This is a genomic window from Streptomyces sp. SGAir0957, assembly GCF_043523415.1.
In genome coordinates this window covers 4,065,214-4,295,899 of sequence record NZ_CP027293.1, presented here as the reverse complement: position 1 = coordinate 4,295,899, position 230,686 = coordinate 4,065,214, and the positions used below count along the sequence as shown (strand labels likewise).

189 protein-coding genes, 4 tRNA genes, 2 pseudogenes and 1 riboswitch (2 of these 196 running past the window's edge) are annotated in these 230,686 nt (G+C 71.6%); of the genes and pseudogenes, 116 read left to right on the top strand and 79 right to left on the bottom strand.

Annotated features, from left to right (window positions below):
• From dnaA to C1N81_RS23990, 9 genes are all read left to right on the top strand, one after another.
• Positions 1–1,205: the 3' portion of a chromosomal replication initiator protein DnaA gene (dnaA, locus tag C1N81_RS24030; RefSeq protein ID WP_394432346.1), read on the top strand. The gene continues 826 nt to the left of window position 1, outside the view; only the last 1,205 of its 2,031 coding nucleotides appear in the window; its start codon lies beyond the left edge, outside the window; its stop codon occupies positions 1,203–1,205.
• Between the two features lie 901 nt (positions 1,206–2,106).
• Entirely contained in the window at positions 2,107–3,237 is a 1,131-nt protein-coding gene (dnaN, locus tag C1N81_RS24025; RefSeq protein WP_394432344.1) for a DNA polymerase III subunit beta, read from the top strand.
• Between the two features lie 197 nt (positions 3,238–3,434).
• The gene (gnd, locus tag C1N81_RS24020) at positions 3,435–4,310 is read left to right on the top strand and encodes a phosphogluconate dehydrogenase (NAD(+)-dependent, decarboxylating) (RefSeq protein WP_394432342.1); all 876 of its coding nucleotides are present in this window, start codon (positions 3,435–3,437) and stop codon (positions 4,308–4,310) included.
• A gap of 144 nt (positions 4,311–4,454) precedes the next feature.
• Positions 4,455–5,579 (top strand): DNA replication/repair protein RecF, encoded by a 1,125-nt coding sequence (gene recF, locus C1N81_RS24015; protein WP_394432340.1) that lies wholly within the window; start codon positions 4,455–4,457, stop codon positions 5,577–5,579.
• Positions 5,576–6,136: a DUF721 domain-containing protein gene (locus C1N81_RS24010; protein ID WP_394432338.1), complete on the top strand. Its 561-nt coding sequence runs from the start codon at positions 5,576–5,578 to the stop codon at positions 6,134–6,136. Before recF ends, C1N81_RS24010 begins: the two co-directional genes overlap by 4 nt.
• 274 nt (positions 6,137–6,410) lie before the next feature.
• The gene (gene gyrB, locus C1N81_RS24005; RefSeq protein WP_394432336.1) at positions 6,411–8,483 is read left to right on the top strand and encodes a DNA topoisomerase (ATP-hydrolyzing) subunit B; all 2,073 of its coding nucleotides are present in this window, start codon (positions 6,411–6,413) and stop codon (positions 8,481–8,483) included.
• A 42-nt stretch (positions 8,484–8,525) separates the two neighbouring features.
• Complete coding sequence (gyrA, locus tag C1N81_RS24000) at positions 8,526–11,135, top strand: DNA gyrase subunit A (protein WP_394432335.1); 2,610 nt, start codon at positions 8,526–8,528, stop codon at positions 11,133–11,135.
• A gap of 18 nt (positions 11,136–11,153) precedes the next feature.
• On the top strand, positions 11,154–11,822 hold the full coding sequence (locus tag C1N81_RS23995; RefSeq protein WP_394432334.1) for a DUF3566 domain-containing protein: 669 nt from the start codon (positions 11,154–11,156) through the stop codon (positions 11,820–11,822).
• 166 nt (positions 11,823–11,988) lie between these two features.
• Positions 11,989–12,062: transfer RNA gene (locus tag C1N81_RS23990), tRNA-Ile, on the top strand.
• 449 nt (positions 12,063–12,511) lie between these two features.
• On the opposite strand, the gene C1N81_RS23985 is transcribed toward C1N81_RS23990, so the two are convergent.
• Positions 12,512–12,838 carry a DUF6344 domain-containing protein gene (locus C1N81_RS23985; RefSeq protein WP_394432332.1) on the bottom strand — a complete coding sequence of 109 codons (327 nt, stop codon included), beginning with the start codon at positions 12,836–12,838 and terminating at the stop codon, positions 12,512–12,514.
• Positions 12,839–13,162: 324 nt separating this feature from the next.
• On the opposite strand from C1N81_RS23985, the gene C1N81_RS23980 reads away from it, so the two are divergent.
• The gene (locus C1N81_RS23980; RefSeq protein ID WP_003999697.1) at positions 13,163–13,291 is read left to right on the top strand and encodes a DLW-39 family protein; all 129 of its coding nucleotides are present in this window, start codon (positions 13,163–13,165) and stop codon (positions 13,289–13,291) included.
• Between the two features lie 260 nt (positions 13,292–13,551).
• Positions 13,552–15,012, top strand: coding sequence for a hypothetical protein (locus C1N81_RS23975; RefSeq protein ID WP_394432330.1), 1,461 nt, complete (start codon positions 13,552–13,554; stop codon positions 15,010–15,012).
• A 1,796-nt stretch (positions 15,013–16,808) separates the two neighbouring features.
• Here the strand turns inward: C1N81_RS23975 and C1N81_RS23970 are convergent.
• Both C1N81_RS23970 and C1N81_RS23965 read right to left on the bottom strand, forming a co-directional pair.
• Positions 16,809–17,685, bottom strand: a pseudogene (locus C1N81_RS23970) (serine/threonine-protein kinase); the annotation flags it as partial.
• Positions 17,686–17,956: 271 nt separating this feature from the next.
• Entirely contained in the window at positions 17,957–18,505 is a 549-nt protein-coding gene (locus C1N81_RS23965; RefSeq protein WP_394432329.1) for a helix-turn-helix domain-containing protein, read from the bottom strand.
• Positions 18,506–18,688: 183 nt separating this feature from the next.
• Between C1N81_RS23965 and C1N81_RS23960 the strand changes: the two genes are divergently transcribed.
• A tRNA-Ala gene (locus tag C1N81_RS23960) sits at positions 18,689–18,761 on the top strand.
• 110 nt (positions 18,762–18,871) lie between these two features.
• Here the strand turns inward: C1N81_RS23960 and C1N81_RS23955 are convergent.
• Positions 18,872–19,573, bottom strand: coding sequence for a DUF5324 family protein (locus C1N81_RS23955; protein ID WP_394438192.1), 702 nt, complete (start codon positions 19,571–19,573; stop codon positions 18,872–18,874).
• A 253-nt stretch (positions 19,574–19,826) separates the two neighbouring features.
• On the opposite strand from C1N81_RS23955, the gene C1N81_RS23950 reads away from it, so the two are divergent.
• On the top strand, positions 19,827–20,354 hold the full coding sequence (locus C1N81_RS23950; RefSeq protein ID WP_394432327.1) for a peptidylprolyl isomerase: 528 nt from the start codon (positions 19,827–19,829) through the stop codon (positions 20,352–20,354).
• 22 nt (positions 20,355–20,376) lie between these two features.
• Positions 20,377–21,228: a rhomboid family intramembrane serine protease gene (locus tag C1N81_RS23945; RefSeq protein ID WP_394432325.1), complete on the top strand. Its 852-nt coding sequence runs from the start codon at positions 20,377–20,379 to the stop codon at positions 21,226–21,228.
• Between the two features lie 357 nt (positions 21,229–21,585).
• Here C1N81_RS23945 and crgA read toward each other — a convergent pair whose 3' ends face one another.
• On the bottom strand, positions 21,586–21,843 hold the full coding sequence (gene crgA, locus C1N81_RS23940; protein ID WP_356489939.1) for a cell division protein CrgA: 258 nt from the start codon (positions 21,841–21,843) through the stop codon (positions 21,586–21,588).
• A gap of 153 nt (positions 21,844–21,996) precedes the next feature.
• Here crgA and C1N81_RS23935 point away from each other — a divergent pair, with 153 nt between their 5' ends.
• The 6 genes from C1N81_RS23935 (at position 21,997) to C1N81_RS23910 (ending at position 26,492) form a co-directional block, all read left to right on the top strand.
• A complete protein-coding gene (locus C1N81_RS23935; RefSeq protein WP_394432323.1) occupies positions 21,997–22,791 on the top strand; it encodes a DUF881 domain-containing protein in 795 nt (264 codons plus the stop codon).
• Between the two features lie 56 nt (positions 22,792–22,847).
• Positions 22,848–23,564: a class E sortase gene (locus C1N81_RS23930; protein WP_394432321.1), complete on the top strand. Its 717-nt coding sequence runs from the start codon at positions 22,848–22,850 to the stop codon at positions 23,562–23,564.
• A gap of 73 nt (positions 23,565–23,637) precedes the next feature.
• Positions 23,638–23,799 carry a hypothetical protein gene (locus tag C1N81_RS23925; RefSeq protein ID WP_361079357.1) on the top strand — a complete coding sequence of 54 codons (162 nt, stop codon included), beginning with the start codon at positions 23,638–23,640 and terminating at the stop codon, positions 23,797–23,799.
• Entirely contained in the window at positions 23,796–24,443 is a 648-nt protein-coding gene (locus C1N81_RS23920; protein ID WP_394432319.1) for an aminodeoxychorismate/anthranilate synthase component II, read from the top strand. Before C1N81_RS23925 ends, C1N81_RS23920 begins: the two co-directional genes overlap by 4 nt.
• On the top strand, positions 24,440–25,711 hold the full coding sequence (locus C1N81_RS23915) for a class E sortase (protein WP_394432317.1): 1,272 nt from the start codon (positions 24,440–24,442) through the stop codon (positions 25,709–25,711). The genes C1N81_RS23920 and C1N81_RS23915 overlap by 4 nt, the downstream gene beginning before the upstream one ends.
• Before the next feature lie 46 nt (positions 25,712–25,757).
• Positions 25,758–26,492 carry a class E sortase gene (locus tag C1N81_RS23910; protein ID WP_394432316.1) on the top strand — a complete coding sequence of 245 codons (735 nt, stop codon included), beginning with the start codon at positions 25,758–25,760 and terminating at the stop codon, positions 26,490–26,492.
• A gap of 230 nt (positions 26,493–26,722) precedes the next feature.
• Here the strand turns inward: C1N81_RS23910 and pknB are convergent, their stop codons facing one another.
• The 6 genes from pknB to C1N81_RS23880 form a co-directional block, all read right to left on the bottom strand.
• Complete coding sequence (pknB, locus tag C1N81_RS23905; RefSeq protein ID WP_394432314.1) at positions 26,723–28,738, bottom strand: Stk1 family PASTA domain-containing Ser/Thr kinase; 2,016 nt, start codon at positions 28,736–28,738, stop codon at positions 26,723–26,725.
• A gap of 212 nt (positions 28,739–28,950) precedes the next feature.
• Positions 28,951–30,423, bottom strand: a complete 1,473-nt coding sequence (locus C1N81_RS23900) for a peptidoglycan D,D-transpeptidase FtsI family protein (RefSeq protein WP_394432312.1) — start codon at positions 30,421–30,423, stop codon at positions 28,951–28,953.
• Positions 30,420–31,829: an FtsW/RodA/SpoVE family cell cycle protein gene (locus tag C1N81_RS23895; RefSeq protein WP_394432310.1), complete on the bottom strand. Its 1,410-nt coding sequence runs from the start codon at positions 31,827–31,829 to the stop codon at positions 30,420–30,422. The genes C1N81_RS23900 and C1N81_RS23895 overlap by 4 nt, the downstream gene beginning before the upstream one ends.
• A 24-nt stretch (positions 31,830–31,853) precedes the next feature.
• Positions 31,854–33,419, bottom strand: a complete 1,566-nt coding sequence (locus C1N81_RS23890) for a Stp1/IreP family PP2C-type Ser/Thr phosphatase (protein ID WP_394432308.1) — start codon at positions 33,417–33,419, stop codon at positions 31,854–31,856.
• 137 nt (positions 33,420–33,556) lie between these two features.
• Entirely contained in the window at positions 33,557–34,075 is a 519-nt protein-coding gene (locus C1N81_RS23885) for an FHA domain-containing protein FhaB/FipA (protein WP_394432306.1), read from the bottom strand.
• Between the two features lie 10 nt (positions 34,076–34,085).
• A complete protein-coding gene (locus C1N81_RS23880; protein ID WP_394432304.1) occupies positions 34,086–34,940 on the bottom strand; it encodes an FhaA domain-containing protein in 855 nt (284 codons plus the stop codon).
• 538 nt (positions 34,941–35,478) lie between these two features.
• On the opposite strand from C1N81_RS23880, the gene C1N81_RS23875 reads away from it, so the two are divergent.
• Positions 35,479–35,562, top strand: a tRNA-Leu gene (locus C1N81_RS23875).
• 96 nt (positions 35,563–35,658) lie between these two features.
• Here C1N81_RS23875 and C1N81_RS23870 read toward each other — a convergent pair.
• Positions 35,659–36,312: an FMN-dependent NADH-azoreductase gene (locus tag C1N81_RS23870; RefSeq protein ID WP_394432302.1), complete on the bottom strand. Its 654-nt coding sequence runs from the start codon at positions 36,310–36,312 to the stop codon at positions 35,659–35,661.
• A 278-nt stretch (positions 36,313–36,590) separates the two neighbouring features.
• Between C1N81_RS23870 and C1N81_RS23865 the strand changes: the two genes are divergently transcribed.
• The 4 genes from C1N81_RS23865 to C1N81_RS23850 all read left to right on the top strand — a co-directional run bounded on the left by C1N81_RS23865 (position 36,591) and on the right by C1N81_RS23850 (position 40,126).
• Positions 36,591–36,911, top strand: a complete 321-nt coding sequence (locus tag C1N81_RS23865) for a winged helix-turn-helix transcriptional regulator (RefSeq protein WP_394438190.1) — start codon at positions 36,591–36,593, stop codon at positions 36,909–36,911.
• Between the two features lie 282 nt (positions 36,912–37,193).
• Entirely contained in the window at positions 37,194–38,651 is a 1,458-nt protein-coding gene (locus tag C1N81_RS23860; protein WP_394432300.1) for a DUF2252 domain-containing protein, read from the top strand.
• Positions 38,652–38,815: 164 nt separating this feature from the next.
• Entirely contained in the window at positions 38,816–39,643 is an 828-nt protein-coding gene (locus C1N81_RS23855; RefSeq protein ID WP_394438188.1) for a J domain-containing protein, read from the top strand.
• 153 nt (positions 39,644–39,796) lie between these two features.
• Entirely contained in the window at positions 39,797–40,126 is a 330-nt protein-coding gene (locus C1N81_RS23850; RefSeq protein ID WP_394438186.1) for a rhodanese-like domain-containing protein, read from the top strand.
• A 30-nt stretch (positions 40,127–40,156) separates the two neighbouring features.
• Here the strand turns inward: C1N81_RS23850 and C1N81_RS23845 are convergent, their stop codons facing one another.
• The 6 genes from C1N81_RS23845 to paaA form a co-directional block, all read right to left on the bottom strand.
• Complete coding sequence (locus tag C1N81_RS23845) at positions 40,157–41,344, bottom strand: acyl-CoA dehydrogenase family protein (RefSeq protein ID WP_394432298.1); 1,188 nt, start codon at positions 41,342–41,344, stop codon at positions 40,157–40,159.
• A gap of 204 nt (positions 41,345–41,548) precedes the next feature.
• A complete protein-coding gene (gene paaE, locus C1N81_RS23840) occupies positions 41,549–42,631 on the bottom strand; it encodes a 1,2-phenylacetyl-CoA epoxidase subunit PaaE (protein WP_394432296.1) in 1,083 nt (360 codons plus the stop codon).
• A gap of 18 nt (positions 42,632–42,649) precedes the next feature.
• Positions 42,650–43,204, bottom strand: coding sequence for a 1,2-phenylacetyl-CoA epoxidase subunit PaaD (paaD, locus tag C1N81_RS23835; RefSeq protein WP_394432294.1), 555 nt, complete (start codon positions 43,202–43,204; stop codon positions 42,650–42,652).
• Positions 43,198–43,938 (bottom strand): 1,2-phenylacetyl-CoA epoxidase subunit PaaC, encoded by a 741-nt coding sequence (gene paaC, locus C1N81_RS23830; RefSeq protein ID WP_394438184.1) that lies wholly within the window; start codon positions 43,936–43,938, stop codon positions 43,198–43,200. Before paaC ends, paaD begins: the two co-directional genes overlap by 7 nt.
• A gap of 41 nt (positions 43,939–43,979) precedes the next feature.
• Positions 43,980–44,294 (bottom strand): 1,2-phenylacetyl-CoA epoxidase subunit PaaB, encoded by a 315-nt coding sequence (paaB, locus tag C1N81_RS23825; protein ID WP_394432292.1) that lies wholly within the window; start codon positions 44,292–44,294, stop codon positions 43,980–43,982.
• A complete protein-coding gene (gene paaA / locus C1N81_RS23820) occupies positions 44,291–45,295 on the bottom strand; it encodes a 1,2-phenylacetyl-CoA epoxidase subunit PaaA (protein WP_394432290.1) in 1,005 nt (334 codons plus the stop codon). Before paaA ends, paaB begins: the two co-directional genes overlap by 4 nt.
• A gap of 303 nt (positions 45,296–45,598) precedes the next feature.
• Between paaA and C1N81_RS23815 the strand changes: the two genes are divergently transcribed.
• From C1N81_RS23815 to C1N81_RS23805, 3 genes are read left to right on the top strand one after another with little or no spacing between them, the layout of a single operon-like run.
• Positions 45,599–46,444 carry a DUF5819 family protein gene (locus C1N81_RS23815; protein WP_394432288.1) on the top strand — a complete coding sequence of 282 codons (846 nt, stop codon included), beginning with the start codon at positions 45,599–45,601 and terminating at the stop codon, positions 46,442–46,444.
• The gene (locus tag C1N81_RS23810; RefSeq protein WP_394432286.1) at positions 46,441–47,682 is read left to right on the top strand and encodes an HTTM domain-containing protein; all 1,242 of its coding nucleotides are present in this window, start codon (positions 46,441–46,443) and stop codon (positions 47,680–47,682) included. Before C1N81_RS23815 ends, C1N81_RS23810 begins: the two co-directional genes overlap by 4 nt.
• 10 nt (positions 47,683–47,692) lie before the next feature.
• Entirely contained in the window at positions 47,693–48,496 is an 804-nt protein-coding gene (locus tag C1N81_RS23805) for a TrmH family RNA methyltransferase (RefSeq protein ID WP_394432285.1), read from the top strand.
• 8 nt (positions 48,497–48,504) lie between these two features.
• Here the strand turns inward: C1N81_RS23805 and paaN are convergent, their stop codons facing one another.
• Entirely contained in the window at positions 48,505–50,217 is a 1,713-nt protein-coding gene (gene paaN, locus C1N81_RS23800) for a phenylacetic acid degradation protein PaaN (protein WP_394432283.1), read from the bottom strand.
• Positions 50,218–50,391: 174 nt separating this feature from the next.
• On the opposite strand from paaN, the gene C1N81_RS23795 reads away from it, so the two are divergent.
• Both C1N81_RS23795 and C1N81_RS23790 read left to right on the top strand, forming a co-directional pair.
• Positions 50,392–51,918: a 3-hydroxyacyl-CoA dehydrogenase gene (locus tag C1N81_RS23795; RefSeq protein ID WP_394432281.1), complete on the top strand. Its 1,527-nt coding sequence runs from the start codon at positions 50,392–50,394 to the stop codon at positions 51,916–51,918.
• Positions 51,915–52,559, top strand: coding sequence for a TetR/AcrR family transcriptional regulator (locus tag C1N81_RS23790; protein WP_394432280.1), 645 nt, complete (start codon positions 51,915–51,917; stop codon positions 52,557–52,559). The genes C1N81_RS23795 and C1N81_RS23790 overlap by 4 nt, the downstream gene beginning before the upstream one ends.
• 82 nt (positions 52,560–52,641) lie before the next feature.
• Here C1N81_RS23790 and C1N81_RS23785 read toward each other — a convergent pair whose 3' ends face one another.
• Entirely contained in the window at positions 52,642–53,154 is a 513-nt protein-coding gene (locus C1N81_RS23785; RefSeq protein ID WP_394432278.1) for an Lrp/AsnC family transcriptional regulator, read from the bottom strand.
• Positions 53,155–53,328: 174 nt separating this feature from the next.
• Here C1N81_RS23785 and pdhA (C1N81_RS23780) point away from each other — a divergent pair, with 174 nt between their 5' ends.
• From pdhA (C1N81_RS23780) to C1N81_RS23745, 8 genes and pseudogenes are all read left to right on the top strand, one after another.
• A complete protein-coding gene (gene pdhA, locus C1N81_RS23780; protein WP_394432276.1) occupies positions 53,329–54,501 on the top strand; it encodes a pyruvate dehydrogenase (acetyl-transferring) E1 component subunit alpha in 1,173 nt (390 codons plus the stop codon).
• Complete coding sequence (locus C1N81_RS23775; protein ID WP_394432274.1) at positions 54,498–55,517, top strand: alpha-ketoacid dehydrogenase subunit beta; 1,020 nt, start codon at positions 54,498–54,500, stop codon at positions 55,515–55,517. The genes pdhA (C1N81_RS23780) and C1N81_RS23775 overlap by 4 nt, the downstream gene beginning before the upstream one ends.
• Positions 55,518–55,530: 13 nt before the next feature.
• Positions 55,531–57,042: a dihydrolipoamide acetyltransferase family protein gene (locus C1N81_RS23770; protein WP_394432272.1), complete on the top strand. Its 1,512-nt coding sequence runs from the start codon at positions 55,531–55,533 to the stop codon at positions 57,040–57,042.
• A 38-nt stretch (positions 57,043–57,080) separates the two neighbouring features.
• Positions 57,081–57,347: pseudogene (locus tag C1N81_RS23765) on the top strand (molybdenum cofactor guanylyltransferase); the annotation flags it as partial.
• Positions 57,348–57,500: 153 nt separating this feature from the next.
• Positions 57,501–58,382 carry a DUF6457 domain-containing protein gene (locus tag C1N81_RS23760; protein WP_394438182.1) on the top strand — a complete coding sequence of 294 codons (882 nt, stop codon included), beginning with the start codon at positions 57,501–57,503 and terminating at the stop codon, positions 58,380–58,382.
• Positions 58,379–60,115, top strand: a complete 1,737-nt coding sequence (locus C1N81_RS23755) for a molybdopterin molybdotransferase MoeA (RefSeq protein ID WP_394432271.1) — start codon at positions 58,379–58,381, stop codon at positions 60,113–60,115. The genes C1N81_RS23760 and C1N81_RS23755 overlap by 4 nt, the downstream gene beginning before the upstream one ends.
• Complete coding sequence (locus C1N81_RS23750) at positions 60,096–61,193, top strand: potassium channel family protein (RefSeq protein WP_394432269.1); 1,098 nt, start codon at positions 60,096–60,098, stop codon at positions 61,191–61,193. The genes C1N81_RS23755 and C1N81_RS23750 overlap by 20 nt, the downstream gene beginning before the upstream one ends.
• A gap of 84 nt (positions 61,194–61,277) precedes the next feature.
• Entirely contained in the window at positions 61,278–62,258 is a 981-nt protein-coding gene (locus C1N81_RS23745) for an NAD(P)H-quinone oxidoreductase (RefSeq protein ID WP_394432267.1), read from the top strand.
• 77 nt (positions 62,259–62,335) lie between these two features.
• Here C1N81_RS23745 and C1N81_RS23740 read toward each other — a convergent pair whose 3' ends face one another.
• On the bottom strand, positions 62,336–62,728 hold the full coding sequence (locus C1N81_RS23740; protein WP_394432266.1) for a hypothetical protein: 393 nt from the start codon (positions 62,726–62,728) through the stop codon (positions 62,336–62,338).
• A gap of 401 nt (positions 62,729–63,129) precedes the next feature.
• Between C1N81_RS23740 and C1N81_RS23735 the strand changes: the two genes are divergently transcribed.
• Positions 63,130–63,675 (top strand): bacterial proteasome activator family protein, encoded by a 546-nt coding sequence (locus C1N81_RS23735; protein ID WP_394432264.1) that lies wholly within the window; start codon positions 63,130–63,132, stop codon positions 63,673–63,675.
• 134 nt (positions 63,676–63,809) lie between these two features.
• On the opposite strand, the gene C1N81_RS23730 is transcribed toward C1N81_RS23735, so the two are convergent.
• Entirely contained in the window at positions 63,810–65,492 is a 1,683-nt protein-coding gene (locus tag C1N81_RS23730) for a protein kinase domain-containing protein (RefSeq protein ID WP_394432262.1), read from the bottom strand.
• 391 nt (positions 65,493–65,883) lie between these two features.
• Here C1N81_RS23730 and C1N81_RS23725 point away from each other — a divergent pair, with 391 nt between their 5' ends.
• On the top strand, positions 65,884–67,518 hold the full coding sequence (locus C1N81_RS23725; RefSeq protein WP_394432260.1) for a protein kinase domain-containing protein: 1,635 nt from the start codon (positions 65,884–65,886) through the stop codon (positions 67,516–67,518).
• A 65-nt stretch (positions 67,519–67,583) separates the two neighbouring features.
• Here C1N81_RS23725 and C1N81_RS23720 read toward each other — a convergent pair whose 3' ends face one another.
• Entirely contained in the window at positions 67,584–68,036 is a 453-nt protein-coding gene (locus tag C1N81_RS23720; RefSeq protein WP_394432258.1) for a pyridoxamine 5'-phosphate oxidase family protein, read from the bottom strand.
• A gap of 215 nt (positions 68,037–68,251) precedes the next feature.
• Entirely contained in the window at positions 68,252–68,914 is a 663-nt protein-coding gene (locus tag C1N81_RS23715; RefSeq protein ID WP_394432256.1) for a response regulator, read from the bottom strand.
• Positions 68,915–69,305: 391 nt separating this feature from the next.
• Between C1N81_RS23715 and pdhA (C1N81_RS23710) the strand changes: the two genes are divergently transcribed.
• The 5 genes from pdhA (C1N81_RS23710) (at position 69,306) to C1N81_RS23690 (ending at position 78,185) form a co-directional block, all read left to right on the top strand.
• Entirely contained in the window at positions 69,306–70,517 is a 1,212-nt protein-coding gene (gene pdhA, locus C1N81_RS23710; RefSeq protein ID WP_394432254.1) for a pyruvate dehydrogenase (acetyl-transferring) E1 component subunit alpha, read from the top strand.
• A gap of 4 nt (positions 70,518–70,521) precedes the next feature.
• Positions 70,522–71,502, top strand: coding sequence for an alpha-ketoacid dehydrogenase subunit beta (locus C1N81_RS23705; RefSeq protein WP_394432252.1), 981 nt, complete (start codon positions 70,522–70,524; stop codon positions 71,500–71,502).
• Between the two features lie 15 nt (positions 71,503–71,517).
• Positions 71,518–72,885 carry a dihydrolipoamide acetyltransferase family protein gene (locus C1N81_RS23700; protein WP_394432250.1) on the top strand — a complete coding sequence of 456 codons (1,368 nt, stop codon included), beginning with the start codon at positions 71,518–71,520 and terminating at the stop codon, positions 72,883–72,885.
• Positions 72,886–73,072: 187 nt separating this feature from the next.
• Positions 73,073–77,833: a DUF6531 domain-containing protein gene (locus C1N81_RS23695; RefSeq protein ID WP_394432248.1), complete on the top strand. Its 4,761-nt coding sequence runs from the start codon at positions 73,073–73,075 to the stop codon at positions 77,831–77,833.
• A 46-nt stretch (positions 77,834–77,879) separates the two neighbouring features.
• The gene (locus C1N81_RS23690; RefSeq protein WP_394432246.1) at positions 77,880–78,185 is read left to right on the top strand and encodes a hypothetical protein; all 306 of its coding nucleotides are present in this window, start codon (positions 77,880–77,882) and stop codon (positions 78,183–78,185) included.
• Here C1N81_RS23690 and C1N81_RS23685 read toward each other — a convergent pair.
• Positions 78,175–79,032, bottom strand: coding sequence for a D-alanyl-D-alanine carboxypeptidase family protein (locus tag C1N81_RS23685; protein WP_394438180.1), 858 nt, complete (start codon positions 79,030–79,032; stop codon positions 78,175–78,177). The two genes, C1N81_RS23690 and C1N81_RS23685, sit on opposite strands and share 11 nt — an antisense overlap.
• A gap of 215 nt (positions 79,033–79,247) precedes the next feature.
• Here C1N81_RS23685 and C1N81_RS23680 point away from each other — a divergent pair, with 215 nt between their 5' ends.
• Positions 79,248–79,919, top strand: a complete 672-nt coding sequence (locus C1N81_RS23680; RefSeq protein ID WP_394432244.1) for a GntR family transcriptional regulator — start codon at positions 79,248–79,250, stop codon at positions 79,917–79,919.
• Complete coding sequence (locus C1N81_RS23675) at positions 79,916–81,244, top strand: MFS transporter (RefSeq protein ID WP_394432242.1); 1,329 nt, start codon at positions 79,916–79,918, stop codon at positions 81,242–81,244. Before C1N81_RS23680 ends, C1N81_RS23675 begins: the two co-directional genes overlap by 4 nt.
• Before the next feature lie 102 nt (positions 81,245–81,346).
• Here the strand turns inward: C1N81_RS23675 and C1N81_RS23670 are convergent, their stop codons facing one another.
• Positions 81,347–82,171, bottom strand: a complete 825-nt coding sequence (locus tag C1N81_RS23670; RefSeq protein WP_394432240.1) for a maleylpyruvate isomerase family mycothiol-dependent enzyme — start codon at positions 82,169–82,171, stop codon at positions 81,347–81,349.
• Positions 82,172–82,397: 226 nt separating this feature from the next.
• Here C1N81_RS23670 and C1N81_RS23665 point away from each other — a divergent pair, with 226 nt between their 5' ends.
• On the top strand, positions 82,398–83,207 hold the full coding sequence (locus C1N81_RS23665) for a carbon-nitrogen family hydrolase (protein ID WP_394432238.1): 810 nt from the start codon (positions 82,398–82,400) through the stop codon (positions 83,205–83,207).
• A 25-nt stretch (positions 83,208–83,232) separates the two neighbouring features.
• Here the strand turns inward: C1N81_RS23665 and C1N81_RS23660 are convergent, their stop codons facing one another.
• Positions 83,233–83,727 (bottom strand): LURP-one-related/scramblase family protein, encoded by a 495-nt coding sequence (locus C1N81_RS23660; RefSeq protein ID WP_394432236.1) that lies wholly within the window; start codon positions 83,725–83,727, stop codon positions 83,233–83,235.
• A 175-nt stretch (positions 83,728–83,902) separates the two neighbouring features.
• Between C1N81_RS23660 and C1N81_RS23655 the strand changes: the two genes are divergently transcribed.
• Positions 83,903–85,387 (top strand): VCBS repeat-containing protein, encoded by a 1,485-nt coding sequence (locus C1N81_RS23655; protein ID WP_394432234.1) that lies wholly within the window; start codon positions 83,903–83,905, stop codon positions 85,385–85,387.
• Positions 85,388–85,416: 29 nt separating this feature from the next.
• Positions 85,417–87,237 carry an NHL domain-containing thioredoxin family protein gene (locus C1N81_RS23650; protein ID WP_394432232.1) on the top strand — a complete coding sequence of 607 codons (1,821 nt, stop codon included), beginning with the start codon at positions 85,417–85,419 and terminating at the stop codon, positions 87,235–87,237.
• 24 nt (positions 87,238–87,261) lie between these two features.
• Here C1N81_RS23650 and C1N81_RS23645 read toward each other — a convergent pair whose 3' ends face one another.
• The 5 genes from C1N81_RS23645 to C1N81_RS23625 all read right to left on the bottom strand — a co-directional run bounded on the left by C1N81_RS23645 (position 87,262) and on the right by C1N81_RS23625 (position 94,787).
• Complete coding sequence (locus C1N81_RS23645; RefSeq protein WP_394432230.1) at positions 87,262–87,987, bottom strand: DUF4232 domain-containing protein; 726 nt, start codon at positions 87,985–87,987, stop codon at positions 87,262–87,264.
• 97 nt (positions 87,988–88,084) lie between these two features.
• The gene (locus C1N81_RS23640) at positions 88,085–90,838 is read right to left on the bottom strand and encodes an AfsR/SARP family transcriptional regulator (protein ID WP_394432228.1); all 2,754 of its coding nucleotides are present in this window, start codon (positions 90,836–90,838) and stop codon (positions 88,085–88,087) included.
• A gap of 127 nt (positions 90,839–90,965) precedes the next feature.
• On the bottom strand, positions 90,966–91,190 hold the full coding sequence (locus tag C1N81_RS23635) for a DUF6458 family protein (protein WP_394432226.1): 225 nt from the start codon (positions 91,188–91,190) through the stop codon (positions 90,966–90,968).
• A 111-nt stretch (positions 91,191–91,301) separates the two neighbouring features.
• Complete coding sequence (locus tag C1N81_RS23630; protein WP_394432224.1) at positions 91,302–92,609, bottom strand: M18 family aminopeptidase; 1,308 nt, start codon at positions 92,607–92,609, stop codon at positions 91,302–91,304.
• Positions 92,610–92,948: 339 nt separating this feature from the next.
• Entirely contained in the window at positions 92,949–94,787 is a 1,839-nt protein-coding gene (locus C1N81_RS23625) for an acyl-CoA dehydrogenase (RefSeq protein WP_394432222.1), read from the bottom strand.
• A gap of 225 nt (positions 94,788–95,012) precedes the next feature.
• On the opposite strand from C1N81_RS23625, the gene C1N81_RS23620 reads away from it, so the two are divergent.
• From C1N81_RS23620 to C1N81_RS23610, 3 genes are all read left to right on the top strand, one after another.
• Positions 95,013–95,474: an SseB family protein gene (locus C1N81_RS23620; RefSeq protein ID WP_394432220.1), complete on the top strand. Its 462-nt coding sequence runs from the start codon at positions 95,013–95,015 to the stop codon at positions 95,472–95,474.
• Between the two features lie 127 nt (positions 95,475–95,601).
• Entirely contained in the window at positions 95,602–96,567 is a 966-nt protein-coding gene (locus tag C1N81_RS23615) for a pirin family protein (protein WP_394432218.1), read from the top strand.
• A gap of 166 nt (positions 96,568–96,733) precedes the next feature.
• Positions 96,734–97,831 carry an AI-2E family transporter gene (locus C1N81_RS23610; RefSeq protein ID WP_394432216.1) on the top strand — a complete coding sequence of 366 codons (1,098 nt, stop codon included), beginning with the start codon at positions 96,734–96,736 and terminating at the stop codon, positions 97,829–97,831.
• Here the strand turns inward: C1N81_RS23610 and C1N81_RS23605 are convergent.
• The gene (locus C1N81_RS23605; protein WP_394432214.1) at positions 97,759–99,954 is read right to left on the bottom strand and encodes an ATP-binding SpoIIE family protein phosphatase; all 2,196 of its coding nucleotides are present in this window, start codon (positions 99,952–99,954) and stop codon (positions 97,759–97,761) included. The genes C1N81_RS23610 and C1N81_RS23605 overlap by 73 nt on opposite strands.
• A gap of 135 nt (positions 99,955–100,089) precedes the next feature.
• On the opposite strand from C1N81_RS23605, the gene aspS reads away from it, so the two are divergent.
• Together aspS and C1N81_RS23595 are read left to right on the top strand one after the other, a co-directional pair.
• Positions 100,090–101,856, top strand: a complete 1,767-nt coding sequence (gene aspS / locus C1N81_RS23600; RefSeq protein WP_394432212.1) for an aspartate--tRNA ligase — start codon at positions 100,090–100,092, stop codon at positions 101,854–101,856.
• A 135-nt stretch (positions 101,857–101,991) separates the two neighbouring features.
• Positions 101,992–102,966 carry an intradiol ring-cleavage dioxygenase gene (locus C1N81_RS23595; RefSeq protein WP_394432210.1) on the top strand — a complete coding sequence of 325 codons (975 nt, stop codon included), beginning with the start codon at positions 101,992–101,994 and terminating at the stop codon, positions 102,964–102,966.
• A 19-nt stretch (positions 102,967–102,985) separates the two neighbouring features.
• Here C1N81_RS23595 and metG read toward each other — a convergent pair whose 3' ends face one another.
• From metG to C1N81_RS23580, 3 genes are all read right to left on the bottom strand, one after another.
• The gene (gene metG / locus C1N81_RS23590; protein ID WP_394432208.1) at positions 102,986–104,713 is read right to left on the bottom strand and encodes a methionine--tRNA ligase; all 1,728 of its coding nucleotides are present in this window, start codon (positions 104,711–104,713) and stop codon (positions 102,986–102,988) included.
• Between the two features lie 182 nt (positions 104,714–104,895).
• Positions 104,896–106,989: a VWA domain-containing protein gene (locus C1N81_RS23585; RefSeq protein ID WP_394432206.1), complete on the bottom strand. Its 2,094-nt coding sequence runs from the start codon at positions 106,987–106,989 to the stop codon at positions 104,896–104,898.
• A gap of 156 nt (positions 106,990–107,145) precedes the next feature.
• A complete protein-coding gene (locus C1N81_RS23580) occupies positions 107,146–108,225 on the bottom strand; it encodes a LysR family transcriptional regulator (protein WP_394432204.1) in 1,080 nt (359 codons plus the stop codon).
• A 190-nt stretch (positions 108,226–108,415) separates the two neighbouring features.
• On the opposite strand from C1N81_RS23580, the gene snpA reads away from it, so the two are divergent.
• Complete coding sequence (gene snpA, locus C1N81_RS23575; protein ID WP_394432202.1) at positions 108,416–109,096, top strand: snapalysin; 681 nt, start codon at positions 108,416–108,418, stop codon at positions 109,094–109,096.
• A gap of 31 nt (positions 109,097–109,127) precedes the next feature.
• On the opposite strand, the gene C1N81_RS23570 is transcribed toward snpA, so the two are convergent.
• From C1N81_RS23570 to C1N81_RS23540, 7 genes are all read right to left on the bottom strand, one after another.
• The gene (locus C1N81_RS23570) at positions 109,128–111,119 is read right to left on the bottom strand and encodes an FUSC family protein (protein WP_394432201.1); all 1,992 of its coding nucleotides are present in this window, start codon (positions 111,117–111,119) and stop codon (positions 109,128–109,130) included.
• A gap of 49 nt (positions 111,120–111,168) precedes the next feature.
• Positions 111,169–111,582 carry a DUF7144 family membrane protein gene (locus C1N81_RS23565; RefSeq protein ID WP_394438178.1) on the bottom strand — a complete coding sequence of 138 codons (414 nt, stop codon included), beginning with the start codon at positions 111,580–111,582 and terminating at the stop codon, positions 111,169–111,171.
• Positions 111,583–111,686: 104 nt separating this feature from the next.
• Entirely contained in the window at positions 111,687–112,631 is a 945-nt protein-coding gene (locus C1N81_RS23560) for a hypothetical protein (RefSeq protein ID WP_394432199.1), read from the bottom strand.
• A gap of 78 nt (positions 112,632–112,709) precedes the next feature.
• Positions 112,710–113,180 (bottom strand): hypothetical protein, encoded by a 471-nt coding sequence (locus tag C1N81_RS23555; RefSeq protein ID WP_394432197.1) that lies wholly within the window; start codon positions 113,178–113,180, stop codon positions 112,710–112,712.
• Between the two features lie 141 nt (positions 113,181–113,321).
• Positions 113,322–114,146 (bottom strand): ParB/RepB/Spo0J family partition protein, encoded by an 825-nt coding sequence (locus C1N81_RS23550; protein WP_394432195.1) that lies wholly within the window; start codon positions 114,144–114,146, stop codon positions 113,322–113,324.
• Positions 114,146–114,931: a nucleotide-binding protein gene (locus C1N81_RS23545; RefSeq protein ID WP_394432193.1), complete on the bottom strand. Its 786-nt coding sequence runs from the start codon at positions 114,929–114,931 to the stop codon at positions 114,146–114,148. Before C1N81_RS23545 ends, C1N81_RS23550 begins: the two co-directional genes overlap by 1 nt.
• Positions 114,932–115,050: 119 nt before the next feature.
• Positions 115,051–116,295 (bottom strand): MFS transporter, encoded by a 1,245-nt coding sequence (locus C1N81_RS23540; RefSeq protein WP_394432191.1) that lies wholly within the window; start codon positions 116,293–116,295, stop codon positions 115,051–115,053.
• 83 nt (positions 116,296–116,378) lie between these two features.
• Between C1N81_RS23540 and C1N81_RS23535 the strand changes: the two genes are divergently transcribed.
• A complete protein-coding gene (locus C1N81_RS23535; protein ID WP_394438176.1) occupies positions 116,379–117,311 on the top strand; it encodes a LysR family transcriptional regulator in 933 nt (310 codons plus the stop codon).
• Between the two features lie 19 nt (positions 117,312–117,330).
• Here the strand turns inward: C1N81_RS23535 and C1N81_RS23530 are convergent, their stop codons facing one another.
• Entirely contained in the window at positions 117,331–119,478 is a 2,148-nt protein-coding gene (locus tag C1N81_RS23530; RefSeq protein WP_394432189.1) for a hypothetical protein, read from the bottom strand.
• A gap of 218 nt (positions 119,479–119,696) precedes the next feature.
• Here C1N81_RS23530 and cbiE point away from each other — a divergent pair, with 218 nt between their 5' ends.
• Both cbiE and cobM read left to right on the top strand, forming a co-directional pair.
• On the top strand, positions 119,697–120,977 hold the full coding sequence (gene cbiE, locus C1N81_RS23525; RefSeq protein ID WP_394432187.1) for a precorrin-6y C5,15-methyltransferase (decarboxylating) subunit CbiE: 1,281 nt from the start codon (positions 119,697–119,699) through the stop codon (positions 120,975–120,977).
• Positions 120,974–121,723 carry a precorrin-4 C(11)-methyltransferase gene (cobM, locus tag C1N81_RS23520; RefSeq protein WP_394432185.1) on the top strand — a complete coding sequence of 250 codons (750 nt, stop codon included), beginning with the start codon at positions 120,974–120,976 and terminating at the stop codon, positions 121,721–121,723. Before cbiE ends, cobM begins: the two co-directional genes overlap by 4 nt.
• Positions 121,724–121,942: 219 nt before the next feature.
• On the opposite strand, the gene C1N81_RS23515 is transcribed toward cobM, so the two are convergent.
• Entirely contained in the window at positions 121,943–123,073 is a 1,131-nt protein-coding gene (locus C1N81_RS23515) for a cobalt-precorrin-5B (C(1))-methyltransferase (RefSeq protein ID WP_394432183.1), read from the bottom strand.
• An 11-nt stretch (positions 123,074–123,084) separates the two neighbouring features.
• Here C1N81_RS23515 and C1N81_RS23510 point away from each other — a divergent pair, with 11 nt between their 5' ends.
• A complete protein-coding gene (locus C1N81_RS23510; RefSeq protein WP_394432181.1) occupies positions 123,085–123,864 on the top strand; it encodes a cobalt-precorrin-6A reductase in 780 nt (259 codons plus the stop codon).
• Here C1N81_RS23510 and C1N81_RS23505 read toward each other — a convergent pair.
• From C1N81_RS23505 to C1N81_RS23495, 3 genes are read right to left on the bottom strand one after another with little or no spacing between them, the layout of a single operon-like run.
• Positions 123,834–125,402 (bottom strand): precorrin-2 C(20)-methyltransferase, encoded by a 1,569-nt coding sequence (locus tag C1N81_RS23505; RefSeq protein ID WP_394432179.1) that lies wholly within the window; start codon positions 125,400–125,402, stop codon positions 123,834–123,836. The genes C1N81_RS23510 and C1N81_RS23505 overlap by 31 nt on opposite strands.
• Positions 125,399–126,040: a precorrin-8X methylmutase gene (locus C1N81_RS23500; protein ID WP_394432177.1), complete on the bottom strand. Its 642-nt coding sequence runs from the start codon at positions 126,038–126,040 to the stop codon at positions 125,399–125,401. The genes C1N81_RS23505 and C1N81_RS23500 overlap by 4 nt, the downstream gene beginning before the upstream one ends.
• Complete coding sequence (locus C1N81_RS23495; RefSeq protein ID WP_394432175.1) at positions 126,033–127,487, bottom strand: cobalamin biosynthesis protein CobG; 1,455 nt, start codon at positions 127,485–127,487, stop codon at positions 126,033–126,035. The genes C1N81_RS23500 and C1N81_RS23495 overlap by 8 nt, the downstream gene beginning before the upstream one ends.
• A gap of 130 nt (positions 127,488–127,617) precedes the next feature.
• Positions 127,618–127,692, top strand: a riboswitch (cobalamin riboswitch).
• Between the two features lie 55 nt (positions 127,693–127,747).
• Here C1N81_RS23495 and cobN point away from each other — a divergent pair.
• Positions 127,748–131,569 (top strand): cobaltochelatase subunit CobN, encoded by a 3,822-nt coding sequence (gene cobN / locus C1N81_RS23490; protein WP_394432173.1) that lies wholly within the window; start codon positions 127,748–127,750, stop codon positions 131,567–131,569.
• A gap of 228 nt (positions 131,570–131,797) precedes the next feature.
• The gene (locus tag C1N81_RS23485; RefSeq protein ID WP_394432171.1) at positions 131,798–133,786 is read left to right on the top strand and encodes a WD40 repeat domain-containing protein; all 1,989 of its coding nucleotides are present in this window, start codon (positions 131,798–131,800) and stop codon (positions 133,784–133,786) included.
• A gap of 81 nt (positions 133,787–133,867) precedes the next feature.
• Here the strand turns inward: C1N81_RS23485 and C1N81_RS23480 are convergent, their stop codons facing one another.
• Both C1N81_RS23480 and C1N81_RS23475 read right to left on the bottom strand, forming a co-directional pair.
• Complete coding sequence (locus C1N81_RS23480; RefSeq protein WP_394432169.1) at positions 133,868–136,375, bottom strand: polysaccharide lyase family 8 super-sandwich domain-containing protein; 2,508 nt, start codon at positions 136,373–136,375, stop codon at positions 133,868–133,870.
• Positions 136,376–136,478: 103 nt separating this feature from the next.
• A tRNA-Gly gene (locus C1N81_RS23475) sits at positions 136,479–136,552 on the bottom strand.
• A 536-nt stretch (positions 136,553–137,088) separates the two neighbouring features.
• Between C1N81_RS23475 and dcd the strand changes: the two genes are divergently transcribed.
• Entirely contained in the window at positions 137,089–137,664 is a 576-nt protein-coding gene (gene dcd / locus C1N81_RS23470) for a dCTP deaminase (RefSeq protein ID WP_361067768.1), read from the top strand.
• An 11-nt stretch (positions 137,665–137,675) separates the two neighbouring features.
• Positions 137,676–138,173, top strand: a complete 498-nt coding sequence (locus C1N81_RS23465) for a phosphoribosyltransferase (protein ID WP_394432167.1) — start codon at positions 137,676–137,678, stop codon at positions 138,171–138,173.
• A 99-nt stretch (positions 138,174–138,272) separates the two neighbouring features.
• On the opposite strand, the gene C1N81_RS23460 is transcribed toward C1N81_RS23465, so the two are convergent.
• The 3 genes from C1N81_RS23460 to C1N81_RS23450 all read right to left on the bottom strand — a co-directional run bounded on the left by C1N81_RS23460 (position 138,273) and on the right by C1N81_RS23450 (position 143,292).
• Positions 138,273–139,154 carry a Yip1 family protein gene (locus tag C1N81_RS23460; RefSeq protein ID WP_394432165.1) on the bottom strand — a complete coding sequence of 294 codons (882 nt, stop codon included), beginning with the start codon at positions 139,152–139,154 and terminating at the stop codon, positions 138,273–138,275.
• Between the two features lie 90 nt (positions 139,155–139,244).
• Positions 139,245–140,699, bottom strand: coding sequence for an FG-GAP repeat protein (locus tag C1N81_RS23455; protein ID WP_394432163.1), 1,455 nt, complete (start codon positions 140,697–140,699; stop codon positions 139,245–139,247).
• Positions 140,700–141,009: 310 nt separating this feature from the next.
• The gene (locus C1N81_RS23450) at positions 141,010–143,292 is read right to left on the bottom strand and encodes a (Fe-S)-binding protein (RefSeq protein WP_394432161.1); all 2,283 of its coding nucleotides are present in this window, start codon (positions 143,290–143,292) and stop codon (positions 141,010–141,012) included.
• A 302-nt stretch (positions 143,293–143,594) separates the two neighbouring features.
• Here C1N81_RS23450 and C1N81_RS23445 point away from each other — a divergent pair, with 302 nt between their 5' ends.
• The 6 genes from C1N81_RS23445 to C1N81_RS23420 all read left to right on the top strand — a co-directional run bounded on the left by C1N81_RS23445 (position 143,595) and on the right by C1N81_RS23420 (position 149,586).
• Complete coding sequence (locus tag C1N81_RS23445; RefSeq protein ID WP_394432159.1) at positions 143,595–144,035, top strand: class I SAM-dependent methyltransferase; 441 nt, start codon at positions 143,595–143,597, stop codon at positions 144,033–144,035.
• Positions 144,032–145,084 (top strand): glycosyltransferase, encoded by a 1,053-nt coding sequence (locus tag C1N81_RS23440; RefSeq protein WP_394432157.1) that lies wholly within the window; start codon positions 144,032–144,034, stop codon positions 145,082–145,084. The genes C1N81_RS23445 and C1N81_RS23440 overlap by 4 nt, the downstream gene beginning before the upstream one ends.
• Before the next feature lie 253 nt (positions 145,085–145,337).
• Entirely contained in the window at positions 145,338–147,197 is a 1,860-nt protein-coding gene (dnaK, locus tag C1N81_RS23435) for a molecular chaperone DnaK (RefSeq protein WP_394432155.1), read from the top strand.
• The gene (gene grpE / locus C1N81_RS23430) at positions 147,197–147,883 is read left to right on the top strand and encodes a nucleotide exchange factor GrpE (protein WP_394432153.1); all 687 of its coding nucleotides are present in this window, start codon (positions 147,197–147,199) and stop codon (positions 147,881–147,883) included. The genes dnaK and grpE overlap by 1 nt, the downstream gene beginning before the upstream one ends.
• Positions 147,884–147,943: 60 nt before the next feature.
• On the top strand, positions 147,944–149,140 hold the full coding sequence (dnaJ, locus tag C1N81_RS23425; RefSeq protein ID WP_394432151.1) for a molecular chaperone DnaJ: 1,197 nt from the start codon (positions 147,944–147,946) through the stop codon (positions 149,138–149,140).
• 5 nt (positions 149,141–149,145) lie between these two features.
• Positions 149,146–149,586, top strand: coding sequence for a heat shock protein transcriptional repressor HspR (locus C1N81_RS23420; protein WP_394432148.1), 441 nt, complete (start codon positions 149,146–149,148; stop codon positions 149,584–149,586).
• 233 nt (positions 149,587–149,819) lie between these two features.
• Here C1N81_RS23420 and C1N81_RS23415 read toward each other — a convergent pair whose 3' ends face one another.
• Positions 149,820–150,809: a fibronectin type III domain-containing protein gene (locus tag C1N81_RS23415; protein WP_394432145.1), complete on the bottom strand. Its 990-nt coding sequence runs from the start codon at positions 150,807–150,809 to the stop codon at positions 149,820–149,822.
• Between the two features lie 97 nt (positions 150,810–150,906).
• On the opposite strand from C1N81_RS23415, the gene C1N81_RS23410 reads away from it, so the two are divergent.
• Complete coding sequence (locus C1N81_RS23410; protein WP_394432143.1) at positions 150,907–151,425, top strand: GNAT family N-acetyltransferase; 519 nt, start codon at positions 150,907–150,909, stop codon at positions 151,423–151,425.
• Positions 151,426–151,430: 5 nt separating this feature from the next.
• Here the strand turns inward: C1N81_RS23410 and C1N81_RS23405 are convergent, their stop codons facing one another.
• Genes C1N81_RS23405 through C1N81_RS23395 form a run of 3 tightly spaced genes read right to left on the bottom strand, consistent with a single transcriptional unit; the run spans position 151,431 to position 152,661 of the window.
• A complete protein-coding gene (locus C1N81_RS23405) occupies positions 151,431–151,619 on the bottom strand; it encodes a DUF397 domain-containing protein (RefSeq protein ID WP_394432141.1) in 189 nt (62 codons plus the stop codon).
• Positions 151,616–151,816, bottom strand: a complete 201-nt coding sequence (locus C1N81_RS23400) for a DUF397 domain-containing protein (protein ID WP_394432138.1) — start codon at positions 151,814–151,816, stop codon at positions 151,616–151,618. The genes C1N81_RS23405 and C1N81_RS23400 overlap by 4 nt, the downstream gene beginning before the upstream one ends.
• Entirely contained in the window at positions 151,813–152,661 is an 849-nt protein-coding gene (locus C1N81_RS23395) for a helix-turn-helix domain-containing protein (RefSeq protein WP_394438173.1), read from the bottom strand. Before C1N81_RS23395 ends, C1N81_RS23400 begins: the two co-directional genes overlap by 4 nt.
• Positions 152,662–152,795: 134 nt before the next feature.
• Between C1N81_RS23395 and C1N81_RS23390 the strand changes: the two genes are divergently transcribed.
• The 6 genes from C1N81_RS23390 (at position 152,796) to C1N81_RS23365 (ending at position 157,310) form a co-directional block, all read left to right on the top strand.
• Positions 152,796–153,338 carry an ATP-binding protein gene (locus C1N81_RS23390; RefSeq protein ID WP_394432136.1) on the top strand — a complete coding sequence of 181 codons (543 nt, stop codon included), beginning with the start codon at positions 152,796–152,798 and terminating at the stop codon, positions 153,336–153,338.
• A 154-nt stretch (positions 153,339–153,492) separates the two neighbouring features.
• Positions 153,493–154,326, top strand: coding sequence for a helix-turn-helix domain-containing protein (locus C1N81_RS23385; RefSeq protein ID WP_394432135.1), 834 nt, complete (start codon positions 153,493–153,495; stop codon positions 154,324–154,326).
• 57 nt (positions 154,327–154,383) lie between these two features.
• A complete protein-coding gene (locus tag C1N81_RS23380) occupies positions 154,384–155,043 on the top strand; it encodes a Uma2 family endonuclease (RefSeq protein WP_394432133.1) in 660 nt (219 codons plus the stop codon).
• A 71-nt stretch (positions 155,044–155,114) separates the two neighbouring features.
• On the top strand, positions 155,115–155,465 hold the full coding sequence (locus C1N81_RS23375) for a hypothetical protein (protein ID WP_394432132.1): 351 nt from the start codon (positions 155,115–155,117) through the stop codon (positions 155,463–155,465).
• 145 nt (positions 155,466–155,610) lie between these two features.
• Positions 155,611–156,009 (top strand): nuclear transport factor 2 family protein, encoded by a 399-nt coding sequence (locus C1N81_RS23370; protein ID WP_394432131.1) that lies wholly within the window; start codon positions 155,611–155,613, stop codon positions 156,007–156,009.
• A gap of 182 nt (positions 156,010–156,191) precedes the next feature.
• On the top strand, positions 156,192–157,310 hold the full coding sequence (locus C1N81_RS23365; protein ID WP_394432129.1) for a sugar ABC transporter substrate-binding protein: 1,119 nt from the start codon (positions 156,192–156,194) through the stop codon (positions 157,308–157,310).
• A gap of 28 nt (positions 157,311–157,338) precedes the next feature.
• Here the strand turns inward: C1N81_RS23365 and C1N81_RS23360 are convergent, their stop codons facing one another.
• Both C1N81_RS23360 and C1N81_RS23355 read right to left on the bottom strand, forming a co-directional pair.
• Positions 157,339–158,313 (bottom strand): LuxR C-terminal-related transcriptional regulator, encoded by a 975-nt coding sequence (locus C1N81_RS23360; RefSeq protein ID WP_394438171.1) that lies wholly within the window; start codon positions 158,311–158,313, stop codon positions 157,339–157,341.
• 60 nt (positions 158,314–158,373) lie between these two features.
• Positions 158,374–159,357, bottom strand: coding sequence for a helix-turn-helix transcriptional regulator (locus C1N81_RS23355; RefSeq protein ID WP_394432128.1), 984 nt, complete (start codon positions 159,355–159,357; stop codon positions 158,374–158,376).
• A gap of 131 nt (positions 159,358–159,488) precedes the next feature.
• Between C1N81_RS23355 and C1N81_RS23350 the strand changes: the two genes are divergently transcribed.
• Both C1N81_RS23350 and C1N81_RS23345 read left to right on the top strand, forming a co-directional pair.
• Positions 159,489–159,755 carry a hypothetical protein gene (locus C1N81_RS23350; RefSeq protein ID WP_394432127.1) on the top strand — a complete coding sequence of 89 codons (267 nt, stop codon included), beginning with the start codon at positions 159,489–159,491 and terminating at the stop codon, positions 159,753–159,755.
• Positions 159,752–160,096, top strand: a complete 345-nt coding sequence (locus tag C1N81_RS23345) for a hypothetical protein (RefSeq protein WP_394432126.1) — start codon at positions 159,752–159,754, stop codon at positions 160,094–160,096. The genes C1N81_RS23350 and C1N81_RS23345 overlap by 4 nt, the downstream gene beginning before the upstream one ends.
• Before the next feature lie 140 nt (positions 160,097–160,236).
• Here C1N81_RS23345 and C1N81_RS23340 read toward each other — a convergent pair whose 3' ends face one another.
• Positions 160,237–160,665: a TIGR03618 family F420-dependent PPOX class oxidoreductase gene (locus tag C1N81_RS23340; protein WP_394432124.1), complete on the bottom strand. Its 429-nt coding sequence runs from the start codon at positions 160,663–160,665 to the stop codon at positions 160,237–160,239.
• A 174-nt stretch (positions 160,666–160,839) separates the two neighbouring features.
• Here C1N81_RS23340 and clpB point away from each other — a divergent pair, with 174 nt between their 5' ends.
• Both clpB and C1N81_RS23330 read left to right on the top strand, forming a co-directional pair.
• Positions 160,840–163,440 (top strand): ATP-dependent chaperone ClpB, encoded by a 2,601-nt coding sequence (gene clpB, locus C1N81_RS23335; RefSeq protein ID WP_394438169.1) that lies wholly within the window; start codon positions 160,840–160,842, stop codon positions 163,438–163,440.
• Between the two features lie 124 nt (positions 163,441–163,564).
• A complete protein-coding gene (locus C1N81_RS23330) occupies positions 163,565–164,101 on the top strand; it encodes a YbjN domain-containing protein (RefSeq protein WP_394432123.1) in 537 nt (178 codons plus the stop codon).
• 7 nt (positions 164,102–164,108) lie between these two features.
• On the opposite strand, the gene C1N81_RS23325 is transcribed toward C1N81_RS23330, so the two are convergent.
• Complete coding sequence (locus C1N81_RS23325; protein WP_394432120.1) at positions 164,109–165,302, bottom strand: hypothetical protein; 1,194 nt, start codon at positions 165,300–165,302, stop codon at positions 164,109–164,111.
• Between the two features lie 70 nt (positions 165,303–165,372).
• On the bottom strand, positions 165,373–166,557 hold the full coding sequence (locus C1N81_RS23320; RefSeq protein WP_394432118.1) for a pyridoxal phosphate-dependent aminotransferase: 1,185 nt from the start codon (positions 166,555–166,557) through the stop codon (positions 165,373–165,375).
• An 835-nt stretch (positions 166,558–167,392) separates the two neighbouring features.
• On the opposite strand from C1N81_RS23320, the gene C1N81_RS23315 reads away from it, so the two are divergent.
• The 10 genes from C1N81_RS23315 to kynU all read left to right on the top strand — a co-directional run bounded on the left by C1N81_RS23315 (position 167,393) and on the right by kynU (position 177,215).
• Complete coding sequence (locus C1N81_RS23315; protein WP_394432117.1) at positions 167,393–167,914, top strand: DUF2617 family protein; 522 nt, start codon at positions 167,393–167,395, stop codon at positions 167,912–167,914.
• 98 nt (positions 167,915–168,012) lie between these two features.
• Complete coding sequence (locus C1N81_RS23310; protein ID WP_394432116.1) at positions 168,013–169,572, top strand: polyamine aminopropyltransferase; 1,560 nt, start codon at positions 168,013–168,015, stop codon at positions 169,570–169,572.
• A gap of 238 nt (positions 169,573–169,810) precedes the next feature.
• Positions 169,811–170,656, top strand: a complete 846-nt coding sequence (locus C1N81_RS23305; protein ID WP_394432115.1) for an SRPBCC domain-containing protein — start codon at positions 169,811–169,813, stop codon at positions 170,654–170,656.
• Positions 170,657–170,682: 26 nt separating this feature from the next.
• Complete coding sequence (locus C1N81_RS23300) at positions 170,683–171,477, top strand: aldose epimerase family protein (protein ID WP_394432113.1); 795 nt, start codon at positions 170,683–170,685, stop codon at positions 171,475–171,477.
• A 10-nt stretch (positions 171,478–171,487) separates the two neighbouring features.
• A complete protein-coding gene (pyrE, locus tag C1N81_RS23295; protein ID WP_394432110.1) occupies positions 171,488–172,042 on the top strand; it encodes an orotate phosphoribosyltransferase in 555 nt (184 codons plus the stop codon).
• A gap of 172 nt (positions 172,043–172,214) precedes the next feature.
• Positions 172,215–173,246 (top strand): class II fructose-bisphosphate aldolase, encoded by a 1,032-nt coding sequence (gene fbaA, locus C1N81_RS23290; RefSeq protein WP_394432108.1) that lies wholly within the window; start codon positions 172,215–172,217, stop codon positions 173,244–173,246.
• Between the two features lie 83 nt (positions 173,247–173,329).
• Positions 173,330–174,493: a MalY/PatB family protein gene (locus C1N81_RS23285; protein ID WP_394432106.1), complete on the top strand. Its 1,164-nt coding sequence runs from the start codon at positions 173,330–173,332 to the stop codon at positions 174,491–174,493.
• A 62-nt stretch (positions 174,494–174,555) separates the two neighbouring features.
• Positions 174,556–174,969, top strand: coding sequence for a DUF3151 domain-containing protein (locus C1N81_RS23280; protein WP_394432105.1), 414 nt, complete (start codon positions 174,556–174,558; stop codon positions 174,967–174,969).
• Between the two features lie 148 nt (positions 174,970–175,117).
• Entirely contained in the window at positions 175,118–176,032 is a 915-nt protein-coding gene (locus C1N81_RS23275) for a tryptophan 2,3-dioxygenase family protein (RefSeq protein ID WP_394432103.1), read from the top strand.
• A complete protein-coding gene (gene kynU / locus C1N81_RS23270; RefSeq protein WP_394432101.1) occupies positions 176,025–177,215 on the top strand; it encodes a kynureninase in 1,191 nt (396 codons plus the stop codon). Before C1N81_RS23275 ends, kynU begins: the two co-directional genes overlap by 8 nt.
• 15 nt (positions 177,216–177,230) lie before the next feature.
• On the opposite strand, the gene C1N81_RS23265 is transcribed toward kynU, so the two are convergent.
• Positions 177,231–177,857, bottom strand: a complete 627-nt coding sequence (locus C1N81_RS23265) for a TetR/AcrR family transcriptional regulator (RefSeq protein WP_394432100.1) — start codon at positions 177,855–177,857, stop codon at positions 177,231–177,233.
• Positions 177,858–178,001: 144 nt separating this feature from the next.
• Here C1N81_RS23265 and C1N81_RS23260 point away from each other — a divergent pair, with 144 nt between their 5' ends.
• From C1N81_RS23260 to C1N81_RS23245, 4 genes are all read left to right on the top strand, one after another.
• Positions 178,002–178,877, top strand: a complete 876-nt coding sequence (locus C1N81_RS23260) for an alpha/beta hydrolase (RefSeq protein ID WP_394432097.1) — start codon at positions 178,002–178,004, stop codon at positions 178,875–178,877.
• Positions 178,878–178,959: 82 nt separating this feature from the next.
• Positions 178,960–180,327: a sensor histidine kinase gene (locus tag C1N81_RS23255; protein ID WP_394432096.1), complete on the top strand. Its 1,368-nt coding sequence runs from the start codon at positions 178,960–178,962 to the stop codon at positions 180,325–180,327.
• Positions 180,324–180,989 (top strand): response regulator, encoded by a 666-nt coding sequence (locus C1N81_RS23250; protein ID WP_394432094.1) that lies wholly within the window; start codon positions 180,324–180,326, stop codon positions 180,987–180,989. Before C1N81_RS23255 ends, C1N81_RS23250 begins: the two co-directional genes overlap by 4 nt.
• A 60-nt stretch (positions 180,990–181,049) precedes the next feature.
• A complete protein-coding gene (locus C1N81_RS23245) occupies positions 181,050–182,267 on the top strand; it encodes a cytochrome P450 (protein WP_394432092.1) in 1,218 nt (405 codons plus the stop codon).
• Here the strand turns inward: C1N81_RS23245 and C1N81_RS23240 are convergent.
• Positions 182,233–182,481 carry a hypothetical protein gene (locus C1N81_RS23240; protein ID WP_394432089.1) on the bottom strand — a complete coding sequence of 83 codons (249 nt, stop codon included), beginning with the start codon at positions 182,479–182,481 and terminating at the stop codon, positions 182,233–182,235. The genes C1N81_RS23245 and C1N81_RS23240 overlap by 35 nt on opposite strands.
• 238 nt (positions 182,482–182,719) lie before the next feature.
• Here C1N81_RS23240 and C1N81_RS23235 point away from each other — a divergent pair, with 238 nt between their 5' ends.
• Positions 182,720–183,148, top strand: coding sequence for a MarR family winged helix-turn-helix transcriptional regulator (locus C1N81_RS23235; protein ID WP_394438167.1), 429 nt, complete (start codon positions 182,720–182,722; stop codon positions 183,146–183,148).
• Positions 183,149–183,206: 58 nt separating this feature from the next.
• Here the strand turns inward: C1N81_RS23235 and C1N81_RS23230 are convergent, their stop codons facing one another.
• A complete protein-coding gene (locus C1N81_RS23230; protein ID WP_394432087.1) occupies positions 183,207–184,052 on the bottom strand; it encodes a diacylglycerol kinase family protein in 846 nt (281 codons plus the stop codon).
• 172 nt (positions 184,053–184,224) lie between these two features.
• On the opposite strand from C1N81_RS23230, the gene C1N81_RS23225 reads away from it, so the two are divergent.
• A complete protein-coding gene (locus C1N81_RS23225) occupies positions 184,225–185,508 on the top strand; it encodes an adenylosuccinate synthase (protein WP_394432085.1) in 1,284 nt (427 codons plus the stop codon).
• A 99-nt stretch (positions 185,509–185,607) separates the two neighbouring features.
• Here C1N81_RS23225 and C1N81_RS23220 read toward each other — a convergent pair whose 3' ends face one another.
• Positions 185,608–187,461 (bottom strand): serine/threonine-protein kinase, encoded by a 1,854-nt coding sequence (locus C1N81_RS23220; RefSeq protein ID WP_394432082.1) that lies wholly within the window; start codon positions 187,459–187,461, stop codon positions 185,608–185,610.
• A gap of 205 nt (positions 187,462–187,666) precedes the next feature.
• Here C1N81_RS23220 and C1N81_RS23215 point away from each other — a divergent pair, with 205 nt between their 5' ends.
• On the top strand, positions 187,667–189,022 hold the full coding sequence (locus C1N81_RS23215; protein WP_394432080.1) for an aspartate aminotransferase family protein: 1,356 nt from the start codon (positions 187,667–187,669) through the stop codon (positions 189,020–189,022).
• A gap of 56 nt (positions 189,023–189,078) precedes the next feature.
• Here the strand turns inward: C1N81_RS23215 and C1N81_RS23210 are convergent, their stop codons facing one another.
• The 3 genes from C1N81_RS23210 to C1N81_RS23200 form a co-directional block, all read right to left on the bottom strand.
• On the bottom strand, positions 189,079–189,729 hold the full coding sequence (locus tag C1N81_RS23210; RefSeq protein ID WP_394432078.1) for a hypothetical protein: 651 nt from the start codon (positions 189,727–189,729) through the stop codon (positions 189,079–189,081).
• A gap of 89 nt (positions 189,730–189,818) precedes the next feature.
• Positions 189,819–190,493, bottom strand: a complete 675-nt coding sequence (locus tag C1N81_RS23205) for a GntR family transcriptional regulator (protein WP_394432076.1) — start codon at positions 190,491–190,493, stop codon at positions 189,819–189,821.
• 144 nt (positions 190,494–190,637) lie between these two features.
• Positions 190,638–191,372 carry an SLATT domain-containing protein gene (locus tag C1N81_RS23200; RefSeq protein ID WP_394432075.1) on the bottom strand — a complete coding sequence of 245 codons (735 nt, stop codon included), beginning with the start codon at positions 191,370–191,372 and terminating at the stop codon, positions 190,638–190,640.
• Positions 191,373–191,610: 238 nt separating this feature from the next.
• Between C1N81_RS23200 and C1N81_RS23195 the strand changes: the two genes are divergently transcribed.
• The 7 genes from C1N81_RS23195 (at position 191,611) to C1N81_RS23165 (ending at position 198,116) form a co-directional block, all read left to right on the top strand.
• Positions 191,611–191,961 (top strand): YbaB/EbfC family nucleoid-associated protein, encoded by a 351-nt coding sequence (locus tag C1N81_RS23195; RefSeq protein WP_394432073.1) that lies wholly within the window; start codon positions 191,611–191,613, stop codon positions 191,959–191,961.
• Positions 191,962–192,028: 67 nt separating this feature from the next.
• On the top strand, positions 192,029–192,628 hold the full coding sequence (gene recR, locus C1N81_RS23190) for a recombination mediator RecR (protein ID WP_018529216.1): 600 nt from the start codon (positions 192,029–192,031) through the stop codon (positions 192,626–192,628).
• Positions 192,621–193,286, top strand: coding sequence for a DUF5063 domain-containing protein (locus C1N81_RS23185; RefSeq protein WP_361068852.1), 666 nt, complete (start codon positions 192,621–192,623; stop codon positions 193,284–193,286). Before recR ends, C1N81_RS23185 begins: the two co-directional genes overlap by 8 nt.
• Positions 193,287–193,528: 242 nt before the next feature.
• Positions 193,529–194,815, top strand: coding sequence for an aspartate kinase (locus C1N81_RS23180; protein ID WP_394432071.1), 1,287 nt, complete (start codon positions 193,529–193,531; stop codon positions 194,813–194,815).
• A complete protein-coding gene (locus C1N81_RS23175) occupies positions 194,815–195,888 on the top strand; it encodes an aspartate-semialdehyde dehydrogenase (protein WP_394432069.1) in 1,074 nt (357 codons plus the stop codon). The genes C1N81_RS23180 and C1N81_RS23175 overlap by 1 nt, the downstream gene beginning before the upstream one ends.
• A gap of 375 nt (positions 195,889–196,263) precedes the next feature.
• Positions 196,264–196,953 carry a SigE family RNA polymerase sigma factor gene (locus C1N81_RS23170; RefSeq protein ID WP_394432067.1) on the top strand — a complete coding sequence of 230 codons (690 nt, stop codon included), beginning with the start codon at positions 196,264–196,266 and terminating at the stop codon, positions 196,951–196,953.
• 110 nt (positions 196,954–197,063) lie between these two features.
• Positions 197,064–198,116: a hypothetical protein gene (locus tag C1N81_RS23165; RefSeq protein WP_394432066.1), complete on the top strand. Its 1,053-nt coding sequence runs from the start codon at positions 197,064–197,066 to the stop codon at positions 198,114–198,116.
• 20 nt (positions 198,117–198,136) lie between these two features.
• Here the strand turns inward: C1N81_RS23165 and C1N81_RS23160 are convergent, their stop codons facing one another.
• The 3 genes from C1N81_RS23160 to C1N81_RS23150 form a co-directional block, all read right to left on the bottom strand.
• A complete protein-coding gene (locus C1N81_RS23160) occupies positions 198,137–198,985 on the bottom strand; it encodes an SURF1 family protein (RefSeq protein ID WP_394432064.1) in 849 nt (282 codons plus the stop codon).
• 58 nt (positions 198,986–199,043) lie between these two features.
• Positions 199,044–200,876, bottom strand: coding sequence for a S9 family peptidase (locus C1N81_RS23155; protein WP_394432062.1), 1,833 nt, complete (start codon positions 200,874–200,876; stop codon positions 199,044–199,046).
• A gap of 327 nt (positions 200,877–201,203) precedes the next feature.
• Complete coding sequence (locus C1N81_RS23150; RefSeq protein WP_394432060.1) at positions 201,204–202,586, bottom strand: helix-turn-helix domain-containing protein; 1,383 nt, start codon at positions 202,584–202,586, stop codon at positions 201,204–201,206.
• 158 nt (positions 202,587–202,744) lie between these two features.
• Between C1N81_RS23150 and C1N81_RS23145 the strand changes: the two genes are divergently transcribed.
• On the top strand, positions 202,745–204,058 hold the full coding sequence (locus C1N81_RS23145; RefSeq protein WP_394432058.1) for a M64 family metallopeptidase: 1,314 nt from the start codon (positions 202,745–202,747) through the stop codon (positions 204,056–204,058).
• Positions 204,059–204,230: 172 nt separating this feature from the next.
• On the opposite strand, the gene C1N81_RS23140 is transcribed toward C1N81_RS23145, so the two are convergent.
• The 4 genes from C1N81_RS23140 to C1N81_RS23125 form a co-directional block, all read right to left on the bottom strand.
• Entirely contained in the window at positions 204,231–205,031 is an 801-nt protein-coding gene (locus tag C1N81_RS23140; protein WP_394432056.1) for an SDR family oxidoreductase, read from the bottom strand.
• The gene (locus tag C1N81_RS23135; RefSeq protein ID WP_394432054.1) at positions 205,028–206,707 is read right to left on the bottom strand and encodes an FAD-binding dehydrogenase; all 1,680 of its coding nucleotides are present in this window, start codon (positions 206,705–206,707) and stop codon (positions 205,028–205,030) included. Before C1N81_RS23135 ends, C1N81_RS23140 begins: the two co-directional genes overlap by 4 nt.
• The gene (locus tag C1N81_RS23130) at positions 206,704–207,315 is read right to left on the bottom strand and encodes a TetR/AcrR family transcriptional regulator (RefSeq protein WP_394432052.1); all 612 of its coding nucleotides are present in this window, start codon (positions 207,313–207,315) and stop codon (positions 206,704–206,706) included. Before C1N81_RS23130 ends, C1N81_RS23135 begins: the two co-directional genes overlap by 4 nt.
• A gap of 114 nt (positions 207,316–207,429) precedes the next feature.
• Positions 207,430–208,011 carry a TMEM165/GDT1 family protein gene (locus tag C1N81_RS23125; protein ID WP_394432050.1) on the bottom strand — a complete coding sequence of 194 codons (582 nt, stop codon included), beginning with the start codon at positions 208,009–208,011 and terminating at the stop codon, positions 207,430–207,432.
• A gap of 400 nt (positions 208,012–208,411) precedes the next feature.
• Here C1N81_RS23125 and C1N81_RS23120 point away from each other — a divergent pair, with 400 nt between their 5' ends.
• The 9 genes from C1N81_RS23120 (at position 208,412) to C1N81_RS23080 (ending at position 224,003) form a co-directional block, all read left to right on the top strand.
• On the top strand, positions 208,412–209,167 hold the full coding sequence (locus C1N81_RS23120) for a Crp/Fnr family transcriptional regulator (RefSeq protein WP_394432048.1): 756 nt from the start codon (positions 208,412–208,414) through the stop codon (positions 209,165–209,167).
• A 93-nt stretch (positions 209,168–209,260) separates the two neighbouring features.
• Positions 209,261–210,088 carry a hypothetical protein gene (locus C1N81_RS23115; protein ID WP_394432046.1) on the top strand — a complete coding sequence of 276 codons (828 nt, stop codon included), beginning with the start codon at positions 209,261–209,263 and terminating at the stop codon, positions 210,086–210,088.
• Positions 210,081–212,357: a hypothetical protein gene (locus C1N81_RS23110; protein WP_394432045.1), complete on the top strand. Its 2,277-nt coding sequence runs from the start codon at positions 210,081–210,083 to the stop codon at positions 212,355–212,357. Before C1N81_RS23115 ends, C1N81_RS23110 begins: the two co-directional genes overlap by 8 nt.
• A complete protein-coding gene (locus C1N81_RS23105) occupies positions 212,354–213,424 on the top strand; it encodes an SPFH domain-containing protein (RefSeq protein ID WP_394432043.1) in 1,071 nt (356 codons plus the stop codon). The genes C1N81_RS23110 and C1N81_RS23105 overlap by 4 nt, the downstream gene beginning before the upstream one ends.
• Complete coding sequence (locus C1N81_RS23100; RefSeq protein ID WP_394432041.1) at positions 213,417–214,691, top strand: DUF4407 domain-containing protein; 1,275 nt, start codon at positions 213,417–213,419, stop codon at positions 214,689–214,691. Before C1N81_RS23105 ends, C1N81_RS23100 begins: the two co-directional genes overlap by 8 nt.
• An 85-nt stretch (positions 214,692–214,776) precedes the next feature.
• Entirely contained in the window at positions 214,777–215,316 is a 540-nt protein-coding gene (locus C1N81_RS23095) for a Pycsar system effector family protein (RefSeq protein ID WP_394432039.1), read from the top strand.
• Positions 215,317–215,700: 384 nt separating this feature from the next.
• Positions 215,701–217,755, top strand: coding sequence for a flotillin family protein (locus C1N81_RS23090; protein WP_394432037.1), 2,055 nt, complete (start codon positions 215,701–215,703; stop codon positions 217,753–217,755).
• 96 nt (positions 217,756–217,851) lie between these two features.
• Positions 217,852–222,852, top strand: coding sequence for a DNA repair ATPase (locus C1N81_RS23085; protein ID WP_394432035.1), 5,001 nt, complete (start codon positions 217,852–217,854; stop codon positions 222,850–222,852).
• Positions 222,853–222,938: 86 nt separating this feature from the next.
• On the top strand, positions 222,939–224,003 hold the full coding sequence (locus C1N81_RS23080) for a PucR family transcriptional regulator (RefSeq protein ID WP_394432032.1): 1,065 nt from the start codon (positions 222,939–222,941) through the stop codon (positions 224,001–224,003).
• A gap of 188 nt (positions 224,004–224,191) precedes the next feature.
• Here C1N81_RS23080 and C1N81_RS23075 read toward each other — a convergent pair whose 3' ends face one another.
• From C1N81_RS23075 to C1N81_RS23065, 3 genes are all read right to left on the bottom strand, one after another.
• A complete protein-coding gene (locus C1N81_RS23075) occupies positions 224,192–228,196 on the bottom strand; it encodes an nSTAND1 domain-containing NTPase (protein WP_394432030.1) in 4,005 nt (1,334 codons plus the stop codon).
• 435 nt (positions 228,197–228,631) lie between these two features.
• Complete coding sequence (locus C1N81_RS23070; protein ID WP_394432028.1) at positions 228,632–229,186, bottom strand: hypothetical protein; 555 nt, start codon at positions 229,184–229,186, stop codon at positions 228,632–228,634.
• 32 nt (positions 229,187–229,218) lie between these two features.
• Positions 229,219–229,668, bottom strand: coding sequence for a DoxX family membrane protein (locus C1N81_RS23065; RefSeq protein WP_394432026.1), 450 nt, complete (start codon positions 229,666–229,668; stop codon positions 229,219–229,221).
• A 179-nt stretch (positions 229,669–229,847) separates the two neighbouring features.
• On the opposite strand from C1N81_RS23065, the gene C1N81_RS23060 reads away from it, so the two are divergent.
• On the top strand, positions 229,848–230,686 hold the 5' portion of the coding sequence (locus tag C1N81_RS23060; RefSeq protein ID WP_394432024.1) for an amidohydrolase family protein. It continues 388 nt past the right edge of the window; the window shows 839 of its 1,227 coding nt (coding positions 1–839); its start codon is at positions 229,848–229,850; the stop codon falls past the right edge of the window.

The window sequence follows — 230,686 nt, the reverse complement described above, 5'->3', positions numbered from 1 at the left end:
CCCCGCGCGAGCGCCAGCAGCGGCGCGATCCGGGTGAGCTGTCGATGGGCGGCCGCCACGGCCAGGACAATGGCCCGTCGGGACCCGGCGGCCCCGGCGGACGCGGTGTCCCCAGCGGCGCTCCGGGCCCGCTGGCCGCGCAGCCCGCGCCCGCGACCGGTCCCGGTGAGCCGACCGCTCGCCTGAACCCCAAGTACCTCTTCGACACCTTCGTCATCGGCGCCTCGAACCGGTTCGCGCACGCAGCCGCGGTCGCTGTCGCCGAAGCGCCGGCGAAGGCGTACAACCCCCTCTTCATCTATGGAGAGTCGGGGCTCGGCAAGACGCACCTCCTGCACGCCATCGGGCACTACGCCCGCAGCCTCTACCCGGGCACGCGCGTGCGCTATGTGAGCTCCGAGGAGTTCACCAACGAGTTCATCAACTCCATCCGCGACGGCAAGGGCGACAGTTTCCGCAAGCGCTACCGCGAGATGGACATCCTGCTCGTCGACGACATCCAGTTCCTGGCGGACAAGGAGTCGACGCAGGAGGAGTTCTTCCACACCTTCAACACGCTCCACAACGCCAACAAGCAGATCGTGCTCTCCAGCGACCGGCCGCCCAAGCAGCTGGTCACGCTCGAGGACCGGCTGCGCAACCGGTTCGAGTGGGGTCTGATCACGGACGTTCAGCCGCCCGAGCTGGAGACGCGTATCGCGATCCTCCGCAAGAAGGCGGTGCAGGAGCAGCTCAACGCCCCGCCGGAGGTCCTTGAGTTCATCGCGTCCCGCATCTCGCGCAACATCCGTGAGCTGGAAGGGGCGTTGATCCGGGTCACGGCCTTCGCGTCGCTCAACCGACAGCCTGTGGACCTGGGGCTCACCGAGATCGTCCTCAAGGATCTGATCCCCGGTGGTGAGGACGCGTCCCCCGAGATCACGGCGACGGCCATCATGGCGGCGACGGCCGACTACTTCGGGCTCACGGTGGAGGACCTCTGCGGATCCTCCCGCAGCCGCGTCCTGGTGACGGCCCGGCAGATCGCCATGTACCTCTGCCGCGAGCTGACGGACCTCTCGCTGCCGAAGATCGGCGCCCAGTTCGGCGGCCGCGACCACACCACCGTGATGCACGCCGACCGCAAGATCCGCGCCCTCATGGCCGAGCGGCGCTCCATCTACAACCAGGTCACCGAGCTCACGAACCGCATCAAGAACGGCTGACAGCAAGCCGGTTACGTCCCTCAAGGGCGCTTCGGGAACCCTCCCGGGGCGCCCTTCTTCGTGGGCGAACGCGCGCGCGATCGCTGCTGCGTACGAGCGCGGACCCCGTCACTGTTCGATTACTTGGCACGTTACGGCTGTTCTCCACAGATGTGCCGGATTTTTTCGCTCCACAGCCTGGGGAGGGCGAAGTTGTCCAGACGGTGTCCACAGCGCACGGTAGTGAAATCTCATCAGGCCAGGTCAGGTGGGTGTGGATTGGTGGACAGAAGTTCTCCACAGGCTGTGGACAGACTTTTCATCCACAGCCTGTGCACTGCGTTGTCCACCGGCGACCCACAGGATCTCAGCTGTTGTGCACAGCGGAGGGAAGCTTCTCCACATCGCTGTCCACTGTTCGGCAACGCGACGCGCTCCATCACCGGGCCGAGTGAAAGCCGTCACACCGAGGGGGTGGGTTGGGCTGTGGGGAACGTGGGTAAAGCTGGGGACGGCTCTGGGGAGAAGTGGCCCTCGCCTGTGCATCGGGTGTGCAGAACTTTTCGCCGTCCACAGATAGGACGGGTTGTCCACCGCCCCCGCCCACAGGCCCAGTGGACAAAAAACCGGCTCTGACCTGCGGAAACGGGGTTATCCACGGTTTCCACAGGCCCTACTACTACTCCCAACTAGAGAGAGCTGGGAATTCGTTTCGAAGTGGGGGCTGTGCACAACTCGCTCCCGGCGGCCCGACTGCCGCTCGGCACGACTTGACCCCGACAGGCACCGACTGTCAGTGCGGTGCGTCAGACTGGTCCCCGGTGTTCTCCCCATCGGTGGGCCGAGCGACACCACGTCTGACGACGAGACCGATGACCAACGCAGGGCGAGAGCAGCCAGCAACAGCAGGAGGCGGCTTACGGTGAAGATCCGGGTGGAACGCGACGTACTCGCGGAGGCAGTGGCCTGGGCGGCGCGCAGCCTCCCGGCACGACCGCCTGCGCCTGTCCTCGCTGGCCTTCTCCTGAAGGCCGAAGAAGGGGCGCTCAGCCTGTCGAGCTTCGACTACGAGGTCTCGGCACGCGTCTCCGTGGACGCGGAGATCGACGAAGAGGGCACGGTGCTCGTCTCCGGCCGTCTCCTCGCCGACATCTGCCGCGCCCTCCCCAACCGTCCGGTGGAGATCTCCACAGACGGTGTACGAGCGACCGTGGTCTGCGGCTCCTCGCGATTCACACTCCACACCCTGCCTGTGGAGGAGTACCCGGCGCTGCCGCAGATGCCGACCGCCACGGGCACCGTTCCCGGTGAGGTCTTCGCCTCGGCCGCCCAGCAGGTGGCCATCGCCGCCGGCCGCGACGACACGCTGCCCGTCCTCACCGGCGTGCGCATCGAGATCGAGGGCGACACGGTGACGCTCGCCTCCACCGACCGCTACCGCTTCGCGGTCCGCGAGTTCCTGTGGAAGCCGGAGGACCCCGAGGCGTCCGCGGTCGCCCTGGTGCCCGCCAAGACGCTCCTGGACACCGCCAAGGCGCTCACGAGCGGCGACACGGTCACCCTGGCGCTCTCCGGCTCCGGTGCGGGCGAGGGCCTCATCGGCTTCGAGGGCGCGGGCCGCCGCACCACCACCCGCCTTCTCGAGGGCGACCTGCCGAAGTACCGCACGCTGTTCCCGACGGAGTTCAACTCCGTGGCCGTCATCGAGACCGCCCCCTTCGTGGAGGCCGTCAAGCGTGTGGCCCTGGTCGCCGAGCGCAACACCCCGGTGCGGCTCAGCTTCGAGCAGGGCGTGCTCATCCTGGAGGCAGGCTCCAGCGACGACGCACAGGCTGTGGAGAGGGTCGACGCCCAGCTGGAGGGCGACGACATCTCGATCGCGTTCAACCCGACGTTCCTGCTCGACGGCCTGAGCGCGATCGACTCCCCGGTCGCCCAGCTGTCGTTCACGACCTCCACCAAGCCGGCGCTGCTCAGCGGCAAGCCCGCGGTGGACGCCGAGGCGGACGACGCGTACAAGTACCTGATCATGCCGGTGCGACTGTCCGGCTGAGTCGCTGAAGGGCACGTCGTCCGGGGTCCCGCCCGAGCGACCGTGCCCTTTTCGCGCCTCTGAGCGCCTTGTGGGGCGCCCGTCGCCCGAAAGGCGTGGGCGGCGCCCCCAGGTTTAGGCTCGGACGCGGGTACGCGGGCGCGGTGACGTGCCGGTACATGCCTCTCCACGCCCTGTCGCAACGTAAGGAACCACTGATGGAGCTCGGTCTCGTCGGCCTCGGCAAGATGGGCGGCAACATGCGCGAGCGCATCCGCCGCGCGGGCCACACCGTCATCGGCTACGACCGCAATGCGGACCTCGCGGACGTCCACAGCCTGGAAGAGCTTGTGGGCAGCCTCAAGGGCCCGCGTGTGGTGTGGGTGATGGTCCCGGCGGGCGCCGCGACCCAGTCCACCGTCGACGAGCTGAAGGAGCTGCTCTCCGAGGGCGACGTCGTCGTGGACGGCGGCAACTCGCGCTGGACGGACGACGAGAAGCACGCGGCCGAGCTGGGCGTGAAGGGCATCGGCTTCGTCGACTGCGGCGTCTCCGGCGGTGTGTGGGGCCTGAAGAACGGCTACGCGCTGATGTACGGCGGCACCGAGGAGAACATCGCCAAGGTCCAGCCGGTCTTCGACGCGCTGAAGCCGGAGGGTGACTTCGGCTCGGTGCACGCGGGCAAGGTCGGCGCGGGCCACTTCTCCAAGATGGTCCACAACGGCATCGAGTACGCCATGATGCAGGCCTACGCCGAGGGCTGGGAGCTGTTGGAGGCCGCCGACTCGGTGACCGACGTGCGCGAGGTCTTCCGCTCCTGGCAGGAGGGCACGGTCATCCGTTCCTGGCTGCTCGACCTGGCGGTCAACGCCCTGGACGACGACGAGCACCTCGGCAAGCTGCGCGGCTTCGCGGCCGACTCCGGTGAGGGCCGCTGGACCGTCGAGGCGGCCATCGACCACGCGGTGCCGCTGCCCGCGATCACCGCGTCGCTCTTCGCCCGCTTCTCCTCGCGGCAGGAGGACTCGCCGCAGATGAAGATGATCGCCGCGTTGCGCAACCAGTTCGGCGGCCACGCCGTCGAGAAGGCCTGAATCCACAGGCCGGACAAAAAGCCTGATCCACAGGCCGGGACAACCGGTCCACAGGCGAAGAAGAACTGATCCACAGCTGTGCACGGCTGACCCACAGCCGGGCACGGCACCACGCGAACCACTGGGGGAGGTCGGCCCACGACCATGCACGTCACGCATTTGTCGCTGGCCGACTTCCGCTCGTACCCCCGGGCCGAGGTCGCCCTCGACCCGGGCGTCACCGCGTTCGTGGGCCCCAACGGGCAGGGCAAGACGAACCTCGTCGAGGCCGTCGGCTATCTCGCCACCCTGGGCAGCCACCGCGTCTCCTCCGACGCCCCGCTGGTCAGGATGGGCGCCGAGCGCGCCGTCATCCGGGCCCAGGTGCGCCAGGGCGAGCGCCAGCAGCTCATCGAGCTCGAACTCAACCCCGGCAAGGCCAACCGCGCCCGCATCAACAGGTCCTCGCAGGTCAGGCCGCGTGACGTGCTCGGCATCGTACGGACCGTGCTGTTCGCGCCCGAAGACCTCGCCCTGGTCAAGGGCGATCCCGGTGAGCGGCGCCGCTTCCTCGACGAGCTGATCACCGCCCGCTCTCCGCGCTTGGCCGGCGTGCGCTCCGACTACGACCGCGTCCTCAAGCAGCGCAACACGCTCCTGAAGTCCGCGGCGCTGGCCCGGCGCCACGGCGGCCGCACCATGGACCTCTCCACCCTCGACGTGTGGGACCAGCACCTCGCGCGCGTGGGCGCGGAACTCCTCGCCCAGCGGCTCGACCTCATCGCGACGCTGCAACCGCTGGCCGACAAGGCGTACGAGCAGCTCGCGCCCGGCGGCGGGCCGGTCGCCCTCGACTACAAGCCGTCCTCGCCGCAGATCACCGGGCACGCGCGCGAGGAGCTCTACGAGCAGCTCCTCGCCGCCCTGGAGGAGGCCCGCAAGCAGGAGATCGAGCGGGGCGTCACCCTGGTCGGCCCGCATCGCGACGAACTGCTCCTGAAGCTCGGGCGGCTGCCCGCAAAGGGGTACGCCAGCCATGGCGAGTCCTGGTCGTACGCGCTGGCGCTGCGCCTGGCCTCGTACGACCTTCTGAAGGCCGAGGGGAACGAGCCGGTGCTCGTCCTCGACGACGTCTTCGCGGAGCTGGACGCGCGCCGCAGGGAGCGTCTGGCGGAGCTCGTGGCGCCGGGCGAGCAGGTCCTGGTGACGGCGGCGGTCGACGACGACGTACCGGGGGTGCTCACGGGCACGCGGTACGCCGTCTCCGAGGGGACGGTGGAGCGACTGTGAGCGACGGCACATTCGACGCGGACCAGGGCGCGGACAAGCCGCGGAAGCCGGCGCCGGAACCCTCCGGGGTCGACCTCGCCCGCGTCGCCCTGCGCGCCGCGAAAGAGGCCGCACGCGCGCGTGGCGCGGCGGCACAGCAGAAGAAGCAGGTCCGCCGCGGCGGCTCGCTGCGCTCGGGCGCCCGCGCGGACGGACGGGACCCGATGGGGCTCGGGCCCGCCATCAACCGGCTGATCACCGAGCGCGGCTGGGAGACGCCGGCCGCGGTCGGCGGCGTCATGGGCCGCTGGCCGCAGATCGTCGGCGAGGAGCTGGCCAGGCACTGCGTGCCGCAGAAGTACGACGAGGACGAGCGCGTCCTGGTGGTGCAGTGCGATTCGACGGCCTGGGCGACGCAGGTGCGGATGCTGGCGCAGCAGCTGGTCAGGCGGCTCAACGAGGACCTCGGGCACGGCACCGTGCGCCGCATCGACATCAGGAATCCCGGGGGTGGCCCGCGCCGCTACGGCCCCTTGCGCGCCCCTGGGAGCACGGGTCACGACGACACCTTCGGGTGACCGCGGAGCCCCGGTAGCTGGGGGTTGACACCCCGAAGCGCTGAGTGCCGCTGTGAGCCTCTTGGAGCCCCGTTCCGCATATGGGGAGTCGGCCGAGACCGGTTGAGGGCGGCACATGCGGACTCAGGTACCGCCAAACCCCCATCACTGTCGGCGCTACCGGTAGACTGGAAGCTAATCCCGCCCCACTTGTGGGACGCACCGAGCAACGCTGACAGGGCTTACCGAACCAACACGCCGCAGCCGCACCGGCCACCAACCGGGAGCTTGGCTTGTGCTGTGCCAGAAAGGGCGCTTCGTGGCCGATTCCGGCAACCCCAACGAGAACATCCCGTCCACCGACGCAGACGCGCGCGTGCACGTAGGGGCGACTGAAGCCTCGTACGACGCGAGCGCGATCACCGTCCTCGAAGGGCTGGACGCGGTCCGCAAGCGACCCGGCATGTACATCGGCTCGACCGGTGAGCGTGGCCTTCACCACATGGTGCAGGAGGTTGTGGACAACTCCGTCGACGAGGCCCTGGCCGGGCACGCCGACACCATCGACGTGACGATCCTGCCCGACGGCGGGGTCCGCGTCATCGACAACGGCCGCGGCATCCCCGTCGGCATCATCCCTTCCGAGGGCAAGCCGGCCGTCGAGGTGGTGCTGACCGTCCTGCACGCGGGCGGCAAGTTCGGCGGCGGCGGCTACGCCGTCTCCGGTGGTCTGCACGGCGTCGGCGTCTCCGTCGTCAACGCGCTGTCCACCAAGGTCTCCGTCGAGATCAAGACAGAGGGCCACCGCTGGACGCAGGACTACAAGGCGGGGGTGCCGACCGCGCCGCTCGCCAAGCACGAGGCCACCGAGGAGACCGGTACGTCGGTCACCTTCTGGGCCGACGGTGACATCTTCGAGACCACCGAGTACTCCTTCGAGACGCTGTCGCGGCGCTTCCAGGAGATGGCCTTCCTCAACAAGGGCCTGACGATCAAGCTCACGGACGAGCGCGACTCCGCCAAGGCCGTCGTGGGCGCGGACACCGCCGACGCCAAGGACGACAACGAAGCGCGTTCGGTGACGTACCACTACGAAGGCGGCATCGTCGACTTCGTGAAGTACCTCAACTCCCGCAAGGGCGAGGTCGTCCACCCCTCCGTGATCGACATCGAGGCCGAGGACAAGGAGAGGCTGCTCTCCGTCGAGGTCGCGATGCAGTGGAACACGAGCTACAGCGAAGGCGTCTACTCCTTCGCCAACACGATCCACACGCACGAGGGCGGCACGCACGAGGAGGGCTTCCGGGCCGCGCTGACCGGTCTCATCAACCGGTACGCGCGCGACAAGAAGCTGCTGCGCGAGAAGGACGACAACCTCACGGGCGACGACATCCGCGAGGGTCTGACCGCCATCCTCTCGGTCAAGCTGGGCGAGCCTCAGTTCGAGGGCCAGACCAAGACCAAGCTGGGCAACACCGAAGCGAAGACGTTCGTCCAGAAGGTCGTGCACGAGCACCTGACGGACTGGCTGGACCGCAACCCGGTCGAGGCGTCGGACATCATCCGCAAGTCGATCCAGGCGGCCACCGCGCGCGTGGCGGCCCGCAAGGCGCGCGACCTGACGCGCCGCAAGGGTCTCCTCGAGTCGGCGTCCCTGCCGGGCAAGCTCTCCGACTGCCAGTCGAACGACCCCACCAAGTGCGAGATCTTCATCGTCGAGGGTGACTCCGCCGGCGGCTCGGCCAAGTCCGGCCGGAACCCGCAGTACCAGGCGATCCTCCCGATCCGAGGCAAGATCCTCAACGTCGAGAAGGCGCGGATCGACAAGATCCTGCAGAACCAGGAGATCCAGGCGCTGATCTCCGCGTTCGGCACCGGGGTCCACGAGGACTTCGACATCGAGAAGCTCCGCTATCACAAGATCATCCTGATGGCGGACGCCGACGTCGACGGCCAGCACATCAACACCCTGCTGCTGACCTTCCTCTTCCGCTTCATGCGGCCCCTGGTCGAGGCCGGCCATGTTTTCCTCTCCCGGCCGCCCCTGTACAAGATCAAGTGGGGTCGCGAGGACTTCGAGTACGCCTACTCGGACCGTGAGCGCGACGCCCTGATCGAGATGGGCCGCCAGGCGGGCAAGCGCATCCGGGACGACTCGGTCCAGCGCTTCAAGGGTCTCGGTGAGATGAACGCCGAGGAGCTGCGCATCACCACGATGGACCAAGAGCACCGCGTGCTCGGCCAGGTCACCCTGGACGACGCCGCCCAGGCCGACGACCTGTTCTCGGTCCTCATGGGCGAGGACGTCGAGGCACGCCGCTCGTTCATCCAGCGCAACGCCAAGGACGTCCGTTTCCTCGACATCTGAGTCGGTCTCAGCTGACCGCCGCAGAAAGGATTGTCACCAGCAATGGCCGACGAGAACACCCCGGTTACCCCTGAAGAGGGCGAGATCGCCCTCCGTGTCGAGCCCGTCGGGCTCGAGACGGAGATGCAGCGCTCGTACCTCGACTACGCGATGTCCGTCATCGTGTCCCGCGCGCTGCCCGACGTGCGCGACGGCCTGAAGCCCGTGCACCGCCGCGTCCTGTACGCCATGTACGACGGCGGCTACCGGCCCGAGAAGGGCTTCTACAAGTGCGCCCGCGTCGTCGGCGACGTCATGGGCAACTACCACCCGCACGGCGACTCCTCGATCTACGACGCCCTGGTCCGCCTGGCGCAGCCGTGGTCGATGCGGATGCCGCTGGTGGACTCCAACGGCAACTTCGGCTCTCCCGGCAACGACCCGGCGGCCGCCATGCGGTACACCGAGTGCAAGATGGCGCCGCTGTCCATGGAGATGGTCCGCGACATCGACGAGGAGACCGTCGACTTCACGGACAACTACGACGGCCGCTCCCAGGAGCCGACCGTCCTGCCGTCCCGCTTCCCGAACCTGCTGATCAACGGCTCGGCGGGCATCGCGGTCGGCATGGCGACCAACATCCCGCCGCACAACCTGCGCGAGGTCGCGGCCGGCGCCCAGTGGTGCCTGGAGAACCCGGAGGCCTCGCACGAGGAGCTCCTGGAAGCCCTCATCGAGCGCATCAAGGGCCCCGACTTCCCGACCGGCGCCCTTGTCGTGGGCCGCAAGGGCATCGAAGAGGCGTACCGCACCGGGCGCGGCTCCATCACGATGCGCGCGGTCGTCGAGGTCGAGGAGATCCAGAACCGCCAGTGCCTGGTGGTCACCGAACTCCCCTACCAGGTCAACCCGGACAACCTCGCCCAGAAGATCGCCGACCTCGTCAAGGACGGCAGGGTCGGCGGCATCGCGGACGTCCGCGACGAGACGAGCTCGCGCACCGGTCAGCGCCTGGTCATCGTCCTGAAGCGGGACGCCGTCGCCAAGGTCGTCCTGAACAACCTCTACAAGCACACCGACCTGCAGACGAACTTCGGCGCCAACATGCTGGCCCTCGTCGACGGAGTGCCGCGCACCCTGTCGCTCGACGCCTTTATCCGCCACTGGGTCGCCCACCAGGTCGAGGTCATCGTCCGGCGCACCAAGTTCCGGCTGCGCAAGGCCGAGGAGCGCGCGCACATCCTGCGCGGCCTCCTGAAGGCCCTGGACGCCATCGACGAGGTCATTGCCCTCATCCGGCGCAGCGACACCGTAGAGATCGCGCGAGAGGGCCTCATGGGCCTTCTGGAGATCGACGAGATCCAGGCCAACGCCATCCTCGAGATGCAGCTGCGCCGACTGGCCGCCCTGGAGCGCCAGAAGATCGTCGCCGAGCACGACGAACTGCAGCAGAAGATCAACGAGTACAACGCGATCCTGGCCTCGCCCGAGCGGCAGCGCCAGATCATCAGCGAGGAGCTCCAGCAGATCGTCGACAAGTTCGGCGAGGACCGGCGCTCCGCGCTCGTGCCCTTCGACGGTGACATGTCCATCGAGGACCTCATCGCCGAGGAGGACATCGTCGTCACCATCACGCGTGGCGGCTACGTCAAGCGCACCAAGACGGTCGACTACCGCTCCCAGAAGCGCGGCGGCAAGGGCGTACGCGGGACGAAGCTCAAGGAAGACGACATCGTCGACCACTTCTTCGTCTCCACGACCCACCACTGGCTGCTGTTCTTCACCAACAAGGGCCGCGTGTACCGCGCCAAGGCGTACGAGCTTCCCGACGCCGGGCGGGACGCGCGCGGGCAGCACGTGGCGAACCTGCTCGCCTTCCAGCCCGACGAGGCGATCGCGGAGATCCTCGCGATCCGCGACTACGACGCCGCGCCGTACCTGGTCCTCGCCACCAAGGCGGGCCTGGTGAAGAAGACGTCGCTCAAGGACTACGACTCGCCCCGCTCCGGCGGTGTCATCGCCATCAACCTGCGCGAGACGGCCGACGGCGCGGACGACGAGCTGATCGGCGCCGAGCTGGTCTCGGCCGAGGACGACCTGCTGCTCATCAGCAAGAAGGCGCAGTCGATCCGGTTCACCGCGACGGACGAGGCATTGCGGCCCATGGGCCGCGCCACTTCGGGCGTCAAGGGGATGAGTTTCCGCGAGAGCGACGAACTGCTCTCGATGAATGTCGTCCGGCCCGGTACGTTCGTCTTCACCGCCACGGACGGTGGCTACGCCAAGCGGACCGCGGTCGACGAGTACCGTGTGCAAGGCCGTGGCGGCCTCGGCATCAAGGCTGCCAAGATCGTGGAGGACCGTGGTTCGCTCGTCGGCGCGCTGGTGGTCGAGGAGACGGACGAGATCCTCGCCATCACGCTCTCCGGCGGTGTGATCCGTACGCGCGTCAACGAGGTCAGGGAGACAGGCCGTGACACCATGGGCGTCCAACTGATCAACCTTGGCAAGCGCGATGCCGTCGTCGGTATCGCTCGCAACGCCGAGGCCGGTCGTGAGGCCGAGGAGGTCGACGGTGACGACGCGGACGCGGACGGCACCGTGACCGACGCAACGGCCCAGGACGAAACGGCCGTCGTAACGGACGAGGGCGAGCAGTCCTCGGCCGAGTAGCGCGAGGAGAGAGTCATCGTGAGCGGAGCCACGGGCGCAGGCTCTACCGGCACATCGACCGGTACGGAAACCGAGGGCGGCCGTGGCTCCGCTCATGACTCGACAGACTCGCACGAGTCTCATGGATCCCAGGGGGGAACTGTGACGGACACCCGAGGTCCGCAGGCCCAGCAGTACGCGGACGGTGGCGGCGCTCTGCCCGGGGAAAGGCAACAGCCGCAGCAAGCGGCTCAGCCGTACCACCCGCCGCAGGCGTACCAGAACGCGCCGGCCGGAGCGGTGCGCAGGCCGCGCACCGGCGCCCGCACCACGCCACGCACGCGTAAGGCGCGCCTGCGCGTCGCCAAGGCGGACCCGTGGTCGGTGATGAAGGTCAGCTTCCTGCTGTCCATCGCGCTCGGCATCTGCACGATCATCGCGGCCGCCGTGCTGTGGATGGTCATGGACGCCATGGGCGTCTTCTCCACGGTCGGCGGGACGATCTCCGAGGCCACGGGCTCCAACGAGTCCAATGGCTTCGATCTCCAGTCGTTCCTGTCGCTGCCGCGCGTGCTGATGTTCACGACGGTCATCGCGGTCATCGACGTCGTCCTGGCGACGGCACTCGCGACGCTCGGCGCGTTCATCTACAACCTCTCCGCGGGCTTCGTCGGCGGCATCGAGCTCACGCTCGCCGAGGACGAGTAGGCGTTTTCGCGGGTCGTCAGCGGGTCGTCAGCGGGTCGTCGCCGGGTTGGCGCCGGGTCGTCGAGAGCCGCTGGTGGGCGGGCCAGGACTATCGATTTTGGGACTGGCCCCCAGGTGCGCTAATCTTCAGAGGTCAGCGCGCGGGACACACACCGCAAAGCGCGGCGGGGCTATAGCTCAGTTGGTTAGAGCGCATCCCTGATAAGGATGAGGCCACAGGTTCAAATCCTGTTAGCCCCACAGAGAAAGACCCTCAGTCGATATCGGCTGGGGGTCTTTTGCGTGGGGGTGGGCCTGTGGTGCATCCGGTCGGCCTGAGCTGCGCCCGGGCATGCCGAATGGGCCCGCTCAGCCGGTGGGGATGGCTGGGGCCTCGTAGGTCTGCGGTTCCGTCTTTGGCGTCGTCTTCGTGGGCGACGTCTTCTTCGGCGTCTTTGTCTTCGTCTTCTTCGTCTTCATCGTCGTCTTTGGTGCCGATGCGCTTGTGGTGCCTGCTTGGCGTGGGCGGCGTAGGAGATGCCGCCCGCTGGTGGTGCCGTGGCCGCGTCGGGGCTCGTACGCCCCTGTCGTGCCGTCCTGCGGTCCTGCCGTCCTGCGGTTCTGCTGTGCTGCTGGGCTTCGTTCGGGCTGTTGTGCGTGCTTGTGCGTGCTTGTGCTGCCGGGGCGTCGGACGGGGCGTCCGGCGGCGGCTACGACGTCAGCGCTTCGGACGACAGGCCCGCGTCGGCATCGGACTGCTCGGTGTCGGCCGGCGGGCGGTGGCGGCAGCTCGGGGAGGAACCGTGGGCCTCGGCCCGGATGCGCTGCTTCATCGTCGGTGGCAGGGACCTCTTGAAGCTCCAGAAGGGGCGGGCGGAGGCCGGGGCGGGCACGGTGGCCGCCGCGCTGCACGCCCCCTCCGTCTGCTGTACGGGAGCGGCCGCGGCGGCCGGGGAGACGAGTCCGAGCGCCGAGAAGAGCGCGATGAAGGCAGAGATGACGACGGTCCACAGCGTCATGACCCGGTTCTTGGTCATGTTCCCTCACTTTCGGGTTGGGCGATTTGCGTACTTTCCTCATGATGTGTACGCGGTGCCGGAAGTGCGGGACCGACGCTCGCGCCGCGTCGATCTTCAGATGAACATCACACGGATGGAGGCAAGAGGCCTGGAAACGCCGTTGATGCGGAAGATTTTCCGTTTTGCATGGAGGTGTGGGTGATTCGCGGAGTGGCGTCATCCGGTTCTACTGCGGTTTTCCGGCCGGGAGTTGAGGTGCGGCCAGGTCACCGATCGGTATCGGCCGGTGTGTATAGTCGGGCGCCAGAAGTCCCCTACGTCAAGGAAAGACGAGGTCGCGCGGTGAAGAAGCTTCTCCTGGTCGCACTGGCCGCCATCGGCGGGCTCCTCGTGTACCGCCAGATCCAGGCGGATCGCGCCGAGCAGGATCTGTGGACGGAGGCGACTGACTCCGTGCCCACGGGTTCGTGAGTATCGACAACAGTCACTTCGCAGGCCCCGGTCGCTTCAGCGGCCGGGGCCTTGTGCTGTCCGCGCCCGTACGCCTCGCCTTGCGCGTGACGCAGGGCGGCGGTATCCACGTACGCGGCGGCAGTAAGTACTGCAGCGAATAACTGGCGGGATTCCGGCGCACGGCGGACAGTACGCACCGCAGAACGGCAGGATGGCCCCCCATGGGGAGGCGCAAGAGGCGGCCGATGCGGGAATGGCGCGCGCGAGGGAGGACGGCGGTGGCCGTCGGCGCGGTGCTGGGCGCCGGGGCGTCCATGGCGTTCGCACTGCCCGGCACGGCCGCGACCGCGAAGGCGGTGACCGGCGGTGTGGCGAATCCGTACGTCTACGCCGAAGACGCCACAACGGTGCCCAGCGTGCCGAACAGCACGGACGCGCCGCGGCTGAGTGCGGGTGGGACCTACCGCAGTTCGCTCGGCGCAGGCATGAGCGGCGCCGCGTATTACCGCGTCGAACTCGACAGAGCCGCCAACGCGTACGTGTCGGTCGTCGCTGTGCCGCCCCTCGGGGCAGGCGTGAAGGCGTCCTACGCGGACGGCATCGCCGTGACGCTCCAGGACCGCGACGGCAACCGTTGCGACTCCGAGCGCTCGACATTCCGCTCCGGTGGCTATCCACGGCCCGTCGCGGCCACCGCGGAGCGGCTCGTACGGCCGGGGGCGCTGCGCTGCCAGGCGGCGGGGACGTACTACGTGGTGGTGGAGCGGAAGGCGGACGCCGAGTCGACACAGGAGTCCTGGGGGCTCGAACTGAAGGTCGACACCGAACCCGGCCTCGTGTCCCCCGCCCCCACGCAGGGACCGCAGAGCTGGCCGTCGGCCTCGGTGCAGCCGCCGACGCAGAAAGGTGTGCGGCGGGTCGGCGGAACCGGGTTCAACGACGCGGTGGCCTTGCCGGGCGGGGTGTGGAAGGACGGTGTCCGTCCAGGTCAGAGCCACTTCTACCGGGTGCCGGTGGATTGGGGACAGCAGCTGTCCGTCGACGCGGAGTTGGGCAGTTCGGCGGGGGACGGGGCGCGGGCGGCGATCGTGACGGGGGCGCTCGACATGGAGCTCTACAACCCGGCACGGGCGTCGGTCGCGGCGAAGCAGGCCTCTTACGCGGGGGATCCGACGTCGGCGGCGTTCGACCCATTGCCGCCGGTCGCCTACGAGAACCGCTATCTGATGCGCGGCGACGAGGCGGCGATGCGGTTGGCCGGCTGGTACTACCTCAAGGTCACGCTGAATCCGGCGATGGCGTCGAAGTTCGGGGACAAGGCGTCGGGGCTGACGTTGCGGATCGGTGTGGAGGGGGAGCGGCGACAGCCACCGGACTATGTGCGGGATCCCGGGGAGTTCCAGGTGACGGACGGGGATCGGGACGCTGCCGAGAAGGGGGAGGGCGGCGCGGTCTGGGAGGACTCGGATCCGCGCTCTGGTGAGGACGGTGCGGCTGTCGCCGGTGGGCAGGACGGGCGCGGGGAGCCGACCGGTGGTACGGGGTCCGGGGGATCCGCCGGAGCGGGGGCATCCGCCTCGGGGGCGTCCGGCTCCGCCGCGTCTTCGCCCGCGGGGAGTGGGGGGATGTTGGTGGTGGGGGTTGCGGGGATTGGTGTGGGGTGTGCGCTGGTGCTGTGGATGGGGGTGTGGTGGGTGGTGGCGGTTCGGCGCGTGAAAGGGGTGAGAGGGGTGGGTTGAGTTGGGTTGAGGGGTGGAGTGGTGTGAGGTGAGGTTGGGCTAGGTGGGTGGGGCAGCCTGGTGGGCTGGTGGCCGGTTGGGTGCGGATTCGGTTCGGATTCCCCGGGAGCGCTAGGTCTGGGTGAGGGCCCAGATGCCGATGGTGAAGCAGATCAGGGCTATGAGCAGGACCGGGATCGCGATTTTCGGGGGCGGTCCTGGGTGGTGGGCGGTGAGGTGTTCATCGCGGCTCGAGGCCTCGCGACCTACTCGGCTTTCCTCTCGGTCACCTTCGGGAACTTCTGGGGTGCGAGCTGCGTACAGAGAGTGACGGTCCTCGTCGTACGGGACCACGGTGGTGACCGCGTGGGCGCGGCTGGAGGAGTGCGGGGTAGGGGTGGCGTCGGCCGTCGGGCTGTTCTGGGGGTAGGGCCGTGGGGCGCGCGGCTGCGTTCGGGGTGGGGTGGGCGTGGATTCCGGGAGGGGCTGAGCGACGGACGGGCGGTGCCGGGGCGGCTCGGGCAGCTGGGTCCCGGTGGTCGGCTGGCCCGTAGGCATTGGGGGGACGGGTGGTGGAGGCGGAAGCGTGGAGCCCAGGGAGGGGTCGGTGGAGTCGGTGGGAACCGGGGGCGGCAGGTGGAAGCTGCCCGTCTCCGACATCGAGGGGAGGGACGGGTCCGACACCGGCTCTGAGGTCGAGGGAGTGGGCGGTTCCGTGGTGGGGGCTGCGGCTGCGGTTGCGGGTGTTGGCTGGTGGTCGGTGCCCCGGCCGTATGCGAGTTCGGGCCCGCGCCCGGGGGTTGGTTCGTGGTCGGGCCCGGCCCAACGGGTGGGCTGCGCCGCTTCAAGCCCGGGGTTCGGGCCCGGCCGGCGGGCAGGCTGCGATCCGAGACGGGATTCCGGCCCGTACGAGGGGCCTGGCGGGTGAGTGGAATCCGGGCCGTACGGGGGATGCGGCTCGTGTGTGGAGTCCGGCCCGACAGGGGTTCCCGCCTGGTACGCAGGGTTCGACCCGGAAGCGGTGTCGGCCTTGTACTGGGGGTTCGGCCCGTAAGTGGCTTCCGGGCGCTTCCAGGGGGGCGGCTCGGAAGGGTTCCCCGCGCCATGCTGAGGGCTTGGACCGGAAGTGGACTCCCGCCCGGTGTGGGGGCGTGGTCCGGCGCCGGTCCCGGACCCGTACTGACCGCCTGGCCGGGAAGCGGTCTCCGCACCGTGTTGGGGATTTGGCCCAGAAACGGCCTCGGCCCCGTGCTGAACGCTCGGCCCGGAAGCCCCTTCCGGCCCGTGATGATGGCCTGGCCCGGATTCAGTTCCTGGCCTGAACTGGGGTCTTGGCCCGGAGCCAGTTTCCGGCCCGAACTGGGAGCTCAACCCGGAGCGAGTCCCTGACCCGAATTGGGAGCTCGGCCCGGAGCCAGTCTCCGGCCCGAACTGGGAGCTTGGCCCGGAGCCAGTCCCCGGCCCGAACTGGGAGCTTGGCCCGGAACCAGTCTCCGGCCCGTGCTGGGTCTCCGGCCCGTGCGTGGGGCCCGGCCCGTACTCCCAGTTCCGTCCGCTGTCGGGTTCTGGACCGCGATCGAGTTCCTGCTCGTACTGGGGTCGAGGCCTGCGACCCGCTTCCCATCCGTGTTCGGGCTCCGGGCGATCGGCATCCGGCCCCCCACCAGCCCCCGACCCGCGCTCATCCCCCTGCCCCCGGGCGCCGTTCGACCACTCCTGTCCCGCCCCGCGCTCAGCGCCCCGTTCCCACTCGGGGATCGGCATCACCGGGGTTGGGGAGGTGGCGGTCAGGGGGCGGGCTCGGCGGCCGCGGGCTGCGGGGCCGTTCGGACCGAAACCCGGGGGGAGGGGGCCGAGTTGGTCGAAGACCTCGATGAGTTCGTCGTCGGGGCCGGGCTCCGGCAGGAGCTCCGCGGCGTCGAGAAGCGCCTTGCGCGCGCCCGTGGCGGTACGGAAGCGGGCGTCGGGATCGGGTTGCAGAAGACCGGCCAGGACGCTCCACAGCGGGCCGGGGACGCCCACTGGGGCGCCGGGTGTTCCATGGTCGGCAAAATGTTCGATCAGGGCTCTGGCGTCGGGCTTGGCGCCTTCCAGGAGATAGAGCGCCACGAGGCCGGCCGCGAAGAGGTCCGCGGGGAAGTCCGGTTCGGCGCCCATCGCCTGCTCGGGGGCGAAATAACCCGGGGTACCCACCACGTAGTTGGTCTCCGTGAGGCGGGGCTCGCCCTTGCGCATGGCGATGCCGAAGTCGGAGACGCGCAGGTGCGGCAGGCCCGTGCCGGTCCGCTCCAGAAGGATGTTGGCCGGTTTGATGTCGCGGTGCACCACCCCCTCGGCATGGACCGCGGAGAGGCCCGAGAGGAGCTGGTCGAGGAGGACGCAGACGAAATGAGGCGCCAGCGGTCCGTAATCGGCGACCAGGTGGACCAGGGAGCCGCCCGCGACCAGGTCCATGGTGAAGAGGACCTTGTCGTCGTCCGCGGCCCAGCTCGCCGGGGCCAGGACATGGGGGTGATCGATCCGCAGCGCCTGTTCCCGCACGAAGCGCAGCAGCGTGTGGGCGTCGCTCTGCTGGAGGACCTTGGCCGCGACATAGCGGCGGCGCCGGTGGTCCCAGGCCCGCCATACCGCGCCCACTCCCCCGCGACCGATCGGGTCGGCCAGTTCGTACCGGCCGGCGAAGACCTCACCCATGGTCGTGCGTCGCTCCCCTCCCGGTCTCGCGGCGTGGAAGACACCCTCGGATCACGTGGCCTCCGTGGTGATCACGGCTTCCCAGATCCCCGGCATCTCCCACGTCCCTGGCTCACCTGGCTCACCTGGCTCTCCCGGCTCTCCCTGATCACCCGGCTCTCCCGGCTCTCCCGGATCCCCGGCGTCACCTCGGCCCCGTCGCCTCGCCCCCGGCACCCCCACACGCCGCCCCGCCAAGAAACAGCCGGTCGGCGCTGTGTCCGGTCGGAGGTCAGTTCTGGTGGGCCTGGTAGTGGGCGACCGCGTCGGAGGTGCGGCCGGCGCCGTAGACCCGGAGGAACTCTGCCAGTTCGGGGTGGGTGGGGGCGAGGGAGTCCGCGGCGTCGATGATGTCGCCCGCCGCCGAGACGGAACGCAGCAGCGACTGGATCTCACGCACCACGCGCTTCACGGTCGGCGCGCCCGAACCGGAGGCCGTCTGCCCGGTGTTGGAGAGGACGGAGCCGCCCTGCGACTTCCGGACCTCGTCCATGCGCTCGGTGGCCTCGGCCGCACTGACGCTCCCGTCGGCCACCTGGCTCGCGAGATCCTGCAGAAGCTGGACGCGCTGCACGACCGCGGGGTTGCCGATCTTGGCGCGCTGACCGCTCATCAGCTGCGACAGCATGGGTGCGGAAAGGCCGAGGACACCTGCCAGACGGGCCTGATTGAGCCCGAGGTCCTCGATCAGTCGGCGGAAGAGCGCCCCCAGTGGCTCTCCGTACCAGCTCCGCTGGAGCTCCCGGGCTCTTGCGGTAGCTTCCTGCTGTGCGGCGTCCATTGCGTCTCCCCATCGCTTTCCCCAATACGGCGCTTCGCTGCCGCGAAGCACGTGGGGCATCTTACGGAGAGTGGTCGTCCGCCGGGACCCCCAATCCTTTTGCTAGATCCGGGGGGTGACCCGGTACTCTGGTCTGCGGTGCTCGCCGGAGGCGTGAATCGTCGGTGGGACGCACCGTTTTGCGGGGCCTTAGCTCAGTTGGTAGAGCGCTGTCTTTGCATGGCAGATGTCAGGGGTTCGACTCCCCTAGGCTCCACAAGAAGCTCAAGCAGTACAAGTAGTACAAGTAGTACAAGCAGTACCCATGACGAAGCCCCTCTGGCCACCAGGTGAATCCGGTGGCCAGAGGGGCTTCGCCGTGGAGTGTCAGCGGGGCTCTTCCGGGCCCGCCTCCGCCTCGGCCTGCTTGGCCTGGACCTCCGGGTCGAGGACGTCCTGGGCGCCGGCGCCGTCGACCGAGGTCAGCGGGGTGCCGTCGGGGACCTCGGTGGCCGCCGGGGGCTCGACCAGCCAGTCCGGGTTGGCCTGCTTGTCCCACCACTTCCATGCGACGTAGGCACCGCCCGCCACGACGGTCAGCACCAGAAGCCCCTTGGTGAAGCGGCCCGCGCGGGCGCGGCGCTCGTGCTTGCGGACGATCTTCTGGATCTCCTTGGGGGAGACCTGTCCGCGCAGCGCGGCGAGGGCGGCGACGCTGCGGGCCGTCGCCTCCTCGGCCACCGGCTGGGCCGAGGCCACGGCCTGCTCGAGGCGGGGCTTCGAGAACTCGGCTGCCTGCCTGGCGGCCTGGAGCGTACGGGTGGCGGCCTCATGCGCGGCATGGTCGACCTTCGGCGGGACATGCGTGCGTGCCTGCTCAAGGCGCGGGGCCAGGTGGGCGCCGTACTGGGCGCGCGCCTGCTGGGCGGCCTGCGAGACCTTGGGGCCGAGCGCGACACGCGCTTCGTGCGCGTACTGCGTCGCACGGTCCTTGGCCGTCCCGGCGTAGGGCGCCACCACGTCCGCGGCGTGCAGCACGCTGTCCTTCGCCGAGCCGGTCGCGGCGCGCACGCTGTCGATGCGGGTCACGGGATCCTCCTCCTCGGTGGCGTACAGGTATTTCACCTTTCCACCCTTTTGCGGATCATGCCTGCCAAAAGCTCAATGCGGTGGTACGGCTCGTAAAGGAGCGGTAGAGGGCCTGGCGACGACAATGCCACGGATCGTGTCGGGGCGCGCCTCTGCCGTTACGAGTAGACCGGTTTTGGGTGGCTGAAACCTCTGGCCTCCGGCTGCACCGTGGGAGGATCGGCACAGCACCGAAGACGACGGAAGGCAGACCGTGGCCGAGCAGCTGTACGCCACTCTCAGGACCAACCAGGGCGACATCGAGGTCAGGCTCCTGCCGAACCACGCGCCGAAGACGGTCAGGAACTTCGTGGAGCTGGCCAGGGGCGAGCGGGAGTGGACGAACCCGGAGACCGGGGAGAAGTCCACGGCTCCCCTCTACGACGGCACCGTCTTCCACCGTGTCCTCAGTGGCTTCATGATCCAGGCGGGTGACCCGCTCGGGAACGGGACGGGCGGCCCCGGCTACCAGTTCGAGGACGAGTTCCACCCCGACCTGGCCTTCACCAAGCCGTACCTGCTCGCCATGGCCAACGCCGGGCCGGGGACGAACGGCTCGCAGTTCTTCATCACCGTCGCCCCGACCGCCTGGCTGACCCGTAAGCACACGATCTTCGGCGAGGTGTCCGACGAGGCGGGCCGCAAGGTCGTGGACAGCATTGCCGCCACTCAGACGAATCCGCGTACCGCCCGTCCGGTGCGGGACGTGATCATCGAATCGGTGGTCGTGGAGACCCGCTGACACCTCTCCAGGAGGCCGGTTCATGGACCTGCCCGGCTGTTATCGCCACCCGGACCAGCCGACGGGTGTCCGCTGTGTCCGGTGCGAGCGGCCCATCTGCCCCCAGTGCATGATCAGTGCCTCGGTCGGGTTCCAGTGCCCGGAGTGTGTGCGCGGCAATGCCGGCGCCGGGCCGCCGCCGGGTGCGAGCCGGCCGCGGACCGTCGCCGGGGGGACCGTCGTCGCGGACCCGCGTCTGGTGACGAAGATCCTGGTCGTGCTCAACCTGGCCGTGTTCGTCGCGGTCCACCTGGACACCGCCCTGCTCGACCGGTTCGTCCTGGTCGGCGCCTGGCCCCCCTGGTCGTCCCCGCCCGGCCAGGGTGTCGCGGCCGGGGAGTGGTACCGCCTGGTCACCTCGATGTTCACGCACAACGAGGTGTGGCACATCGCGTTCAACATGCTCGGCCTCTGGTGGCTCGGCGGCCCCCTCGAAGCGCAGCTGGGCCGAGCCCGCTATCTGGCCCTCTACTTCTTGTCCGGCCTCGCCGGCAGCGCCACCGGGTACGCCTTCGCGGCACCGGGCACCGCCACGCTCGGAGCCTCGGGCGCGATCTTCGGACTGCTCGGCGCGACCGCCGTCCTGATGCGCCGGCTCCACTACGACCTGCGCCCCGTCATCGCCCTGCTCGCGTTGAACCTGCTCTTCACGTTCACGTGGCGGGGCATCTCGTGGCAGGCCCACGTCGGTGGTCTGATCGGCGGCCTCGTCATCGGGTACGCGATGGTCCACGCCCCGCGCGAACGCCGCGCGCTGATCCAGTACGGGGTCTGCGCACTGGTGCTCGCGGTCGTACTCGGCACGGTTCTTGTCCGAACGGCGCAGCTCACCTGAGCCCGCTTCTCCACGGATGGTGACCGCTCCGCGGCAGACGTTGTCCACAGCGAGTGCCGGATCTTGTGCATGCTGTGCGGAACGTGTTCGCCCCTCGCCTCTGAGCTGGGTTTTCCCAGGAGAGGCAAGGGGTGAACAGGTGAACTAGCGTGACCTGACCAGTCACACCGGCGTCAATCTCCGGAGAGTTATCCACAGATCGTCTGACCTTTTCAACACTGTGGAAAAACCCTGTGGATAACCCGGTGGGTCGTCAGTGGACAACCCGATGGGACGTTGGTGGACAACCCGGTGGGACGTCAGGCGACCATCAGGTGGACAGCCCGGCGGCACCGCCGGAAAGCGCCGGTCGAACCGTTACTTCCACTGCGTGGAGACGCCGAACCCGGCCGCGATGAAGCCGAAGCCCACGACGATGTTCCAGTTGCCGAGCGCGTCGATCGGCAGGGAGCCGTCCGTCACGTAGAAGACCACGATCCAGGCGAGCCCGATGAGGAACATCGCGAGCATCACCGGGGCCACCCAGCCGCGGTTGGTCAGCTTGATATTGGCTGCCTGCTTGGACGCCGGCGGCGGCGTGTAGTCGGCCTTCTTGCGGATACGTGACTTCGGCACGAGGGTCTCTCCTGTCGATGCGCTGCGTGGCCGCGCAGGGGACGTGGGCTGGCTCCGGAGCAGCGTACAAGGGGAAGTTCAAAGGAATCTGAGCGCTCCCCCGGGCGTCCGTTAGCGTAGTGCTTCCGCGGCGTCGAAGGAGATAAGGGTACGTTGAGCAATTCTGCCGACCCTGACGAAGGGCCTGTCAACGCCTCTGGCGCTCCGGATGTCCCCGGTGCCCGCTTCCGTCCCGTGCGGCTGCTCACCATGGGGGTCTTCGCTCTCGCCGGGCTCATCTTCTTCACCAGCTTCAATACGGCCAAGGGCACCAATATCCGGACGGACGCGTCCCTTCTGAAGCTCTCCGACCTCATCCAGGAGCGCAGCCGCAAGAACAAGGAGCTGGAGGAGGGCAACAGCGGGGTGCGGGACGACGTCGAAGCGCTGGCCGAGCGCGACGACGGGTCGACCAAGGCGGAGGACGAGAAGCTGGACCGCCTGGAGACGGCGTCCGGCACGAAGAAGCTCAAGGGCGAGGCGGTCTCCGTCACCCTCGACGACGCCCCGCCGAACGCGACGGCGAAGCTCCCGGGCTACCCCGAGCCGCAACCGAACGACCTGGTCATCCACCAGCAGGACCTCCAGGCCGTGGTGAACGCGCTGTGGCACGGCGGCGCCGAGGGCATCAAGGTGATGGACCAGCGCCTCATCTCGACCTCGGCCGTCCGCTGCGTCGGCAACACCCTGATCCTCCAGGGGCGGGTCTACTCACCGCCGTACAAGATCACCGCGGTCGGCGACCCGGAGAAGATGAAGCAAGCGGTCGCGGCCTCCCCGGAGATCCAGAACTACATGCTCTACGTCAACGCGTACGGCCTCGGCTGGAAAGTCGAGGACGACGGGGCGGTGACTCTTCCCGCGTACTCGGGCACAGTGGATCTCCACTACGCGAAGCCGGTGCAGTAGCAGGCGCCACCTGGGCAGTACCTGGGCGCCACCTGGGCAGGGCGGGGAGGCCCTCGATGTCGGTGCGAGTCGTCGTCAGGTCGCTGAGCGAGCTCTGCGTCACCGTCGGCGCCGTGATCGTGCTCTTCGTGGTCTACGTGCTGTTCTGGACGGGTGTGAAGGCCGACAGCGCCATGGACCACCAGATCGACGTGCTGCACGAGCAGTGGGCCCAGCGGCCGTCCGCCACCGCGCCGCCGTCCGCCACCGCCCCGCCGTCCGCCTCCTCCGCACCGGAGACGCCGCCCGGCCCGGCCGCGTACGAGGGCGGAAAACCGTTCGCTGTGATGTACATCCCGCGTCTTGGTTTCACGTGGAACAAGCCCGTGCTCGAGGACACGAAGGTCGGGACCCTGAAAAAGGGGCTCGGTCACTACGAGGGCACCGCGCGGCTCGGGCAGAAGGGGAACTTCGCGGTCGCCGGGCATCGGCGCACGTACGGCGACCCGTTCAAGGATTTCCCCAGACTGCGGCCGGGGGACGCCGTGGTTCTCACCGACGGAACGACCTGGTTCACCTACCGCATCGACCGGGGCCCCTACCGGACGCTGCCCACGGATACCGGCGTCGTCGACCCGGTGCCGCGCAAGTCCGGGTACACGGCGCCGGGCCGCTATCTGACACTCACCACCTGTGATCCGGAGTGGGGGCACAGCCACCGGTTGATCGTCTGGGCGCACTTGGATGCCACTCAGCCTGTGGAGGCCGGGAAACCGGAGGCGTTGCGCCGTTAGTCTGGTGGTGTACGGCGACGGCTGAAGCCGTGCGGCGATGGTGTTGAGGGACTGTCGAAGGGGAGCGACCGGCATGTACGGCTGGATCTGGCGGCATCTGCCGGGCAACGCGTGGCTGAGGGCGGCGATCTCGCTGGTGCTCGTCCTCGCCGTGGTCTACGTCCTCTTCCAGTACGTGTTCCCGTGGGCCGAGCCGCTGCTGCCCTTCAACGATGTGACGGTGGACGGCCAGTGAGTACGCGAAAGACCCGCATTCTCGTCGTCGACAACTACGACAGCTTCGTCTTCAACCTCGTCCAGTACCTCTACCAGCTGGGCGCCGAGTGCGAGGTGCTGCGCAACGACGAGGTGAGCACGGCACACGCGCAGGACGGCTTCGACGGCGTCCTGCTCAGCCCCGGCCCCGGCGCCCCCGAACAGGCCGGTGTCTGCATCGACATGGTGCGGCACTGCGCGGCGACCGGCGTCCCCGTCTTCGGCGTCTGCCTCGGCATGCAGTCGATGCAGGTGGCGTACGGGGGTGTGGTCGGCCGGGCGCCCGAGCTGCTGCACGGCAAGACCTCGCTCGTCCGGCACGACGGCACGGGTGTCTTCGCGGGCCTGCCCGACCCGTTCACCGCGACCCGGTACCACTCGCTGGCCGCCGAGCCCGGCACCGTACCGGCGGAGTTCGAGGTGACCGCGCGCACCGAGGACGGCATCGTCATGGGCCTGCGCCACCGTGAACTGCCGGTCGAGGGCGTCCAGTTCCACCCGGAGTCGGTCCTGACCGAGCACGGGCACCTGACGCTGGCGAACTGGCTCGCCGAATGCGGGGACAAGGAGGCGGTGGGCCGCTCGGCCGGGCTCGCGCCGGTCGTGGGCAGGGCCTCGGCGTGACCGCGCTGCGCCCCGAGCAGGGCGGCGCCGGCGGGTTCGAGGACGCCGTCAGGGGCCTCGACGACCCCCTGAACGATCCGCTGCCGGGGCAGCATCCGTCGCCGTGGTTCCGGGCCGAGGACGAGCCGCAGCCGGACTCCGCGGCGCAGGCGCCCGTGCACCAGGAGCCCGCGCGGCGGCGGGCGGAGCGCCCTGAGCCGGAGCCCGAGTGGTACGACCCGGAGGGGTACGCCCAGGACTGGTACGGCGGGGCCCAGGCCGCGCCGCAGGCGCCCGTACGGGACGACGAGACCGTGGCGCTGCGTACGGCCGACACCCGGCGAATACTGGACCCGCAGCCGAGCCCTCAGACCGATTCCGAGCCGGAAGAGCCGCTGAGACCGGAGCCGGATCCGGATACGGAGCCGGGGACCAGGGTCGAGGCCCCTGTCACCACCGGTGGCCGTGCCGCCCGGCGGAAGGCCGCCAAGAAGGGCGGGGGCGGCAGACGCCGGGCCGGCGAAACGCAGGAGGCGGCGGCGCCCGCGCAGGGCGGCGACGGGAAGCCGTTGTCGCGGGTCGAGGCGCGACGGGCCGCACGGGCCGCCAAGCCCACCGTGGGCGTCATCGTGAGCCGCGGACTCGGTGAGGTCTTCATCAGCATCGGGGTGCTGATGCTGCTGTTCGTCACCTACCAGCTCTGGTGGTCCAACATCCGGGCCCACAACCTCGCGGGCAACGCCCGCCACCACCTCGAGGACGACTGGGCGAACGGCAAGGGCAAGGCCAAGCCGGACTCGTTCGAGCCGGGCCAGGGCTTCGCCATCCTCTACATCCCGAAGCTGGACGTCGTGGTGCCGATCGCGGAGGGCATCAGCAAGACGAAGGTGCTCGACAAGGGCATGGTCGGGCACTACGACAAGAACAGCATTCCCACCGCGATGCCCGAGGCGAAGACCGGGAACTTCGCGCTCGCGGGCCACCGCAACACCCACGGCGAGCCGTTCCGTTACGTCAACCGGCTCAAGCCGGGCGATCCCATCGTCGTCGAGACGCAGGACACCTACTACGTCTACAAGATGTCGAGCCTGCTCCCCCAGACATCGCCGTCCAACACGGCGGTGATCAACCCGATCCCCGCGGAGTCCGGGTTCACCGAGCCGGGCCGCTACATCACCCTGACGACCTGCACTCCGGAATTCACCAGTACGTATCGAATGATCGTCTGGGGCAAGATGGTCGAGGAGCGGCCGCGCAGCAAGGGCAAGCCGGACGCGCTCGTCGGCTAGCCGGCGGTGGACAGGGCCATTTCGGCACAGGGACGGGGCACAGGCAGTGGCAGCGACGACCGACCACGAGGAAGAGGCCGAGACGAAGGCCCCCGCGGCGCCGCCCCGGCGCGGGCCGATCGCGCTGGCGGTCAGCTTCTTCGGTGAGCTGCTCATCACCGGCGGTGTGCTGCTCGGCCTGTTCGTCGTCTACTCGCTGTGGTGGACGAACGTGGTGGCCGACCGGGCCGCGCACCAGCAGGGCGACAAGGTCCGCGACCACTGGTCGCAGGCGACCGGGCCCGGCGCCCTGGACACCAAGGACGGCATCGGGTTCCTGCATGTGCCGGCGATGGGCAAGGGCGAGGTGCTCGTCGAGAAGGGCACGACGTCCAAGATCCTCAACGACGGCGTCGCCGGGTACTACACCGAGCCCGTCAAGGCCGTGCTGCCCACCAGCGGCAAGAACGGCAACTTCTCCCTGGCCGCGCACCGGGACGGGCACGGCGCCAAGTTCCACAACATCGACAAGATCAAAAAGGGCGACGCGATCGTCTACGAGTCCCGCGACAAGTGGTACGTCTACAAGGTCTACGACATCCTCCCCGAGACCTCGAAGTACAACGTGGACGTCATCGGCCAGATCCCCGAGGAGTCGGGGAAGAAGAAGGCCGGCCACTACATCACCCTGACGACGTGCACGCCGGTCTACACGTCGCGGTACCGCTACGTGGTCTGGGGCGAGCTGGAGCGGGTCGAGAAGGTCGACAGCGACCGGACGCCCCCGGCGGAGCTCCGGTAGGGACCGGATGCCCCCGGCGGAACTCCGGTAGTGACCGGACGCCCCCGGCGGAACTCCGTAGGGACCGGACGCGCCTGGCGGAGCTCCGGTAGTGACCGGACGCCCCGGGCGGAACTCCGGTAGCGACCCGACGCTCCCGGCGGAACTCCACTGGCGGTCGGCGCAGATGAACGGAGCCCCGCCCCCTCGAAAGGGGGCGGGGCTCCGTCATGCGCTGCTGCGGTGCCGGGTCAGTCGTCCCCGCCGCGGCCGAAGTTGCCGCCGATGAAGCCGCCGCCGCCGTTGTTGCCGCCGCCGTTGTCGCCGCCCCCTGCGGGCGGGGTGGTGAACAGGGTGACGGTGTCGCCCTTCTTCACGGTGCTGCCGGGCGTCGGCTGGCTCGTGACGACCGTGGCGTTGTCGTCGGAGGAGCCGGAGACCTGCACCTGGATCCCCATGCCGGACAGCTGATCCCGCACGTCCTTGAGCTTCTTGCCCCCGAGGTCACCGGGGACCTGGAGCTGTTCGGGCGCCTTGGCGTACTTCAGCTGGACCGTGGAGCCCGGGTCGGCCGTGGTGCCCGGAGAGAGGTTCTGCTCGAAGACCTTGCCCGCCTCGACCGAGTCGTTCTCCACCTCGGTGCAGCTGGCCTTGAGGTTGCTGGCCTGGAGCTGGGAGGTCGCCTGGTCGCAGGTGAGGTTGCCGCCGGAGACGTTGGGGACCGTGGTGGTCGCCTTCTCCTTGGCGACGGTCAGGGTGATCTCGGAGCCCTTCTCGACCTTGGCGTCGCCCTTGGGGTTCTGGTCGATCACCTTGCCCGGCGTCCGCTCCGACTCCCGGGACTCCTTCTTGATGTTGCTGAAGCCCTTTTCGGTGAGCATCTTCTCGGCCTCGTCGTAGGAGAGGCCCTGCACGTCCGGGACCGTGACCTTCGGCGCGCCCGTCGACATCCGGACGGTGATCGTGTCGCCCTTGGCGACCGAGCCGTCCTTCGGGTCCTGCTCGCAGACGCGCTTCGCGGGCTGGTCCTCGCACGGCATGCTGTCGCCACGGACGACCTTGAGGTCGATGTTCTCGGCCTTCTGCTGAGCGCCCTCGAAGGTCTCGCCGACCAGGGACGGCACGGTGACGTCGCCGTCACCGCCGCCGTCGCCGCTCATCACGTACTTGCCGATGAGGATGGCGCCGACCAGGACGAGGATGCCCGCGACGACCAGGAGGATCGTCGAGGTGCGGTTCTTGCCCTGCTTGCGGCGGTCGGGGCGGTCGTCGTAGCCGTAGCCGCCGTCGTCGGGGTTGACGGGCGGCAGCATCGAGGTGGCCGCCGCGCCGTTCTGGGAGTGCAGCATCGCCGTCTGCTGGTCGTTCCCGTAACCGTCGCCCGCGCCGTAGCCGACCGCGCCCATGGCGGCGGTGGCGGCGACGGGCTGGCCGTCGAGGCAGGCCTCGATGTCGGCCCGCATCTCGTCGGCCGACTGGTAGCGGTAGTCCGGGTCCTTGGTGAGCGCCTTGAGGACGATCGCGTCCATCTCGGGCGTGATCTCGCCGTCGAAGACGCTGGGCGGCTGCGCCTCCTCGCGGACGTGCTGGTAGGCGACGGCCACCGGGGAGTCGCCGACGAACGGCGGACGCACGGTGAGCAGCTCGTAGAGCAGACAGCCCGTCGAGTACAGGTCGGAGCGGGCGTCGACCTGCTCGCCCTTGGCCTGCTCGGGGGAGAGGTACTGGGCGGTGCCGATCACCGCGGCGGTCTGCGTCATCGTCATGCCGGAGTCGCCCATGGCGCGGGCGATGCCGAAGTCCATGACCTTGACCTGGCCGTTGCGGGTCAGCATCACGTTGGCGGGCTTGATGTCGCGGTGGACGATGCCCGCCCGGTGCGAGTACTCCAGGGCCTGGAGGATGCCGATGGTCATCTCCATCGCGCGCTCGGGCAGCAGCTTGCGGCCGCTGTGCAGGAGCTCGCGGAGCGTGGAGCCGTCGACGTACTCCATCACGATGTACGGGATGGAGACCTGGTCGACGTAGTCCTCGCCCGTGTCGTACACCGCCACGATCGCGGGATGGTTGAGCGAGGCGGCCGACTGGGCCTCCCGGCGGAACCGGGCCTGGAACGACGGGTCGCGTGCGAGGTCCGCCCGCAGCGTCTTCACCGCCACCGTGCGCCCCAGCCGGGAGTCATGCGCGAGGTAGACCTCGGCCATGCCACCACGGCCGAGCACGTGGCCCAGCTCGTACCGGCCGCCGAGGCGACGCGGCTCTTCCATGGTTACCTACCAGCCCTCTCCGTCGGTCCCGACCGTCCCGTGCGGGGTCGGGCGGTGTGCTGTCCGGGCATACCGTACCCGGCCTGCCCGACGTGACCTGGCCACCAGGGTGACCCGTGACAGGACCGGTACCGCCACGTGCGTGTCTGTGAAATGCGGGTGACCGGGGTCACAGGGAGGCGGTGGCCTCCCGGTAGCCCCTGTCGCTCGGGTCACCCCTTGTTGCCGATGACCGCTTCCATCACGCTCTTCGCGATCGGGGCGGCGAGACCACCACCGGAGATGTCCTGGCGGCTGGCCGCGCTGTCCTCGACGACCACGGCCACGGCGACCGGGAAACCGGAGTTCGTCTTCGCGTACGAGACGAACCAGGCGTACGGCTTCTCGCTGTTGTCGACGCCGTGCTGGGCGGTACCGGTCTTGCCGCCGACGGTGACGCCATCGATGTTGATCTTGGCGTTGCCGCCCGTGCCGCCCGGGTCGTTGACGACCGTCTCCATCATCGACTGGAGCTTCTGCGCGTTGTCCTCGGTGAGCGGCCGGCTCATCTCCTTGGGCTCCGTCTTCTCGATGGTGTCGAGGTTCGGGGCCTTCAGCTCGTCGATCATGTACGGCTGCATGAGCTTGCCGTCGTTCGCGATCGCGGAGGCGACCATGGCCATCTGGAGCGGGGTCGCGGCGGTGTTGTACTGGCCGATGGAGGACAGGGCCGTCTGCGACGGGTTCATGTCGTCGTCGAAGTTCGACGCGTTGGAGCGGACCGGGACGAACTGCTCCTTGTTGAAGCCGAACTTCTCGGCCTCCTCGACCATCTTCTCCTTGCCGAGGTCCGAGCCGATCTTGCCGAAGACGGTGTTGCAGGAGACCTTGAGGGCGACCCGCAGCGTCGCGTCCTCACACGGGATGTTGCCCTCGTTGTTCAGCGGCGTCTGGGTGCCCGGCATCGTCCACGGCAGCGGCGTCTTGGTCGCCTTGTCGGGGTCGTAGTTACCGCTCTCCAAGGCGGCCGCGGCCGTGACCAGCTTGAACGTCGAGCCCGGCGGATACGTCTCGCGCAGCGCGCGGTTCAGGAGCGGCTTGTCCTTGTCCTTGTCGAGCTTGGAGAAGGTCTTGCTGTCCTTGGTCGAGTTGCCCGCGAAGACCGAGGGGTCGTACGAGGGCGTGGAGGCCAGCGCGAGGATCTTGCCGGTGGACGGCTCGATCGCGGCGACGGCGCCCTTGCCGCGGGTCTTCAGACCGTCGTACGCGGCCTGCTGCGCCTTGGCGTTGAGGGTGGTCGTGACATTGCCGCCCTCCTTCTTCTTGCCCGTGATCATGTCGAGCGTCTGGCGGAAGAAGAGCCGGTCGTCGTTGCCGGTGAGGATGCCGTCCTCGATGGACTCCAGCTGGGTGGCGCCGACGATCTGCGAGGCGTATCCGGTGACGGGCGACCACATGGGCCCGTTCTTCCAGGTGCGCTTGTACTTCAGGTCGGTGCCGGAGGTCGCCTCGGAGCCGGTGATGGGCTTGCCGTCGACGATGATGTCGCCGCGCGGCTGGGCGTAGCGCTCGATGGCTACACGGCGGTTGAGCGCGTTCGTCTGCAGCGAGTCCGCCTGGACGTACTGGATCCAGTTGTCGCGGATCAGCAGCGTGAGGATGAGCAGACCGCAGAAGATCGCGATACGGCGCAGGGGCTTGTTCACGGTCGGACCACCTGAGTCATCTCGGCGTCGGGGTTGGCCACCGGCGCCGGCGCCGGGCGGCGGGCGGTGTCGCTGATCCGCAGGAGGACGCCGACAAGTGCCCAGTTGGCGATGACGGAGGAACCACCGTAGGCGAGGAACGGCATGGTCATACCGGTCAGCGGGATGAGGCCCATGACACCGCCGGAGACGACGAAGACCTGGATGGCGAAGGCGCCGGAGAGGCCGATCGCGAGCAGCTTGCCGAACGGGTCGCGGGCGGCGAGGGAGGTGCGGACGCCGCGCTCCACGATCAGCCCGTAGATGAGCAGGATCGCCATGACGCCGGCCAGGCCCATCTCCTCGCCGTAGGTCGCGAGGACGAAGTCCGAGTTGGCGGCGAAGCCGATCAGGTCGGAGTTGCCCTGGCCGAGCCCGGTGCCGAGGACACCGCCGGACCCGAACGCCATCAGCGACTGCGCGATCTGGTCGGACTGCGCGAGGACGCTGTCGGAGAACGGGTGCAGCCATCCGTTGACGCGCTGCTCCACGTGCGGCTCGAAGCTCGCGACGCCCACCGCGCCGACCGCGGACATCAGCAGACCGAAGACGATCCAGCTGGTGCGCTCGGTGGCGACGTACAGCATGACGACGAACATGCCGAAGAACAGCAGCGAGGTACCGAGGTCGGTCTCGAAGACGAGGATGAGGATCGACATCGCCCAGACGACGACGATCGGCCCGAGGTCGCGGCCACGGGGCAGGTAGAGACCCATGAAACGGCGGGACGCGAGCGCCAGGGCGTCGCGCTTCACCATCAGATATCCGGCGAAGAAGATCGCGATGACGATCTTCGCGAACTCACCGGGCTGGATGGAGAAGCCACCGACGTGGATCCAGATCTTGGCGCCGAAGACGTCCATGCCGAGACCCGGCACGAGCGGGAGCAGCAGCAGGATGATGGCGCCGACCATCGAGATGTACGTGTACCGCTGCAGGATGCGGTGGTCCTTGAGCAGCATGAGCACGCCGACGAAGAGCGCGATGCCGATCGCCGAGTACAGCAGCTGCTTGGGCGCCGCCGGGCTGAACGTCGACCGCAGCTGCAGCCGCTCCGACTGGTCGAGCCGCCAGATGATGACGAGCCCGAGCCCGTTGAGCAGCGTCGCCAGCGGCAGCAGCAGCGGGTCCGCGTAGGCCGCGAACTTGCGCACGACGATGTGGGCGACGCCCGCGAGCAGGCCGAGGCCGAGTCCGTACCCGAGCAGACCGGCGGGCAGGTTCCCGTCGATGGCCAGGCCGACATTGGCGTACGCGAAGACCGGGATGACCACGGCGAACGCGAGGAGCGCCAGCTCGGTGTTGCGCCGGCTGGGCGCGCCGATCGCGCCGATGGTCGACGTATGGGTCGTGGAACTACTACTCATGGCGTGCTGTGGCCCCCAAGGCTTCTACTGCTGCGCGCACGCCTTGGCCAGCTGCTGCTCTTCCTCGGAGAGAGTGGGGCCAGGGGTGGGCGTGGGTGACGGTGACTTCGCCTTGCCGGACGGCGAACGGGACGGGTCGGGCGAGCCAGACGGGTTGGACGGGTTCGGCGTGGCCGTCTCCTTGTGGAAGGACGCCTTGCGGGCGGTATTGGTGCCACCCGTGGTCCCGCCGGCTTCGCCCTCGCCGGTCTTCGCGTTGTTCTGCTTCTGGGCCTGCTCCCGCTCGGCCTGCTTCTTGCACGCGCCGGCCTGCGAGGACAGCTCGTCGATCTTGTCCTGGGCGGCCGCCAGGTCACCTTCGGCGATCGTCGCCTCGACCTGCTTCTTCTGGTACGGCGGCAGGTACTTGAGCTCGACCTCCGGGTGGTCCTTCTCCACCTTGGACAGGCTCACCCAGGCGAGGTCCTGGTTGATGCCCCGGTAGAGCGCCACATGGTCGTCGTTCGAGCCGACGAAGTACTGCGTCTGGGTCCAGCGGTAACCGCCGTACAGGCCGCCGCCGATCACGGCGAGCGCGAGCACCGTGTAGAGGGATCTCTTGATCCACCGGCGGCCGCGGCGCGGCTTGACGAAGTCCTCGTCCGCGTACGCGCCGAAGCCCCCCTCGGGCGCGTAGCCGTCGCTGTCGCCGCTGCCGGGCGGGCCGAACTCGCCGCCGCCCTGCCCGTGGGCCGGGCGGCCGAGGCTGGAGGCGCGGCCCGCGGGGGTCTCCATGGCGCCGCCGTCCTGCAGCTGGTGCTGGTTCTCGGCGACCGCGCCGACGACCACGGGGGCGTCGGACATCTGGCCCGCGAGGGTGTCGCCGCTGTCGATGTCGAGGACGTCGGCGACGATCACCGTCACGTTGTCCGGGCCACCGCCGCGCAGGGCGAGCTGGATCAGGTCCTGGACGGTCTCCTGCGGGCCCTGGTAGCTGGCGAGGGTCTCCTCCATCGTCTGGTGGGAGACGACGCCGGAGAGGCCGTCGGAGCAGATCAGGTAGCGGTCGCCGGCCCGCACCTCACGGATCGAGAGGTCCGGCTCGACGTGGTCGCCACTGCCGAGCGCGCGCATCAGCAGCGAGCGCTGCGGGTGCGTGGTGGCTTCCTCCTCGGTGATGCGGCCCTCGTCGACGAGGCGCTGCACCCACGTGTGGTCCTGCGTGATCTGCGTGAGCACGCCGTCCCGCAGCAGGTACGCGCGCGAGTCGCCGACATGGACGAGGCCGAGGCGCTGGCCGGTCCACAGCAGGGCGGTCAGGGTGGTCCCCATGCCCTCGAGCTGGGGGTCCTCCTCGACCATCATGCGCAGCTGGTCGTTGGCGCGCTGCACGGCGGTGCCGAGCGACGTCAGGATGTCCGAGCCCGGCACGTCGTCGTCGAGCGCGACGATGGTGGAGATGACCTCGGACGAGGCCACCTCACCGGCGGCCTGGCCGCCCATGCCGTCGGCGATCGCGAGCAGCCGGGGACCGGCGTAACCGGAGTCCTCGTTGCCCTCGCGGATCATGCCCTTGTGCGATCCGGCGGCGAAGCGCAGTGACAAGCTCATGCGCACCTGCCCCGTCGAATCCGACTCCGGGTACATCCGCACGGTGCCCACCCTCCGGTCGGGAGCGGGCCGCTGTCCCGTACGGGGACCGCCGCGCCGGCTCGCTCGCTCCGCTCGCGCTCATTCATGATGCAGCACTACTTCCGCAGCTCGATGACGGTCTTGCCGATGCGGATCGGTGCGCCCAGCGGGACCGGTGTGGGGGTCGTGAGACGGGTCCGGTCCAGGTACGTGCCGTTGGTGGACCCGAGGTCCTCGACGATCCACTGGCCGTCCCGGTCCGGATAGATCCTGGCGTGCCTGCTGGACGCGTAGTCGTCGTCCAGCACGATCGTGCTGTCGTGTGCGCGGCCGAGCGTGATCGTCTGCCCCTGCAGCGCCACCGTCGTACCCGTGAGGGTGCCTTCGGAGACGACCAGCTTGGTGGGCGCGCCACGGCGCTGCCGGCCGCCGCCCTGCTGCTGGCGCTGCGGCGCCGGCGGCGTGGCGGCCTGCCGGGCCGTCTGCTGGGGACGCGTGTTGTCGCGGCGCGCGCCGCGCTGCGTGACACGCGTCCCGAACAGGTCGCTGCGGATGACCTGGACGGCCACGATCACGAACAGCCACAGAACGGCCAGGAAACCCAGCCGCATGACCGTCAGGGTCAGCTCTGACATTGCCCCCGCTTCACCCTTCGGCTTGCCGATAAACGATGGTGGTTTGGCCCACGACGATCCGCGAGCCGTCGCGGAGCGTAGCGCGGGTGGTGTGCTGCCCGTCCACCACGATGCCGTTGGTGGACCCGAGATCCTGGATCGTCGAGGGCGTTCCGGTCCGGATCTCGCAGTGCCGGCGCGAGACGCCGGGGTCGTCAATCCGTACGTCTGCTTCGGTGGACCGGCCGAGAACGAGCGTCGGCCGGGAAATCTGGTGACGGCTGCCGTTGATCTCGATCCAGTGCCGCACGCGCGTGCCCGGCATCGCGCCCGCGCCGGGGCGCTGCGCCGAGGCGGCGGGCGCGTGCGCCGGTGCCGCGGCCGGACGCCCGGGGGGCGGCGCGGCGGGCATGGGCGGCGCGGCGGGCGCGCTCGCCTGCGGGTAGCTGTAACCGCCCGGCGCCTGGTTCGGCCTGGGCGCGGTGGGGCGGTCGGGCCGGTCCTGACTGGTGGACGAGGCGAGCGTGCGGCTGCGTACCCGGTACAGACCCGTGTCCAGGTCCTCCGCCTTCTCCAGGTGCACCTTGATGGGGCCCATGAAGGAGTAGCGCTGCTGCTTCGCGTAGTCGCGCACCATGCCGGACAGCTCGTCGCCGAGCTGTCCCGAGTAGGGGCTGAGGCGCTCGTAGTCCGGCGCGCTCAGCTCCACGATGAAGTCGTTGGGGACGACCGTCCGCTCGCGGTTCCAGATCGTCGCGTTGTTGTCGCACTCGCGTTGGAGGGCGCCCGCGATCTCGACGGGCTGCACCTCGGACTTGAAGACTTTGGCGAAGGTGCCGTTGACCAGACCCTCGAGCCGCTGCTCGAACTTCTTCAGGACTCCCATGGGGCACCTCCTCCTTCGTAGCGCTGCCTTCTTGGTACTGCTTACTGATCGTATCCACGCGCCGGGAAAACGGCTGGTTCCCCCTGCCCGCCCGGCTGATGAGTGTCGACGCTCACAGCCTGCTTCGACCGCCCTTCTACGGAGGATCGTAGAGGGGGCTCCGGGACAGTGTCCCGTACGCGGCTGTGGAGACGGCGGGGTACGGGCGAGCCGGGCCCGGGAGTACGGGGGCGGTGCCGTGCGCGGTGCGGGTTCCGTGCGGTGTTCGGTGCGGGTCCGTGCCGTTTTCTGTTCCTGGTTCGAGCTGTGTCCGGTGCGGTTCCGTGCCGGGATCGGTACAGGTTCGGTGCGGTGGCCGGGCCGGGTCCGGTGCGGGTCCGGGGCGGAGTCCGCACGAGGTCCCGGCGTCGTACGCACTGTCAGGTGCCCGCCAGGGGGGCGGGGAAACGGATGTGAATCCACCCTCCGCAGCGTGCTAATCTTCTGGATGTCGGAAGGCGCTCACCCCGCAAGGGCGAGACCGGAAGACACACCCAATGCGCGGGTGGCGGAATAGGCAGACGCGCTGGATTCAGGTTCCAGTGCCCGAAAGGGCGTGGGGGTTCAACTCCCCCCTCGCGCACAGCGAAAAGCCCCGCAGATCTTCGGATCTGCGGGGCTTTTGCGTTGCCCTGAACCGTCTTGCGCGGGCCGCGCCGCCCTGTGGTTTATGTCACCTTCAGGCGGCGAAGCGGGCGGCCAGCTCCTTGCCCTTGCTCTCGGCGGACTCGAGCGCCGCCGCGCGGGAGGTCTCGTAGAGCGGGACGAGCTCGGCCATGGCCGGGTTGACCGGGGCCATCGTCAGCTCGGGGACGATGAAGGCGAGGTCCATGCCGAGCGAGTCGCGCAGAACGGCCTCCAGGTAGTTCTGCACGTACTCCATGCCCGCGCGCGGGGTGCCCGGCGCGTAGGAGCCGCCGCGGCTCGCGACGACGGTGACCGGCTTGCCCTGGGCGGACGGCGTCTCCGTCCCCGCGGTGCGGCCGATCAGGATGATGTTGTCCAGCCACGCCTTCAGTGTCGACGGGATCGTGAAGTTGTACATCGGGGCGCCGATCAGGACGGCGTCCGCCTGCTCCAGCTCCTCGATGAGCCGCACGCGCGCGGCGAAGGCGGCGCTCTGGCCGGGCGTGTGCGTGGCCGGGTCGGCGAAGCCGGCCGTGTGGGCGTCGGCGGTGAGGTGGGGCACCGGCTCCGCGCCGAGATCGCGGTGGATGACCGTGCCCTCGGGGTGCTGCTCCTGCCAGGCCTTGCGGAACGCGTCCGTGACGGTGCGGGAGGCGGAGGCGGAACCGGTGAAAACGGACGAGTCGATGTGCAGCAGCGTGGCCATGGTGTGTCTCCAGCGGGGTGCGAGTGATCGGTGTAGCGGTCGGGTGTGACCGGTCGGGTGTGAGTGGTCAGGTGCGACCGGTCGGGTGTGAGTGGTGGGAGCGCGACTGCTGGGTGCAGTTGAGTACGTAACTAGTAATAGCACAGGGACTTACTTTTTTTCACCCCCGAACGGGAGCGCAGTACCCTGGACCCATGGCCGGCATCGGGGAAGAGACGAACGGGGCGGGCGCGCACGCCTCCCACGAGCCCCAGGGCTGCACCGGGGTCGACGTCGGGATGACGCGCGTCTTCGGGCTGCTCGGGAAGCGGTGGACCGGGCTGATCGTGTCCGTCCTGATGCAGGGGCCGGTGCACTTCGCCGACCTGCGCCGGGCCATCCCCGGGATCAGCGAGCGGATGCTCTCCGACCGGCTGACCGAACTGGGCACGGCCGGGATCGTCGTACGCCAGGTCGACGAAGGCCCGCCGCTGCGCGTCTCGTACCGGCTGACCACGGCGGGCTCGGCGCTGCAGCCGTCGCTGGCCGAGCTGGGGGCGTGGGCGGAGAAGTATCTGGCGGCCGAGGGTGGGACGTGTCCGGAGGAGTTCCGGAGGTAGGGGTTTTCCGGAGCTGGGCCTGCCCTGAAGTGGGGGGTGCTGGGTGCGCCGGGCCTGGGTGGGCGGATGTGTCGGCGGTGGACGTGTTGGGGGGCCGGGCGGGGTGTCCACAACTGGCGGGTTGTCCACAGCGGGTTGGTTGTCCACAGGCTCTGACGGGGTTTTCCGGGCGGCGGTACGGTCGTGACCGATCGCGGAGGTGCGGCCCATCAGGGGCCTACGTGAAGGCGTAGGCGGGCCCGCACGCCGTGCGGTGTCGTACGCCGTGCGGTGTCGTACGGGATGGGGGAGGTCGGCGTGGTGACGACGGGACGGCAGGACAGGGTGGCTCGGGCGGCGCGGAGGCTGCCGCGCGTGGCCGCATTCGCGGGGCGGGCCGGGCACGGGGAAGACGGTGCGCAGGAGTCGCCGAAGGCGGCCGGCAAGGCGCTGCGGCAGCGGGTGCCGAGGTCCTCGCACGCCGGGTTCGAGGTGAGCGCGGACCGGCCGGACGCGGTGCGGGCCGTCGAGGAGTCCAACCGGGGCCGGATCGCCGCCCTCACGCCGATCCGCGTGGGCCGGATGACCACCTCGCCCTTCGCCTTCCTGCGGGGCTCCGCCGGGCTGATGGCGCACGACCTGGTGCACACCCCGCTGACCGGCATCGGCGCCCAGATATGCGGCGACGCCCACGCCGGGAACTTCGGGCTCTACGGGGACGCGCGCGGCGGCCTCGTCATCGACCTCAACGACTTCGACGAGACCGTGCACGGCCCCTGGGAGTGGGACGTCAAACGGCTCGCCGCCTCGCTCGTGCTGGCCGGGCGGGAGGCGGGCGCGGACGAGGACGTGTGCCGCACGGCCGCCCACGACGCGGCGGGTGCCTACCGCCGCACCATGCGGTTGCTCGCGAAACTGCCCGCCCTCGACGCGTGGAACGCCATCGCGGACGAGCGGCTCGTCTCCCACACCGACGCGCAGGACCTCGTCGGCACCCTGCGGCGGGTCTCCGAAAAGGCGCGGCACAACACCAGCGGGCGCTTCGCGGCCCGGTCCACGGAGGCGGACGAGGAGGGCGGGCACCGGTTCGTGGACGCGCCGCCGGTGCTGCGCCGGATACCCGACGCCGAGGCGGAGGCGGTCGCGGCCTCGCTCGGCGGGTACCTGGAGACCGTGGCGCCGGACCGGCTGCCGCTGCTCGCGCGGTACGCCATCCACGATGTGGCGTTCCGCGTCGTCGGCACCGGGAGCGTCGGGACCCGGTCGTACGTGGTGCTGCTCCTGGACCATCGGGGCGAGCCGCTCGTGCTGCAGGTGAAGGAGGCGCGGCCGTCCGCGCTGCTCCCGCACCTGCCAGCGGTCGGGTTCAAGCCGACCGCCGTCGAGCACGAGGGGCGGCGGGTGGTGCAGGGGCAGAAGCGGATGCAGGTGGTCAGCGACATCCTGCTCGGCTGGACCACGGTGGGCGAGCGCCCGTTCCAGGTGCGGCAGTTCAGGAACCGCAAGGGCAGCGTCGACCCGGCCGAACTCGCCGCCGACCAGATCGACGACTATGCGCGCATGACCGGCGCGCTCCTGGCCCGCGCCCATGCGCACAGCGCCGACCCGCGCCGGATAGCCGGGTACTGCGGCAAGAACGAGCAGCTGGACGAGGCGATCGCCGCTTTCGCCGTGGCCTACGCGGACCGGACCGAGGCGGATCACGCCGAGCTGATGCGGGCGGTGCGGGGTGGGCGGGTCGCGGCGGAGAGCGGGGTTTGAGCAGCGGGGCGTGGTCGTGTGGGTGAGTGCGGGGTGGGGGTCGGGGCTGGCGCGGGGCGTGATCGTGGCGAAGGCCGGAGCCGGCGCTGGGTGGGTTCGTGGTGGGGGTCGGAGCTGGCGCGGGGCGTGATCGTGGTGGATGGGTGCCCTAGGCTGGGTGGGTGATGAGCCCGGAGAGCGATGTGGCGGAGCCGCCGGAGGAGCAGGCTCGCAAGAGGCCCGAGGAGCGCCTCGAGCGGGCGGTGCGCGCTGCCGAGCAGGCCCTGATCGAGTTCGAGATCGCGGTGGAGACGTTCCGGGTCGAGGTGGAGAACTTCTCCCGGCTCCACCACCAGAAGCTCGGGCCGATGTACACGCGGCTCGACGAGCTGGAGGCGCTGATCGCCGAGGCGACGGCCGCACGCACCGGCGACCCCGAGGACGCGCGCAAGGCCGACGAGGCGCGGGCGCGGGTCATGCCGATGCCCGGTGTCGAGGAGCTGTTCCACGGCTGGATGGACGGGGACGGGCTGTTCCCCGAGGCCGCCGCGATGCTCACCGAGCAGTCCGTGCGGCCCCCGCAGCGCGTGCGGCCCAGCGACGAGGCCCGCAAGCTCTACCGCGAGCTCGTCCGCCAGGCCCACCCGGATCTCGCCCAGGACGAGAAGGAGCGGGGCCGCCGGGACGAGTTCATCGCGCGGGTCAACGCGGCCTACGGGCGCGGTGACGTGACCTTGCTGCGAGAGCTGGCCGACGAATGGGCCGCGGGCCCGGTGCCGCCGGAGCGGGAGCCGACGCCCAGCGAAGAGCTGTACGCCCGCCTGGAGTGGCTGGCGCAGCGCAAGGAACTGCTGGCCGCGGTGGCGCGGGAGCTGGAGGAGAGCGCGATCGGCGCGATGCTGCGGATGGCGCCGGAGGACCCGGACGCGCTGCTCGACGAGATCGCCGAGCAGTTGCTGGCACAGGTCGCCGAACGCGAGTCCGAGCTGGAGCGCCTCACCGCCGAATCCTGAAGCTCCGGCCGGCCGGCCGGTCGGGCGGTGGCGAGTACGGGCCTGGGAGTGAGCGCGGGTCTGTGGGTACGTGCGGGTCGGATATAGGTGCGGGCCGGGCGTCGGCGCCGGGTCCGGTCGGGTAGCGTCGGGCGCATGGTTTTCGGTTCTGGTGTGCCCACGGTCGGTGTCGACGAGCTCAAGGCGGACGACTTCCTCCTCGACGTCCGTGAGGACGACGAGTGGCAGGCAGGTCACGCCGCGGGTGCGCTGCACATCCCGATGAGCGAGTTCGTCGCGCGCTACGGCGAGTTGACCGAGGCGGCGCCGCAGGACGGCCGGGTCCACGTGCTGTGCCGGGTCGGCGGGCGCTCCGCCCAGGTCACGCAGTACCTCGTGCAGCAGGGCGTCGACGCGGTGAACGTGGACGGCGGCATGCAGGCGTGGGAGGCGGTCGGCCGCCCCGTCGTGGACGACAACGGCCAGCCGGGCTCGGTCGTCTGAACCGCCCCCTACCCGTGTCCGCCCCGTCGCTCAGCCCAGGGGGTGGGCGGCGAGGAGATCGCCGAGTGTCTCCTCGTGGGCGGCGGCCGGGCCGAGCGCGAGCTCCAGGTGCTTGGCCCAGGCGTGATAGCGGTGCAGCGGATAGTCCGTGTCCGCGCCGAAGCCGCCGTGCAGATGCTGCGCGGTCTGCACGATGCGGCGCACGCCGTCGGACGCCCACGTCTTGGCGACCGCCACGTCCCCCGTGACCGGCAGCTGACCGGAGGCGCCGCTGCTCAGACGCCAGGCGGCCTGCCACAGGGTGACCTCCATCGCGCGCAGGTCGATGTAGCGGTCGGCGGCCTGCACGGCGACCGCCTGGAACGTGGCGATCGGATGCCCGAACTGTTCGCGCTTGCTCGCGTAGTCGCTGGTCATGGCGAGAACGCGCTCCCCGAGGCCCAGAGCGAGCGCACAGGTGCCGGTGGTCAGCAGGCCATGCAGCAGGGGCCATGCGGCAGGATCCCTGATGACATCGCGGGCCGCGACGCGGGCGCCTTCGAGGCGTAGTTCGGCCAGCCGCTCACCGGTCGTCGAGAACTGCTCGGCAAAGCTGCGGCCCTTCACCTCGGTGGCCGGCCCCGGCAGCAGCGCGAGTACGGTGGCGCCCTCGGCGGTGTGGGCGGGGACGACGATCCGGTCCGCGTTCCACGCCCACGGAACGGCCGTCTGGACGCCGTCCAGCACCCAGCCGCCGCCATCGCCGCCGTCGCCCTCACTGTCATCGCCATCGTCCCCGTCGGGCGCGCGGCGAGCGGTGACCGCGAGGTCGGCGGAGTCGTGCCCGGTGCGTCCGGCCGAGGCGACGGTCAGCACGGTCTCGCCCCGCCCGGCAGCGGGCAGGAGCTTCTGCCGCAACTCCGGTCGCCCATAGGACTGCATCGTCGCCACGGCCGCGCTGTGCTCCAGTAGCGGGACCCGGGCCAGGACCTTTCCCGCCTCCCGCAGGATCAGGCACAGCGCGATGGCGTCGAGCCCCGCGCCGCCGTGCTCCGGTGCGATGAGCAGGCTCAGCAGATCGGCCTCGGCCGTCTTGGCCCACAGGGCGCGGTCGAAGTCGTCGGCGACGGCGCCGGAGGTGAGCGCGGGACTGGGCACCCCGTCGGGCGCGACCGGCGCGAATACCGCCCGCGCCGCCTCGACGGCCGCCTGCTGCTCCTCGGAGAAGGTGAAGTCCACCGGGCTGTCCTCCCGTTCCGTGCCGCACCTCGACCTGACGGGGCGTCAAGATAGAACAGGTTCTACGAGAAGGGAACAGTCGGGCCGGGAGCCGCGAGCCGTGAGCCGGCCGGGGGTTGGGGCGGGGACCGAGGACCGGGGGGCCGGGGGACCCGGGACCCGGAGGGTGGGTCGCCGCGTGATCCGGCGATGCGGTGGCTCGGCTCAGCGGTCGAAGTCCACCTCCACCCGTTCCGTGGCCGGATGCGACTGGCAGGCCAGGACATACCCCGCTTCGGTCTCCTCCGGCTCCAGCGCGAAGTTGCGCTCCATCCGCACGGAACCCGAGACGAGGAACGCGCGGCAGGTTCCGCAGACGCCGCCCTTGCAGGCGTAGGGCGCGTCCGGGCGGTTGCGCAGTACCGCGTCCAGGAGGGATTCGCCGTCCCCGACGGGCCAGGTGCCGGAGCGGCCGTCGAGCAGGGCGGTCACCGTGCTGTGCGCGGGCGTTCCGGCCGTCGCGGGCCGGGTTGACGCGGGTCCCTCGTCCACGTGGAAGATCTCCTCGTGGATGCGGTCGCGCCGCACGCCCAGGCCGCGCAGCGCCCGCTCGGCGCCCTGCACCAGACCGTAAGGACCGCACAGGAACCAGCCCGAGACCGTGTCCACCGGGAGCAGGGCCGGGAGCAGCGCCGCGATACGTTCCTGGTCGAGCCGGCCCGATGTCAGGCCCGCCTGCTGCTCCTCCCGCGAGAGGACGGTGACCAGCTGGAACCGGTCCGGGTAGCGGTCCTTCAGGTCGGCGACCTCCTCGAGGAACATCGTGGAGGCGGCGGTGCGGTCGCTGCGGATCAGGCAGAACCGGGCGTCCGGCACCCGCTCCAGGAGCGTCGTGGCGATCGACAGGACCGGGGTGATGCCGCTGCCGCCGACGACCGCCGCGTAGTGCCCGGGGGCCGGGTCGAGGGTGAAGCGCCCGGCCGGGGTCATCACCTCGACCTCGTCGCCGACGGCGATCTCCTTGTGCGCGTATGTCGAGAAGGCGCCGCCGTCGACGAGACGCACCCCCACCCGCAACGTCCGCGGCGCCTCACCGGCCGGGACCGGGGAGCAGATCGAGTACGTGCGCCGCATCTCCGTGCCGTCGTCCGTGCGACGCAGGGCGAGGTGCTGACCCGGTGCGTGACGGTAGGACGCGCGCAGTTCGGCGGGCACGGCGAAGGTGAGCGCGACGGCGTCGTCGGTGAGCCGGTCGACCGCGGCGACGCGCAGGCGGTGGAAACGGGCCCTGCCTGTCCCGTCAGCCATCACAACTCTTTGCGGCCATCACAGCTCCTTGAAGTGATCGAAGGGTTCGCGGCAGGACAGGCAGCGCCGCAGCGCCTTGCAGGCGGTGGAGGAGAAGTGGCTGAGCAGCTCGGTGTCGGTTGCGCCGCAGTGCGGACAGGCGACGGCCTCCGCGCCCCGGTCGGGGCCGGCTATGCGCCGGGTCGGACCGAGGCCGATCGTGACCGGCCCGGCCGGAGCGCGCGTGGTGCGGGGCGGCGCTATGCCGAACTCGCTGAGCTTGCGGCGGCCCTCGGGCGTGATGTCGTCGGTGGACCAGGCGGGCGCCAGCACGGTCCGCACGGTGACGTCCGGGACGCCGTGCTCGTGCAGGGCCTGCTCGATGTCACCGGCCATCGTCTCGATCGCGGGGCACCCGGTGTACGTGGGGCTCAGCTCGACCTCGACGCGGCCGGGGCCGCGCGTGTGCACGGCGCGCAGGACCCCCAGCTCCTCCAGGGTCAGCACGGGCAGCTCGGGGTCGGGGACGGAGCCGGCGACCCGGCGCAACTCGGCTTCGAGCGGTGTCTCCTGATCGCGGGCGAGGGTCACCATGACGCCCCCGGGTGGCTGCGGTGCAGGTGCTGCATCTCGGCGAGCATCCGGCCGAACGGCTCGGTGTGCAGGCCCTGGCGTCCGGCTCCGGCGCGCCATGCCCCGGTCTGCGGGCCCTCCGGGACGGTGAGGGTGGCCCGGTGCAGGGTGTCGGTCACCGTGGCGGTCCACCGGGTCCGCAGCTCCGCCCCGTCGACGTCCAGGCCGGGGACGGGCTGGAACATCTCGCCGGTGAAGCGCCACAGGGCGCCGACCGCGCGCTGCATCCGCGCGTGGCTCTCCTCGGTTCCGTCGCCGAGCCGCAGGGTCCACTGCTGGGCGTGGTCCTGGTGGTAGGCGACCTCCTTGACGGCCTTCGCGGCGAGCGGGGCGAATGCGCCGTCCCCGGCCGCGAGTTCGGCGTACAGGAGGTGCTGGTACGTGGAGAAGTAGAGCTGGCGGGCGATGGTGTGGGCGAAGTCGCCGTTCGGCTGCTCGACGAGTTGGAGGTTGTGGAAGGCGCGCTCCTCGCGCAGGTACGCCAGCTCGTCCTCGTCGCCGACCATGCCGAGCAGGACGCGGGCCTGGCCGAGCAGATCGAGGGCGATGTTGGCCAGGGCGACCTCCTCCTCCAGGACCGGCGCGTGGCCCGCCCACTCGCCGAGGCGGTGCGAGAGCACGAGGGCGTCGTCGCCGAGGGCCAGCGCGGCCGTCGCGAGGACGGTGCCGGTGCCGGTGCCGGTGCTGGTGGCGATGCCGGCGGCGTCGGTGGTGGTGCCGGTGGCGGGGCTGGTGGTCACAGGTGCTGCACCCCCTCCGGGATCTCGTAGAACGTCGGGTGCCGGTACGGCTTGTCGGCGGCCGGTTCGAAGAACGGGTCCTTCTCGTCGGGGGACGAGGCGGTGATCGCCGCGGACGGCACGACCCACAGGGAGACGCCTTCGCCGCGGCGCGTGTACAGGTCCCGCGCATTGCGCAGCGCCAGCTCCGCGTCCGGGGCGTGCAGGCTGCCCGCGTGGGTGTGGGACAGGCCGCGCCGGGAACGGACGAAGACCTCCCACAGGGGCCAGCCGCCGCCTTGCGTCGTGGGAGTGGTCGGGGTGTCGCTCATGCCGCCCTGCCTTCCGAGGTCGCCGTCGTGGCGTGCTTGGCCGCGTGTGCCGCGGCGGCCTCGCGCACCCAGGCGCCCTCGTCGTGGGCGCGCCTGCGCTGGGTGATCCGCTGTTCGTTGCACGGGCCGTTGCCCTTGAGGACCTCGCGGAACTCCGCCCAGTCGATCGGGCCGAAGTCGTGCTGCCCGCGCTCCTCGTTCCACCTCAGCTCCGGGTCCGGGAGCGTCAGACCGAGGGACTCGGCCTGGGGGACACAGATGTCGACGAAGCGCTGGCGCAGTTCGTCGTTGGAGTGGCGCTTGATCTTCCACTCCATGGACTGCGCGGAGTGCGCCGACTCGTCGTCGGGCGGGCCGAACATCATCAGCGACGGCCACCACCAGCGGTCCACGGCGTCCTGCGCCATCGCGTGCTGGGCCTCTGTGCCGCGGCTGAGGGCGAGCAGCAGCTCGTAGCCCTGGCGCTGGTGGAAGGACTCCTCCTTGCAGACGCGGACCATGGCCCGCGCGTACGGGCCGTACGAGCAGCGGCACAGCGGTACTTGGTTGGTGATCGCCGCGCCGTCCACCAGCCAGCCGATCGCGCCGACGTCGGCCCAGGTCAGCGTCGGGTAGTTGAAGATCGAGGAGTACTTCTGGCGACCGCTGTGCAGCTTGTCGAGCAGGTCGTCGCGGTCGGCGCCGAGGGTCTCGGCCGCGCTGTAGAGGTACAGGCCGTGCCCTGCCTCGTCCTGGACCTTCGCCATCAGGATCGCTTTGCGGCGCAGGGAGGGGGCGCGCGTGATCCAGTTCGCTTCCGGCTGCATGCCGATGATCTCGGAGTGCGCGTGCTGGGCGATCTGGCGCACCAGGGTCGCGCGATAGGCGTCGGGCATCCAGTCGCGGGGCTCGATGCGCTCGTCGGCCGCCACTGCGGCGTCGAACGCGGCCTGGAACCCGGCGGCGGGGTCCGCGTCCGCGGCTGTGCCGACTGCCTGGTGGTGCGGGGCTGCTGTCGCCATCCCGGTCCCCTTCGGCCTCGGCCCCTCGACCTCGGCTGCTCGAATCCCGGTCGGAGGCCCTCGATGCTCCCGACCGATCGTTCGGTTCGTCGGATTCAATGGTGGGACGTGGCGCCGTAGGGTGTCAACCCTGAGCCGCCGAGCCTGTGGATAACCGCGGGCAGCTGTGCCGAACGACCACTCCCCAGTACCGTGCCGGTGCGCCGCACCTGCTGGGCGGCACGGCGCGGAATCGGTTCGCCGCCGGGCGACCGGGCGCGACGGACCAGGCGAACCAGAGGAACCGGGGAACGGGGAGCACCGATGGACACCGAAGCAGGCGCCGCGGACGAGGCCGCCCGGCGCAGGCCACAAGAGGCACCGCCCACGCCGCCGGACGCGGCGGACACGCAGTGGAGCGGCACCGCGGAGCCTCTCGGCCCTGGACTGCCGGTCGACGAGGGCCCGTCCGCCCCCTTTGACCGTCGCGGCATCCTCGCCCTCTCCCCCGGCTACCGGTTCACCGCCGGCCTGGCGCTCGTCGCGATCGGCGCCGTCACCTGCTTTCACGTGCTCATGGTCTTCCTGCACGTCGCCCCGGCGAACACCGTGTCCAAGCAGCACGCTCCCCTGGTCAGCGCCTGGATCTACCCGGAGTTCGAGCAGAACTGGAAGCTGTTCGCGCCGAATCCGCTGCAGCAGAACATCGCGGTGGAGGCCCGTGCCGAGGTGCGCGGGTCGGACGGCGAGCTGCGGACCACCGCCTGGCACGACCTGTCCGCGCAGGACGGCGCCGCCATCGACGGGAACCTGATGCCGAGCCACACCCAGCAGAACGAACTGCGCCGCGCATGGGACATCTACACATCCACGCATGACCTGCAGAACCGTGCGACGAGCTTGCGCGGCACGCTCTCCGAGCAGTACCTGCGGCGCGTCCTCGTCCTGCGCCTCGACCGGATCGGTGTGGCCGGCAAGGGTGACATGGTCGAGCGCGTCCAGGTCCGTTCGCGGTCGACCGTGATCAAGCCGCCGAAGTGGAGTGCCGAGAAGGTGGACCAGAAGCCGGTCTATCGGCAGGTGTCCTGGTGGACGGTGACGGCGCGGGACGCGTCGCTCGACAGCGGTACGCATCTGCGGGTCAAGGCCGCGACGGGTGGTGCCCGATGAACCCCGTCGTGGAGCAGTCGCGCCGCCTGGAGAAGGCCCTGCGCTCGGGCCTTCAGGCGATCACCGCGGCGCCGCTCGGCCGCTACCAGAGCGCCGTGATCCGCATTGGATTCGCCGCGACCTGGCTGCTGTTCCTGCTGCGCGAGTTCCCGCACCGCCAGGAGCTGTACGGGCCGGACGGTCCGTGGAGCTGGAGCCTGGCGCAACAGCTCATCGCGGACAATCACGCGTTCACCGCGCTGCTGTGGTCCGACAGCCAGGCGTGGTTCGAACTCGTCTACGCGATCGCCGTCCTTGCCTCCGTCCTGCTGATGCTGGGCTGGCACACCCGCGCCACCTCGGTGCTCTTCATGATCGGTGTGCTGTCGCTGCAGAACCGCAGCGTCTTCGTGGGCGACGGCGGCGACAACGTCATCCACCTCATGTCGATCTACCTGATCTTCACCCGCTGCGGGCAGGTGTGGTCGCTGGACGCCCGTCGCGCTGCACGCGCGCGTAGCGCGGCGGAACCGGTCGAGGGACCGGCGGCGGTGGACCTCGGCGGGATGATCCTCTGGTGGGTCCTGGGACTCGCGCTGGCGGCCGTCACGTTCTCCGGCGACGTGGGCGGCGGCTGGCTGACGATCTTCTGGGGGTTGTGGCTCGTCCAGGGCCTGTGGTGGTACGCCGACCGTCGCTCCGGGGCCGGTGACGCGCGCCTGCTCTGCGACGTGGTCGCCAACCTCGCGCACAACGCGGCCCTGCTGGTGGTCATGGTCGAGGCGTGCCTGATCTACGCGACCGCCGGCTGGTACAAGATCCAGGGCACCCGCTGGCAGGACGGCACCGCGGTCTACTACCCGCTGCACCTGGACTACTTCTCGCCGTGGCCCGCCCTCGGCGACCTGCTCACGGCGTTCGGCCCGATGGTGCTCCTGGTGACGTACGGGACGGTCGCGGTCCAGGTCGCGTTCCCGTTCACGGTCTTCAACCGGCGGGTCAAGAACGTCCTGCTCGTGTTCATGATCCTGGAGCACGCGGTGATCGCCATCGTGCTCGGGCTGCCCTTCTTCTCGCTCGCGATGATCGCCGCCGACGCGGTGTTCCTGCCGACGTCCTTCCTGCGACGGGTCGGCAGGTGGGCGGCGCGCACGCGTGGACGGCTCTTCCCCGGCACGCGGAGCGCCGAGGTACCCGCCCCGCGTACCGAACGGGACCCCGAGCCGCTGCCCGCGCAGGCGCCCACGGCCCGCACGTAGGCTTCCAGCCATGAGCGGGACGAGCAGCACGGACAGCGGCGGCGACGGCGGGGCGGACAGCGGGCCCGAGGGCGTGGTGCGGGCCTGGCGGCGCCGGGCCGACGCGGCCGTGCTGCTCGACGGTTTTCACGCGCTCAAGCACGCTCTGCGGTTCGGCGCCGACGTGTCCACCGCGCTCGCCACCGACCGGGCAGCGGCGCTCGCCCTTGCCGCCGATCTCGCCCCTGACGTGGTGACGCTCCTGGACGCGCTCCTCGTAGAGGTCGGGGAGGACGTGCTGCGGGGCCTGGTACCGCGCCTGCACCCGACCGGTGTCGCCGCCCTCGCCGCACGCCGCACTCGCGCCGACAACCTCGCCACGCTGCGAAGTGAGGGACGTACGACACCTGTTGTCGTCCTCGACAACCCGCGCAACCTCGGCAACGCGGGCGCCGTGATCCGCCTCGCCGCCGGCTACGGCGCCACCGGTGTCATCACCACCGGCGACCTCGACCCCTGGCACCCCACGGTCGTCCGGGGCGGGGCCGGGCTGCACTTCGCGACCGCCGTGGAGCGGCTCGGGGCCGACGAGCTGCCGTCCGGGCCGCTGTACGCGCTCGACCCCGAGGGCGCGGACATCCGCGGCCTGAAGCTGCCCGACGACGCGCTGCTCGCCTTCGGGTCCGAGCGCAGTGGCCTGTCGACCGAACTGCGGCAGCGCGCCGACCAGTTGGTCTCCCTGCCGATGCGGCCCCAGGTCTCCAGCTACAACCTGGCGACCAGCGTCGGCATGACGCTCTTCCACTGGAGCGCGCACAGCACGCACGCGCCCTAGCCGGACGGTCAGGCGGCCTCTCGGCGGACCTCCACCACGCGGAAGCGGTTCGCCACGAAGGCGGCGTCGCACAGGGCCGCGTTCGCCGCCGGGTTGCCGCCGGAGCCGTGGAAGTCGGAGAAAGCCGCCGTCTGGTTCACGTAGACGCCGCCCGTCAGGTTGAGCGAGAGCTGGGCGCACTCGTCCAGGCAGACCTCCTCGACGGCGCCCGCCACCGCGTCGGAGGTGGTGTACGCGCCGACGGTCATGGCGCCCTTCTCGCGCACCGTGCGCCGCAGCAAATCCACCGCGTCCTGGGTGAAGTCGACGGCGACGGCGAAGGAGACGGGGCCGAAGCACTCGGCCATGTAGGCGGCCTCGGCGTCGGCGTCCTCCCAGAACTTGCGGGCGCCGTCCGCCTTCACGATCACCGGGGTGCGCACGACGGCGTCCGGGAAGTCCGGATGGGCGACCTCGCGCGAGGGCAGGGCGACCTCGCCGAGCCCAGGAGCCGCCTCCAGGCGGGACTTCACATCCGGGTTGACCAGGGCGCCGAGCAGCCCGTTCGCCCGCGCGTCGTCGCCGAGCAGGCCGCCGACCGAACGCGCGAGGTCCGCGACGACCTCGTCGTACGACTTCGGGCCCTGGTCGGTGGTGATGCCGGTGCGCGGCACCAGGAGGTTCTGCGGGGTCGTGCACATCTGGCCGCTGTAGAGCGACAGGGAGAAGGCGAGGTTCGCCAGCATGCCCTTGTAGTCGTCCGTGCCGTCGATCACGACAGTGTTGACGCCGGCCTTCTCCGTGTAGACCTGCGCCTGGCGCGCGTGGGTCTCCAGCCAGTCGCCGAAGGACGTTGAGCCGGTGTAGTCGATGATCTTGACTTCGGGGCGGACGGCCAGCGTCTTGGCGATGCCCTCGCCGTCCCGCTCGGCCGCAAGCGCCACCAGGTCGGGCGCGAAGCCCGCCTCGGCCAGGACGTCCCGGGCCACCTGCACGGTCAGCGCGAGCGGCAGCACCGCGCGCGGGTGGGGCTTGACCAGGACCGGGTTGCCCGTCGCCAGGGAGGCGAACAGGCCCGGGTAGCCGTTCCACGTCGGGAACGTGTTGCAGCCGATCAGCAGCGAGATCCCGCGGCCGACCGGAGTGAACTCCTTGTCCAGGACGAGCGGGTCGCGCTTGCCCTGCGGCTTGTTCCACCGCGCCGCGTCCGGCGTGCGCGTCTGCTCCTGGTAGGCGTACGCCACCGCTTCGAGGCCGCGGTCCTGCGCGTGCGGGCCGCCCGCCTGGAACGCCATCATGAACGCCTGGCCGCTGGTGTGCATGACCGCGTGGGCGAACTCGTGGGTGCGCGCGCTGATCCGGGCCAGAATCTCCAGGCACACGGCGGCCCGCACCTCGGCGCCCGCCTCGCGCCATGCGCGCATCCCCGCGCGCATGGCAGGCAGCAGCGTGTCGATGTCGGCGTGCGGATAGGTGATCCCCAGGTCGATCCCGTACGGCGAGACCTCGCCGCCGACGAAGTCGTCCGTGCCGGGCTGGCCCAGGTCGAGGCGGGTGCCGAGCAGCGCGTCGAAGGCGGCCTTGCCCTCGGCGGCGCTCAGGCTCCCGTTCTCCCCGTAGGCCTTCGGGTGCTCGGGGTGCGGGGACCAGTACGCGCGCGTGCGGATCGCCTCCAGCGCCTGGTCGAGCGTCGGCCGGTGCTTGGTGATCAGGTCGTGCGCGGTGCGTTCGGCGGCGGCCATGGCGGACCAACTCCTCCTATGGGCAGGACTGGGCTGGGCTGGGCAGGAACGAACAGTGAGAGTTAGAGTAACCGAACGATCGGTCGGTACAAGGGGGTGTGCGGAACCTGTGGAAAACCGATCCGACGGGCCCCGGCGCCCGGAATCCGGGCTGCATGCGGAAGGATCGCGCGCATGACAGCACATGACCGCGTTGAGCGCCTCGACCGCCTTGTCGGGGTCGTCGGCACCGGCACCATGGGCCAGGGCATCGCCCAGGTCGCCCTGGTCGCGGGGCACCCCGTCCGGCTGTACGACACCGTGCACGGCCGGGCACGGGCCGCCGCCGAGTCGATCGCCGCACGCCTCGACCGGCTCGTCGAGAAGGGGCGTATGAGCGCGGAGGAGCGCACGGCTGCCGTCGCGCGCCTGGAGCCCGCGGAGGCGCTCGACGAGCTGGCGGACGCCGCCCTCGTCATCGAGGCCGTCCTGGAGCGCCTGGACGTCAAGCAGCAGCTGTTCCGCGACCTGGAGGAGATCGTCGCGGACGACTGTCTGCTCGCCACCAACACCTCGTCCCTGTCGGTGACGGCGATCGGCGGGGCGCTGCGCCTTCCCGGCCGCTTCGTGGGCCTGCACTTCTTCAACCCCGCGCCGCTGCTGCCCCTGGTGGAGGTCGTCTCGGGGTCCGCGACCGACGTCACCGCGGCCACGCGCGCGTACGAGACCGCCCGCGCCTGGGGCAAGACCCCGGTCGCCTGCGCGGACACCCCCGGCTTCCTGGTCAACCGCATCGCGCGGCCCTTCTACGCGGAGGCGTTCGCCGTCTACGAGGATCAGGGCGCCGACCCGGCCACCATCGACGCGGTGCTGCGCGAGAGCGGCGGCTTCCGCATGGGCGCCTTCGAACTGACCGACCTCATCGGCCAGGACGTCAACGAGGCGGTGACCCGCTCCGTCTGGGAGGGCTTCTTCCAGGACGTGAAGTTCCGGCCGTCCCTCGCGCAGCGCCGCCTGGTCGAGGCCGGGCACCTGGGCCGCAAGGCGGGCCAGGGCTGGTACGCGTACGGGGACGACGAGGAGCGGGCGGAACCGCACACCGCGCCGCCCGCCGACAAGCCCGCCCACGTCGTCGCGGAGGGCGATCTGGGCCCCGCGCGCGAGCTGCTCGCCCTCATCCGCGAGGCGGGCATCGAGGTGCGCGAGGAGGACGAGGACAACGGCACCCGCCTGGTACTGCCCGGCGGCGGTCAACTCGCCCTGGCGGACGGGCAGACGTCCATCGAGTACCGGGACGTCGTCTACTTCGACCTGGCGCTCGACTACCGCAAGGCGACCCGGATCGCGCTCGCCACCGCCCAGGACGCCAACCAGCGCACCTTGAGCGAGGCCGTGGGGCTCTTCCAGGCGCTCGGCAAGGACGTCAGCGTCATCGGGGACGTCCCCGGCATGATCGTCGCGCGTACGGTGGCGCGCCTCATCGACCTGGCGCACGACGCCGTCGCCAAGGGAGTGGCCACCGAGGAGGACGTCGACACCGCCATGCGGCTCGGGGTCAACTACCCGCTCGGGCCCATCGAATGGAGCCGCAAGCTCGGCAAGAACTGGGCGTACGCCCTCCTCGACGACCTGCACCTGCGCGACCCCTCGGGCCGCTACGCGCCGTCCCTGGCGCTCTACCGCCATTCGTACGCCCCGGAGAAGCGGGAGGCCGCCTCATGACCACCGCACGACACGACACCGGCACAGGACGCGACAACGGCGCACGACGGGACGCCGGCGGGCGCCGCGACACGTACACGCCCGACAGCCTGCTCGCGGTCGCCGTCACGATCTTCAACGAGCGTGGCTACGACGGCACGTCCATGGAGCACCTCTCCAAGGCGGCGGGCATCTCCAAGTCCTCGATCTACCACCATGTGACGGGCAAGGAGGAGTTGCTGCGCCGCGCCGTGAGCCGCGCGCTCGACGGGCTCTTCGGCATCCTCGGCGAGGAACCCGCGCGCGTGGGGCGTGCCGTGGAGCGCCTGGAGTACGTGACGCGGCGCATGGTCGAGGTGCTGACCGGCGAACTCCCCTACGTCACGCTCTTGTTGCGTGTACGCGGGAACACTGACACCGAGCGGTGGGCCATGGAGCGGCGCAGGGAGTTCGACCACCAGGTCGCCGAGCTGCTCAAGGCCGCCGCCGCCGACGGGGACGTACGCGCGGACATACCCGTGCGGCTCGCCACGCGGCTCGTCTTCGGAATGATCAACTCGGTGGTGGAGTGGTACCGGCCGGACGGCGGCGGGCTGCGGGACCGCGAGGTGGCGGACGCGGTCGTGGAGCTCGTCTTCGGAGGACTCCGCAAGGAGGGCTGAGCGCCGTCCCGGGGCAGGTGGTCGGGACGACCCGCCCAGGGTGGTCGGGGCCGCCCGCCCAGGCGTGGGTGGGACCAGGCGCCTAGGGGTGGTCGGGGCCCAGGTCCTCCTCCTCGAAGACCAGCAGCGTGCGGGTGCTCAGCACCTCGGGGATGGCCTGGAGCTTGGTGAGGACCAGCTCGCGCAGCGCCCTGTTGTCCTCGGTGTGCACCAGGATCAGGACGTCGAAGTCGCCGCTGACCAGGGCGATGTGCGAGGCCTCCGGCATGCGCCGCAGCTGGTCGCGGACCGTGCGCCAGGAGTTCTGCACGATCTTCAGGGTGACGTACGCGGACGCGCCCTGGCCGGCTCTCTCATGGTTGACCCGGGCACCGAAACCGCGGATCACGCCGTCGTCGATGAGGCGGTTGATGCGGGCGTAGGCGTTCGCCCGGGAGACATGGACACGCTCGGCGACGGACCGTATCGACGCCCTGCCGTCCTTCTGGAGCATGTGCAGGATGTCGCGGTCGATGGCGTCCAGGGGCCGGGCCACGGGGTCGTTCCCGCCGGGATCGCGCCCGGCGGAGCCGTCGGCCATTTGTTCAGATGCCATCTGCCCCCGCCTCCCTACCATGGACGTACTGCGTTCATCACAGGCTGTGGAGAACCGTTTGTCCACAGCCCGGAGGTGCCTGTAGCCAAAATGTGCCGACGACCGAACAATCGGTAGGTGAGGCGCATCACACCCGAGGCGCCCTCGAAGCCGCTCCCACGAGGAGGTGCCGTCATGACGGTCACGGAGCAGCGGGGCGCCCACCGCGCCGACGCGTCCGCGCCGCCGCCCGCCTGGCAGCCCCGTACGGACCCCGCGCCACTGCTGCCCGACGCGGAGCCCTACCGGGTTCTGGGCACAGGCGCCGCCGAGCGCACCGACCCGGCGCTGCTGCGCCGCCTGTACGCCGAGGTGGTGCGCGGGCGCCGGTACAACGCACAGGCGACCGCGCTGACCAAGCAGGGCCGCCTCGCGGTCTACCCGTCCACGACCGGCCAGGAGGCCGCCGAGGTCGCCGCCGCGCTCGTCCTGGAGGAGCGCGACTGGCTCTTCCCCAGCTACCGCGACACCCTCGCCGCCGTGGCCCGCGGCCTCGACCCCGTCGAGGCCCTGACGCTGCTGCGCGGCGACCGGCACACCGGTTACGACCCGCGCGAGCACCGCATCGCGCCCCTGTGCACACCCCTCGCGACCCAGTTGCCGCACGCCGTGGGCCTCGCGCACGCCGCGCGCCTCAAGGGCGACGACGTCGTGGCGCTCGCCATGGTCGGCGACGGCGGCACCAGCGAGGGCGACTTCCACGAGGCGCTGAACTTCGCGGCCGTGTGGCAGGCACCGGTCGTCTTCCTCGTCCAGAACAACGGCTACGCCATCTCCGTGCCGCTGGCCAAGCAGACCGCGGCGCCGTCCCTGGCCCACAAGGCCGTCGGATACGGGATGCCGGGGCGCCTGGTCGACGGGAACGACGCCGTCGCCCTGCACGAGGTCCTCTCCGACGCCGTGGCACGCGCGCGTGGGGGCGGTGGTCCGACCCTGATCGAGGCCGTCACGTACCGCATGGACGCCCACACGAACGCCGACGACGCGACCCGCTACCGCGGCGACGCCGAGGTCGAGGCGTGGCGCGGACACGACCCCGTACTCCTTCTCGAACGCGAGCTGACACGGCGCGGCCTGATCGACGAGGACGGCATACAGGCGGTGCGCGACGACGCGGAGACCATGGCCGCCGCGCTGCGCGAGCGCATGAACCAGGACCCGGCGCTCGAACCGATGGACCTGTTCACGCACGTCTACGCGGAACAGACCAGCCAGTTGCGCGAGCAGGCGGCGCAATTGCGGGCCGAACTCGAGGCCGAGGCGGAGGCGTCCGGCGCGGACCGGACGCCCGAAGGGGGACGGGCATGACCACGGTCGCCGACAAGCCGGCCACGCCGGCCACGAAACCGGCCACCATGGCGCAGGCGCTCGGGCGCGCCATGCGCGACGCCATGGCCGAGGACCCGGCCGTGCACGTCATGGGCGAGGACGTGGGCACGCTCGGCGGGGTCTTCCGCGTCACCGACGGCCTCGCCAAGGAGTTCGGCGACGACCGGTGCACGGACACGCCGCTCGCCGAGGCCGGCATCCTCGGCACCGCCGTCGGCATGGCCATGTACGGGCTCCGGCCGGTCGTGGAGATGCAGTTCGACGCGTTCGCGTACCCCGCGTTCGAACAGTTGGTCTCGCACGTGGCGCGGATGCGCAACCGCACGGGTGGCGCCATGCCGCTGCCGCTCACCGTGCGCATCCCCTACGGGGGCGGCATCGGCGGCGTCGAGCACCACAGCGACTCCTCCGAGGCGTACTACATGGCGACGCCGGGCCTGACCGTCGTCACGCCCGCCACCGTCGCCGACGCGTACGGGCTGCTGCGGCAGTCGATCGCCTCCGACGACCCCGTCGTCTTCCTGGAGCCCAAGCGGCTGTACTGGGCCAAGGAGTCCTGGAACCCCGAGCGGCCGGCGGACGTCGAGCCCATAGGCACGGCAGTGGTCCGCCGCCCCGGGACCAGCGCCACGCTCATCACGTACGGACCGTCGGTGCCCGTCTGCCTGGAGGCGGCCGAAGCGGCCCGCGCGGAGGGCTGGGACCTCGAAGTGGTCGACCTGCGTTCGCTCGTTCCCTTCGACGACGCGACCGTCGCCGCGTCCGTGCGCCGCACGGGGCGGGCTGTCGTCGTGCACGAGTCGGGCGGCTTCGGCGGGCCCGGCGGGGAGATCGCCGCGCGCGTCAGCGAGCGCTGCTTCCACCATCTGGAGGCGCCCGTGCTGCGCGTCGCCGGGTTCGACATCCCGTATCCGCCGCCCATGCTGGAGCGGCACCATCTGCCCGGCGTCGACCGCGTCCTCGACGCGGTCGCGCGGCTCCAGTGGGACCAGTGAGGGGGACGGGCTGATGGCTCAGGTGCTGGAGTTCAAGCTGCCCGACCTCGGTGAGGGGCTCACCGAGGCGGAGATCGTGCGGTGGCTGGTGTCGGTGGGTGACGTGGTCGCCGTCGACCAGCCCGTCGTCGAGGTGGAGACCGCCAAGGCGATGGTCGAGGTCCCCTGCCCCTACGGCGGCGTGGTCACTGCCCGCTTCGGGGAGGAGGGCACGGAGATGCCGGTCGGTTCGCCCCTGCTGACGGTCGCGGTCGGTGAGCGGGAGCCGGTCGGGGAGCGGGGGACTGACGGGGGCGGGGGGGCCGCCGGTTCCGGGGCGGAGGGGTCCGGGAACGTTCTGGTGGGGTACGGGACGGCTGCCCCGGCGGCCCGGCGACGGCGCGTGCGGCCCGGCGGGGTCGACGGCTCGGGGGCCGCGGGCACCGTTCAGGCGCTGGTGAGCCCGGAACGCGCGGGTTCGGCGCCCACGGGCGGTGCGGTGGCGGCGCGGGCGGCGTCAGGCAGCTCGGTGGCCGACTCGGCTCGCGGTACGAGGGATGCGCTGTCGGCGACGGCGACAGCGACGCCGACTGCGACAGCGACGCCGACTGCGACGGCGACGGCGACGGCGACGGCGACGACGACTGCGACGCACGCTCCGGTCGCGGCCGGACCCGTGCCGGTCATCTCGCCCATCGTGCGCAAGCTCGCGCGGGACCGGGGGCTCGATCTGCGGGAGGTGCGGGGGTCAGGGCCCGAGGGCCTCATCCTCAGGGCGGACGTCGAGCGTGCCCTTGCGGCGCGTATCGAACCAGCCGTCCACGTCGCCACGGCGCCCGCCCTTGAAGGGCACCGCACGCCCTTGCGCGGCGTGCGCGGGGCCGTCGCCGACAAGCTTTCGCGCAGTCGGCATGAGATCCCCGACGCGACCTGCTGGGTGGACGCCGACGCCACGGAACTCATGCACGCGCGCGTGGCGATGAATTCCGCGACGGGGCCGTCCGCCGGGCCGAAGATCTCCGTGCTCGCATTGCTGGCCCGCATCTGCACCGCCGCGCTCGCCCGTTACCCGGAGCTCAACGCGACGGTGGACATGGAGCGCCGCGAGATCGTGCGCCTCGACGAGGTCCATCTCGGTTTCGCCGCGCAGACCCCGCGCGGGCTCGTCGTGCCCGTCGTCCGGGACGCCCACGCGCGCGGGGCGGAGTCGTTGAGCGCCGAGTTCGGCCGGCTCACCGAGGCGGCGCGGGCCGGGACGCTGACGCCCGGGGAACTCACGGGCGGCACCTTCACGTTGAACAACTACGGGGTGTTCGGGGTCGACGGCTCCACGCCGATCATCAACCACCCCGAGGCCGCCATGCTCGGCGTCGGCCGGATCACCCCGAAGCCCTGGGTGCACCAAGGGGAGTTGGCCGTGCGCCAAGTGGTCCAGCTCTCGCTCACCTTCGATCACCGGGTGTGCGACGGCGGGACCGCGGGCGGCTTCCTGCGGTATGTCGCGGACTGTGTGGAGCAGCCGGCCGTTCTGTTGCGGTCACTTTGAACCACAACTGATCCGCTCCGAGCACGCATACTCGGTCCATGACCGAAGCCGCCGGGCCCGTCCAGGGCACGCCCGCGTACGACGCCGTCGTCCTCGCCGGGGGTGCCGCGCGACGGCTCGGCGGCGCGGACAAGCCCGGGGTGCGCGTCGGTGGCCGGGCGCTCCTCGACCGGGTCCTCGCCGCATGCGCCGGGGCCCGCAACACCGTGGTGGTCGCCGCCCCGAGACCGACCGCACGCCCCGTCCACTGGGCCCGCGAGGAACCAGCGGGCGGGGGCCCGCTGGCCGCCCTGGAAGCGGGGGCGCTTGCGCTGGGCGGCCTGGAAGGTGGCGGCGCGGGGCTGATTGGTCCGGGCAGCCCGGGTTCCAGGGATGCGGTGCTGGATGGCCCGGGCCGCCCCGACTCCCAGGCCACGGATCCGCACGCCCCACACAGCCCGGAGCACCAGGCCGCCCGGCTGGGTGCCCCGCGTGGCCCGGAATCTCAGGTCGCTGGGCCGGACACCCTGGACACCCTGGACACCCTGGACACTCCGGAGTCCGAGGTCGCGGGGGTGGACAGCCTGGGCGGGCCGGGGCCCGAGGTCGCGGGGCTGGACAGCCTGAGCGGGCCGGGGCCCGAGGGCGATGGGCTGCGTGCTCCGTGCAGCCAGGAACCCCATCGCGCGGAGAGCCTCGTCGTGCTCTCCGCCGATCTGCCGTTCCTGCGTGAGCGCACTGTCCGTCTCCTGCTGACGGCTCTCGACACGCAGGGTGCTGACGCTGTTCTGCTCGTCGACGGGGACGGGCGGGATCAGCCGCTCGTTGCCGCGTACCGGAAATCCGCCCTGCACCGGGTCCTCGCCGCGCTGCGCACCGAGCACGGTGCGCTCACCGGGTTGCCTCTGCGGCTGCTCGTCCGGGGCCTGGAGCCGGTTCGTATCACCGACCCCGTCGCGTCTTTCGACTGCGACACCTGGGACGACATCGCCGCCGCCCGGTCACGCATCAGGGAGCATGGTCACGTGTTGGATGAATGGATCTCCGCAGCCAAGGACGAACTGGGCATCGACCTGGACGTCGACACCGGCGTCCTGCTCGATCTCGCCCGCGACGCGGCCCACGGGGTCGCCCGCCCCGCGGCGCCCCTGACGACGTTCCTCGTCGGGTACGCGGCGGCACAGGCGGGTGGCGGCCCCGAGGCGGTCTCCGCCGCCGCCGTGAAGGCCGCCGCGCTCGCCAACAGGTGGGCCCGGGAAGCCGAATCCGAGTCGACGTCCGGCCCCGCCTCCTCCGAGCCCGGCCCTGCCGCGCCGGAACCGGGCGCCCCCGCGCCGGACGCCGGACGAGACGTCCAATGAGCGGCCCCGACGGGCGAGCGTCGGCCCCGGCCGAACCGTTGGACGGAAGGGACGGAAGGAGCGGAGGGGCCGGGAGGGACCGAGGGGACACCAGGGACCCCCGCGACACCGGCGATGACCTCGACGCCTACGTCGACGAGGTCATCGCCCTCGCCAACGGCACCCGCGGCCCCGCCACCAACCCCGGCACCCCGCCCCCGCGGACCGTCCACAGCACCCATACGGGTACGAACCCCGGCCCGGCCAACCCCGCCAACTCTGCCACCCCCGCTCCCCCCACCCCCCACTCCCGAGCAACCCCCTGGCCCGCCGCCCGCCGCATCGCCCGTGACGCGGGCCGCCACGCCGCCCAGCACCGGGCCCGCACCGCCAACAACCCCGCCCAAGACCTCATCGAAAACCTCGTCGAAAACCTGGTCGACAATCCCGCCGAACCCCGCGGAGCGACCCGTACGCCCCTGGACCGGGCCCTCGGGCTGGTTCTCGCCGCTCCGTTGACCGCCCTCACCGACCTGCCCTCCTTCGACACGTCGGCGATGGACGGCTGGGTCGTCGCCGGGCCGGGTCCGTGGGATGTGCGGGACGAGGGGATCCTCGCCGGGCACGCGCTCCCCGGGTCGCTCGCGGACGGTGAGGCCGCGACCATCGCGACCGGGGCGCGCATCCCCCCGGACACCACCGCCGTGATCCGCAGCGAGCACGGGCACATCGACGACAAGGGCCGGCTGCATCCGCTGCGCCATGTCACGCAGGGGCAGGACATCCGGCCGCGCGGCCAGGAGTGCCGCAACGGCGACCTTCTGCTGCCAGCGGGCGGCCTCGTCACCCCCGCCGTGCTCGGCCTCGCGGCGGCGGCCGGCTACGACGAACTGGTCACTTTCCCGCGCCCGCGGGCCGAAGTGCTGATTCTGGGCGACGAGTTGCTGACCTCGGGCCTGCCCCGCGACGGCCTCATCCGCGACGCGCTCGGCCCGATGCTGCCGCACTGGCTGCGCGCGCTCGGCGTCGAGGTGACCTCCGTACGCCGTATCGGCGACGACGCGAAGGCCCTGCTCAAAGCGGTGCGCGGGGCCAAGACGGACCTCGTCGTGACCACCGGGGGGACCGCGTCGGGGCCGGTCGACCACGTCCACCCCACGCTGCGCGCACTCGACGCCGAGTTGCTCGTGGACGGCGTCGCGGTGCGCCCGGGCCACCCCATGCTGCTCGCCCGCCTGGACGACGGACGGCACCTCGTCGGCCTGCCCGGCAACCCGCTGGCGGCCGTCTCCGGGCTGCTCACGCTCGCCGAGCCACTGGTGCGGGCGCTCGCGGGCCGGGCCGAGGACGAGGTCCCGTACGGCGCTCCCCTGCACAGCGCCGTCCAGGGGCACCCGCACGACACCCGGCTCGTCCCCGTCGTCCTGCGTCAGGACAGCGGCAGCGGGCACGACTGGGCGGTGCCGCTGCACTACAACGGGCCGGCGATGCTGCGCGGCATCGCCGCCGCCGACGGGCTCGCGGTCGTGGCGCCGGGCGGTGCCCACGAGGGCCATGAGGTGGAGATCCTCGACCTGCCCTGGTCCTGGGGCTCCGCGACGGGGGGACCCCTGCCCGCACAGCCGTCGGCGCGACACGCCACCATGGACCCCGCACCACCGCACACCAGCACCAGCAGCACCGAAGGCACCCGCAGCGACACCGACAACCCCCAGGCAGGGAAGGGCGTTTCACGTGAAACTGGCCGGCCATGACGCCATGGCGCGCCAAGCGGACGAGAAGACGACGACGTACCGGGTGAAGTTGCCCCGGCGGATCGTCGAGCGCCCGCTGCGCCAGGTCGCCCGCCGAGTCCTGATGGCTCTGGCCGTGCTCGTCCTCACCGCGATGCTCGTCTGGCTGGACCGCGACGGGTACAACGACAACTCCGACGGCAGGGTCGATCTCCTCGACGCCTTCTACTACGCGACCGTCACCCTCTCCACCACGGGCTACGGCGACATCACGCCGGTCAGCGACGGAGCGCGGCTCACCAACATCTTCCTCATCACGCCGCTGCGTGTGCTGTTCTTGATCATCCTGGTCGGCACCACGCTCGAAGTCCTCACCGAACGGACCCGGGAGGAATGGCGCCTGAACCGCTGGAGGTCCAACTTGCGTGACCACACTGTCGTCATCGGCTTCGGCACCAAGGGCCGTAGCGCGGTGGAGACCGTCTGTGCGACCGGTCTGAAGCCCGAACAGGTCGTGGTGGTCGACCCGAGCGGGAAGGTCGTCGAGGCGGCGAACAGCCTGGGGTACGCCGGTGTCGTCGGTGACGCGACCCGCAGCGACGTGTTGTTGCGGGCCGAGGTGCAGCGCGCCCGGAAGATCATCATCGCTACTCAGCGCGACGACACGGCCGTCCTGGTGACGCTCACCGCACGGCAGCTGAACCGCAGCGCGAAGATCGTCGCCGCTGTGCGCGAGGAGGAGAACGCGCAGTTGCTGCGCCAGTCCGGCGCGGACGCGGTGATCACCAGCGCCAGCGCGGCGGGGCGGCTGCTCGGCATGTCGGTGCTCAGCCCGCACGCGGGCATGGTCATGGAGGACCTGATCCAGAAGGGCAGCGGCCTCGACCTGGTCGAGCGCCCGGTGATAAAGGCCGAGGTCGGGCTGAAGCCGAAGGAAGTGGACGACCTGGTCGTCAGCGTCGTACGAGGACATCGCGTGCTCGGTTACGACGACAAGGCCATCGGGGGGCTCCAGCTGACCGACCGGCTCATCACGATCGTGCGGGTCACGCCGACCACGCAGGTCGTGGCGGACTCGAAGCCGCTGCCGCAGGACTGAAAAACCTGCCTTCACCTCCCGCCCGCGCGGCGGGGCCCGGCGTCGCACCGGGTGCGGCGCGGGTACCGGAGTAGCCTCGCCGCCATGTATGCGATCACGATCCCGGAACCCGGCGGACCCGAGGCGCTCGTCTGGGCGGAGGTCCCCGACCCCGTACCCGGCGAGGGCGAAGTCCTGGTCGAGGTGGTCTCCAGCGCCGTCAACCGCGCCGACCTGCTGCAGCGCCAGGGCTTCTACAACCCGCCGCCCGGCAGCTCGCCCTACCCCGGCCTGGAGTGCGCGGGCCGGATCGCCGAGATCGGCCCAGGGGTGTCGGGCTGGTCCGAGGGCGACGAGGTGTGCGCGCTGCTCGTGGGCGGCGGCTATGCCGAGAAGGTCGTCGTCCCGGCCGGCCAGTTGCTGCCCGTGCCGAAGGGGATCGACCTGGTCAAGGCGGCCGCGCTGCCCGAGGTGACCTGCACGGTCTGGTCCAACGTCTTCATGATCGCCCATCTGCGGCCGGCCGAGACGTTCCTCGTGCACGGGGGCTCCAGCGGCATCGGCACCATGGCGATCCAGCTCGCGAAGTCGGTCGGCGCCAAGGTCGCCGTCACGGCGGGCAGCAAGGAGAAGCTCGACTTCTGCGCGAGCCTCGGCGCGGACATCCTGATCAACTACCGCGAGCAGGACTTCGTCGAGGAGATCAAGGCGGCCACGGCAGGGGCCGGAGCCGACGTCATCCTCGACAACATGGGCGCCAAGTACCTGAACCGCAATGTCGACGCGCTCGCCGTCAACGGCCGCCTCGCCATCATCGGCATGCAGGGCGGCGTTCAGGGCGAGCTGAACATCGCCACCTTGCTGGGCAAGCGCGGCGCCATCACCGCGACCACGCTGCGGGCCCGCCCGCTCGCGGAGAAGGCGGCGGTCGTCGCGGCGGTGCGTGAGCATGTCTGGCCGCTGATCGAGGGCGGCCATGTGCGGCCCATCGTGGACCAGGAGCTGCCGATGAACGAGGCCGCGCAGGCGCACCGGGTCCTGGAGGAGAGCGGCCACATCGGCAAGGTCCTGCTGGTTCGCCCGTAGCCCGTAGCCCGTAGCCCGTAGCTGGTGGCCCGTAGCGGTAGCCAGTGACCCGTAGCCCGTAGCCCGTAGGTCCGGCCCTACCGGCGCAGCCGCAGCGCCAGGAACCCGATGCCGAGGCCGGTGAGCAGCAGCCCCGCTCCCAGCGGCACCACGTTGCCCAGGGGGCTCTGAGTGGCGGTGGTTTGCCGCCCGGCATCGGGTGGCGGCTCGGGGCGCGTGCTCGGCGGCGTGGAGACGGACGGCTCGGCCTCCGGGGGCGGCAGGGCGGCCGCGTCCTCGTCGTCCGGATCGGGCAGGGGGCGCCCCGGCGGGGTCCGCCCCACGCCCGCCCGGCTCCCGGCGAGCGAGGCGTGCGGGTCGGGTTCGGCGGCGTGGGCCGCGGCTGCGGGGGCGAGGGCGAGGACGCGCACCCCACCGGACCCGCCGGACGAGGCCCGGCCCCCAAGGAGAAGCAGAGCGGCGACCGCCACCAGCGCGAGAACAAGAACAGGAACGCGGCGAAGCGACCGGGCCGTCCTACCCACCTCGCGGGACGTCCGCCGGATGCTCGCCGACCGAGGCGCCCGTTGGATGCTTACCGACCGAGGCGCCCGTTGGATGCTTACCGACCGAGGCGCCCGCCGGGTGTTCGCCGACCTAGGCGTCCGCCGGATGCTCGCCCTCCGAGACGTCCGCCGGATGCTCGCTATGCCCGTCCCCGTCCCCTGCATACCGTCCCCTCGCCTTCCGCGTTCGCACGGCGCCTTCGACAAGCCTCACATACGCTGCCTAAACGGGCACGCCGGACCTTGGGCTCGTCCGGAGGTGGTGGATCAGCGCGCAACGGGGGCACCACCGAAGGAGTCAATGCTGGGTGCGAGAGAATGGCTGCATGGAGATGCCGAGGAACGAACAGTCGCCGGAGAACCCGCAGATCCTGGTCGTGGGCCAGGACGGAATGGCTCTGGGCGGCGGCGGAGACGATGAATCCCGCGAGGTCCCGGTGACGGAGATGGTGGAACAGCCCGCCAAGGTGATGCGCATCGGCAGCATGATCAAGCAGCTGCTCGAAGAAGTGCGCGCGGCTCCCCTGGACGAGGCGAGCCGGCAGCGGCTCAGGGAGATCCACGCCAGCTCGGTCAAGGAGCTCGAGGACGGGCTCGCGCCCGAGCTCGTGGAGGAGCTGGAGCGGATCTCGCTGCCCTTCACCGAGGAGACGACGCCCAGCGACGCGGAACTGCGGATCGCGCAGGCCCAGTTGGTCGGCTGGCTGGAGGGTCTGTTCCACGGGATTCAGACGACGCTGTTCGCCCAGCAGATGGCGGCCCGCGCCCAGCTGGAGCAGATGCGCCGCGCGCTGCCGCCGGGTGTCGGCGGGGGCGACGGTGAGGGCGAGGACCCGCGGACGATGGGCCGCTCGGGCGGCCCGTACCTGTAACCCGCACGCCCCGACAAAGCCAACGAAAAGGGCCCGGTCCACACGGACCGGGCCCTTCGCTGTGTGGGCGCGGGTGCCGGCGGCGCGGGTGACGGCCGTGCGGGTGCCGACGGTTCAGGTCGAGACGGTGCGGGTCACGACGCCGGGTCCCCCGTCGAGACGTTCAGCTGGATCTTGACGTTGTCCGGGTCGACCTCGGTGCCGGCCGCCGGATACTGGTCCATGACCGAGCCTTCGCCGTACGTGTTCTCGTCGAAGGGCTTGATGGTCTTGGTCCACCCCGCGGCCTGCAGGCACGCCTTCACCGACTCGATGTTCTTCAGGTAGAAGTCGGGGACCTTGATCATGTTCTCGTCGTTGCTGCCGATGGTCGGCTCGGTGCACTCGTCCGCCGCGATGGTCTTCGTGAGGTCGGGGCCCTTGTGCCCGGCGACCGCCGACCGGGACGGCTTGTCGGTGCTGCCGCCGCCACCGTTGTCGTCGCCCTTGTTGTTCAGCGTCAGGGCCGTGATCAGACCGCCGATGGCGACGAGCGCGACGACGATCGAGGCGATGACCACCGCCTTGTTGCGGCCCCCGCCGCCCCCGCCGCCCGCGCCCCGCGTGCTCGTCGTCGCCGGCTGGTGGCCGATGGTGTACGGGGGCGGGGTGTGCTGCTGCTGGCCATGCTGCGCGTACGGGGACGCGGGCGGCGGCGTCTGGTAGCCGCCCTGCAGGTGCGGCATGTTCGGCATGCTCTGCTGCGGATAGCCGTAGCCGGCCTGCGGCTGCGGCGTCGGCGTGCCGTACGGATGGGGCTGGTACGGCTGCTGCACCGGACCCGGCGCGGGCGCCGCGCTCTGGTCGACGGGCGGGAAGACGGCCGAGCCGACGCCCGCGCCGCTCGCCGTCGGGGCGCCCGGCACGATGCTCGGCGCCACGGCATGGCCGCCGGCCAGCGACTGGGCGACGCGCAGGCACTCGTCCCGCATCGCCTCCGCGCTCGGGAAGCGTTCGTTGGGGTTCTTCCTCAGCGCGCGGGCCACGAGGGCGTCGATGGCGGGCGGCAGCGAGCGGTTGATCGAGGAGGGCGCGACCGGCTCCTCCTGGACGTGCGCGTACGCGATGGCCAGCGGTGAGTCCGCCTCGAACGGCAGCCGCCCGGTGACCAGTTGGAAGAGCATGATGCCGACCGAGTAGAGGTCGGAGCGGGCGTCCACGCCGCGGCCGAGCGCCTGCTCGGGCGAGAGGTACTGCGGGGTGCCGACGACCATGCCGGTCTGCGTCATCGAGGTGACGCCGGACTGCATGGCGCGGGCGATACCGAAGTCCATGACCTTGACGACGCCCCGCTTCGTCATCATCACGTTGCCCGGCTTGATGTCGCGGTGGACCAGGCCCATCTCGTGGCTGATCTCCAGGGCCGCGAGGACATCGGCGGTGATCTTCAGCGCCTTGTCGGAGGGCATGGCCCCGTACTGGCGCACGTCCTGGTCGAGCACGGAGCCGAGCGGGAGCCCCTCCACGTACTCCATGACGATGTACGGGGTGACCGTCCCGTCGAGGTCGTCCTCGCCGGAGTCGTAGACCGAGACGATGTTCGTGTGCGTGAGCTTGGCCACGGACATGGCCTCGCGCTGGAAGCGCTGACGGAAGGAGTCCTCGCGGCCGAGTTCCGTGTGCAAAGTCTTGATGGCGACGGACCGGTCGAGCCGGGTGTCGTGCGCGAGGTGCACGGACGCCATGCCGCCCTGGCCGAGCAGGTCACGCAGCTGATAGCGGCCGCCCGCAACGGAACGTCCCGCGTACCGGTCACCGGCGCCACCGTCTTGGCTCATCTCTTACGTCCCCCATCGCGCCCCGCGTCGGCGCGGCCGGTGATCGAATTCAGCTATTCCCGGCCAAGTCTGCCCGAGGCCACGGGGACGTCAAGCTCGATGCCCGATCCGTGACCGTACGGGCGGGAAGCGTCGTGCAAGCGTTACAGGTCCATGACCACCACCCCTGGCAGGGGACGGTCATGGAACGGTCGTCGAACGGGCGCGAAGATTGCGCGCACGATTTGCAAGGCGTGCACGGCAACGGGTTTGATGTCCGGTCCATCTCGGAACGGAGCCGCGTCCGAAGCCTGTAGCGTGGCCCGACGGAGACCGTATTTCACAACCGCGCGTACTCCGACGAGTGATCCGGCGGCAACGGCAGCACGGACAGAAACGACGGCGAGGACTGATGGCACAGCAGCAGCGCGCTCAGGGCCCGTCCGACCCCGAGGCGACTGGCGGCGGTATGTCAGATGCGCCGGAGATGTGGGGTAACGGCGGGCTCGTCGGCGACGGCCGGTACCGGCTGACGCACAGACTCGGCCGGGGCGGCATGGCCGAGGTGTTCGCGGCCGAGGACGTCCGCCTCGGGCGCACCGTCGCCGTCAAGCTGCTCCGCGCCGACCTCGCCGAGGACCCGGTCTCCAAGGCCCGCTTCACGCGCGAGGCGCAGTCGGTCGCGGGCCTGAACCACCACGCCGTCGTGGCGGTCTACGACTCCGGCGAGGACCACGTGAACGGGTCGACCGTTCCGTACATCGTCATGGAGCTCGTCGAGGGCCGCACCATCCGCGACCTGCTGCTCAACGCGGAGGCACCAGGACCCGAGCAGGCGCTGATCATCGTCTCCGGTGTCCTGGAGGCGCTCGCCTACTCGCACCAGCACGGCATCGTGCACCGTGACATCAAGCCCGCCAACGTGATCATCACCCACACCGGCGCGGTGAAGGTGATGGACTTCGGCATCGCCCGCGCCCTGCACGGCGCGCAGTCCACGATGACGCAGACCGGCATGGTCATGGGCACCCCGCAGTACCTCTCGCCCGAGCAGGCGCTCGGCAAGGCCGTCGACCACCGCTCCGACCTGTACGCGACCGGCTGCCTGCTCTACGAGCTGCTCGCGCTGCGGCCCCCCTTCACCGGTGAGACGCCGCTGTCCGTCGTCTACCAGCACGTCCAGGACATCCCGCTGCCGCCGTCCCAGGTCACGGACGCGGTGCCGCCGGAGCTCGACGGCCTCGTCATGCGCTCCCTCGCCAAGGACCCGGACGACCGGTTCCAGACGGCCGAGGAGATGCGCGGGCTCGTCCAGTACGGCCTGTCGATGCTGTACGAGCAGGGCGGCCACACCGGCACCTGGAACACCGGCCCGGTCGACGCCGCCGCGCACGAGGGCGGCTCCACCGCGGCGATGGGCCTGGCCGGCACGACCGCGCTGCCGCACCCCGGCGACCACGGCACGGCCGCGCAGCCGATGCTGCGCCCGCCGGGCGACGACGGCGGCTTCGACGGCCGGGGGAACCGGGGCGGCGGCGGCCGCGGCAAGCTGTGGATCGTCGCCGCGCTCGCGGTGATCGCGATCGCGGTGGGCGTCGCCCTGGCGCTCAGCGCGGGCGACGACAAGGGCGGCGGTGGCGGCACCAAGCAGTCCCCGTCGGCGACCGAGTCCAAGAAGTCGAAGGAGCCGAGCGAGTCGGCCAGCGACGACGCGACCCAGGGCGAGACGCAGGACCCGAACGAGGACACGGGCGGCCAGAGCGACTACACGCCGCCCTCCCAGCCGAACACGGGCGGGAACGGGAACTGGACGCCGTCGCAGTCGGCGTCGAACCAGCCGCCGCAGCAGACCGGCCAGCCGTCGGCGCCGGAGACCCCGACGGAGACGGAGCCGGAGTCCCCGCCCGCCTCGTCCGACACGACCACCGGGGGCAACGGTGGCGGCAATGACGCGGGCGGCGGCGCCGGCGGCACCGACACGGGCGGCGAGACCGGGGGCAACGCCGGGACCGCGGCCGGTCCCGAAACCGGCGGCCTGACCGGCTGAGCCACCGCCTCACGCGCGGCAATCGCCGAGAGGCGCCGTACGACGCGTACGACGCGTACGACGCGCTAAAAACGCCGCACGCGCGCGTGGGGCGACCTGCGGTCCGCGGAACCGCCCCGCAGTTCGTGCACGGTCACGAACTGCGGGTCCACCCGCAGATAGACCGGGTCGAACAGCTCGTCGTCCGCGAAGTGGGGGGCGGGGCCGAACAGCTCAAGGTCGGCGGTGCTGGGCTCGACCTGCGCACAGGTGCCGACGCACTGCACGGACCACTGGGAACCGGAATCGCCGGGCCCCAGGTTGTCCGCCCCGTACGCCACCACGCTGCCGACGCAGGCCTGGTGGTAGCCGTAGCCGCGGTGCAGACGGAGCAGCAGCCGTCCGTCCGCCACGATGTGGCGGGCGGCGGCGAGGAACGGCAGGGCGCGCATGCTGGTCGCCACACGGCCGTAGTTCACCCGCGCGAGCAGCTCGAAGCCGCGCTCGGAGTCGTGCGGCCGCGTCGTCTCGGGAGGCATGTCACCACTGTGCGACGCGGGCGCGGCGCGGCAGAAGGGTCGGCCGCCCCCGCCGCACAGGTCGTAGGTCCCTAAACGGACAAACAACCCGGCCTCCGCGCCCCGGAGGATCGGTCCCGCGACCCGGAGGATCGGTCCCGCGACCCGGAGGATCGGTCCCGCGCCCCGGAGGATCGGTCCCGCGACCCGGAGGGTGAGTGCCGCGCCCCGCAGAGTCAGTGCTGCTTCTGGGCCTGCATACGCGCCACATAGGCCGCGGCCTGCGAGCGGCGCTCCATGCCGAGTTTGGACAGGAGACTGGAGACATAGTTCTTGATCGTCTTCTCGGCGAGGTGGAGGCGCTCGCCGATCACGCGGTTGGTCAGGCCCTCGCCGATCAGATCGAGGATCTTGCGCTCCTGGTCGGTGAGGTTCGCGAGCCGGTCGTCGTCCTTGGAGCGCCCGCCGTCGCGCAGCCGCTCCAGGACACGGGCGGTGGCCACCGGGTCGAGCAGCGAGCGGCCCGCGGCCACGTCGCGGACGGCCGTCAGCAGCTCGGTGCCGCGGATCGCCTTCAGCACGTAGCCGGACGCGCCGGCCATGATGGCGTCGAAGAGGGCCTCGTCGTCGGCGAACGAGGTCAGCATCAGGCACCGGATCGACTCGTCCTGGGAGCGGATCTCGCGGCATACCTCGACGCCGCTGCCGTCCGGCAGGCGTACGTCGAGCACGGCCACGTCGGGCCGGGTGGCGGGGATGCGCACCAGGGCGTCGGCGGCGGTGCCGGCCTCGCCGACGACCTCGATGTCCTCCTCCATGGCGAGCAGCTCGTGGACGCCGCGGCGCACCACTTCATGGTCGTCGAGGAGGAATACCGTGATTTTTCCGTCTTCGCGCACGTTTGCAGTCTCACACATCAGCTCTTCCCGCGCGCTGGGTGACCGGGATAACGTGCCGGTGTTCCGGCCCCCTGCCAGGCTGAGACCAGGGCACAGTCCACACGCTGTGACCTGCGACGCTCCACCGGCGTTGCGAGTACTAGGAGTTCCAAGCATCGAATTACTTGGAAATCCAAGCAAAATCGCAGGTCAGATGGGGTTTCGCAGATGTGTGGCGCACTGGGTAACGTGCTGGGTGAAGGGTGCTTGCCGGAGCACAGGTTCTTTTCGTTTTTCCTAGTCACGCCTGAACCCGGCTCCACCGCACCCACCCCGTGCGTGGACGGATCAGGCGAGCCGAGCCGACTGGCCATCCGGCAATCCCGGGGGCCGGACCGACGGAGGAGCACACGTGACCGTAGACAGTGCTGACAGCACTGCCGCCGCGCAGAAGGCACAGCCGCCGCGCAAGCGGGCCGCCGCGAAGAAGTCCCCGAAGAAGACCGCGGCCAAGCCCGCCGCGGACCGGGGACCCGAGCTGGTCCAGCTGCTGACCCCCGAGGGGAAGCGGGTCAGGACGGCACAGACCGCGGTGTACGACGCGTACGTCGACGCGATCACCGACGACGAGCTGCGCGGCCTGTACCGCGACATGGTCCTCACCCGCCGCTTCGACGCCGAGGCCACCGCCCTGCAGCGCCAGGGCGAGCTGGGCCTGTGGGCGTCGCTGCTCGGCCAGGAGGCGGCCCAGATCGGCTCGGGGCGGGCCACCCGGGAGGACGACTACGTCTTCCCGACCTACCGCGAGCACGGCGTCGCCTGGTGCCGCGGGGTCGACCCGACCAATCTGCTCGGCATGTTCCGCGGTGTGAACCACGGCGGCTGGGATCCCAACAGCAACAACTTCCACCTCTACACCATCGTCATCGGCTCGCAGGCGCTGCACGCCACGGGCTACGCGATGGGGGTGGCCAAGGACGGCGCCGACTCCGCCGTCATCGCCTACTTCGGCGACGGCGCCTCCAGCCAGGGCGACGTCCTGGAGTCCTTCAACTTCGGCGCGGTCTACAACGCGCCGGTGGTGTTCTTCTGCCAGAACAACCAGTGGGCGATCTCCGAGCCGACCGAGCGCCAGATGCGCGTGCCGCTGTACCAGCGCGCGCAGGGCTTCGGCTTCCCCGGCGTCCGCGTGGACGGCAACGACGTCCTGGCGTGCCTCGCCGTCACGCGCTGGGCCCTGGAGCGGGCACGGACCGGCGAGGGCCCGACCCTGGTCGAGGCGTTCACGTACCGCATGGGCGCGCACACCACCTCCGACGACCCGTCGAAGTACCGGGCCGACGAGGAGCGCGTCGCCTGGGAGGCGAAGGACCCGATCCTGCGCCTGCGCACCTACCTCGAGTCCCAAACGGACACGGATGAGGGATTTTTCGCGGAACTCGACGCCGAGAGCGAGGCGTTGGGCAAGCGAGTGCGTGATGTCGTACGGGCCATGCCGGACCCGGGCCACCTCGCGATCTTCGAGAACGTGTACGCGGACGGGCACGCGCTCGTCGACGAGGAGCGCGCGCAGTTCGTCGCCTACCAGGCGTCGTTCGCCGACGAAGCGGCCGGGGAGGCCTGAGGACATGGCGGTACAGAAGCTTCCGATCGCCAAGGCGATCAACGAGTCGCTGCGCACGGCGCTGGAGAACGACCCGAAGGTCCTCGTCATGGGCGAGGACGTCGGCAAGCTCGGCGGCGTCTTCCGCGTCACCGACGGCCTGCAGAAGGACTTCGGCGAGGAGCGGGTCATCGACACCCCGCTGGCCGAGTCCGGCATCGTCGGCACGGCGATCGGCCTCGCGCTGCGCGGCTACCGCCCGGTGGTGGAGATCCAGTTCGACGGTTTCGTCTTCCCGGCCTACGACCAGATCGTGACGCAGCTGGCGAAGATGCACGCGCGCGCTCTGGGCAAGGTCAAGACGCCGGTCGTCGTCCGTATCCCGTACGGCGGCGGCATCGGCGCGGTCGAGCACCACAGTGAGTCCCCCGAGGCGCTGTTCGCGCACGTCGCGGGGTTGAAGGTGATCTCCCCGTCGAATTCGTCGGACGCGTACTGGATGCTCCAGCAGGCGATCCAGAGCGACGACCCGGTGATCTTCTTCGAGCCGAAGCGGCGCTACTGGGACAAGAGCGAGGTCGACACCGAGGCCGTCCCCGCCGACCTGCACAAGGCGCGCGTCGTGCGCGAGGGCACGGACCTGACCCTCGTCGCCTACGGGCCGATGGTGAAGGTCTGTCTGGAGGCCGCGGCCGCCGCCGCGGAGGAGGGCAAGTCCCTGGAGGTCGTCGACCTGCGCTCGATCTCGCCGATGGACTTCGACACCGTGCAGAAGTCGGTGGAGAAGACCCGCCACCTCGTCGTCACGCACGAGGCGCCCGTCTTCCTCGGCTCCGGTGCGGAGCTGGCCGCGCGGATCACCGAGCGGTCCTTCTACCACCTGGAGGCGCCCGTGCTGCGGGTCGGCGGCTACCACGCCCCGTATCCGCCGGCGCGCCTGGAGGACGAGTACCTGCCGGGCCTGGACCGGGTGCTCGACGCCGTCGACCGCTCGCTTGCGTACTGAGAGGGGCTGACCGTCATGGCGCGCGAATTCAAGATGCCCGACGTGGGCGAAGGTCTGACCGAGGCCGAGATCCTCAAGTGGTACGTACAGCCCGGTGACACCGTCGAGGACGGGCAGGTCGTCTGCGAGGTCGAGACGGCGAAGGCGGCCGTCGAGCTGCCCATCCCGTTCGACGGCGTGGTCAAGGAGCTGCTGTTCCCCGAGGGCACGACCGTCGACGTCGGCCAGGTGATCATCTCGGTGGACGTGGCGGGGGACGCGCCCGCGCCCGAGCCCGTGGTGCAGGCGCCTGTCGACACACCGGCCGAGGCCGAGACCGAGGCGGAGGCCGAGGCCGCCGAGCCGCAGGGGCGCCAGCCCGTGCTCGTCGGCTACGGCGTCGCCGAGACGTCGACCAAGCGGCGGGCCCGCAAGGGCGCCGAGGCGGCGCCGGCGAACGGGACGGCGGCCCCGGCCGCCGCGCAGCGCCCGCTCGCCAAGCCGCCCGTGCGCAAGCTCGCCAAGGACCTCGGCGTGGACCTCGCCGCGGTGATTCCGTCGAGCCCGGACGGGATCATCACGCGTGAGGACGTGCACGCGGCGGTGGCGCCCGCGTCGGCGCCGACGGCGCCCGAGGTCCCGGCGCAGGCCCCGGCCCCGGCCGCCGCCACGGTGGCGGCGCCCGCCGCCTCGTACGACAGCGTCCGTGAGACGCGCGTTCCGGTGAAGGGCGTGCGCAAGGCGACGGCGCAGGCCATGGTCGGTTCGGCGTTCACCGCGCCGCACGTCACCGAGTTCGTGACGGTCGACGTGACGCGCACGATGAAGCTCGTCGAGGAGCTGAAGGCCGACAAGGACATGCAGGGGCTGCGGGTCAACCCGCTGCTGCTCATCGCCAAGGCGCTGCTCGTCGCCATCAAGCGCAACCCGGACATCAACGCGGCGTGGGACGAGGCCAACCAGGAGATCGTCCAGAAGCACTACGTGAACCTGGGCATCGCCGCGGCGACCCCGCGCGGGCTCATCGTCCCGAACATCAAGGACGCCCACGCCAAAACCCTGCCCGAACTGGCATCCGCATTGGGTGACTTGGTAGGCACGGCGCGTGAGGGCAGGACGTCCCCGGCGGCGATGCAGGGCGGCACGGTGACCATCACCAACGTCGGCGTCTTCGGCGTCGACACCGGCACGCCGCTGCTCAACCCGGGTGAGTCGGCGATCCTCGCCGTCGGCGCGATCAAGTGGCAGCCCTGGGTGCACAAGGGCAAGGTCAAGCCGCGTCAGGTGACGACCCTCGCGCTCTCCTTCGACCACCGCCTGGTGGACGGGGAGTTGGGCTCGAAGGTGCTCGCGGACGTGGCGGCCGTCCTTGAGCGGCCGAAGCGGCTGATCACCTGGGGCTGAGCCGGGCCCGAAGGCACACGTCGGCCTTGAGTGAAGGGGCCGTCGCACACGAAAGGTGTGCGGCGGCCCCTTCACATGTGCTCCACCATCTGACCAGCTCTCGGGCGTCAAAGCGCGCCACGATAGATGTAGCGTAAAGCGATTCACTTTTGAACGACGCGTGCGCTGAATAGGGGTTGTTGTAGCGGTGGGGTACACGATCCCTGGGTGGCTGGACGAACTCCTGGAAGTCATCGGCGTCAGCTTCCCGAACGTGGACGAGGACGACTACCGCGAAATGGCCACCGCCATGCGGGAGTTCGCGGAGCAGTTCGAGTCCCACGGCGGTGACGCGCACAAGGCGGTCACCCGCATCCTGTCCTCCTCGGACGGCCTGGCCGTCGAGGCGTTCGAGAAGCACTGGGACCATGTGCGCGCCAGTCACCTGGAGAAGCTTCCCGAGCTGGCCCGGCTGCTCGCGGACGCCTGCGACATCCTCGCCGACATCGTCTTCGGGATGAAGACCAAGGCCGAGATCGAACTGGCCGTCATGGCGGCCACGATCGCCGCCGCGGTCGCGTCCGCCGTGTTCACCGCCGGTCTGTCCATGCTGGCCGTCGCGGGGGAGATGACCGCGGCGAGGGTGATCATCAAGCGCCTTGTCGACGAGGCCGTGGACCGGATCGTCGACGAGGTCCTCGCGCTGATCACCCAGCCGATCAACGCCAAGCTGGAGGCCATGGTCGAGGACATGGTGCTCGATCTGGCGGACGGCGCGTTCTCGATGCCGTCCGGCGACGGCGACAGCGGCGGGCACGGCGGCCTGCAACTGGCCTCGTCCGGCGGCTCCGGCGGCTCGGGCGGTTCCGGAGGCGGCGGTACGCGGAAGACCAGGATCGACCACGTCGAGTTCGAGGACGGCGCGGGAAAGGTCTCCCGGCACGGCAGCGACCTGCACACGGCCGCGACCGGCTCGCTCGGCAAGGCCAGGGGCGCCTTCGGCAGGAGCAAGGGCCGCGACCCGTTCACGGAGACCTTCGACAGCGTCCTCGACGGCGCGCTCAAGGGCTCGGAGAAGGCGCTCGCCAAGGTCACCAAGCACATCACGGAGACCGTGCCGGACCGGGCGAAGGCCACCTCGCGGCTGCACAAGGGCAAGGACCACGACGTCCGCGACAAGGTCGGCGGCATCAACGCGGCGAACCCCGGTGACGGCGGCGGCCGGGGCAACGGCGGTGGCCGGGGCAACGGCGGCGGCAAGGGCAAGGGCAGAGCCGACGGGAACGGCAACGGCAACGGCCGGGGCAACGGGAACGGCCGGGGCAACGGGAACGGCGGCCGGAACCCCGGGAAGCCGGAGAACGACGGCCTCAAGCCGAGCGACGCCGACCTCGCCAAGCAGTCGCACAGCCTCGACAAGCGGGAGACCCGCGGCGACCCCATCGACATGGCCAGCGGCCAGATGCTGCTCGCGCAGACCGACGTGGACCTGCCCGGCGTCCTGCCGCTGACCCTGCGCCGCACCCACCTCAGCGGCTACACGGCGGGGCGTTTCTTCGGCCCGTCCTGGGCCTCGACCCTGGACGAACACCTCACGGAGAACGAGGAACTCGGCGGCCTGTGGTGGTACCGCGAGGACGGCTCGGTCCTCGTCTACCCGCGCCGCCCGGATCTGCCGGGCGACCGGGTCCAGCCCGCCGCCGGCGCCCCGCTGCCGCTGACCTACGTCACCCGCGGCGCCTCCTACGTCCTGACGGTCCAGGACCCGCACACCGGCCTGACCAGGCACTTCGAGCCGTCCTCCGCGAGCCCCGGCACGTGGTGGCTGGCGGCCGTCGAGGACCGCAACGGCAATACCGTCGGCATCGACCGCGGCGAGGACGACGTCCCCGTCGGCGTGAGCCACTCCGGCGGACAGCGCCTGCACGTCGAGGCGGACGCCGGACAGGGCCGAATAACCGGCCTGTTCGCGCTCCTCGACGACGGGCCCGTCCGGCTGCGCGCCTTCGGCCACGACGAGGCGGGCGACCTCACCGAGGTACGGAACGCGGCGGACGCCGCGACCCGGTTCACCTACGACGACGCCCACCGCGTCACCGGCTGGCAGGACGCGAACGGCACGACCTTCGCCTACGAGTACGACGCCCTCGGCCGGGTCACGGGCACCCGAGGCACCGACGGCATCCTCGACTCCCGTATCGCGTACGGCGAGCCGGACGAGTCGGGCGAGACCACCGCCACGTACACGGACTCCCTCGGACAGCGGACCGTGTACCGCGCCAACCGGTACGGGCAGATCATCGCCGTCACCGATCCGCTCGGCGCGACGACCCGCCAGGAGTGGGACCGGCGCGACCACCTGCTCTCCCGCACCGATCCGCTGGGCCACACCACCCGCTGGGAGTGGGACGACGCCGGTGATCTCGTGCGGTCCTTCACCCCCGACGGCGCGGAGCTGCGCGTCGTCTACAACGAGCTGCACCAGCCCGTCGAGCTGACGGACCCGCTGGGCGCCGTCCAGCGGCAGACCTACGACGAGCGCGGCAACCGCACCTCGCACACGGCCGCGGACGGCGCGGTCCACCGCTTCACGCACCACGCCACCGGCGCGGTCGCCACCGTCGTCAACGCGCTCGGGGACACCCTGCGCATCGAGGCCGACGCGGCCGGACTGCCGCTGTCCATGGAGGACACCCACGGCACCCGGACCACGTACCGGCGCGACGCGTTCGGCCGCACGGTCCAGGTCACCGATCCGCTCGGCGCGACGACCACCCTGGAGCGGGACGCCGAGGGACGTCCGCTGCGGCGCACCGCGGCCGACGGCACCACCGAGTCGTGGACCTACGACGGGGAGGGCAACCTCACCGGGCACACCGACGCGCTCGGCGGCCGCACCCTGCTGCCGCCCGGCCCGTTCGACCTGCCCGCGGGCCGTGTCGCCCCGGACGGCGCCGAGCACCACTTCCGGTACGACACCGAGCAGCGCCTCGTCGAGGTCGCCGACTCCACCGGTCTGACCTGGGGTTACACCTACGACGCGGCGGGCCGCCTGACCGCCGAGACCGACTTCGACGGCCGCACCACCCGCTACACCTATGACGCGGCGGGCCGCCCCGCCTCCCGGACCAACGCCGCCGGCGAGACCATCACGTACGCCTTCGACGCGTCCGGACGCCTCGCCGTCAAAGACGTGGCCGGGGAGCGCACCGAGTACAGCTACGACGCCGTCGGCCGGCTGACCGGGGCCGTCTCGCCCGGCTCCCGGCTCAGCCGCGCCTACGACAGCCTCGGCCGGCTGACCGCAGAGACGGTCGACGGCCGCACCTCGACCTACCGCTACGACGCCCTCGGCCGCCGCACCGGGCGCACCACCCCGACCGGCGCCGCCACCGAGACCCGCTGGGACGAACTCGGCAATGTGGCGGGCCTGCACGTGGACGGCGCGCACCAGCTGGGGTTCGGCCACGATCCGCTGGGCCGCGAGATCCGCCGGACCCTCGGCGACCAGGTCACGCTCGATTCGGCGTGGGACGAGCTGGGCAGGCTGACGGGCCAGACCCTGACGACGCCCCAAGGGGCGCCTCGGCAGCGCGAGTTCGGGTACCGGAGCGACGGGTTCCCCTCGTCCGTCGCCGACCGGGCCACGGGCCGCACCACCGCGTACGAACTGGACCCCGTCGGCCGCCCGCTGACCGCCACCGGATCGGGGTCCGGCGCCGCCACGCGGGAGACCTACGCCTACGACCTGGCCGGGAACCAGACGCGCGCGGAGTGGACCGGCACCCCCGTCGACCCCGACGCGGCGGGCCCGCGCACCCTCGACGGCACCCGGCTCCTGAGCGCGGGGCGCGTCTCGTACCGCTACGACGCGGCGGGCCGCCTCGTCGAGCGCCGCAAGAAGCGCCTGTCCCGGGACGCGGACGTCTGGCGCTACACCTGGGACGCCGAGGACCGCCTCACCTCCTGCACCACCCCCAACGGCACCACCTGGCACTACGCCTACGACGCCCTCGGCCGCCGCACCGCCAAGTACCGCCTCGCCGACGACGGGGCCACCCGGGTCGAGGAGACCCGCTTCAGCTGGGACGGCACCCGCCTCGCCGAGGAGCAGCAGCCCGCCGGGGGCGCGATCCTCACCTGGGAGTACGACGGGCACCGCCCGCTCGCGCAGTACGAGCGGCGCCCGCTGGACCAGGGCGAGGTCGACGCCCGCTTCTTCGCGATCGTCACCGACGTCATCGGCGCCCCGACCGAGCTGGTCGACGCGCGGGGCGACCTCGCCTGGCACACCCGCTCCACGGTCTGGGGCGCCACCGCCTACAACTCCGACGCCACGGCCTACACACCGCTGCGCCACCCGGGCCAGTACGCCGACGCCGAGACGGGCCTGCACTACAACTACTTCCGCCACTACGACCCCGAGACCGCCCGCTACATCAGCCCCGACCCGCTCGGTCTCGACCCCGCCCCGAACCCGCTCGCCTACGTCACCAACCCGCAGGCCATCGCCGACCCGCTGGGCCTGGCGCCCTGCGTCGACCTGTACCACGCCACCAACAGGGGCGGTGAGCAGGCCATTCGCACGCACGGCGTCGACCCGTCCTTCAAGCCGCGCCCCATGGACTTCGGCAACGGCTTCTACACGACGCGCAGCCGGCAGCAGGCGCAGGACTGGGCCGACAAGCGGTTCCCGAACGACGGGGTGGTGCTGCACTTCCAGATCCCCGAGAGCGAGTTCAACGCGCTGAGCCGCCGGTCGTTCACGGAGTCGGATCCCGAGCTGAGCGACTTCGTGCGCCGCTTCCGCTCCGGCAGCGGCACGGAGACGCCCGCGTACGATGTCGTCGAGGGGCCGATGCTGCGGAATCCGGGGCCCTTCAAGAAGGGCAGGGCGCCCGTCTGGTCCGGTGACCAGACCGTCTTCTTCGGCAATACGGGACCGTTGCTCGACGCGTCACTCCTGTGAGAGGGGACGCGTCCCCGCCGGGAAAGCTGGAGTCGGAGAACAGATCATGAGTACGTACACCATGCCCACCTGCGCCGAGACGGACGAGCTCCTGACGGACATCGTCGACCACATGGTCACGGAGCTGGGGATCTCGCGGGCGGAGGCCGTCGCGCGGGTCAACCGGCAGTGGCACGGCCAGGACCTGTCCGACGAGGACGACATCATCCTGCACGAGGACGAGCGCTTCTGGGCGCTGACGATCTACTACGAGGACGTCCCGGACTGGAGCGAGGAAGCGGACCGCGCCTCGTGGACTCCCAAGGCGCCGCCCGCTCCCGACTCGGTGTACTGGACCGTGGCTACTTCTTGAAGCCGTAGTCCATGAGCTTCTTCGCGTCGGACGTGCGGGCGTTGACCGACGTCGACTTCAGGACCGTGCCGATCACGGTCTTGCCGCTGCGCGTGGCCGCGAAGACCAGGCAGTAGCCGGCCTCGGGACCCGAGCCCGTCTTCACGCCGATGGCGCCGGAGTACGAGCCGAGCAGCGTGTTCGTGTTCGACCACGACATGTAGCGGTAGCCGCCGGTCTTCGTCGTGACCTTCTGCTTCGTCGACTTGGTCTTGACGACCGAGCGGAACGTGGAGTTCTTCATCGCCGACGAGGCGATCTTCGTCAGGTCGCGCGGCGTCGAGTAGTTCTTGCCGTTGCCGATGCCGTCGAACGAGTCGAAGTGGGTGTTCTTCAGGCCCAGGTCCTTGGCGCTCTTGTTCATCTTGGCGATGAAGTTGTTCACGCGCGCGGTGCGCGTGGAGCCCGAGCCGAACTTGTCCGCGAGCGCGTACGCGGCGTCGCAGCCCGACGGCAGCATCAGCCCGTAGAGGAGCTGGCGGACGGTCACCTTGTCGCCGACGATCAGCCGGGCCGACGAGGCGTTGTTCTTCACTATGTAGTCGCTGTACGCCTTCTGGATCGTGACCTTGGAGTTCAGGTTCAGGCCGCTCTGGGCCAGCACCACCTTCGCGGTCATGATCTTCGTGGTGGAACCGGTCGACCTGCGGGTGTCCGCGGCCTTGGTGAACAGGGACTTGCCCGTCCCGTTGTTCATCACGAAGCCGCCGGCGGCCGCGATCTTGGGTACGGCCGGTGCGGAGGCGGCCTGTGCGGAGGTGGTCAGCGCTCCGCTGGTGAGCACGGTTCCGGCGACGAGAACAGCGATGCCCGTTATGCGAGTCTTCAAGATGGACGCTCCAAGTGCCCCTAATGCGCCGCCCTTTGGGCGGGACGCGCATTGATGAGACACCTGGGACGGGTGCGGGGTTGCACAGGGAAGGCGAAAAAGCTCGTAAAGCCGTCCAGGGTGCGTCATCCGGGCGGCATCCCACATGGCGGACACGGTCCGAGTTGCGTACCTGTTGTATCTATGATGTGCGCATGCCCTCGACCGTCACCGAAAAACGCACCGCCGAAAAGCGTGCCCCTGCCGCCGACCGCGTCTACGACCATGTGAAGCGCGGCGTGCTCGAACGCCACTACGAGGGCGGAACGCTGCTCACCGAGGGCGAGCTCGCCGAGGCCGTCGGGGTGTCCCGCACCCCCGTGCGCGAGGCGCTGCTCAAGCTGGAGGTCGAGGGGTTGCTGCGGCTCTACCCGAAGAAGGGCGCCCTGGTGCTGCCCGTCTCGGCGCAGGAGATCGCGGACGTCGTCGAGACCCGGCTGCTCGTCGAGGAGCACGCGGTGCGCAAGGCCGTCCCCGCGCAGCCGTGGCTGATCGAGCGCCTGGAGGAGCTGCTCGACACCCAGCGGCTCCAGGCCGCCGCCGGGCAGTTCGCGGAGGCCGCCGCCACCGACCGCTGCTTCCACGCCGAGATCGTGCGCAGCGGGGGGAACGAGATCCTCTCCCGCCTCTACGACCAGCTGCGCGACCGGCAGCTGCGGATGGGCGTCGCCGTCATGCACTCCCACCCGGACCGCATCGCCAAGACCCTCGCCGAGCACGGCGAACTCCTCGACGCGCTGCGCGCCGGGGACGTCGAGGCGGCGGTCGCCGTGGTGCGGCGGCACGTGGGCTGGTTCCAGAACCTGGCGCGGGGTGACGTGCGATGAGCTCCGCCTCCTCCGCCTCTTCCGCTTCCCCCGCCTCGTCCCTGCCCGGCGATCCGCCCGGCGGACGCAGAGCGATAGCCGTCTGGTGCATAGGCGTCGCCGTCTACTTCGTCGCCGTCATCTTCCGTACCTCGCTCGGGGTGGCCGGGCTCGACGCGGTCGAGCGGTTCCACATCAACGCCTCCGCCCTCTCCACCTTCTCCATCCTCCAGCTCCTCGTGTACGCGGGCATGCAGATACCCGTCGGCCTGATGGTCGACCGGCTCGGCACGAAGAAGGTGCTGACGTTCGGCGTGGTCCTGTTCACCGTGGGACAGCTGGGCTTCGCGTTCTCGTCGTCGTACGGGATGGCGCTCGCCTCGCGGGCGCTGCTCGGCTGCGGTGACGCGATGACGTTCATCAGCGTGCTGCGGCTCGGCACCCGCTGGTTCCCGGCGCGGCGCGGGCCGCTGGTCGCACAGCTCGCCGGGCTCGTCGGCATGGCGGGCAACCTCATCTCCACCCTGGTCATCGCGCGGCTGCTGCACGGGATCGGCTGGGAGGCCGCGTTCGCCGGGAGCGCGCTCATGGGTGTCGTGGTGCTGGTCCTGATGCTGCTCTTCCTCAAGGACCACCCCGAGGGGTTCGAGCCCGCGCCGATGCCCGCCTCGCACAAGGGGGCGGCGTACGTGCGGGCGCAGATCGCGGCGGCGTGGCGGGAGCCCGGGACACGGCTCGGGATGTGGGTGCACTTCACGACCCAGTTCCCGGCGATGGTGTTCCTGCTGCTGTGGGGGCTGCCGTTCCTCGTCGAGGCGCAGGGGCTCTCGCGGGGCGTCGCCGGTGAGCTGCTGACCCTCGTCGTGATCTCCAACATGGTCGTCGGGCTCGTGTACGGGCAGATCGTCGCCCGGCACCACACGGCGCGGCTGCCGCTGGCGCTCGGCACGGTCGGGGCGAGCGCGCTCGTGTGGGCCGCGCCCATCGCGTGGCCGGGGCGGGCGCCCATGTGGCTGCTCGTGGTGATGTGCGTGGTGCTCGGGGCGTGCGGGCCCGCGTCGATGATCGGCTTCGATTTCGCGCGGCCGGCGAATCCGCCCGAGCGGCAGGGGACCGGGTCCGGGATCGTGAACATGGGCGGGTTCATCGCGTCCATGACCACGTTGTTGCTGGTCGGGGTGTTGCTTGACGCCTCCGGCGATGATTACCGGGTGGCGTTCTCGGCCGTGTTCTTGTTGCAGGCGCTGGGGGTCGGACAGATTCTGCGGCTGCGCAAGCGGGCTGCTCGGGCCGAGCGGGAGCGGCTGGTCGCTTCCCGGGTCACCTCTGTGCACGTGCCCGCTTAGAGCGGGGCTTTTGTGGCGGCCCCGGTCGTGATGCGTAGCCCGCGCAGGGGGCCGCCTTGCCCACCGGGGCCGGGCCTGTAGTCGATCCGCGCTTGCTGTGGCCTACGGGGTGACCCTCAGCGCCGCCACTATCGCCCTGGCCAGATCCATGTCGCCGTCCGCCTTCACCTGGTCGCCCGCCGCCTCCGGGGTGACCCGGCCGCAGGAGAGGCGGACGTAGGTCTCCCAGTCCAGGGCGAGGGTCACCGCCGGGCCGAGCGAGGGCGCTCCGTCGATCGTGCCCCGGCCGTCCGCGTCGACGCGGACCGTGCGCAGGAACTCGACCGGGCCGTGCACGTCGAAGACGATGGCCGAGCCCGCGGGGGCGCCGGCGTCCTTCGCGACGATCTTGGGGAGGGCCGCGAGGAGCATGTCGCGGGTGACGTGGGCGCCCGGGGAATCGAGGTTGCCGGGCTTGCCGAGGGCCCAGCGAAGATCCTGCTCGTGGACCCAGATGTCGAACGCCCGCCGCCGCATGGAGTATTCGAGGGTCTCCTCGACCGCGCGCGGGCCCCGCACGGTCGTCTCCGGGGCACGGCTCTCGTTCCGCAGCTGACGCGAGCGGCGGATGATCGTGTACTCCAGCTCCGCGACCATCTCCGGCGCCGTGTGATGGCGGCGGACGTCGACCTGGACCTCCTGGTAACGCTGCGCCTCGGTCTGTACGTGGTAGAGGTCGCGCGGCAGCGTGTGGATCGGCCGGGGATCGCCGAGCATCTCGCAGTCGACGCCGATGACGTGGGACACGATGTCGCGCACCGACCAGCCGGGGCACGGCGTCGCACGGTTCCACTCACCCTCGACGAGCGGTGTGACCAGCTCGGATATCGCTTCCACGGAGTGGGTCCAGGCGTCGGCGTAGGACTGAAGGCTGGGGTGGAGACTCACGGAAGGGGACCCCTCGAGCGGTGTGGTGCACGGTCGGTGAAGTAGACGGCGGTTGCGGGCGGCGGCGGTGCGGTTCTGCGGGCGCGGGCTGCGGGGTGGAACGCCTGTGGGGGTCCGGGGGCTCCCCCGGGTTGGCACAGTACGCTGCCCGTAGGCACCCCTGCAGTGCTTTCGTGTGACGATCGTAGGCCCGTGTCGAAGACTCGAATGCCAGGACGGTGGTAGTGTGCGCGCCTCCCTCATCCAGATCGCGGTAAACGACGGCAAAGCGGCCGAATCGGTCAATGAGCGGCGAGACCGGGTGAGTTCGCTCGTCAGGGCGGAGTCCGGCGCCGCCGACCTCGTCGTCCTCCCCGAACTGTGGACGACCGGCGCCTTCGCCTACGACCTGTTCGCGACGGAGGCGGAGCCGCTGGAGGGGCCGACCTTCGAGGCGATGGCCAAGGCGGCGAGCGAGGCGGGCGTGTGGCTGCACGCCGGGTCGATCCCCGAGCGGGACCCCGAGGGCCCGCTCTACAACACGTCGCTCGTCTTCTCCCCCGACGGCGCCCTCGTCGCCGCCTACCGCAAGATCCACCGGTTCGGCTTCGACAAGGGCGAGGCCGTGCTGATGAACGCGGGCGAGGAACTGGTCAGCGTCCGCCTCCCGGAGACCGTCCTCGGCGTCAGCACCTGCTACGACCTGCGCTTCCCCGAGCTGTACCGGGGCCTGGTGGACCAGGGCGCCGAGACCCTACTCGTCTCGGCCGGCTGGCCCGAGCGGCGCCGCGCCCACTGGACGCTGCTCGCGCAGGCCCGCGCCGTGGAGAACCAGGCGTACGTCCTGGCCTGCGGAAGCGCCGGGACGCACGCGGGCGTTCCGCAGGCGGGGCACAGCATCGTCGTCGATCCGTGGGGCGAGGTCCTCGCGGAGGCGGGCGGCGGGGAAGAGGTGCTGCGGGTGGAGTTCGACCCGGCGCGGGTCGCGGCCACCCGGGACCAGTTCCCGGCGCTCAAGGACCGCCTCCTCGGCATGGAGACGCCGCCCCGCCACTGAGGGGCGCCGCCCGCCCCCGAGGGTTCTAGTCGTCCCCCCGTTCCTTCTCCGCGAGGTGGATGACGCAGACCGCGACGGCGATGATCAGGGCCGGGTCGGCGTCGTCGCGGACCACGTTGACGCCGTAGGTGTCGCGCACGCGCAGCCAGCGCCGGGAGATCTCGGCGAGGAGTTCGCCGTCGTACTCGATGGCGAACTCGCGGTCCAGGATCTTGCCGCTGACGTCGAGTTCGGTGCCGTCGACCAGTTCGACCCGGTAGTGGTTGCGCAGCAGCGACAGGCGTTTGCGCTTGACCTTGGCGAGCTGTTCGTCGCCGCGCTCGACGATCATCGTGTCGCGCAGGGCGAACATCTTCTCGTGGATGTCGATGAGGACGCGCCCGTCGGGGCCCTTCAGCTCGAAGGTGTCCCGCACGCGCATCGCCTTGCCGTCGACGAGGAACGCCTTGTGGCCGTTCTCGTCCTCGATCCAGTAGTCCTCGCCGATGGCGAAGAGCCGTTCCCTCACTTCGTAGCGCATACGTCGATGCTTGCCCGGAACGCGCGGTTCGGATCCCCGGCAGTCGAATGACAGTCGCACGGCGACAGTTGCGCGTCGACCGTTACACGGTGACAGTCCCGAACTAGATGCAACCACCATGGGTCGTCGTGGGTCTTGGGAAGCGGACGTGACCTTACGACCGAAGGAACAGTTCATGTCGAGCGCACGACGTCATTCTGTCCGCACCAGGTTCACCGCCCCCGTCCTCGCCGCGATGCTGCTCGCGGGAGGCGCCGCCGCCCTCACGCTCGCGCCGGGCGCGCAGGCCGCCCCCGCGGGCAAGGCCGACCCCGCCGACGACTTCAACGGCGACGGCTACGCCGACCTCGTCTCCGGTGCCCGGGGCGGCACGGTCTCCGGCAAGGCCGAGGCGGGCTACGTCGCCGTCACCTACGGCTCGGCGAACGGCCTGAGCGCATCGCACAAGAAGCTCATCAGCCGCTCGACGACCGGCGTGCCCGGCTCGGCCACCGCGGGCGAGGCGTTCGGCGCCTACGTGTCCAGGGGCGACCTGGACGGCGACGGCTACAGCGACCTCGTCATAGGCGGCGAGAAGGCGACCGGCGGCGCGGTCGTCCTGTGGGGCTCGCCCTCGGGCCTGACCGGCGGCACGAAGATCGTCACGTACGGGAAGTCGCCGCGGATCGGCGACTTCGACGGCGACGGCAAGGCCGACCTGGCCCTCCTCGCCGACATGGGCAGCTACGGCGACGACCCGGAGCACGAGGGCGCGGCGCTGTGGAAGGGCCCGCTCACGCGCGCGGGCGTCCCGGCGAAGAAGCTCGACTTCATGGACCGGTCCGAGTGGTGGGGGTACGGGGCCGACGACGCGACCTGCGTCGACGACGAGTACGGCTGTGTCGACGGCCCGGACTCGACGACCGGGCCCGTCACCTTCGAGGCGGTCGGGGACCTCAACGGGGACGGCCGCGACGACCTCGCCCTGCGCAGCTACAACGGCGACGGCATGTGGAACAACACCGTCCTGTACGGCAGCGGCTCCGGCTTCAAGCGGGGCTGGGCGCCGCAGACCCAGGGCGACCTGGCCGTCGGTGATGTGAACGGGGACGGCAAGGACGATCTCGTCGTCGGCTCGGACGAGGAGGACCAGAAGGTGACGCTCGCGTTGGGAGCGGCCGACGGCCTCGACGCCGGCCGCACGCAGAGCTTCGACCAGTCCCTGCCCGGCTTCTACGGCGCCCAGGAGGACGGCGACCACCTCGGCTCCTGCGTCGCGGTCGCCGACATCGACGGCGACGGCAAGGCGGAGGTAGCCCTCGGCATCTCGGGCGAGGACTTCGGCGGCAAGACGGACGCCGGCTCGATCGCCCTGCTGCACGGCACCGCGGACGGCGTCACCGGCACCGGCTCCCAGGTCCTCAACCAGAACTCGGCGGGCGTGGCGGGTGTCGCCGAGTCGGGCGACGCGTTCGGCTCGGGCTGCGCCCTCCTCGACGTGGACGGCGACGGTCGCCGCGACCTCGCCGTCTCGGCGACCGGGGAGAACGCGCGGGCGGGCGCCGTCTGGGCGCTCCCGGGTACCGCGAGCGGCGTCACCGGGACCGGCTCGACCACGGTGAACCCGAAGGCGCTGGCCGCCCCCGAGGCCAAGGCGCTCCTGGGCAGCCCGCTCCGGTGATCACGGGTGCCGCGTGGCACCCTTGAAACATGAACGACTCCGCGCCCGCAGCAGCCCGCCGTGCCCGTGTCCGCGCCCCCGAACTCGTCGGCAAGGGCGGCTGGCTGAACACAGGCGGCAAGGACTACACCCTTGCCGACCTGCGCGGGCGCATCGTCGTCCTGGATTTTTGGACCTTCTGCTGCATCAACTGCCTGCACGTCCTCGACGAGCTGCGGGAGCTGGAGGAGCAGCACCGGGACACCCTCGTGATCATCGGTGTGCACTCGCCGAAGTTCGTGCACGAGGCCGAGCACGCGGCGGTCGTCGACGCCGTCGAGCGGTACGGGGTGGAGCACCCGGTGCTCGACGACCCCGAGCTCGCGACCTGGAAGCAGTACGCGGTGCGCGCCTGGCCGACGCTCGTCGTGATCGACCCCGAGGGGTACGTCGTCGCGCAGCACGCCGGTGAGGGCCACGCGCACGCCATCGCCAAGCTCGTCGAGGAGCTGGAGGCCGAGCACGAGGCCAAGGGGACGCTGCACCGCGGCGAGGGCCCCTACGTCGCGCCCGAGCCGGTCGCCACGGACCTCCGCTTCCCCGGCAAGGCGCTGCTGCTGCCCTCCGGGAACTTCCTGGTCAGCGACACCACCCGGCACCAGCTCGTGGAGCTGGCGGCCGACGGCGAGAGCGTCGTGCGCCGCGTCGGCAGCGGGGAGCGCGGCCTCGGGCCCGGCCAGTTCAACGAGCCGCAGGGGCTCGCGCTGCTCGACGAGAACACGGTCGTCGTCGCCGACACGGTCAACCACGCGCTGCGCGCCCTGGACCTGACGACCGGCGCCGTCAGCACCCTCGCGGGCACCGGGAAGCAGTGGTGGCAGGGTTCGCCGACCAGCGGCCCCGCCCTGGAGGTCGACCTGTCCTCGCCGTGGGACGTCGCCGTCTTCGGCGGCAAGGTGTGGATCGCCATGGCCGGTGTCCACCAGCTGTGGACGTACGACCCCGAGGCGGGGACCGTCGAGGTCGCGGCGGGCACGACCAACGAAGGGCTGGTCGACGGGCCGGGCCCCGAGGCCTGGTTCGCGCAGCCCTCCGGGCTCGCCGCCACCGGGGAACGGCTGTGGGTCGCCGACTCGGAGACCAGCGCCCTGCGCTGGGTCGACCTGGACGGGCACGTCCACACGGCCGTCGGCACCGGCCTCTTCGACTTCGGGCACCGCGACGGCGACGCCGCCCAGGCTCTCTTCCAGCACCCGCTCGGCGTCACCGCCCTGCCCGACGGCTCGGTCGCGGTGGCGGACACGTACAACCACGCGCTGCGCCGCTACGACCCGGCGACGGAGCAGGTGACGACGCTCGCCACCGATCTGCGCGAGCCCAGCGACGCCGTGCTCGTCGGCGAGGACATCGTCGTCGTCGAGTCCGCGCGCCACCGGCTGACCCGGCTGCGGCTGCCCGAGGAGGCCGTCCGCGTCGAGTCCGTCGCGCACCGCACGCAGCGCGCCGCGACCGAGGTGGCGGGCGGCAGGCTCGCCCTCGACGTCATCTTCCAGGCGCCGGCCGGGCAGAAGCTCGATACGCGGTACGGCCCCTCGACCCGGCTCCTCGTCTCCGCGACCCCGCCCGAACTGCTCGCTTCCGGCGACGGCGCGGGCACCGACCTGGCGCGTGAGCTGACCCTGAACCCCGAGATCACCGAGGGTGTCCTGCACGTCTCGGCGATGGCCGCGTCCTGCGACGACGACCCGGCCAACGAATACCCCGCGTGCCACGTCCATCAGCAGGACTGGGGCGTCCCGGTCCGCGTCGCGGAGGGCGGCGCGGACCGGCTGCCGCTGGTGCTCGCCGGGATGGACGAGCACCGGTCCTGATCAGGCGATGCGGGTGACGGCGGTTCAGAAGGCGTACGGCTTGCGGGTGTTCCAGGAGAGCACCTCGATGCCGTCCGCCTGCTTGCCCGCGTACTCGACCTCGCCCGGCGTCTTCAGCGTGACGAAGGCGCCGGACGCGTCGGCGTCGTTCATCACCAGGGACAGCTTGATCGACGTGAAGTAGCTGTCCTCGGCCTTGATGTCCTGGTAGACGGGGAGCGCCGAGTAGACGGTGCCGCCCGGCTTTACGAGGAGCGGCTGCGCGGGCTGCTGGTCGTCCTTGGCGAGCGGCACGTCGCCGTTGGCGTCGCCCGGGGTGACGACCGGGAACTTCTGCACGGTGCAGGCGGCGCCGGACTTGTTGACGGCGGTGATCAGCAGGTGGTCGCCCTGCTGCTCCGGGTTCTTGCGGGTGAGGGTGTAGCCGAGGGACGTCACCTTGCACTCGGGCGCGGCGGCCTTGGCGCCGGTGCCCGCCTTGCCGGCGCCGGTGCCGGTGCCGGTCTTGGCGGTGCCGCCCTTGGCCGTGTCGGCCTTCGCGGTGTCGGCCTGGGCGGCCCCGCCCGGCTGCTGGGCATCGGCGGCGTCGGTCGCGGTGCCCGTGACCGTGGTCGCGGCGACGGTCGCCTGCGGGGCGGCGCCCTCGTCCTTGGTGCCGCCGGAGTCGCCGCCGGAGCAGGCGGTCATGGTCAGCCCCGCGACGAGAGCGGCGGCGGCGAGAACGGTCGTGCGGGCGGTGATGCGGGCCATGGTGGAGATTCCCCCGGTTTTCGTGCGCCCGCTCGGTCCTGCGGGCTGCTGTGTGTCCCACCTTGCCCAGCGCTGTCGCCGTCCGGTCGCCGACGCGCTATCGCCTCGTCGCCGTTTGGCTGTCGACCCGTGTGAGCTGCGCTTTCGCCCGCTGGATGCCGTCCTCGAAGCTCTGGCGCACCGCGTCCTCGTACGCCTGACGCAGACATGTGCGGGCCTCTTCGGCGCGGCCCAGGCCGAGCAGAGCGGTGCCGCGCGAGATCCGGAGCAGGGTCTGCCGCAAGGGGGCGAGTCCTTCGGCGGCGGCGCCGGGCAGGGCGAGGCCGCGCTCCGTGCAGTCGAGCACGGCCTCGTGGTCGCCGAGGGCGAGGAGGCGACGGGCCCGGTGCTCCAGGGCGAGCAGCTCGGTCAGGACGTCGGCGGCGGCGCGGGCCAGGTCGGCGGCGCGCGTGAGGTGGGCGAGGGGTTCGGGGCCCGCCGCCCCGGCGCGGTCCAGGGCGACGGCGAGGTTGACCAGGGCGGTGGCCTCGCTGGACGGGTCGCCCGCGCGCGCGGCGAGCGCCGGGGCCCGCTCCAGGTGCTCCAGGGCCTGGACGAGCCGGCCCTCCTCGGTGAGGACCCAGCCGCACAGCGCCCGGATCCGGGCCTCGGCGTCCGGGTCGCCGAGCCGCACGGCGGCGGCAAGACCTTGTTCGAGCAGCGGCATCCAGTCGTCGCGTACGTAGCTGACGACGGAGGGCCATTGGAGGACGACGAGGCGCCAGGCCCGGTCGTCGTGCCCGGCGGCGCGGGCGGCACCGGCGGCGGCGGCGAGGTTCTCCCGCTGGGCGGTGAACCAGCCGAGCGCGGCGGCCCGGTCGGGCAGCGGTGGTCCGCCCAGGTCGGGGCGGACGTCGGCGGGCAGGACGCAGCAGGGCCGGTCGTCGGGTTCGGCGACCGAGGTGGCGCGCAGGGCGGTCCGCACGTAGTGGTCGAGGAGGCGGACGAGGGGTTCGCCCGGTTCGGTGTCGGAGGCGGTCGGCGCGTCCTCGCGGGCGGGCCCGCGCGCGTAGAGCCGTACGAGGTCGTGCATCCCGTACCGGCCCGGGGCCCGTTCGGTGATGAGGTGGGCGGCGGCGAGCCGGTCGAGGGCGGTGGCCGCGTCGGCGGGCGGGGTGCCGGTGAGGGCCGCGGCGGCGTACCGGTCGAGGTCGGGGCCCGGCAGGTCGCCGAGGCGGCCGAAGAGGGCCCTGGCGTCGGCGGGCAGGGCGAGCAGGGTGAGCCGGAGCGCGGCGGCGACGCCGGTGTCGTCGACGTCGAGGAGGGCGAGGCGGCGCTGCTCGTCGGCGAGTTCCTCGGCGAGCGGCGCGAGCGGCCACCGCGGCCGGGCGTTGATCCGGGCCGCCACGACGCGCAGCGCGAGCGGCAGGCCCGCGCACAGGGCGACGAGCCGGGCGGCGGCGGCCGGTTCGGCGGCGAGCCGCTCCTCGGCGCCGGTGGCGGCGGCGAGCAGCGCGGCGGAGGCGGGCCCGTCGAGGACGCCCATGTCGACGGTGCGGGCGAGTTCGCTGACCGCGAGCCCGTCGAGCCGCAGCCGCGACGTGACGAGCGCGGCGCCGCCGGGGCCTGCCGGGAGGAGCGGGCGGACCTGGGCGGCGGTGCGGGCGTTGTCCAGGACGACGAGCAGCCGCCGCTCCTCGGTGTGCGAGCGGTAGGCGGCGGCCAGCGCGCCCTGTGTGTCCGGCAGTTCGCGGGGCGCGACCCCGAGGGCGATCAGGAATTCGCGGAGCACGTCGGCGGTGTCGGGGGCGCCGGGGTCGCCGCTGGACTCGTCGTCGAAGCCGTGCAGGTCGGCGAAGAGGACGCCGTCGTAGTGCGGGCGTGCGGCGTGCGCCCAGTGCAGGGTGGCCGCCGACTTGCCGACCCCGGCGGGCCCGGTGACGACGACCACGGCGTGCTCGCGCCGCGCGGCGGCGGTGAGCGCGGCCAGCTCCCGGTCCCGGCCGACGAACCCGCGCGGCGGACGCGGCAGCAGGTCGGGGCCGTCCGCGCGGGGCGCGGGAGCGGCCGGGGGAGCCGGGGCGGGGGCCGGTTCGGGGGGCGCGGCAGGGGCCGGGACGGGGACCGGGGTCCGGCAGCCCGCGAGGATCTCCGCGTACGCCTCGCGCAGCGCCGCGCCCGGATCGATCCCGAGTTCGTCGGCGAGCAGGGTGCGGGTGCGGTGGTACTGGTCGATCGCGTCGGACTGGCGGCCCGAGCGGTACAGCGCCCGCATCAGCGCGGCCGCGAGCGACTCCCGCATCGGGTGGGCGACGGCCTCGGCGTGCAGCAGGGAGGCGGCGCGCGCGTGGTCGCCGAACTCGCCGTAGGTGCGCGCCAGGTGCTCGACCGCCGAGATCCGCGCCTCCTCCAGGCCGTCCGCCGCGACCCGCAGCGGGCCGGCCGTCGCGACGCCGACGAGCGCGGGCCCGTGCCACAGGGCGAGCGCCTCGCGCAGCAGGGCCGCCGCGTCGTCGGGGGAGCGCTGGTCGTGGGCGAGCCGGACCAGCTCCTCGAAGCGGTGCGCGTCGAGCAGCGACTCGGGCATCTCCAGGACGTACGCGTCGCCGCGCGTGACGAGCCGCACGTCCCACAGGTCGGCGCCGCCCTGCGCGAGCAGCGCCCGCAGTCGCGACACATGGCCCTGTGCCACGGTCCTGGCCCGCGCGGGCGGCCCCTCGGGCCACAGCGCGTCGATCAGCTGATCGAGGGGGACGGCCCTGTTGGGCTGCAGCAGCAGCGCCGCGAGGAGGCTGCGCCGCTTGGCGGGGCCGAGCGGCAGCTCATCGTCCCCGGTGGCCACGGCGACCGCGCCGAGCAGCCGGAACTCCACGGCGTCGTCCCCCTCCACAGGCCTGAAAACCGAGGTGATCAGGGTACGTGGAGGGGGCTACCGGGGAGTACGTGGCGCCGGGCACATGGCTGGTACCGGCCGTATGGCTTCGGGAGGCCGCGGGGCCTCAGATGCGCCGGTGCCGCTCGTCCTCGATCACGGTCGTCTGGGTGGGCGGCACGACCATGTTCCTGCGCCGTCCGACGCTGCGGAACACGAAGAGGCCGATCGCACCGACGATCATGAAGATCCAGCCGACGAGCGTGAGGTTGACCCCCTTCATGTGCCAGTCGGTCGCGAAGCTGAGGATCGCCCCGACGGCGATCAGGATGATGCAACCTCCCATGCTCATGAGGTCCGCCTCCCCAAAGTTGTCTGTCACGTGGGTACTTGAGGGCTCCGGGTACCCGGAGCGCCTCGCATCACACGGCTGTTCGGGAGACAGGGTGGGCCGGCGGGATTCTCAGCCCTCCAGGAACGCGGTCAGCGCGTTCGCGAGGAGGTACGGGTCGTCGGCGCCGCACAGTTCACGGGCGCTGTGCATCGACAGGATCGCGGCGCCGATGTCCACGGTCTTGATGCCGTGCCGGGCGGCGGTGATCGGGCCGATCGTGGTGCCGCACGGCATGGCGTTGTTGGAGACGAACGACTGGAACGGCACGCCCGCCTTCTCGCACGCCGCCGCGAACACGGCCCGGCCGCCGCCGTCCGTGGCGTACCGGTTGTTGACGTTGACCTTGAGGATCGGGCCGCCGTTCGCGCGCGGGTGGTGCGTGGGGTCGTGGCGCTCGCCGTAGTTCGGGTGCACGGCGTGCCCCGTGTCCGACGACAGGCACACGGTCCCGGCGAAGGCCCGCGCGCGGTCCTCGTAGGAGCCGCCGCGCGCGAAGACGGAACGTTCCAGCACGGTGCCGAGCAGCGGGCCGTCCGCGCCGGTGTCCGACTGCGACCCGTTCTCCTCGTGGTCGAAGGCGGCGAACACCGGGATGTACGGCAGGGCGCCCGCCTCGTCGCGCTTGCTCACCTCGACGAGCGCGGCGGTACAGGCGTGCACGGACAGCAGGTTGTCCATGCGCGGGCCCGCCACCAGCTCCTTGTCGCGGCCCAGGTAGGCGGGCGCCTCGACGGGGTACGTCATGAGGTCCCAGCCCGTGATCGAGCGGCGCTCCAGGCCGTACTCGTCCTCGACGAAGCCCAGCAGATCACCCTCGCGCACATCACCGCCCAGGCCCCAGATGGGCTGCATGTGGCGCTGCTTGTCCAGCTTCAGACCGTCGGCGGTGACGGAACGGTCCAGGTGGATCGCGAGCTGCGGGACGCGGAGGAGCGGGCGGTCGATGTCGACGAGCCGCTCACTGCCGTCCCGCAGCGAGATCCGGCCCGCCAGGCCGAGATCCCGGTCCAGCCAGGAATTGAGCAGCGGGCCGCCGTAGACCTCGACGGCGACCTGGCGCCAGCCGTTGCTCCCCATGTCCGGCTGCGGCTTCACCCGCAGGTTCGGGGAGTCCGTGTGCGCGCCGACGATACGGAACGGGGTGTGCGGGTGCGCTCCGCTCGGCACGTACCAGGCGACCACGGCGCCGCCGCGCGTCACGAACTTGCCGCCGGTGGTGCCGTCCCAGGCGTCGACCTCCGCGACCTGCTTGAACCCCGCCTCCTCCAGACGCGCGGCCACGGTCGCCACGGCGTGGTACGGCGTGGGGCTCGCCGCGAGGAAGGTCATCAGGTCGTCGGTGTGCCCGCGATCGAAGGGGGCCTGGGGGTTTGCCATGCGGCCAGGGTAGTGCGGTCCGCTCCGCGCGATCTGGGCGGTTACGCGTGGCGCGGCTCTTGGGGTGACCGATTGCGCGGTTCCCCCGCGCTTCGGGGGGCCCGCCCCTTTCGCGGGTACTGACGGTGCGGCGCCGTCGTGGCTGGTCGCGCCGTTCCCCGCGCCCCTGGCATGCGCACTTCGTGCGCCATTTCAGGGCCGGTTACGCGAACGCGCCCCTGAAGCTGCGGCGGAGCCGCATGTCTTCAGGGGCGCGGGGAACTGCGCGACCAGCCACAACGGCGCCGCGGATGGGTGACGGCCCGACGGGCCTCGGTCGGGGTCTGGCAGCGGCGGAGCCTAGAACGCCGCTTCGTCGAGGTCCATGACGTCAAGGCCCGACTCACTCGTGGCCTGCGCCAGCTTCCGCGCCCCGATGACACCGGGCAGGACATTCGCCGCGAAGAACTTCGCCGCCGCGATCTTGCCCTGGTAGAAGGGCACGTCCTTACCGGCAGCCCCGGCGGAGAGCGCCTCGGCAGCCACCGCCGCGCCCTTCAGGAGCAGGTAGCCGACGACCACGTCGCCGGACGCCATGAGCAGCCGCGTCGTGTTCAGACCGACCTTGTAGATCGACTTGACGTCCTGCTCCGTGGCGGCCAGATCCGTGAGCATGACGCCCACGATGGCCTCCAGCTCGACGGCCGCCTTGGCCAGGGACTCGCGCGCGGCGCTCAGCTCCTCACCGCCCGTCTCGACCGCGAGGAACTTCTTGATCTCCTCGGCGAGACCGTTGAGCGCGGCACCCTGGTTGCGGACGATCTTCCGGAAGAAGAAGTCCTGGCCCTGGATGGCCGTCGTGCCCTCGTACAGCGTGTCGATCTTCGAGTCACGGATGTACTGCTCGATCGGGTACTCCTGGAGGAACCCGGAGCCGCCGAACGTCTGGAGGGACTGCGCGAGCTGCTCGTAGCCCTTCTCGGAGCCGTAGCCCTTGACGATGGGCAGGAGCAGGTCGTTGAGCGCGTGCTCGGTCGAGGCGTCCTCGCCGTTCGCCTCCTTGACCTGGATCGCGTCCTGGACGGTGGCGGTGTAGAGCACGAGGGAGCGCATGCCCTCGGCGTACGCCTTCTGCGTGAGCAGGGAGCGGCGGACGTCGGGGTGGTGCGTGACGGTGACCTTGGGCGCCGTCTTGTCCATGAACTTGGCGAGGTCGGGGCCCTGGACGCGCTCCTTGGCGTACTCCAGGGCGTTCAGGTAACCGGTCGACAGGGTCGAGATCGCCTTCGTGCCGACCATCATGCGGGCGAACTCGATGATGCGGAACATCTGGCGGATGCCGTCGTGCTTGTCGCCGATCAGCCAGCCCTTGGCGGGGTGCTGGTCGCCGAAGGTCATCTCGCACGTGTTGGACGCCTTGAGGCCCATCTTGTGCTCGACGTTGGTCGCGTAGACGCCGTTGCGCTCGCCCAGCTCGCCGGTCTCCCAGTCGAACTCGAACTTCGGGACCAGGAAGAGGGAGAGGCCCTTGGTGCCCGGGCCGTGGCCCTCGGGGCGGGCGAGGACGTAGTGGAAGATGTTCTCCGACATGTCGTGCTCGCCGGACGTGATGAAGCGCTTCACGCCCTCGATGTGCCAGGAGCCGTCGTCCTGCTGGACGGCCTTGGTGCGGCCTGCGCCCACGTCGGAGCCGGCGTCCGGCTCGGTGAGGACCATCGTCGAGCCCCACTGCTTCTCGACGGCGATCTCGGCGGCCTTCTTCTGCTGCTCGTTGCCCTCCTCGAAGAGGATGCCGGCGAACGCCGGGCCTGAGGCGTACATCCAGATCGCCGGGTTGGCGCCCAGGATCAGCTCGGCGTGGGCCCAGATCAGGGAGCGCGGCGCGGTGGTGCCGCCGATCTCCTCGGGCAGGCCGAGGCGCCAGTACTCGGCGTCCATGAACGCCTTGTAGGACTTCTTGAAGCTGGCCGGGAGCGGCGCCGTGTTGGTCTCCGGGTCGAAGACGGGCGGGTTGCGGTCGGCGTCCGCGAAGGATTCGGCCAGGTCGTTCTCGGAGAGGCGGGCGACCTCTTCGAGGATGCTCTTGGCCGTGTCGACGTCCATGTCCCCGAACGGGCCGGTGCCGTACAGCTTGTCGCGGCCGAGCACCTCGAAGAGGTTGAACTCGATGTCGCGGAGATTCGACTTGTAGTGCCCCATGGCGACGGCTCCGTAAAGGCTCAGGGAGGTAGACCCGCGGCGTGGGGCCCGTTCGTGTCGGGCTCCGGGATCGTCCTCGTACGCGTACCAACTAGTAATCCCCAGGATGCTACCCGTCGGTAATAAGACGCAACCCCTGACGCGTGAACTGTGACGAACGAGCCGTAAGTGGCCGGATCCGCTGCCGGGCCCACCGCCTCCCCGGCCCTCGGTAGGCTTTGCCCCATGTACGGATACGAGCAGCACGCAGGAGCTGCCGGCCAGCAGTACGCGCCGCCGCAGCAGGGCGGGTACGGGCAGCAGGCGCCGCCGCTGTACCCGGAGCCGTCGCCGCCCTCGCTCGCCGACGCGGTCCGCGCGTTCACCACCGGCTCGATGTCCGCCGAGGACTTCCAGCAGATCTTCGCCTCGTCGAAGGTCTACTGCCCGCGCGGCGACAATCCGGGTTTCCTCGCGCTGCACAACACGCAGCAGCCGGTGATCCCGATGTTCTCCACGCTCAAGGAGCTGCGCCGGTACGCGGGCAAGGAGTCCAAGTACTTCGTGATCACCGGCGCCGAGGTGATCGACCTGCTGCCCACCGGGTACGGCTTCGTCCTCGACATGGAGGGCGAGCACCGGATGGTCTTCGACGCGAAGGCCGTCGAGCAGATGGTCGACTTCGCCATGCGCCGTATGTACGGCTGATACGCGCCACCCGCACACGCTGCCGGACGCCCGGAGGGAATTCCCTCCGGGCGTTCCGCGTTCTGGGTGGCAGAAAGTTCTACGTTCAACTAAAGTTGAGGCACGAGGACGCCAAGGAGGCCCCAAAATGCCCGCTGTGACCGTCGAGAACCCGCTGACCCTGCCCCGTGTGGCCGCGCCGGCGGACGCCGTGGCGCGCCCCGTGCTCACCGTGACGACCGCCCCGAGCGGCTTCGAGGGCGAGGGCTTCCCGGTGCGCCGCGCGTTCGCCGGGATCAACTACCGCCACCTCGACCCGTTCATCATGATGGACCAGATGGGTGAGGTGGAGTACGCGCCGGGCGAGCCCAAGGGCACCCCGTGGCACCCGCACCGCGGCTTCGAGACCGTGACCTACATCATCGACGGCACCTTCATCCACCAGGACTCGCACGGCGGTGGCGGCACCATCACCAACGGCGACACGCAGTGGATGACGGCAGGCTCCGGCCTGCTGCACATCGAGGCCCCGCCGGAGTCCCTCGTCATGTCCGGCGGCCTCTTCCACGGCCTCCAGCTGTGGGTGAACCTGCCCGCCAAGGACAAGATGCAGAACCCGCGCTACCAGGACATCCGCGGTGGCCAGGTCAAGCTCCTCACCACGGCCGACGGCGGCGCGCTGCTCCGCGTCATCGCCGGTGAGTTCGACGGCCACGAGGGCCCCGGCATCACGCACACGCCGATCACGATGGTGCACGCCACCGTCCGCCCCGGCGCCGAGGCCACCCTGCCCTGGCGCGAGGACTACAACGGGCTCGTGTACGTGCTCGCGGGCCGCGGCTCCGTCGGCGCCGAGCGCCGCCCGATCCACGCGGGCCAGACCGCCGTCTTCGGCGCGGGCTCGTCCCTGACCGTGCGCGCCGACGAGTCCCAGGACGGCAACACTCCTGACCTGGAGGTCGTCATCCTCGGCGGCCAGCCGATCCGTGAGCCCATGGCCCACTACGGCCCGTTCGTCATGAACACCAAGGCCGAGCTGCAGCAGGCCTTCGACGACTTCCAGGCGGGCCGCCTGGGCGTCATCCCGTCGAAGGAGCGCCTGCCGCACACGTAACCGGACCGCCGCACACACGCCCCACCGTGTGCGTCCCCGAACCGACGGCCCGCCGACTCTGCACCCGGCGGGCCGTCTTCCATGCCGTGACGCCTCGTCACCCGCTCGTCACCCGCGCGGACCCGTCCAGCGGGTGAACGGCCGCCGGTCATGATCGTCTGGCCGGGTGCCGACCCGTCAGCAGCTCCTCCCCGAACCCGCCCGCCGCGTCGCCGCCTGGTGCGCGGTGGCCCTGCTCGTCGCCGGGGTCGCCTGGGTCGGGATCCGGCTCTGCGTCGAACTCAAGACGGCCGTGGTGCCGGTGCTGCTCGCGCTGCTCGGCACCGCCCTGCTGCGCCCCGTCTACCTCGCCCTGCGCCGCGCGAAAGTGCAGCAGTCCCTGGCCAGCGGCCTGACCTGCGCGCTGATCCTGATCGTTGTCGGCGGCGCCGGATACATCGTGGTCGCGGCGCTCATCGACACCGGCGACCAGATCGTGGCCTCGGTGAAGACGGCCGCCAACGACCTCTCCGACCGGTTCGGCACCGGCGCCGTCGACTTCGACCACCTCGCCGACAGCGCCCAGGACCTGCTCAAGAAGTACGGGGGCAGCGCCGCGTCCGGCGTCATCAGCGGGCTCAGCGTCGTCGGAGAGGTCGTCGCCATGGCGGTCCTCGCGCTGCTGCTCTGCTTCTTCTTCCTGCGCGACGCGGGCCGCTTCCGACGCGCCCTGCGCCAGGGCGCGCCACACAACGGCGAGACCCTGGAGGCCATCGCCCGCCGCTCCTTCAACTCCATCGCCGGGTTCATGCGCGGCACCACGATCATCGCCCTCATCGACGCCACCTGCATCGGCGTCGGCCTGCTCATCCTGCGCGTCCCGGGCGCGGTCGGCCTCGCCGCACTCGTCTTCGTCGGCGCCTACATCCCCTACCTCGGCGCCTTCATCTCCGGCGCCGTCTCGGTGCTCGTCGCGCTCGCGGACCGCGGATTCGTGATCGCCCTGTGGGCGCTCGGCGTGGTCCTCGCGGTGCAGGTGCTCGAAGGGCACATCCTCCAGCCCATGATCCAGTCGCGGACGGTGCAGATGCACCCGGCGGTGGTGCTGCTCGCGATCACCGGCGGTGCCTCCGTCGCCGGAATCCTCGGGATGCTGCTCGCGGTGCCGCTGACGGCCGCAGCGTTCGGCATCGTGAACGAGCTGCGAGAACGCTACGGGGCCGAAGACGGCGGCGTTTCACGTGAAACAGCCGGTTCCTCGCCCACGGCGCCCGAAGGCTCGTAGAGCTCGAACCAGATGCACTTGCCCTCGCCCTGCGGATCGACGCCCCACCGCTCGGCGAGCAGCTCCATGAGGACGAGGCCGCGGCCCGACGAGGCCAGCTCCCCCGGCCTGCGCTTGTGCGGCAGGTTGTCCGAGGCGTCCGCGACCTCCACCCGCAGCCGCCGGGCGCCCTCCGCGTCCTTGGCGACCTCGGCGACGAGCAGCGCGTCGCCGTCCGTGTGCACCAGGACGTTGGTGACCATCTCGGAGACGAGCAGCGCCGCCGAGTCGACCTGGTCGTCGTCGGCCCAGTCGTGCAGCAGCTCGCGCAGCTGCTGGCGGGCGGCGGCGATCCGCTCCGGCTCGGCCTGCGCGATCGTCATCGCCGTGCGGCGACCGGCCGACGGCTTGCTCGACTGGAGCGTGCGGCGCAGGAGCAGCAGAGCTATGTCGTCCTCGCGGCGATCGACGAGCGGCCCCGTCGTGTGGTGCGAGGACGGCCCGTGCACGGCCTGGACGAGGGTGTCGGCCAGCTCCTCCAGGGAGTCGGCGGGGCCCGTCTCCAGGGTCTTGCGCACCCGGGCCCAGCCCGTGTCGAGGTCGTGCCCGCCGGTCTCGATCAGGCCGTCGGTGCACAGGAGCAGCGTCTCGCCGGGCTCCAGGACCAGCCGGGTCGTGGGGTAGTCGGCGTCCGGGTCGATGCCGAGCGGGAGCCCGCCGGCCGTGGGCCGCATCATGACCGTGCCGTCGGCCATCCGTATGGCCGGGTCGGGGTGTCCGGCGCGGGCGATCTCCAGGACACCGGTCGCCGGGTCGGCCTCGACGTAGAGGCAGGTCGCGAAGCGCAGGTCGTCCGGGTCGCCGCCGCCCACCGTGTCGCTGATGCCGTTCAGGAAGCGGGAGGCGCGGGAGAGGACCGCGTCGGGGCGGTGCCCCTCGGAGGCGTAGGCGCGCAGGGCGATGCGGAGCTGGCCCATGAGCCCGGCGGCGCGCACGTCGTGGCCCTGCACGTCGCCGATGACCAGGGCGACCCGGCCGCCCCCGGCCTCCGTCCGGCCGGCCCCGCCCGGCAGCGGGATGATGTCGTACCAGTCGCCGCCGACCTGGAGGCCGCCGCCGGTCGGCACATAGCGGGCCGCGATGCCGAGGCCGGGGATCTCGGGGCCGAGGTTCGGCAGCATCGACTTCTGCAGGCCGTCCGTCAGCTCCCGCTCCGACTCGGCGACCCCGGCCCGCGACAGGGCCTGCGCCAGCATCCGCGCGACCGTCGTCAGGACCGACCGCTCGTCGGGGGTGAACGACACCGGGTAGGCGAAGCCCGCCATCCACGCGCCGATCGTCCGGCCCGCGACGACCAGGGGCAAAAACGCCCACGACTTCCGCCGGAACCGGGCGGCCAGCGGCCAGGCCGCCGGATACCGCTTCTGGTACTCCTCGGGCGACGACAGGTAGACCGCGCGCCCGGTCCGGCAGACCTCGGCCGCCGGGTAGTCCGTGGACAGGTCCATATCGGTGAAGGGGTGCCCGGAGTCCGCCTGCTGCCCGTAGTGCCCGATGACGGTGAGGCGGTCGCCGGAGACGCCGAACACCGCGAGGCCCTCCGGGGAGAAGCCGGGCATCGACAGGCCCGCCGCGACCCGCAGCACCTCCTCCGTCGAACCGGCCTCGGCGAGCGCGCGGCCCGCGTCCAGCAGGAACGCCTCGCGCGAGCGGCGCCAGTCACCGGTGACGGGGGCGCGGGCTGCGGCGCCGGGTGGCGGCTCGGAGACCTCCTGAAGCGTGCCGATCAGCTCGTAGGAGTCCGGGCCCTCGCCGGTCAGCACCGGCTTGGATCGGCTGCGCACGGTACGGATGACGTGCCCCAGCTCGTCCATGACGCGCAGCCGGGCCTCGGCGAGGGTGCCCTCGGCGACGGCGAGCTGGACGATGCCGTCGACCTCGTTCCAGTCCACGGGGTGGAAGCGGGCCCTGACCCCGGACTCCGAAAGGGTGACCGGACGCCCGTCGGGGGAGGGCATCCCGATCAGCCGGGCGGCCTCCACGTCGAACGTGACCAGGCCCGTCCGGTTGTCCCACCGCCACAGGCCGGTCGCGAGAGCGGCGAGGACGTCCTCCACCGGAGGAAGGGGCTCACCAGTGCGCATGGCCCCACTCTAAGAAGAGGTGATCGCACACGGCCACCGAGACTTGTTGGCGGCCGATCTTGAGGCGGCCGGTACCCTTGGGGGAACCGGGCTGTCACCCCGGAACCCCGAAACGCGAAGGCTGGATGAACGACGATGCATCGGTACAGGTCCCACACCTGCGGCGAGCTCCGCGCCACTGACGTCGGTGCCGACGTCCGGCTGAGCGGCTGGCTGCACAATCGCCGAGACCTGGGCGGCATCCTCTTCATCGATCTCCGCGACCACTACGGCATCACGCAGCTCGTCGCCCGGCCCGGCACCAAGGCCGCCGAGGTCCTCGACAAGCTCACCAAGGAGACGGTCGTCCGCGTCGACGGCAAGGTCGTCTCCCGCGGCGCGGACAACGTCAACCCGGAGCTGCCCACCGGCGAGATCGAGATCGAGGCCGCGGAGGTCGAGGTCCTCGGCGCCGCCCAGCAGCTGCCGTTCCAGATCAATCAGGACGACGGGGTCGGCGAGGAGCGCCGCCTGGAGTACCGCTTCCTGGACCTGCGCCGCGAGCGCATGCACCGCAACATCATGCTGCGCTCGGCCGTGATCGCGGCCATCCGCGCCAAGATGGTCGCCCTCGGCTTCAACGAGATGGCGACGCCGATCCTCACCGCGACCTCCCCCGAGGGCGCCCGTGACTTCGTCGTCCCGTCCCGCCTGAACCCCGGCAAGTTCTACGCGCTGCCGCAGGCCCCGCAGCAGTTCAAGCAGCTGCTGATGATCTCCGGCTTCGACCGGTACTTCCAGATCGCGCCCTGCTTCCGCGACGAGGACGCGCGCGCGGACCGCTCGCCGGGCGAGTTCTACCAGCTCGACGTCGAGATGAGCTTCGTCGAGCAGGAAGACGTCTTCCGCCCGATCGAGAAGCTCATGACGGAACTCTTCACGGAGTTCGGCGGCGGCCGCGAGGTCACCTCCCCGTTCCCGCGCATCCCGTTCCGCGAGTCGATGCTGAAGTACGGCAGCGACAAGCCGGACCTGCGCGCCAAGCTCGAACTCGTCGACATCACCGACATCTTCGAGGGCTCGGAGTTCAAGGCGTTCGCGGGCAAGCACGTGCGCGCGCTGCCCGTGCCGGACACCGCCTCGCAGTCCCGCAAGTTCTTCGACGGCCTGGGCGACTACGCCGTCGAGCAGGGCGCCAAGGGTCTTGCCTGGGTGCGCGTCGCCGAGGACGGTTCGCTGACCGGCCCGATCGCCAAGTTCCTCACCGAGGAGAACGTGGCGGAGCTGACGAAGCGCCTCGGCCTGGAGGCCGGGCACGCCGTCTTCTTCGGCGCGGGCGAGTTCGACGAGGTCTCCAAGATCATGGGCGCGGTCCGCGTCGAGGCCGCCAAGCGCGCGGGCCACTTCGAGGAGGGCGTCTTCCGGTTCTGCTGGATCGTCGACTTCCCGATGTACGAGAAGGACGAGGAGACCGGCAAGATCGACTTCTCCCACAACCCCTTCTCGATGCCCCAGGGCGGCATGAAGGACCTGGAGGAGAAGGACCCGCTGGACATCCTTGCCTGGCAGTACGACATCGTCTGCAACGGCACGGAGCTGTCCTCCGGCGCGATCCGGAACCACGAGCCCGAGATCATGCTCAAGGCGTTCGAGATCGCGGGCTACGACCGCGACACCGTCGAGGCCGAGTTCGCGGGTATGCTCCGCGCCTTCCGCTTCGGCGCCCCGCCGCACGGCGGGATCGCCCCCGGCGTCGACCGCATCGTCATGCTCCTCGCCGACGAGCCCAACATCCGGGAAACCATCAGCTTCCCGCTGAACGGCAACGCGCAGGACCTGATGATGGGCGCCCCCACCGAACTGGACGAGTCGCGCCTGCGCGAACTCAACATCCAGCTGCGCAAGCCGGTGGAGAAGAAGTAACGCTCCGCTGACCGACGCGATACGAGGGGCCCGGAACCGCTGGACGGTTCCGGGCCCCTCGGCGTCGCCGGCTCACATGGAACTCATAGCTCTCACTCATCTCTCTGACAGGGGGCGCCTCTAGCTTTCACGGCCATGACGGACAACGAGTTACCTCAAGAGATCGGAAACGGGCCGGAGTTGTCGCGGCGGAAGATCGTCGTCGCCGGTGGGGCGGCCGTCGCGGCGGTCGCTGTCGGGGGCGGGGTCGCCTTCGCCGGGCAGTCCGGGCAGTCCGGGCAGTCCGGGGCGGTGGGGGCGGTCGGGCGGGAGGAGTGTTATCGGCTCACCGCCGAGAGCATCGAGGGGCCGTACTACATCGACGCCGACAAGATCCGCCGCGATGTCACCGAGGACAAGGAAGGCATCCCGCTGATCCTGCGCCTCAAGGTGATCGACAGTGAGAGCTGCCGGCCGCTCAAGCACGCCGCCGTCGACATCTGGCACTGCGACGCGCTCGGGATCTACTCCGGATACGAGGACGCGTCGCAGGGCGGGCCGCCGGGAGGACCCGGTGGGCCGGGCGGGCCCGGTGGTACCGGGTCGCCCACCGAACCGCCCACCGAGCCGCCGCCCGGCGGGGGCGGTGGGCCCGGGAAGACGGAGCCCACCGACGACCACCGGTACCTGCGCGGCACGTGGCTCACCGACCGGCACGGCCACGTCGAGTTCAAGACGATCTTCCCTGGCTGGTACCGGGGCCGCGCCGTGCACATCCACACCAAGGTGCACGTCGGCGGCAAGCTGACCGAGAGCGGCTACGAGGGCGGGCACACCTGCCACACCGGCCAGCTCTACTTCGACGAGGCCGCCGTGCTCGCCTCCGCCGAGGTCGCCCCCTACTCCACCAGCACCACCGAACGCACCACGCTCACCGAGGACACCATCTACGACCAGAGCGGCGTCAGCGGCGGGCTGCTGCGGCTGCGGTACAAGAAGGGGCGGATCGCGCGCGGGGTCGTCGCGTCCCTCACCGTAGGGGTGGATCCGGAGGCGACGCATGAGGGGCAGGACGGGGGAATTCCCGGAACCGGGACCACCTCGCCGGCCCCCTCACCCTCCACCTCCTGACGGACGATCCGCGCGCCGCCTACTCGGGGGCGCCGCCGAAGCGCTCCTTGTACGACTCCAGGTCCTCGTCCGTGATCTTCGCGAAGAGGACCGGGGGGACGGTGAAGGCGGTGCCCGCGGGGACCAGGGTCAGGGACTTCGCCTCGTCGGCGCTGATCCAGGTGTGCGTGTCGTCCGTGAGGGCGAACGCCGCCCGCATCGCCGCCGCCGACGACGGGATGAACGGCTCCGAGACCACCGAGTACAGGTGGATCAGGTTCATCGCCGTACGCAGGGTGAGGGCGGCGCCCTCCGGGTTGGTCTTGATCTCCAGCCAGGGGGCCTTCTCCTCCAGGTAGGAGTTGCCCGCCGACCACAGGGCGCGCAGCGCCGCCGCGGCCTTGCGGAACTGGAGGGCCTCCATCTGGGTCTCGTACTCGGCGAGGAGCTCGGCGATCTGCTCGCCGAGCTTCGTCTCCGCCTCGCCCGCCTCGCCGCCCGCCGGGACGTCGTCGCCGAAGCGCTTGCGGGAGAAGGACAGGACGCGGTTGACGAAGTTGCCGAGGGTGTCGGCCAGGTCCTTGTTGACCGTCGCCGTGAAGTGCTCCCAGGTGAAGGACGAGTCGTCCGACTCCGGGGCGTTGGCGATCAGGAAGTAGCGCCAGTAGTCCGCCGGGAGGATCTCCAGGGCCTGGTCGGTGAAGACACCGCGCTTCTGCGACGTGGAGAACTTGCCGCCGTAGTAGGTCAGCCAGTTGAAGGCCTTCAGGTGGTCGACCTTCTTCCACGGCTCCCGGATGCCCATCTCGGTGGCCGGGAACATGACGCTGTGGAACGGCACGTTGTCCTTCGCCATGAACTCCGTGTACCGGACGTCGGAGGCGCCGGCCGGCTCGTACCACCAGGACTTCCAGTCGCGGGTCTCACCGTCGGGGGCCGCGTCCGCCCACTCCTTCGTCGCGCCGATGTACTCGATCGGGGCGTCGAACCATACGTAGAAGACCTTGCCGTCGGCGGCCAGCTCCGGCCAGGTGTCGGCCGGGACCGGGACGCCCCAGTCCAGGTCACGGGTGATCGCGCGGTCGTTCAGGCCCTCGGTCAGCCACTTGCGGGCGATGGAGGACGAGAGCTGCGGCCACTCGTCGGCGACCTCGTCGATCCACGCCTCGACCTCGCCCTGCAGCTTCGACTGGAGGAGGAAGAGGTGCTTCGTCTCGCGGACCTCGAGCTCGGTGGAGCCGGAGATCGCGCTGCGCGGGTTGATCAGGTCCGTGGGGTCCAGGACGCGGGTGCAGTTCTCGCACTGGTCGCCGCGGGCCTTGTCGTAGCCGCAGTGCGGACACGTGCCCTCGACGTAGCGGTCCGGGAGGAAACGGCCGTCGGCGGGCGAGTACACCTGGCGGATGGCCCGCTCCTCGATGAACCCGTTCTCGTTCAGGCGGCGGGCGAAGTGCTGGGTCAGCTCCGCGTTCTGCGGCGACGAGCTGCGGCCAAAGTGGTCGAACGCGAGCGCGAAGCCGTCGTAGATCGCCTTCTGCGCGTCGTGCGCCTGCGCGCAGAACTCCGCGACCGGCAGACCCCGCTCCTTCGCCGCCAGCTCGGCGGGGGTGCCGTGCTCGTCCGTCGCGCAGATGTACAGCACGTCGTGGCCGCGGCGGCGCAGGTAACGGGCGTACACGTCGGCCGGGAGCATGGACCCCACCATGTTGCCCAGGTGCTTGATCCCGTTGATGTAGGGAAGGGCGCTGGTGATGAGGTGTCGAGCCATCGGAGGCTGCTCCCAAGTCGTGACGATGTGGTGCGCGCAGTGACGGGATCCGTGTTCCGGCTGCGGGATGTGAATCCAGAAATCGTAGCCGACATGGGGCGGCCGCCCGCGCGGTGTTTTACTGCGCGGACGGCCTGGGGTACGGCGTGCCTTTCCGGCGGGGCCTTCTGTACTACGACGCCCTACGGGCGCCAGGCCGCCAGCACACCCTCGTACAGCTCCGCGTCGGTCAGCTCGCGCGGGGCCGGGCCCGCGTGGAAGAACGCGGCGTTGTCCGCCTTCAGCTTGCGGAGGTAGTCGAAGCCCTTCGCGTCGTGCTCGCCGAACGCCACGAACTGGAAGAACAGCGGGTGGCTCGCCGCCTTCGCCAGCGCCTCGTTCGCCGGGCGCTGGGTGTCCGGGGGGCCGTCCGTCTGGAACACGACCAGCGCCGGGACCGTCGGGTCGTCGCTCTTCGCGTGGTGCGCGACGACCTCCTCGACGGCGCGGTGGTAGCTCGTGCGGCCCATACGGCCCGCCGCCTCGTGCCACTCGTCGATCTTGCCCTCGTACGCGTCGTCGAAGGTCAGGTCGCCGGTCGCGTCGATGTCCGTCGAGAAGAACACGGTGTGGACGGTGGGGGTGTCGCGGTCGTCCAGATGCGCGGCCAGCGCGAGCGTCTGCTCGGCCAGGGCGCTCGCGGAGCCGTCCTTGTAGTAGGGCCGCATCGACCCCGACCGGTCCAGTACGAGGTAGACGCGGGCGCGGGCCCCCGCGAGGCCCCGCGCCTCCAGGGCGTCCCCGGCGGCCGCGAATGCGGCGGTGAGGCCCTTCGGGGTGGCGGGCCTGGACCCTGAGGGGGTCTTTTCGGCGGGCTTGGCTTCGGCTTCGGCTTCGGCCTTGGCGGTGGCGGTGGCCGCCTTTGCCGGGGCCTTCGGCTTGGCGGGCTCGGCCTCGGCGGCGGCGGTTTTCGCCGGGGCCTTCGCCTTGGCGGTCTTCTTGGCGGGCGCCTTGGTCGCGGCCGCGGTCTTGGCCGGGGCCTTCTTCCGCGCGGCGGGCTTCGACTTGCCCGCGTCGGCCTCCGGCTCGGCCGGGGCGTCCGTAGCGGCGGAGCTTGCGGCCTCCGGCGCCGCCGGGTCCGCCTGGGCGGCGCTCGCGGACTCGGCCGGGGCGGCCTCCGTCCCGGGGGCCGTCGAGTCGGCCCCGCTCGCGGACCGGTCCGGGGCCTCGGCCGAAGCCGCAGCACCCTCCGGGGCCTCGCCGGCGTCAGCGCCCTCGGCGGCGGTAGCGGTCGGGGCCGCGGTCTTGGTCGAGTTGTCCGCCTTCGCGGGGCGCTTGCCGTTGTCGGCGTCGGCGTCGGCGTCCGCGTCGGCTTCGGCCGCGTCGGTCGGGGTGGCTGCCTTGGCGGCAGCCTTCGTCGCCGAACTCTCGGCCTCGCCCGCGTCGGCGTCCTTGGCCGGGGCCGCCGTCTTGGCCGAGTCGTCCGAGGTCGCCGGGGCCTTGGCCTCGTGCGCGGTGGCGGTTTCGGTCGGGGTGGTGGCTTTGGCGGGGGCCTTCGTCGCCGAGGCCTTGGGCTGGCCCGCGTCGGCTTCCTTGGCCGGGGCGGCCGCCTCGGCCGCACCATCGGTCGTGCCCGCGACAGCCTTCGTAGCCGAGCCCTTGGCCCCGTCCGAGCCCTTGGCCTCGTCTGCACCCTTGGCCTCGCCCGCGTCGGCGTCCTCGCCCGCCTTGGCGCCCTCGGCCGGGGCGGCTGCCTCGGCCGGGGCTGCTGCCTCCGCAGCGCCCTCCGTCGCGGTGCTCTTGCCCTCAGCGGCGTCTTCCACCGCGGTGCTCTCGGCCTCGGCGGCGCCATCCCTCGGCGCGCTCTCGTCCCCGCCGGCGTCAGCCACCGGCGCCGCCGTTCTGGGCGGCTCGTCCGGCGACGACGCCTGCGCCGGGACCGCCACGTCGGGCTGGCCCGGTGAGGTCGGGACCGCCGCGTCGGGCTGGCCCGGCGATGACGGGGTCGGCGCGTCGGACTGATCCGGTGTCGTCGGATCCGGTGTCGTCGGATCCGGTGTCGTCGGGTCCGGTGTCGTCGGGTCCACCGGGCGGGACGGTTTCGGGACCGTGACGTTGTCGAAGGCGGCGGCCACCAGGTCGTCGGCCTCGCCCCGCGACGGTGCGGGGACCGTCGGCCGGGAGGGCGGCTCGGTGGGCGCGGAGCGCGTGGCTTCCGGTTCGCCCGCGGCAGCCGGCTCCGTGTCCCTCTTTCGGGACCGCCCGAACGCGTTCCGCAGCAGATCCAGAATGCCCATGTGCGCAACCTTCCGCATGAGTTGGTCCCCGAACGTCCCTGGAACCCCTGGCCAGGGCGGACACGTAAGGTTAGCCGCCGTGGGAGGCGATCTTGGGAAGGGTCCGCCGACGATCCCCCCGACAGGGCGCCCGTTTCACCCCGTGCGGAGGACCCCTCACACCGGGTCCCGCACAGAACCTCGTACTGAATCCCGCACAGAACCTCGTACTGAATCCCGCACAGAACCTCGTACTGAATCCCGCACAGAACCCCGCACAGAATCCCCCATCGGGCCCGCCACCGGCCCTTGCTCGGGGATCGCCGCCGCGTCCTCCTGGAAGTCGTACGCCGGTGCCTGCCGGGCGGCCTCCCCGTACGCCGCCCGGAGATCCGGCAGCACCACGTCGAGCAGCGACTGGCTTCGGGCCGCCAACAGCAGCCGCACGCCCACCGGGTCGCCGTGGAGGGGGCGGATCGCCATGTCGGTGCGGGCGCGGGAGGTGGGCTGGCACAGGGCGACGACCTCGCCCGTCGCGACGAGGGACGCCGCCGTCAGGTAGTCGCCGTGCAGGACGCGCGGCTGGAGGCCGGCCGAGCGCAACGCCCGCAGCAGGCCGTCCCATTCGCCGTCCACCGTGGGGTCGACCATCCACCGGTCGCCCGCCAGGTCGGAGAGGCGCACCACGCTGCGGCCCGCCGCCGGGTGGTCCGTCGACAGGGACACGAACTGCGGTTCCCGTTCGACGAGGACCCGCCAGACGAGCCCCGGCGGCATCCGCAGCGGGCTGCCCTCCACTTCGTGGACGAACGCCACGTCGAGCCCGCCCTCCGCGACCTGCCGCAGCAGCGCGTGCGCGGAGACATCGACCCGCAGGGTCGGTTCCGTGCTCAGGAACTCGGGGTTGTCGCGGAGCCGCCGCAGCCAGCCCGGCAGCGCCCGGCTGGCCGTGGAGCCGATCCGGAGCCGGCCGGGGCCTTCGGCGGTCGCCGCGGCGACCGCGCGGGCCTCGTCGACGAGTGTGCTCAGGCCGTCGACGAGCGGGCGGGCCCGGGTGAGCAGGACGCGGCCGAGGGGTGTGGCGCGGCACCCGGTGCGTTCCCTCGTGAAGAGCGGCCCGCCCAGGAACGCCTCGATCCGGCGCAGCTGTGTGCTGAGCGCGGGCTGTGTCAGGCCCAGTTGGCGTGCGGCCTTGTGCAGGCTGCCGGCGTCCTCGATCGCGCACACGGCGCGCAGGTGCCGTATGTCCAGCTCCATGGGCGCTGAGCGTAAGCCGAGCGCGGGTGCCGCACCAGTACGTCCCCGCGCCACTCTTCACCGGGCCCTGCCGCCATGGGCCGCCCCTTCAACCGCCAACCACCCAAAACCCCTTACCGGCCCGATAACACCGTGCTATCCCCAAGTGCCATCATTCCCAGCCGCCCCTCCCGCCCCCACACTCGCTTGCATGACCATGACAGCACCCCCCACAGTCATCCGTCTCCTCGCGTGCGCCTTCGGCGCGGGCCTCACCGTCACGGCGCTCGCGGCCGGCCCGGCCACCGCGCAGCCCGCGCCCCAGGAGCGGGCGGAAACCGTCAGAGCGGGCTACACCGGCTCCGCCGAGGACGCCGCCGCCAACAAGGCGTTCTTCGAGGCGGTCGTGAAGTCCGTCGCCGAGCAGCGCGCCGCGAACCCGCTCGCCGCCCAGGTCACCGTCACCTACAACGCGTCGCAGGCGCCGTCCTTCCGGACGCAGATAGCGAACAGCACGTCGATCTGGAACTCGTCGGTGTCGAACGTCAAGCTCGCGTCGACGACCGGCACCGGCAACTTCTCCTACTACGAGGGCAACGACTCGCGCGGTTCGTACGCGTCCACGGACGGGCACGGCCGGGGCTACGTCTTCCTCGACTACGCGCAGAACCGGCAGTACAACTCCACCCGCGTCACCGCCCACGAGACCGGGCACGTGCTCGGCCTGCCGGACCACTACTCGGGTCCGTGCAGCGAGCTGATGTCGGGCGGCGGCCCCGGCACGTCCTGCACCAACGCCTACCCGAACGCCACCGAGCGCTCGCGCGTCAACTCCCTGTGGGCCAACGGCTTCGCCAAGGCCCTGGAGAAGGCCGGGGCCGAGCTCAGGTAGCGGCCACCTCACCCTCCCCACCAGGGCGGGTCTACGGACGGACCGTCTCCGCCGTGGGCCCGCCCCGTACCCCGATCGCCCGCGCGGCCGCCACTTCCTGGCGTACGTGCTCGAGGACACCGGCCCGGGACCCGGACCCCGTCCCGGCACCCGGCTCGCCGAAGTCGGCCCGTACCTCCTCAAGGACCACCGAGTCCCGCAAACCTTGCGCCAACTCCCGCAGCTGCCGCACCACTTGTTCCACCTCGGCATACGACGGCGGAGCCGCCCCGTGCCGGACCCTGACCCGCGCCGCGGTCGTCGCGTCCACGATGCGCTCGACCGCGACGACGAGGGGCCACCACGCCGCCGCCCGCCTCCCCGTGGGCGGCGGCTCCGTGAGCGCCCGCTGGAACTCGGTGCGGATGACGGACAGGTCCCGGTACAGGCGGCGCCGCATCCGGGCCCGTACGGCCGGTTCCCTCGTCTCGCCGAACGCGCGCTCCACGTACGCCGCCGTGTCGGCGACCGCGTCGGCGAGCCGGTCGCCGATCCGTGTGTGCCAGCTCTCCGGCCACAGCAGGTAGCCAGCTACGAGGGCGATCGCGCACCCCATGAGGCTGTCGAGGAGGCGCGGTCCGAGCAGCGCCGTGCCCTGGTGGTTGAGGAGGTCGGACAGGAGCAGGATGACCGGGGTGATGGCCGCGGTCTGGAAGGCGTAGCCGCGGGGCGTGAGCGCGGGGATGAGCGGCGCGAGCACCATCATCACCGGCACGTCCCACCAGCCGACCGGCACCTCCGCGAGGACGGCCGCGGCGACGACGAGCCCGGCCGCCGTGCCGAGGGCGCGAAGGACCGCCCGCGAGAAGACGGACCCGAAGTCGGGCTTCATGACGAACGTGATGGTCAGCGCCACCCAGTAGGAGCGCGGCACCGGCACCGTCGACACCAGGATCTGGGCTAGGCCGATGCACAGGGCCAGGCGCGAGCCGTAGCGCCAGGAGGCGCCGGACAGGAGCACGTTGCGGGCGCCCCGGCGGGCGCGGACGCGCAGGGCGGCCGGGTGGCCGAGGCGGTCGTCGACGTTGGTGAAGTCGTTCTCCCCGGTGCGCGCCGCGACCTCCGCCGCGTGCCGCACCGCGTGGTCGAGGGCGCGCGCGGCGGGCCCGTCGGGCTCGGGCAGGACGAGCGACGTGGCGTCGGCGGGCCGGCCGGCGGCGATGGCGCCGGCGAGCGCGCGCACCGCGTCCGGCACCTGCGGCGGCAGCGGCACTCCGCACTGGTGGACGGCGGGCGCCGCCTCGACCACCGGGGTCACCGCGTTCAGCTGGGCGACCAGGCGTACCTGTTCGGGGTTGCGGCCGTGCGTGCGGGCGCGGCGGGCGAGGACGAGGTCGTAGGCCTGGTTGAGGGACTGCGTGACGGCGTGGCGGGCCTCCGCGTAGGCGAGGGGGTCCTGGCTCGCCGCCTCCAGGAGGTGGGCGACGCCCCGGTACGTCGACGCGACCGCCGCCCGTTCGGGAACACCGCCGCGCAGCGGCCAGGCGAGCAGCGCGAAGAGCAGGACGAGCGCGCCGCCGCTGGTCATGAGGAGAGGGGCGAGCCACCACTCGCCCGGCATCGGCAGGCCCGCGCCGACCACGCAGTTGAGCAGGAGCAGCAGACCGGCGACGGAGGCGACCGCGCCGATCGTCGAGATCATCCCGGAGACCAGCGCGACCGCCGTGACCGCCGCGACCGCGATCCACCCCTGCCCGTTCACCAGCGTGCCCACCGCGACGCCCACGGCGCCGAACAGCTGCGGGACCGCGATGTTCAGGATGCGCATCCGGTACGCGTCCGCCGTGTCGCCGATGACACCGCTGAGGGCACCCATGGAGGCGAGCGCCCCGTAAGCGGTGTGCCCGGTGGCCAGGCCCACGGCGAGCGGCACCGCCATGGCGACCGAGGCCCGTGCCACGGCGGGCCAGGGCACCGGCGCGCGCTGCGGCTTGAGCGTTCTGACCAGCCAGTCGGGGGGTGTCAGGCGGCGGCGGGGCGGCATACGACCAGTATGCGATCTTCGCCACCGCCGCCGTCGGGTACGCGGGCGGTCACACGGTCTTGCGCCGGTGGCCGTCGTGGTGCGCGAGCGCCCAGATCACGAAGACGCCGATGCCGATGGAGATGACGGACCAGACGGGCGCGTACGGCAGGAAGAGGAAGTACTCGACGACGTACAGGGAAGCGAGCGCGATGCCCGCGCCGCGTGCCCAGTCGGCGCCCTTGAGGATGCCCCAGCCGGTGAGGGCGACGAGGATGCCGAGGATCAGGTGGATCCAGCCCCACGCGGTGAGGTTGAACGAGTAGACGTAGTCGCCGACCCGCGCGAACACGTCGTCCTTGGCGATGCCCGCGATGCCGTCGAGGATGCCGAGGACGCCGCTGACCAGCATCAGGACACCGGCGAAGACGGTGCCGCCCGCGGCCCACCCGTCGTCGTCCCCGCGCTTTCGCGACCCGGCCATGGGGTCGGGGTTCGGGTCCGGGGCAGGGGGCGGCGGCGTGTGGGGCGGCGGTGTGCCGGTCGGCGGGGTGCCGGGCCGCGGGGTGCCGGGGGGAGTCGTCTGGCTCATGAGGAGGCCCTCCTCGTCTCGGGCCTCGTGCCACGGCTCGTACGCGCGGCACGGCTCGTATACGGGGAAGGCTCGTCCGGCTCGGGGCCCGCGGCATCCCGGGTACGGCCGAACGGGTGAAACCGGGTCAGCCACGCCGCCACCGCGACCGCCGCGCCCACCCCCACGATCACCCAGGACACGGTCCGCATCGACGCCGTCAGCGCGTCGTACACCGCGCCCGCCGTCGCCTTGTCCGCGTCGCTGTCGAGGTCGCCGAGGGTGAGGGAGCGGGCGATCGTCAGCGCGAGGAGCAGCGCGGCGGCGCCGAGGGCCATGCCGAGCGCGGTGGCGGCGACGGCGCGGCGCCGGCGCGGCGCGAGCAGCAGGCCCGCGACGGTGAGGACGAGGGCGGCGAGCGGCGGCCACGGTCCGGCGACCTGGAGCAGGTGGAAGCTCCGGCGGAGCTTGGCGAACTCACCGGCGGACAGGACGGTGATCTCGGTGTGTGTGACCGGGATCTGCGCGGCGAAGGGCACGCCGTCGTCCTCCAGCCGCTGCTTCACCTGCTTCGTGACGGGTGCGAGGTCGAGGGTGACGGCGCCGGTGCCGCCCTCGTCGAGGGCGCGCTGCACCGCGTCGTGGGCGGCACGGTTGGCGGTGTCCCACGCGCCCTTGTAGGCGTCCGTGCCGGTGAAGGAGACGACGGCGTCGTGCAGGTACTGCTCGACGGTGGACTGCAGCGGCCCGACGCTGATGTTCTTCATGATCCCGGTGGTCACCGCGTCCCCGACCGTGTTCCGCACGTCCTCGTCCGTGGCGAGCGGCGCCATCGTCGACACGTACCGGTCGCTGTCCCCGATCTCGTACTTGGCCCAGGTGGACAGCGTGCCGAGGGGGACGAGGAGGCAGGCGAGGACGAGGAGCACGGGGGCGAGCGCGGCGCGGACGGTGCGGTTCACCCTTCAAGGCAAGGCCCCCCGCGCGCGAGCCGCGAGCGGGAGGCCCGCAAACGGAGTACCGGGGGGGGGCGGCCGGGCTCAGGAGGTGAGGCGGGTGCGGCCGCGCGCGGGCGCGAGGCGGTGCGCGGCGGTGTACTCGCTCGACGAGTAGTACCGGTAGAGCGTGGCCAGGAACGTCGCGGCGGCCACGGCCAGGCCGATGAGCACCGACCAGACGACGGCGCCGTTGGCGAGGCTGTGCAGGAAGCCGATGGCGGCACCGGCGAACACGGCCCAGACCAGCGCGCGCAGGGCGATGTGGCGGACGCCCTGGCGGGCGCTCCACAGATGGATGCCGAAGCAGAGCGCCGCGACGAGGACGCCGCTGACCAGGCCGAGCGCGATGTTGCCGCCCGTCACCTCGTGGCCGTAGCGCTGGATGTTCGCCGCCCAGAATCCGTACAGGATGCCGGCGAGGACCGGCAGGGCCAGTGCGGTCATGGACGCCGACGGGGTCGCGGGGCGGCCGGCCTGCGTGGAGCGGGCCGGTGCGGGTGCCGCGTGAGCCATGACGGGCTCCTTTCAGATGCCTACGTCCCCCTGTCCCGTTCCTCCATTGACGACCGCCCGCGTACGTTCCGCAACGCGGCGGCCCGGCGCGTGGGCCACCGGAGGCGAACGGCGGCGTACGGGCCCGGGGCGGGCGGGCGCTCAGCCGCGCAGGAGTTGCACGACCCGGTCGAGCGTCGCCGGGGCGAGGTGGCGGCGCAGGGAGTCCACGACGTCCTGCGGCGTCCCCCGGCTGTCGATCTTAATTACGCCGTAATCGCGGCCGCCGCGCCGCTCCTTGCGGGCCGGGGGCACGGAGGCGGCGGGCAGCTCCCCGTACTGCCCCGGCAGCTGCTGCTCCTCGTGGGGGAGCCGGGCGATGCGCCGGGCGTCCTCGACGGAGACCCGCCCGTCCGCGAGCGCCTCCTGCAGATCCTCGCGGAGCTTCATCAGGGACAGGCGCTGGGAGACGAAGCCCTGGGTCTTGCCGATGCGGGCGGCGACCTGGCGCTGCGAGTAGCCGTAGGCGGTGATGAGCCCCTGGATGGCCTGGGCCTGTTCCAGTTCGGTGAGGTCGTCGCGCTGGACGTTCTCGATCAGCGCGTCCTCGTCGGAGCGGCTGGCGTCGGCCCGGACGAGGACGGGCACCTCGTCGAGCCCGGCCATCTTCGCGGCGGCGAGGCGCCGGTGGCCGTGGAGCACGACGTACGGGGCCCCGCCGACCGCCTCCGCGTGGTGCGGGTACGCGGCGACGAACACGGCGGCGGGGACGACCCCGAGCGCCTGGAGGACGCCGCGCTCGCGCACGGTCTCGGCGAGTCCGTCGAGGTCGCGCAGTTCGTGGCGCGGGTTGTCGGGGTTCTCGGCGAGGTCGGCGACGGGAACGGTGACGGGGACGGTGCGCGGCGGCGTGCCGGACGCCTCGGGCGCGGAGTTCCCCGCGCCCGTCGCACCGAGAAGCGAGGAGAGATCGGTACGGCGCCCCATCAGGCCTGCACCTCCTTCTTCGCGCGCGTACGGGTCCGGGTGCGGGTCCGCGCGCCGCGTGCGGGCTTCGGGATCGCGGCGAGCCCCACCTCCAGGGCGAGCCGGAAGAAGTCCTCGCGGGCCTGGAGGGCGACGCGGTTGGCGCCGTACTGCGTGACGACGAGGCCGTCCGCGCTGGCCCGCGTGTGCAGCTTGTAGTGGCGTACGACGGTGCGGGCGAGCGGCCAGCCCTGCGCCTCGACGAAGGCGCGGGTCTGCTCCAGGTCGGCCTTGCCGTCGCGCGGGTCCCAGTTGTTGATGACGACGCGGAAGGGGAGGCCGCGCGGTTTGACGACCCGTTCGACGGTGCGCTGCGTCGGCTGGAACCCGAGCGGCTCGGGCTCGATGGGGACGATCACGTCGGTGGCGGTGGAGAGGACGGCGCGGAGCGCGTCGGCGGCGGCGCCCTTGCCGAGGGGGTCGGCGCCGTCCTTCTCGGCGAGGTCGAGCCAGCCCGGGGTGTCGACGAAGATGTGCTGCGCCGAGGGGATCCGGGACAGCGCGGCGAGGCCGGGGAGGTCGTTGTGCGCCTGCACGAAGTCGAACGGCAGGCCGTCGCCGACCCGCTCGGACCACCACACGGCGGAGCCCTGCGGGTCGATGGAGACGGCGACGACCGGCGGGTGCTCACCCTCCCGCGGCGCGCCCGCGCCGAGCACGTCGGCGGTGACGGCGGCCAGGTTCACGGCGAGCGTGGACTTTCCCACGCCGCCTTTCTGATTGAGGATCACATGCACGTGGGCCACGAATACTCCCTGAATGGCGTTTACGGCGTTTACGGCGTTTATGGCGTTATGACGCGTACAGCGCTTTTGGGGCGAATGCTCGTGGTCACTGTGACAGTGCGGTGGGGTCGGAGCGCGGTTCACACGCCGCTACGGGTGTCACGGACCGGCGCGACGCGGGCCACTTGGCCGCGCAACAGCAGAGGCGTGGCCAGCAGCAGCGCCCCGGCGGCGGCGAGCGCGGCCCGCGTCCCCGTCACCGCCGCGAGTCCGCCCCACAGCAGCGTCAGCGACGCGGTGACCACGCTGCCGGTGATCGACCAGGCGGACAGTGCCCGCGCCACCCGGTCCGTCCCCGTCCGCCGGAGGCGCTCCCGGGCCATCACCGGGTTGAAGACGCCGCAGCAGGTGATCAGGCCCAGCTCGACGGCCATCACGACCGCGAGCCCGGCCGCCCCCGGGCCCACGAAGGCGAGCCCCAGCGGCCAGCACGCCCGCGCCGTGCCGCTGACCCGCAGCACCCGCTCCGCCCCGTACCGCAGGACGAGGCGCGGCGCGAGACGCGAGCCGACGAGCCCGCCCAGACACGGCACGCTGAACGCGAGGCTGTACTGCCAGACGGGGAAGCCGAGTTCGCGCAGCATCAGCACCGCCATCAACGGGGCGCCGACCATGATCAGGGCGTTGACGAGCACCGTGTTCAGGAAGAGTCCGCGCAGATCGGGCCGCCGCCACAGATACCGCCAGCCCTCCCCGACCCCGGACCAGCGGAACCTCTTGCCCGCGTTCGTGGCGGGCACCGGCTCGGGGGCGCGGATCGCGCGGACGCCCGCCGCCGACAGGAGGTAGCTCACCGCGTCCCCGACGACCGTGGTCAGCGGCCCGAACGCGCCGATCGCGGCGCCCCCGAGCGGCGGCCCGAGCGCGGTCGCCGTCCACGTCGTCGTCTCGAACCGGGCACTGGCGACGAGCAGCGCGTCCGCCGGGACGAGTGCCTTCAGATGGGCCCCACTGGCGGCCCGGAAGACGAGGTCGGCGGCGGCGACCACCATCGAAACGAGCACGAGCTGGGCGAAGCGCAGCACGTCGAGCACGTAGGCGAGCGGCAGCGTGAGCAGCGCCGCGCACCGTACGAGGTCCGCCGCGATCATCACGGGCCGCTTGCGCCGGAACTCCACCCACGGCCCCGTCGGCACCGCGAGCAGGGCGCCCGCGAAGAGCCCGGCCGACGCCAGGAACGACACCTGCGCCGTGCCGCTGTCCAGGACGAGGAGCGCGATCAGCGAGAACGCGTCGAGCGCCAGCCACGTCCCCGCCGTGCTCGCCGCGAAGGCGGCCCACAGCCATCCGAAGTCCCGCCCGAGCCGCACCCTCGTCCCTGTCATGACCTGCGATCCAAGCGCCGCAGGGCGGGGCCGATCAAACAACCGTGGACCCGGACCCGTACAACTCATGGTTGTATGGCGAGGTGGAGCAGGAAGCCGTACGCACCTTCGTCGCCGTCGCCGAGGAGGGCCAGTTCCAGGTGGCCGCCCAGGAGCTGGGCGTCACCCAGCAGGCCGTGTCCAAGAGGATCGCGGCCCTGGAGGCGGAGCTGGGCGTGCGCCTGTTCACGCGGGTGCCGCGCGGCGCTCAACTCACCCTGGACGGACGGGCGTTCCTGCCGCACGCCAAGGCGGTCCTCCGCGCGCTGGCGAAGGCCACCGCGTCCGTACGGCCCGGCCGGCGCCCCCTGCGCGTCGACGTGATGGGCACCCGCGCCATGACCGCCGGACTGATCCAAGGCTTCCACCGCGCCCACCCGGACATCCCCCTCGACGTCGTCGCGCTCGGCGCCGCCGGGAAGGCCGCGCTCGCCGCCGTCCGCGACGGCAGCGTCGACACGGCGTTCTGGGCGCGCCGCGTCCCCGAGGACCAACTGCCGTCCGGGGTGCGCAGCACGCGCGTGGCGGACGAACCGCTCCTCCTGGTCACCGGTCCTGCCCACCCCCTGGCGGACGCGGAGACCACCACGCTCGCCGCTCTCGCCGGGCACCACATCTGGATGCCGAGCCTGACCCCGGGCACCGAATGGGCTTCGTACTACGAGGAGTTGGCGGCGGACCACGGCCTCACGATCGACGCGTCCGGCCCGAACTTCGGCACGGACCACCTGCTCCAGACCGTCGCGGAGTCGGCGACGACCGCCACGTTTATGGGCCCGCGCACCCCGCTCGCCTACCCGGCGGGCCTCGACCTGCGCACCATCCCCGTCCGCGACCCGGAACCGGTCTACCCGCACTCCCTGCTCTGGCGCGACGACAATCCGCACCCCGGCCTCACGGCGCTCCGCGCCCATCTGGCCGAGGGCTACCGGGCCCCGGACAGGGACGCGTACTGGCTGCCCGGCTGGGCCGCCTGAGGCGCACTCCGCCCGGGGATCACTCCACGGGGGGCGGCGCGGCGGCCCGGCGCCCGCGCACCCGCCGCATCCGGAACAGCGCCGCGAGCACGATCAGCACGACACCGGCCGCGACCACGGCGATCGACCCCGTCGACACCGACGTGACGTCCACCTCGAACGTCATCGGCTCGCCCCACGGCTTGCCGTCGCTGCGGGTGTGGAGCCGGGCGGTGACGCGCGCCTTGCCGTTGGCCTTGGCGGTGACGTCGATGTGGGCGGTGTGGTTCGCGGAGCCCGCCGCCTCCACCGCGAGCTCCGGGTCGTTGATCAGCAGCCGCTCGGGCCGGTCGGAGGTGACCCGCAGTTCGAGCCCGGAGACCGGCTGTTGGAGCCCGTTGTCGACGGTCACCGGGACCGTCGAGTCACCGGCGGTCAGCGTGAGCGTCGTCTTCGGCACCAGCCGCAACGACTCCACGGACGTGGCCAGGAAGCCGGACGTGCGCTCCTGGAACGCCTCCTGCGCCGCGTCGTCCCGCAGCCGCCAGGCCGTGGACAGGGCGCGCGCCATCGCCGCGTGCACGGAGGCGGTGGTGGCCTTGGGGTCGGCCAGCACCTTCGACAGGGTGGCGAGCCCGTCCAGATCACCCGCGACGGCGGAGAGCTGCGCCCCGGTCAGCTCGCCGCCCGCCAGCTTGGACGGGTACTCCGTGGGCGCCTCGACCGAGCCCCGTACGGGGTCGTTGTCGGCGGTGCGGAGGCCCTCCAGGTCCAGCCAGCCCTTGTCCGTACCGGTGTCGAGCGCGGCGCCGAGCGCGTCGGCGGCGGTGCCGGAGAAATCGCGGGGCGGGACGAGGACGGGGCGGGTGTTGTTCTTCAGGAGCCCGGTGAGCCGGGTGACCGTGGCGGGGTCGGGGGAGCCGGTGGGACTGGCCGACGGGCTCGGGGTCGGACTGGCCGACGGGGTGGGGGAGCCGCTGGGTGATCCCGTCGCGGACGCGAAGGGGGTCGGGGACACCGAAGGGGACGGGGGCACCGAAGGAGACGGGGACACCGAAGGGGACCGGGACACCGAAGGGGACGGGGAGGCGCTGGGATCCGGGTCCTTGATGCGGGCGAGGGCGGTGGTGAGGGTGGCGTTGTAGGGGAGGGCGGTGAGCTGGGCGGCCTTGGCGTCCTGGTCGCCTTCGGCGTTCGCGCGGGCCGGCATGTTCGGGCTGCCGCCCGTGCCGGCAGCCGCCTTGGGGACGTTCAGGGTGACCGGGTCCGCGCCCGCCGGGGTCAGCCCCTCGCCCGAGGCGAGCACCCGGGTCATGCCCAGCTCCGAGCCCAGCTGGGTGATCTCGGTGTCGAGCGCGCCGTCCGCCGGCCAGCCGAGCCCGGTCCGCGTACCCGCGCCGAGGATGTCGTCGACCTCGTCCTTCGTGGCGTCCGCCAGCCCCGCGACGACCTCCGTCAGATCGGCGGTGTCCGTGCCCGGATGGTGGGCGAGCGACGCCAGGTCCGGGTCGGCGAACGGCAGCAGCCACACGTCGCGGCCCTCGACCGCGTCCCGGAGCGCCGCCAGCCATGCGCGCGCCGCGCTCTGTCCCGTACCGCGCGTGCTGTCCTGCGGGTTGCTGGAGTCGGCGCCGCCCGCGATCCGGTACCCGTTCGCCATCTCCTGCGCGGCGATCACCAGCTCCGGATCGAGCACCCAGCTGACCTCGCGCCCCTTCCCCGCCTCGACGACCTCCCGCAACCGCCCGCCCGTGGCGAACAGCCCCGCCAGCGCGTCATCGTCGAACACGGCCTGCGCCCCCGGCCCCGAACCGAGAGCGGCGGCCGTCATGTGCGGGGTCGCCATGACGGGCCAGACGACGGCGGCGTGCACGGTGCCGCCCTCCTTCTCGACCCGGGCGGCGTCAGCGCGGTCCTCGTCGGCGGGGGGCAGGGGGGCGGCGGCCCGCACAGCACCGGCCCGCACAGCACCGGCCCGGTCGGCGCGGGGCGCGGCGCGCAGGGGGCTGGTTCCCGCCGCGCAGGTGGTGGGGGCGGTGGCAGGCGCGTGCCCCGCCGTGTCCTCGGTGGCCGTCCGCACCGTCGTGTCGCCGGTCGCCTGGGGGCCGGGTTCCGTGCCCGGCAGGGCGGACGCCCCGAGCACCACGGCGGACACGACCCACGCTCGCGCCGCCCCGTACTTCGTCATGCGCCCCGTACCTCCGCTACCCGCTCGCTGTCACCGGTCCGGTTTCCGAGGTAACACCGTGCGGGGGGCCGCTCCGGGGACCGGACGACCGGGCGGCGCGTCGGGCGCGGTGCTCCAGGGGCGTCGGGGAGGTCGCTGATGTCGCCCGATAGAGTGCGGCTCCCTTGACCACACGTAAACCCGCTGATCACGACGCAACCCGTACGAGGTACCAGGCAGTGACTCCTCCGCCCTCCGCGACGCCCGCCCCGCCCGTGGTGACCGTCGTCGGGATCGGCGCCGACGGCTGGCCCGGACTGCCGGAGAGCTCGCGCTCCGTGCTGCGCGCCGCCGAGGCCGTCGTCGGAGGGCCGCGCCAGCTCGCGCTGCTGCCCGACGCCGAGTGCCGCGCGGAACGGGTCCCGTGGCCCTCCCCCCTGCGCCCCGCCGTCCCCGGCCTCCTCGCCCGGTACGCGGGGCGCCGCCTCACCGTGCTGGCCAGCGGCGACCCCATGTTCTACGGGATCGGACGGACCCTGACCGAGATCGCGGGCCCGGCCGCCGTACGGGTCCTGCCGCACCCGTCCTCCGTCTCCTACGCGTGCGCGCGGCTCGGCTGGCCCGTCGAGGAGACCGAGGTCGTCACCCTGGTGGGCCGCCCGGCGGACCGGCTCGCCGCCGCGCTGCACGACGGGCGCCGCGTCCTCGTCCTGTCGGCGGGCGCCGACACCCCGGCCGAGGTGGCCGCCCTGCTCACCGGGCGCGGCTTCGGACCCAGCCGGATGACGGTCCTGGAGCGGCTGGGCGCGGAGGAGGGCGAGACGGCGTACGAGGGCGTCGCCGCCGACTGGGACAGGCCGCCCGGCGACCCGCTCAACGTCATCGGCGTCACGTGCCGCCGCGCCCCCGACACCCTGCGCCTCGGCGCCGTGCCGGGCCTGCCGGACGCCGCGTACGAGAACGACGGCCAGCTCACCAAGCGCCACATCCGCGCCGCGACCCTCGCCGCGCTCGCCCCCGCCCCCGGCGAACTCCTGTGGGACGTGGGCGGCGGCGCCGGTTCGATCGGCGTCGAGTGGCTGCGCACCCACCCCTCGTGCCGCGCGTACGCCGTCGAACGGGACCCGGCACGGGCCGAGCGGATCGCGCGCAACGCCGCCCGGCTCGGGGTCCCGCAGCTCACCGTCGTCACCGGCCGTGCGCCGGACGCGCTCGCCGAACTCCCCACGCCCGACGCCGTGTTCATCGGGGGCGGGCTGACCGCCCCGGGCCTCCTCGATCACTGCTGGGCGGCGCTCCCGGCCGGCGGGCGGCTCGTCGCCAACACCGTCACCCTCGAATCCGAGGCCCTGCTCGCCGACCGGTACCGGCGCCACGGCGGCGAACTCGTCAAACTGGCCGTCGCGCACGCGGTGCCGGTCGGCGGGTTCACGGGCTGGCGGCAGGCGATGCCGGTCACCCAGTGGTCGGTGACGAAGACCAGCGCAACCTCCGATTCCGAACAGGTGGGACAGGCATGACCGTCTACTTCATCGGGGCGGGCCCCGGCGCCGCCGACCTGATCACGGTGCGCGGCGCGCGCACCCTCGCCGCCTGCCACGTGTGCCTCTACGCGGGCTCGCTGGTGCCGAAGGAACTCCTCGCCGAATGCCCGCCGGACGCGCGGCTCGTCGACACCGCCGACCTCGACCTCGACGCCATCGAGCGCGAGTTCGTCGCCGCGCACGACGCCGGGCACGACGTGGCACGCCTGCACTCCGGCGACCCGTCCGTCTTCAGCGCCGTCGCGGAACAGATGCGCCGCCTCGACGCCCGCGGCATCCCGTACGAGGTCGTGCCCGGTGTACCCGCGTTCGCGGCGGCCGCCGCCGCGCTGAAGCGGGAGCTGACGGTGCCCACCGTCGGGCAGACCGTCATCCTCACGCGGATCGCCCAGCAGGCCACGCCGATGCCTGCCGGCGAGGACCTGGCGACCCTGGGGGCGAGCGGCGCCCTCCTCGTCCTGCATCTCGGGGCGCGGTACGTCGACCGGATCGTCTCCGAACTGCTCCCCCACTACGGGGCGGAGTGCCCGGCGGCGGTCGTGGCGTACGCGAGCCGCGCGGACGAGCTGGTGCTGCGGGGGACTCTCGGTGACATCGCCGGGCAGGTGAAGTCGGCCGGTGTGCTGCGCACGGCGGTGATCCTGGTGGGCCGCACGCTGGGTGCGTCGCAGTTCCGTGACAGCCACCTGTACTCGGCGGAGCGCGACCGGCACGTTTGCTGAGGTTCGGCCGGGTGCGCGTCTGCCATGTGCGGTCCATCGCCGGGTGCCCCACCGTCGTGGCTGGTCGCGCAGTTCCCCGCGCCCCTGGAGCATGCGGCTTCGCCGCAGCCCCATGGGCCCCTGAGAGATGGCGCACGCAGTGCGCCTCTCAGGGGCGCGGGGAACTGCGCGAGCAACCACGACGCAACCGGTGACCGGCCGGAGGCCATGGTGGGGCGCTCAGCCCCGGCCCACCACGTTCCCGGCACGGTCGATGCAGAGGACGTCCACCGCCACCGGTGCCCCCCGCAGCACAAGAACCGCCTGCTCACGCGCGCCCCGAGCCACCAGATCCCCGAGCGGGACCCCCGCCTCCGCACACATCTCCAGCGCCGCGAGCCCCGTATTGGCCGAGGCGACCCGCGCGCAGAGTCCGGGCCCCGCCCCGCCCCGCTCCGCGAGCCGCGCCAGGAACCCCTTGTCCACCTGGGACCGCCCCGAGTGCAGATCGAGATGCCCGGCCGCCAGTTTGGAGAGCTTCGCGAACCCCCCGCAGAGCGTGAGCCGGTCCACGGGATGCCGCCGGACGTACTTCAGCACGGCCCCGGCGAAGTCCCCCATGTCCAGCAGCGCGTCCTCCGGCAGCCCGTACTCGCGCACGACCGTCTTCTCGGACGTGGACCCGGTGCACCCGGCGACATGCGTACGCCCGGCGGCCCGCGCCACGTCCACGCCGCGCCGGATGGAGTCGATCCACGCCGAGCACGAGTAGGGCACGACGATGCCGGTGGTGCCGAGGACGGAGAGTCCGCCGAGGATGCCGAGGCGGGGGTTCCAGGTGGAGCGGGCGATCTCTTCGCCGTGGTCGATGGAGACGGTGACCTCCACGTCCGCGCTGCCTCCGTGCGCGGCCGCGACCCGCGCGACATGTTCCTGGATCATCTGCCGCGGCACGGGGTTGATCGCGGGTTCTCCGACGCCGAGCGGCAGCCCGGGCCGGGTGACGGTGCCGACGCCGGGCCCGGCCCGGAAGACGACCCCGGACCCGGCCGGCAGCGCCCGTACGGTGGCCCGCACCAGCGCCCCGTGCGTGACGTCGGGATCGTCCCCGGCGTCCTTGACGACCCCGGCGGTCGCGGTCGGCGCCCCGTCCGCCCCCGCGTCGAGCGCCTCGACGGCCAGCGCGAACGCGGGCGTCTGCCCCTTGGGCAGGGTGATCGTCACCGGGTCGGGGAACTCCCCGCCGAGCAGCGCGGTGTACGCCGCGGTCGTCGCCGCGGTGGCGCAGGCCCCGGTCGTCCAGCCGGACCGCAGACCGGTGTGCTTGAGTTGGGCGCCGCGCCCGCCCTTCGCCTCGGGCATGTCACCCATGGAGCCCCTCGATGCATGTACTAGTCCTAGGCGGCACGACGGAGGCCAGGCGCCTGGCCGAACTGCTGCACGCGCACCCGCTGACAGCCGGGGCCGGTCTGCGGGTCACCAGTTCGCTGGCGGGCCGTGTCGCCGCCCCGCGCCTGCCCCCGGGCGAGGTGCGGATCGGCGGTTTCGGCGGGGCGGACGGCATGGCGCGCTGGCTGCGCGAGCACGCCGTGGACGCGGTCATCGACGCCACGCACCCTTTCGCCGAGAGGATCAGTTTCAACGCGGCCGGGGCGGCCGCCACCACCCATGTTCCCCTGCTGGCGCTGCGTCGGCCCGGCTGGGTCCCGGGTGAGGGCGACGACTGGCGGCCGGTGGACGACCTCACCGGAGCGGCGCAAGCCGTACGCGGCACGGGACGGGGGCCGGGCCGCCGCGTCTTCCTGACGACCGGCCGCATGGGTCTGGCCGCGTTCGCCCACATCGACGACGCCCACTTCCTCGTACGCTCCGTCGACGCGCCTGAACCGCCCACGCCGCCGCACATGGAGCTGCTCCTGGACCGGGGCCCGTTCACGCTCGACGGCGAACGCGACCTTCTCGCCCGCCACCGGATCGACGTCCTGGTCACGAAGGACAGCGGCGGCGCGGCGACGGCCCCCAAGCTGACGGCGGCGCGGGAGGCGGGCCTCCCGGTGATCGTGGTCCGGCGCCCGCCGACCCCCGAGGGGGTGCCGGTGGCGGCCACCGTGGAAGAGGCCGCCGCCTGGGTTCAGGCCCGGTCCGGCGCGGCCTCCGGGTAGCGGCGCGGCGTCCACGTCACCGTCGAACCGTCGCCCCGTACGACCGCCTGCGTCTGCGACGAGCCGACGATGAGCAGCGTGCGCATGTCGACGACGGCCGGGTCGAGGTCGGCGAGCCGGACCGTGCGGACACTCTCCTCGGGCCCGCCGACGTCCCGCGCGAGAACGACCGGGGTGTCGGGAAGGCGGAGTTCGAGCAGCAGCTCACGGGACTTGCCGACCTGCCACGTCCGGCTGCGCGAGCCGGGGTTGTAGAGCGCGAGCACCAGGTCGGCGGCGGCCGCGGTGCGCAGGCGTTCCGCGATGACCTCCCACGGCTTGAGCCGGTCGGAGAGGGAGATCGTGGCGTAGTCGTGGCCGAGCGGGGCGCCCGCCTTCGCGGCGGCGGCGTTGGCGGCGGTCACGCCGGGCAGCACCCGAACGGGCACGTCCGCGTACGCCTCCTGCGAGGCGACCTCCAGGACCGCCGTCGCCATCGCGAAGACGCCCGGGTCGCCGCCCGAGACGACGGCCACGCGCCGCCCGCGCCGCGCCAGGTCGAGCGCGAACTCGGCGCGCTCGGACTCCACCTTGTTGTCGGAGCCGTGCCGCCGCTGACCCGGGCGGACCGGCACCCGGTCGAGGTAGGTGGTGTAACCGACCAGGTCGTCGGCGTTCGCGAGCGCGCCGCGCGACTCGGGCGTCAGCCAGGGCGCCCCGGCCGGCCCGGTCCCGACGACGACGACCTGGCCCCGCGCGGGCCCCTCGTCCTCCGGGACGGGCTCGGCGTCCGGGACGGGCGCGGCGTCCGGGACGGGCTCGGCGTCGATCCGCGAGGGAAGGACCGCCACCGAGAAGTACGGCACCGACTCCGGATCGATGTCGGCGAGGCGGCCCGTGCGCTCGCCCGCCATGAACGCCCGCTCCACGTACCGCGCGTCGTCGAGCCGCCCGGCGCTCTCCATCGCGGCACGCACCTTGGTGAAGGTACGGCCCAGCTTCATCACGACCGCCGAGTCCGCCGCCGCGATCCGCGCCGACAGCTCGTCCTCGGGGAGCGTCCCCGGGATGACCGTCAGCGTCTCCTTGTCCTCGCACAGCGGCTCCCCGAGCCGGGCCGCCGCCGCGCTGATGGACGTGACACCGGGGATGACCGTCGTGTCGTAGCGGTCCGCGAGCCGCTTGTGCATGTGCTGGTACGAGCCGTAGAAGAGCGGGTCGCCCTCCGCGAGCACGGCGACCGTGCGGCCCGCGTCGAGGTGCGCGGCGAGCGTCGCGGCGGCCTCGGCGTAGAAGTCGTCGAGGGCGCCGCGGTACCCGCCGGGGTGATCGGTGGTCTCGACCGTGAGCGGGTACATCAGCCGCTCCTCGATCTGCCCCTCACGGATGTGTTCGGCGGCGATCGAGCGGGCGATGGACCGGCCGTGCCGGGCGCAGTGATACGCGATGACGTCCGCCCCGGCGATGGCGCGGACGGCGGCGACGGTCATCAGCTCGGGGTCACCGGGCCCGAGCCCGACCCCGTACAACTTGCCCTGTGCTGCCGTGGTGTCGCTCATGCCTGGATCTCCACCTCGGTCGCGATGGCGTTGATCGCGGCGGCCGTGATGGCGCTGCCGCCACGACGCCCGCGGACGATCAGGTAGTCGAGGCCCAGCTCGTTCGCGGCCAGGGCGTCCTTGGACTCGGCGGCCCCGACGAAGCCGACGGGTATGCCGAGCACGGCGGCGGGCCTGGGCGCGCCCTTCCCGATCATCTCCAGGAGGTGGAAGAGGGCGGTGGGGGCGTTGCCGATGGCGACGACGGCGCCGTCGAGCCGGTCCCGCCACAGTTCGAGCGCGGCGGCGCTCCGCGTGGTCCCCAACTCTGCCGCGAGGGCGGGCACTTCCGGCTCGTTCAGGGTGCAGACCACGTCGTTGTCGGCGGGCAGCCGCTTGCGGGTGACGCCGCTGGCGACCATCCGCGCGTCGCAGAGGATCGGCGCGCCCGCGCGCAGGGCGGCACGCGCCTTCGTCACGACCCCGGCCGACCAGCCGATGTCCTGTACGAGATCCACCTGACCGCAGGCGTGGATCATGCGGACCGCCGCCTGGGCGACATCGGCGGGCAGCGCCGCGAGGCCGGCTGCCGCCTCGGTGCGGATGGTGGCGAAGGACTCGCGGTAGATCGCGGCGCCGTCCTTCTCGTAGTCATACACGGGGTTCGGCTCTTTCGGTCGTGACGGTCGTGACGGTCGGGTCGCTGGTGACGGTCGTGACGGCGTACGTTCCGTCGGGCCGGGCCACGACGTCCACGTACGGCCCGACGGGATGCCCGCATCTGCGTTCGCAGCCGGACCAGTAGGTGGGGAGGGTGGGGTGCGGGGCGCTGTTCCGCGCGGTGGCGTCGGCGCGGACGTCCGTGTGGGACTTGGCGCATCCGGGGCGCCCGGTGCATGCCCCCAGCCGGGCCCAGGGAGACCCGGGATCGGCGACCAGCCCGGCCGGGGCCTGTTCGCGGGTGCCCCCGGGCACGACGACCCGCCGCCAGGGCGTCAACCGCAGTTCCCTTGCCGGGAGTTCGGCGGCGAGGTCGGTGAGGGCGGTCCATTGGCGGGCGGTGAGGGAGCCGAAGGGCGGGATGACCTGTAGCGCCGTGGCGCTCCCGACGGCCGTGTCCGCGGAGGCGAACGGTCCCGAGAGTCCGTCCCTGCGGCTCGTCGTCGAGGCGGACGGTCCCGAAAATTCGTCCCCGCCGCTCGTCGAAGCGGACGGTTCGGGAGAATTAGCCCCTCCGGCGATTGAGGAGCGGGGTCCGGGGCGGAGCCCCGTGGCCTGGGCGGCGTTGCCGGTTGCTGTGTCGTCGGCCGGTGCGGCCCCGTCGTCGCCGGGCGCGCAGTTCCCCGCACCCCTGGCGGGACCGGCCCCGATCCCCGTCGCGGCCAGTCGCTCGGCGATGAGCGAGGCCAACTCGGCCCCGGGCACGCCCAGTTCCGACACCCTCCACACCCGCCGGTCGGAGACATCACGCGCGGCCTCGACGAAAACCTCCGCGGCGACCACGGCGGCCCGAGCCGCGTCCGCGTGACCCACGATGAACTCCGCGCCGCCCATGACGAGCAAGGCCGAACCATCCTCGAGCCCGCGCAGCAGCACATCGGGCCGGAGCCCGGCAACGTCCCCGCGCCCGTCGTCGAGCCCGAAGAGGAACCGCCCGGACAGCTCGGGCGTGACGGAACTGGCCAGCACGGCCGCGTCGAGCCCGGTCAGCCACCCCCGTACGTCCACGAACCCGACCCCGTCGAGCCCGGACATCGGCGAAGCCACGACGTTCCGGACCCGCTCGTGCGCGGCGGACGGCAGCAGCCCGGCCGCGCCCAGCACCGCCGCGAGCTCCCCACCGCACCCGTCCCGCAACCCGCGCAGCTGCACGTTGCCCCGCGAGGTGAGGTGCAGCGCGCCGTCGCCGAGCCGCCGAGCGGCGTCGCCGAGGGCCCGCGCCTGATCCACGTCGAGCACGCCACCGGGCACGCGGACCCGCGCCAGGAACCCGTCGTCCGCGGAGTGCAGCCGCAGCGCCCCGGGGCAGGCGTCACCCGGAAACGTCGCGGACGTTCCGGGCACACCGGACGCACCGGGGCGGATGGGTATGGGGGAGGCGGGCATGCGTCGGAGCATACCCACCGCCTGTGACGGGCATCCCGTAGCTTCCCGTACCAGGTCACACCCCCGCCCCGTACGATGAACCGCGGCGGACCCGTCCGGCCCGCCACCATCGCCAGCGACGGCGACAGGGGAGGAAGCCCGGTGGAATTCCGGCGCGGTCCCGCCACTGTGAGCCCTCTCATACGGGAGGGCGAGCCAGGAACTCCCGCCGTCCAACGACCACCCGGGGCGCGGACACCCCGAGGAAGGCCCGACGACGCATGCCTCAGCAGCCCTCGCAGCCCCAGCAGCCCTCGCAGCCCGCGCAACCGGCCCAGCTCCTGCTCCTGTCGACGTCCGACACCGATCTCCTGAGCGCCCGCGCGGCGAACGCCGCGACCACCGCCGAGAACTCGGTCACCTACCGGTTCGCGAACCCTTCCCGCCTCGACGTCGACACCGAACTCCCCGCGCTCCTCGACGGCGTCGCCCTCGTCGTCGTCCGTCTGCTCGGCGGGGTCCGCGCCTGGCAGGACGGCATCGACCGGCTGACGGCGGCCGGGATCCCGTTGGTGGTGCTGAGCGGTGAGCAGGCCCCGGACGCCCAGCTGATGGCGGCGTCGACGGTCCCGGTCGGCATCGCGGCGGAGTCCCACGCCTACCTGGCCCACGGCGGCCCGGCCAACCTCGCCCAACTCGCCCGCTTCCTCTCCGACACGGTCCTCCTGACCGGGCACGGCTTCGAACCCCCGGCGCCCGCGCCGACCTGGGGCCCCCTGGAGCGCGCGGAGTCCACCGGGGACGGCCCGACCATCGCCGTGCTCTACTACCGCGCCCACCACATGAGCGGCAACACCGCCTTCGTGCACGCCTTGTGCGACGAGATCGAGCGCGCCGGAGCCCGCCCGCTCCCCCTCTACGTCGCCTCGCTGCGCGCCCCCGAGCCGGAGCTGATCGACGCGCTGCGCCCGGCCGACGCCATCGTCACGACGGTCCTCGCGGCCGGCGGCACCCGCCCGGCCGAGGCGAGCGCGGGCGGCGACGACGAGGCGTGGGACGCGGGCGCCCTCACCCACCTCGACGTCCCGATCCTCCAGGCCCTGTGCCTGACCTCGTCCCGCGCGGACTGGGAGGAGAACGACGAGGGCGTCTCCCCGCTGGACGCCGCGAGCCAGATCGCCGTCCCGGAGTTCGACGGCCGCCTGATCACCGTCCCGTTCTCCTTCAAGGAGATCGACGAGGACGGCCTCCCGGCGTACGTCGCCGACCCGGAGCGCGCGGCCCGCGTGGCCGGTATCGCGGTCCGCCACGCCCGCCTCCGCCACATCGCGCCCGCCGACAAGAAGCTGGCGCTCGTCCTCTCCGCGTACCCGACCAAGCACTCCCGCATCGGCAACGCGGTCGGCCTGGACACCCCCGCCTCCGCGATCGTCCTGCTCAAGCGCCTCATCGCCGAGGGCTACGACTTCGGTCCCGACGCCGACATCCCCGGTCTCGCCTCCGGCGACGGCGACGAACTGATCCGCGCGCTCATCGACGCGGGCGGCCACGACCAGGAGTGGCTGACCGAGGAGCAGCTCGCCCGCAACCCCGTCCGTATCCCGGCCGCCGACTACAAGCGCTGGTACGTGACGCTGCCGCAGGAGCTGCGCGAGGGCGTCGAGCGGCACTGGGGCCCGCCCCCGGGCGAGATGTTCCTCGACCGTTCCCGCAACCCGGAGGGCGACATCGTGCTCGCGGCCCTGCGCCGCGGCAATCTGCTCATCCTCATCCAGCCGCCGCGCGGCTTCGGCGAGAACCCGATCGCGATCTACCACGACCCCGATCTCCCGCCGTCGCACCACTACTTGGCGGCCTACCGCTGGATCGCCGCGTCGTCCGCCGACGGCGGCTTCGGCGCCGACGCGATGATCCACCTCGGCAAGCACGGCAACCTGGAGTGGCTGCCCGGCAAGAACGCGGGCCTCTCCGCCGCCTGCGCCCCCGACGCGGCCCTCGGCGACCTCCCCCTCGTCTACCCCTTCCTGGTCAACGACCCCGGCGAGGGCACCCAGGCCAAGCGCCGCGTCCACGCCACGCTCATCGACCACCTCGTGCCGCCGATGGCCCGCGCCGACAGCTACGGCGACATCGCCCGGCTGGAGCAACTCCTCGACGAGTACGCCCAGATCAGCTCGATGGACCCGGCGAAGCTGCCCGCCATCCGCGCCCAGATCTGGACCCTGATCCAGGCCGCCAAGCTCGACCACGACCTGGGCCTGGAAGCCCGCCCCGACGACGACGGCTTCGACGACTTCCTCCTCCACGTCGACGGCTGGCTCTGCGAGGTCAAGGACGCGCAGATCCGCGACGGCCTGCACGTCCTCGGCCAGGCCCCGGCCGGCCCCGACCGCGTCAACCTGGTCCTCGCGATCCTCCGCGCCCGCCAGATCTGGGGCGGCACCCAGGCCCTCCCGGGCCTGCGCGAGGCCCTCGGCCTGGACGAGTCGGCGGCGACCCGCACGGCGGCGGACGAGGCGGAGGAGACGGCCCGCGCCCTGGTCGAGGCGATGGAGGCGGCAAACTGGGACCCGGCCCAGGTCGAGACCACCGTGGCTGCCGCCCACACCCCGCCCCCCGCCCCACAGGCAGAGTCCGACACCCCCGCCCCGCAGGCAGAGTCCGGCACCCCCTTGGGCAATCTGCCGCCTGGGGCGGCAGGGTGGGCAAGGCGGCAGACCCCGGGTGCGGATGCATCAGGCGCCCAGGACAGCCCCGTCCACCAGATCCTGACCTTCGCCGCCACGGAAGTGGTCCCGCGCCTCGACGCGACCACCGCCGAACTCGACAACACGGCCCGCGCCCTAGCAGGCCGCTTCGTCCCCGCAGGCCCGTCAGGGTCACCGCTCCGCGGCCTGGTCAACGTCCTCCCGACCGGCCGAAACTTCTACTCCGTGGACCCCAAGGCGGTCCCCTCCCGCCTCGCCTGGGAAACGGGCCAGGCCCTGGCCGACAGCCTCGTCGAGCGCTACAAGTCGGACAACGACGGGGAGTACCCCACCTCCGTAGGCCTCTCCCTGTGGGGCACCAGCGCGATGCGCACAGCCGGCGACGACGTGGCGGAAGCACTGGCCCTGCTCGGCATCCGCCCGGTCTGGGACGACGCCTCCCGCCGCGTGACGGGCCTCGAACCCATCCCGTACGAGGAGCTGAACCGCCCCCGCATCGACGTCACCCTGCGCATCTCGGGCTTCTTCCGAGACGCGTTCCCGCACACCATCGGCCTCCTCGACGACGCGGTCCGCCTCGCCGCGTCCCTCGACGAACCGGCCGAGCACAACCACGTCCGCGCCCACACCCAGGCGGACCTCGCCGAGCACGGCGACGAACGCCGGGCCACCACCCGCATCTTCGGCTCGCGCCCGGGCACGTACGGCGCGGGCATCCTCCAGCTGATCGACTCCCGCGACTGGCGCACCGACGCGGACCTCGCCGAGGTCTACACGGTGTGGGGCGGCTACGCGTACGGCCGCGGCCTCGACGGCAAGTCGGCCCGCACGGAGATGGAGACGGCCTACAAGCGCATCGCGGTCGCGGCGAAGAACACGGACACCCGCGAGCACGACATCGCCGACTCCGACGACTACTTCCAGTACCACGGCGGCATGGTCGCGACGGTGCGTGCCCTGCGCGGCACGGCCCCCGAGGCGTACATCGGCGACTCGACGCGCCCGGAGACGGTCCGCACCCGCACGCTCGTCGAGGAGACGTCCCGCGTCTTCCGCGCCCGCGTGGTCAACCCCAAGTGGATCGAGGCGATGCGCCGCCACGGCTACAAGGGCGCCTTCGAACTCGCCGCGACGGTCGACTACCTCTTCGGCTACGACGCCACGACCGGCGTCATCGCCGACTGGATGTACGACAAGCTCACGGAGACGTACGTCCTCGACGAGACGAACCGCCAGTTCCTCTCCGAGGCCAACCCGTGGGCCCTGCACGGCATCGCCGAACGCCTCCTGGAGGCCGAGTCCCGCGGCATGTGGGAGAAGCCGGACCCGCAGGTCCTGGAGGCGCTGCGCCAGGTCTACCTGGAGACCGAGGGCGACCTGGAGTCGGACGAGTAACCCCACGCGCACCCCGCCGGGCCCCACGCGCACCCCGCCGGGCCCCGCGCGAATACCGCTACCCGCGCACCCCCCGGGTGATCTACGATGAGCCGTCTTTCAGCTCGCGTTGACCCGTGGCTCACCCGGTGGGGGGTTCCTCCGGTGCCCGGACGTCCGCGAGCTGCCCACTCATCAGTACCGGCGGCCGCAGGCGGCCGCCGGTCCGCCCAGGGGGGTACCTCACCCATGCGCAGACGCGCACGCGCTCTCTCCACCGCGACCGCCCTCGCGGTCCTCGCCGGATCGGCCGCGCTCAGCGTGGCCGTCCCCACGGCCGCCGTGGCCGACTCGGCACGCGCCCTCAACGTCACGACGGTCGCCGACATGGCGGTCGACGGGGTCCACAAGCGGGTCTTCCTCTCGGCCCCGGAGAACGACGCCGTCGTCGTCACCGACTACGCGGGCAAAGAGCTCCAGCGGGTCGGGAACCTGGACGGCGTGCGGGGCCTCGCCCTGTCCGCCGACTCCAGCCGGCTCTACGCGGCCCTGACCAACACCAACACCATCGCCGCGATCGACACCACGGGCGCCACCGCCCCCGTCTTCTACGACCTGGGGGTGAACGCCCCGCTGGACCTGGCCGTGACCGGTTCCACCCTGTGGTTCAGCTACGGCACGTCCGGCGGCTCCATCGGCGCCCTCGACACCACGCAGGAGAAGCCCGAGCCCGTCCTCGACCAGACCGCGGGCGGCTACTCCTTCTCCAGCGCGCCGGTCCTCGCCGCGTCGCAGGACGGCAGCGAACTGGCCGCCGGGGCACGCGACAGCGGCGGCGTCGTCACGGTCTACGACGTGTCCGGCACCAAGGCGACCCAGCGCGTGACGAAGGGCCTCGACGGCTCCGGCTACGACCAGATCGCCTTCTCCGCCGACGGCACCCAGGTGATCACGGCCAGCGGCTACCCGTACGAGCACCCCGCCTACTCGACCACCGACCTGAACCGGGTGCACACCTACCCGTCCGGCGACTACGGCGCGGGCGTGGCCGTCTCCCCCTCCGGCATATTGGCCGCGGGCACCTCCTCCTGGTACCAGGATGACCTGCACGTCTACCGGCAGGGCGGCACCCAGCCGGTCCGCACCTACGAGTTCGGCAACACCTCCACCAGCTCCGGCGGCGACACCCTGATCGACGGGGTGATGTCCTGGTCCCCGGACGGCGCGACCCTCTTCGCGGTCTCCGACAACTACAACGGTCACATCCGGTTCCACGCCTACACCGACCCGAACCGGGCCATCCCCACCCTGACGGTGAACGCGCCGTCCACCGCGACCCGCGCCAAGTCCCTCAAGGTCACCGGCAAGATCAGCTCCACGGTCCCGTTCACCGCGGGGGCCAAGCTGACGATCACCAAGACGGACATGGCCAGCCCGAGCGGCAAGACCCTCAAGACGGTCACGACCGCCGCGAACGGCTCGTACTCCTTCACCGACACCCCGGCCACCGGCGGCAAGGTCACCTACAAGGCGTCCTACGCGGGTGACAAGGAGCACCGCCCCGTCAGCAAGTCCGACGCGGTCGAGGTCTCGCGCAGCGCCACCACGCTGACCCTCAACAAGAACAAGGCCGTCTACGAGTACGGCGCCGACGTCACCTTCACCGCGCACCTCGGCACCACGTACAAGAACCGCGGGGTGAAGATCTACGCCGACCCGTACGGCTCGGACAAGCCGAAGAAGCTGGTGCGGTCCGGCAACGTCAACTCCAAGGGCAACATCTCGGTCAGGCTCGACAACCTGTCCCGCGACGTCACCCTCTCCGCGGTCTACGCGGGCGACGCCCGCTACAAGCCGCGGACGGTCACCAACACCGTCTACACCCGGGCCCGCACCTCGGTCACCCTCTCCGGCCACTACAAGACCGCCACCATCGGCTCGCACCGCTACGCCTACTTCCACAAGAACTCGAAGGTGTACGCGACGGAGTCGATGAACTACTACAAGGGCCGCAAGTTCCGCCTCGACATCCAGGTCTACGCGGCGGGTGCCTGGCGCTCCGGCGACAGCGAGTACATCCCGCTCGGCACGGCGGGCAAGACCAAGGTCAACATGGGCTCGATCGGCATGGCGGGCTACAAGTTCCGCATCCGCACCGCCTACATCAACGGCTCTTCCGGCGACAACGTCAACTCGACGAAGTACAGCACCTGGAAGTACTTCTACTCGACGAACTGAGGCTCGGATACGCGCGGGCCGGCCTCCCGGTCCACCTGCTGATCGACCGGCAGGCCGGCCAGGCCACCGTCGCGCGCCCGACTAGCGCAGTACGGCGGTGAGGCTCCGCCCGTACGCGTGCCGCGTCCGCACGTCGACCCGGGTGCCGCCCGGCACCCGGGTCGCTCGTACCGCACCGTCCCCGGCGACTTTGCGCAGGCCCGGCCCGTGCAGCAGCACGGTGACCGTGTCCCGCCGGGTCGTCGGGTCCGCGACGGCGACCGCGATGTCCCGCCCCTCCTTGCGCACCAGCACGGACGCCGGACCCTCGACCGAGAGCTGCGCGGCCTGCTGGACCCCGGACGTGAACGTGTTGACGGCGGCCAGACCGAGCCCGCGATGCCGCACCGCCTGCACCTTCACCGTATTGACGAGCACCTCGGCGCCACGGTGCTGCCGGACGGCCGCCTCCGACGCGTTCGGCAGCAGCGCGTAGGCGAAGGAGACGGGCGGGCCCCCTGCCGGTTGCTCGACCGTCAGCGAGAACACCTGCCGCGTGACAGCCGTGTCGGGGTTGGAGGTCCGCACGGCGCGCCGACTGCGGACCACGGTCTCAAGGCGCGCCTTCGGTTCGGGCCCGCGGAGAAGCACATACCCGACGGCGGTCCCCTGGGTCGTGTTGGCCCACCGCACCCAGCGCCGCCCCTCCGCGACACTGACCTGGTCCGCCGCGCTGGCGATCCGCGCGTCAAGCGTCGTCGTCACCGCCCGCCCCGCGCCGGGCGCGTCCCCGACCCCGGCGGCGAGCACCACGATCTCGTCGTCGAGCAGGAACCACGACTTGGTGGCGCGGGCGCTCCGGTACGCGACGAAGTCGTCGGGCAGCACCCCGGCCTGCTTGTCCCGCCAGGGCACGTCCTCACCGAGCACCCACCCCGCGGCCCCGTACGCGCCGAGCACGGCGCCCCCGGAGTACTCCTGGGTGGCGGTCGGAAAGTAGACGTACGTGTTCTGCGACTCGCTGCTGGCGGTGAAGTTCAGCGGATGCCCGGGGTTGTCGTAGAACAGCTTCCCGCCGTACGACTCGGGCACGCTGCTCCGCTGTTCCACGGGCGCGGTGACCCCGGCGAGCCCGTACGGCGACACGGCGGTGAAGTAGTCGACCCCGTACGCCTGCGTCTGGTCCTGCCCCGACAGATACAGGTAGTGCGCGCCGTCCCCCTGGAACCAGGGCAGCAGGTTCTCCCCGCTCATGTACTCGTACTTGCTGATCCGCCGCGAGCTGCGGGCCAGCGCGAACGCGTACCCGGGCCGCCGGTGCACGGTCCGGTCCATGGCGTTGAACGCGACCGACCGCCCGGCCGGGTTGAGATCGGCGGCCGGTACGGAGTCGTCGGCGAGCAGGTCGGCGTAGCGGACGACGCTGAGCGGCGAGACAAACGAGGCGGGATCGAGCGCCGCCCGCGAACTCGCCCGCAGGTGCTTCACGTACGAGCCGAGGGCGGCGCCGGTCTCCCCGTCGGCCAGCGACGCGAGATCGACGACGGCCTCGACGACGGTGGCGACATCGGCGTACCCGGTGCCGGTCCGCGAGACGGCCCGCCCCTTCACCACCTCCATCATCCAGCCCTCGAAGATCAACGGCGCGAACCCGTCCCGCACCCACCCGTACACGGTCGGCACCAGCTCCTCACCGTGCGCGAACCCGGTCCCGTCGAGCAGCTTCAGCGTCTGCACGACGCGGCTGAGCAGCCCTTTCCCGTACGACCCGGTGTACGCGACGGAGGCGTGCTGGAGGAACGACCCGTCGGCGTAGTACCCGTCGGTGACCCCGTGCCGAAGGGCGTACGGATCGATGGTGGCGAAGACGGTGAGCTGATCGGTGAGGGCTTTGCGTATGCGCCCCTCATCGCGGAGGAGAGCGCCCTGAAGGATGCGATTGGTGGTGATGTCGGCGAGATTGGCACCGGTGTGAAACCGCGAATCCAGGTCGACGTCACCGCCTTTGCCGTTGCGCAGGTAGGCGTCCATGGAGGCGATGTAGGCGTCGACGAGCCCGGCGGGAGCGCGCTCGGCCAGAAGGATCAGGGTCTTGCCGACGTGCTGCGAGATCCCGATCTCCCAGAAGAACCAGTTGCCGTAGTAGCCGGTGGCCTGGTCCCCGTAGAAGCGCTCGTGCAACCAGGCCAGCCCGTCGAGCACCCGCTCCTGGACGCTCGTGTTCCCGTACAGATCGTCGGGGAGCCCGTAGGTACGCGTGGCGAGCGCGATCTCGTACAACCGCTGATAGCTGCTGTTGAGATTGGAATCACTGGTACCGAGCGGCAAGCCCCCGAACAGCTCACCGTCCCCACTGGCGGCGTCCAGGGCCACGAGATCCGCACGGGCGACCCGCTCGACGGCGGCGAGCTTGCTCCTGGTCTCCGGCCGGGAGTTGGAGACGGAGTTCCCCGCGAACACCTCAACAGTGTTGGAGACCAGCCGCGCGACCCCGGCCTCGACCTCATCGGCGCTCGCCCACCGGCTGGGCACGGCGGCGAGCACACCGGCGGCCCCGAGCGCACTCAGCAGACGTCTACGACTGATCTCCGTACGCTCCACGAGCTCCATGGACTACAGAGTGACCGTCCTCCCGCCGAGTGTCACGCTGCTCGGTCGGAAGCGGACAGCAAAAAGGCCCGGGTCGTTGACCTGGGCCTTCTTTAGCAAGCTATGGAGCGGGTGACGAGAATCGAACTCGCACTCTCAGCTTGGGAAGCTGATGTTCTACCACTAAACTACACCCGCGCAGTACCCCCGCCGAAGCGGTGTCGTACTGGCGGTCACTCTACCTCATACCGGGTCCCGGGCGCTCGCGCCTCGGGGCCCGGCTGCGTTGGGGCGTGTGGATGTGACTGCGGGTGAAGGGAGTTGAGGCGTACGGTGTGGGGACCGCGAGAGGGTTGCCCGAGGGCGGAGTGCCGCCTGGATTGCCGTCCCTTTCATCCCGTAACGTGGCGTTTGTCGTCGGCCAGGAAACTGGCCACATGGCTCGTGGGGAAGGGACTCCGGGACTTTGATGGACTCGATGGAGCGCACCGTCGTCCGTTGTGCCGAAGGGCACGTGTTCAGCACCGCTTCGTTCCCGATGCAGCAGGCGGACCGTCTCGGTCCTGGCCGGCTCATCCGGTGTCCGCGCTGTGCTCGACTGCGGCATGCCGTTCCTGTGGGGCCCGGTAAGCGGTGACAGCGCTGATCAGCAAGTAGAGCGACAGAAACACCCGGCACAGCGCGCGGGCCGAGCCGATTGTGGCGGGTCCGCGCGCTCTGCGTATCCTCGCTACGTGCTTCTCTCAGACAAGGACATCCGCGCCGAGATCGACGCCGGGCGGGTCCGGATCGATCCTTATGACGAATCCATGGTGCAGCCGTCGAGCATCGACGTACGTCTCGACCGCTATTTCCGGGTGTTCGAGAACCACAAGTACCCGCACATCGACCCGAGCGTGGAGCAGGCCGACCTGACGCGGCTGGTGGAGCCCGAGGGCGACGAGCCGTTCATCCTGCACCCGGGCGAGTTCGTGCTCGCGTCGACGTACGAGGTGATCTCGCTCCCCGTGGACCTCGCCTCCCGCCTTGAGGGCAAGAGCTCCCTCGGGCGGCTCGGGCTCGTGACGCACTCCACCGCCGGGTTCATCGACCCCGGGTTCAGCGGCCACGTCACCCTTGAGCTGTCGAACCTCGCGACGCTCCCCATCAAGCTCTGGCCCGGGATGAAGATCGGGCAGCTGTGCATGTTCCGGCTGTCCTCGCCGACCGAGCACCCGTACGGCAGTGAGCGTTACGGCTCGCGTTACCAGGGGCAGCGCGGTCCCACCGCCTCCCGTTCCTTCCTCAATTTCCATCGGACCCAGGTGTGAGCAGCAGCGACATGAGTGACGTGCGGGAGAACCTTACCTACGAGGCGTTCGGTGGCGCGGTGCGCGAACTCGCCCAGACCATCGCCGACGACGGCTACGAGCCCGACATCGTCCTGAGCATCGCGCGCGGCGGCGTCTTCGTCGCCGGCGGGCTCGCGTACGCGCTCGACTGCAAGAACATCCACCTGGTGAACGTGGAGTTCTACACCGGTGTGGGGACGACCCTCGAGATGCCGGTCATGCTCGCGCCCGTGCCGAACGCCATCGACTTCAGCGACAAGAAGGTGCTGATCACCGATGACGTCGCCGACACGGGGAAGACGCTGAAGCTCGTGCACGACTTCTGCCTCGACACCGTGGCCGAGGTGCGGTCCGCCGTCATCTATGAGAAGTCCCACTCGCTCGTGAAGTGCGAGTACGTGTGGAAGCGGACCGATGACTGGATCAACTTCCCGTGGAGTGTTCAGGAGCCCGTCGTGAAGCGGGCCGGTCAGGTCCTCGACGCCTGAGAGAGCGCAGAGGTAGGGATAGAGATAGGGATAGAGATAGAGATACGGAAAAGGGCGGGGCCTCCGGGCCCCGCCCTTTCCGTATCCGTGCCCGCTCCCTCAGAACGTGCCCAGCTTGATGATCGACAGCAGTGCGATCAGCTGGATCGCGGACGCCGCCAGCGCCTTCGGCCACGGCAGGTCGTGCGACTTGGCGACCATCGTCGTGAGCAGGGCGCCCGCGCCGAGCCAGGTGGCCCAGCCGAGGATCTGGACGAACGGCGCGTCGCCGCCGAGGAACATGGCGACGATCAGGCGCGGCGCGTCCGTGAGGGACGCGATGAGCATGGAGAGGCCGACGGTGGGCTGCCAGGCGCCGTCGCCGTTGAGCTGGCGGGCCAGGGTGTGGGTGACCACGCCGAGCACGAAGAAGCCGAGCGTGATCACGACGCCGGTGAACAGGACGTAGGGGATCGCCGAGCCGAGCGTGGCGTGGATCACGTCCTCGCGGGCGCCGTCGAAGCCGAACACCGCGAGCAGCCCGTAGAGGAAGGTGACGATGAGCGCCGGGGCCCACATCGCGTAGTCCCGCATCTGGAGATAGGTCGGCGCCGGGCGCAGAATCACGCCGCTGAGCAGCTGCTTCCAGTGCAGGCGCGGGCCCACGGGGCCGGGTGCCGCCGAGCCCGCCTGGTAGGTGTTGCCCTGGGTGTAGGCATCGTCGTCGTGCACCGAGAACGCCTGGGTGTGGCCCGGGTTGTTGGCCGCGTAGGGGTCGTGGCCGCCCTGCGGGTACGGGGGCGTGCCGGGGTCGCCGAAGTATTCCGGCTCACCGTGTCCGCCACCCTGGGCGCGCGCGTTCTCCGGTGCGTGTCCGTTGCCGCCCTGGGGCCATTGCTGCTGGGCCCCGTACTGGTTCCCGTACTGCCCGCCGTAGTGCTGCGGGGGCCCTTGCGGCGCTTCGCGGTTGTCCCGGCCGCGTCCGTTCCTGAATCCAGCCACGCTTCGAACGTACCTGGTTTCGGCGGGCGGGATGCCGGGCCCGGGTTGCCGGGCCCGGCATTGGGGCTGAGCTGTGACATCCCCTAGGGGTCAGTCGGCGAAGTTGACGCCGAACTGCGAGGCGCCGGTGGCGGAGATGCCGACCGTGGACGTGTAGATGCCCGCGGACGCGGACAGCGTGTCGTCCGTGTTCGAGTGCAGGGAGTAGACCGCGCCGTTGTGGTTGTTCTCGCCGTTGGCTCCTACGAGGACGTCGCCGCGGCCGTCGTCGTCGAGGTCGTCGATGTGGACGTCGGTGCCGAACTTGTCGTCCTTCTCGTTGGAGTTCGGCACGCCCGGGGTGTCCTGGCTGTAGAACTTGGCGCCCTCGCCGGTGATCCCGGAGCCGTCCTTCGCGCCGTAGAGGACGATGATCGCGCCGGCGTTGGTGACGCCCGCGAGGTCCTCGCCGCGCGCGCCGACGACGAGGTCGAGGTGGCCGTCGCCGTCAATGTCGCCGAGGTCGAGCTCGCCGCCGAAGTCGTCGCCCTTCTCGCCCGCGCCGGGGACGCCCGCGGTGTCCTGGTCGATGGTCTGGATGCCGGAGAGGTCGGGGCCGCTCGCGGTGCCGTGGGCGATGAGGACGGCGCCGCCGAGCTGGGCGCGGGGGATGCCGTTGTCCCACTCCAGGCCGAAGACGATGTCGCCCTTGCCGTCGCTGTCGACGTCGCCGACGTCGGTGATGATGCCGGCGGGCAGTGCGACCGCTCCGGCCGCCTTGACGCCGGACGCGGTGCCGGGCAGGTAGTAGTTGGCGTTGTAGCCGTCGCTGGTGTTCTCGTAGCCGTTGGTGAGGAGGTCGTCCTTGCCGTCGCCGTTGACGTCGCCGGAGTGCAGGTTGTTGAGGACGTTCTTGCCGCTTATCCCAGGGAAACGCACGGTGTAGGCGCCGCCGAGGGTGGTGGTGCGGGCGCCGCCCCGGACGATGTCCACGGTGGTCGAGTTGGGGGTGCCGACGGCCAGGTCGTCCTTGCCGTTGCCGTCGAAGTCGCCGGCCTCCAGGGCGTAGCCGAACCAGTCGTGGCTCGCGGGGCGCGGGTCGGAGACGGTGGTGCCGCTGGTCAGGCCGCGGGTGGAGCCCCACAGGATGGCGACGGTGCCGCTGTCGGGGTCGCCGGTGCCGTCCTCGCCGGGGGTGCCGACGGCGAGGTCGTCGAAGCCGTCGCCGTCGAAGTCGCCGTAGGCGGTGGCGAAGCCGAAGTTGTCGACGGCCTCGGCGGCGCCGGGGACGCCCGCGGTGTTCTGGCTGATGAGGGCCCGCCGGCCGCCCCCGTACAGGATGACGACCTGGCCGGCTCCGCCGCGGCCGTTCACGTAGGCGGCCGGGGCCGAGACGGCGGCGTCGGCGAGGCCGTCGCCGTTAAAGTCGGCGTCCGACTCGGCGACGCCCGGCGTCGCGGCCGAGGCGGGGCCCGTCGCGGCGACGAAGAGGCCGCCGGTGAGGGTGAGCGCCGCGGCTGTCGCCGTGAGGAGGCGGAGGGAGGCGGTGCGTCTGGGTCGGTCCATGGTGTGGCTGACTCCTGCGGCGTTGAGGGGATGCCTGGCGGGCATCCGGCGTCGGTGAGGTGCCGTTCGGTGGGCGTTTGCCGGGAGTTGTCCCCGGGGTCGTCCGCCGTCCGGCGCACAGGAGACTCGTTGCGAGCTACAAGGGTTGTACGCGGACGTACAAGTAACGCGGGCAGACGACCGCGGGCAGACGACCGCGGGCAGGCGACCGCGGGCAGGCGACCGCGGACAGGCGACCGCGGGCAGGCGACAAGGAGAAGGGCACCCCGTCATCACGACGGGGTGCCCTTCAACTACTACTAGGCGAGCGCTACTTCACCGGCTCCGGCTCCGGCGCGTCCTCGCTCTCCGCCTCGCCCGCCGGGTCGACCGGCGTCCTGACGGAGTCGAGCAGCAACTGCGCCACGTCGACGACCTGGACGGACTCCTTCGCCTTGCCGTCGTTCTTCTTGCCGTTGACCGAGTCGGTCAGCATGACGAGGCAGAACGGGCAGGCCGTGGAGACGATGTCCGGGTTCAGCGAGAGGGCCTCGTCGACGCGCTCGTTGTTGATGCGCTTGCCGATCCGCTCCTCCATCCACATCCGCGCGCCGCCCGCGCCACAGCAGAAGCCGCGCTCCTTGTGGCGGTGCATCTCCTCGTTGCGCAGACCCGGGACCTTGCCGATGATCTCGCGCGGCGGCGAGTAGATCTTGTTGTGGCGGCCCAGGTAGCACGGGTCGTGGTAGGTGATGATGCCCTCGACGGGCGTCACCGGGACGAGCTTGCCCTCGTCCACCAGGTGCTGGAGCAGCTGCGTGTGGTGGATGACCTCGTAGTCGCCGCCGAGCTGCGGGTACTCGTTGCCGATGGTGTTGAGGCAGTGCGGGCAGGTGGCGACGATCTTCTTCGCCGACTTGGGCTTCTTCGACTCGGCGGTCACCTTGCCGTCGTCGTCGAGCTCCTCGCCGAACGCCATGTTGAGTGCCATGACGTTCTCCTGGCCGAGCTGCTGGAACAGCGGCTCGTTGCCGAGGCGGCGGGCGGAGTCACCGGTGCACTTCTCGTCGCCGCCCATGATCGCGAACTTCACGCCCGCGATGTGGAGCAGCTCGGCGAAGGCCTTGGTGGTCTTCTTGGCGCGGTCCTCGAGCGCGCCCGCGCAGCCGACCCAGTACAGGTACTCGACCTCGGTGAGGTCCTCGATGTCCTTGCCGACGACCGGGACCTCGAAGTCGAGCTCCTTGAGCCACTCCAGGCGCTGCTTCTTGGCGAGGCCCCAGGGGTTGCCCTTCTTCTCCAGGTTCTTGAGCATCGTGCCCGCCTCGGACGGGAACGCGGACTCGATCATCACCTGGTAGCGGCGCATGTCGACGATGTGGTCGACGTGCTCGATGTCGACCGGGCACTGCTCGACGCAGGCGCCGCAGGTGGTGCAGGACCACAGGACGTCCGGGTCGATGACGCCGTTCTCTTCGAGGGTGCCGATCAGCGGGCGCTCGGCCTCCGCGAGTGCGGCGGCGGGAACGTCCTTGAGCTGCTCCTCGGTCGCCTTCTCCTCGCCCTCCATCGACTTGCCGCCACCGGCGAGCAGGTACGGCGCCTTGGCGTGCGCGTGGTCGCGCAGCGACATGATGAGGAGCTTCGGGGAGAGCGGCTTGCCGGTGTTCCAGGCGGGGCACTGCGACTGGCAGCGGCCGCACTCGGTGCAGGTGGAGAAGTCGAGCAGGCCCTTCCAGGAGAAGTGCTCGATCTGGGAGACGCCGTAGACGTCGTCCTCGCCCGGGTCCTCGAAGTCGATCGGCTCGCCCTGCGAGGTCATCGGCAGTAGCGCGCCGAGCGAGGTCTCGCCCTTGGCGTCGCGCTTGAACCAGATGTTCGGGAAGGCGAGGAAGCGGTGCCAGGCGACGCCCATGTCGGTCTTCAGGGCGACCGTGATCATCCAGATGAACGAGGTCGCGATCTTCAGGCCCGCGAAGAAGTACGTGAGGTTCTGGAGGGTGGAGACGTCCATCCCCTCCAGCCAGTTCACGACGGGGTAGGAGATGAAGAACGAGGACTCGTAGGAGTCGACGTGGTGCTGGGCGCCTTCGAGGGCGTGCAGCATGAAGATGCAGACGCCGACGATGAGGATGACGGCCTCGACGAAGTACGCCTGGCCGAAGTTGGACCCGGCGAAGCGGGACTTGCGGCCCGGTTTGTCGGGGCGGCTCAGCTGGCGGATCACGATGAGGACGAGGATGCCGAGGACCGTCATCGTGCCGATGAACTCGACGAAGACGTTGTAGGGCGCCCACTCGCCGATGACCGGGAGCAGCCAGTCGGCCTGGAAGAGCTGGCCGATGGCGTTGACGATCGTCAGCAGCAGCGAGAAGAAGCCCACCGCCACGAACCAGTGCGCGACACCGACGACGCCCCAGCGGTTCATCCGGGTGTGGCCGAGGAACTCCCGGGCCACGGTGAGGGTGCGCTGGGCGGGCTCGTCGGTGCGGGTGCCCTTGGGCACGTTCTGGCCGAGCCGCATGAAGTTGTAGATCTGCAGGAGGGCGCGGGCGAACAGGGCCACGCCGACCACGATCAGAACCAGCGACACGATGATCGCGGCGAGTTGCATTTGGGGGCTCCTCGGGCCTGCGAGGTGGTCTCTTCTTTGTCGTACTCGGACGGTACTGGTGATTACTAAGCGGTAACTTATGCAGTCCGTCTGAGACTACCCACTTACGCGATCGCAATGTAGTCGGCCGGGTCGTGATCTGCGTCGCTGAGGGGGCCCTTGCCGCGTCCGCGCCATGGGCACCTCGCCACGCTCCCTTGATGGTAGATCGTGTTATTCGCTGCAAATGCGGACATAACGGCTAGCTTGTGTGGGGCTTCACACGCCGCAACGCAACGCCGCAACGCAAGGGAGCAGACGTCATGGCGCGCTTCGGCCGGATGCGAGAGCTGGTGCGGCACCTCGCCCACTGCGAGATCGACCTGGTGCTCGACGCGGGCGGGCAGGACGGGGCGTTCGGCCGGGCGCTGCGGCGCCGCGGCTACCGAGGCCGCATCGTCTCCTTCGAACCGTTCGGCGGGGAGCGGGCCCCCGTACGCAAGGCCGCCGCCCGCGACCTCGACTGGCGCGTGCTGCCCTACGCCCTCGGCCACCGCGACGGTACGTGGATGCGCCGGCTCGACGGGGTGTGGGAGGAGGTCGTGGCGCCGGGCGAGCGGGTGCTGCTCCAGGTCGAGGCGCGGCCCGAGCTGGGCCAGGTGCTGGAGGGGGCCGGGGAGTTCGGCGCGGACCTGGCGCTCGTACGGACCGGGGGTGTGGCCGGGGGAGGGCCCGCCGGGCGGCCACCGGCGGTGTTCGCGTGAAGGTCGCGCTGGTCCACACCTTCGGATACGCCTTCGGCGCGGCGGACGAGGCCGTCCTCGACCAGGCCGTCGCGCTGGGCGGCGCCGGGCACCAGGTGCGGCTCGTCGCCGCCGGGCTCGGCCGGGACCCCCTTTCCGCGCTGCGCGCCTTCGGGCCCGACGTGGTCCACGTCCATCAGCTGTCCCCCGGGTTCGGGCGCGCCTGGGTCGCCGAGTGGACGGGGCCGCTGGTGGCGAGCCTGCCCGAGCCCGGTGTTCCGCGCGCCCGGTGGCTGCCGTTCGCCCGGGGAGCCCTCGGAGCCCGCAAAGCCCGGAGCGCGGAGGGCACCCGGAGCACCCGGAGCACATGGGCCACGCGGGGCACGCGGGGCACGCGGGACGGCGCCCGCACCGATCCGCTGCTGCGCCGTGCCGACCGGGTGATCGTTCCGTCGGAGCTCGGCCGGGAGGCGTACGAGCGGGCGGGGCTGCCCCCGGAGCGGATCACCGTGCTGCCGCACCCCGTGCCGGTCGCCGAGCGTTCCCCGGGCGGCGACGTCTGGGTCTGCGCCGGGCGGCTCACCGCCGAGGAGAACGTCCTCGACCTGGTACGCCGCTGGCCCGCCGGGCGGCGCCTCGACATCCTGGGCGCGGGCCCCCTGGAACAGGCGTGCCGGGCTGCCGCGCCCGCCTCCGTACGGTTCCTCGGCGAGACCGGCCGCCCCGCGCTGCGGCGTGCGCTGCCGGACCACCGCGGCCTCGTCCTTCCTGGTCAGTGGCGTGCGGGCACGGTTCATCCGGTGTACCCGGAGGCGCTGGCGGCCGGGTTGCCCGTCCTCGCGTTCGAGGGGTCGGCGGCGCCCCGCGTCGTCCGCGCCGACGGCACGGGCACGGTGACCGGCTGGGACGCCCCGCTCCCCGCCGCCCTGGACGCGGCCGACCGGATCTTCCCGGCCCTGCGCGAGCACTGCCGCGGCGTGCACGCGAAGCGGTACGGGGAAGCGGCCTGGGCCGAACGGGTGGAGCGGCTCTACGCGGGGCCGAGCGCTCCGGCGCCGCCCGCCCCGTAGCCGGCGAACGGGCCGGGGCCTTGTCGATGCCGCCGACGCGTTAGGTGTCGCAGGGCTCGGGCTGGGCACCCGGAGCCCTCCTTCGCCGGGTCGGTCGCTTCGTAAAAGCGCTGGTCAGCGAAGGATTCCCGACACCCTGCCCATAAGCGCAGGATAAAAGTTGAGTGGTCGCGACTCAAGTCTGTTGACGGGGAGGGGGGTGGTGTTGCAGTCTTGAGTCAGTTCCACTCAAGTATCAGCTGGAGGAATCGAAATGGCACGTGCGGTCGGCATCGACCTGGGCACGACTAACTCCGTCGTCAGCGTTCTCGAAGGCGGCGAGCCCACCGTCATCACCAACGCCGAGGGCGCCAGGACCACGCCGTCCGTCGTCGCCTTCGCCAAGAACGGTGAGGTGCTCGTCGGCGAGGTCGCCAAGCGCCAGGCGGTCACGAACGTCGACAGGACGGTCCGTTCGGTCAAGCGCCACATGGGCACTGACTGGAAGATCAACCTGGACGGCAAGGACTTCAACCCGCAGCAGATGAGCGCCTTCATCCTGCAGAAGCTGAAGCGTGACGCGGAGTCCTACCTGGGCGAGAAGGTGACCGACGCGGTCATCACCGTCCCGGCGTACTTCAACGACTCGGAGCGCCAGGCCACGAAGGAGGCCGGCGAGATCGCGGGCCTGAACGTGCTGCGCATCGTCAACGAGCCGACGGCCGCCGCCCTCGCGTACGGCCTCGACAAGGACGACCAGACGATCCTCGTCTTCGACCTCGGTGGCGGCACCTTCGACGTGTCGCTCCTGGAGATCGGCGACGGCGTCGTCGAGGTGAAGGCCACCAACGGTGACAACCACCTCGGTGGTGACGACTGGGACCAGCGCGTCGTCGACTACCTGGTCAAGCAGTTCAACAACGGCCACGGCGTGGACCTCGCCAAGGACAAGATGGCGCTCCAGCGTCTGCGCGAGGCCGCCGAGAAGGCGAAGATCGAGCTCTCGTCCTCGACCGAGACCACGATCAACCTGCCCTACATCACGGCCTCCGCCGAGGGCCCGCTGCACCTGGACGAGAAGCTCACGCGCGCCCAGTTCCAGCAGCTCACGTCCGACCTCCTGGAGCGCTGCAAGACGCCGTTCCACAACGTCATCAAGGACGCGGGCATCAACCTCTCCGAGATCGACCACGTCGTTCTCGTCGGTGGCTCGACCCGTATGCCCGCCGTCGCCGAGCTGGTCAAGGAACTGACCGCCGGCAACGAGGCCAACAAGGGCGTGAACCCGGACGAGGTCGTCGCCATCGGCGCCGCCCTGCAGGCCGGTGTCCTCAAGGGCGAGGTCAAGGACGTCCTGCTCCTCGACGTCACCCCGCTGTCGCTTGGTATCGAGACCAAGGGCGGCATCATGACCAAGCTCATCGAGCGCAACACCACGATCCCGACCAAGCGGTCCGAGATCTTCACGACGGCCGAGGACAACCAGCCGTCGGTGCAGATCCAGGTCTACCAGGGCGAGCGCGAGATCGCGGCGTACAACAAGAAGCTCGGGATGTTCGAGCTGACCGGTCTGCCGCCGGCCCCGCGCGGTGTCCCGCAGATCGAGGTCGCCTTCGACATCGACGCGAACGGCATCATGCACGTGACCGCGAAGGACCTCGGCACGGGCAAGGAGCAGAAGATGACCGTCACCGGTGGCTCCTCGCTGCCGAAGGACGAGGTCAACCGGATGCGCGAAGAGGCCGAGAAGTACGCGGAGGAGGACCACGCCCGCCGCGAGGCCGCCGAGTCGCGCAACCAGGGCGAGCAGCTCGTCTACCAGACGGAGAAGTTCCTCACGGACAACGCGGACAAGGTCCCCGGTGACGTGAAGACCGAGGTCGAGGAAGCCGTCGCCGAGCTGAAGGAGAAGCTCAAGGGCGAGGACACGGCCGAGATCCGCACGGCCACCGAGAAGGTCGCCGCCGTCTCGCAGAAGCTCGGCCAGGCCATGTACGCCGACGCGCAGGCCGCGCAGGGCGCCGAGGGCGCGGCCCCCGGCGGCGAGGCCGGCCCGAACATGTCCAAGGACGACGACGTCGTCGACGCCGAGATCGTCGACGACGAGAAGGACCAGAAGGGTGGCGCCGCCTGATGACGGAGGAGACCCCGGGCACCGGCGAGAACGCCGAGCAGCCTGACGTCCCCTCCGGCGCCACCGACGACGCCGCGCCGAAGTCCGCCGAGCCCTCCGCGCAGGAGGGCCCGGCGGCCCCGGCAGGGGACGCGAGCAAGGCATCATCCGCGCAGGACGTGGCCGTCACGGCCCAGCTGGACCAGGCCCGCTCCGCGCTCAGCGAGCGCACCGCGGACCTCCAGCGCCTGCAGGCCGAGTACCAGAACTACCGGCGCCGTGTGGAGCGGGACCGCGTCACGGTCAAGGAGATCGCCGTCGCGAACCTCCTGACCGAGCTGCTCCCGATCCTCGACGACGTCGGCCGCGCCCGTGAGCACGGCGAACTCGTCGGCGGCTTCAAGTCCGTCGCCGAGTCGCTCGAGACGGTCGCGGCCAAGCTGGGCCTCCAGCAGTTCGGCAAGGAGGGCGAGCCCTTCGACCCGACGGTCCACGAGGCCCTGATGCACTCGTACGCGCCGGACGTCACCGAGACGACCTGTGTGGCGATCCTGCAGCCCGGTTACAAGATCGGCGAGCGCACCATCCGCCCCGCGCGGGTGGCCGTCGCCGAACCGCAGCCGGGCGCGCAGGCGGGCACGTCCGAGACGGCCGACGCCCCCGAGGCGGACGCCGAGAAGGAGAGCGGTGGCCCGGACGAGGGCTGACGTGATCCGCGAAGCAAGGGCAGTACGTACTGACGTGAGTGAGGAGGGACGTCGAGGCCGATGAGTACCAAGGACTTCATCGAGAAGGACTACTACAAGGTCCTCGGCGTCCCCAAGGACGCCACCGACGCCGAGATCAAGAAGGCGTACCGCAAGCTCGCCCGGGAGAACCACCCCGACGCCAACAAGGGCAACGAGAAGGCGGAGGAGCGCTTCAAGGAGATCTCCGAGGCGAACGACGTCCTCGGGGACCCCAAGAAGCGCAAGGAGTACGACGAGGCACGCACGCTGTTCGGCAACGGCGGGTTCCGTCCGGGACCCGGCGCCGGCGGTGGCGGATCGTTCAACTTCGACCTGGGCGACCTCTTCGGCGGCGGCGCCCAGGGCCAGGGCCAGGGCGGTTCCGGCGGATTCGGCGGCGGCATCGGCGACGTCTTCGGCGGCCTCTTCAACCGGGGCGGCGGCGGTGCGGGCACCCGCACCCAGCCGCGCCGGGGCCAGGACATCGAGTCCGAGGTGTCGCTGAGCTTCACCGAGGCGGTCGACGGCGCGACGGTTCCGCTGCGCATGTCGTCCCAGTCCCCCTGCAAGGCGTGCTCCGGCACCGGCGACAAGAACGGCACACCGCGCGTGTGCCCGACCTGCGTCGGCACCGGACAGGTCTCGCGGGGCGGCGGTGGCGGCTTCTCCCTCACCGACCCGTGCGTGGACTGCAAGGGCCGCGGCCTGATCGCCGAGACCCCCTGCGACGTCTGCAAGGGCTCCGGCCGGGCCAAGTCCTCCCGCACCATGCAGGTCCGTATCCCCGCCGGGGTCTCGGACGGCCAGCGCATCCGCCTCCGCGGCAAGGGCGCCCCCGGTGAACGGGGCGGCCCCGCGGGCGACTTGTACGTAGTGGTCCACGTCGACACGCACCCGGTCTTCGGCCGCAAGGGCGACAACCTCACGGTGACCGTGCCCGTCACGTTCACCGAGGCGACGCTCGGCGGCGAGGTCAAGGTGCCGACCCTCGGCGGCCCCGCCGTCACCCTGAAGCTGCCCGCGGGCACGCCGAACGGGCGGACGATGCGGGCCCGCGGCAAGGGCGCCGTCCGCAAGGACGGCACGCGCGGGGACCTCCTGGTGACGGTCGAGGTGGCCGTCCCCACGGAGCAGGACCTTTCCGACGAGGCCCGCTCGGCCCTCGAGTCGTTCCGCAAGGCGACTGAGGACACCGATGTGCGGGCAGAACTGTTCCAGGCCGCGAAGGGAGCTTGAGCGAGATGGACGGCCGGCGTCGCAGCAACCCGTACGAACTCACCGAAGAAACACCGGTGTACGTCATCTCGGTGGCGGCCCAGCTTTCCGGCCTCCACCCGCAGACGCTGCGCCAGTACGACCGTCTCGGCCTGGTCTCCCCCGGCCGCACGGCCGGGCGCGGCCGCCGCTACTCGGCCCGTGACATCGAACTGCTGCGCACCGTCCAGCAGTTGTCGCAGGACGAGGGCATCAACCTCGCCGGCATCAAGCGCATCATCGAGCTGGAGAACCAGGTCGCCGCGCTCCAGTCCCGGGTGGCGGAACTCTCCGCCGCGGTGGACGGCGCCGCGGCCGCCATGCAGCAGCGCGAGGCGGCGGTCCACGCCTCGTACCGCCGCGACCTGGTCCCGTACCAGGAGGTCCAGCAGACCAGCGCGCTGGTGGTGTGGCGGCCGAAACGGTAGCAGGAGCAGTAGCGCGCCGCTCGGAACAGGGAAAGGGGCCCGGAGTCGATCAACCGACTCCGGGCCCCTTCACGTTTGCGTCTTTCTTATGGGTCGCCCATCGCAGGCATGGGGTGGGCCCGTGGGGGCACTCGGCGGTGGGAGAGCGAGGGGCGGCCCGGCGCGCGAGCGGTTTGCGCCGGGCCGCAGTGCGTGGGCCGTCGGCCGGGTTGTTCGGTACGGAGCGGGCAGGCTCAGTAGGCGTAGACGCGGACGGGGGACGACTCCCGGCCCTCGTCGTCGACGCTCACCACGTAGAAAGCGCCGCCGCCCGAAGGGAATCCCACTATCCCGTTGCGGGGGTAGGCGGTGACGGCGAGAGACCACGCGGCCGGGTCGGGGTACTGGTGCGCGTAGACACGGTAGGACTGGCCCATGTCACCGGAGTGCGCGTCCCACGAGATGACGACCCTGTCTCCGGCCGTCCACCCCATCACCCCGACGGGCTTCGGCGCGGTGCCCGGCGCGGGCCGCGTGGCGGTCACCGGTTCGGAGACGCCGGAGCGCTGCCCCGACGCGTCGACCGCCTCGACGGTGTAGGTGACGGCCGCGTTCAGCGGGGCGTTCGGGTCGGTGTAGCCGGAGCCGTACACGATCTCCGGCCCGTCCGGGTCCTGCGCGCCCGCGGGCGCCGCCCACACCTCGTAGTGGTCCACGTGGTCCGAGGAGGCGTGCCAGCGCACGGTGTTGCCCGCCGTCGTGCCCTGCGCGGTGAGGTCCGTCGGGACGCTGGGCGGAGAGACGTCCGGCGTCTCCAGCCACCATTCGAAGCTGTTCTCCGACTCGTTCCCCGCCTGGTCGACCGCCCGCACCGTGTAGCTGTACAGGTCGCCGGTGGGCGGCAGGTGATCGGTCGTGGACGTCGCCGTCAGGGGCGTGGCGCCGCTGACGAGGGTCCAGTCCATGTCGCCCTCGAGCAGACGCCGGTAGAGCCGGTAGCCGACGAGGTCCGGTTCGGTGTTCGCATCCCAGCCGGCCGTCGCGGTCTCGCTGCCCGGGTCGTACGACATCTGGAGGCCGCTCGGCGCGGCGGGCGCGGGGTCGTCGTCCTGCGCTGCGGACTGCGCCCCGCCGCCGCTCTGGAGGTACGGGGACGCGGACGCCGCCGTGGTGGCGGGGCCGAGGAGGAGGGCAGCGCCGAGGGCGACCACGGCGGCGGTACCGGCGGATCTTCGTAAGGTCATGCCCTGTAGGACGAGTGGGGTGCCGCCGCGGTTGTATCGACCGGGTCGTGGTCCGGCCGGTGACGCGACCCGCCCGGTCATGGCGCAGGATGGGCCCATGACCGAGATCCGCACCCCCCGTCTCCTTCTGCGCCGCTGGTCGCCCGATGACGACCTGGCGCCCCTCTCCGAGATCCAGTCGGACCCCGCCGTCATGAGCCACATCGGCGACGGCGCGCCACGCTCCCTCGACGAGACCGCCGACGACATCGAGCGCTGGGAGGACGAGTGGGACGACGAGGGCTTCGGCGTCTTCGCCGTCGAACTCCTCGGCTCCGGCGAGCTGGCCGGCGCGGTCGGCCTGTACGTGCCCGTCGCCCCGCCGCAGATCGCGGGCCACATCGGCATCCAGTGGCGGCTCGGCCGTCAGTTCTGGGGACAGGGGTATGCCTCGGAGGCGGCGCAGGCGAGCTTGGAGTTCGCCCTCCAGGACAGGGGCATTGACCGCGTGGTCGCGGCCGTGGGGGAGGGTGACACGTCCTCGGAGAAGGTCCTGTCGAAGCTGGGCCTGTCCCAGACCGGCGAGGCGGATGGCTTCCGCCTGTACGCGATCGACCTGACGGAGTTCGAGGGCTGACCCCCTCAGCGGGTGGCTTCGCCGATGAACGCGGCCCAGGCCCTGGGGGTGACGGTGAGGTGGGCGCGGCCCGGATTCTTGGAGTCCCGGATGTGGGTGGCGCCGGGGGTGTGGGCGACCTCGACGCAGTCGGGCTCGCTGCCGCCGCTGCTGTAGCTGCTCTTGCGCCAGCCGCGCGGTTCCGTCGTGGTCACAGCTGTTCCAGGAAGCGGGCCCAGGCTGATGTTCCTACGGTGAGGTGGGGCCCCGGTGCGTTCTTGGAGTCCCGGACGTGGGTGGCGCCTGGGGCGTGTGCGACCTCCACGCAGTCGGGGTCGCTGCCGCCGCTGCTGTAGCTGCTTTTGAACCAGGACAGCTCACACACGCCCCCGGCGAGGGTCTTGCGGTTCATAGTTCTCCCAGCAACTGCTCGATGAAGGCCCGTGACTCTCCTGGTGGGAGAGCCTGGGCCCGGATGATGCCACACCGCAGTTCGATGATGCGTAGTTGTTTCGGGTCGGAGACCGGACGACCGCCGAAGAGCCGTACTCCGCGCCCGAGCGCTGACCCGTCCTTGAACTTCAGCACCTCCATCTCCCCGTCCATACCAGCATGGTCCGTGCTGTTCGTGGGCATCACCTGGATCTCCACGTGCGGCAACTCGCCCAGCTGCAGCATGCGTTCGAGTTGCCCCCGTAGCACCATCTTCCCTCCGATCGGCCGTCGTAGCGTCACCTCTTCCTGAATGAAGCTGAGGTTCGGCGCCGGGTCGCGCTCGAAGATGTTCTGGCGTGCCATTCGTGCCGCCACTCCGCGCTCGACGCGTTCCTGGGGGAGAATCGGGCGCCACAGGGAGATGAGTGCTTGCGCGTACTCCCTTGTTTGCAGCAGCCCGTGCGGATAGTGGTCCGAGTACGCCGTCAGCTCGACGGACTTGGCCTCAACATCGGCGATGTCCCGCACCTTCTTCGGGTACCGAAGCTTCGCCGCGTCCTCTGCCATCCCTCTGATGTGACCGCCCGCTTCAAGGACGTCGTCCGCCTTGTCGAGGTACTCGGCGCGGGGAATCCGGGTCCCGGCCTCGACCTTGTAGACGATGCCCTCCCCGTACCCCATCGCCGCTCCGAGTTCGGACGCCTTGAGGTCGGCGGCTTCCCGCCACGCCCGCAACTGCCGCCCGATCAGCGCCATGACGGCCGCGCCCTCCTCATCCCCCGGCTCGACCTCCCAGCCGTCACCCTCCGTCGCATCACTCATCCGCGAACCTCCCACCCGGTCGTCAACGCCCGGCCGCGTACTCCATGTACAGCCCTGGACAAACGCTGGACAGTAGCTATACGTGACCGGCATGTCACAGGTGAGCGTACGGGCGCGCGGCCACGCTGAGTGACGTGAACCCAGAAATCACCGAACTTCCCCGCACCCGGCGCCACTTCCACATCCAGCTGTCCCCCACGCCACGCGGAGCCCGCCTCGCACGCCTCCTCGCCGTGGAACAACTCCGCACCTGGGAACTCCCCCTGGACCTGGACACCGCCGCCCTCGTCATCGCGGAACTAGCAACAAACGCGGCGACCCACGGCCGACTCCCCGGCCGCGACTTCCGCCTCACCGTCTACGTGGCCGAACGCACCCTGCGTATCGAGGTAGCCGACGCCCGGGGAGACCGGACGCCGGAGCCGCAGCACGCCGCGCTCACCGCTGAAACCGGCCGGGGCCTGACGCTCGTAGCCGCGCTGGCGAACCGCTGGGGCGTCACCGGAACCCCCGCCGAAGCGCCCCGCAAAACCGTCTGGGCCGAGCTCGACCTCGTAGCACCGGCGCCCGGAAACCCGTACGCCAGTGACGGGGGCGACAACCCCAAAGGAACGACTGAGGGGGAAAGGACCCAGGCCAAGCCCCACCCCTCCCTCCGTCGCGACACGGACGGGTGAAGGTCGCCAACTCGGCTTGCGGGCGCGCCCTTTGCGCCCCCTACGCTCACGCACAGCGAGCAATCGCAGACAACCCAAGACATGTGACGGCCCCCGCCGGGACTGGCATCCCATTTGCGAGGGCCTCACCACACAGGAAGCTCAACCCTTCCCTATGGATACGCAGCAGACTAACGCGCGGTCGAACACCCCGGCCCGGACTTCACCCGAAGACCCCCGGCAGGGCTACGGCATCGTTCATGAGAACACCCGTCACCACACCCGTTTCACGGTGATCGGCAACCACCTCGCCCAGCACCACAGCCTCTCCGGCCTGGCGATCGGGCTCGCCGTCTACATCCAGTCCCTCCCGGCAGGGTCCCGCGCCGACGTCAGGACGCTCGCCGCCCGCTTCCCCGAGGGCACGACCCGGATCGCAGCCGCACTGCGTGAGCTGGAAAAACACGGTTACCTGCGGCGCGAACGCCGCCGCGCCCCCGACGGCCGGGTCCGCACCCGCACGGTCTCCTGCAACCAGCCGGGCAGCACGCCAAGCGCCGCGGAACCGCGACCACCGAAGCCAAAACCGAAGAAGCCCCGGCCCCTCGCCGTCCCGCACCCCGAGCTGGCCCTCGTACCCGGCATCCTCCAGACCGCCACCGACCTCCTCGCCGACCTGCACCGGACGGACCCCCGCCTCGCCCTCTCCACCGTCGACACGGACCGCCTCGCCCCCGGCGTCGTCGCCTGGCTGGAACGCGACCTGGAGCCCGGCGCCGTACGCCACGCCCTGACCCGGGCGCTGCCGGAAGACCGCCCGATCCGCAGCCCGGCAGCGCTCCTGGCCCACCGCCTGACGGCGCACCTCCCACCCAGGCCCCCCGCGTACCACCGGATCACGATTCCACCGCCGACCCGCCACCCGCTCCGCAACTGCGACACCTGCGACCACGCCTACCGAGGCCCGGATCCACACCACTGCCCCGGCTGTCGCCCCACGCCACGCTGACCGCACTGCTTGTGCCGCCCGTGAGCCCAGCCCACACTGGAAAGGAGACACGCCACGATGACCGCTCTTGCACACGAGAGGCCGGAGACCATGCCGGACACCGGGATCGAGTACCCGGCGCACGACACCCAGATGTCGGAGCTGGACAAGACCCTGTGGCAGGCATGGAAGGCCATGGAACTCCCCGAGGGCTATCACGCCGAAATCATCGAGGGAGCAATCGACGTGTCGCCCACAGGAGGTGTGTCCCACGCCCAGGTCGCCAACCGAGTGCGCAGGGCACTGGACAGGCACCTGGCCGACGGCGATCACGCCGCGCACCAGGACATCAATGTGATCCACCGGCTCAAGACATGGATTCCCGACGTTGTGGTCGGGCCGGAGGACCTGGAGTCGTACGCGGACGAATACGGCCTCGGTGTCGATGCCAAAGCTGTCGCACTGGTCGTGGAAGTCGTCTCACCGGGCAAGCACAATCAGGACCGGGACCGGCTCCGCAAACGTCGTGAGTACGCGCGGGCGGGCATCGCGGTGTATGTCCTCGTCGACGACTATGACGATGGTGGCACCGTCACCGTTCTGACCGCGCCTCGCCCCGGGACGGCGGACTGGGCCGTGGTCCACCGCGCTCCGTACGGCACCGACGTCGTCATCCCCGAGGGCCCCGCCAAGGGCTTCACCGTCGGCGAGTCCATCACCGGCCCCCGCCGCACCTGACCTGTGCCTCCCCAGGACCGGAGGCCGGACCCACCGGAGAGGATACGTCGCGCCCGCCTGCCGTTGCTCGCGTGGGCCGGGCTGTTCGTACTCGGGCAGGGATTGGCCATCCCACGTACGACCGCACCGACCACGGCCATGACTCGGACGGCGACCCGACCTGCACCGAGGTCTACGTCTTCACCGACCGCGGCGGGCGGCGTCGCGAGTACCGGGGCGAAGGCAGGCGGATCGCCGAGGACCCGAAGCGGATCCAGGTGGCGTACGACCCCGAGAACGAGGAGCGGGTGGGCGGTCGGTACGGTCCCGTCGCCCGGGTGCTCATGCTCCTCGTCCACGTCCTCGTCGGCCTGCCCGTGGCGCTGCTCACGGCGGCCTACCCCGCCGCTGCACTGGCTGTGCTGCTCTCCGCCGCCTTCTGAACCCTCCCTCACGCCCTTACCTCCGACGTAATCGACCACGGTCGCGCCGCCCGGCAACCTGAAGTCACCGGAACCCGGGCGGCGCACTCCGTCCGGGCTCCGGGTCGACGTAGTGAGGGACACGGACTTCAGGAGGCCGCACGCCATGAGCGCCAACGAGCAGAACAGCAGCAGCAACGCCTACGAGACCGCCGTCGACCGTTACTTCGCGGCCTGGAACGCCACGGACGGGGACGCGCTGCGCAAGGCCGTCGCCGACGCCTGGGGCGAGGGCGGAACGTACACCGACCCGCTGGCCGACGTCGCCGGGCACGACGGGATCGCCGCCGTGATCGGTGCCGCGCACGAGCAGTTCCCCGGGTTCTTCTTCCGGCCGCTCGGGGCGGTCGACGGGCATCACGGGGTCGCCCGGTTCGGGTGGGAGCTGGTGTCGGAGGCGGACGGGTCGGCGCCCGTCGCCGGGTTCGACGTCATCACCCTCGACGAGGACGGGCGGATCCGGAACGTGCACGGATTCCTCGACCGCGTACCGGTCGAAAGCTGACGACAAGGGTGTTACCGCCGGGTACACATGTCCGGTATTCGATGTATCTGGCTTCATGTGGGGAAGTAACGGATGCGGTTTCGTTGCGGTGTTGCTTCACCTCTTGACGCGATGTGGGCGGCCGAGTTGGCTTCGAGCCACCTCGGCCGCACCGGTGCGGCCACGTCAGGGAGGTATCCGTAATGAACACGCGTATGCGATGCGCCGGCCTCGCCGGTGTCGCATCCGTCCTGGTGGTCTCGCTGTCGGCCTGCGGTGGTGTGCTGCCCGGCGGGGGCAGCGACAGCAGCGAGCCCGTGCGCAAGGGCAACGATGTGAAGATCGGCCTGCTCCTTCCGGAGAAGGAGACCGCGCGCTACGAGAAGTTCGACTACCCGAACATCAAGCGGCAGATCGCCAAACTCACCAACGGTGAGGGGGAACTGGTCTACGCCAATGCGGGGCAGGATGCCGACCTGCAGAACCGCCAGGTGGACCAGATGATCGCCAAGAAGGTCGACACGCTGATCGTCGACGCCGTCGACGCGAAGACGATCACCGCCGCCGTCCAGCGGGCCAAGGACGCGGGGATCCACGTCATCGCCTACGACCGGCTCGCCCAGGGGCCGGTCGACGCGTACGTCGGCTTCGACAACGGGCTCGTCGGCCAGACCCAGGGCAAGGAACTCATTCAGGCGCTCGGCTCGAAGGCCACCAAGAACAGCAAAATCGTCATGATCAACGGGTCGCCGACCGACCCCAACGCCCTCGACTTCAAGGAAGCCGCGCGCGCGGAACTGTCGGCCGTGACCATAGCCAAGTCCTACGACACGGTGGCCTGGAAGCCGCAGAACGCCAAGGCCAACATGGAGCAGGCCATCGCCTCCATCGGCGCCGCCAACATCGCCGGGGTCTACTCGGCCAACGACGGCATGGCGGGCGGCATCGTCGCCGCGCTCAAGGAGGCCGGCCTCACCAAGATGCCGCCGATCACCGGGCAGGACGCCGAACTCGCGGCCGTACAACGCATTCTGACGGGCGATCAGTACATGAGCGTCTACAAGCCGTACCCGGAGGAGGCGGCGACGGCCGCGGAGATGGCCGTACGCATCGCGCAGGGCCGCACCATCGAGTTCGAGGCCCTCGCCATGGGCCGCACGGACAGTCCTACGACGAAGCAGATCCGTACGGCGAGCGTGAGCGTGGTCGCGCTGGAACGGGACAACATCAAGCAGACCGTGGTCAAGGACGGCATCCTCAAGATCAAGGACATCTGCACGGAAAAGTACGCGGCGGCTTGCGCGGAGGCGGGTCTCAAGTAGGGCGGAGCCTGCGGCCCGGTTTCCGGGCTCACTTCTCGGCGGTGTGCAGGCCCGACTGGCCGATCAGGAAGCCGAGTTGGGCCCTGCTCGTGCTGCCCAGCGTGGCGGCCAGCTTGGCGATGTGCACGCGGACCGTGCGGATGTTCATGCCGAGGCGGTCCGCGATGACGGCGTCGGTGTGTCCCTCCACGAGCAGCTTGGCGATGGTGCGCTGGCGCGGCGATGCCCCGTTCGCCGGCGGCTCCTTGTCGACGGACTGCGGGAACATCGGCGTGGCCAGCCGCCACAGCCGCTCGAAGGTGGTCGCCAGGTAGGCGATGAGCGCCGGGTGGCGGATCTCCAGGGCGACCGTGCGGTCCGGGTTGGCCGGGATGAACGCGACGGTACGGTCCAGCATGATGAGGCGTTCGGTGACCTCGTCGAGGGTGCGCACCTGGACGTCGCCGGTCAGCTGCTCGTAATGCGCGACGACCGACGGGTAGTGGCGTGAAGGGTGCTGGTAGAGCGTCCGCATGCGGCAGCCGCGCGAGAGCAGCTCCTGCTCGCGGGGGAGCGCGGAGGCGAGGAGCTCCGGGGGTCTCTGCCCGCCGGGCTGCACGGTCAGCAACTCCTCGGAGGAGGCCAGCATCGCCTCACCGATGGCGTCGTTGATCCGCTGGAAGCCGAGCAGAACCTCGATCATCGGTGTGCTGGGTACGGCGGCCCGCTGCGCGGCCAGGTCGATGAGCGGGGCGAACGCCTCGGCGAGACGCGCCTCCTTGCGGCGCTGCCTGGCGACGGACTCCTCGATGGTGCGCAGCAGCTCGGGCAGGACGACCGCCGGCGGGACCGGGCGCAGCCACTGGGAAGCCTCGGGGTCGGGGGACAGCAGGCCGAACGCTTCGAGACAGGGGACGGGCTCGGTCTCGGCGCGGTGGACACGGCCCTCGCGCAGCGTCTTGGCGTACAGCTCCGAGCCGGCCTCGCAGAGTTCTTCCGGTCCGTGCTGATGGGCGTCTGGGATCACGTGTGACTCTCTTCGTCCGGCCGTGGGGTCCTTCTCCGGGCGTCTTGGCTGTCCGTGTCAGCCGTCCCTCTCGAGGATCCCTGACCTGGCTATCAAATAACCGAGTTGCGCGCGACTGCCGCTGCCGAGGGCGGCCGCCAGCTTGGCGATATGCGCACGGCAGGTACGTACGTTCATGCCGAGCCGTCGGGCGATGGCCTCGTCGACATGTCCGTCGATGAGGAGTTTCGCGATGGAGCGCTGCACACCCGTGATGCCGTCGGTGGGCGGGGCGTAGGGCGTCTCGTCGAGCAGCGGGACGGCGCGCTGCCAGAGCTGCTCGAAGACCTTGGCCAGGTATTCGACGAGGCCGCCGTGGCGCAGTTCGAGAGCGGCCTGGCGGTCTTCGCGAGCGGGAATGAACGCCACCGAGCGGTCGACGATGATCAGCCGCTCGATGAGCTCCTCGAGGGTACGAATCTGCACGTTGCCCTGGGCGAGTGCCTCCGCGTAGGCGAGGGTGCCGTGGCTGTGCCGCGCCGTGTGCTGATAGAGCGTGCGCATGGTGATGCCGCGGTCGGTTATCTCCTTGCCCATCTGCAGTGCTTTGGTCAGGGTGTGCTCATCGCGGCCGCCGCCGGGCTGCACCGTGAGCATCTCCGTCGTGCACTCGGCGAGCGCCATCTCGATGGCCTCGTTGATCCGGTCCTTGCCCTCCAGGACCGTGATGGCGGAGGTACTGGTGAGACCCTGGGCACTGATGGCGAGAAATGGCTCGAAGGCATCGGTCAGCTCGACCGCGAGCGTCCTCTTCTCCTGGATCTCGCGTTCCAGGGGGTGAAGCCGTTGTGAGAGTGCTGTGGTGGGAGGAACCGGGCGTAGCCAAGTCGGGTCCCCTGGGTCAGGGTGCAGGAGGGCGAACTCCAGCAGGCAGGGTGCCGCGGTGACTTCGGTGCGCGCGATGCGCCCCGAGCGCAGTGCGGCCGCATACAACTGCTTGCCCGCGTCGCACATCTCGGTCATGGCGTGTGGATGTGCCCGGTTTGAGCTTTTCGTTGGCATAGCTCCACCCCCCAGGGTCCTGAACGTGCAGGAACATGATGCATCGACCCTGTGGTGTTTGCGTGGCCGAATGAGCCATCGTCATGGAGAGCCGGGGGAGAGAAGCCATGGAAGTGAGGACAAAACCCACTATGCGTAAGGGAATACTTGGCGTTGCTCTTGCCGGCGCCTTCTCCGCCGGGTTGGTCTTCGGTGCGGTCGGCCCGGCGGACGCGATCTGGAACTCCACGCCCACCGTCCAGGCGGCGCCCGGCGACGCGATCTGGAACGTCGCGCCGGCCGGAGCGAAGACCACGCAGGCTTCGCCCGCTGTCGTGCCGGACCCGGTCTGGAACCTGGCCCCGGGCACGACCGCTCAGGACCCGGTCTGGAACGCCGCTCCCACGGACGCAGCATGATCACCCCACCGGACGACAGATCCCTCCGCCGCGAAATGGCGATCGCGTACCGCTCCGGCTGGCACACGATCGACCTCGTGACGGCGATCCCGAATCCGGGTGACTCGCTCATGGTCACCCTGTTCGGGGAGCCGATCATCGTGGTGCGGGACGACGACGACGATCTCCGGGCCTACCGGTGTCTGCGGCGCCCGCGCGGCGCCCCGCAGCCGGTGCGGACGGTCGTCCGGTACGGGATGATCTTCGTCAATCTCGATCAGCGTGACCACCAGCTGGTCGGGGACCCGGGGTCCGAGATCCCGCACACCAGTACTACCTCTGCCACCCCCCGCAGTGCCTGACGCGATTCCCCCGTCGTAGTAGATCGCGCAGGTGCTTCCCCCCGCAGCGGCGCCACCGTGGACCTGAACACGGTGGCGCCGCTGCAGTTTTGTGTACGGGCTCATTTTTCGGCTACTCGCCCAGCGGAACACGCCGCGCGCTACGCGTCGTCGAAGACCGCGTTGCCCGTGCCCCGGTCCACCGCGATCTCGATGACGACCCGCGTCGGATTGGGGCGCGGCGGATGGTTGTACCGCTCCGCGTAACGCGCCTCGGCGTCCGCGACCGACGCCGGGTCCGTGCGGACGGTCGCCGCGCCTTCGAGGGTGGTCCAGCGCCGGCCGTCGACCTGGCAGACCGCGACGCGCGCCTGAGCCGAGGAGGGTGCCGCCATGATGTGCGCGACCTTCCAGCTCGCCCTGTCCGTGATGACGCGGGCCACCCGCGCCCCGGCGTCGTACGTCACGCCCACCGGGACGACGTGCGGGGTGCCGTCGGCGCGCAGCGTCGTCAGCGTGCACAGGTGCCGCTCCCGCCAGAAGTCGAGGAAGGCGTTGCCGGGTTCGTCGAGGTCGATCTGCTTGGCCATGGTCGGGAATCTATCCCCGCGGGCGGCGTCCCCCGCACGCGGAACGTCGAGCGGAACGTCGAGCGGAACGTCGAGCGGAACCTTGAGCGGAACCTTGAGCGGAATAGACTCAACTTTGTGTACGCTGAATAGGTCAGAGTTGCCCGTGACGTGGAGGAGAAGGAGAACAGTTACGTGGACGCCGAGCTGACGAACCGGAGCCGCGACGCGATCAACGCGGCCACGAGCCGGGCCGTGTCCGGGGGGCACCCGGATCTGACCCCGGCGCATCTGCTGCTCGCCCTGCTCGAAGGGCAGGAGAACGAGAACATCACCGACCTGCTGGCCGCCGTCGGCGCCGACCAGGCGCAGGTGCGGGCCGGCGCCGAGCGCGTCGTCGGGTCCCTGCCCAGCGTCACCGGGTCGACCGTCGCGCCGCCCCAGCCCAACCGGGACCTGCTCGCCGTCGTCGCCGACGCCGCGGAGCGGGCCAAGGAGCTGGGCGACGAGTTCCTCTCCACCGAGCACCTCCTCATCGGCATCGCCGCCAAGGGCGGGGCCGCGGGCGACGTACTCGCACAGAACGGGGCCGGTGCGAAGAAGCTGGCCGAGGCATTCACCAAGAGCAGGGGAGGGCGCCGGGTGACCACACCCGACCCCGAGGGCTCGTACAAGGCCCTGGAGAAGTTCGGTACCGATTTCACCGCCGCCGCGCGCGAGGGACGGCTCGACCCCGTCATCGGGCGTGACCAGGAGATTCGTCGCGTCGTGCAGGTTCTCTCGCGGCGCACGAAGAACAACCCCGTGCTCATCGGCGAGCCCGGCGTCGGCAAGACCGCCGTCGTCGAGGGGCTCGCCCAGCGCATCGTGAAGGGGGACGTGCCCGAGTCGCTCAAGGACAAGCGGCTCGTCTCGCTCGACCTCGGCGCGATGGTCGCGGGTGCGAAGTACCGGGGTGAGTTCGAGGAGCGCCTGAAGACCGTCCTCTCCGAGATCAAGGAGAGCGACGGGCAGATCATCACGTTCATCGACGAGCTGCACACCGTCGTCGGCGCGGGCGCGGGCGGCGACTCCGCCATGGACGCGGGCAACATGCTGAAGCCCATGCTCGCCCGAGGCGAGCTGCGCATGGTCGGCGCCACGACCCTCGACGAATACCGCGAGCGCATCGAGAAGGACCCGGCCCTGGAGCGCCGCTTCCAGCAGGTCCTGGTCGCCGAGCCCAGCGTCGAGGACTCCATCGCGATCCTGCGCGGCCTGAAGGGGCGCTACGAGGCGCACCACAAGGTGCAGATCGCGGACAGCGCGCTCGTCGCCGCCGCCACCCTCTCCGACCGGTACATCACCTCCCGTTTCCTCCCCGACAAGGCCATCGACCTCGTCGACGAGTCCGCGTCCCGGCTCCGTATGGAGATCGACTCCTCGCCGGTCGAGATCGACGAGCTCCAGCGCGCCGTCGACCGCCTCAAGATGGAAGAACTGGCCATCGGCAAGGAGACCGACCCCGCCAGCAGGCAGCGCCTGGAGAAGCTGCGGCGCGACCTCGCCGACAAGGAGGAGGAGCTGCGCGGCCTCACCGCCCGCTGGGAGAAGGAGAAGCAGTCCCTCAACCGCGTCGGTGAGCTGAAGGAGAAGCTCGACGAACTGCGCGGCCAGGCCGAGCGTGCCCAGCGCGACGGTGACTTCGACACGGCCAGCAAGCTGCTGTACGGCGAGATCCCGTCCCTGGAGCGCGACCTGGAGGCCGCCTCCGAGGCGGAGGAAGAGGTCGCCAAGGACACGATGGTCAAGGAGGAGGTCGGTCCCGACGACATCGCGGACGTGGTCGCCTCCTGGACCGGCATCCCGGCGGGCCGCCTGCTCGAAGGCGAGACCCAGAAGCTGCTCCGCATGGAGGAGGAACTCGGCAAGCGCCTCATCGGGCAGACGGAGGCCGTGCAGGCCGTGTCGGACGCGGTCCGCCGCACCCGCGCCGGGATCGCCGACCCCGACCGCCCGACCGGGTCGTTCCTCTTCCTCGGCCCGACCGGCGTGGGCAAGACGGAGCTGGCGAAGGCCCTGGCGGACTTCCTCTTCGACGACGAGCGGGCCATGATCCGCATCGACATGAGCGAGTACGGCGAGAAGCACAGCGTCGCCCGCCTCGTCGGCGCGCCCCCCGGCTACGTCGGCTACGAGGAGGGCGGCCAGCTCACGGAGGTGGTACGCCGTCGCCCGTACTCGGTGGTCCTCCTCGACGAGGTCGAGAAGGCGCACCCCGAGGTCTTCGACATCCTGCTCCAGGTGCTCGACGACGGCCGCCTCACCGACGGCCAGGGCCGCACGGTCGACTTCCGCAACACGATCCTCGTCCTGACGTCGAACCTGGGCAGCCAGTACCTGGTGGACCCGCTGACGACGGCCGAGGAGAAGAAGCAGCAGGTCCTGGAGGTGGTCCGGGCCTCCTTCAAGCCGGAGTTCCTGAACCGCCTGGACGACCTGGTCGTCTTCTCGGCGCTCGACAAGGACGAGCTGCGCCGCATCGCCAAGCTGCAGCTCGACCGCCTCGCCAAGCGCCTCGCCGACCGCCGCCTCGCCCTCGACGTCACCGACGCCGCCCTCACCTGGCTCGCCGACGAGGGCAACGACCCGGCCTACGGCGCGCGCCCCCTGCGCCGCCTCGTCCAGTCCGCGATCGGCGACCGCCTCGCCAAGGAAATCCTCTCGGGCGAGGTCAAGGACGGCGACACGGTCAGGGTGGACACGTTCGAAGACGGCCTGATCGTGGGCCCGGCGACCCCGGAGAAGACCCTGTAAGCCACAACCCGGCCCCCGGGGGGCGGCGCACGAAGTGCGGGCCGCCCTTCGGGCGGCGTCGGGGGTTTGACGACAGGCCCTCGTGGGAGAGGATGGGCCTCAGCCATACGAAGGGACCAAGCGCGTGAGCATCGACCCGTCCTCGATTCCCAATTTCGGGGGACAGCCCGAACCGCAGCAGGGAGCGGGACCGGCAGGCCCCGTCATCCCCGACCAGGATCTGGTGAAGCAGCTCCTGGAGCAGATGGAGCTCAAGTACGTCCTGGACGACGAGGGTGACCTCGCCGCGCCGTGGGAGGAGTTCCGTACGTACTTCATGTTCCGTGGCGAGGGCGACCAGCAGGTCTTCTCGGTGCGGACGTTCTACGACCGCCCGCACGGCATCGACGCCAAGCCGCAGCTCCTGGAGTCCATCGACGACTGGAACCGCCGCACCCTGTGGCCGAAGGTCTACAGCCACACCCACGACGACGGCACGGTCCGCCTCATCGGCGAGGCGCAGATGCTGATCGGCACGGGTGTCTCCCTGGAGCACTTCGTGTCGTCGACCGTCAGCTGGGTGCGCGCCGCGATCGAGTTCGACCGCTGGCTCGTGGAGCAGCTGGGCCTGGAGGCCGAGGTCGACTCGGCGGAGAAGCCCGAGGACGACGGGGAGCAGTGAGAACCGCTCACAGCGGTTTGTGGACGTAGACCAGCAGGTACGTCCCGTACGCCACCGAGAGCCCGGCCAGCCACCCCACCGTCAGGAGGGCGTGTGCGGGCCGGGCTCTCGCCGTGCGGGCCAGCGCGCACGCGAGCGGCAGCAGCAGCGGGAACGCGGGCAGCAGGAACCGCGGCTTGGACGCGAAGAAGCCGGAGCCGCCGAGGGTGACGAGGAGCAGCACGCCGCTGTAGACGGCGAGCGCCAGCGGCGGCCGGTCCAGGAGCAGCAGCCCGTACAGGAGCACCGCCACCACGACGATCACCAGCGTCATGCCGAAGACGAAGCGGTGCCCGTGCTCGAGCACCCGCCAGGCCATCTGCACCGATCCGGCCCCGTAGTCGAACGTGGAGCCCCAGCCGCGCTGCACCGCGAAGTACCCGCCGAGCGGATCGCCCTTCCTGAGCCCGACCCACAGGACGTACGCGAGCCAGCCGGCCGGTGCGAGCAGGGCGCCTGTCCACAGCCTGTGGGGAACGCGGCCGCGCCGCCTGACCAGCTCGTACGCGGCGGTGACGAGGACGGCGGCGGCGACCGCGACCCCGTTGGGCCGGGCGATCCCGGCGAGCGCGGCCAGCGCTCCCGCCCACAGCCAGCGGCCCGTCAGGACGGCGTACAGGGACCAGGCGGCCAGCGCCGTGAGCACCGGCTCCGTGTACGCGAGGGACAGGACGACGGAGTGCGGGAGCAGGCCCCAGACCACGACGAGGAGCGTCGCCACGAGGCGGCCGTGCAGCAGGTCGCCGACCCGGTAGACGCCGAGCGCGGCGGCGAGCGCGGCGGTCCAGGCGATCAGCAGCGCGCACACCGGGGCGTCCACGATGGGCAGCAGCGTGTGCACGGCCCTGACCAGCGCCGGGTAGAGCGGGAAGAAGGCGAGGTCGCTGTAGACCTGGCCGTTCCCGAACGGCACGGTCCTGCCGTAGCCGTGCTCGGCGATGTGCAGGTACCAGAACGAGTCCCAGGAGCGCCCGAAGAGCGTGAGCGGCTGCTTGCCGGTCGCCCACCCGGCGGCGACCACGGCGAGGGCTCCGGCGAGCCGGGCGGCGGCGAAGAGCCCGAGGGCGCGGGCGGCCCCGGTCGCGAGCGGACGCGGGAGCGCCCGGGGCCCGGCGGTGGTGGCTGAGGGGGCGTCGAGGACGGCGGCGGATGGCTCGGTCACAAACCGAACCTTGCGATGCGCCTGCCGGGCCCGCGAGTTGGGAGCCGCCAGACGGGCGGCTCCCCTCGGATCAGAGCTGTTTCAGACGCGCCACGGCGTCCGCGAGGACCTCGTCCCGCTTGCAGAACGCGAACCGTACGAACGGGGCGCCCGCCGCGCGGTCGTCGTAGAACACGGCGTTCGGGACCGCGACGACACCGCAGCGTTCGGGCAGCGCCCGGCAGAACGCGAAGCCGTCGTCGAAGCCGAGCGGGCGGATGTCGGTGGTCACGAAGTACGTGCCCTGCGGGCGGAACACCGCGAACCCGGCGTCCGCGAGCCCGGCGGCGAGCAGGTCGCGCTTGGCCGTCATGGCGGCCCGGTAGTCGCCGAAGTAGGAGTCGGGCAGCGCGAGCGCCTCGGCGACCGCGTACTGGAAGGGGCCCGAGGAGACGTAGGTGAGGAACTGCTTGGCGGAGCGGACCGCCGTGACCAGCTCGGGCGCCGCCGTCACCCAGCCCACCTTCCAGCCGGTGAACGAGAACGTCTTGCCGGCCGAGCCGATCGTCACCGTCCGCCCGCGCATCCCGGGCAGGGTGGCGAGCGGCACGTGCTCGGCGTCGTCGAAGGTCAGGTGCTCGTAGACCTCGTCGGTGACGACGAGGAGGTCGCGCTCGACCGCCAGCTCCGCGATCGCCTTCAGCTCGGCGCGGGTGAGCACGGTGCCGGTCGGGTTGTGCGGGGTGTTGATCAGCAGGAGGCGGGTGCGCGGGGTGATCGCGGCGCGCAGTTCGTCGAGGTCGAGGCGGAAGCGGCCCTCGTCCGGGCGCAGCGTCACCGGGACGCGCGTACCGCCCGCCATCGCGATGCAGGCCGCGTACGAGTCGTAGTACGGCTCGAACGCGACGACCTCGTCCCCGGGCTCCACCAGCGCGAGCAGCGACGCGGCGATGGCCTCCGTCGCGCCCGCCGTGACCAGCACCTCGCGGTCGGGGTCGAGCGCGATGCCGTACCGGCGCTCCTGGTGCGCGGCGATCGCGGCACGCAGCTCGGGGACGCCGGGGCCCGGCGGGTACTGGTTGCCGCGCCCGTCGCGCAGCGCCCGCACCGCCGCCTCGCGGACCTGCTCGGGGCCGTCGGTGTCGGGGAAGCCCTGGCCGAGGTTGATGGCGCCGGTCCGCACGGCGAGCGCGGACATCTCGGCGAAGATCGTCGTGCCGAACTCGGCGAGCCGGCGGTTGAGCAGGGGGCGCGCGCTGGAGGTCATGCCGGCCATCCTGCGCCGAACCTCTGGAGTTCCTCAACTCTGCTTTGGCCCGCGGCGCGTTCGGGCATCCCCCTGTCACGCCCGCTCGGGGCGCCCCTCCGGGACCGTGGAACGCACGGGGCCCAGGGGGAACGGGGGATGAGAGAGGAGGGCCGGTGATGGAAGCACCCTTCGTCATCTTGGTCTTCGGAATCTTCGCGGCCGTGGTCGTCGTGTTCATCGTCCAAGCGGCCAGGGGGGTCGGACGGGCCGGAGTGCGGACGTCGCAGCAGAGGGGCCGCCGAGGGGGCCGGGCCCACAGCGGCAGCAGTGGCAGCAGTGGCGGCAACAACGGCAGCTGGTGGGCCGGCGGCGGTGGTGGCGGCGGCTCGTGTTCCTCCGGTTCCTCCGGCCACCACGGCGGCCACCATTCGTCGTGCGGCGGTGGGTCTTCGTGCGGCGGCGGCAGCTCCTGCGGGGGCGGCGGGTCGTCGTGCGGTGGCGGGGGCGGGTGCGGCGGCGGCAGCTGACGCCGGGCCCGGGGCTGCGGCCCGCGCGGAGGCGACTGACACGGGGCAGTCGGTCCGCGCGGGCCGCAGGCACGTGTGTTCCCCTTGACACCCGGCAGAGGGGTGTGGGGCGGGGAAGTCCGCTAAGGCAGTTGAACAGTTGAACTGGGGAGCCCTCGGGGGATGGAAACCCTCCGAAGTTGGGTAAAAACGCTGTGAGGGCGACGACGCCCATGATTCCCTTTAACCGTCAACTCAGCGCCCTCGCAGCACGTCTCAACGCGTTCGCGTGGGCACGAGCCGGTCCCATCGACATAGCCGGCCCCACCTCCTTTGCGCGCTTGCGGAGCCGACCCATGCTCACGACCCTGAACACCGCGTACACCGACACGAGTGCGGCCGATCTGGCCTGGGCCCTGGGCCGGGAGCCGCTTCCCGCGCTCGCCACCCTCGACCTCGAACTCAACGGCGCGAAACTGGAGTTGCGGCTCCTCGGCGCCTCCCACCAAGTCCTGCTCGACGAGGAGCACGGCAGCTGCTCGGAGACCGTCGCCTGCATCCCCGGCAGCAGCACCCCGCTCCCGCTCGGCGTCGCCAAGCGCGTCGGTGACTGGGAGTACGAGTTCGCCGCGCACGTCGAGCACCTCACCGAGGGGCAGTTCGCGGGGCGCGCGCAGGAACTCCTCGCCCTCGTCGCCGACCATCCGAACGGGCTCGCGGGCGTCTTCCCCGGCTCCCCGCACGCCTTCACGGCGATGCTCGCGCAGTACCACGAGGGCCAGGTGCAATGGCGCACCTGGCACGCCTATCCGCAGGACGGCCAACTCGTCGCCACCCGCAGCCGCGTGGGCGTACGGATGCCGGTCGCCGCGCTGTAGAACGCCATGCCCACATTGGCGGGAGTATGCGTGCGGTGCGCCCGTTCCACACGTGTGGGTGACGAGGAGCGCTCAGGCGGTGACGTAGCGTTCCAGTCGTGATCGAACCGCACGTGTCCGCGCCGCCCGGGAGGCGCGGAGTGACGACCCGGCCGGCGGGCGGGTACGGCCGGGCCCCGCTCCCGGTGAAACCGGGCACCGGCCGGTTCCTCGTCCTCGTCTGCGTCTTCGTCTGCGCGGCCTGCGGACTCGTCTACGAGCTCGAACTCGTCGCGCTCTCGTCCTACCTGCTCGGCGACTCGGTCACCCAGGCATCCGTCGTCCTGTCCTTCATGGTCTTCGCGATGGGCCTCGGCTCGCTCGCCGCCAAACGCCTCCGGCCGCGCGCCGCCGCCGGGTTCGGGCTCGTCGAGGCGGCGCTCGCGCTCGTCGGCGGGTTCAGCGCCATGGCGCTCTACGCGGTCTTCGCCTGGACGGACGGCGGGGCCGGCCCCCTCGGGGACAGCCCGCGCTGGCTGCTCGCGGGCTTCTCCCTCGCGATCGGGGTGCTGATCGGCGCCGAAGTGCCGCTGCTCATGGTCCTCATCCAGCGGATCCGGCGGCAGGACGCGGGCGGTGCCGTCGCCGACCTGTTCGCCGCGGACTACGTGGGCGCGCTCGTCGGCGGCCTCGCCTTCCCCTTCCTGCTCCTGCCGATGTTCGGGCAGCTCACCGGCGCCCTCCTCACCGGCGCGGTCAACGCGGTGGCCGGGGGCGCGCTCGTGCTCGGACTGCTCCGGCGCGACCTCAGCGCGCGGGGGCGGCGGGTGCTGCTCGTGGTCAACGTCGTCGTCCTCGGCCTGCTCGCCGCCGCGTTCGTCCGCGTCGACGACTTCGAGCAGGCCGCCCGGCAGGCCATCTACGGCGCCGACGTCCGGGTCGCCGAACGGACCGCCGTCCAGGAAGTCGTCCTCACCGGAGGCGAGCGCGGGCGCCCCCTCGACCTCTACCTCGACGGCCAGCTGAGGGTCAGCGGCCGGGACGAGGCGCGGCACCACGCGGCGCTCGTCGGACCCGTCATGCGTGGCGGGCCCCACGCGCGGGTCCTCGTCCTCGGCGGGGGTGACGGGCTCGCCGTCCGCGAAGTGCTCCGCCGGCCCGGGGTGCGCCACGTCGACGTCCTCGACACCGACCCCGCGGTCGTCCGGCTCGCCCGCACCGATCCGGGGCTCCGGGCGCTCAATCGCGGGGCGCTCACCGATCCGCGGGTGCGGGTGCGGACGGGGGATCTGTTCGGGCTGCTCCGGGGCGGGGCCCTCGGCGGGCGGCGGTACGACGTGGTGATCTGCGATCTGCCCGACCCCGCGCGCACCGACAGTACGAAGCTGTACTCCCAGGAGTTCTACGGGCTGGTCTCCCGGGTAATCGGCGCTCCGCGGGGGCGGGTGGTCGTGTCCGGCGGGGGCGGCGGGGGCGGCGGTGGGGCGGGGCGGGTGTGGACCGTCGCGGCGAGTGTTCGGGCGGCCGGGTTGCGGGTGGTCGTGTACCGGGGTGGGGGTGCGGCGGGCTTCGTGGTGGCCGGGCGCACCGCTCCCCACGTCCCGGGCGTCCGGCCGCTTTCGGCCCCGGGCCATGCGTATCCCGCATCGACACTGGTGCACCCGCGTTACGGCGACTGACCGTGTCCTCCCTTGTCGGGTGCGGCTCTCGTCGTGGTTGCTCGCGCAGTTCCCCGCGCCCCTGGAGCATGCGGCTTCGCCGCGGCCCCAGGGGCGCTGAGATGGCGCACGCAGTGCGCATCTCAGGGGCGCGGGGAACTGCGCGGCCAGCCACGACGGCGCCGCACCCGGGGCGATTCCTGATTCGGGGGGCCGAACAAGACGCCCGCTCCCGACGGAGTCGCTACGCTCGGGTGCCATGGAGCATGAGGTGTTCGTTCCGGTTCCCGCCGAGTCCCTTCGGGCGGTGCTCTGCGATCCGTCGCGCGTGGAGAGGGCCCTGCCGGGGTTCCAGCCCGACGCGTCCGGCGAGGGGGGCCGCCTCAAGGTGCGGATCGAGGGGCACACCATCACCTACCGCGGAGCGGTCCGCGTGGTGGAGTCGCCGGACGGCTCGTACGCGGTGACCGGCGAGGGGACGGAGGCGCGTGGCACGGGCGGTGTCGTGTTCGCGCTGACGGCCCGGGTCGTCGCGGCGGACGGCGGCTCTCTGCTCACGTTCGCCGGTACGGCGTCCGGCGACGGGCGGGTGGCCGAGTTCTCGGACGAGGCCGTCACATCGGCGGCACACCGGCTGCTGAACCGTTTCGGCGGAAACCTCGGCGCGGCCGGCCAGGAGCCCGGCTCGGACGACGAGACCGATGAGGACGACGAGAACGACGAGAGCGACGAGGGCGGTGAGGTCGGAGCCGGCGCGGAGGACGCGGCCGACGGCGGCGATCCGGAACCCGGCGACGGCGACGGCGCCCCCGCACGCCCCTCCCTCTACGACACCGCCGTCCCCCCGTCCAGCCTCGAACCCGCCCCGGACGGCGAGGACACCGGTGACCTCCCGGCGGAGCCCGCCGCCGCGCACGCCCGCCGCACGATGATCGGCCGCAGCGCCGAGGAGGTCGATCACGCGCCGCCGCGCGGCCGGTACGCGCCCGTACCCGCGCCGGAGGGCGTCACGGCCAGTGCCACCCTGCGCTGGGCCGCACCCGCCGCCGCCCTCGCGCTGGCGTCCGCGATCGTGGTGGGGCGGGCCCTGCGCAGGCGCCACTGACCGCCCGCCGCATAGGCTGAGCCGTCGTGACGACTCAGGAGACGACGCTGACCGCGGGCGACGCGGAAGTGACGGTGGCGCCGGGCAACGGCTGCCGGATCAGCAGCCTAAAGATCGCCGGGACCGAACTGCTGCGGCAGGGGGAGCGCTACGGGTGCTTCCCGATGGTGCCCTGGTGCGGGCGGATCAGGGACGGGCGGTTCCGCGACGGCGGGCAGGTCCACCAGATGCCGCTGAACTCGCCGCCGCACGCCATCCACGGCTTCGGCCGCGACGCCGAATGGACCACCGCGCGGGTCAGCGGCTCGGAGGCGGTGTTCACGTACGACCTGACGGACCCGTGGCCCTACCCGGGGCGCGTCACGCAGATCGTCGCCCTCGGCGAGGACTCGCTGACGCTGACGCTCGGCATCGAGACGTACGGCGACTCGTTCCCGGCGCAGGCCGGCTGGCACCCGTGGTTCAACCGGACCCTGGCCGAGGACGGCAGCCACGTGCAGATCGCGTTCGAGCCCGCCTGGCAGGAGGAGCGCGGAGAGGACCATCTGCCGACGGGGCGCCGCGTGGACGTGAAGCCGGGGCCGTGGGACGACTGCTTCGGGATGCCCGACGGGGTCGACGTGTCGCTGACCTGGCCCGGTGCGCTGGAGCTGCACGTCAAGAGCCGTGAGCAGTGGGTCGTCGTCTACGACGAGCAGGACGCCGCCGTGTGCGTCGAGCCGCAGACCGGGCCGCCGAACGGGCTCAACACCGAGCCGCGCCTCGTCACCCCGGTGGAGCCCCTGGAGGCCAGCACCACCTGGACCTGGCGGCGCCTTTAAGCTCGTAGCCATGACGACGAACGACGTGCGCGCGGCGCTGCTCCAGCAGATCAAGGACAAGGCCGTGGTGCACGGCAAGGTGACGCTCTCCTCGGGCCTGGAGGCCGACTACTACATCGACCTGCGCCGCGTCACCCTCGACGGCGAGGCCGCCCCGCTGGTCGGGCAGGTGCTGCTCGATCTGACGACGGACCTGGAGTTCGACGCCGTGGGCGGGCTGACCATGGGCGCCGACCCCGTCGCCGGGGCCATGCTGCACGCCTCCGCCGCCCGGGGGCAGCGGCTCGACGCGTTCGTCGTCCGCAAGGCCGCCAAGGCGCACGGCATGCAGCGCCAGGTCGAGGGCCCGGACATCAAGGGCCGCCGCGTGCTCGTCGTCGAGGACACCTCCACGACCGGCGGCTCCCCGCTGACCGCCGTCGAGGCCGTCCGCGCGGCGGGCGCCGAGGTCGTCGGCGTGGCCACCATCGTGGACCGCGCGACCGGCGCCGCCGAGAAGATCACCGAGGGCGCCGGGGTCCCGTACCTGTTCGCCTTCTCCAAGGACGAGCTGGGCCTGGACTGAGACCGGCCCGGACCGAGACGGGCCGCCGGGCCCGGAACCCGGGTCTCGCACAAGTCTGGAAAGATGGGGGCGACGATGACGTCACCCCATGGACTTGGTGAGGGTCGGACCACCGGTCGGGACACCTGAACAACCCAAACCCGCAATCGCGCGCTTCACGAGGAGTCGGCAGATGGCCATCGCAACCCCGGATCAGTACAACGAGATGCTCGACCGGGCCAAGGCGGGCAAGTTCGCCTACCCGGCCATCAACGTCTCGTCGACGCAGACCCTCAACGCGGCCCTCCAGGGCTTCGCCGAGGCCGAGAGCGACGGCATCATCCAGATCTCGACCGGTGGCGCCGAGTACCTCTCGGGCCAGGGCGTGAAGGACATGGTCGTGGGCGCCCAGGCGCTCGCCGAGTTCGCGCACGTCGTCGCCGCGAAGTACCCGAACAAGATCGCGCTGCACACCGACCACTGCCCCAAGGGCAAGCTGGACGGGTACGTGCGCCCGCTGCTCGACATCTCCGCCAAGCGCGTCGAGGCCGGCGGCCTGCCGCTGTTCCAGTCGCACATGTGGGACGGCTCGGCCGAGACCCTCGACGACAACCTGAAGATCGCCCAGGAGCTGCTCGCCAAGGCCAAGGCCGCGCACATCGTCCTGGAGATCGAGATCACCCCGACCGGTGGTGAGGAGGACGGCGTCTCGCACGAGATCAACGACAACCTCTACACCTCGGTCGACGACGCGATCCGCACCGTCGAGGCGCTCGGCCTGGGCGAGAAGGGCCGCTACCTGCTCGCCGCCTCGTTCGGCAACGTGCACGGCGTGTACAAGCCGGGCAACGTCGTGCTCCGCCCCGACCTGCTCGCGGAGCTGAACGCGGGCGTCGCCGCGAAGTACGGCAAGCCGGCCGGCTCCAAGCCGTTCGACTTCGTCTTCCACGGCGGCTCGGGCTCCACCCTGGAGGAGATCCGCACCGCCCTGGAGAACGGCGTCGTGAAGATGAACCTCGACACCGACACCCAGTACGCCTTCACCCGGCCCATCGCCGGTCACATGTTCCAGAACTACGACGGCGTCCTGAAGGTCGACGGCGAGGTCGGCAACAAGAAGACGTACGACCCGCGCGTGTGGGGCAAGAAGGCCGAGTCGGGCATGACCGCCCGCATCGTCGAGGCCTGCGAGAGCCTGCGCTCCGCGGGTACCCGCATCAAGTAACACCCGTAACGCCCGAGTACGGGCCCGGCGCTCCTGACTTCCCGGGGGTGCCGGGCCCGTGCCATGCCCGGAGGTGCCCTTCAGTGACGTACGACTTCGACACCCCCGTCGACCGGCACGGCACCTGGTGTGTGCAGTGGGACGGCGTCACGGACCGTTTCCCGGTCCCCGACCTGCTGCCCTTCACCATCTCCGACATGGACTTCGCGTGCGCGCCCGAGGTGCTCGACGCCCTGCACGCCCGCCTCGCGCACGGCGTCCTCGGCTACACCGACTGGCGGCACGAGGACTTCCGCGGCGCGATCCGGGACTGGTTCCGCACCCGGTACGCCACCGACGTCGACACGGACCGGCTGGTGTACGGCCCGTCCGTCCTCAACCAGATATCGCAGCTGCTGCGGATGTGGACCGGGGAAGGGGACGGGGTCGTCGTCCACGCCCCCACCTACGACGGGTTCCGCAAGGCGATCACCGGGCTCGGCCGCGAGATGCGCACCGTCGGCGTCGACGACTGGACCGGCCTGGAGCGCGAGCTGGCACGGCCCGACAGCCGCGTGCTCCTCCTCTGCTCCCCGCACAACCCGACCGGGCACGTCTGGACCGACGCCGAGCTGCGCCGCCTCGCCGAGCTCGCGGCCATCCACGACGTGGCCGTGATCAGCGACGAGATCCACGCCGACCTCGCCCACGACGGGTTCACGCACCTGCCCTGGACCCGGTACGCCGACGGCCTGCGCTGGGCGCTCGTCACCTCGGCCACCAAGTCCTTCAACTTCCCGGCGCTGAGCGGCAGTTACGGGTTCGTCGGCGAGCCGGAAGACCACGCCGAGTTCGAGCGCCGCATGAACACCGGTGAGGGGCTCGCCTCGCCCGCCGTGCTCTCCCTCACCGCCCACATCGCCGCGTACCGCGAGGGCGGCGCGTGGCTGGACGCCCTGCGCGCGTACACGTACGGCAATCTGCGGTTGGTCGAGGAACGGCTCGACGCCGCCTTCCCCGAGCTCAAGTGGCGTACCCCGGAGGCCGGTTATCTGGCGTGGGTGGATCTGCGGCCCCTCGGCGTCACCGCGGACGACGAGCTGCAGCGCGTCCTCGTCGAGCAGGAGAAGGTCGCCGTCATGCAGGGCGGGACGTACGGGGCGCCCGGCTTCGTCCGGCTCAACGTCGGCTGTCCGCGGAGCAAGGCGGCGGCGGGCGCCGACGCGCTCGTCCGCGCCCTGCGGACCGTCACGGGGCGTGACCGGTAAGTGAGCGTTCACGTGATCACCGGCGTGGAGAACAGCCACCCGGATGGCGCAGACTGGACACCATGAGCCTTCACGAGAACCTGCTCGGGGGACCGCCCCCGACCCACCTGCCCGACGACCCGGAGCCGCGCGAGCTGCTCGCCGGCGGCACGCCCCCGGCCGACGTCGCCGCGAAGTACCCGACCTCCTCGCTGGCCTGGGCCCAGCTCGCCGACGCAGCGTACGAGCGGGGCAGCGTCGTCGAGTCGTACGCCTACGCGAGGACCGGCTACCACCGCGGGCTCGACGCCCTGCGGCGCAGCGGCTGGAAGGGCCACGGGCCCGTGCCGTGGGAGCACGAGCCGAACCGCGGCTTCCTGCGCGCCCTGCACGCCCTGGCGCGGGCGGCCGGCGCCATCGGCGAGCAGGAGGAGTTCGAGCGCTGCTCGCAGTTCCTGAAGGACTCGTCCCCGGTGGCGGCGCAGACCCTCGGCTGAACCGCGCACGGACGGTGAGGCCCGCCTGTGACCAGGCGGGCCTTGCCGTTCCGGGGGACGATTGTGAAGGATGCGAGGCGGGGACCGGGGCCCCGTGCCGGTAACGGCAGGGCGGACCGCTACCCGGAGTACACATCAGGAGACAGCGATGTCCCACGACGCGGATCACGGAGATCACCCCTCCCCTGCGACGGGCACCTCCACAGCGGCGGACACCTCCCCTGTGGCGGACACCTCCACAGCGGCGGACACCCCCGACGCACCGCATCTCGACTTCGCGGGCACCACGCCCTACGAGGACTACGTCCAGGCCGACGTCCTCACCCACCTCCAGCACCTGCGCTCGGACGACCCCGGCGAGATGGTCTTCCTCGTGACGACCCAGGTCATGGAGTTGTGGTTCACCGTCATCGTGCACGAGTGGGAGACCGCCGCCCGCGCCCTCGCCCAGGACGACGTGCCGACCGCGATCGCCGCGCTCAAGCGCTCGCGCCGCGAACTGGAGGCCCTGAACGCCTCCTGGCGGCCGCTCGCCGGGCTCACCCCGGCCCAGTTCAACTCCTACCGGTCCTCCCTCGGTGAGGGCTCCGGGTTCCAGTCGGCGATGTACCGGCGCATGGAGTTCCTGCTCGGCGACAAGTCGGCGTCGATGCTGGTGCCGCACCGCGGCGCGCCCCGCGTCCACGACGAGCTGGAGAAGGCGCTGCACGAGCCCAGCCTCTACGACGAGGTGCTGCGCCTCCTCGACCGGCGCGGCCACCGCATCCCGCGCTCGGTCCTGCACAGGGACGTGTCGCAGCGCTACGAGCCGTCGCCCGAGGTGGAAGCGGTCTGGACGGCGCTGTACGCGGGGGACGAAGCCTCCGAGCTCGCACGGCTCGGCGAGGCGCTGACCGACGTCGCCGAGCTGGTGTGGCGCTGGCGCAACGACCATCTGGTGGCCACGCGCCGCGCGATGGGCGCCAAGACCGGCACCGGCGGCTCCGCCGGGGTGGCGTGGCTGGAGAAGCGCGCGCAGAAGAACGTGTTCCCCGAGTTGTGGACGGCGAGGTCCCATGTCTGATCTGCACGAGCGGGCGCGCGAACTGGACGCGGCCGACCAACTGGCCGCCGTGCGTGCCGACTTCGTCCTCGACGACGTCGTGTACCTGGACGGGAACTCGCTGGGCGCGCTGCCCGTGAAGGTTCCAGGACGCCTCGACGACGTCGTGCGGCGCGAATGGGGTCGGCTGCGCATCCGGTCCTGGACCGAGTCCGGCTGGTGGACCGCGCCCGAGCGGATCGGCGACCTGATCGCCCCGCTGGTCGGCGCCGCGCCCGGCCGGGTCGTCGTCGGCGACTCCACGAGCGTGAACGTGTTCAAGGCGCTGGTGGGCGCCGTGCGGCTCGCTGGCGAGGGGCGGGACGAGATACTCGTCGACGCCGCGACCTTCCCGACGGACGGTTACATCGCGGCGTCGGCGGCCCGGATGACGGGGTGCACGGTACGGGCGGTCGCGCCGGACGAGGTGCCGGACGCGCTCGGCCCCCGTACGGCCGCCGCACTCCTCAACCATGTCGACTACCGCACGGGCCGCCTGCACGATTTGCCGGGGCTCACGGCGGCCGTCCGCGCCGCCGGGGCCGTGAGCGTCTGGGACCTGTGCCACAGCGCGGGCGCGCTGCCCGTCGGGCTCGACGCGCACGGGGTCGACCTGGCGGTGGGCTGCACGTACAAGTTCCTCAACGGCGGGCCGGGATCGCCCGCCTACCTGTACGTGCGCGGCGAGCACCAGGCCGCCTTCGACTCGCCGCTGCCGGGCTGGAACTCGCATGCCGAGCCGTTCGGGATGCGACCCGAGTACGAGGCGGCCGAGGGCGCGGTGCGCGGGCGCGTCGGGACGCCGGACATCCTGTCGATGCTGGCCTTGGAGGCGGCGCTAGAGGTGTGGTCGCGCCCCGACGTGTCCGTCGACGCCGTGCGCGCCAAGTCCCTGGCCCTGACGGACTTCTTCCTGGAGTGCGTCGAGGCGTACGTCCCCGCCGGGCGGGTGGAGCCGGTGACCCCGGCCGCGCACGCCGAGCGGGGCAGCCAGGTGGCGCTGCGGTGCGCGGACGCGGGCGCCGTCATGGAGCGGCTGATCGCGGCGGGCGTCGTCGGCGACTTCCGGGCGCCGGACGTGCTGCGGTTCGGGTTCACGCCGCTGTACCTGGGGTTCGCGGAGGTGGAGCGGGCGGCGAGGGTGCTCGCGGAGACGCTCGGCTAGGGCCTTCTTCAGGCACTAGGCCTTCTTTAGGCCCTGGACCACGTACACGCCTGCCTCGGCCGCCGTCACCGCGGCGGCCACCGCACGGGCCGCGTCCGCCTCGGTGGGCGCGGTCCCGGTCGTGAGCAGGCGGTAGTAGAGCGGCGCCGACACCGCCCGGACGACCTCCGCCGCGTCCGTCCCCGCGGGCAACTCCCCGCGCTGGACGGCCTCTTCGACGGAAGGCGCCCACTCGGCGACCCGGACCTCGTAGAACTGGCGCAGGGCGTCGGCGGTCCGCTCGTCGCAGGTGGCGGCCGCGATCACCGCGCGGAAGAGCGGGCCCTGGCGCGGGTCGGACAGGGTGCGCTGGACCAGCAGGGCGTTGGCGGTGAGGTCGCCGCGCAGGGTGCCGGTCGCCGTGCGGGGCAGCGACTCCTGCGCCATCTGCGCGAGCAGGTCGGCGACAAGGCCGGTGGGGGAGGACCAGCGCCGGTAGACCGTGGTCTTGCCGACGTCCGCGCGGCGGGCGATGTCGGCGAGGTCGAGCCGGTCGAAGCCCTCCTCGGCGAGGACGTCGCCCGCGGCGTCGAGCACCGCCGCGCGGACACGGGCGGTACGGCCGCCGGGACGGAGCGTGCCGGGTTCGGGGTCGCTGCTCATGACAGGCAGGGTAACGGCACAGCAGGACCGTTTATTCGGTCACTGTACGTGTCGGCGCACGTCATCGGGCTGGTAGCGTCCGCTTACTTACTGGGTCACCAGTGTTTTCCTGCACGCGTGTCGTGACGTCGAGAGGGTGGGAGCATGCCGGACGAAGCCGCCGCGCGCGACGAGGCGGAGGAGGCGTCCGCCTTCTCGCACCCCGTGGTCCCGCCGGACGTCACCGCCGCCTACGGCGACCACCCGGACCAGGTCGTCGACTTCTACACGCCGCGCGACGGCGCGACCGGGGCCCCGCTCGTCGTGGTCCTGCACGGCGGCGCCTGGCGGGCCTCGTTCGACCGGACGCACCTGAGCCCGTTCGCCGACTTCCTGGCCCGGCGCGGGTTCGCCGTCGCCAGCGTCGAGTACCGGCGCGGCCGTCCGCTGCCGAAGCAGGGCGCGAAGAGCCCGGCGGCCGGGCGCTGGCCCGACACCTTCGACGACGTGGCCGCCGCGCTCGACGCCCTGCCCGCGCTCGTCGCGGAGCACCTGCCCGCGGCGGACGCCCGGCGCACGGTGATCGCCGGGCACTCGGCGGGCGGCCACCTCGCGCTGTGGGCCGCGGCCCGGCACGTCCTGCCGGCCGACTCGCCCTGGCACACCCCGGCGGCGCCCGCGCTGCGCGGCGTCGTGGCGCTCGCCCCGGTCGCGGACCTCGGGCTCGCGCGCAAGCTCGGCATCTGCGGCGGGGCCGGTGCCGAACTGCTCGGCGGCGAGGACGAGTTGGTCGAGGCACGCCTTCCGTACGCCGACCCGGCCCGGCTGCTGCCCACCGGCATCGCGACCACCCTCGTCCAAGGGCGTACGGACACGACCGTGCCGGTCGCCGTCGCCGAGGCGTACGCGGACGCGGCGGCCAGGGCGGGCGAGGTCGTCGGCGTCACGTTCCTGGAGGAGGTCGGGCACTTCCCGCTCATCGACCCGGCGGCGGACGCGTGCGCGGTCGTCGCGGAGGAGATCGCGCAACTCGCCTGGTGACCCGGGTAGTACTCAGGGCGGACGGCCAGGACCCGTCTGACTGTGGACGACCAGGGCCCGCGGCGGCCCGTACCGTCGGGGCATGACCGAGACGACCACCATCTCCGGGGCGCCCCGCGACCGCAGCCCCGAGTTCAGCCTCGCGCAGTCGGCGCTGCGGGGGCTGCGCGAGGACCTGTTCCGCGACGTGCGCGCCTACCGGCCGCTGCCCAGGGCGGCGACGGACGGGCCGTGGGCCCGGCTCTTCCCGGACCGCGTCCGCAGGCACCTGGGCGGCTTCCCGCACGCCGTCGTGCTGGCCCTGGCCCTGCTGACGTTCTTCGTGGGCATGGTGAGCGGCAGCATGCACAGCGACATGTCCGTCTCCCTCCTGACGGGGCTCATCCCGGCGGTGCCGGTGGCGCTCACCTTGCTGCGGCCGGTCCTTGCCTGGTGGCTCTCGCTCGCGGTGGCGCCCGTCCTCATCCTGGTCAGCAGCGGTGAGCTCTACCCGTGGTCGGCCGGCAGCATCGTGGGCCACACCGCCGTCATGATGATCGTCGCGGCGCGCACCCGGCCCCGTACGGCGGCCTGGATGTGGGTCCTCAGCGCGGTGTACTCGGTGTTCGCGGGCGAGCTGATGGGCGGCCTGGACACCGGTGTGTCGGTCCCGGTGCTCGTGGTCTCCGGTGTCGCGGTCGCGCTCGTCACCCTGGTCCAGGCGAACCGCACCACGCGGCGCCAGGTCGTCGAGGAGCGCACGGTCACCGCCGTCGAACGCGACAAGCGCACCCTGCTCGAAGAGCGCACGAACATCGCCCGCGAGCTGCACGACGTCGTCGCCCACCACATGTCGGTCGTCGCGATCCAGGCGGAGGCGGCGCCCTACCGGGTCGAGAACCCGCCGCCCGAGCTGGAGCAGGCGTTCGTCACGATCCGGGAGAACGCGGTGGCGGCGCTCACCGAACTGCGCCGCGTCCTCGGCGTCGTACGGGCCGAGGACTACGAGGCGCCCGACGCCCCGCAGCCCACGCTCGCCGACCTCGGCAAGCTCCTGGAGAACGTGCGGGACGCGGGCCTGACCGTCACCGAGACCGTCACCGGCGCCGTCCGCGAACTGCCGCAGGGCGTCGAACTGTCGGCCTACCGGATCGTGCAGGAGGCGCTCAGCAACACGCTGCGTCACGCGCCGGGCGCGGCGGCGGCGGTCGAGGTGTCGTACGTGCTCGGCGGCCTCGGCCTGCGCGTCGTCAACGGCGCCCCGAACGCCCTCGCCAAGCCCTCGCCCGGCGCCGGGCACGGCATCACCGGCATGCGCGAGCGCGTCTCGATGCTCAGCGGCGAGATGACGGCCGGGCCGACGGCCGACGGCGGCTACGAGGTCCTGGTCTTCGTGCCGGTCGCGGCCCAGCCGCCCGAGCAGCGCGAGAAGGCCGACGAGACCAGCGGCACCACCGGGGCGGACGCATGATCAAGGTGCTGATCGCCGACGACCAGATGATGGTGCGCGAGGGCTTCTCGGTCCTGCTCGGCGCGATGCCGGACATCGAGGTCGTCGGCGAGGCCGTCAACGGGATCGAGGCGGTCACCAAGGTCCGCGAGCTGCGCCCCGACGTGGTCCTCATGGACATCCGTATGCCGGAGCTGAACGGCATCGAGGCGACCCGCGAGATCGTCGCCGCCGACGAGGGCGCCAAGGTCCTCGTCCTCACCACCTTCGACCTCGACGAGTACGTGTACCAGGCGCTCCGCGCGGGCGCGTCCGGCTTCCTCCTGAAGGACGCGTCGGCCCGCCAACTCGCGGACGGCGTACGGGTGGTGGCGAGCGGCGAAGCGCTCCTGGCCCCCTCCGTGACCCGCCGCCTGATCACGGAGTTCTCCAGACTCTCGGAGATCCCGAAGCTGCCCGCCGTGCAGAACCCTCAGGCGTACGGGGAGCTGACCGACCGCGAGACGGAGGTCCTGGTCCTCATCGCGCAGGGCCTGTCGAACGCGGAGATCGCCGAGCGGCTCGTGGTCGCCGAGTCGACGATCAAGACGCATGTGAGCCGGGTCCTGGTGAAGCTGGGTCTGCGCGACCGCACGCAGGCGGCGGTCTTCGCGTACGAGGCACGTCTGGTCACGCCGGGGTGAGGCGCTTCGCGCGGGAGGCAGGTCTGGTCACGCCGGGCTGAGCGGGGCTAGCGTCCCGTCATGGACGCTGCCACCGCCTTCGACCCGTGGTCCCCGGCCTTCGTCGCCGACCCGTACCCCGCGTACGCGGCGCTGCGCGAGGCCGGCCGGGTCCACTGGTTCGAGCCCACCCGCCAGTACCTGATCCCGCGCCACGCCGACGTGTCGAGCCTGCTGAGGGACCGCCGCCTGGGCCGCACCTACCAGCACCGGTACGCGCACGAGGACTTCGGCCGCACGGCCCCGCCCCCGGAGCACGAGCCGTTCCACACCCTCAACGACCACGGCATGCTCGACCTCGAACCCCCGGACCACACGCGCATCCGCCGCCTCGTCTCCAAGGCGTTCACCCCGCGCACGGTCGAACAACTGCGGCCCTACGTGGAGAAGCTGGCCGGCGAACTGGTCGCGGGCCTCGTCGCGGACGGCGGCGGCGACCTCCTCACCGCCGTCGCCGAACCCCTCCCGGTCGCGGTCATCGCCGAGATGCTCGGCATCCCGGAGGCGGACCGCCCGCTCCTGCGCCCCTGGTCGGCGGCGATCTGCGGGATGTACGAGCTGAACCCGCCACCGGAGACGGCACGGGCGGCCGTACGGGCGTCGGTCGAGTTCACCGCGTACCTGCGGGAGCTGATCGGTGCCCGCCGCCGGAACCCCACCTCCACCGACCTGATCTCGGCCCTGATCGCCGCCCATGACGAGGACGACGACCGCCTCACCGAACAAGAGCTGATCTCGACCTGCGTCCTGCTCCTCAACGCCGGTCACGAGGCCACCGTCAACTCGACGGTGAACGGCTGGTGGGCCCTGTTCCGCCACCCCGGCCAACTGGCGGCGCTCCGGGCGGACCACGCGCTGATCCCGCGCGCCGTGGAGGAGCTGATGCGCTTCGACACCCCGCTCCAGCTCTTCGAACGCTGGGTGCTCGACGACATCGAGTTCGCCGGCGTCACCCTGCCGCGCGGCAGCGAGGTCGCCCTCCTCTTCGGCTCCGCCAACCACGACCCGGCGGTCTTCACCGACCCGGACCGCCTCGACCTGACCCGCGCCGACAACCCCCACATCTCCTTCAGCGCGGGCATCCACTACTGCATCGGCGCACCCCTGGCCCGGGTGGAACTGGCGGCGTCGCTGCGCGCCCTGCTCACGCAAGCCCCGGCCCTCCACCTCGCGGCGGAGCCGTCCCGTAAGCCGAACTTCGTGATCAGGGGCCTGGAGGGCCTCCCCGTCGCGCTCTGAACACCCGGTGCAGCACCACCCCGCCGAGCACCCCGGCCCCCACCCCGCCGACCAGGCACAACGGCAGATCGACGACGAACACCTGCCAGTCGGGCCCCTGCTCGAACCGGTGCACCCGGCCCGGCGTGCGGAGATACCACCAGACCGCGAACCCGGCGGCGAGCCCGGCGAACGAGGTGGAGCAGCCGAGGGCGGCCTGCGCGCGTTGTCCCATGCCCTGAACGGACGCGTGATCATGGTCAACGGTTTCGCGGGAAGGCACCCGCGCATCCGGCCCGAGCGGTGCCTCCGCTGCCGGCGTCCGGGCTTGATATACCTGCTGAGCAGGGACGAGAAGCGGAGAGGCGGGCGGCGACGTGGGCGAGGCCGACGGGGCGGACGGGGCCGACGGGGCGGACGGGGCCGACGGGGCGGACGGGGGCAGGACCGCGCGGCGGGTGGAGTTCGAGACGATGCTGCTCAGCCGGCACGGCTACCTCTTCGGCTCCCGCGCCAGATCCGACCGCTGGCGCCTGGACCGCAGCGCCTACATCCTGCTCAGCCGCATCCAGCTGGACGGCCCCATGTCGATCGGCCAGCTCACCGAGGCGTTCGGCCTGGACGCCTCGACCCTGAACCGGCAGACGGCCGCGATGCTCCGCGCCGGGCTCGTCGAGCGCATCCCGGACCCGGACGGCGGCATAGCCCGCAAGTTCCGGGTCACGGAGGAGGGCGCCAAGAGCCTCGACGAGGACCGCGGCCTGAACACCGAGGTGATCGGCGGCCTCATGGCGGACTGGACCGAGGGCGAGGTCGCCGATTTCGCGGCGAGCCTGAAGCGCCTGAACCGGGCGATCGAGGACCTGGAGGGCCGCCCGTGGCCCCGGCCGGACGGTTCCTGACCCCGCGGGCCCCGGCCGGACGGTTCCTGACCCCGCGGCGGCCCCGGCCGGGCCGGGCTCAGGGCAGCGCCAGCCGCCAGGCCCCCTCCCGTACCGTCCACATCCGGCGGCGGACCGGGCCCGCGATGGCGACCGTGTCCGTGCGGTAGCGGAAGTCGGGGCCCGTCACCGTGATCGTGCGCGCCGACGCGCGCAGCGGGGGCGCGTCCGGGGTGCGGTGGATCTCCAGTCGGGCCAGGCCCGTACCGGTGGCGGGGCCCACCGAGACGTGCCGCACCGGCTGGTCCAGGTCGAGGAGGGTCGCGCCGTCGGCCTCGATCCGCAGCCGGGCCGGAGGCCCGGGGACCTGACCCGTGGGCCGGGCCGGGCGCGGCGCCAGCGTGCGGACCAGGGAGCGGCAGGTGCGCAGCCACGGGCGGGCCGCGCCGTCCGGGTCGGCGGGCGGCTGGGTGAGCGGCGGGATGCGCAGCTCGCCGAGGACCACGCCGTCGCTGTCGTCGACGAGGAGGTCGAGGCGGCGCTCCGACCCGTCGAGCGCGGCACGCGCCGCCGCGACCGCTCCACAGGGAATCCCGAGGGAGCGCGCGAGCGCCACCGCACCCCCGACCGGGATCATCGAGAGCACCGATTCGGCCAGCTCCCGCTCCCGGTGCAGAAGCGACACGGCGCGCAGCAGCGCCCGGTCGTCACCGATCACCACGGGGCGCCGCGCACCCCTCCTGGCCAGCGCTTTCGCGAATTCCTCCGGTCCCTCGGGCAGACATACGCGGGCCTCGGCGCCCGCACACAGCACATCCTTGGCGATCCGCACGGACTCCCCGTCCGCGCGCCGGGCGAGGGGGTCCACAAGCACCAGAACCTGCCGCGACAGCCCCTCGTCCGTCCGGTCAGCCGGCTGTTCCAAAGCCGCCACCTCGGCCTTGCCTCGCTTCCTCGGGTAGCATCTTGGTGCAAGAGCCCCTTGCGCTATTGCGCCAGGGGCTTCGTCTATTCCGGGGCACCCCAAGGCTTACGCATTCATCAGTGGCTGCGACCCCTGACCTTGGACATGCCCCGCCCGGAAGGGGTGTACGCCTGTGCCCGCACTTGTGCTGCTCGGTGCTCAGTGGGGTGACGAAGGCAAGGGAAAGGCCACCGACCTGCTCGGTGGATCCGTGGACTATGTAGTGCGCTACCAAGGCGGTAACAACGCCGGTCACACGGTCGTCGTGGGCGACCAGAAGTACGCGCTGCATCTCCTCCCTTCCGGGATCCTCTCGCCGGAGTGCACGCCGGTCATCGGAAACGGTGTCGTCGTCGACCCGTCGGTCCTGCTCTCCGAGCTGAGCGGTCTGAACGAGCGCGGCGTCGACACGTCCAAGCTCCTGCTCAGCGGCAACGCGCACATCATCACGCCGTACAACGTGACCGTCGACAAGGTGACGGAACGGTTCCTCGGCAAGCGCAAGATCGGCACCACCGGGCGCGGCATCGGCCCGACCTACGCCGACAAGATCAACCGCGTGGGCATCCGCGTCCAGGACCTCTACGACGAGTCGATCCTCACCCAGAAGGTCGAGGCGGCCCTCGAGGTCAAGAACCAGCTGCTCACCAAGCTCTACAACCGCCGCGCCATCGAGGCCCAGCAGGTCGTCGAGGAGCTGCTCGGCTACGCGGACCAGATCAAGGGCTACGTCGCCGACACCACCCTGATCCTCAACAAGGCGCTCGACGACGACAAGGTCGTGCTCTTCGAGGGCGGCCAGGGCACCCTCCTCGACATCGACCACGGCACGTACCCCTTCGTCACCTCGTCGAACCCGACCGCGGGCGGCGCCTGCACGGGCGCCGGCGTCGGCCCGACGAAGATCAGCCGCGTCATCGGCATCCTCAAGGCGTACACGACCCGCGTCGGCGCCGGACCGTTCCCGACCGAGCTGTTCGACGACGACGGCGAGGCGCTGCGCCGCATCGGCGGCGAGCGCGGCGTCACCACGGGCCGCGACCGCCGCTGCGGCTGGTTCGACGCGGTCATCGCCCGCTACGCGACCCGCGTGAACGGCCTGACCGACTTCTTCCTCACCAAGCTCGACGTCCTCACCGGCTGGGAGCAGATCCCGGTCTGCGTCGCCTACGAGATCGACGGCAAGCGCGTCGAGGAGCTCCCGTACTCGCAGACGGACTTCCACCACGCGAAGCCCGTCTACGAGATGCTGCCGGGCTGGTCCGAGGACATCACCCAGGCCAAGACCTTCGCCGACCTGCCGAAGAACGCGCAGGCCTACGTGAAGGCGCTGGAGGAGATGTCGGGCGCCCCGATCTCGGCCATCGGCGTCGGTCCCGGCCGCGACGAGACGATCGAGATCAACTCGTTCCTGTAGAGAGCACCGCAGTGCCCTGCAGCAGTGCCTGCATGTGGCCCTGCGGAAGGCACGTCCCCGTACGCCCCGGTCCGCCTCGCGCGGGCCGGGGCGTACGCGTCAGCCGGCCCTGTCGTACACCGCTTGCTTGCCGGTGGTCATGACGCGGCTCAGCTGCCCCGAGGGGAGCACGGTGAACGTGCTCGCCGCTCCAGGGGTGCAGGTGGGCGCGCCCGGTCCCGAGACCACGCCGGTCCGGCCGACGCTCAGGGAATCGGGGTCGGCCGACACGAGGCTGCCCTGGAACACACAGCGGTAGGTGACGCCCGACGCCAGCGACCCGTCCGCCGTCATCGACAGGACGGTCTCGCCGGGTCCGCCCTGCTGGATGGTCAGGCGGTACGCGACGCCGTTGTCCGTCCTGTCCCAGCTGCCGAGGAACTGTGTCGGTATCGCGCCCGAGCCCGACTGCGGGGTCCGCTCCTGCTCACCGGTGGGCGACGGGGTGGGCGACGGTGCGCCGGAGCCCGGCCGCTCCGGCGCCGTGACCGACGCCGAGGCCGTCTCGCGCCCCGCCTTCCTGCCCGCCGTGCCGTCGTCCTTCATCAGGGCGAACACCGAGCCGCCCGCGCCGACGGCCACTATCAGGGCGACCGCTATCAGCGCCGCCGTGGAACGGCCCCGGCGCGGCGGCTCCTGCCGCGGCGCGAGGAGCGGCGCCGGGCCGTAGGGCGGGGTCTGGCCCCAGTTCCCCTGCGGATAGCCGTACGCGGCCGGCTGCGGATGCGGCGGGTGCGGCGACGGGTAGCCGTAGGCGGGCGCGGCCGGGGCCGGGGCGGGCGGCGCCGCCGCCTCCTGGCCGACGACCATCGTGGGCAGGTGGTCGAGCTGGGCGCCGCCCGGCTGTCCCGGCGGCGGCACGGGGCCCGGGGCGCCCTGCTGTCCTGGCCCGGGCGTGGGTGCGGGCGCGGGTGCCGCTGCCGGGCCGGGTGTGGGTGCGGGTGCGGAGCCGGGTGGTTCGGGAGCGGGCCGCGGGCCCTGGTCCGGGTCCTCCGAGTCGAGCAACTGCACGGCCTGGCGGCCCAGTTGGGCCACGAGTGCGCCGGGCAGCCACGGGTCGCGGGTGCGGCCGCCGTCGCCCAGGGTGTCCTCGGCGCCGGTGCGCTCCAGGATCTCCCGCAGCCCGGGGCGGGCCGACGGCTGCTTGCGCAGACAGTCCCGGACGAGGTCCCGCAGGCCCTCGGGGACCCGGTCCAGATCGGGTTCCTCCTGGGCGATGCGGAACATCATCGCGTGCACGCCACTGTTGGACGTGCCGAACGGCAGCGCGCCCGTCGCCGCGTAGGCGAGGACCGAGCCCAGGCAGAACACGTCGCACGCCGGGGTGATCCGGTCGCCGCGCACCTGCTCGGGCGCCATGAACCCGGGGGAGCCGACCAGCGCGCCCGTCCGCGTGAGCCCGCCCTCGGCGACCGTCTCCAGGGCGCGGGCTATGCCGAAGTCGATGACGCGCGGGCCGTCGATCGTCACCAGCACGTTCGACGGCTTCAGGTCGCGGTGGATCAGACCCGCCTCGTGGATGTCCTGGAGCGCGTGCGCGAGGCCGGCCGCGAGAATCCGCACCGAACGCTCCGGCAGCGCCCCGTAGTCGTGCGAGACGACCTGCTGGAGCGAGGGGCCCGCGACATATCCCGTCGCCACCCACGGGATCTCCGCGTCCGTGTCCGCGTCGAGCACGGGCGCCGTCCACGCGCCGCCGACCTGCCGCGCCGCCCGCACCTCCTGGCGGAAGCGGGACCTGAACTCCTCCTGCTCCGCCAGCTCCTGGCGGACCAGTTTCACCGCGACGGTGCGCCCGCGCTCGGAGCGCGCCAGATACACCTGTCCCATACCGCCCGCGCCGAGCCGGCCGAGCAGCCGGTACGCGCCGATGCGCTGCGGGTCCCCCGACCCCAGCGGTTCGAGCCTTCCCATGTCGCGCCACCCTCCCCCGTACGTGACCAACGCTTCGAGAATAGTGCGGACATACGACAGAGAGGACCGGAGCCGCTCACACGGTTCCGTAACGGACGCGGAGGGTGATATGCGCGCGCAGAGCGACAGGGTGTCGCGTTCGGCGCCGTCCCGCAGACAGGACGCCGATAGTGCGCCGGCGGCCTCCGCATCTACCCTCGGGCCCATGACCCCTCAGCCGAATCCCCAGGTCGGCGCCGCCGTCAAGGCCGCGGACCGTGCGCACGTGTTCCACTCCTGGTCCGCACAGGAGCTCATCGACCCCCTTGCCGTCGCCGGTGCCGAAGGCTCGTACTTCTGGGACTACGACGGCAACCGCTACCTCGACTTCGCCTCCGGGCTCGTCTTCACCAACATCGGCTACCAGCATCCGAAGGTCGTCGCGGCGATCCAGGAGCAGGCCGCGAAGATGACGACGTTCGCGCCCGCCTTCGCCGTCGAGGCGCGCTCCGAGGCCGCACGCCTCATCGCCGAGCGCACCCCCGGCGACCTCGACAAGATCTTCTTCACCAACGGCGGCGCCGACGCCGTCGAGCACGCCCTGCGGATGGCCCGCCTGCACACGGGCCGCCCGAAGGTCCTCTCCGCCTACCGCTCGTACCACGGCGGTACCCAGCAGGCCGTGAACGTCACCGGCGACCCGCGCCGCTGGGCCAGCGACACCGGTACGGCCGGGGTCGTCCGGTTCTGGGCGCCGTTCCTGTACCGCTCCCGCTTCTACGCGGAGACGGAGGCGCAGGAGTGCGAGCGCGCTCTTGAGCACCTGGAGTCGACGATCCAGTTCGAGGGCGCCTCGACGATCGCCGCGATCATCCTGGAGACCGTCCCCGGCACGGCGGGCATCATGCTGCCGCCCGAGGGCTACCTCGCGGGCGTCCGCGCGCTGTGCGACCAGTACGGCATCGTCTTCGTCCTCGACGAGGTCATGGCGGGCTTCGGCCGCACCGGTACGTGGTTCGCGGCCGACCTGTACGGGGTCACGCCCGACCTCATGACCTTCGCCAAGGGCGTCAACTCCGGGTACGTGCCGCTCGGCGGCGTCGCGATCTCCGGCGCCATCGCCGAAACCTTCGCCAAGCGGCCCTACCCCGGCGGCCTCACCTACTCCGGTCACCCGCTGGCCTGCGCCGCCGCCGTCGCCACGCTCGACGTGATGGCGGAGGAAGGCATCGTCGAGCACGCCGCCAAGCTCGGCGCCGACGTCATCGCACCCGGTCTTCGCGAACTGGCCGAGCGGCATCCGTCCGTGGGCGAGGTCCGCGGCACCGGCATGTTCTGGGCCCTCGACCTCGTACGGGACCGGGCGACGCGGGAACCGCTCGTGCCCTACAACGCGGCCGGAGAGGCGAACGCCCCCATGGCCGCCTTCGCCGCCGCCGCGAAGAAGCAGGGGCTCTGGCCGTTCGTGAACATGAACCGGACCCATGTGGTGCCGCCGCTCAACATCACCGAGGCGGAGGCCAAGGAGGGGCTCGCGGCGCTCGACTCGGCGCTGGGCGTGGCAGACCAGTACGTGGCCTGAGCGGCCGTAAAAGGAAGTGGGGGTGCCCGGACGGCGCCCCCACGTCCTGTCGCGGCTCAGCTGAAGATGATCATCGAGCCCTGGGCCAGGCTGCGCGTCGCCGCCTGGTGCAGGCCCAGCCAGACATGGCGCTCCCGGGCGAACGGGCCCTCGCCGGGGGCGACCGGCGCCGCCGGTTCCTCCAGCTCCGTGGGGGCCGCGGGCGGGGCCGGGGGGCGCGGCGGGTTCGCCGGATCGATGCCGATCGACGGAGCCACGTACTCCAGTTCGCGCAGCAAGGCGTGCGAGGAGCCCAGCGGGCCGCCGCCCTCGAGCAACTCGTCGTTCGACAGCGGCGCCGGGAAGTCCACGGGGACGTACGCGCCCGCGTGGTCGTAATGCCACACCAGGTGCGACGCCTGCGCCGTCGACTCGAACATCTCCAGCAACTGCTCGTAGTCGCCGCCCAGTTCGTCCACCGGCGTCACCGCGAGCCCGCACATCTGCAACAGGTACGCGCGGCGCAGGAAATGCAGCGCGTCGTAGTCGAACCCCGCCACCGGGGCCACGTCGCCGGACAGGCCCGGCATGTACGCGTAGACCGGGACCGGGGGCAGGCCCGCCTCGTGCAAGGCCTTGTCGTAGAGCGCGAGTTCTTCCGCGAACGGGTTGTCGGGGCTGTGGCACAGCACGTCGACCAGCGGGACGAGCCACAGATCACAGGCCAAGGGGGCTCCTTAGGGCTCCGGTTGTCAGGTCAGGGTAGTGCGAGGCGGCCCGGCACAGCCCTGTCTTGCGGGTACCCGCCCACACGGTTTCAGCGGCCCGGCTTGCCCGCGAGGCGTTCCAGGAGATCGAGCGAGTCCCGGTTGTACCCCGCGATGATCGCCTGCGCCGCCGGGGCGTCCTGGCGGGCCAGCGCGTCCACGAGCGCGCAGTGGCCGGACCACAGGGCGCCCCGCAGGTCGTCGGCGCGGCGCAGGAGCGGGACCGCGCACATCCAGGACTGGACGCGCAGACGGTGGAAGAAGTCCGACAGGTACGGGTTGCCGAACAGGGCGGCCAGCTCGCGCCAGAACCTCAGGTCGTAGCCGATCAGGACGTTCAGGTCACCGGCGCCCGCCGCGCGGGCCGCCTCCTCGCCGCGGCGGCGCACCCCCGTGAGGGCGCCCTCCGGGATCTCGGGCAGTACGCGGAAGATGCCGTCCGCGACCAGGCTGCGGGCCTCGACGATCGCGCGGTAGTCGGTCAGGGAGTACTCGTGTACACGGAAGCCACGGTGCTGGGCGGATTCCAGGAGGCCCTTCGCGGTCAGGTCGACCAGGGCCTCGCGGACCGGGGTCGCCGACACGCCGTAGCCCTCGGCGATCTCCTTGACCGTGAACTCCTGACCCGGGCTCAGGCGTCCCGCCAGGATCTCGTCGCGCAGGGCGTCCGCGATCTGCTGGCGCAGGGTGCTGCGGGTGACGGCGGGGCCGTCGAAAGCGGGCACGAGCGGGTCCCCCGGTCTACCTGTCCGTCAACGTCCCCCGAACTTTATGCCCCCGGCGGAACCCGGCGTTCCCGCGTTCCCCACCCACCCGCCCCTCAGGGCTTTGAGGGGACTCCGTCCCCTCGCACCCCTTCGCCCCCGCCCCTACCTCGGCTCCGGCGGTCGTTGCCTCGGCATGTTCGGGCGGGTGCCCGGGGGCAGGGGGAAGCGGGGCGTTGGAGGGTCCTGGTGGCGATGCGGCGTCGGGATCATCGGGTGGAGGGAGATCGGGAGCGGGCCCGTGCGGAAGTGGAGCATCCAGTCCGCCGTCTCGGCGCGGACCAGCTCCGTCACGTCCTCCGAGAAGCGGCGCAGCACCGCGAGGCACCGCTCGGCCGCCTCGCCCGCCGTGCCCTCGGTCGGGCCGAGCACCTCGCGGACGCACTCCGACGCCCAGTCGAACTGGAGCGTCTGGAGGCGGCGCTGCACCGCCTGCGCCGTCGCCACGTCCCGCATCCAGCCGGACGTGAGGCCGAACCAGCGGTCGCAGCCCACACAGGCCACCGTGAGCAGGAGGCCCAGGTAGCCCCAGATCGCGGCACCGGTCACCGCCCCCGCCAGATCGAGCAGCGGCAGCGCCCCCGCGGCCAGCGCCCCGAGCACCGCCCCGCCGCGCAGCACCCGCGCCACCCGCCGTTTCCACGCCCGCTCGGCCAGGTACCAGCTCGCCGTCCGCAGGGCCCCGCGCTCCACCCACCGGTACAGCTCGTCGAGCCGCTCGGCCGGTTCGCCCCAGTCGCCGAGCGGGAACTCCCGGCCCGTGAGGTCGTCCGAGGTGCTGCGGCCCTCGCCCGGCCCCTTCTGGGGCGGTCCTTCGGGCTGCATGTCCGGCTGACTCACCCGGCACTCCTCGATCGGTCACGGTTGGTAAGGCATCTTCCTACCGCCCAATGGGTGGCCCGGGCCCCGATTCCGCGGCTTTTCCGCTCAGACGTGGGCCCTCATCAGGGAGAGAAAAGCGGCGCATCTCACTCGAAAGAGTGCAGTGCGAGGTGCCGGGGCGGGCACTCCCCGGACCACGTAGGCTCGTTTCAGGGGCGCGTCCGCGCCCGACGACTACGCGGAACAGGAGCTGATCGTGATCCCCGGTGGTGGCCAGCCCAACATGCAGCAGCTGCTCCAGCAGGCCCAGAAGATGCAGCAGGACCTCGCGGCGGCCCAGGAGGAGCTGGCGCGGACCGAGGTCGACGGCCAGGCGGGCGGCGGCCTCGTCAAGGCGACGGTGACGGGCTCCGGCGAGCTGCGCGGCCTGGTCATCGACCCGAAGGCGGTCGACCCGGAGGACACCGAGACCCTCGCCGACCTGGTCGTCGCCGCGGTCCAGGCGGCGAACGAGAACGCGCAGACGCTCCAGCAGCAGAAGCTCGGCCCGCTGGCCCAGGGCCTCGGCGGGGGCGGCGCGAGCGGTATCCCGGGCCTCCCCTTCTAGCCCCGGCGCCGACTACCGTACGAGCCAGAGACACCATCAGCAGAACCCGACGGAAGGCATCCGACCCGTGTACGAAGGCGTGGTCCAGGACCTCATCGACGAACTGGGCAGACTGCCCGGCGTCGGTCCCAAGAGCGCGCAGCGGATCGCCTTCCACATCCTGCAGGCCGAGCCGACGGACGTCCGCCGGCTCGCGCAGGCGCTGATGGAGGTCAAGGCGAAGGTCCGCTTCTGCGCGACGTGCGGGAACGTGGCGCAGGAGGAGCTGTGCAACATCTGCCGCGATCCGCGCCGCGACCTCTCCGTCATCTGTGTGGTCGAGGAGCCGAAGGACGTCGTGGCGATCGAGCGCACGCGTGAGTTCCGCGGCAAGTACCACGTGCTCGGCGGCGCCATCAGCCCGATCGAGGGCGTGGGCCCGGACGACCTGCGGATCAGGGAGCTGCTCGCCCGCCTCGCGGACGGCACGGTCACCGAGCTGATCCTCGCGACCGACCCGAACCTGGAGGGCGAGGCGACAGCGACGTACCTCGCCCGGATGATCAAGCCCATGGGCCTGAAGGTCACCCGCCTGGCCAGCGGCCTCCCCGTCGGGGGCGACCTGGAGTACGCGGACGAGGTCACCCTCGGCCGGGCTTTCGAGGGGAGACGACTCCTAGATGTCTGACGCCACGCTGCACGCCACCGCTCCGGATCCGGACGACTTCGCCGTCCAGATCTCCGACCAGATCGAGTCGTTCATCGTCGCGGTCACCGAGATCGCGAAGGGCGACGAGCCCGACTCCGCCATCCCGTTCCTGCTGCTCGAGGTCTCCCAGCTGATGCTCGCGGGCGGTCGGCTCGGCGCGCACGAGGACATCGTCCCGGACGAGCGCTACGAGCCGGACCTCGGCCCGGAGCAGGACGTGGACGAGATGCGGGAGCGGCTCGCCGCGATGCTCGCGCCGGTCGACGTGTACTCCGAGGTCTTCGACCCGTACGAGCCGCGCAAGGCCCGGGTCGCGGCGCGGATCTCCGACGACCTGACGGACGTGGTCGCCGATCTGCGCCACGGCATGGCGCACTACCGCGCGGGCCGGGTCACGGAGGCGCTGTGGTGGTGGCAGTTCTCGTACTTCTCGAACTGGGGCTCCACCGCGTCGGCGACGCTGCGCGCGCTGCAGTCCCTGGTCGCGCACGTGCGGCTCAACCAGCCCCTGGACGACCTCGACGGCCTGGACACGGACGAGGACCTGTCCGGCGCCGAGGACACGCTCGCCGAGGAGGCCGGGCAGGTCATGGTGGAGGAGATCGCCGGTCCGCTCGGTCTGCGGCCCGTCAAATAGCCCTCGGGCAGGCACCGCATCCGCACGTGAGCTGGCCCACTTTCCGCTTGCCCGGGTCCCCGTTGGGCATGTGCTTGATCGGGCGGCCGGACCCCGGTCAGAGAGTCCCCGGTGATCACGTCGTGAGCGGGACATCTCACGATGCGGTATCGCCGGGGCGGATTTCGGCCGCTCGTTAAACTGAGCCGACCGCAGTACGCATACGTACATGTGGTGACAGACGGACTGAGCGAGGAGCGCACGTGGGCCTTGTCGTGCAGAAGTACGGAGGCTCCTCCGTAGCCGATGCCGAGGGCATCAAGCGGGTCGCCAAGCGCGTGGTGGACGCCAAGAAGAACGGCAACCAGGTGGTTGTCGTGGTGTCCGCGATGGGTGACACGACGGATGAGTTGATCGATCTCGCCGAGCAGGTATCCCCGATCCCTGCCGGGCGCGAATTCGACATGCTGCTGACCGCCGGGGAGCGGATCTCCATGGCGCTGCTTGCCATGGCGATCAAAAACCTGGGCCACGAGGCCCAGTCGTTCACGGGCAGCCAGGCCGGCGTCATCACCGACTCGGTCCACAACAAAGCCCGGATCATCGACGTCACCCCCGGGCGCATCCGGACCTCCATCGAAGAGGGCAACATCGCCATCGTCGCGGGGTTCCAGGGCGTCAGCCAGGAGGGCAAGAACATCACGACCCTCGGGCGTGGTGGCTCGGACACCACGGCCGTGGCGCTCGCCGCCGCGCTCGACGCCGAGGTCTGTGAGATCTACACCGACGTCGACGGTGTGTTCACCGCCGACCCGCGCGTGGTGAAGAAGGCGCGGAAGATCGACTGGATCTCCTTCGAGGACATGCTGGAGCTGGCCAGCTCCGGGTCGAAGGTGCTGCTCCACCGCTGTGTGGAGTACGCCCGCCGCTACAACATCCCGATCCATGTGCGGTCCAGCTTCAGCGGACTGAAGGGCACCTGGGTCAGCAACGAGCCGATCGAGAAGAAGCAGCAAGGGGACAAGGCCGTGGAGCAGGCGATCATCTCCGGTGTCGCGCACGACACCTCCGAGGCCAAGATCACCGTGGTCGGTGTGCCGGACAAGCCGGGCGAGGCCGCGAAGATCTTCCGGGCTGTGGCGGACGCCGCGATCAACCTCGACATGATCGTCCAGAACGTGTCGGCGGCGTCGACCGGTCTGACGGACATCTCCTTCACGCTGCCCAAGACCGAGGGCCGCAAGGCCATCGACGCCCTGGAGAAGCAGCGCGCCAACGTGGGCTTCGACTCGCTGCGCTACGACGACCAGATCGCCAAGATCTCCCTGGTCGGCGCCGGTATGAAGACGAACCCGGGCGTCACGGCCGGGTTCTTCGAGGCGCTCACCGACGCGGGCGTCAACATCGAGCTGATCTCCACCTCCGAGATCCGCATCTCCGTCGTCACCCGCGCCGACGACGTGAACGAGGCCGTGCGCGCCGTGCACTCCGCCTTCGGACTCGACTCGGACTCCGACGAGGCCGTGGTCTACGGGGGCACCGGCCGCTGATGGCCGCAGCCGATCCCGCAGGGCGTCCGACGCTCGCGGTCGTGGGAGCGACCGGGAGCGTCGGCGCCGTGCTGTTGCAGATCTTGTCGCAGCACGCGGACATCTGGGGCGAGATCCGGCTCGTCGCCTCGGCCCGCTCGGCGGGGCGCAAGCTCACCGTGCGCGGCGCCGAGGTCGAGGTGGTGGCCCTGGAGGAGTCCGTCTTCGACGGGGTCGACGTCGCCATGTTCGACGTGCCCGACGAGGTCGCCGCCGAGTGGGCCCCGGTCGCCGCGTCCAAGGGCGTCGTGGTCGTGGACAACTCGGCCGCGTTCCGGATGGACCCGGACGTGCCGCTGGTCGTCCCCGAGGTCAATCCGCACGCCGCGCGCGTGCGCCCGCGCGGGATCATCTCCAGCGCCAACTGCACGACGCTGTCGATGATCGTGGCGGTCGGCGCGCTCCATGCCGAGTTCGGCCTCGACGAGCTGGTCGTCTCCAGCTACCAGGCCGTCAGCGGCGCGGGCCGGGCCGGCGTCGAGACGCTGCGCGCCCAGCTCTCCCTCGTCGCCGGTACGGAGCTGGGGACGAGCCCGGGCGATGTGCGCCGGGCCGTCGGCGACCGGACCGGGCCCTTCCCCGAGCCGGTCGCGCTGAACGTCGTGCCGTGGGCCGGATCGCTGCGCGAGGACGGCTGGTCGTCGGAGGAGATGAAGGTGCGGGACGAGACCCGCAAGATCCTCGGGCTGCCCGGTCTGCGGGTGGCCGTCACCTGTGTGCGGGTGCCGGTCGTCACGACGCACTCCGCCACCGTCCACGCCCGCTTCCAGAGCGAGGTCACCGTGGACAAGGCGCGCGAGATCCTCGCGACCGCGCCCGGTGTCGTCCTCTTCGACAACCCGGCCGCCGGTGAGTTCCCCACGCCCGCCGACGCGGTGGGCACCGATCCGACCTGGGTGGGCCGGGTGCGGCGCTCGCTCGACGACCCGAACGGGCTCGAACTCTTCGTCTGCGGGGACAATCTGCGCAAAGGCGCCGCTCTCAACACCGCGCAGCTCGCCGAGCTGGTGGCCGCGGAGTTCACCGGGGCCTGAGCGACGGGCGCATATGCCAAACGACTGTCGATCTCCCTCTTCACATATACGGATCGCCTCGTAGGATCTGTGAGAGTTCTGTGGAAGGAAGTGGTTCACACCACTTGACGGCACCTTCTGGTCCGAACCCCGGTCGTCCGAAAGAAATCCTCCCCGTCCCGCAACCGCAAGCAGGGCGGGGAGCGTCTCTGCGGGCACTCTCGGGGCGGCGGCCTTCAGCCGGGGCCGGACACAGAGGGCTATTCGGGGCGTAGGGGAAGAGCAGGTACGCATGTCGGCATTTGACGGGTCGTCATCGGTGGGGATGACGGAGTCTGTCGCAAATGAGGCGCCACACGCGTACAACCCTGACGGGGGGAAGCGTGTCCAACAGGCGTGGCAGAGGTACTCGACTTCACAGCGGTACAGGCGAGAGGCACGGCCTTGCGGCCCTCCCTCCCGACCCTCGCGCCCCTGGGGACCAGGCGTCCCCGCGGCGGCGCGGCCGGCGGCATGCCGGTGATCGCCCCCATGCCCGCGGCGCGGCCGGCGCAGCTTCCGGCACAACAGGGCGTTGACGACGTGACGGCGGCGGGCACCACAGTCGACCATCTCACCGAGACGTACCGCGCCCACTACCGCTCCCTCCTGGGACTCGCGGCGCTGCTCCTCGACGACACGGCCTCCTGCGAGGACGTCGTCCAGGAGGCGTTCATCCGGGTCCACTCCGCGCGCAAACGCGTCCGTGACCCCGAGAAGACGCTGGCGTACCTGCGCCAGACCGTCGTCAATCTCTCGCGCTCCACGCTGCGCCGCCGCATCCTCGGCCTGAAGCTGCTCACCAAGCCGATGCCCGACATGGCGAGCGCGGAGGAGGGCGCGTACGACCTCCTGGAGCGTGACGCCCTGAAGGCGGCGCTGCGCGGGCTCCAGCGGCGCCAGCGCGAGGTGCTCGTCATGCGCTACTTCGCGGACATGACCGAGGCACAGGTCGCCGACGCGCTCGGGATATCCCTGGGGTCCGTGAAGGCGTACGGTTCCCGTGGCATCGCCGCACTGCGCGTCGCCATGGAGGCGCCGGCATGAGCCCCGCCCCCCGTGACCCCGACGACGACCGGCCCGGGAACCCCGGCCACCCGCACCATCAGCATGACTCTGAGCACCACGCGCAGGACGAGCACGCAGGGAACGCAACTGTGAACGACGCACCCCGTCGTCCGGCCGATGCGGAGGCCGACGACGAGCTGGAACTGCGGCGGATGATGCGGCAGGCCGTCGCCGACATCGCCCCCACGGACGAGGCCCTCGACCGGCTGCGGCGCGCGGTGCCCGCCCGCCGGGCCCGCAAGCGGCAGGCCCTGGTCGGCGCGGTCGCCGCCGGGGTGTTCGTCGCGATGGCGGTGCCCGCCGTGCTGCACGTGACGAAGACGGCCTCCTCCGACCACCCTTCCATCGCCGGCCACAGTGAGGCCTCGCAGGGCAGCACCGGCGCCGGCACCTCGGACGGGCACGGCTCCAAGGAGAGCGGCGGCACGCCCTCCCACGCGGAGGAGCGCGAGAAGGCCGACAAGAAGGACGAGGACAAGGGCGGCAAGGAGAAGGGCGGCGTGAGCCACGGGGCGAGCGGGGGCCCCGACCCCGCGTCCACGGCCGCCGCGACCTCCCCGGTCTGCGACGCGAACGACCTGAGCGAGGCCGTCGCCACCGTCGGCCAGCCGCAGGCGGACGGCACGGTCTACGGCTCGTTCCGGGTGTCGAACGGTTCGGCCGGCAACTGCACGGTCGACAGCCCCGGCGCCGTCGTCACCCTCGCCGAGGGCGCGGCCGACCCCGCCCGGGTCAGCGTCGTCGACCACACGGCGGGCGACCGCGCGACCGGCCTGCCCGACCCGTCGACCGAGCCGGGCCAGCTGATCCTCGAACCGGGGATGGCCTACGAGGTGCGGTTCGCCTGGGTGCCGTCGGCGACCTGCCCCTCGACGGGCGGCTCCACCGGAGGCAGCACCGCGCCCAGCAACGGCGGCGGGGAGCCGACACCCACGCCGACGCCGACCAGCGGCAGCACGGGTTCGTCCGGCGACTCGACCACGTCCGACTCCGGCCTGTCGGCGCAGCTCGGCAGCGAGGACGAGCCGGGCAGCGTCGTCGTGTCGCACACGGCGGAGCCCGGCGCGCCGAGCGCGGCCGCGACGATCCCGGACGCGTGCGCGGGCACGGTGTACCGGACGGGCGTGCTCCCGGCGTCGTAGGCGACGGACCGGCGTGGCCGTCAGACCGTCTTCGCGGGGGCTTCCGCGGCCGTCTCCCCGGCGGGTCCGGGCTCCTCGGCGCTCCCGGGCTCCTCGTCGGGTCCGGGCTCCTCGGTGAGCCCCAGCTCCGCGTCGCGCAGGGCCTCCGCCTCGCGGCGGACCAGGCGGAACCACATGAAGAGCACGAAGCCCGCGAAGACGAACCACTCGCCGGTGTAGCCGAGGTTCTGGAACGCCTTGAGGTCGAGGCCGCTGCCCTGGGCCATGTCGGCCGGGACGGGCTCCATCGTGCCGTCGGCCGTGTCGAGCGTGACCCAGGCGTCGTACACGTCGTACGGCACCAGGTTGACCAGGGACGCCGCGCTGATCATGCCGACCTGTCCCGGGGGCAGGCCGCCCGCGGAGGACACGCCGTTCGACCCCGAGGACTCGGACGCCTGCAACGCGCCGACCACGGTGACGTCGCCCTTCGGCGGCGCGGGCGCCTTCGCCGCGGACGCGGTGCCGGGCAGCCAGCCGCGGACCACGGGGAGCGCCTTGCCGGTGCCGTCGACCTTGAGGAGCGTCACGACGTAGAAGCCGGTGCGCCGGTCGAGGTCGCGGTCGGGCACCAGGAGCTGCTTGTCGTAGTGGCCGGTGGCGGTGGCGCGCCTGCCCGAGGTCTTCTGGTCGACGGGGAGCAGCGAGGCGAGCGGCTCGGCGTCCGCCTTCTTGTTGGCGTCGCTCTGCTCGCTCGCGGACCGGTGGTCCTGCACCCGGTCCTCGAACCGGCTGAGCTGCCAGGAGCCCATGAAGACGCAGAAGGGGACCGCGAGCAGGACGAAGATGTTGATCCCCCACCAGCGGGGAGTCAGCAGGAACCGGTACACACCTACACGGTACGGGTCCGATGTAAGGACGGGTCCTGCGACCCCCGCGGGGCGGCTTCTAGGACCTCGGCGGCAAGTGTCGGCTCGCGAAGTCCAGTTCGAGGCGGAGCTGCTTGATGCGTTCCTCGACGACGAGGGAGCCGTGTCCGGCGTCGTACCGGTACACCTCGTGGACCGCGTCGCGGGCGGCGAGCCGGTCCACGTAGTTGTCGATCTGGCGGATCGGGCAGCGCGGGTCGTTGACGCCCGCCGAGATGTAGACCGGGGCCTTCACGTCGTCCACGTAGGTGAGCGGCGAGGAGACGGCGAAGCGGTCCGGGACCTCCTCGGGGGAGCCGCCGAGGAGCGTGCGGTCCATCGCCTTGAGGGCCTCCATCTCGTCCTCGTACGCCGCCACGTAGTCGGCGACCGGCACCGCCGCGAGGCCGAGCGCCCAGGCGCCGGGCTGGGTGCCGAGGCCGAGGAGGGTGAGGTAGCCGCCCCAGGAGCCGCCGGCCAGGACCAGGCGCTCCGGGTCGGCGAGGCCGGAGTCGACGGCCCAGGCGCGGACCGCCGCGATGTCCTCCAGCTCGATCAGGCCGACGCGGTGCTTGAGGGCGTCGGTCCACTCGCGGCCGTAGCCGGTCGAGCCCCGGTAGTTGACGCGGACGACCGCGTAGCCGTGGTCGACCCAGGCCGCCGGGCCCGCCGCGAAGGCGTCGGAGTCGTGCCAGGTGGGGCCGCCGTGGATCTCGAAGACGGTGGGGAGCGGCCCCGTGGCCCCGGCGGGCTTCTGGACGAGGGCGTGGATCCGGCCGCCGGGCCCGTCCACCCACGCGTCCTCGACGGGGACGGAGGCGGGGGCCTTCATGCCGGGCGCGTCGAGGACGACGCGGCCCGTGGTGGAGCGCACGGCGGGCGGCTGCTCGGCCGACGACCACAGGTACTCGACGGTGCCGTCGGGGCGCGCGGTGGCGCCCGACACCGACCCCGGCGGGGTCTCGACGCGGCTGAGCGCGCCGGACGCGAGGTCGTACCGCCACAGCTCGGAGCGGGCCTCGAACTCGTGGACGACGAGGAGGGCCGAGCCGTCCGGGTACCACTCGGCGGACACGTCGCCCGGCAGGTCGATGGCCAGGTCGGTCTGGTCGCCGGAGACGACGTCCCAGATCATCGGCTCCCAGCGGCCCCGCCGCTGGTGCCCGACGAGGAGCCGGGTGTCGCCCTGGACGGGCGCGAAGCCGAGCACCTCAAGGCCCAGCTCCTTCTCCCCGCCCTCCGTGTCGTCCAGCTCGGCCACGGTCGAACCGTCGAGCCGGACCACGCGCAGCGCCGAGTGCATCGCGTCGCCGTGCTCGGTGTGCTCCAGGGCGATGAACCCGCCGTCATGGCTCAGGTCACCTACCCCGGCGGACTCGCGGTGCCGGTAGATCTCGGCGGCGCGGCCGTCGCCGTCCGGCCGGACGACGTGGATGGTCGTCCCGTCCTCGTCGGTGGACCGGCCGATCACGGCGGTCCGCCCGTCCCGGCCGAGCGCGAGCCCGGCGGGGTAGGAGGGGGCGAGCCCCGGCACGGCCTCGGTGTCGGGGCCGCCGGTGAACGGCTGCCGCAGCCACACCCCGAACTCGTCCCCGTACGACGGTGCCTCGCCGGGCCCGGCGCCGCGCCCGTCGTCGAACCACCAGATCCACTCGCCGTCGGGGGAGAGCACCGCGTCCGTGGTGCCGTCCGGCCGGTCGGTGACCCGGCGCCGGTCGCCGGTGGTCCGGTCCCAGGCGTAGATCTCGTACGTGCCGGTCGCGTTGGACGTGAACAGGGCGCGGCCGGGGGCGTCCTCGGCCGCTTCGGGCAGGGAGACGCGCGGCGCGCGGAACCGCTTCTCCCAGTCGGGCATGGTCTCTGCGTCGGTCATGCCCTCCATCAAACCCGACGCCGGGGAAGGGACACACAGGGATGGTGACCCGGTGCGCCGTCCCTCCGGCGCCGCCCCGGAGAAAGGCGGCGTGACCCGGCCGGGGTGGTGCCACCGAGGGGAGTGGCCGGGTCCGCCTCGCAGGTGCTCCCGCTGAGCTGTGCCTGCCGTCCGTCGGCGGGCCGGGACGGGGAGGGGGAGTGGATGAGCTGCGCCGACGCGGCTCATCCGGCGCCCCGGATTCGGCGACGGTGAGAGGAATGTACGCCCGGAGGCGGCGCCTCGGAATACCCCACGCATTTATCTACGTATTTCAGCGTGGACGCGTCACAGAGGCGGCCGTGCCGGGGCCGGTCCGAGGGTCGTCGTGCCCGGCGCCGCCCGGTGGCCGAGCCCCGTGCGGTAGGTGTCCAGGGCCGCCTCGATCCGGCCCGTGCGCCGGTACAGGTCGCCGAGCAGGCGGCACAGGTCGGCGAGATCGCCCGCCGCGCCCGCGCGCTCCAGGAGGCTGAGCGCGTTGACGTAGTGCTCCTCCGCCTCCTCCACGGCGTCCGACTCCTGCGCGATGAGCCCGAGCAGCCGGTGCGCGCCCGCCGCGTGCACGGCCCCGCGCTCCGGGCTCAGCTCGCCGAGCAGGGACCGCAGGAGCTGCGCGGCCTCCTGGGGGCGGCCGAGCCTGCGCAGCACGTCGGCGAGTTCGACCTCGACCTGCTGGGTGTAGAGGGCGGCCCGCTTGGCGGAGAGCATGTCGCGGGCCGTGCGCAGCTCGGACTCGGCGTCGTGGAGCCGGCCGGCCTGCGCGTGGACGTAGCCGCGCATCCAGTGGCAGTGCGCCAGCTCCGTACGGATCTGGAGCTGCTGGTACAGCTCGGCGGCCTTGGCGAGGGAGGCGTCGGCCTCGGCCACCTTGCCCTCGGCGAGCAGCGTACGGGCCACGGAGCGGTGCATCTGGGCGACCAGTGCCGGGTCGCCGACCTGCGGCGCGAGCGCGAGCGCCAGCTCGGCGGAGTGCGCGGCGCGTGCGTGCGCGCCCATGTCCATGTACGGGGCGATGGACGCGGTGTAGAGCAGGACGAGCGCGTCCGGGTCGTGCAGGCCCCCCGTGTTGAGCCCGTCGAGGGCGGTCTCCAGGAGGTAGCAGGCGTACCGCAGGGAGCCGGAGAGGTAGTGGGCGAGGGCGCGGGCCCGGATCACCGGGACGCGCTGCGGGAGCGGGGCGCCCGCTTCGAGGAGCAGGGCGTCGGCGGTGTCGAAGTGGGTGCGGGCCAGCGCGAGTTCGCCGGTCTCCAGGGCGCATTCGCCGAGCCCGAGTTCGGCGGCGGCGTGTTCGGCGCCGAGCCCGTGCCGGGACGCCTCCGCGCTCAGCTCCCGGTACAGCTCGGCCGCCTCGCTCGCCGCGCCGGTCGCGAGCGCGCGCTGCGCCTCGGTCAGGCGGAGCCGCAGGCCCGTCGCGAGATGCGCGGAGCGCCCGGTGGCCAGCTCCTCGTACGTGACGCCGAGGCGTTCGGCGATGTGGCGCAGCGCGGCCTCGCTCGGGCGGACGCGGCCCGCTTCGAGGGTGGAGATGTAGGCGGGTGTGTAGGCGGGTTCGGCGACCTGGCGCTGGGTGAGGCCGCGCTCGGTGCGCAGCCGCAGGACGCGGCGGCCGACGGACTCCGGTTCGGGGTCCGCTGCGAGGGCCGGTGCGGGTTCCGGCGGTTGTTCTGGCATGACGCGGGTCGGCCGCCTTTCGCATGAGCTCCCTGGAGATCTCCGGGGTGCTTGCAGTTTCGCCTCTTGCCCGCCGCCCGGCCAACCCCCTAGGTTGAGCGCTCAGTTAAGGCGAGTTAAGTCTGCTTAATCTTCAACTTACTTACTGCGAGGTACCCGTGCGCGTCCGTACCCCCCTGGTCACCGCGATCGCCGCAGGCTGCCTCGCCACCGCCGCGCTCGGCGTCGCCGGGACGACGGCCAACGCCGGGCCCACCGAGGACACCAGGACCGTCGAGTACTTCCCCGACGCGCACGGCGCGGGTCGCCACGCCCAGGTCCCCACGACCGCCCCGGAGCGGATCGACGCGGCGCGCAAGGCCCCCGCGCGGACCCCGGACGCCACCACGGTCACCCCGGGACAGAAGACCGGCGCCTCCGACGGCCGCCTCGACCTGGTGATCATCGGCGACGGGTACACGGCCTCGCAGCAGGCCGACTTCCACGCGGACGCGCAGGCCAAGCTCGACGCGATCTTCGCGATCGAGCCGTACAAGAGCTACCAGGGCCTCTTCAACTTCTGGTTCGTGGACGCCGTCTCGAACCAGTCCGGCGTCTCCGGCGACCCCACCAAGAACGTCGTCAGGGACACAGCGGTGAGCAGCTACTTCTTCTGCTCCGACACCGAACGGCTCCTCTGCGTCGACGAGAAGAAGGTCGACACGTACGCCCGGCAGGCCCCCGCCTCCGACATCGTCTTCGTCATCTCCAACTCCACCAAGTACGGCGGCGCCGGGTACAGCGGCCTGACCTCCACGGCGGGCCACACCGGCATCGCCACCATGTCGTCCGACAACGACCTCTCCTACCTCATAGGCGCCCACGAACTCGGCCACTCCATAGGCCGCTTGGCGGACGAGTACCAGTACGCGGGCTACGGCACCTACCCGGGCGCCGAACCGGCCGAGCCCAACACCTCGAAGCTGACCGACGGCGCCATGCGCGCCGCACAGACCAAGTGGTACCGCTGGCTCGGCCAGAGCGACCCGGCGGGCGGCACGGTCGGCACGTACGAGGGCGGCGGCTACTACGAGTACGGCATCTACCGGCCCACCCAGAACTCGATCATGCGGGCCCTGGACACCGACGTCTTCAACCTGCCCGGCAGGGAAGCGATGATCGCGGGCTTCTACCGCGCCGCCGACCTCCTCACGCCCGCCACCCCGACGACCCGCACCCTCGACACCGGCGCCACCCTCCGCGTCGACCTGGCCCCGCTCCCGAAGGGCCTCTCCGACGTCCGCGTGCGGTGGTCCGTGGACGGTACGGAGGTGCCCGGGGCGCAGGGGCGGACCTTGAAGGCCGGCGCCCTGAAGCTGGGCAAGGGCAAGCACACGGTCACGGCGACGGCCACGGACCACACGACGGCGCTCCGCGATCCCGGGGCCCGTGCGGCGGCGACCAATAGCGTGAGCTGGACGGTCGCGCCGTAGAGCTTGCGGGGGTGCGCCCGGCCGCGGGTGCGACGTGGCCGGCCGCGCAGTTCCCCGCGCCCCTGAGATGCGCACTGCGTGCGCCCTCTCAGGGGCGCGGGGAACTGCGCGAGCAACCACGACGTGACGGGTGGTCGCGCACCAATGGGAAGCCCCACGGCGGGGGCCGGACCTACCTCAGCCCATGACGCCGGGCCACCATCAACTCACTCGCCCCGCGCGGCAGCACCCGCCGCAACGCGAAAACGACCGGCGCATTGCTCCCCACCGCATAGAACGCCCGGAGCCGCCGCGCCTCGACGACAGCCACGATCTTCGCCGCCACCTTCTCGGCGGAGATCCCGGACGCCTCGTTCCGGTTCAGAGCGGAGAGCATCGTGTCGTAGGCCTCCCGGAACGGCGACGACGCCCCCACGTACTGCGTGCGCCGTTCGCTGATCCCCGTGGCGATGGAGCCGGGTTCGACGGTCGTGATGCCGACCCCGTACGCCGCGTACTCCCGCCGCGCCGCGCTCGCGAACCCCTTGATCGCGGCTTTGGATGCGACGTACGACGACCGGTAGGCGAGCGGAAAGCTGGCGAGCATGGAGCCGACCATGACGACCCGCCCGCGCCCGCGCTCCCGCATCCCGGGAAGGAGAAGCTGGCTGAGCCGGACGGCCCCGAAGACGTTGAGCTGGAACAGCCGCCGGACGGCGTCCATGGGCAGTTCCTCGAAGGGCCCGCTCTGCGACTCACCCGCATTGTTGATGAGCACGTCCACGGCGCCCGCCGCGGCCGCGCACGCCTCGATGCTGCTCTCGTCGGCGAGATCGAGCGCGAGGTAAGTGACCCCGGAAACCGGCGACTTGACCTTCTCCGGGTCACGGCTGGTCCCGTACACCCGGTACCCCCGCCGCACCAGCGCGGCGGCGACCGCCGCCCCGATCCCGGACGACGCACCGGTCACCAGCGCCGTGCCGCGGGGGCTCACGCCAGGCTCCTGGCGAGGGCGCGACCGGCGGCCCGACCGGAGAAGATGCAGCCGCCGAGGAAGGTCCCTTCGAGCGCGTTGTAGCCGTGCACGCCGCCGCCGCCGAACCCGGCGACCTCCCCGGCCGCGTACAGCCCGTCGAAGACGGCCCCGTCGGGCCGGACGACCTGGGAGTCGAGCGTGGTCTCCAGTCCGCCGAGCGTCTTGCGGGTCAGCACGTGCAGGCGGACGGCGATGAGCGGGCCCTGCGCCGGGTCGAGGAGGCGGTGCGGCTTGGCGACGCGGGTGAGGCGGTCGGGCAGGTAGGCGCGGGCGTTGCGGACGGCCATGAGCTGGAGGTCCTTGCCGTACCCGTGCTCGGCCTCCCGGTCGCGGGCGACGATCTCGCGCTCCACCTGCTCGTAGGCGACGGGTGTCTCGGGCGTCAGCGCGTTCATCCCGGCGACGAGGTCCTTCAGGTTCCGCCGGACGACGAAGTCCTCGCCGCGGTCGAGGAACGCCTGGACGGGGCCCGGGGCGCCCTTCTTCACCCGTTGCAGCACCAGCTTCAGGTCCTTGCCGGTGATGTCGGGGTTCTGCTCGGACCCGGAGAGCGCGAACTCCTTCTCCACGATGGCCCGGGTCAGCACGAACCACGTGTGGCCGTGCCCGGTGGCGGTGATGTGCTTGAGCGTGGCGAGCGTGTCGTGCCCGGGGAAGAGCGGCGCGGGCAGCCGCTTGCCGGTGGCGTCCAGCCAGAGCGACGACGGGCCCGGGATGATCCGGATGCCGTGGCCCGGCCAGATCGGGTCCCAGTTCTTCAGGCCCTCGGTGTAGTGCCACATGCGGTCGCGGTTGACGATCGAGGCGCCCGCGCCCTCGGTGATCTCCAGCATCCGCCCGTCGACGTAGGCGGGCACGCCCGTGACCATCGACTCGGGTGGCTGTCCCATCCGCTCGACGGGCCAGTTCTTGCGGACCAGTTCGTGGTTGCCGCCGATGCCGCCCGAGGTGACGACGACGGCCTGGGCGCGCAGCTCGAAGTCGCCCGCGGTCTCCCGCGACGAGGCGACGCCGCGCCCCGCGTCGGACGGTGCGAGCAGCGTCCCGCGCACGCCGACGGCGGCCCCGTCCTCCACGATCAGCTCGTCCACCCGGTGCCGGTGCTTGAAGGTGACGAGCCCGCGCGCGGCCGCTTCGAGCACCGGCTCGCGGAAGACGCGGACGACCTCGGGGCCCGTGCCCCACGTGATGTGGAAGCGGGGCACCGAGTTGCCGTGCCCGGTGGCGGTGCCGGAGCCGCGCTCGGCCCAGCCGACGTTCGGGGTGACCTTGAGCCCGAGCCCGTAGAGGTAGTCGCGCTTCTCGCCGGCCGCGAAACCGACGTACGCCTCGGCCCACTTCCGGGGCCACCGGTCCTCGACCTCGCGATCGAACCCGGCGGAGCCCAGCCAGTCGGCGAGGGCCAGCTCGTAACTGTCCTTGATGCCCATGCGGCGCTGCTCGGGGCTGTCCACCAGGAAGAGGCCGCCGAGCGACCAGAACGCCTGGCCGCCCAGGTTCGCCGCGTTCTCCTGGTCGACGAGCACGACGCGCTTGCCCGCGCGCGTCAGCTCGTAGGTGGCGACGAGCCCGGCGAGCCCGGCCCCCACGACGATGACATCCGCACTGGCTCCGGTGCCCTTGGTCTCGCTCATGCGCTCTCCATGGGTGTGCTGTAGGCGTCGAGTACGAATCCGAACAGGGCCTCGCGACGGGCGCGTACGGCGTCGTCGTCCGGCTGGAGCAGGACCTGTACGGCGGTGCCGTCGTGGACGGCGACGAGCGCGTCCCCGAGGGCCCGCTCGTCGGTCACCCGCCGCCCGAGGCGGCGCAGCGCGCTCACGCACACCGGCAGGACCGCGTCGCGGATCGCCTGCTCGCGGGCGGCCATCACGCGGCGCAGGCCCGGGTTGCGCAGGGCGTGCGCGGTGAACTCGGCGGTGATCCGGTACCAGGCGTCGTCCACCGGGGCCGCGGCGATCGCGGCCCGCACGGCGGTCTCGGGGTCGGCCGGGTCGATGCCGGCAAGGGCGCGGCGCACATCGCCGAGCATCCGCGCGGAGCGCTCCTCCCACAAGGCGAGAAACAGCTCGTCGAGGGAGGTGAAGTTGGAGTAGAACGCGCCGCGGGTGAATCCGGCCCGGTCACAGACCTGCTCGACGGTGGAGCGGCCGAACCCCACCTCGGCGAACACGTCGAGCGCGGCGTCGAGGAGCCGCTGCCGCGTACGGGCGCGGCGCTTGGTCGGGGTCCCCGGCATCATCGCCTCCTGCGCCTCCTGCGCCGTCCGTATCGGCCGCGTCGGATACAGGAACGTATGCGATACGTTCCTGTATCGACAAGGGGCGTACGCGGGTGACCTGCGGCCGGGGCCGGATCAGATGAAGATCTCGACGACCGTCCACACGGCGAGCAGCAGCATGCACGCCCCGCCGATCCGCTGCACGGTCTTCAGCGGCACCCGCTTGGCGATGAACCGCCCGGCGACCAGCGCGAGCGCGGAGACGGACATCAGGGCGGCGGCGGAGCCGATGGCCGTGGACCAGGTGCCGTTGGTGGCGGCGAGGTTGGCGGTGGTGATCTGCGTCAGGTCGCCCCACTCGCTGATGAAGACGGCCGTGAACGCGGTGCCGAAGACGGGCCAGAACCCGGTCACGGTCTTCGCGCCCGCCTCGTCGTCCTCGTCGTCGTCGCCCCCGCGCAGCAGCATGAACGCGCCGAACGCGAACAGCAGCGCCGAGACGACCTTCACGATCCAGTCCGGCAGGAGCCCGAGCAGCGAACCGGCGCCCACCGCGATGGCGACGTGCACGATGAACGCGGCGGACGTGCCGAACCACACGTACAGCGGCTTCATCCGGGTGCCCATCGCCAGCGAGGCGAACATGGTCTTGTCCGGCAGCTCGGCGAGGAAGATCAGCCCGAAGGCGGTGATGATCGCCAGGGGGTCGAGATGCATGTGCGGGTGCTTTCTGTGCGGGCCGGGTCCGTGCACCCCACCCGCCGCGCGGAGAGGACCACTCGACCCGGCAGCGAGACACGTAGGCCCTACGTGTCGAGACACGTATCCCTACGCGTCTGTCGTTCTGCCTGGTCGAAGGTCTCGCCCACCCCAACCGCGTACGGTCCGGGCCCGGCCACCGGGAACCCGGGGGTTCCAGTGTGTCGACGACCGGTTCGCGGGGCTACTCCCCTTCGCTTGCGTGTTCAAGGGTACATGCCGGGGCCCGCGGCCGACGCGGAGCGGGACCGCCCGAGGAAAAGCGTTCGGCCAATCCCGACGTCCAGGCAAGTAAACCGGCCACATCCCTTCCCGCGCGCTTGCCACGGCGCGCCGCGACGGCAGCATGGACGGGCACTTGAACGGTGACGCGCTGCGCCACGGAGTGACATTGCGGGGGGCGTGCGTGGAACGGGTATGGCCAGCATCGACATTTCTCGGCCGGCTGCGCGAGACGACACGGAAAGAGCTGCTGAGCCAAGGCACCTTGATCAATTATCCGGCGCACCGCACATTGCTGCAGCAGGGCGAAGAGAGCCGCCACGTCCTGCTGCTCACGAGCGGTGTCGTGAAAGTCGTGGCCAGCGCCGAAAGCGGCTACGACATGCTGCTCGCCGTGCGCATAGGGGGCGATCTGGTCGGTGAGATGGCGGCCTTCGAGGACCGCCCCAGGTCCGGCACGGTGATCGCGTGCGGTGACGTGACCGCGCGGATCATCCAGATGCGGACCCTGGAGGCATTCCTCGCCCGGCACCCGGACGCCACCCTGGCCATCCTCCGCATGATCTGTGCCCGGCTGCGCTGGGCGAACCGGCGCCGGGTGGACTTCCAGGCCTACGACTTCCTGACCCGCCTCGCGCGGGTCCTCGCCGAGCTGTGCCAGGCGTACGCGCAACCCGCGCCCGACGCCCACGCCACCCGGTGCGACCTCGGGGTGACGCTGACGCAGAAGGAGCTGGCCTCGCTCGCCGGCCTCAAACTGAACACCGCGGAAAAGAATCTGGCCGCGCTGACGGCACAGGGCCTGGTGGAACGGCATTACCGGAACATAACAATCTGTGACGTCCCGAAACTGTTTGAATTCGCGAAAGTATTCGCGGACAACCCGTACTGATACGGAATCGCTCCGCGGCCCCGCTCATAACCTCTCGGGCAGCACTTCGTGGGCAGTGACTGCCCACCGCCTGCCCAGAGAGGAAAAGATCGGGTGGCTGCGAGGCCTTACTTCCAACCCTGCACCTGCATAGCCGTCGACGCGCAGGCCTACGGGGGCAACAACGACCGTCGGCAGTCCGAGATCCAGCACGATCTGCCGCGCATCCTCGACCAGGCCGCCTGGGGAGCGGGCCTGGACCGTGCGACCTGGCAGATCCAGCGCAAGGGCGACGAGCAGCTGGCGATCCGGCCCGTCGACGGCGAGGAGCCGCGACTGGTCGACGACTACGTCCGCCACCTCGTCGCCGAACTGCGCCACTACAACGCGCAGCGGCTCCCTTCGGCCCGTATGCGCCTGCGCGCCGTCATCCACCAGGGACTCGTGCAGGTGGCCGACAACGGCTTCGCCGGAGCGGCCGTGGTGGCCACGGCCCGTCTCCTGAACGCGCGAGCGCTCTACGAGGCACTGGCCGCGCACCCCGGCACCGACCTGGCGCTGCTGCTGTCCGACGACGTCTTCCGCTCCACGGTGTGGGGCGGCCACACGACCCTGTCGCCCGACGACTTCGACCGCGTCACCGTCGAGGTGAAGGAGTACGCGGCGACGGCCTGGCTGTGGGTTCCCACACCGGTTCCCACGCCGGGCGCACGAACCACTGCCGCACAGGAGCCGGGGGCCGCGGGTACGGGGGAGCCCGCGGCCCCCGCGACGGGGGAGCCCGCGGCGGACCGGAGCGATCCGGCCGCCGCGGGCGGGGCCGGGCCCCGGGCGGGCTTCGGCCGGCAGGAGTACCGGGCCGACCGCATCAGCGTGACCAACTTCGCCGAGTCCGTGGACGCCAGGGGCGCGAACTTCGGATTCGGGAGCGCCGGTGAGTGACGAACCGGACGGGGCCGGTCTCGCGGCGGTACCGCCCGTGCCCCCGCCCGACGAGGACGGTCCCCCGGCCGGTCCCGAGGACGCCGACGGCGGCCGGGGCGAGCCGGACGACGGCGGCCGGGGCCCGGCCGCCGCACCGGACGGGCCGCCGGCCGGACGCAAGGAGCGGGACGAGCGTGCGGAGGACGGCCGCGGCTACGACGAGCTGCGCAAGGTCCAGCAACTGGTCAGCAACAACTTCTACGGCATGGTCGACGCCTCCGGAGCCGCGTTCGGCTTCGGGGGCGCCCGCTCCGCGGGTCTCTCGCCCGGCACCATCGAGCCCGAGGACGCCGACCGGTCCCTGCGGTTCTACGAGCGCGTGCGGCCCTGCTTCGACGAGGCACTGACCAGCCTGCGCGAGCACGCCCTGGTGGTGCTGGTGGGCGAGGACCACTGCGGTCGCCGCGCCGGTTCCCTCGCCCTGCTCAGGGAGGTGCTCGGACCCGCCGCCCGGCTGCGCAGCCTGTCGCCCGGCAACGCCCTGGCGGACCTGGCCGCGTCGCGCGATCTCCAGCGCGGGCAGGGCTACGTCATCCTCGACTACGTCGGCGAGCTGCGCGTCGAGGCCGTGCAGGCCTACGAGATCAGCCGGCTCAGCGCGGAGCTGCGCCGCCACGGGTCCTACCTGGTGATCACGGCGGGCGAGGCGACCCGTCGGCGGCTGGCGCTGCGGGACCACTGCGTGCCGTGGCAGGCACCGGATCCCCTGGAGCTGTTCGAGCGGTGCCGGAGCGAGCTGCCGTACCGGGCCCTGGAACCGGACACCGAGGAGGAGTTGCTGAAGCGGGTCGCCGAACAGCGGCGGCCGAAGGACATCGTCGACGCCGCCACGATCCTCGCCCACGAGGGCGCGGAAGAGGCGCTGAACAGCCTGCGCGACCGCCACCAGGACCTCGTCCAGCAGTTCTTCGTCCGCAAACCGCACGCGGACGACCTCATCCCGCTCGCCGCCCTGGCCTTCCTCGAAGGCATTCCGCAGCGCACCTTCGAGAAGGAGTGCGCCTCGCTCACCGCCCATGTGCGCGCGTGGGAGCAGAGCGGGGAGGCACCGGCGGCGGAGCGGGCCGGCGAGGCGGCGGGCGGGGGCGGCGCGGTCGCGCAGCAGTCCCGCGCACGCTGGAAGGAGCGGGCCACAGGGCTCGTGAGCACCGAGCACCGGATCGAGTCGGCCGACGGCGTCGGGCGCCGTGAGCGCCGTCTGGTGTTCACGTCGCCGCGCGTCCGCGAACTCGTCATCAAGGAGCTGCACGACCTCTACGGCTACGAACTCTGGTACCCGCTGCGCCAATGGCTCAGCGAGCTGACGGTCCAGGGCGACCTGGCGACCCGCACGGAGGTGGCCCGCGGCGTCGCCGTCCTCGCCCGGCACGCCCTCGCCGACGTCGACGAGAACATGCTGCACGTCTGGTCCGAGGGCGTCGCGAACCAGCGGGTGACCGCCGCGCTGACGCTCCAGTTCATGTGCGAGACCGAGGATCTCGCGCCGCACGCCCGGAACATCGCCGTCGGCTGGACGGACTGCAGCGGTCAGGGCCGCGCCGTGACGGCGGCCATGGCGTTCACGGGCCGTCTCGGCTCGCTCTACCGCCTGGAGGCGCTCAACTGGCTCTCGTTCCTGACGATGCGCGGGGAACGCGTCGCCCTCGCGGCGCACCGTTCGCTGGTCCTGCTGTTCCAGACCGCCGAACAGGACGCGGAGCGGGCGCTGTTCCTCCTCCGCTACCTGCGGACCGCGCTCGCCAGGAGCGCCCCGAGGTCGCCGGAGCGGTCCATCGCGCTGCGCACCACCGTGCACCTGCTGGAGGCGGACAGCCTCTACGCCGTCGAACCCGTCGCCGCGGCGCTCCTGCGCGGCGTCCCGGACAGCGCCCGCCACCTCGGTTCCCTGTGGGCGGACGCCCTGCACAGCGGCAACCGGGGCCGGGCCATGCGCGCACTGTGCCGGACGCTGGTCCAGCTGCGGCACGAACCGGCCGTCACGGGGGCCGTCCACGCACTCGGCGAGTCCATGCGGAGCGCCATGAGCGGACAGCAGTGGACCGCGCTGCGCCGTCACCTGTCCATCGCCCTGCGCCACCCCGACTTCGCGATCCCCGGCGCCGAGGAACTGGCACAGGTGCTCCTCGGATCGCTGCGCGGCCATGCCCCGGCGGGCCCGCGGCGCGGCGCCCGCCCCCCGATATCCACCCCTCACGTCACTTCCGCCCAAGGAGGACGAAGCAAGTGAACTACCCGGTCATCGCCGAGCACATCCTGACCACGGTCCAGGGAGCCTGGTGGTCTCGGCGCCGCCAGCGCGACGATGTGCCTCCCCTGCCGCCCGGTGCGGTCCACGTCTTCAGGGTGGGCGGCAACTACCGCACCTTCCCCGAGGGCATGGTGTTCGACCCGTCCCACCCGGACGTGCTCGACGCGTCCTCCGTCAGCCTGGTGGACACCCGGGCACGCCTCGTCGAGGTGGAGCGCACGCTCCCCTCGGTGAGCGAGGCGGACCGGTTCACCGTGCGGGCCTCCTTCACCTGCCAGGTGACCGACCCCGTTGTCATCGCCCGGAAGGGCGTCATCGACGTCGCCGTTCCGCTGCGCGCCTACCTCATGGGCGACGCCGACCTCCCGAGGGTCAGCGCCGGGCACCGCGTGGAGGAGGTCAACGCCGTGCGTACGGAGGTCAGCCACCGCATCACCGCGTACAGCGCGATCGTGCCGCCCCGGGTCGCGGGCATGAACGTGGAGTTCGTCAGCGCCGAGGTGCACGCCTCCGACGACCTGCGGGACTGGGAGCAGAAGCTGCGCGACGAGCGGCGCTCCTGGGAACTCCAGCGCGGACAGCGGGACTTCGAGACACAGGACGCGTTGCGCATCGCGGAGCTGCTCGCGCAGGGCTCCGACCACGTGGACGCCTTCGGCATCGCCAGGAACGAGATCGACGTCACCGAGGCCGCCGCCCGCATTCACCGCAACACGGCGCAGGACGTGGCCCGCCGCGACACGATCGAGGCGTCGAACCGGGCCCACGCCCAGGCGCGCGAGACGGCGGAGGCGCAGATGCGCCGCGACATGCTGCTGACGCTGCTTCGGCAGATGGGCGGCAGCGAGTACGTCGACTACCACCAGGTGCTCGAACAGGTCCTGCGGGAGACGGGCGGGCCGTCCGCCTCGGCCGCCGTCACCGGGGCCGGCACCGCGCACATGGTCGAGCCGGGCCCGGCGTCCCGGGCCGCCGGACCGGTCCGTGACGGTGCGAGCGACCCGCACAACGGGTTCGTCAAGGATGAGGACGATCTCGTTGACTGACTTCGACGCGGGCCGCGCCCTGCGCACCCTGACCGGTGTCGACGAGGAGCTCCTGAACCGGGTCCGGTTCGAGCGGAGCAAGTACACGGCCCTCGGCGGCGTGGTGCTCGGCACCGCCGTGATAGCCGCGTTCTCCATGTGGAACTTCGCGACCGAGGCGCTGGGCGGGGTCTCGGCCGTGGCGCTCCTGCCCACGGTCATCTGGCTGCTCTTCGTGCTCAACCTCGACCGCTGGCTGGTGACCCCGCAGCCCAACGCGCGACGACGGGCCGCGCCTCTCCTCATGCGTCTGCTCGTCGCCGTGCTGCTCGGAGCGGTGATCGCCGAACCGCTGGTGCTGCGCATCTTCCAGACGGCCATCGAGGAGCGCGTCGCCGACGAACGCACGGACAGGATCGACCAGTTGCGCACCAACCTCGTGCGCTGCAACCCGGTGCCCACCACGACGCGCACCGTCACCCCGGAGGGCTGCGACAAGACGTACGTACTGTCCTTCGGAACGTCGCCCGGGGAGCGCGCCGGGGAGCTGAGCGCGCTGCGCACGGACGCGGCCGCACTGCAGACGCGGGTGGACCGGGACACGAACCGCCTGGAGACCCTCGACAACCAGGTACGGGACGAGTGCCGCCGGCTGATCCGGATGGCGGCCACCGGCCTGTACCAGCGGACGTCGGAATGCCTGCGCCTGCGCGAGAAGGCACAGGACTACCGGACGACCCACCGCACCGAGGAGAACGAGAGCCGCCTCGCCACCATGAACGGCCGGATCTCGGAGATCGAGAGCCGGCAGACCGCCTCGCGCGGCGACTTCCTGAAGGCACGGGCCGACGGGGTGGAGCAGCGCCTCGCGGTGGAGCGCGCCAAACAGAAGGAGATCGGGGTCCTGGAACGGATGCGGGCCCTCGAACAGCTCGCCACCGGCAACCCCGTGCTGTTCGTCGGCATCTGGCTGGTCCGCCTGCTCTTCATCGTCCTCGACATCCTTCCCGTCCTGGTCAAGTACATGAGCGGCGAGTCCGCCTACGACCAGATGCTGTCCAGCGCCAGCAACAGCGGGGTGCGGGTGCACGAGGCCGAGGTCCGGCTCGCGGAGCACCGGGCCATGGCGGACATCGAGATCGCCCAGGACGCCATCGAGCACGAGGTACGTCGCCACCGGGCCGAGTCCGAGGCAGCCCTGCGGGAACACACGGCGGCCATGAACATCCGGACCCGGCAGGCGGTGAACGCGCTGGAGGACGAGATCCGCCGCTCGTCGGCGGTCTGACCCGGCACCCGGACCGACACGGAGCACGAACGGCCGCCCCGCACGCCGGGGCGGCCGTTCGCACCGACGCACAGGAAGGGGAAGCGTGACCACACCGCGAGGCGGGGACGGCACGGTCCCGGACATCGACGTCACGACCGACACCGGCGCGGAACTCGCCAGGGTCCTGCTGGCCGAGGCGCGGGAAGAGGTCGTGCGGGCCGACAACAAGGCCGCGCTCATGCTGGCGTTCCTGGCCGGGGCGGCGACCGCGGTGCTGGCCGCCATCGGCAGCGGGGACATCGCCGTGCGCCGGTACGGCACGGTTCCGCTGCTCCTCCTGTGCGCGGGCGGCGCCGCCTGCGCGACGGCGCTCGTCCTGCTGGGGCTGGCCGTGCTTCCACGGCTCGGCCGTCCCCACGACCGCCGGAGCCACTACTTCGGCGACACGAGGCTCGCGGTGTCGATCGCGCACCTGGAATGGCGGCTGCACCACACCGACCTCGCGCTTCGCACCCTGAGCCAGCTCGCTGCCGTGTCCCGGATCGCCTGGACCAAATATCGCTGTATACGGCACGCGCTGGCCTGGGGCGGAGCCTCTTTCGCGCTCGCGCTGACCGGTGTGGTGGCGGGAGCGGTGAGATGACGGGCGTGTCGGCGCCCGGCATCAAGAACGCGTAAAGATTGCCGGGTCTCGGCAATGCGCGACACCGCTGTCCTGCGCCAGGATGGCCGTGGCAGAAACGGGGGGCCAGCCCCGGTGCCGGAGCCCGGAAACGGGGTCGGTGCCGGGGTGGAGCCGAGCCGACGGCACGGTGAAGGGGGGCGGGGACATGGGGAAGCGCCTCGCCGGTCCCGCCGGAACCCCGTATGCGGCCGTGTGCCCTCAGGGCCGGCCGGCCCCTGACGAACGTTAGGCCTGCGCGGCAGTAGACCCGCGGGCAGTCGGGTTCGCCCTTCCTCCCCCTTTTTTTCTTCCTCCTTCATTGGCTCGGGGTCTCGATCACCCCTGGAACCAGAGGACTTCACCATGGATGCCACCACTGTGGGCATCGGCGTGTCCGTCGCCGCTGTCCTGCTCGTCGCCGTCGTGCTGTTGCTGATCTTTACGCGTCTGTTCCGCAAGGTGGAGCAGGGCAAGGCGCTCATCGTCTCCAAGATGCGCAAGGTGGACGTCACCTTCACCGGACAGGTCGTGCTGCCCGTGCTGCACAAGGCCGAGGTGATGGACATCTCGGTGAAGGCCATCGAGATCACGCGGGCCGGCAAGGACGGCCTGATCTGCAAGGACAACATCCGGGCCGACATCCGGATCTCGTTCTTCGTGAAGGTCAACAAGACCGTCGACGACGTCATCAAGGTCGCCCAGGCCGTCGGCACGGCGCGGGCCAGTGACAAGACGACGCTGCAGGAGCTGTTCCACGCGAAGTTCTCCGAGGCGCTGAAGACCGTCGGCAAGCAGATGGACTTCACCGACCTCTACACCAAGCGCGAGGAGCTGCGGTACCGGATCATCGAGGTCATCGGCGTCGACCTCAGCGGGTACCACCTCGAAGACGCGGCGATCGACTACCTGGAGCAGACGCCGCTCAGCCAGCTCGACCCGCACAACGTCCTCGACGCCCAGGGCATCCGCAAGATCACCGAGCTGACCGCCATCGAGCACGTGCGTACCAACGAGTTCCAGCGCACGGAGGAGAAGGAGATCACCCGGCAGAACGTCGACGCCCGCGAGACCATCCTCGAACTGGAGCGCCGCCAGGCCGACGCCGAGATCAAGCAGAAGCGGGAGATCGACACCGTACGGGCCCGTGAGGAGGCCGAGACGGCGCGGGTGGTCGAGGAGGAGCGGCTGCGTTCGCAGGGCGCCTTCCTCGCGACCGAGGAGAAGCTCGGGGTGCAGCGGGAGAACCAGGCCCGCGAGGTCGCCGTCGCGCAGAAGAACCGTGAGCGCGTCATCGCCGTCGAGAACGAGCGCATCGAGAAGGACCGCCTCCTGGAGGTCATCGCGCGGGAGCGGGAGACCCGGCTGACGCAGATCGCCGCCGAGAAGGAGGTCGAGGCGGAGCGCCGCGAGATCGCCGAGGTCATCCGCGAGCGCGTCGCCGTGGACCGTACGGTCGCCGAGCAGGAGGAGTCGATCAAGAAGCTCCGGGCGGTCGAGGAGGCCGAGCGCGGGCGGCAGGCCGTCATCATCGCGGCGGAGGCCGAGGCGCAGGAGAAGCTCGTCAAGGACATCAAGGCGGCCGAGGCGGCGGAACAGGCCGCCACGCACCGCGCGGCGGAGCAACTGACGCTCGCCGACGCCCAGTTGAAGGCGGCCGACCTGGAGGCCAAGGCCAAGCTGCGGCTCGCCGAGGGCATCCAGGCCGAGAGCGCGGCGGCCGGACTCGCCGAGGTGCAGGTGCGCGACAAGGAGACCGAGGTCATCGAGAAGGCGGGCCGCGCCGAGGCCGAGGCCACCGAGGCCCGGATGCGCGCCGAGGCGCTCGGCGCCCGCGAGCAGGCGCTCGCCGAGGCCACCGCGATCGAGGCGAAGCTCAAGGCGGAGGCCGAGGGCATCACGCAGAAGGCCGCCGCTATGGCCGCGCTCGACGAGGCGTCGCGCGGGCACGAGGAGTACCGGCTGCGCCTCCAGGCGGAGAAGGAGATCCGGCTCGCCGGGCTCGACGTGCAGCGCCAGGTCGCCGAGGCGCAGGCCACGGTCCTCGCGACCGGCCTGGAGAACGCCGACATCAACATCGTGGGCGGCGAGTCCGCCTTCTTCGACCGGATCGTCTCCTCGATCGCGCTCGGCAAGGGCGTCGACTCCTTCGTCCAGCACTCCGACACCGCGCAGGTCCTCGCGAAGCCGTGGCTGGACGGCTCGGCCGACTTCACCCAGGACCTGACCAAGATCCTCGGTTCGGTCTCCACGGGCGACGTCCAGAACCTCACGGTCTCCGCGCTGCTGATGAAGCTGATGAAGGGCGGGGGCGGCGAGCAGGCCGGGCAGCTCCGCGAACTGCTGGACAAGGCAGGCCAGTTGGGCGTCGCCGACCTGCCGCTCGACCAGCTGAAGCTGAACGGTTCCGCGCGGGTCTGACCCCGCGAGCACGGCACCGCACAGACCGGCCGGGGACGCCGTACGGGGGTCGGCGGCCCCGGCCATCACATCGGACAGGAGAAGACGTTGGTGGACATGGAGACCGGTGCGCAGACGGGTACGGCCGCCGGTGCGCCCACCGATACGGTCGCCGGTACGGCCGCCGGTGCGCCCACCGATACGGCCGCCGGTGCGCCCACCGGTGCGGACACCGGCCTGGACGCCGGTACGTACGACGTACTGCGCGCCCGGCTCACCACCCAGGCCCGCCACCTGGCGACCCACGCCGCCCAGCTCAACGAGCGCCGCACCGCCGCCTTCGGCTCCGTCGGCCTGACCCTCACCGGCACCGGCGGGCTGCGCACCGACGAGCCGCGCCTCGCCCGGGACGTCGTGGCCGTCGGCGGTGCCCTGCTGCTCGGCCTGCGGGACGTCCTCGGCACGGGTACGCCCGCGGTCGCCGACGTCTTCACGCTGCACACCCCGGACCAGACCCTGGCGCGGCTGCCCGACGACACGGTGCCGGGCCTCCTCGACGACCCGGCGTTCGTCGCCGAGTTCACCGCGCTCTTCCGCTACTACCGGCAGAGCCGCCTGCTCCGGCTCCGGGTCCTCGACGGCAAGCTCCTGGCCGTCTTCCAGACCGGCGACCGCGCCACGGACCTGCGGGTCCTGCGCTGGGAGCTGGCTCCGGACGGCAGCGGCGCCCGCTTCCTCGACGCGCGCGGCGACCGCGACGACGTGACGCCGCCCGCCCACGACCTCACCTGGCGGGAGTCGACGCGCGCGGACCACGTCCTCGGCCGCCACCCGCACGTCGCGGTCGGCGGGGAGGGCGACGGCCTGCCGATCTACGTGTCCACGGTCGGCGGGGCGCTGACCGTCAAGGCCGACGACGACACCGAGTCCGCCGACGGCATCCACGCGGAACCGGTCGACGAGCCGTTGCAGTCCCTCGCCGACGCCGACATCGCCCACGCGCGCGTGGGCGCGCTCCTCATCGTCCGGGTCCGCCCGTACAAGGAGGACACCTGGCGCCATCTGGTCTTCAACACCCTCACCCGGACCGTCGTCCGGCTCGACGGCATCGGCCAGGGGTGCCGGACGCTCCCCGACGAGCAGGGCGTCGTCTTCGCGGGCGGATACTGCCTGGCCACGGGCGCGCACAAGACGTTCGACGGCCTGGACACCACCCACCTCGCCTACGAGCGGACCGTGCGCTCACCCAACGGTGAGGACGTCCTCTACGTCTTCCGCGCGCGCGTGGAGGGCCGCACGGTCCTGCTCCCGTACAACCTGATCCGCAAGGAGATCACCGCTCCGCTCACCGGCCGCGGCCACGCCCTCTTCGACGACGGCACGCTCGTCCTGCTCCGCGACGAGACGGCGACCGCCGGGAGCGACGAGCCCGCGCGCGTGCACCCGGCCCAGCTCTGGTCCACCCCGTTCACGGCGGACACGTACGCGCTCGAAGGGGGCGTCGCCGACGAGGAGCTGGCCCGTATCGGCAACGCCGACCTCGTCCGCGGCATCTCCGACTGCCTGGCCCTGAGCCGTACGGCCGAGGAGGCGGCGGCGACGCCGACCACGACGGCGTACGAGGCGCTGGCCGCCGCGTGCGAGCGCGCCGGCGACTCGTACCCCTGGCTGGGCGAGGACGTGGGCGCCGCCCTGCGCCACGCGATCGACGTACTCCGGGCGACGGCCGAGCGGATCCTCACCGAGTACGAGACCGTCCGCGCCCTCACCCGGCAGGCCGCCGACGCGCTCGCGGAGGCGGAGGCCCGCGCCACCACCCTCGTCCGCCGCGTCCGCGGGGAAGCGCCCCGCACCGCGACCGAGTGGGTGGAGCGGCTCACCGAACTGCGCCGCGCGCAAGGCCACCTGCTCACCCTCAAGGACCTGCGCTACGCCGACACCGAGCGCGTCGACGTGCTCGCCGAGGACCTTGCCGCGGACATCGCGGCGGCGGGCGGCCGGGCGGTGACGTTCCTGGCCCGCCCGGACTCGTTCGCCGCCCACCACAGCGACCTCGAACGGATCGAGGCGGAGGCCGGACGGATCGGGACCGCCGCCGAGGCCGCCCCGCTCACCGCCCGCGTCGACGAACTCGCCGAGCGGCTCCACACGGTCACCGACGTGCTCGGCGGCCTGGACATCGACGACGCGACCGTCCGCACGAACGTCCTGGAGCGCATCGCCGAGGTCGTCGCCGGCGTCAACCGCGCCCGCGCCACCCTCGACGCCCGCCGCCGCGAACTCTCCGCGCACGAGGGGCGGGCCGAGTTCGCGGCGCAGTTCTCCCTGCTCGGCCAGGCGGTGACGGGCGCCCTCGCGGTGGCCACCACCCCGGACGCCTGCGACGACCAACTGGCCCGCCTCCTCCTCCAGGTGGAGACCCTGGAGGGCCGCTTCGCCGAGTCGGACGACTTCCTCGCCGACCTCGACACCAAGCGCATCGCCGTCCACGAGGCGTTCGCCGCCCGCAAGCAGACCCTCGCCGACGCCCGCGCCCGCCACGCCGAACGCCTCGCCGGCTCCGCGGACCGCATCCTCGACTCGGTGGCCCGCCGCCTGTCCGCGCTCGGCGGCCTCGACGCCATCAGTACGTACCTGGCGTCGGACCCGATGGTGGCGAAGGCCCGCCGCACCGTCGCCGACCTGCGCGACCTCGGCGACCAGGTCCGCGCCGAGGAGCTGGAGACTCGGCTCGACACCGTCCGCCAGGACGCCCTGCGCGCGCTGCGCGACCGCACCGACCTCTACACCGACGGCGGCACCACGATCCGGCTCGGCCGCCACACGTTCCCGGTCAACGCGCAGCCGCACGAGCTGACCCTGGTCCCGTACGGCGACGCGATGGCGTTCGCGCTGACGGGAACGGACTACCGGTCCCCGGTCGACGACGCGGACTTCGCCGCCTTCGCGCCCTACTGGGGCCAGTCCCTGCCCTCCGAGAACGCGGACGTCTACCGCGCCGAACACCTGGCCGCCCGCCTCCTCGCGGACCACGGCCCGGAACACCTGTCGGCGGCCGACGACCTGCCCGCGCTCGTACGGTCGGCGGCCGAGGAGGCGTACGACGAGGGCTACGAACGCGGCGTCCACGACCACGACGCCACCCTCGTCCTCACGGAGCTGCTGCGCCTGCACTCCGGCGCCGGGGTGCTCCGCCACACCCCGGCGGCCCGCGCCGCCGCCCAGCTGTTCTGGGCGCACGCGACGACGCGGGAGGAGCGCGAGCAGTGGACGCGACGGGCGCGGTCCCTCGCGCGCGCCCGGGACACGTTCGGCTCGGCGCCGGGGATCGACGCCTGGTGCGCGGAGGCGGCGGCGCGCATGACGGCCGACGACGCGCAGGCCGCCGCCGAGTACCTCTTCGAGGAGCTGACGACGGGCCCCGAGGGCTTCGCCCGCTCGCCCGGGGTGCGGGTGTTCCTCGACAAGTTCCGCAGAGCGAGCGGGAGTTCGGGGGACTACGAGGCCGATCTCGCGGCCGTGACGGATCTGGCGGCGCGCCGGTCCCTCGCGCAGGCGTGGCTGTCCGCGTACGCGGCGGCGACAGGCGGCTTGGCGGACGAGCACGCGGCGGCAGCCGGCATGGCGGACGAGCACGCGGCGGACCTCGCCGAGGCGGTGGCCGTGGAACTCTGCCCCGACCTGCGCCACTACGACGCCGACGCCCCGCTCACGGCGACGGTGGACGGCCTCCTCGGCACCCACCCCAGGATCGACGGCCGCCGCCTGACCCTGCGCCTGGACGAGTTCCTGGCGCGCACCCGCCGGTTCCGCACGGACGTGGTCCCCGGCTTCCGCGCCTACCAGCGCCTGCGCACCGACCTGGCGACCGCCGAACGCACCCGCCTGCGCGTGGACGACCACCGCCCGCACGTCCTGCCGTCGTTCGTCCGCAGCCGCCTGATCGACGAGGTCTACCTCCCCCTGATCGGCGACAGCCTGCACAGACAGCTCGGCACGGCGGGGGGCCTGCTGATGCTGACGTCGCCGCCCGGCTACGGCAAGACGACGCTGATCGAGTACGTGGCGGACAAGCTCGGCATGATCCTGGTGAAGATCAACGGCCCGGCCCTGGGCCACACGGTCACGTCCCTGGACCCGGCGGAGGCCCCGAACGCGACGGCCCGCCGGGAGGTCGAGAAGATCAACTTCGCTCTGGAGGCCGCCAACAACGTCCTCCTCCACCTGGACGACATCCAGCACACGTCCCCCGAGCTGCTGCAGCAGTTCATCTCCCTGTGCGACGCGCAACGCCGCATGACCGGCGTGTGGAACGGCGAGCCCCGCACGTACGACCTGCGCGGCAAGCGCTTCGCCGTCTGCATGGCGGGCAACCCGTACACGGAGTCGGGCGCCCGCTTCCGCGTCCCCGACATGCTCGCCAACCGGGCCGACGTGTGGAACCTCGGCTCGGTCCTGACCGGCAAAGGGGACGCGTTCGCGCTCAGCTTCGTGGAGAACGCGCTGACGGCCAACGCGCACCTGGCCCCGCTGGCCGGCCGCGACAGGGCGGACGTGGACACGTTCGTCCGCCTGGCCTCGGGCGACCCGACGGCCCGCCCTGACCAGCTGACCCACCCGTACGCGGCGACCGAGGTGGACCGGGTGGTCGCGGTCCTGCGCCACCTCCTGGCGGCGAGGGAGACGGTCCTGGCCGTGAACGCCGCGTACATCGCGTCGGCCGCGCAGAGCGGCGACGCGCGCACGGAACCCCCGTTCCAGCTCCAGGGCTCGTACCGCAACATGAACAAGATCGCGGCACGCATCGACCCGGCGATGAACGAGACGGAACTGGCCGCGCTCATCGACGACCACTACCAGGGCGAGGCGCAGACCCTGGCGACCGGCGCCGAGTCGAACCTCCTGAAGCTGGCGGAGCTGCGCGGCACGCTGACCGGTGCCCAGGCGTCGCGCTGGACGGAGCTGAAGCGCGCGTACGTCCGCGCCCGGACGCTCGGCGGCGCGGACACGGACCCGGCGGTGCGGGCGGTGGCGGCGCTCGGCCTCCTCGCGGACCGGATGGCGGCGATCGAGACGACGCTGAGCCGAGCGGTGCCCACCAGCGAAGACAGGCCCTAGCCGTGGCCCCCCACACAGAGCCGCTCCTGACCCGTGCGCTAGAAATGCGGGGGCGGCGACGATATTGGAGACCGGGGGCGACGACCATGACCGACGAGACCACGGTCGTCGACACCTACCTGTCCGGTTTCGCGCGTCTGGTGGCGGAGGCGTCGTCGACGGGCCGCCGCCTGACCCGCGACGAACTCGACTCCCGCCGCACGCTCGGCCAGGCCGCCGCGGAACGGGGCGTGCGCCTGCGCGGACTGATGACGGCGCACCTGGCGGAGGCCCGCACGAACTGGCCGACGGCGGCGGGTGTGCACGCCGTGGACGTCATGTCGGCGGTGGAACAGGCCCTGGACGCCTTCGTCGAGGGCTACGAGCGCGCCCAGCGCCAGGCGATGCGCCAAGAGGTCACGGCCCGCCGCGAGTTCATCGACGACCTCCTCTACGGCCGCAGCGACCTGGGCCAGCTCGCCCAGCGCGCCGAACGCTTCGGCCTGCGCCTCTCCCACGCCCACGCGGTGGCGGTGGCCCAGGGGGACGCGGCGTACGACGAGGGCGACGAGGTCCCGAGGGCCGTCGAGAGCGCCATGATCTCCCGCTTCGGCGACCGAGAGGTCCTCCTGACCACCAAGGACGGCCGCCTGGTCTGCATAGCCCCCGGCGACCAGCCCGAGATCCTCCCCTTCTTCGCCAAACACGCCCACGTCACGACGGACGGCGGCCAGGTGGCCATCGGCCGCTCCCAGCCCGGCCCCAGCGGCGTCGTCCAGTCCTACGAGGAAGCCCTCAGCACCCTGGAACTGGCCGACCGCCTGAACCTCGCCGACCCGGTCCTCCACGCCGCGGACCTCCTGGTCTACCCGGTCCTCAACCGCGACCGCCAGGCCCTGATCGACCTGGTGGTCAACGTACTGGGCCCGCTGCGAGGCGCCCGGGGCGGCGCGACCCCCCTGCTGCTGACGTTGTCGGCGTACTTCGACGCGGGCTGCGTGGCGGCGGAGGCGGCCCGCCGCCTGTCCCTGAGCGTGCGGGCGTTCACGTACCGCCTGGAACGCATCCACACCTTGACGGGAGCGGACCCGTCGGACCCGGGGGACAGGTACACGCTGCAGACGGCGGTGATCGGGGCGCGCTTGCTGGACTGGCCCGACCAGCCGCTGTAGATCGTCCCGGCGCCCGCCCGCGCGCAGTGGACGTCACTGACGCCGCGCACGAGAAGGCCCGACCGCTGACGACGGGGGATGCATCAGCGATCGGGCCGGGGTCAACGGTACAAGTGCCGGGCGGTGTTGTGGCAGGGGTGACCTGCCGGGATGGCTTGATGTGATCGGTATCACCCGGTCCGGGGGCGTCAGTTGTCGCAAGGGGGGTCGAAGGAGAGGCGGGGGAGGGACTCATCCCATTTCTCCCGGGTCAGGACGCCCCGCGTCGTGGTGCAGATGTGGTGGATCGCCGCCTCGGTGTCCAGGTTCCAGAGCCGGACGGTGTCCGTGCCGCTCGACACGCCGAGCATGTTGCTGTGCGGGCGGAACGACAGGAAGCTGCCCGTCTTGGCGTTGGGGCTCATCGATTGGCCGATGGGTGACGCCTCCGAGGGCCGCGCGACGTCCCAGAGCCGGACCGAGTTGTCGTTGCCGCCACTGGCCAGATGGTGGCCGTCCGGGCTGAAGGTCAGGGAGACGACCGCGTCGGTGTGGCCGGTCAGGGGAGCGCCCAGTGGGGATGTCCTGCGCGGCTTCGTCACGTCCCAGAGGCGGACCGTGCCGTCGTCGCTGCCGCTGGCCAGCGTGTTTCCGTCCGGGCTGTAGGCAATGGTGTTGACGGCCCCCAGGTGGCCGGTGAGCGGGGCGCCGAGCCGGGTGGCGCGGGTCGGGGCCGACACGTTCCAGAGCCGGACGGTGCCGTCCGCGCTGCCGCTGGCGAGGGTGCGCCCGTCGGTGCCGAAGGCGAGGGCGTTGACGTAGCCCTTGTGCCCGGTCAGCGGAGGGCCGAGGGAGCGGGGGCGGGACGGGTCGCCGACGTTCCACAGCTGCACCGTTCGGTCGGTCCTGGCCGTCGCCAGGGTCCGTCCGTCCGGGCTGAACGCGAGCGCCCGGGGCCCCGCGAACCGTGTCCGCAGCTCCATCGGTGGTCCGTGGGGCACGGGACGAGCCGGGTCCGTGACGTTCCACAGCCGCACCGCGTGGGTTCCCGTCAGTACCGCGAGCGTGCGGCCGTCGGGGGAGAAGACCAGGGAGCGCGGGTCGCCGTCGCCGGGGCTGAACGGCCTGCCCATCGGTACGGGCCGGTCGGGGCGCTCCACGTTCCACAGCCGGACCTTGTTGTCGCCGGCCGCCGTGGCGAGCAGCTTCGCGTCGGGGCGGAAGGCCCCGATGCGGCCGATCACGTCGGACGTCGGCACCGACCAGAGCCGGACCTTGTTGTCCCCGCTGCCCGTGGCGAGGGTCTTCCCGTCCGGGCTGAAACCGAGCGCGTACATCTCTCCGCTGCCGCCCGCGAGAGGCTCGCCCACCTGCGAGGGCCGCGACGGATCGCTGACGTTCCACAGACTGGCCGTGCTGTCGGCGCTGCCGACGGCGAGCATGGTCCCGGCGGGGTTGAAGGCCACGGACCAGATGGGCCCGGTGTGCCCGGTGACGGGTGGGCCGAGCGACTTCGCGCGGCGCGGATCGACGACGCTCCAGAGCCGGACGGTGCGGTCCGTGCCGCCGCTGGCGAGGGTGCGGCCGTCGGGCGAGAAGGCCACCGAGTGCACCGTGTCGGTGTGGCCGGTCAGCACCGGGGCGAGCGGTCGCGCGCGGCCGGGATCGTCCGTGTCCCAGAGCCTGATCGTCCCGTCGTCGCCGCCTGCCGCCAGCGTGCGTCCGTCAGGGCTGAAGGCCACGGAGCGTACGGCCGCGGTGTGGCCGGTCAGTGTGGCGAGCGGCCGGGGCCTGCGCGGCTCCTCGACGTTCCACAGACGTACGGTGTGGTCCTCGTCGGCGGAGGCGAGGGTGCGGCCGTCGGGGCTGAAGGCGAGGAGGTAGATGGCACCGCCGTGACCGGCCACGGGGGCGCCCAAGGGCCGGGGGCGGGACGGGTCCCGTACGTCCCACAGGCGGATCGTGCCGTCCTCCGAGGCGCTGGCCAGGGTGGTGCCGTCCGGACTGAAGACCGCGGTGCTCACCCAACTGGTGTGGCCGGTCAGGGGCTTGCCCACGGGCTTGGGCCGCGTCGGGTCCGCGACGTTCCAGAGGCGGACCGTACGGTCGTAACTGGCGGTCGCCAGGAGCTTGCCGTCCGGGCTGAACGAGGTGAGGTAGACGGCACCGGTGTGGCCGAGCAGCGGTGAGGCCAGCGGGGCGTTCACGATGGAGAGCAGCCGGTTCTTCGTGTCCTCGTCGTCCGGCCGCAGCCGGTGGGCCACCAGGTCGAGCTGCGCGGACAGGGACGGGTCGGAGTCCTGGGCCCGGTCGGCCTCGGCGACCACCTGCTGGAACACGGCGTCGTTGCGCTGCTCCCAGGCGATCACCGCGGCCGTGACGGCGAGCAGCGCGAGGACGACCAGCGCCGCGACCGCACCGCGTCCGAGAAGGACCGTGCGCTTGCGCAGCTTGGCCGACGCCGTCAGGAAGTCGGTCGCGACCCGGGTGAGGTAGGTGTCGTTGGCGGACCGCGCCCAGCCCCGGGCATGGTCGAGGCGGGAGCCCCGGTAGAGGAGCGCGGAGTCGCGGTCGGACTCCTCCCAGGCCCGGCCGTCCTCCTCCAGGCGCTGGCGCAGGAGGTGATCGCTCTTGCCCTCGTCGATCCAGCCGCGCAGCCGGGGCCAGGCGTGGAGAAGCGCTTCATGCGTGATCTCGACGGTCTCCGCGTCGAGCGTGAGCAACCGGGCCTGCGCCAGGGACTCCAGGGACTCCTCCGTCTTCGCCGGGTCCGTCGACTCCTCCGTCAACCGGCGCCGGTTGCCACGCCTCCTCGTGGCCTGCGTGTCCTCGCCCAGCTTCACCAGCCTGAGCAGGAGCAGCCGCGCGGCGGTGCGCGCCGCCGGGTCGAGTGCGGACCAAGCGCGCTCGGCGGTCGCCGCCACGGCGCCCTGGATCCCGCCTGCCGCGCGGTAACCGGCCAGGGTCAGCCTCCCCGACTTGCGCCGCTGCCAGGTGGCGAGCATGGCGTGGGAGAGGAGCGGGAGCACCCCGGCGTCGTGCGCCCCACGCGGCCTGTCGGCGCTCACCTCCCGGACGATCAGCTCGGCGAGCCCCGGTTCGAGCTCCAGGCCCACGGCCTTCGCCGGGCCCGTCACCGCCCGGCGCAGGTCGCCCGTGGTCAGCGGCCCGAGGACCATGTGCCGGTGTTGCAGCGCATCGGCCAGTTCGGGGTGGTCGAGGCATTCCTCGTAGAAGTCGGCGCGTATGCCGAGGACGACGCGCGCGGGAGGGCGCTCTCCGCCGGCACCGGGGGAGGCGGCGGCGTGGAGCAGCTGGATGAAGCCGCGCCTGGTCTCCTCGTCGGGGCAGAGGGTGAAGACCTCCTCGAACTGGTCGACGATGATGACCGGCAGGGCCGATTCGCCCGACGACGCCCCTCGCGCCCATGCCGAGACGGCCTCGCGCACCGCGCCCGCCAACTGGGCCGGATCGGTCGAGGGGGCGACCGCGCAGGCGACGTGCGGCGCCAGCTCGGGGATCCGGTCGGCCAGCTCCGCGAGCGGATCGGCTCCGGGTACGAGCTGCAGTACGTGACGGCCGCCCGTCGCCTTCCCGCCGGGCTCGCCGTTCTGCAGCGAGGGCGCCAGACCGGCGTTCAGGAGCGAGGACTTCCCCGCGCCCGACGCGCCCACGAGCATGACCAGGCCACCGTCCGACGACTCCGCCGCGCGCAACAGCTCGATGAGGCGCTCGGTGCTCCGTTCCCGGCCGAAGAACCACTGGGCGTCCTCCTGGCGGTACGGAGCCAGCCCCCGGTACGGGCACACGTTCGGGGTGGCCGACGCCTCGGCCCCACCGGGCCGGGGGTCGTCCGCAACCGACACGGCGCCGGGGCCGACGACCGGGTCGGCCACCGCGCCCTCCCACAGGCGCTGCCAATGGGCCAGGTCGTACAGGCCGGCGGAGACCGGTACGGGCCGTTCGCGCCGCGCCTCGGGGATCAGCACCTGCAACACCGCGGCCAGGGCGGTGAACTGGGCCGGGACGTTCTTGGCGCGCCGCCAGTCGCTGATCCGCTGGGCGGAGACGCGTACGGGGCGCCCTCGTTCGTCGACCCGTTGCAGCCGGGCCACGGCTTCGGAGACGCGCTTGAGGGGCGGGTTGCCGGCTTCTCCGTACAGGAGGGCGAGATGTTCCGCGAAGGCCGTACGCGTCCCCGACTCGGAACCCACGGCCTCCCCCTCCGACCCCTGCCGCACCTGTGCGTCCGGCTTGTATCCGGCCTGTCTCCGGCCCGTCTCCGGCCTGCGTCCGCCCCCCGTATCCGGACCGGAAAACTCACCTTATAGCCCTGACCAGCAGTTATGCAGTCCGGACAAGTAGCGCCCTCTTCACGCGGGCACCACGGATGGCAGGATCGCAAAGCAGTAGCGAACCCAACACGCTGCGTCCGAACAGATCACCTTCCCAGTGTTCGGAGAGGCCATGCACCGGACCGCTCTCGCATGAGGGGCGGATCCGGCAGGTGCTCGTCCCGCGTCGCCGCACGGCAGTCGCGGGCGGCACAGTCCGCGTCGTTCGGTTCCGGTCCGCACGTGGGGAGGGACCGGCACCGAAACGACGTAGCCCTTTCGGCGGCCCTTTCAACAGCCCCTTCGGCGGCCCTCTCACAGGTGCAGCATCGACATCATTTCCGGGCTCCGCACGCCGGTCGCCATGCCAGGCACCTTCTCGCCGGGGACGATCCACCCCGCGCTCTCGGCCGCTGCGACGGCGGCCCTTTCCGCCTCGTCGGCAGCGGCGTTGAGTGCTGCGTCGGCGCCCAGATGCGCGGCTGCCGCCGCTGCCGCCGCGGCCTGAGCTGCCTCGATGGCGGCTTGTGCGGCCCGAGCGGAGGCTCCGACGTCGGAGGCGTCGGCCGTATCGACACCCAGCCCCATCTGCGAAGCCTGCGCGGCGGCCGCCGCCGCGTTCCGGGCGCATCGCGCGTCCGCGGCCGGGTCGGGGCCGCTCTCCGCGAGGACGGCCAACGCCTGGGCCGCCACCCGTCCGGCGTGGGCGGCCTTCCAGACGGCGTTCGCGTCCTCGGCGCCGTGCCGCTCGACGTAGTGGCTGAGGGCCGCCGCCCGTGCGGCAGCGCTCTCGGCGCGAGCGGCATGGATCTTCTTCAGGGCCGCGGTCTCCGCCGTCGGGGCCTCGTCTTCGTGGGCGTCCTGGTCCATGGGTCTCTCCTTACCGCCTGCGCGACAGAGTGCTACCGGAACAGCCCCAACACCGCGTCCAGTGACCAGGTCTGCCACCCCATGCCGAGCAGCGCGACCAGCGCGATCAGGCTCATCATCAGGTTCTGGCCCTGCTCACTGACGTTGTCGATCATCAGCACCAGATAGACCAGGCTGAGCACGAGCCCGCACACCAGGGCGATCGGCGTGAGGAAGCCGACGATCAGCCCGAGCCCGAGCGCCAGCTCCGCGTACGCGACCACGTACGCCATCACGCGCGGCCGGGGCCCGACCACGACGGCGAAGCCCGACTGGACGAAGGACCAGCGGTGCTTGTCGGCGATGCCGGCGGCCCACCGGATGCCGCCGCCGTCGAACCACGTCTTCTTGTCCTTGTGACGCCAGCTCTCCAGCCACCACAGACCGAGGCCGACGCGGAGGACGGCCAGCCACTCGGCGCCGCTGAGCCACATCGTCCGCATGAACGCCTCCACGAGCCAGCGCCAATCCCTGACGGAGCGTCAGTTCAGCGGACCGCGGTCGATCCCGCAAGGGGTACGGCGGCAATGGGCCCTTGTCGTCGCTGATGCCGAGTCCTACGCTCCATCTGATGGTCCGTCAGATAGGAGCCGGGAAACTGGCAGGCAGCAGGGGGTAAGGCGTGACGAGCGGTGAAAACGGCAGCAAGGATCTACCCCGGGTCATCAGCGTGGACGACCACGTGATCGAGCCCGCGCACCTCTTCGAGACGTGGCTCCCGGGCAAGTACCGCGACCGGGGGCCGAAGCCTTTCACTGCGGGGATCGGCGACCTCGCCTACGTAGGGGGGAAGTACAAGTTCACCACCGACCCCGAGGGGCAGACCACGGACTGGTGGGAGTACGAGGGCGAGATCTTCCCGTACAAGCGCATCATCGCGGCCGTCGGGTTCTCGCGGGACGAGATGACGCTCGACGGCATCACGCGTGAGCAGATGCGGCGCGGCTGCTGGGACCCGAAGGCACGCCTGGAGGACATGGATCTCAACCATGTCGAGGCGTCCCTCTGCTTCCCCACCTTCCCGCGCTTCTGCGGCCAGACCTTCGCCGAGGCCAAGGACAAGGAGGTCGGGCTCGCCTGCGTGCGGGCGTACAACGACTGGATGGTCGAGGAGTGGTGCGGCGACAGCGGCGGCCGGCTGATCCCGCTCTGTCTGATCCCCCTGTGGGACATCGATTTGGCCGTGGCGGAGATCCGGCGCAATGCCGCGCGCGGCGTGCGGGCGGTCACGTTCTCGGAGATCCCGACCTACCTCGGGCTCCCGTCGATCCACTCGGGCTACTGGGACCCGTTCTTCGCGGTCTGCGAGGAGACGGGGACCGTCGTGAACATGCACATCGGTTCGTCGTCGCAGATGCCGGCCGCGTCCCCGGACGCGCCGCCCGCGGTCCAGGCCTCGCTGAGCTTCAACAACGCCATGGCGTCGATGATGGACTTCCTCTTCAGCGGCGTACTGGTGAA

What these genes read in the sequence shown, in the direction of transcription:
- C1N81_RS23580 (WP_394432204.1), bottom strand. Translation starts at nt 108,225, where the DNA reads ATGGAGCTGGACATACGGCACCTGCGCGCCGTGTGCGCGATCGAGGAC.
- C1N81_RS23550 (WP_394432195.1), bottom strand. Translation starts at nt 114,146, where the DNA reads ATGGGGCGCCGTACCGATCTCTCCTCGCTTCTCGGTGCGACGGGCGCG.
- grpE (WP_394432153.1), top strand. Translation starts at nt 147,197, where the DNA reads ATGACGGAGGAGACCCCGGGCACCGGCGAGAACGCCGAGCAGCCTGAC.
- C1N81_RS23945 (WP_394432325.1), top strand. Translation starts at nt 20,377, where the DNA reads ATGGACCTGCCCGGCTGTTATCGCCACCCGGACCAGCCGACGGGTGTC.
- C1N81_RS23655 (WP_394432234.1), top strand. Translation starts at nt 83,903, where the DNA reads ATGTCGAGCGCACGACGTCATTCTGTCCGCACCAGGTTCACCGCCCCC.
- C1N81_RS23625 (WP_394432222.1), bottom strand. Translation starts at nt 94,787, where the DNA reads ATGGGGCACTACAAGTCGAATCTCCGCGACATCGAGTTCAACCTCTTC.
- C1N81_RS23530 (WP_394432189.1), bottom strand. Translation starts at nt 119,478, where the DNA reads ATGACGAAGTACGGGGCGGCGCGAGCGTGGGTCGTGTCCGCCGTGGTG.
- C1N81_RS23725 (WP_394432260.1), top strand. Translation starts at nt 65,884, where the DNA reads ATGGCACAGCAGCAGCGCGCTCAGGGCCCGTCCGACCCCGAGGCGACT.
- C1N81_RS23565 (WP_394438178.1), bottom strand. Translation starts at nt 111,582, where the DNA reads ATGGCCGGGTCGCGAAAGCGCGGGGACGACGACGGGTGGGCCGCGGGC.
- C1N81_RS23635 (WP_394432226.1), bottom strand. Translation starts at nt 91,190, where the DNA reads ATGAGCATGGGAGGTTGCATCATCCTGATCGCCGTCGGGGCGATCCTC.
- C1N81_RS23515 (WP_394432183.1), bottom strand. Translation starts at nt 123,073, where the DNA reads ATGGGTGACATGCCCGAGGCGAAGGGCGGGCGCGGCGCCCAACTCAAG.
- C1N81_RS23385 (WP_394432135.1), top strand. Translation starts at nt 153,493, where the DNA reads ATGGATACGCAGCAGACTAACGCGCGGTCGAACACCCCGGCCCGGACT.
- pdhA (WP_394432276.1), top strand. Translation starts at nt 53,329, where the DNA reads ATGACGGTCACGGAGCAGCGGGGCGCCCACCGCGCCGACGCGTCCGCG.
- C1N81_RS23150 (WP_394432060.1), bottom strand. Translation starts at nt 202,586, where the DNA reads ATGCCAGAACAACCGCCGGAACCCGCACCGGCCCTCGCAGCGGACCCC.
- C1N81_RS23510 (WP_394432181.1), top strand. Translation starts at nt 123,085, where the DNA reads ATGCATGTACTAGTCCTAGGCGGCACGACGGAGGCCAGGCGCCTGGCC.
- paaE (WP_394432296.1), bottom strand. Translation starts at nt 42,631, where the DNA reads ATGGCTGACGGGACAGGCAGGGCCCGTTTCCACCGCCTGCGCGTCGCC.
- C1N81_RS23250 (WP_394432094.1), top strand. Translation starts at nt 180,324, where the DNA reads ATGATCAAGGTGCTGATCGCCGACGACCAGATGATGGTGCGCGAGGGC.
- C1N81_RS23320 (WP_394432118.1), bottom strand. Translation starts at nt 166,557, where the DNA reads ATGGCCGGCATGACCTCCAGCGCGCGCCCCCTGCTCAACCGCCGGCTC.
- C1N81_RS23420 (WP_394432148.1), top strand. Translation starts at nt 149,146, where the DNA reads ATGGACGGCCGGCGTCGCAGCAACCCGTACGAACTCACCGAAGAAACA.
- C1N81_RS23615 (WP_394432218.1), top strand. Translation starts at nt 95,602, where the DNA reads ATGCCCGCTGTGACCGTCGAGAACCCGCTGACCCTGCCCCGTGTGGCC.
- C1N81_RS23135 (WP_394432054.1), bottom strand. Translation starts at nt 206,707, where the DNA reads ATGAGCGAGACCAAGGGCACCGGAGCCAGTGCGGATGTCATCGTCGTG.
- C1N81_RS23350 (WP_394432127.1), top strand. Translation starts at nt 159,489, where the DNA reads ATGCGTAAGGGAATACTTGGCGTTGCTCTTGCCGGCGCCTTCTCCGCC.
- C1N81_RS23645 (WP_394432230.1), bottom strand. Translation starts at nt 87,987, where the DNA reads ATGGCCCGCATCACCGCCCGCACGACCGTTCTCGCCGCCGCCGCTCTC.
- C1N81_RS23355 (WP_394432128.1), bottom strand. Translation starts at nt 159,357, where the DNA reads ATGCCAACGAAAAGCTCAAACCGGGCACATCCACACGCCATGACCGAG.
- C1N81_RS23790 (WP_394432280.1), top strand. Translation starts at nt 51,915, where the DNA reads ATGACCACCGCACGACACGACACCGGCACAGGACGCGACAACGGCGCA.
- C1N81_RS23080 (WP_394432032.1), top strand. Translation starts at nt 222,939, where the DNA reads ATGACCGACGAGACCACGGTCGTCGACACCTACCTGTCCGGTTTCGCG.
- C1N81_RS23965 (WP_394432329.1), bottom strand. Translation starts at nt 18,505, where the DNA reads ATGGACGCCGCACAGCAGGAAGCTACCGCAAGAGCCCGGGAGCTCCAG.
- C1N81_RS23315 (WP_394432117.1), top strand. Translation starts at nt 167,393, where the DNA reads ATGCTCACGACCCTGAACACCGCGTACACCGACACGAGTGCGGCCGAT.
- C1N81_RS23175 (WP_394432069.1), top strand. Translation starts at nt 194,815, where the DNA reads ATGGCCGCAGCCGATCCCGCAGGGCGTCCGACGCTCGCGGTCGTGGGA.
- C1N81_RS23570 (WP_394432201.1), bottom strand. Translation starts at nt 111,119, where the DNA reads ATGCCGCCCCGCCGCCGCCTGACACCCCCCGACTGGCTGGTCAGAACG.
- cobN (WP_394432173.1), top strand. Translation starts at nt 127,748, where the DNA reads ATGCCTCAGCAGCCCTCGCAGCCCCAGCAGCCCTCGCAGCCCGCGCAA.
- C1N81_RS23815 (WP_394432288.1), top strand. Translation starts at nt 45,599, where the DNA reads ATGGACACCGAAGCAGGCGCCGCGGACGAGGCCGCCCGGCGCAGGCCA.
- C1N81_RS23480 (WP_394432169.1), bottom strand. Translation starts at nt 136,375, where the DNA reads ATGGAGCTCGTGGAGCGTACGGAGATCAGTCGTAGACGTCTGCTGAGT.
- C1N81_RS23445 (WP_394432159.1), top strand. Translation starts at nt 143,595, where the DNA reads ATGGCGCGCTTCGGCCGGATGCGAGAGCTGGTGCGGCACCTCGCCCAC.
- C1N81_RS23255 (WP_394432096.1), top strand. Translation starts at nt 178,960, where the DNA reads ATGACCGAGACGACCACCATCTCCGGGGCGCCCCGCGACCGCAGCCCC.
- paaB (WP_394432292.1), bottom strand. Translation starts at nt 44,294, where the DNA reads ATGAGCGACACCCCGACCACTCCCACGACGCAAGGCGGCGGCTGGCCC.
- C1N81_RS23465 (WP_394432167.1), top strand. Translation starts at nt 137,676, where the DNA reads ATGAGTGACGTGCGGGAGAACCTTACCTACGAGGCGTTCGGTGGCGCG.
- C1N81_RS23870 (WP_394432302.1), bottom strand. Translation starts at nt 36,312, where the DNA reads ATGGCCACGCTGCTGCACATCGACTCGTCCGTTTTCACCGGTTCCGCC.
- C1N81_RS23690 (WP_394432246.1), top strand. Translation starts at nt 77,880, where the DNA reads ATGAGTACGTACACCATGCCCACCTGCGCCGAGACGGACGAGCTCCTG.
- C1N81_RS23605 (WP_394432214.1), bottom strand. Translation starts at nt 99,954, where the DNA reads ATGCGCACTGGTGAGCCCCTTCCTCCGGTGGAGGACGTCCTCGCCGCT.
- aspS (WP_394432212.1), top strand. Translation starts at nt 100,090, where the DNA reads ATGCATCGGTACAGGTCCCACACCTGCGGCGAGCTCCGCGCCACTGAC.
- C1N81_RS23885 (WP_394432306.1), bottom strand. Translation starts at nt 34,075, where the DNA reads ATGTCAGAGCTGACCCTGACGGTCATGCGGCTGGGTTTCCTGGCCGTT.
- gyrA (WP_394432335.1), top strand. Translation starts at nt 8,526, where the DNA reads ATGGCCGACGAGAACACCCCGGTTACCCCTGAAGAGGGCGAGATCGCC.
- C1N81_RS23275 (WP_394432103.1), top strand. Translation starts at nt 175,118, where the DNA reads ATGTCCCACGACGCGGATCACGGAGATCACCCCTCCCCTGCGACGGGC.
- C1N81_RS23585 (WP_394432206.1), bottom strand. Translation starts at nt 106,989, where the DNA reads ATGGGCATTCTGGATCTGCTGCGGAACGCGTTCGGGCGGTCCCGAAAG.
- C1N81_RS23805 (WP_394432285.1), top strand. Translation starts at nt 47,693, where the DNA reads ATGAGCGGGACGAGCAGCACGGACAGCGGCGGCGACGGCGGGGCGGAC.
- C1N81_RS23280 (WP_394432105.1), top strand. Translation starts at nt 174,556, where the DNA reads ATGAGCCTTCACGAGAACCTGCTCGGGGGACCGCCCCCGACCCACCTG.
- C1N81_RS23085 (WP_394432035.1), top strand. Translation starts at nt 217,852, where the DNA reads ATGGAGACCGGTGCGCAGACGGGTACGGCCGCCGGTGCGCCCACCGAT.
- C1N81_RS23305 (WP_394432115.1), top strand. Translation starts at nt 169,811, where the DNA reads ATGGAGCATGAGGTGTTCGTTCCGGTTCCCGCCGAGTCCCTTCGGGCG.
- C1N81_RS23720 (WP_394432258.1), bottom strand. Translation starts at nt 68,036, where the DNA reads ATGCCTCCCGAGACGACGCGGCCGCACGACTCCGAGCGCGGCTTCGAG.
- C1N81_RS23860 (WP_394432300.1), top strand. Translation starts at nt 37,194, where the DNA reads ATGGGGGAGGTCGGCGTGGTGACGACGGGACGGCAGGACAGGGTGGCT.
- C1N81_RS23505 (WP_394432179.1), bottom strand. Translation starts at nt 125,402, where the DNA reads ATGAGCGACACCACGGCAGCACAGGGCAAGTTGTACGGGGTCGGGCTC.
- C1N81_RS23380 (WP_394432133.1), top strand. Translation starts at nt 154,384, where the DNA reads ATGACCGCTCTTGCACACGAGAGGCCGGAGACCATGCCGGACACCGGG.
- C1N81_RS23265 (WP_394432100.1), bottom strand. Translation starts at nt 177,857, where the DNA reads ATGAGCAGCGACCCCGAACCCGGCACGCTCCGTCCCGGCGGCCGTACC.
- C1N81_RS23810 (WP_394432286.1), top strand. Translation starts at nt 46,441, where the DNA reads ATGAACCCCGTCGTGGAGCAGTCGCGCCGCCTGGAGAAGGCCCTGCGC.
- C1N81_RS23595 (WP_394432210.1), top strand. Translation starts at nt 101,992, where the DNA reads ATGACGGACAACGAGTTACCTCAAGAGATCGGAAACGGGCCGGAGTTG.
- C1N81_RS23185 (WP_361068852.1), top strand. Translation starts at nt 192,621, where the DNA reads ATGTCTGACGCCACGCTGCACGCCACCGCTCCGGATCCGGACGACTTC.
- C1N81_RS23410 (WP_394432143.1), top strand. Translation starts at nt 150,907, where the DNA reads ATGACCGAGATCCGCACCCCCCGTCTCCTTCTGCGCCGCTGGTCGCCC.
- C1N81_RS23880 (WP_394432304.1), bottom strand. Translation starts at nt 34,940, where the DNA reads ATGGGAGTCCTGAAGAAGTTCGAGCAGCGGCTCGAGGGTCTGGTCAAC.
- recF (WP_394432340.1), top strand. Translation starts at nt 4,455, where the DNA reads ATGCACGTCACGCATTTGTCGCTGGCCGACTTCCGCTCGTACCCCCGG.
- pknB (WP_394432314.1), bottom strand. Translation starts at nt 28,738, where the DNA reads ATGGAAGAGCCGCGTCGCCTCGGCGGCCGGTACGAGCTGGGCCACGTG.
- C1N81_RS23540 (WP_394432191.1), bottom strand. Translation starts at nt 116,295, where the DNA reads ATGACAGGGACGAGGGTGCGGCTCGGGCGGGACTTCGGATGGCTGTGG.
- C1N81_RS23630 (WP_394432224.1), bottom strand. Translation starts at nt 92,609, where the DNA reads ATGGCAAACCCCCAGGCCCCCTTCGATCGCGGGCACACCGACGACCTG.
- C1N81_RS23370 (WP_394432131.1), top strand. Translation starts at nt 155,611, where the DNA reads ATGAGCGCCAACGAGCAGAACAGCAGCAGCAACGCCTACGAGACCGCC.
- C1N81_RS23775 (WP_394432274.1), top strand. Translation starts at nt 54,498, where the DNA reads ATGACCACGGTCGCCGACAAGCCGGCCACGCCGGCCACGAAACCGGCC.
- C1N81_RS23130 (WP_394432052.1), bottom strand. Translation starts at nt 207,315, where the DNA reads ATGATGCCGGGGACCCCGACCAAGCGCCGCGCCCGTACGCGGCAGCGG.
- C1N81_RS23450 (WP_394432161.1), bottom strand. Translation starts at nt 143,292, where the DNA reads ATGCAACTCGCCGCGATCATCGTGTCGCTGGTTCTGATCGTGGTCGGC.
- C1N81_RS23555 (WP_394432197.1), bottom strand. Translation starts at nt 113,180, where the DNA reads ATGGCTCACGCGGCACCCGCACCGGCCCGCTCCACGCAGGCCGGCCGC.
- C1N81_RS23155 (WP_394432062.1), bottom strand. Translation starts at nt 200,876, where the DNA reads ATGACCGACGCAGAGACCATGCCCGACTGGGAGAAGCGGTTCCGCGCG.
- cobM (WP_394432185.1), top strand. Translation starts at nt 120,974, where the DNA reads ATGACCGTCTACTTCATCGGGGCGGGCCCCGGCGCCGCCGACCTGATC.
- dnaJ (WP_394432151.1), top strand. Translation starts at nt 147,944, where the DNA reads ATGAGTACCAAGGACTTCATCGAGAAGGACTACTACAAGGTCCTCGGC.
- C1N81_RS23215 (WP_394432080.1), top strand. Translation starts at nt 187,667, where the DNA reads ATGACCCCTCAGCCGAATCCCCAGGTCGGCGCCGCCGTCAAGGCCGCG.
- dnaK (WP_394432155.1), top strand. Translation starts at nt 145,338, where the DNA reads ATGGCACGTGCGGTCGGCATCGACCTGGGCACGACTAACTCCGTCGTC.
- C1N81_RS23065 (WP_394432026.1), bottom strand. Translation starts at nt 229,668, where the DNA reads ATGCGGACGATGTGGCTCAGCGGCGCCGAGTGGCTGGCCGTCCTCCGC.
- C1N81_RS23745 (WP_394432267.1), top strand. Translation starts at nt 61,278, where the DNA reads ATGTATGCGATCACGATCCCGGAACCCGGCGGACCCGAGGCGCTCGTC.
- fbaA (WP_394432108.1), top strand. Translation starts at nt 172,215, where the DNA reads ATGGCCATCGCAACCCCGGATCAGTACAACGAGATGCTCGACCGGGCC.
- C1N81_RS23345 (WP_394432126.1), top strand. Translation starts at nt 159,752, where the DNA reads ATGATCACCCCACCGGACGACAGATCCCTCCGCCGCGAAATGGCGATC.
- C1N81_RS23660 (WP_394432236.1), bottom strand. Translation starts at nt 83,727, where the DNA reads ATGCGCTACGAAGTGAGGGAACGGCTCTTCGCCATCGGCGAGGACTAC.
- C1N81_RS23485 (WP_394432171.1), top strand. Translation starts at nt 131,798, where the DNA reads ATGCGCAGACGCGCACGCGCTCTCTCCACCGCGACCGCCCTCGCGGTC.
- C1N81_RS23730 (WP_394432262.1), bottom strand. Translation starts at nt 65,492, where the DNA reads ATGAGCCAAGACGGTGGCGCCGGTGACCGGTACGCGGGACGTTCCGTT.
- C1N81_RS23795 (WP_394432281.1), top strand. Translation starts at nt 50,392, where the DNA reads ATGACAGCACATGACCGCGTTGAGCGCCTCGACCGCCTTGTCGGGGTC.
- C1N81_RS23235 (WP_394438167.1), top strand. Translation starts at nt 182,720, where the DNA reads ATGCTGCTCAGCCGGCACGGCTACCTCTTCGGCTCCCGCGCCAGATCC.
- C1N81_RS23395 (WP_394438173.1), bottom strand. Translation starts at nt 152,661, where the DNA reads ATGAGTGATGCGACGGAGGGTGACGGCTGGGAGGTCGAGCCGGGGGAT.
- C1N81_RS23400 (WP_394432138.1), bottom strand. Translation starts at nt 151,816, where the DNA reads ATGAACCGCAAGACCCTCGCCGGGGGCGTGTGTGAGCTGTCCTGGTTC.
- C1N81_RS23735 (WP_394432264.1), top strand. Translation starts at nt 63,130, where the DNA reads ATGGAGATGCCGAGGAACGAACAGTCGCCGGAGAACCCGCAGATCCTG.
- C1N81_RS23455 (WP_394432163.1), bottom strand. Translation starts at nt 140,699, where the DNA reads ATGGACCGACCCAGACGCACCGCCTCCCTCCGCCTCCTCACGGCGACA.
- C1N81_RS23340 (WP_394432124.1), bottom strand. Translation starts at nt 160,665, where the DNA reads ATGGCCAAGCAGATCGACCTCGACGAACCCGGCAACGCCTTCCTCGAC.
- C1N81_RS23785 (WP_394432278.1), bottom strand. Translation starts at nt 53,154, where the DNA reads ATGGCATCTGAACAAATGGCCGACGGCTCCGCCGGGCGCGATCCCGGC.
- C1N81_RS23705 (WP_394432252.1), top strand. Translation starts at nt 70,522, where the DNA reads ATGGCGGTACAGAAGCTTCCGATCGCCAAGGCGATCAACGAGTCGCTG.
- C1N81_RS23985 (WP_394432332.1), bottom strand. Translation starts at nt 12,838, where the DNA reads ATGACCAAGAACCGGGTCATGACGCTGTGGACCGTCGTCATCTCTGCC.
- C1N81_RS23680 (WP_394432244.1), top strand. Translation starts at nt 79,248, where the DNA reads ATGCCCTCGACCGTCACCGAAAAACGCACCGCCGAAAAGCGTGCCCCT.
- paaA (WP_394432290.1), bottom strand. Translation starts at nt 45,295, where the DNA reads ATGGCGACAGCAGCCCCGCACCACCAGGCAGTCGGCACAGCCGCGGAC.
- C1N81_RS23070 (WP_394432028.1), bottom strand. Translation starts at nt 229,186, where the DNA reads ATGGACCAGGACGCCCACGAAGACGAGGCCCCGACGGCGGAGACCGCG.
- snpA (WP_394432202.1), top strand. Translation starts at nt 108,416, where the DNA reads ATGACCATGACAGCACCCCCCACAGTCATCCGTCTCCTCGCGTGCGCC.
- C1N81_RS23855 (WP_394438188.1), top strand. Translation starts at nt 38,816, where the DNA reads ATGAGCCCGGAGAGCGATGTGGCGGAGCCGCCGGAGGAGCAGGCTCGC.
- pyrE (WP_394432110.1), top strand. Translation starts at nt 171,488, where the DNA reads ATGACGACGAACGACGTGCGCGCGGCGCTGCTCCAGCAGATCAAGGAC.
- kynU (WP_394432101.1), top strand. Translation starts at nt 176,025, where the DNA reads ATGTCTGATCTGCACGAGCGGGCGCGCGAACTGGACGCGGCCGACCAA.
- C1N81_RS23415 (WP_394432145.1), bottom strand. Translation starts at nt 150,809, where the DNA reads ATGACCTTACGAAGATCCGCCGGTACCGCCGCCGTGGTCGCCCTCGGC.
- C1N81_RS23090 (WP_394432037.1), top strand. Translation starts at nt 215,701, where the DNA reads ATGGATGCCACCACTGTGGGCATCGGCGTGTCCGTCGCCGCTGTCCTG.
- C1N81_RS23365 (WP_394432129.1), top strand. Translation starts at nt 156,192, where the DNA reads ATGAACACGCGTATGCGATGCGCCGGCCTCGCCGGTGTCGCATCCGTC.
- C1N81_RS23755 (WP_394432271.1), top strand. Translation starts at nt 58,379, where the DNA reads ATGAGCGGCCCCGACGGGCGAGCGTCGGCCCCGGCCGAACCGTTGGAC.
- C1N81_RS23930 (WP_394432321.1), top strand. Translation starts at nt 22,848, where the DNA reads ATGTCGGTGCGAGTCGTCGTCAGGTCGCTGAGCGAGCTCTGCGTCACC.
- paaD (WP_394432294.1), bottom strand. Translation starts at nt 43,204, where the DNA reads ATGGTGACCCTCGCCCGCGATCAGGAGACACCGCTCGAAGCCGAGTTG.
- C1N81_RS23865 (WP_394438190.1), top strand. Translation starts at nt 36,591, where the DNA reads ATGACGCGCGTCTTCGGGCTGCTCGGGAAGCGGTGGACCGGGCTGATC.
- C1N81_RS23495 (WP_394432175.1), bottom strand. Translation starts at nt 127,487, where the DNA reads ATGCCCGCCTCCCCCATACCCATCCGCCCCGGTGCGTCCGGTGTGCCC.
- C1N81_RS23650 (WP_394432232.1), top strand. Translation starts at nt 85,417, where the DNA reads ATGAACGACTCCGCGCCCGCAGCAGCCCGCCGTGCCCGTGTCCGCGCC.
- C1N81_RS23125 (WP_394432050.1), bottom strand. Translation starts at nt 208,011, where the DNA reads ATGCATCTCGACCCCCTGGCGATCATCACCGCCTTCGGGCTGATCTTC.
- C1N81_RS23620 (WP_394432220.1), top strand. Translation starts at nt 95,013, where the DNA reads ATGTACGGATACGAGCAGCACGCAGGAGCTGCCGGCCAGCAGTACGCG.
- C1N81_RS23260 (WP_394432097.1), top strand. Translation starts at nt 178,002, where the DNA reads ATGCCGGACGAAGCCGCCGCGCGCGACGAGGCGGAGGAGGCGTCCGCC.
- C1N81_RS23925 (WP_361079357.1), top strand. Translation starts at nt 23,638, where the DNA reads ATGTACGGCTGGATCTGGCGGCATCTGCCGGGCAACGCGTGGCTGAGG.
- C1N81_RS23675 (WP_394432242.1), top strand. Translation starts at nt 79,916, where the DNA reads ATGAGCTCCGCCTCCTCCGCCTCTTCCGCTTCCCCCGCCTCGTCCCTG.
- C1N81_RS23890 (WP_394432308.1), bottom strand. Translation starts at nt 33,419, where the DNA reads ATGAGCTTGTCACTGCGCTTCGCCGCCGGATCGCACAAGGGCATGATC.
- C1N81_RS23895 (WP_394432310.1), bottom strand. Translation starts at nt 31,829, where the DNA reads ATGAGTAGTAGTTCCACGACCCATACGTCGACCATCGGCGCGATCGGC.
- metG (WP_394432208.1), bottom strand. Translation starts at nt 104,713, where the DNA reads ATGGCTCGACACCTCATCACCAGCGCCCTTCCCTACATCAACGGGATC.
- C1N81_RS23700 (WP_394432250.1), top strand. Translation starts at nt 71,518, where the DNA reads ATGGCGCGCGAATTCAAGATGCCCGACGTGGGCGAAGGTCTGACCGAG.
- C1N81_RS23240 (WP_394432089.1), bottom strand. Translation starts at nt 182,481, where the DNA reads ATGGGACAACGCGCGCAGGCCGCCCTCGGCTGCTCCACCTCGTTCGCC.
- C1N81_RS23220 (WP_394432082.1), bottom strand. Translation starts at nt 187,461, where the DNA reads ATGGGAAGGCTCGAACCGCTGGGGTCGGGGGACCCGCAGCGCATCGGC.
- C1N81_RS23770 (WP_394432272.1), top strand. Translation starts at nt 55,531, where the DNA reads ATGGCTCAGGTGCTGGAGTTCAAGCTGCCCGACCTCGGTGAGGGGCTC.
- C1N81_RS23245 (WP_394432092.1), top strand. Translation starts at nt 181,050, where the DNA reads ATGGACGCTGCCACCGCCTTCGACCCGTGGTCCCCGGCCTTCGTCGCC.
- paaN (WP_394432283.1), bottom strand. Translation starts at nt 50,217, where the DNA reads ATGGCCGCCGCCGAACGCACCGCGCACGACCTGATCACCAAGCACCGG.
- gnd (WP_394432342.1), top strand. Translation starts at nt 3,435, where the DNA reads ATGGAGCTCGGTCTCGTCGGCCTCGGCAAGATGGGCGGCAACATGCGC.